Source organism: Streptomyces sp. NPDC020490 (assembly GCF_044335305.1).
Classification (GTDB): Bacteria; Actinomycetota; Actinomycetes; order Streptomycetales; family Streptomycetaceae; genus Streptomyces.
This window is the reverse complement of the sequence record NZ_JBIRUY010000001.1, coordinates 529,406-746,416: the sequence shown is the minus strand read 5'-3', so window position 1 is coordinate 746,416 and position 217,011 is coordinate 529,406. Positions and strand designations below refer to the sequence as shown.

Genomic DNA, 217,011 nt, shown 5'->3' with positions numbered 1-217,011 from the left:
GTCCTCCCAGCTCGTCATCGATCTTCACGTACAGTGCGGTCAAGAGGGTGTTCAGATCTTGCGTCACAACATGATCTTGAACACCCTCTGTTCACGCCTGATCGTCAGCCCAGGACATAGGACTTACTCGTCTAGGGTGGCCGCATGCTTGAGGTGGAGGTGCTTCAACTGCTCGTCTCCCCCGCGCACCGGCTCGCCGGACGGCCGGCCGACGGACCGTCGGACGGACCGGCGGACGAGCGGGTGCGTCAGGTGGAGGTGCGCAGCGGTCTCGGGCTGGTCGGCGACCGTTACTTCGGCCGGCCCGCGCACCGCGATGCGGCCGTCACCCTGATGGCCGTGGAGAACCTGCCCCGGCACATCGCCGCCGAGGCCGACCTCCGGCACACCCGCCGCAACATCCTGCTCCGCGGCGTCGACATCGACGCCTTCGTCGGCCGCACGATCGAACTCGACTCCGGCGCCGGTCCCGTGACGTTCCTCGTCAACCGCCCGGCCCGGCCCTGCGCCTGGATGGACGTCACCATCGGTCCGGGCGCGCAGAAGGCCCTGCGCGGCAAGGGCGGGGTGCGGTGCACTCCCCTGTCCGACGGTGTGATCGGCCTCGGAAGGGCCGTCTTCCGGTGCGTCGACGCGCCCGCCGACAGCCTCGACGACGCCGGGCGGTGAGCGACACGCGACCGGAGGTGAGCGACGCGGTGAGCGACGCGGTGAGCGACGCGCCGCGCACGCCGGGCCGTACCCGGCCGGCGGGTCACGGCTCGGAGGTCTCGGATTCCAGTGCGGCCCGGGTCGCCGCGCCGTAGACGCCCGGTTCGTCCTCCAGGACGACACGGGTGAACTGGTAGCCGCGGACCGCGCTCTCTACCTCGCTGTCGAAGTCGCCGTCCGCGTCCCCGTGGTAGAAGCCCACCTGGCGCAGGCGGAGTTGGAGTTCGGTGACCTCCGCTCCCCGGTCGCCGAGGCGCAGGACGGGTGCCCCGCCGTCGGACTCGCTCGGCGCGGGCACGGGCGCGGTCGTGACGGCGGCGTCGGCGGGGGTCCGGGCCGGAGAGGCGGAACCGGTCGGGTCGGCGGTCGCACTGTCGGTCGGCGTGCCGGCGGGCGAGGACGCCGGGGCCGCGGAAGACGGCGCGAAGGAGACCGTGGGAGATGCGTATCCGGACGACGGGGTGCCGCCCGTGGACGCGTCCGGCAGCGCCGCCCGCACACCGTCGGTGCCGGAGCCGTCCCGAGAAGGGCCGGTGTAGAAGAAGAGTCCCCCGACGAGACCGCCCGTCAGCAGAACGGCCCCGGCGGCTCCCGCTCCCATGACCAGGGTCGCGCGGCGCCGGCGCCGGGGGCCGGGAGCGCCGTCCGGCGGGAGCTGGGGGGTCGGCGCGTCCGGGAGCCGTGGGGGCGGACCCTCCTCGGCGGCCGTCGCCGTCAGAGGCACGTCGGCGGGCCCGGCGGTGGCCCCGGCCGCTTCCGCGGAGCCGGTCGGCTCATCCGGGCCGTCGGCGGCATCCGGGGCATCCGCGGCATCCGGGTCCTCGGCGGTGGCGCCGACCTCCACGAACGGCCGTATGCGCAAGGGGGAGAAGTCCTCCGCGACCGCCGCCTCAGCCGTACGCGTCTCGCGGTGAGCGTCGGACGCGCGCCGGGCGCAGGAGCAGGCCGGCGTGCCGTCCGCGGCCCGAGGGGCGTTGCACTCCGGGCAGACGGGCCCCGTCGGTTCACTCACGCACGATCCCTCTCGATTCGATCTTCAGATTTTAAACAGCTTTCCCCCACGCGATCTCCACGACCGACGGAACCCAACGGAAACCGACGGAAACCGACGGAAACCGACGGGCCGCGGGACGCGACCGTGCGCCGCGCGGATGTGCCGTACCGCGTCAGCCGGGCGGCGCGCGCTGGTCCCCCTGTGGTTCCGCGCGGCGGACAGCCGCCGATCGCGCAGGGGGCGCGGCCGGGCCGGCCCGTGGCCGATCCGGTGGTGCAGGCACTGACCCTCACCGACGTGGTGGTCAGCGTGGTGGTGCTCGCGCTGCTGCCGCCCTTCGGCTCGTTCCTGTCCGCCGCACTGATCGGCGATGCGGGCGGCCGCGGCCGGCTGATAGTGGTCGTCGTGGCGGGGGCGGCGGCCACCGGGGCAGTGTTCCCGCGCTCCGGGGCGCGCGTCTTCCTGGGCTGGGGTCCGCGTACGGACCCGGTGCTGACCCGGGAGCCCGCCATGCCCGAGGAAGGGAGCCCGCGCCCGAGCCGAGCGACGCCTGGCGGCGGCCGGCGCACCGGCTGGTCGTCCTCACCCCGCCACTGGTCCTCGTGCTCGCCGCGTACGGGCTGTCGTTCGTGCCCGGGATCGCCGACTGGTTCACCCAGGTGGCGCAGTCGGTGCAACGGCCGCGCCCCAACGCGGCGCACGTGCTGTCCGACGTACGCCGACGCCGCCACCCGCCCCGGCGCCCTACGTGCCGGGCGGCGCCGCCTGGCTCGGCGGCGCGACGGCCACCGTGGGAGCGGTGCTGCCGGCCGCCGCCTCCCTGTGGTGGCAGAAGGCGTGGGCACCGCTGCGCAGGGCGCTGCTCGTTCCCGTCCGCGCGGTCAAGGCGGTTCACGGCGGCTCGCTGGGCGACTACGCCCTGTGGTTCGTCACCGGACCGGCGGTCCTGGGGGCGGGCTGGGGGCTGACGCTGCGCTGACCCACCGGCCCCAGCGACGATCAGCCGGGCGACGGGGTCGCGGAGGTCTTCACGGTCTTCCCGGCGCGGACGCTGCCGCCGCAAAAGCTGCGCGCACCCGGCACCCGGCACCCGGCAAAAGCGCTCTCATGCCGTACCGCACGAGGTCAAGGCAGCCGCCGCGAGCTGTCCCACCGTCATATTACTGAACCGTAACCCACCGGGTACTACCCCGGGTAACACGGCCGCGGTTACGGTCCTGACACTTCGTCTAAGAACGGTGCGGGGCGGCGGCTGGGCGACCGCGGTCCCGTACGCAGGCCCCTGCCCCCACGGGCCGTCACCGCCCGAGCCGCAGCCGAAGGCTCGGCCTCCCCACAGCCCCGGAGATCCGCCATGCCCGTTTCCGCCCGCCTGCTGGCCGCGGCCGTCACGACCGCCGCCTGTCTGGGTGCCACGGCCCTGCCCGCCGCCGCTGCCCCGCAGTCCGACGCCGTGGTCTCGCGCGGCGTCACCATCCCGGACTTCTACACCCCGCCCGCGGACCTGCCCGCCGCGAACGGCACCCTGGTCCGCAGCGAGCCGCTCCCCCTCGCACTGAGCCTGCCGGGCCTCGACGGACGGCTGCCCGGCACCGCCATCCGCCTGATGTACAAGTCGACCGATTCCAACGGCGGTCCGGTGGCGGTCACCGGCGCCTACATCGAACCGTCCGCCGCCTGGCAGGGCAGCGGAGCCCGGCCCTTGGTCGCCGTGGCCCCCGGCACCATGGGACAGGGCGACCAGTGCGCCGCGTCCCTCGGTCTGGAGCATCCGCTGCTCGTCAACGGCCAGACGCTGTCGGTCGGTTACGAGGACCTGGCCATCTACCGCCTGCTGGCCCGGGGCATCGCCGTGGTCGTCACCGACTACGCGGGGCTCGGCGCCACGGACCGGCTGCACACCTACGTCAACCGCGTGGACGAGGGCCACGCCGTCCTCGACGCCGTCCGCGCCGCGCGCTCCCTGCCCGGCACCTCGCTCACCTCCGCCTCGCGCGTGGCCCTGTTCGGCTACAGCCAGGGCGGCGGCGCGACCGCGGCGGCCGCCGAACTGCAGCCCTCCTACGCGCCCGACGTCACCCTCGCCGGCACCTCCGCGGGCGCCCCGCCCGCGAACCTGATCGAGGTCACCAAGGGCATCGACGGCACCGAACTGACCGGCGCCCTGGGCTGGTCGGTCAACGGCTTCCTGCAGTCCGACCCGGCGCTGCAGCCGGTCGCCGGCGCCCACCTGAACGCGGCGGGCAAGGCGGCGCTGAAGGACCTGTCGACCATGTGCGTGGGCGACGCGCTGCTGTCCTACGGCTATGCCCGCAGCACCAAGTGGACCACCGACGGACGCTCCCTCAGCGACATCATCGACGCGGAGCCGATGCTGAAGGGCTTCCTGAACGAGCAGCGCATCGGCACCATGAAGCCCGCCTCCCCGGTGCGGGTGGCCACCGGCACCAGCGACAACCTCGTACCCCACGCCCAGGCGCGCCGGCTCGCGGTCGACTGGTGCGCCAAGGGCGCCGACGTGACCTACAAGCCCGTCGTCCTGCCCAGCCTGGGCAGCGCCCTCATCAACCACTTCACGCCGCTGCTCACCGACCAGGGCGACGCCATCGACTGGCTGACCGACCGGCTCAACGGCAAGTCCGCGCCCTCCAACTGCGCGAGCCTGCCCCTCCAGCCCTGATCCAGCCCTGACCCAGCCCTGATCCAGCCCTGATCCAGCCCTGACCCGGCCGCGGCGGGCAGCGGGTACGGGGCGACGGCGAAGTCCGGTCACGCTCGACGCGACGGGACTTCGCCGTCAGCCCTGCCCCGCGTGCCCTGGGCCGGGCGGCGTCCCGGACGAGGTGCGGTGCCGGCCGACATCGTGGTCGAGCCGCCAGTCGCGGACCGCCAGGACCAGCGCGCCCAGGACCGGCACCACGCCGAGTCCGACGGCCGCCGCCACGGCGGACCGGTAGTCGTGGTGACCGGCGACGAGCACCATGTAGAACACCCCGGGCAGCGCCGCCGTACCGACGGCGCCGCCCAGTCGCTGTCCCGTCTGCAGCGCGCCGCCGGCCGCTCCGGCCATCCACACCGGCACGTCCCGCAGCGTCATGGTGACGTTCGGGGAGATGACGCAGCCGCTGCCCACGCCGCCGAGGAGCAGCGCGGGGAGGGCGAGCCACACCATGCTGCCGGCGGGCGCCCAGCGCAGGACGGCCGCGGTCGTGCCCAGGCCGACCGCCACGCCGGCCAGCCCGCAGACGGTCAGCAGTCGGCCGAACCGCTCCACCAGCCGGCCGGCCGCCGCGGCGGCGACCGCCGACCCGATGGCGAACGGCGTCACCGTGAGCCCGGAGCGCAGCGGCGAGTAGTCCAGGCCGTTCTGCAGGAACAGGGCGAAGACCAGCCACACGCCGCTGAAGCCCACGAAGTACAGGGTGGCGATGGCGGCCCCGGCGGCGTATCCGCGCGTGGCGGTCACCAGGCTGGGATGCAGCAGCGGCCGGCCGCCGCGGCCCGCGACCCGCCGCTCCCACCGGGCGAAGACCACCAGCAGGGCCAGGCCCACGGCGAACAGCCACCACAGCCGTCGCACGCCGCCGGACTCGGCCAGGACGAGCGGCAGCATCAGCGCCAGCACCCCGCAGCCCAGCAGCGCGACGCCGCCCAGGTCGAGGCTCTCGCGGCGGCCCGCGGCCGTCCTGGGCAGCAGCCTGAATCCCAGCACCAGCGCGATCACGCCGACCGGCACGTTGACGTAGAAGATCCAGCGCCAGCCGTCGGGTCCGGCGGCCAGCTTCAGGATCAGACCGCCCACCACCGGGCCGACGGCGCCGGAGACGCCCACCGTCGCGCCGAACAGGCCGAAGGCGCGGCCGCGTTCGGCTCCCCGGAACATCTGCTGGATGAGGGCGGAGTTCTGCGGGGCGAGACAGCCCGCGGCGACGCCCTGGGCCAGGCGGGCCACGACGAGCAGCGTGATCGTGGGGGCGGCTCCCGCGATCGCGCTGCACACCACGAAGGCCGTCAGCGCCAGCAGGAAGACGCGGTGCCTGCCGACCGCGTCGCCGATGCGGCCGGCCGTCACCAGCACCAGCGCGAAGGTCAGGGCGTAACCGGAGACCACCCACTGGATGGCGGGCGCCGTCGTGTGCAGGTCGCGTTGCATCGACGGCAGCGCCACCGCGACGATCGTCACGTCGAGCAGGCTCATGAACCCGGCCACCAGGGTGACCCACAGGGCCCGCCATCGCCTGGGGTCGTTGCCGCCGTCCGCTTCGTCCGGCGTCTGCCGGTCCGTGCCCGCCCGTGTTCCGAAGTGCACCAGTTCTCCAGTCTCCGCCCGGCTCCGCCCGTCCCCGCCAGGCACGCCGGTGTCACCGCCATGCCCGCCGCGTCCGCCGGTACGGGTTACCACCGCACGGCATCCCGCACGCCGGACGGCGGATCGGGTGCACGGCAGGCCCCTCCCGCCCCCTCCCCCGGAGGACATCCGGCCCCGGTCCCGGTCCCGGTCCCGATCCCGGTGATCCGACGTACGCCCTCGTGCCGCCGTGAGCCTTGTATGCGCCGCCGCTCCGGAGGGCAGAATGCGCCGTGCCGGGGACCACGGCGGCCCGGACGGCCGCAGGCCCCGGCATCAGGTCCCTCGAGGAACTCGAGAAAGAGGTCGGCTCCCGTGCTGCTGCGTCTGCCCGCGTCCGTGCCCGAAGCTCAGGAGTGCATGGCCGCGGGGGCGGTGCCGGTCGGAGGGGCGACCCTCGTATGGGCCGTCTGGCAGCGCGACGGCTTCCCCGAGCAGGCGATGTCGCTGCGCAACCTGCCGGAGGCCAACGCGATCGCCCACGACAGGCTGGGTGCCGCCGTGGTGCTGAACTGCGTCGACGACCGCGTGCCGGAGGTGCTCAGACGGGCGGCCGCCACGGTGGGCACCGGAGCGGTACGCAGGACCGCCACCGTCGGCGGCAACCTCGTCGGCAGCACACTGCGCTGCCTGCTGCCCGCCGCCCTCGTCCTGGACGCCCGGGCGACGGTGCTGGAGCAGGACCGCACGCACGAGAGCCCGCTCGCCGAAGTGGTGGCCAAGCAGCCGCTGCTGCTCGGCATCCGGTGGCGCGAGCCGGTCGCCAGCAGCTACCGCAAGCTGGCCGCCGAACCGGGCGGGCCGCCGCCCCTGGTCGTCGCCGCCGCGGTGCACGACGAGGGCGGCGGACGCCGTCACCTGCGGGTCGCCGTCCGCGACGGCTACGACGTGCTCAGCGACAGCGTCCCCTGCGACGGCGACACCGGGCAGACGGTCCGGACCCTGCACGAGGGAACCGTCGGGACGCTGCACCCGGAGGCCCGGGATGTGGTGGCCCAGCAGATCACCGACCTGCTCACCCGCACGGCCGGCACCTGAGCCCGGCCGACAGGGCCGACCCCGCCCGAGAGGGTCCTGCCGGCGAGGCCATGTGCGACACCGCGACCGGAGACCTCCGCCGCGAGTCCCGCACACCCGCGGCAGCGGCGGCGGCAGCGGTCACGTCTTCCGCTTGGCGGGGAATCGGGCGGGGCCGCCGTCCAGGGTGACGTTCAGGCCGGTGGACGTGACGTCGAGCGCCGTGGCCTTCAGACCGAGGGGGTAGTCGGCGTCGGCGCGGCCGGCCAGGTTGCTCTCGATCCGGTCGACGAGCCGGTCGGGTGCGGGGCTGCCGAGGACCTCGGCGTCCTCGAGGCGCAGGGCCAGGCGCCCGTCCTCGATGCGGGGCCGCAGCGTGGCCCGGCCGAGCCCGCCCTTCAGTTCGAGGGTGATGGTGTCGGCCGCGGCGTCGAGGTGCACGGCGGTGATCGGCAGCCGCTTGCCGCGCGCGCCGGCCATGCTCTGCAGGGACTCGGCGGGGACCTCGCCGTCGGCGTGGGTACGGGCGACCGTGCCGGAGCGGCCGCCGGTGAGCCGTATGTCGTCCAGGCGGACGCGGACGGACACGTCGGTGATGCGGCCGAGGGTGGCGTGGTCGCCGCTGATCGTCACGGAGTCGAGGTGCCGGTCGAGCAGGGCGAGCAGGGCGGGGCCGCCGTCGATGTCGACATCGCTGTCCTCGCCGAGGATGCGCCCGGCGGCGGCCGTCAGGCGACTGTGCAGCAGGGTGCGGGCGGCGGCCTCGGCGACACCGGCGACGAGCAGCACGACGGCGAGGACCAGGGCGATGACGGACGCGGCGCGGTGCCGCCGGAAGAGGGACCGGATCACCGCTGCTCCCCCGGGGCGGTCGCCACGGCCGGGCCCGGCACCGTGCCGGGCGCGTCGGGCGGCGGCGCGGACCCTTCCGGGTCGAGGTGGGGCAGGATCCGGTCCAGCCGGCGCGGCAGCCACCAGTTGGCGCGGCCCAGCAGGTACATGGTGGCGGGGACCAGGACCAGCCGGACGAGGGTGGCGTCGATGACGACGCTGACGCCGAGACCGAGGGCCAGCATCTTGATCACCACGTTGGCGGACAGCAGGAAGGCCAGGAAGACGCTGGTCATGATGAGGGCGGCGCAGGTGATGACGCGGGCGGTGCCGGCCAGGCCGGTGGCGACGCTGAGGTGGTTGTCCCTCGTGTGCAGCCAGGACTCGCGGATCCGGGAGAGCAGGAAGACCTCGTAGTCCATGGACAGCCCGAAGACGATGGCGAACATCATCATCGGGACGTACGACTCCACCGGCACCGGCTCGTCGACGCCGAGCAGCGAGCCGCCCCAGCCCCACTGGAAGACCGCGACGACGACACCGTAGGCGGCGCCGATCGACAACAGGTTGAGCAGGGCCGCCTTCAGGGCGACGAGGAGGCTGCGGAAGACGACGAGCAACAGCAGGAAGGCCGCCGCGACGACGACCGCGATGATGACCGGCAGCCGGTCCACCACGACGTCCCGGAAGGTGAGCTGGGCCGCGGTGTGGCCGGTGACGTAGCCGTCCGCGCCGTGACCCTCCAGCGCGTCGGGGAGGGTGTCGTCCTCCAGGCGGTGCATCAGGTCGGAGGTGGCCTGGTCCTGGGGTGCGCTGTCGGGGGTGACGGTGGCCGTCAGCAGCGCCCCGTCGTCGGTGACGGCGGGCTGCGACACCGCCGCGACACCGGGGGTGGCCGCGAGCGCGTCGTGCAGGGACGCGGACAGTTGCCGCGCCTGCGCCGTGGTGGTGGCGGGCGCGAGGGCGGCGACGACGGTGAACTGGCCGTTGGCGCCGGGGCCGAAGGCGTCGGAGACGAGGTCGTAGGCCCGGCGGTCGGTGTAGTCGGCCGGGTCGGCGCCGTTGTCGACGTGGCCGAGCCGGATGGCGGCCGTGGGGACGGCGAGCACGCCCAGGACGAGGGTGCCGACGGCGAGGAACGGCCAGGGGCGGCGGCCGACGGTGGCGGCCCAGCGGTGCCAGGTGTCGGTGGTGGCGTCCGGTTCGTCGACGGGGGGCCGTACCCGCCAGCGGTCGATACGGCGGCCCGCGAGGCCGAGCAGGGCGGGGGCCAGGGTGAGCGCGGCCACGGCGGCGACCAGCACGGTCAGGCCGGAGGCGATGCCGAGGGTGCCGATGAACGCCACACCCGAGGCGTACAGGCCGCCCAGGGCGAGGGCGACCGTCGCGGCGGCCACGATCACCGCGCGGCCGCTGGTGGCCACCGCCCGGCTCGCCGCCTCCACCGGGTCGCCGGTGTCCCGCAGCAGCCGGCGATGGCGGGTGGTGAGGAACAGCGCGTAGTCGATGCCCACGCCCAGGCCCATCATCGTCGCCAGGGTGGGGGCGGCGGTGCCGAAGGTGAAGGCGGCGGCCAGCAGGCCGAGCAGCGACACGCCGCCCAGGAGGCCGACGACGGCGGTCAGCAGCGGCAGCCCGGCCGCCGCCAGGCTGCCGAACCCGGCGAGCAGCACGATCACGGCGGTGCCCAGCCCGATCATCTCCGACAGCCGGTCCCCGCCCTTGGGACGCGCCAACTGGCCCAGCTGGCCGCCGTATTCGACGTCGACGCGGTCGGCGCGCAGACCGCTCACCGCGTCGTCCACCCGGTCGAGGTAGGACGTGCCGAACTTGGCCGGGTTGTCCGTGAAGCGGACCGTGACGATGCCGGTGGCGCCGTCCGCGGAGACCGCGCCCGGCGTGCTCAGCGGGTTGGTCACCGAGGTCACGTCCGGCAGTCCGGCGAGAGCGCCGACCGCCCCGGCGACGCGGTCCGCGTGGGCGTCGAGCCGTCCGGTGCCGGTGTGCAGGACGACCTGGGAGGCGTTGCCGCGCACCTGCTTGGACCCATGGGCGTCGAGCAGGTCGGCGCCGGTCTGCACGGAGGTGCCGGGCAGCGAGAAGTCGTCCTCGAAGGTGCCGCCCCGGACGCGGTCGGCGGCGAACACGGCCACCAGCACCAGCAGCCAGGCGCCGAGCACCCACCAGGGCCGCCGGGCGCAGCCGCGGCCGAGCCGGGCCAGCCGCCCGGCGGCGACGGGCGGTCGCGGACCGGGGCGGGGCTGGTCGTCGGCCGGGGGCGTTCCGGGTGTTCCCGGTGGGGTTCCCGGTGTCGTCTCTGGTGTCTCCGGAGCGTGGTTCATGCACTCGTTCCTGGTCGGGCCCTGGCGGGCTCGGGGTGGGTGGGACGGGACCGGTCGGCGTCCTCGCCAGGAGGGCATCTCCGGGCCGCCGCGTTCAGGGGCTCCCGACATTCGGGACCGCCGGTCGTGCGGGGATGCCGCGTCCGGGGCGCCGCGTTCAGGGCTGCTGCCAGAAGCGGCGGTGGCGTTCGGCCCAGCGCCGCGCCCGGTCGCCGTAGCCGCCGTCGAGCGCCTTGTCGCGGATCGTCAGCAGCCGCGCGTGCCACTGCTCGCCCGGCAGCCCGCGCAACCGGGCCAGGTCCTCGCGCAGTTGCGGGGGCAGCGCCTGCCGGCGGCGCTGTGCCTGCTCGGCACGGAGCCGGACGAGCGTGCCGTAGTCGCCGTCGAGGGCTTCCCGCCTGATCCGGGCCGCCGCCTGCGCGCGCCGGCCCGGCTCCATGCCGCGCAACGCACGCAGGTCGGACCGCAGTTCGGCCGGCAGTTCGGACCGCGGTTCGGCCGGCCCGCGGCCGGCCGCGGGCCGGGGCTCGTCCCCGGTGCGGACGACGGCGTCGGCGAGCCCGACGGCCGGCGTGACCGCGACCGCGGAAGCGGCGCCGGTCGACGCGGACGACATGGACGCCGCCGACCACGTGAGCCCGGACAGCACGGTGACGCCGACGACGGCCAGTGCGGTGGTACGGATGGTGCGGGCGCGGTGTCCCGCGGTGGTACCGGTGCGGTTCACGATCTCTCCCTCGCCGATGTCGCTCGATCTTGGTCCCAGCGTGTCGGAGGGGTGCGAGCGGAAGGTTCGGCGAATGTTCGGGCTGTGTAAGGAGCCGCCGCACGGGCGGCCCGGCGGGCGGCGGCTGGCTAGCATCGGGGCCGGGCCCGGGCCGCGGGGGCGAGGAGAGAGGCAGATGCCGGAGAACAAGGGGCTCGTCCTGGTGGTCGAGGACGAGGGGAACATCGCCGACCTGCAGCGGCGCTATCTGAGCCGCGAGGGCTACGGCGTCCACGTCGAGGCCGACGGCGAGGGGGCGCTGGCCGCCGCCCGCAGGCTGCGCCCGGTGGCGATCGTGCTGGACATCGCCCTGCCCGGCATGGACGGCATGGAGGTGTGCCGTCGCCTGCGGGAGGCGGGCGACTGGACTCCCGTGGTGTTCGTGACCGCCCGGGACGAGGTGACCGACCGCATCCTCGGCCTGGAGATCGGCGCGGACGACTACCTGACCAAGCCGTTCTCCCCGCAGGAGCTCGTCGCCCGGGTCAAGAGCCTGCTGCGGCGGGCGGCGGGCCCGCAGCGCGACCCGGTGTGCCGACTGGGGCGGCTCACGCTGGACGACGGCCGCCGCACCCTGCGCGTCGACGACCGGGCGGTGGAGCTGACGACCACCGAGTTCAACCTGCTGGCCTTCCTCATGCGCCACCCCGAACAGGTCTTCACCCGCGAGCAGTTGCTCGCCCAGGTCTGGGGCTACGCCGGCTACCGGGACACCCGCGTGATGGACGTCTACGTCTCCCAGCTGCGTGCCAAACTCGGAGACGCCAGCCCCATCCGCACCGTGCGCGGGGTCGGCTACAGCGTCACCGGCATCCGCCCGTGACCCGCGTGCGCCGCCGCGGCTCCCTGGCCGGCGGCATCGTCATGCTCACCACCGCGGTGGCCGCCGTCGCCGTCGTGGTGACCGGGCTGTTCGCCTGGCGGATCATCCGCACGACCGCGGAGGCGCAGGAACGCGATCAGCTCTCCCGGCAGGCGGAGGTGCTCGCCCGCACCCCGCCGCTGGCCACCTGGATGCTCGACCGGCAGCAACGGATCGCCGGTGGCGAGGACATCCGGCTCGCCCTCGTGCGCCCCACCGGCGCGGTGGACGGGCCGGCGGCGGCCGTCGTCGACGCCGGCCGGCGAGGGGCCCTGCTCGCGGGCCGCTCCGTGTCCGCCACCGCCCGGCTCGACGGGCGCGAGGTGCTGGTGGAGGGCGCGCCCACCCCCGCGGGCGGCGGGCTGGTGCTCACGCAGCCGATGAGCTCCGTGGACGAGGCCACCGACCGGATACGCGGCAGTCTCGTCCTGCCGCTGGTGCTGGGGCTGGCCGGCGCGGCGCTGGCCGGCGCGCTGCTCGGCCGCCGTCTGGCCCGTCCGCTGGTGTCCGCCGCGCGCACGGCCCACCGGCTGTCCGACGGTGCGCGCGGCCTGACGGTGTCCGCGGAGGGCCCCGCCGAACTCGCGGAACTCGCCGGCGCCCTGAACACCCTCGACGCGGCCCTCGCCCGCAGCGAGAACCGGCAGCGGGACTTCCTGCTGTCCGTCTCCCACGAGATCCGCACTCCGCTGACCACCGCGCGCGGCTACGCCGAGGCCCTCGCCGACGAGGTGATCACCGGGGACGAGGTGCCGGAGGCCGGGCGGGTCCTGCGCACCGAGATCGAGCGTCTGGAGCGGTTCGTCGGCGACCTGCTCGCCCTGGCGCGCCTCGAAGCCGACGACTTCCGGCTGGACGTCGGCGAGGTCGATCTGGACGTGCTGGTGGAGGAGGCCGCGGCCGCCTGGTCGGGGCGCTGCGCCCGGCACGACGTCGACTTCCGCTTGGAACGGCCCGGCCGGCCGCTGGTCCTCGCCACCGACGGCTTCCGGGTCCGCCAGCTCGTCGACGGCCTCGCCGAGAACGCGCTGCGGGTCACGCCCGCCGGAAAGCCCCTGGTCCTCGCCCTCGCCCCGGAGGGCGGCGGCGTCCGGATCCAGCTGCGCGACGGCGGTCCCGGACTCACCGACGACGATGTCGCGGTCGCCTTCGAACGCGGCGCGCTCACCGCGCGGTACCGGGGCGTCCGCGCGGTCGGCAGCGGCCTCGGCCTGGCCATCGCCCACCGCCTGACGACCCGGCTCGGCGGCACCATCGGCGCCGAGGGCCGCGCACCCGAGGGCGGCGCCTGCTTCACCGTCCGCCTGCCGCCGCGGCCACGGCCGCAGCCTCCCTCGTGAACCGGCCGGACGACGTGGCGTGACCACGGGCCTCCGTGTCTCCCCCGCCCGGGGAGACGCGGATCACGACACCGCAGTCGTAGGCCGGTGATCCTCGGGTACCCGGCCCCTCGTGCACGATCCGCACGGCGGCGGGGGGGCCCGGCCCCGCCGCCGACCAGCGACAACGAAAGGCACAGGCGTGAGCACAGTCAAGGAAACCGTGGAAGTCGAGGTCCCCGTCCACACCGCCTACAACCAGTGGACCCAGTTCGAGGAATTCCCTCGGTTCATGGAAGGCGTCGAGGAGATCAGGCAGCTCGACGCGGGCCACAACCACTGGGTCACCAAGATCAGCGGCGTGCAGCGGGAGTTCGACACCGAGATCGTCGACCAGCTTCCCGACGAGCGGATCACCTGGCGCACGACGAGCGGTGACACCCGCCAGAAGGGCACGGTGCGGTTCGAGCGCGTCGACGACACGCACACCCGCGTGGAACTTGTGATGGACGTCGAACCCAGCGGAGCCGCCGAGAAGACCGCGGACATGCTGGGAGTCATCGACCGGCGCGTCAAGGGCGACATGCGGCGCTTCAAGGAGTTCATCGAGGGCCGCGGGAGCGAGTCCGGAGCCTGGCGCGGACGCATCCGGCCCGGCGACGTCTAGGTCGGTACTTCCAGGGCTGGGTCAGTACTCCAGGGCGTCGAAACCTCGACGTGAGGACCGCGGCGAAGCGTCTCGGCCGGGGCACGGCGAAGGCGCTTCGCCTCTTCACGCCCGGACCGGCGCCCGCGCCCGCCTCGCGGGCGGTTCGCCCCCGTGGGCGGGGCCGGGGCCTCATGGGCTGTCACCGTGCCAGTCGAAGCGGCGGCCGTCCTGGGGACGCGGGACGTACAGGGCGCGGCCGCCGGGGCCGTAGCGGCCTATCTCGGTGTCGAGCGCGACACCGTGCCGCAGTTCGTGGCCGGGCCGGCCGGTGGTGTCCAGAAGCAGCCCGTCGAGCGGGCCGCCGACCAGTTCCGCATAGGTGCGGCCGGGTCGCGGACCGGCGTCGTCGTGATCGGCGCCGTAGACCCGGCCGCGCATGAACTCCGTCTCGTCCATGTCCGCAGCCTCGCATCCGCCACTGACAACGGCCTCCCCGAGACCGTTGTCAGTGGCGACCGCGGCGCGTCAGCCGCGCTCCTGGACGCGTGCCTGCCGTCGCCTGCCGGGCTGCCTCACCGCACGAAACGGCGCTTCGAGCGCGCCAGCACGATCAGGCCGGCGATCAGCAGGACGGTGCCGGCCGCGGCGGGCCACAGGGTCGTACCCGTTTCGGCGAGTCCGCCGCCCTGAACCGCCTGCTGTTCCGCCTGGCCGGCCGCGACGGGAGTGTTCGGGGCCGCCGCCTGGGACTGCGCGGCGGCGCCGGCCTCCGTGGCGCTGTCGTCGCCCTTCGCGCTGTCGTCGCCCTTCGCGTTGTCGTCGCCCGCCGCGGCGGCGGAGCTCTCGCGGCTCGAGGAGGTGGCGTAGACCCGCGGGTTCGTGGTGCTGGACAGGGTCGGCCGGCCGTCGTCCGCCTGGCCGGTCTGCGGCGCGGCGGTGGTGGACCCGGCCGCCTGGCCGTCCCCGCCGCCGACGGGCGGCTGGGTGGTGGGAGCCTCCTCGGACGGGGTCTCGGACGGGGTCTCGGACGGCTGCGCGGTGGGCGCGTCCGTGGGCTGTTCCGTGGGCTGCTCCGTGGGCTGATCGGTCGGCTGCTGCGTCGGCTCGTCCGTCGGCTGCTGGGAGGCTCCCCCGCCCGAGCCCGGGTCCGCGCCGCCGTCGGCCCCGGAACCGCACTGCCGGCCGCTGTTGACGCAGTCGGCGATCTCCTGCGCCAGTCCACCGGTCGTGATGCTGATGAAGTCGTCGTGGTCGGTGGCCGCCTTGTGCAACTGCTCCGGGAAGCCGTCCACCGCGTAGGCGTTCTTGACCTGGCCGTTCTCGATGGTCGGCGCCGGAACGTCGTACACCAGGCGCATCGTCAGCTGCGGGATCGCCTTGAAGCCGTTGCCGCAGTTGCCGCTCGCGTCGGCGAAGGCGACGTGCGTGCGGTGGTTGGCGCTGTCGGTGTTGCGGCCGTCCCAGCAGCTCTGGAAGGCGAAGGAGCGCACCACCTTGCTGCTCTGCGGACAGATCGGGTACTGCTCGGTCAGCTGGACCTTGTCCTCGAAACCGGTGCAGCTCCAGTGGGCGTTGGCGTTCGCCAGGCCGTTGGTGGTGGTCTTGGCGTCACCGGTGATGATGCGCAGGAACTGCGGCATCGCGACCACCTTGCCGGTGGGGCTGCCGACGTACTTGATCTCGGCTTCCTGCGCGGTCAGGATCCGGCCGACGTTGCCCTCCTTGCCGCCGCCGTCCTGGTTCTGGTCGAACTCCTGCGTGCCGTCCTGCAGCCGCAGCACCGGCCAGTAGTACGACGACAGGTCGGCCTTGTTCTCGCAGCTGGTGCCGCCCTCCAGGAACGTGTCGTTGCTGGAGAAGGCGTTGATCTTCTGGTTGCCGACGTAGTCGTGGGTGTGGTGCGCGCCGTTGGTCACGCCGGGCGCCACGATCACGTTGTCGGTGTTGTAGTTCTTGTTGGCGTTCACCCCGCACCTGGTGGTGAAGGAGCCGGTCGAGGCGTCCGCGGTGGTGCGCGGCGCGGCGGGGACGTTCGGCTGGACCTTGGTGATGTCCACGAAGTCCGCCGCGACCGGGCCGTTGCCGGCCTGACCGCCGTTGCCCGCCTGTCCTCCGCCGTCGCCCTGCTGGCCCTGGCCCTGGTCCTGGCCCTGGCTCTGGCCTTGGTCCTGGCCGCCGGCCTGGGCGTCGGGGACGGTCAGTGTGCAGGCGGCCAGGGAGTCGAGGCCGGCCGGGCGGTCCCCGACGCGGTCGATGGCGACGGCGATGCGCTCAATGGTCGCGGCCCGCTTCTCCTTGAGCGGATTCATGATGGCGTTGTCGGCGAAGCCGCTGTCCTGCCGCTGGTCCGGGCCGGTCGTCTGCAGCCGCTGGTAGGCCTCCGCGATCTGCTGGTCCAGCAGGGCGAGTTCCTTGTCGACGTCCGCCCGCGCCTGGTCCGGCACCTGCGTCAACCGGGTCCCGACGTCGGGGCAGTCGATGGTGCCGGCCATGGCGCTGCGGGTCCGGGCCGCGTCGCCGCCGGAGCCGCCCTCGGTCGCCGAGGCGTAGACGTTCACCCCGACCAGCCCGCCTCCGCCCAGGATCAGCGCGAATGCCGCGAAGGTCGCGCGGCGTGGGCCTGTCGGGCGTCTGCGCGTACTGCGTCCCACGAGAACTCTCCTACGGATCATGGCGGTCAGGCGTGGAAATCCCTCGCCCCATACGGACGGCGGCAGCCAGGTGTTCAACCGCCCCACGAATTCATAGGAAGATCTCAGCCGGACCCGGTCCCCACGCACCGTCGATTGCCGCCCCGGCTGCGGGGAACCCGGGGACGGCCGTACGCACTCACACGTCTGGAGAGCACCATGAGTCTGTTGCGCGTGGCCGGCCGTCCGATGCTCGCCTCGATGTTCGTCACCGCGGGTCTGAACTCCGTCCGTGCGCCCGAGGACGTGGCCCCGGCGGCCGAGCCCGTGGTCCGGCCCATCACAGAACGTGTGCCGGTGCTGCCCGACCGCACCGAGCAGCTCGTACGCCTCAGCGGGGCCGTGCAGGTGGCGGCGGGTGTGCTGCTGGGCATCGGCCGCATGCCCCGGCTGGCCGCGCTGGCCATCGTCGGCACGCTGGTGCCCACCACCCTGGCCGGCCATCGTTTCTGGGAGGCCGACGACCCCGCGGAGCGGACCCAGCAGCGCATCCACTTCCTGAAGAACCTGTCGATGCTGGGCGGTCTGCTGATCGCGGCCGACGACACCGGGGCCTCCCCGTCGCTGGTGTGGCGCGGCCGGCACGCCGTACACGACGTGCGGCGCGACGCGCGGCTGGTGCGGCGGACCGCCCGTGTCGCCGCCCGTCCGGCCGCCACGGCCGGCAGCCTGCGGGCCAAGCTGCCGCACTGACGGACGCCCGGGGACGGACGCCGGCGGGAGCGCGGGCCCTCGCGCCCGCGCCCCCGCGCCCTCGCGCCCCCGCGCCCTCGCGTTCCCGCGTTCCCGCGTTCCCGCGTTCCCGCGGCGGGGCGCACCGGCCGGAGTCGGTGCGCCCCGTGGCGTCAGGACACCACCGCCTGCGCGTACGGAACGAGCCGGACCGGACCGACCAGGCCGTAGTCCTGGCGGGCCGCCGTGCCGAACACGGACGGCTGGGCCACCCGGAGCCGGTTGATGAGCGGGGTCGCCACTTCGATCTCGATGCTGTTGTCGCCGCCGCGCAGGTAGCGGCCGACGTCGACGACGGGGTGCAGGCGGTCGACCGCGGGCACGGAGGCGCCGTTGACGGTGACACGGACGGTGTCGGAGACCTGCCCGAGTTCGAGGACGGCCCCGTGGGACGCGGTCCAGTCGTCCGGCAGGGTGACCTCGGTGCGGTAGTGGCCGACGCCCGCGGAGTCGGCCAGTTCGGGGATCTTGGACCAGGGCACGAGCGTGTCCAGGGTCAGGGTGCGCCGGACGCGCTCGGTACGGGTCGCGTCGGAGCCGGGGTACCAGTCCTCGACCTCCAGTTTCCACGTGGCCAAGGTGATCGGGTCGGGCACGGACGGCAGGGTCGTGGTGACCGTGCTGCCGTCGGACAGGCGGGTGGTGCGGGCGCCCGCCGCGCCGGCCCGCACGGTCAGTCCGCGGCCGGTGAACAGCACGTCGTCGGCGTCCGAGGTGACGGCGTGCGGGCGGTTGCCGTAGCGGTCGCCGAACAGTCCGGGCCGCCCCAGCGCGACGATCACCGTCTCCCCCGGCTGGAGCGTGACGCGCAGGGTGATGTCGTCGCCGTCCTGGGTGTAGCGGGCGAGCCGTACCGCCCGGCCCGTCCAGGCGTCGAGGACGTACGGCACCGTCGCCCCGCGGCCCCGGGTGCTGCGCAGGGTGACGTCGTGGTCGATCGCGGCCACCGCGGGCTTGACGGTCTCGGCGTGCTTGCCGTTGCACAGGTAGTAGAAGTCGGCGTCGTCGGTGGCCCGGTGGGCGTTGAGGAGCGTGGAGGGGGTGGCGTGGCGGACGTCGGGGGTGACGCCGAGCTTGGCGAGCGCGTCGCCGACGGCGGCCTTGTCGGTGACGCGGACGACGCCCGGCAGGGCGAGCAGCCGGGCCAGGATCGCGCGCAGTCGGTCGGTCTCCCCGTCGTCGGGCACGCCGGGGGTGAGTGCCTGGTCGAAGGCGCCGAACAGGACCATGGGCAGGCCCGCCTCGGCCAGCTTCAGCAGCTTGCGCGCGTCGTCGACGGCGAGCGTCGGGGTGGAGCCGTAGAAGAAGTCGCCCTCGACGAACAGCGCCTTGTAGGCGGGCCCGTCGGGGGCCAGCCGGCCGCCGGAGACGGTGGCGCTCGGCAGGTCGAGCAGCGGGCCGCTGAGGAACTGGTGGGTCCAGCCGAGGGGGACGCCGGTGGCGGTGAACCAGGATGCGCCGATGCCGGTGGCCGTGTAGCCGGTCTGCCGGAAGACGGCGACGTCGGCGCGGGCGGTGCCGGCCTGCAGCACCCGGTGCACGCGGCCGAGGTAGCCGGAGATGTCCTCGACGTGGCCCCAGGTGGGCTGCCGGGGTCCCCACGACTCGCCGTAGCCGGGGGCGCCGTTGTACGGGCTGAAGGCGGCGAACCCGGGCCAGCTCACCTGTGGGGCGGTGGCGTAGGAGAAGCCGTGCACGACGGTCTGGTTGACGCCCGCCGCGTACGCGCCGCCCATCGTCCGCAGGAAGCGGTCCCATGTGGTGCTGTACGCCGTGCCGTTGTACGCGCCGGCCTCGCAGGACAGCACGGTGCGCCCGGCCATGTCGCGGCCGCCGGCCAGGCAGCGGTAGTCGTCGAGGTTCTTGAAGCCGAGGGACTCGCCCTCGGGGATGTCCAGGATCGCCACCGAGGCGATGGCGTCGGTCTGCAGTCCGTAGGGCTGCGAGCGCAGGGCCATGTCCAGCGAGTGCGCCCAGGTCCTGAGGGCACGCAGGTGGTGGGTGTTGAACAGGTCGGAGACGGTCGCCCAGAAGTCGTGCCTGATCTGCCGGGTGAGCTGGGCCTCGAAGGCGAAGACCTGGTTGCTCTTGTCGAGGACGACGGCGGGCAGGTACGGCAGCAGGGGGCGTCCCGTGCGCTTCTCGAACGCGTCGGGCAACTGCGCGGTCCAGTTGAGGCCCTGGGTCTCCAGTTCCACGGAGTCCTCGAAGAACGCGCCGCCGGCCGCCTTCAGCAGGATCTTCAGCGACGGCGTCAGCAGAGAGTCCCAGTAGTCGGTGACGGCGGCGGTGCCCGCGGGACTGAAGTGGTCGACGGCGTAGGCGGCGGGCGAGGAGTGCGGGCCTGACTCGGGCTGCTGGCCGGAGCCCCGCTGCCAGTAGGAGATCAGCACCCAGTCGCCGTCCGCGGGCGCGGTCCAGGTGAGGGCGCCGTCGGTGACGGTGGCGGTCAGGTCGCGGACGCTGGCCGGGTCGAGGCCGGTCTCCTTGCGCGTGGAGTTCGCGGTGTTGACGCGGGCGGCCTGGACGGCGAGCAGCTGTCGGCGGGTCACGCCGGAGGCGGCAGCGCGCAGTGGCTCCGGGACCGGACCCTGGTAGGTGGTTCCGCCGGGGACCGAGGCGCGGCCGTAGGCGAGTTCCTGGGCGGCGGCCGCGTCGTCGGGGGTGATGCCGGGTACGGCCACGGGCCAGCTCGGGCCGAGGGTGAGGTCGACGGTGAGGCCGCGTCTCGCGGCGCGGCGCAGGGCGGCCTCGACGCCGTCGAGCCACGGTCTGCTGCCCCAGCCGTGACGGGCGGTGTCCAGCACCGACTTGTCCTTGATGCTGTGATGGACGGCGGCGATCTCGACGCCGCCGAAGCCGGCGTCCGCGATCTGGTCGATCTCGCGGGCGATCTCGTCGGGGTCGACGAGGCCGTCCGGCCACCACCAGCGGAACTTGGGGCGCACCGAGCGCGGGGGGTCGGCGAACCAGTCGGCGGCGGGAGCTGATCCGGCGCCGGCGGGGAGTGCGGTGACGGCGGCTGCGGCGGGCGCCGCGGCGCCGAGGGCGGCCACGGCGCCCGCGGCCAGCGAGGCGGCCAGGACCGCGCGCCGCGACATCCCGCCGCGCTGCGAGACGAGTTCATGCATGTGCGCCCCAAGGGGTGAGTCGAGCAAGGGATTGAATCGTTTCAATCCTTCGTAAACGCCGGAACGCTAAGCCCCGCGCCGAGGCAGGGTCAAGAGGTCGGCACCGGTCGATCCGACGGGCCCACGAGCGGCGCCCGGCTCTCGGATAGGGTGTCCTCCTCGACGAGGGGAGTGCGGACACATGCCGGCCAGGACGGGGAGCACACGGCGCGGGTTGGTCAACGCGGCATTGCTGGCAGGGGTGTTGACCGGCTGCTCGGAGGCGCCGTCGGACGACGCGAAGGCCTCGGCGAGCGCGTCCGCGAGCGCGTCCGCGAGCGCGTCCGCGGCCGCGTCGGCGGACGCGAAGCCGGCGGTCGCCGTGAGCGGCGGCAGCATCGGCGCCGTCGGCTCGGCGTGCGAGCTCCCGGTCACCTTCGACATCGCCGAGGGCTGGAAAGCCGAGGCCGTCGACGCGGAAGCCGCCATGGAGAAGGCCGGCGACTCCGGCTCCGGCATCGGCGGCGAACTCGCCGACGCCCTGCTGCACCAGGGCCCGGTCACCGCCGCGTGCGAGGTGGACGCCAAGCCCGCCGGGCACATCGGCTACCTGCGGGTGTGGACCGGCGATCCGGGCGAGGACGACGCGCGCGCCGTGCTCGAGGCGTTCGTGGCGGCCGAGGACGGTGCGAGCCGGGCGAGGTACCACACCTTCCGCACGGGCGGTCTCGCCGGCGCCGAGGTGGAGTACCTGCACACGAGCGAGCTCCTGGACGAGACGAAGAGGGAACGCGCCCTCGCCGTCACGACCTCCGGCGGGCCGGTCGTCCTGCACCTCGGAGGAATGGACACCGAGGAGCACGAGGCGATGCTCCCGGCGTACGAACTCGCCAAGCGGACCCTGCGGGCGGGCTGAACGGGCCGCCCTCGCGGGTCCCGCCCCTGACGACATCGCACCAGCGAGCTGCGGGGGGCACGCCCACCGCATGCACCGCTCCGGGCGCGAACTCACGCATGCCTGGGCGCGAAATCATGCGGAGGCGAGTCATCCTGCCTTTTCGGCGACCATAGCGAAACACATGGACATCGCATCAGGCCCGGACCGGCCGGAACCGCCCCACCCGGACAGACGCGGCGGACTCTTCCCATCAGCCGCCTCAGCCTGCGCTTTTCGCGATATAGCACCACTCGACGCACCACTCGACGCAATCCTTCGGACCCTTGAGGGGCCGCAACGGAATGAGCCCGCCCGGTTGATCCATCAAGGAAAGTTTCGAATTTTGACGCGGCTATCGACAACAGACATCCGATGAGTCGACGCTGTGCCCCATGGATCGCAGACATTTCCTCGCAGTGTCGACCGCCACCGGAGCCGGCATGGCAGGCCTCATGGCAGCCTGGGTCGCTCGTGCCGCCGACGCAGCCGACACCGACCGGCCGTTACCGGAGGGCGTAGCGGAAGCCGCGGCCGCGGCCGGCGAGTTCGCGCTCTGGTACCCCCGGCCGGCCTCCACGTGGCTGGAGGCGCTGCCCATCGGCAACGGACGGCTGGGCGCCATGGTCTTCGGCGGCACCGACGGCGAACGACTCCAGCTGAACGAGGACACGGTGTGGGCGGGCGGACCGTACGAGCCCGCCAACCCCGAGGCACCGGCCGCTCTCCCCGAGATCCGCAGACGGGTGTTCGCCGGCGAGTGGGAGGCGGCGCAGTCCCTGGTCGACTCGGACTTCCTGGGCATCCCCAGGGGCGAGTTGACGTACCAGACGGTCGGCAACCTGCGTCTGGCCTTCGCGGCCGACGGCGAGGTCGGCGACTACCGGCGCACGCTGGATCTGCAGTCCGCCGTCACCTCCGTGCGGTACACCCGGAACGGGGTGACACATCACCGCGAGGTCTTCGCCGGCCACCCGGACCAGGTCATTGTCATGCGCCTGACCGCATCGGCCCCGGGGTCCGTCTCCTTCTCCGCGTCCTTCGACAGCCGCCAGGCGGTGACGGCATCGTCGCCCGACCGGATCACCGTCGCGATCGACGGCACCTCCCAGACCCGGGAGGGTCCAGATCGACGGCAACTTCGGGGCGACGGCAGGCGTCGCCGAGTGGCTGCTCCAGTCCCACGCGGGATAACTGCATCCGCTGCCCGCGTTGCCTCCGGCACTGCCGGACGGCCGGGTACGCGGTCTGCTGGCGCGCGGCGGCTTCGCGGTGAACCTCGAGTGGGCCGAGGGCGCCCTGCTGACCGGCAGCCTGCGCTCGCGCTGCGGCAACCGGGCGGTCGTACGGTCCGCGACGGATCTGAAGGTGACCGTCCAGGGCCGCCCGGTCCGGGGACGGCGTCCGGAACAGGGGCTGATCGTGTTCGAGACGGAGGCCGGGAAGACGTACCGCCTGAGCGCCGCAGGCTCAGCGCGTCAGGAGTGAACCCGGTGTGAGACGGCTGCCCGCGGCCCGGCACGCGCTCCCGTCCGGGCGGGCAGCACCGCGCCCGCATACCGGCGCCGGCCGCATGTCCGCGCCGGCCGCCCACCGCGACACCGCGGCACCGCGGCACCGCGACACCGCACGGGATACCGGTGCGGCGTCTCCGCCGCGGCACGCTCGCCGGTCCACCGGCGGATCCGCGGCCCACTCGGCCGGGGCAGCCCATCCGGCCGGGGCCGGCGGCTCCGGGGCCGTCGGCCGACCCGTGCCGGGTCGCACTTCGGTCACCACCACGGGCCACAGGGATCGACCATCCAGGTGCCCGCCGCGCACCGGTAGGGGGGAGGCGGACGTGATGCTGACGAGGACGCAGCGGGATCCCGTCGCCGGGGATGTCGTCGCCCTCGTGAGGGCGGCGCAAGCCGGCGACCGGGCGGCGTTCGCCGATCTGGTCGCCGCGCACCTGCCCGTGCTCTACGGTTTCGTCGGTCGCGCGCTGAACGGGCACGCCGACGTCGACGACATCGTCCAGGAGACCGTCATCCACGTCATGCGCGGCCTCGGCGGTCTGCGGAAGCCGGACCGGTTCCGGTCCTGGACGATCGCCATCGCGTACCGAGAGGTGCAGGCATACCTGCGCCGACGTGCACCGGACCTGGCGCACTGCCGGGAACCGGTTCCCGAGCCGGCCGACCCGGGCGCCGATCTCGCCGAGCGAACGGTGACCGCGCTCATGCTCACCGATCAGCGGCGCGAACTGGCGGAAGCGGCCCGCTGGCTGGACGAGGGCGACCAGCGGCTGCTGTCGCTGTGGTGGCAGGAGGTCACCGGCCAGATCACCCGTGCCGAGCTGGCGGCGGCGATGTCCGTCACCGCGAAACACGTCTCGGTGCGCGTAGGGCGGATGAAGGCCCGGCTCGACGCCGTGCGAGCCGTCGTCCGCGCCCTGCGCACGCGCCCGCGCTGCCCCGCGCTCGACGGCCTCGTGCGCGGCTGGAACCACGTCCCCGACCCACGGTGGCGCAAGAGGCTGGTCCGGCACGTACGCGACTGCCGGTGCTGCGGACAGCACCGGCGGGGACTGCCGGCCCCGGAGGCACTGCTGCCCGGTGCCCCGGCGGAACGGGGGAAGTCCCGCGGGAGCACCGGACACACGGACCGGTGACGCACGGCCCGCCCACCGGCCGGCGAGCCGTGCGTCTCCTGGCGCGACCCGTCACCCCGGAAGGACCGCCGACCTGAGAATCGGCCTCCTCCGCGCGACCGGTGCCGCCCGCCGGGTCAGAGGCCGATGTCGGCCTGCGGCCCGGAGTGCGTCTTGACCAGGTTGGGCACGTCGGCCGCCGCGTCAAGGGTGTACGAGTAGAAGTCGTGCGGGTTGAACGCCGAGCCGCTCGTCTGCTTCTTGCCCGAGCTGTTCACCACGATGCTGCCGCTCTCCTTCAGCTGGGCGTTGGTGTCCGGGTAGTACGGGTTGTTCACGTGGTCGAAGTAGCTGTTCTCCAGCACCATCTTGGTCGCACCACGTGAGTAGTTGCCGTAACTGCTGATGTTCTGCAGGTAGTTGTTGTACAGGTGGGCGTAGGCGAGGTTGTCCGCGCTGGGGTTGCGCTGGGTGTTGTCGTGGAGCCAGTTGTGGTGGATCGTCATCCGCGCGGTGACGTTGCTGGTCCAGCCGATGCCGAACGTCTTGTTGTGGTTGCCCAGTTGGTTCCAGGACACCGTCACGTAGCTGGTGTCCTTGCGCGAGTCGATGTAGCCGTCGTTGATGTTGGTGAACTTGTTGTGGTCGATCCACACGTGGTCGGCGGTGTCCATCTGGATACCGTCGTAGTCGAACTGCTTGTCGTCCGGGTCGTCGGAGGCCACGGCGGTGTCCCCGATGGTGAGGTTCCGGATGATCACGTTGTGGACGCCCGAGCCGAGGAAGAAGCCGCCGTTCTTGATCCGGCCGTTGGTCCCGACCCCCACCAGGGTCTTGTTCGAGGTGACCGGGATCTCGTAGCCGTAGTTCGGCACGGTGATCGTGCCGTTGACCTTGATCACATAGGCGGCACTGGCGGTGGCGTACTTGATCAGGTCGGAGTAGGTGGTGACGGTGACCGTGGCGCCCGCGGCACCGCCGGTGGTGCCGCCGCCGGTGGAGGCGAACCCGTCGGGGGTGTTGGACCAGCTCCGGGCAACGGCCGACGTGGCGGCCTGCGACGACTGCGTGGTGAGGCCGACGAGCAGGCCGGGTACAGCGAGGGCGAGCGCCGCGAGTGCGTAGCGCCGGTTTGCCTTGATTCCGGTCATGGTGGTGTCCCTTGTCCTTTCGGTGGGTGTGATGTCAGCCGGGTGGGTGGGATGTCAGCCGGGTGGGTGTGATGTCAGCCGGGTGGGTGGGATGTCAGCCGACGGGGTTCCAGCCGTCGGAGCCCGCGAGGTACTTCTGCGGGGTGTAGTCGGCCGCGGTCGAGTCGCTCATCTGCGGACGGTTCGCGTTGACCGTCGCGCCGGAGCCGGTGTTCCTGTATTCGAAGAACCGGGCGTTCTTCCAGCTGTTGCTGGACATGTCGGTCCACGGCTGGGAGGTCTTGACCGTGGCGCTCAGGTTCGACTCGCGGTACAGCACCTGCGCGTCGGGACGCCACGGCCGGCCCAGGTTGGTGTTGTTGTTCGCCGCGCCGGTGATCGTCGACTTGTAGAACAGGAAGCCGTAGGTCTTGCCGGCCGCGGTGCTCGCGGCGGTGAGCGTGCCGCCCGTCGAGCGCTTCTCGTGGATCGAGCAGTTGTCGAACACGATGGTGCCGCCGCCGAAGACGAAGTCGACGGTGCCCTCCACGTAGGAGTTGACCATGTAGGCGCGGGTGGCGTCGTTGACCAGGAAGGTGTCCTGGTCGCCCAGCAACCGTACATTGCTGAACACCGCGCGGTCGGCGTTGAGATGGAGCGCCACCGCCTGCTGGCCGCTGGTCACCGAGCTCTCGTCGAAGTCGTTGGAGACGGTCAGGTCGGTGGCCACGAAGTCGTGTCCGTAGGCGAACACGGTCGCGCTGCCCGAGGTGCCGTACGCGCCCGCGTAATGGTTGTTCACGATGACGGTCGAACTGGCCGAACTGCCCAGCCCCTGCAGGGTGATGTAGGGCTTGTTCGACGGGATCGTGACGATCTCCCGGTAGGTGCCCGGTTTGATCGTGATGACCCGGCGGGTCGTGTTGTCGGCCGGCACGGCGTCGACGGCCGCCTGCACGGTCCGGTAGGTGCCGGTGCCGTCGGAGGCCACCGTCGGCGTGTCCGTGGACCCGGCGACCAGGTTGAAGGCCCACTGCTTGTTGCTGTTGGCGGTGCAGGTCTCCTGGATGACCGCCGCGCCGTCGCCGGTCGAGGCGCCCTTGTCACTCAGGCACAGACCGCTGGAGACGCTGACGACCTGGTAGGTCCCGCTGCCGGAGGCCACGAACCGCCACTGCTGGTTCGTGCTCGATCCGCACGTCCACTGCCACAACTGCTCCCCGGACGTGGTGGAGGCGTACGGCACGTCGAGGCACTTGCCGCTGTTGGCGTTCACCAGCTGGAAGTAGGAACCCGACGACACCACCCGGAAGTTCTGCCACTGCGCCGTGGTGCACGACCACTGCTGCATCATGGCGCCGTTGGCCGTCGAGCCCGACGGGACCTCGAGGCACTTGCCGCTCTTGGTGACCGCGAGCTGATACGTACTGCCGGCGACCGGGGCGGTCGCCGCCTGCGACGGCTGCGCGGCGACTCCGACGGCACCTGCCGTCGCGGCGACCATGAAGGCCGCCACGAGCGCGTGCCGCAGTCTTCTCAGTAGTCCTTCTGACACCTTGGCCTCCTGACCGAGGGCGGGGCGGGGGACGAGCGCGCCGTGGTGACCGGCACGACGGGAGCGCACGACGGGAACGCACGATGGGAGCGCTCCCACCCCTGTAGATGCTTCGACCGCCGGGCCGACAACAGAAACTTCCGAGAAATTCGCCGTTCATCTCACGGCGGCCGGGACGACCACGGCCGGCCGGGCGCCGCCGCGACGGCCCCGGCCGGCGTTCCGGCAGGCCACGCGGCATGCGAGGCTGTCACCGGGCAGACACCCGACACCTCCAGGAGCACCCATGGCCCTCGACGTCGCCGCCATCCGCGCACAGGTACCCGCGCTGAAATCCGGTACGGCCCGCTTCGACGCGCCCGGCGGTACGCAGACACCGCAGCCGGTCATCGACGCGATCGTGGACGCGCTGTCCCGTCCGCTGGCCAACCGGGGGCACGTCACGGAGGGCGAGCGCAACGCGGAGGCCGTCGTCGCCGCCTCCCGCGCCGCCCTCGCCGACCTGCTCGGCGCACAGCCGCACGGCATCGTCTTCGGCCGCAGCTCCACGCAGCTCGCCTACGACGTCTCCCGCACGCTCGCCAAGGACTGGGGACCCGGCGACGAGGTGGTCGTCACCCGCCTCGACCACGACTCCAACATCCGGCCGTGGGTCCAGGCGGCCCAGGCGGTCGGCGCCACCGTCCGCTGGGCGGACTTCGACCCGGCCACCGGCGAACTCCACCCCGAGCACATAGAGACCGTGCTGTCGCCGCGCACCCGGCTGGTCGCCGTGACCGCGGCCTCCAACCTCATCGGCACCCGCCCCGACGTCCCCGCCCTCGCCGCCCTCGCGCACGGCGTCGGCGCGCTGCTGCACGTGGACGCCGTGCACTACGCCGCCCACGCGCCGGTCGACCTCACCGCGCTCGGCGCGGACACCCTGGTCTGCTCGCCGTACAAGTTCCTCGGCCCGCACCTCGGTGTCCTGGCGGCCCGGCCGGAACTGCTCGAGACGCTGCACCCGGACAAGCTGCTGCCGTCCTCCGACGCCGTGCCCGAGCGTTTCGAACTGGGCACGCTGCCCTACGAGTTGCTGGCCGGGGCCCGCGCGGCGGTGGACTTCCTCGCCGGTCTGGCGCCGCAGCCGTCCGGCACCCGCCGCGAACGGCTGCTCGCCGCGTTCGCGGCACTGGAGCCGCACGAGGACGCGCTGCGCGAGCGGATCGAGCGGGGACTGGCGGGCCTCCCCGGCGTCACCGTGTACTCGCGCGCGGCACGGCGCACCCCGACGCTGCTGTTCTCCCTGGACGGCCACGACTCCGCGCAGGTCGCGGCACACCTCGCGGCGCACGGCGTCGACGCCCCGGCCGGCTCGTTCTACGCCCTGGAGGCCTCCCGCCGACTCGGCCTGGGCGACACGGGCGCCGTACGGGTCGGGCTCGCCCCCTACACCGACGAGGAGGACGTCGACCGGCTGCTGGCGGCGCTGGCGAGCCTCGGGGCGTGACGGCGTCCAGGGTGCCGAGACGATCCCCTAAGCCGACTGGCACGCCCCGGTGTAGCTGGACGCCTGGGTGTGAGGCCGGGTGGGTCCGGGCCCCGCGGTCACAGGTGGTCCCACCGTTCCTGAAAACTGAGCGGGAGTGAGTCCTGTCGCCAGAACTCAAGCTCAGCCGGACGCCCCGAGCGGTGCTGGGTGTCCTGGTCGCCCGCGTTCGCTCCGCGTCCGGCGCGCACGGATCGTGTCCGTGGTCCGGGGACGCGGGGGCGGGGTCCCTCACGCGCCGGGGTGCCCGGTCGGGCCTGGACGGTCCGATGCCCCTGCTCATCACTCCGGTGAGCAGGGGGCGGTGCCGTCCGTCGCCGGATCGGGTGCCCCAGGGCGCGCCGTCCGATCGCCACGGCGGCTGCGTCGTGGCGGGTGGTCTTCCCGTTCGTGCCGGTGAGGGGTTTGTGCCAGTGCTGGGCGCCCCAGCGGCTGGTGCAGGCGGGGTCGACGGCGACGATGGTGATGCCGAGTTCGGCGGCCATCGACACCAGGCGGGCCCGCAGCCTGCTGACGGGCATGCCGGGGATGAGGTTGCGGAATCTCCTGCGGCGGCCGTGCTTCTCCCGGGTCTTCTCCGTAGTGAAGTCGAGGTCTTCGACCGCGATCGCGAGGTTGTGCCGTGCGGCCCGGTGCAGGAGCCGGGTGAGGGCGTGGCGCACCTGGGCGTCACGGCGGCCGCTGGTGCCGGTCAGGTCGTAGAAGAAGCGGAGGGGTTCGCCGACGGGGTTGCCGTGCTGGTCCAGGCGCCAGGCGGCCAGGTGATCGGCGTTGGTGTCCACACCGATCAGCCCGTTCGTGCGGGCCGCGGCCAGGGGCACGGTCAGAGCCGGGGGGATCGTCCACGATGCGGTCAGGTACCAGCGCCCGCGGGCGGTGTCTTCGTGGATGCGGTAGGCGACGGCCCGGTTCGCCTGGATACGGTCGGCCCACTGCTCGCCCGGTGCGCGAACGCCACCTTCGCGGCGAGCACGTACCGGCCGTGCGGCGCGTTGGCCAGATGTGCCGAAGGGGCGGGAAGCTTGAGGGAGACCTCGCCGCCGGGAGTGACGCGAATGGTCTCGTTGCCGAAGCGCTTGCCGGACTCGCCGTCGGCCTGAAGGAACCGGCGCCCTGCCACCGGATGCGCCACTGCTCCTCGGTGAGCTGCGCGGCGTCCAGGTGGTGGCGGGTGTTCAGCAGCCGCTTCCCGCCCCGCACCACGTGCACGACGCCGGCCTCCCAGTCCGCCCGGACCGCCTTCAGCCGGCCGGCGAGCACGTGCGGACGGCGCGACGTGGCATGCCACTCCCGCCTGCTGCGGTAGCCGCCCGGAACCCGCCCGGCGCCCTTCTCCCCCACCGGCAGCGACAGCCAGTACGCGATCATGGCCACACCCGCCTGAAGGCTCTGCAGGTGCGCGAGCTGCCCGCGCCGGGCCAGTGCCCACTGATCATGCGTGGCCTTGGTGACCGACCCGGCCCAGCGGGAGGAAGACGCCTCCGTAAGGGCACGCTTGCGCACGGCCCACTGCTCACTGCTCACTGCTCACTGCTCACTGCTCACTGCTCACTGCTCATGGTCCAGCCCTGCCGCGCACCGCGCCTTCAGGTCCCTCGAGGCGAGCGTGCCCAGATGATCGCCGACCAGACGAAGAACCCGCTCGTCCTCGGCACTCAGGCGCTTGAGCCGGTTCCGGACCGCCACACCCGACGGACCGGGGACGACGAACGGCGCCGCCAACTCCCGCAACCCACCCACCCCCGATCACCCCCACCACGCACGCCGGCCGAACCCTCACCACGCTCAACGACCACCACCGGCAAAGGTCACACATTCGACCGAGGAACCCTCGTTCCCCCCAAGGGGATGCACGTGCCACAGCCCGGACACTCACTCATGCACGCCAGAACACACCTGTGCGCAGTCAGCCACCGGCAGTTCACAACCCCTCGGTCGGGCGTCCCAGCCAGGTGACCGGGCCGGCGTCCGGGACCGGGATCTCCTGGAAGCCCAGGCGGTCGTAGAAGGCGCGGGCGGGGGTGTTGGCCGTGCTCATGCAGAGGTGGACGGCCGGGATCCGCCGGTCGTGCAGGGCCCGCAGGAACGTCCGCATCAGGCCGCGGCCGTGGCCGCGGCCCTGCCATTCGGGGAGCAGGTCGATGTGCAGGTGGGCCGGGTAGGCGGCGACCTGCGGGACGACCATCCGCTCGGGGCGGTGCAGCAGGCGGACGATCGCCTCGTCCGGGGTGCCGGGCTCGCCGACCGGGTCGGGGTAGCGGTCCGCGACCAGCGGCAGCCACTTGGCGCGGAAGTCCTCGGCGAAGCGCGGCGTGTCGGCGGTGCCGAGGATGTAGCCGACCGCCCGCCCCTCGCCGTCGTCCAGGACGAACGCCAGCTCCGGCTCCAGATGGACGTACGGGTCGGCGAAGGTCGCCGGGAAGATCGAGGGGTCGGCGTAGAACGGCCGGCTGTCCTGGCCGGCGTGCGCGGTGCGGACGCAGATGTCGTCGAGGGCCTCGCGGTCCTCGGGGCGATAGGGACGTACGGCGGCAGACTGGGTCACCGCAGCATCCTGCCCGGCTGAGAGCGCTCCCACAAGGGTACGGGTGCGATGGGACGGGCCGGCATTGGCGCTCCCGAGCGTCGTGGGCACACCGGGACGGGGCACGGCACCGGCGCGGCTGACCGGTCGCGTCTGGCGGCAGGAGGCCGGGGGCCTCACCCGCGGCAAGAGGCCGGGGGCTTCGCCGCCCGCCGGGGCGGGGCGAGCGTACTGGCGTACGTACTGCCGGCGCGCGCTGCACCTCGACCCGCGGCTCTACCCCGACCGCCGGGGTTCGGCCCCGGCCGGTGGCTCGACGGCAGCCGGCCGCCGCTGCCCGAGGGGGCGTTCCTGCCGTTGGCGGCCGGCAAGCACCGGTGCTTCGGCGGCCGCTTCGCGCCGGTGGGGCTCGCCACCGTGAGCACCGCTGTGAGCACCACCGCGATCGCCGCCGTGAGCACCACTGTGATCGCCGCCGCGAGCACCGCCCTGGCCCGGCCCTGGCCCGGCGGCCGGAGCCAGGGCCCAGGCACTGCGTCCGCCCGTGGCGCGGGCGACCGTACGGCCCGCCACCCTGCGGATGACCGTCCGGCCCCGTCAGCGCTCACCGACGCGGCCTGACCTGCGGACGACACCCCGCTCCTGTCGTCACCCGCCCAGGTGACGCGCATCCGTCCGCGGCGCGGCGCGGCCCGGCCCGGAGCGCCCGGGCCGCGGCGTAGGGCGCCCTGGACCGGGACGGCGCGCCCGCCTGCGGCTCCGCGTCCGGACTCCGCGTCCGGGCGGGACCGCGCGCCGGGCCACGGCCGCAGACCCGGGCGCCTCTTTGCGCCTCAGGAATCACTCTGTCCGCCCGGGTGCGCCCCGCGCCCGTCGTGGCGCATTCTTGCTGTGTCGCCCGCTCGGCGGCGCGCGGACGAGGTAGGGGCGATGACTGGGAGCGCCAGGGACACGGAGCGGATACCCGAGGAACTGGCCGCGCTGCTGGTGGACGCCACGACGGATGCGATCAGCGCGGCCGGCGGCCACTCGGGAGGGATCTACCTGCGCTCCGGCGTGCCCGGACTGCTGCGGCTGGCGGTGCTCGCCGGGCTGCCCGGCCCCCTGTTCCGGCCCTGGTGGCGGCTGCACACGGACAGCCCGTTCCCGGTGGCCGACGCCTACCGGCTCGGCGTCCAGGTGGTCCTGCCGAACGCCGCGGAGTCGATGCGCCGCTATCCCCAGTTCGCGGCGGGGCTGCCGTTCCCGTTCGGGTCGCTGTACGTGCCGGTCGTCGGCGGGTCGACGGCCTTCGGCGTCCTGACCGTGCTGCGCCCGCCCGCCGCGGACGCCGCCGAACTGCTCGCGCAGCGCGACCGCATGGCGCAGCTCGCCGCGGACCTGGGCACGGCGCTGCTGCGCCTGGAGGCCGGCCGGCGGACGGTCGCCTGGGACGACGACCCGGTGTGCGTCCGGCCGCCCGGCACGCGTCCGTCCGCGGGGCGGGCCGGAGGTTTCGCCTGGGACCCGGTGACGAACGTGGTGACCGTGGACGAGCGCCTGCCCGACCTGCTGGGCGTGCCCGCCGGGGACATCGCGGGGGTGGACGCGCTCGCTGACGCCGTCTGCCCGGAGAGCCCGGAGCAGGTCCTGGCCGCGCTCCGCCGGACGGCCGGGGGGCGGCCACCGACGCTGCCGCTGTACGTGCGGACCGCCGACGACCGGCTGCGGGTGGTGGAGCTGTGGAGCCCGTACGCCGCACCCGCCCCGCACGGCTTCCCGTCCGCCGCGCACCCGGTCCGGGGCGTCGTCGTCGACCCCGGGCCGGGCGCGGCGGCCGACGCCGCGGCGGACCTGCTGCCCGACGGCGTGCTCTGCACGGACCGGCTGGGCCTGATCCTCTACGCCAACCCGCGGGCCGCCCAGCTGCTGGGCCGGCCGCGGTCGGAGCTGCTCGGCCGTCAGCTGTGCGAGGGCGTGCCGTGGCTGGGCCGGCCGCAGTGCGAGGACCATCTGCGCAGCGCCCTGCTGTCCCCCGACCCCGTGCACTTCCACCTGGGGCGAGCCGCGTCGGACGGCGCCGGGACGGCGGACGAGGGCACCTGGCTCGACGTGTCCGTCCATCCGGGAGACACCATCCTGACGTACACGCTGCGGCCTTCGGGCCGGGTGGCGGACACCGCCTCCGGTCTGGCGCCCGTACCCGAGCAGGACGGGAGCGGCGTCGCGGCGGCCTCCGGGGACACGTCCATGGCGCCGGTGTACCGGCCCATCGTCCTGGCCATCGCGCTGACCGAGGCGGTCACCGCCCGCCAGGTGTCGGCCGTGGTGGTACGGGAGCTGCTGCCCGCGTTCGGGGGCGGCCGGCTCGCCATCTACCTGTTGCAGGACCGGCACCTGTACCTGGCCTGGGAGACCGGCTTCCCGCCCGGGTTCCTGACGCCCTTCGAGGGCGTGGGGCTGGACGCCCGGCTGCCCGGTGTGGAGACGCTGACCAGCGGCCGGCCGCTGTTCTTCGACTCCATGCAGCAGCTGAGCGCCGCCTACCCCGGCCTGCCGCTGGACGCTCCGGAGGGCTCCCGCGCCTTCCTCCCCCTGATCGCCTCCGGGCGGCCGGTCGGCTCCTGCATCCTCGGCTTCGACCGTCCGCGCAGCTTCAGCACCGAGGAGCGCACGGTGCTCACCGCGCTCGCCGGGCTGATCGCCCACGCCATGGAGAAAGCGCAGCGCTACGAGAACGAGGCCGCGCTCGCGCGGGGCCTGCAGCAAGCCCTGCTGCCCCGCCGGCTGTCGCTGCATCCGCAGGTGGAGACCACCGGCCGCTACCTGCCGGGCACCCAGGGCATGGAGGTGGGCGGCGACTGGTACGACGTCGTGGAGGCCGGGGACGGGCTGGCCCTGGTCATCGGCGACGTGCAGGGGCACGGTGTGCAGGCGGCGGCCACCATGGGGCAGCTGCGCAGCGCGGTGCGGGCGTTCGCGCTCGGGGACCACCCGCCCGACGAGGTCATGAGCGGCACCAACCACCTGCTCATCGACCTCGACCCCGGCCAGTTCGCGAGCTGCTGCTACATCCGTCTCGACCCGGCCACGGGGCTGGCGCGGGTGGCGCGGGCCGGGCACCCGCCGCCGATCCTGCGCCGCGTGGACGGCCGTACCGAAGTGCTCGACCTGCCCGGCGGTGTGGTGCTCGGGGTGGACCCGCACGCCCGGTACCCGGTCGCCGAACTGCACGTCGAGCCGGGGGCCATCCTCGCGCTGTACACGGACGGGCTGGTCGAGCGGCCCGGCATGGACATCGACGACGGCATCACGGCCCTCCGGGTGGCCCTGGCGCGGGCCGGCGCCCCGGCCGCCCGCGCGGGCGGCCGGGGCCGTGCGCTGGCCGGTGTCGCCGAGCGGCTGACCGCGACGGCCCGGCACATGACCGACCGGCCCGACGACATCGCCCTGCTGCTCGCCACCCGCCGTGCCCCGCAGGCCGGCCGGGCCGGCGGACGGCACTGAACCGGCCCCGCGCGGGACGTACGGTCTGTCACCTTCTGTGATGTCTCTCGCCTCTTGGGGCGCAACGGTGTAGACATAGGCGCATGGTCCGACTTGTGGGTCGCTCCGGGCCGCGGTCGACCCTCCGTTCCAGCGGTCCCCGTACCCGGCGCGTGCCCGGCCTCGTGCTCGAGGTGGACGGACAGCCGGCGCGGCGGGCCCCGGGTGGTGCGCCCACCCGGCCGGAACCGCACGACAGACCGACGCCGGGCCGGGCCGCCCGGCTGCGGTCGGCGCTGAGCGGACGCAGCGTGGCCGGGCAGGTGTTCGTCCTGCAGGTGGTGATCGTGCTGCTGCTGGTCGTCGCCGCGGTGGTGGCGCTGGTCCTGCAGGTGCGGCGCGACAGCGACCTGGAGGCCCGCAACCGGTCGCTGGCGGTCGCCCAGGCGTTCGCGAACGCGCCGGGCACCCGCGAGGCACTCGACGCCCCCGACCCGACGGCCGTCCTGCAGCCCCGGGCCGAGGCGGCGCGCAGGGCGGCCGGTGTGGACTTCATAGTTGTCATGAACACCAACGGCATCCGCTACACGCACCCCAAGCCGGACCGCATCGGCAAGCGGTTCGTGGGGACGATCGCTCCCGCGCTGGCCGGCCGGACCGTGACCGAGGAGATCGACGGGACGATCGGGCGGCTGGTGCAGGCGGTCGTGCCGGTCAGGGCGCCGGACGGTTCCGTGGTGGGGCTGGTGTCGGCGGGCATCACCACCGACAACGTGGGCGGCGTCGCCAACCGGCAGCTGCCCCTCGTGCTGGTCGCCGCCGCCGCGGCGCTCTCCCTGGCCACGGCGGGCACCGCGCTCGTGAGCCGGCGGCTGCTGCGCCAGACGCACGGCCTCGGCCCGCACGAGATGACCCGGATGTACGACCACCACGACGCGGTGCTGCACGCCGTCCGCGAGGGCGTGCTGATCGTCGGCGGCGAGGGCCGGCTGCTGCTGGCCAACGACGAGGCGCACCGGCTGCTCGGCCTGCCCGCGGACGCCGAGGGACGCCATGTCAGCGACCTGGGCCTCGCCGCGGACACCGCCCGGCTGCTGGCCTCGGGGCGGGTCGCGACCGACGAGGTGCTCCGGGTCGGGGACCGGCTGCTGGCGGTCAACCAGCGGCCGACGGACACCCAGGGCGGCCCGCCCGGCAGCGTCGCCACATTCCGCGACTCCACGGAGCTGCGCGCCCTGTCCGGCCGGGCGGAGGCGGCACGCGAAAGCCTCGACATGATCTACGACGCCGGAGTCGGCATCGGCACCAGCCTGGACGTCACCCGCACCGCCGAGGAACTGGCCGAGCTCGTGGTGCCGCGGTTCGCCGACTTCGCCACCGTCGACCTCTACGACGCCGTGCTCGGCGGCGGCCAGCCGGAGACGGCGACCTCGATGCGCCGCACCGCCGCCGCCGGGATCAGCGAGGACATTCCGCTCCACCCGGTGGGCCGGCACATCGAGTTCGTCGACTCCTCGCCGCACGCGCGCAGCCTCCGGCTGGGCCGGGCCGTGCTGGAGCCGGATCTGCGCACGGCGCCGGACCGGCACGAGCAGGATCCGGACCGGGCCGCGCGGATCCTGGACCACGGCGTCCACTCGCTGATCGTCGTGCCGCTGCGCGCCGGGTCGCTGGTGCTGGGCCTGGTCAGCTTCTGGCGCTCGCGGAGGCCCGAGCCCTTCGACGCGGAGGAGCTGGCGCTGGCCGAGGAGCTGGTGAAGCGTGCCGCGGTCTCGATCGACAACGCGCGCCGCTACACGCGCGAGCACAGCATGGCCGTGACCCTGCAGCGCAGTCTGCTGCCCCGCAGCCTGCCCGAGCAGTCCGCGCTGGACATCGCCTACCGGTACCGGCCCGCGCAGGCGGGCGTCGGCGGCGACTGGTTCGACGTGCTGCCGCTGCCGGGGGCCCGCGTCGCCCTGGTGGTCGGAGACGTCGTCGGGCACGGGCTGCACGCGGCGGCCACGATGGGGCGGCTGCGGACGGCGGTGCACAACTTCTCCGCCCTCGACCTGCCGCCGGACGAGCTGCTCACCCTGCTGGACGAGCTGGTCGCCCGCATCGACCAGGCCGAGACGCCCGAGGACGGCGGCGTCCCGGTCATCGGCGCGACCTGCCTGTACGCGGTGTACGACCCGGTGTCCGCGACCTGCACGGTCGCCCGCGCGGGCCATCCGCCGCCGGCCGTGATCGGGCCCGACGGCGACGTCCGTTTCGCGGAGGTGCCCGCCGGCCCGCCGCTGGGTCTGGGCGGTCTGCCGTTCGAGTCGGCCGACCTCGAACTGCCCGAGGGCAGCCGTCTCGTGCTGTACACGGACGGGCTGGTCGGGGGCCGGGGGCAGGACATCGAGGAGGGTCTCGACCTGCTGCGCGGCGCGCTGCAGCGGGCCGGTCCGTCGCCGGAGGACACCTGCCGGGCGGTGCTCGACGCGCGGCTGCCGGCCCGGCCGAGCGACGACATCGCCCTGATCGTCGCCCGCACCCGGGCGCTGCCCGCCGACCGGATCGCGGAGTGGGAGGTGCCGTCGGACCCGGCGGCCGTCGCGGACGTACGGGCCGCCGTCACCCGCAGGCTCGCGCGGTGGGGACTGGAGGAGCTGACGTTCACCACGGAGCTGATCCTCAGCGAGCTGGTCACCAACGCGATCCGCCACGGCGGGGAGCCCATCGGCGTCCGGGTGCTGCTCGACCGGACTCTGATCTGCGAGGTCTCCGACGGCAGCAGCACCTCGCCGCACCTGCGCTACGCGGCCATGACGGACGAGGGCGGAAGAGGCCTGTTCCTGGTCGCCCAACTCGCCGAACGCTGGGGCACCCGCTACACCCCGTCCGGCAAGATCATCTGGTCCGAACAACCGTTCCTGAAGACTGAGCGGGAGTGAGTCCTGTCGCCGGAACCCATGCTCAGCCGGACGCCCCGAACGGTGTTGGGTGTCCTGGTCGCCCGTCCGGGATGTGGTTACAGCGTGCCCGGGGAAACGCCCGGCGGCTTCGCGATCGAGGTGATCGAGCGGCCCCGGTCGGGCAGCAGGTCGCGGGCGGCGCGGATGATCTCCTCAGTGGCGACGCTGGGGCGTCCGCCGACCCGGCCGCGGGCGCGAGCGGCGGCCAGGCCCTCCTTGGTGCCGATGACGATGAGTTCGAGGAACCATGGTGATGAGGTCCTGGAGGCTACGGGCCGTAGCGGTCGAGCGAGGGGACGACAGCGCGTCGCCCGCGTCGAGGAACGCGTGGCACGCCTTCAGCTCGGGGCGGAGCGCATCCTTGCCGGACTTCTCGTCCGCGAAGACCTTGCGGCACCCGGCGGCGGTGAGCACGTCGAGCTGCCGCTCCAGTCTCTGCCCGTCGGTCGGCACCCGGGCGTACCCGCTGACTGCTCGGCAGGCGCTCAGGCGGCCGAGGACGGTGCGGACGGCTTCCGCGACCAGGCTGGCAGCCCACGGCCCGGACGGGAAGCGGCCACTCGTCGGGGTCGCGCCGCGGGACCTCTGGTCAGCGGCGTCTACGGAAAGAGCCGGCCCGCGCTCGGGTGGTCCTGGGCGCCGTCCACGCAGATGTTGGTGCCATTGACCCCGCCGGCGCGGGCCGACAGGAGGAAGCACGCCACGTCCGCCACTTCCTGCAACTCGACCAGCCGCCCGCTGGGGAAGTCGTCGCGGGCGAAAGCCTTGTACTGCTCCGGTCGGTTGTCCCGGAACCAGGCCCAGCCCCCGCTCTCGAACATCACCGAACCCGGACTGAGCGCATTCACCCGGATGTTGCGCGGGCCCAGCTCCTGGCCGAGTGCGGCGGCGAGGTGGATCTCCGCCGCCTTCGCCGAGGCGTACGACGATTTGGGGCCCGGCTTCCACCCGGTGATCGACGCCACGATGAGCGCACTGCCGCCCCCGCGCCGCTCAAAGTGCGGCACCGCGCTGCGGATGGCGTGGGCGGCATGCAGCACGTTCAACTCGTAGGTTCGCAGCCAGTCCTCGGGGGTCGAATCCAGCAGCCCGCCCCCGAACACACCGCCGGCATTGGCCACCAGCAGGTCGAGCCCGCCCATCTGCTCAGCCGCCTCGTCGATGGCCCGGGCGAGCGCGTCCGGATCCGTGACGTCCGCCTGGACCCCGGGCAGTCCCGACTCCTTCAGCCTTTCTGGATCCCGTCCGCAGACGGTGACCGCCGCCCCCTCTTCGTGGAGCGCCCGGCCGATCGCCAGCCCGATGCCACTGCTTCCCCCGGTGATGAAAGCCGTCTTCCCCGCAAGTCCCAGATCCACGGCGGCAGCCTGTCAGCGGACGCCGACACGATCAACCCACTTGATCCAGCTGGTCTGGACTTGGTTGGGCGGTGTCGTTCGAGGTTGTTCCGGGTTTCGTGTGGAGGACGTCGCGGGCCTGGTCGGCGGCGCGGGCGAGGCTCTCGGAGACGTAGTCGAGGAAGCGGGCGATGTTCTCCAGGCGGACGGCGGCCGGGGTGCCGGGGACGAGGATGCCGACGCCCTGGCGGGCGGTCTCGGCGACCTGGGCGGTGGAGCGGACGCTGGCCATCATGGCCTGGTACCAGACGTCGTCGTCGATGGCGTAGCGCTCGCGGCGGCGTTCGTCGCGTTCCCGGCGGACGAGGTCCTGGCTCTCCAGGAACGCGATCGCCTTGGAGATGGACGCCGGGCTGACCTGGAGGCGCTGGACGAGTTCGGACGCGGTGAGGCTGCCCGCGTCGCTGGTGCAGAGGCAGGCCATCACCCGGGCCATCATCTTGGGCGTGCCCGAGCCTATGAAGACGGTGGTGAGCGTCTCCTCGTACTCGCGCACCGCCTCGGCGTCGCGCCCGTGGGCCTCCGGGGGCAGCGTCGCGTCACGGGGTGCGGCCGGCTTGCGCCGGTGGGTGCGGCGCTCGGTGGCGCGGTGGGCGAGATCGGCGCGGTAGGCGGTGGGGCCGCCGTTGCGCATGACCTCGCGGGTGACGGTTGAGGTCGGGCGGTCGAGGCCTCTGGCGATCTCCGCGTAGGCGAGGCCGTCGGCCAGTCCCAGCGCGATCTGCCGGCGTTCCTGCTGGGTGAGCCTGCCTCCCGGCATCGCGGTCTCCCTCACGGTTCGTGGTCTTTCGTGGTTCCTGGGGTCCGCAGCGTAGCGTTCATCTTCGGCTCATTGCAACGAACCGAGTAGGGCTTGTTGCGTTACAATCCAAGCCATTGCAACGATGTACCGGCTTTGACCTGGAGTTATGACGGTAAAATGCAACGAACAGGTTGCCAACTATTCGAATGCAACGTAGCGTTTCCAATATCAGAAACGACGTACCCAAGGAGCGCACGATGCAGAAGTTCGCCACCCCCGCCCCGGTCTCCGCCGTCCTCGACATCCCCGCGGGACGCATCCAGTTCATCGCCGCCGACCGGGCCGACACCACGGTCGAGGTCCGGCCCGCCAGCGCCGCCAAGAGCCGCGATGCGAAAGCGGCAGAGCAGGTCGAGGTCACCTACAGCGAAGGCGTCCTGCGGATCGAGACCCCGGACGCGAAGAACCGGATCCTCGGCAACCCCGGATCCGTCGAGGTGACGGTCCAGCTGCCCGCCGGCTCCTGCGTCGAGGCCAGGGCTGCGAGCGCCGAGTTCCGTGTTGTCGGCCGCCTCGGCGACGTCGCCTTCGAAGGCTCGTACTCCCAGGTCAAGATCGACGAGGCCGCGAGCGTCCGTCTCACCGCGGTCGACGGCGACGTCGAGGTCGGCCGGCTGGGCGGATCCGCGGAGATCAGCACCGCAAGGGGCGACATCCGGATCGCCGAGGCCGTGCGCGGCACCGTCACGCTCAGCACGCAGAAGGGCGACATCTCGGTGGGCGCCGCCCGCGGGGTCTCCGCCTCCCTGGACGCCGGCACCGGCTACGGCCGGGTCAGCAACACGCTCCTGAACGCCGACGGCGCCGCCGCCGGCCTCAACATCCGCGCCACCACCTCCCACGGCGACATCACCGCCCGCAGCCTCTGAAGGAGCAGAACCAGGACCATCCGGCCGGGCCCACCGCGATCGCGATCCTGTCGGTCGTCGCCGAGGACCCGGCCGTCCCCAGGGGTCCGCGATCCAAGCGCAGGGCCCGGAGAAGCCGTACAAGACGCTCTCACGCGACCAGGGGGAACACATGACGAAGAACAGCACTTCCTCGACCAGCTCGACGTGGACCGGCATGGTGCCGGTTGACGATACGGCCCTGGCCGTCACCGACACCGGCGGTCCCGGTATCCCGGTCGTCTACCTCAATGGCCAGTTCGCCACTCAGGGGTACTGGCGACGGGTCGTCGCCGAACTGGGGACGGGGTGGCGGCACATCACCTACGACGAGCGGGCCCGGGGCACATCGAAACGTTCGGCGGACTATTCCTTCGAGGCAGCCGTCCGCGACGTCGATGCCGTTCTCGCGGCCAGGAGTGTGGACCGGGCGCTGGTGGTGGGCTGGTCCTACGGGGCGCTTGTCGGGGCGCACTGGGCCGGCCGGAATCCGGAGCGCGCCTTGGGCGCGGTCCTGGTCGACGGCGCGTTCCCGTACGACTGGCTCGACGAGGCCATGGAGCGGCGGATCCGGAAGCTGTTCAGGCGGATGAGCTGGTTCCTGCCGCTGTTGCGCCCGACGGGCCTGGCCCCGCGGATGACCGCCGAACAGCAGGCCGACAGCAACATCGAGGTCGGCAGGCTCTCCCGCGAGCGCGAGCTGGGCCCCGTGCTGGACAACATCACCGTCCCGGTGCGGTATGTGGTCGCTTCGGGGAGGTCCTTCGGAAGCCGCGGTGATGAGCAGGAGCGGATACGCACCAGCCTCGACGCGGTGACCGCCCGCAATCCGAACATCCAGATCGGCGCGAAGGTCGCCGGCAACCACGGTGCGATCCTCAAGAAGGACTTCCCTGCCGTCGCCAAGGCCGTACGCGAGGTCGCCGCCCTCGACCGCCGGGGGTGCTGAGGACAGACCAGCGTCTGGGCTCCGGAGGGCGCGCAGGCCCCGGCCGGGGCCTGCGGCCTTGATGTTGAACAGGTGGCGGCCCAGGAAGTTGATGTGCCGGTCCTTGAACGTGGAGAGTCGGGCGACGTCCCCGTCCTTGATGTAATGGCCCTCGGCGCGGACCTGGGCGACGGCGGCGTCCGGGAAGCGGATGTCCCACAGGAAGGCCATGCCGGAGTACGAGGCGCTGTCGGGCGCGACCGTCTCCGGCTTCACCCCGCCGTCGAGGTCCAGCAGGGTGTCCAGCGTGTCCAGGCTGTCGCGCGCGGTGCCGCGCACGACCATCGCACCGGTCCCCGCGGCCTGGTCGTCGGCCTGGTCCTCGTTCTCGTCATCGCCCGGCTGCTCACCGCAGCGGGCACCTGCGGGGTCTCGGACGGAGGCTCCGACGGCCGACGAGCCCGGCGCGGCCTGGTCCCCCGCCGGGCCGCAGGGCGGGAGGCTGGCTCATAAATCCGGCTTATGGGCTCATAGGGCGGACCCGCGTACTGACTTAGGCTTGCCTTAGCTTAGGCTTCCCGTTCGAGTCGTCTGTCCTCGCTCGAAGGGAACCTGATCATGCCCCGCCCCCTGCGGGTAGCCATCGTCGGAGCCGGCCCCGCCGGGATCTACGCCGCCGACGCGTTGCTCAAGTCCGAGGTGGCCGCCGCGCCCGGTGTGTCCATCGACCTCTTCGAGCGCATGCCGGCCCCGTTCGGCCTGATCCGCTACGGCGTCGCGCCGGACCACCCCCGCATCAAGGGCATCGTCACGGCCCTGCACCAGGTGCTCGACAAGCCGCAGATCCGTCTCTTCGGCAACGTCGACTACCCGTCCGACATCAGCCTGGACGACCTGCGCGCGTTCTACGACGCCGTGATCTTCTCCACCGGCGCCACGGCCGACCGGGCGCTGCCCGTCCCGGGCATCGACCTCGACGGCTCCTACGGCGCGGCCGACTTCGTGTCCTGGTACGACGGTCACCCGGACGTGCCGCGGACCTGGCCGCTGGAGGCCGAGAAGGTCGCCGTGCTCGGCGTCGGCAACGTCGCGCTCGACGTGGCCCGCATCCTGGCCAAGACGGCGGACGAACTGCTGCCGACGGAGATCCCGCCGAACGTCTACGACGGCCTGAAGGCCAACAAGGCGCTGGAGATCCACGTGTTCGGCCGTCGCGGCCCGGCGCAGGCGAAGTTCTCCCCGATGGAGCTGCGGGAGCTGGACCACTCCCCCACCATCGAGGTCATCGTCGACCCCGAGGACATCGACTACGACGCGGGCTCGATCGAGACGCGGCGCGGCAACAAGCAGGCCGACATGGTCGCCAAGACCCTGGAGAACTGGGCCATCCGCGACGTCGGCGACCGTCCGCACAAGCTGTTCCTGCACTTCTTCGAGTCGCCGGTGGAGATCCTCGGCGAGGACGGCAAGGTCGTCGGCCTGCGCACCGAGCGCACCGCGCTCGACGGCACCGGCAACGTCAAGGGCACCGGCGCCTTCAAGGACTGGGACGTCACCGCGGTCTACCGCGCGGTCGGCTACCTCTCCGACAAGCTGCCCAAGCTGCCGTGGGACCTCGACTCGGGCACGGTCCCGGACGTGGGCGGCCGGGTCGTCCAGGAGTCCGGCGAGCACCTGCAGTCGACGTACGTCACGGGCTGGATCCGGCGCGGCCCCGTCGGCCTGATCGGCCACACCAAGGGCGACGCCAACGAGACGGTGGCCAATCTGCTCGACGACTACGCGAACGGCCGGCTGCACACCCCCGCCTCGCCCGCCCCCGAGGCGGTGGACGCGTTCCTCGCCGAGCACGGCGTCCGCTTCACCACCTGGGAGGGCTGGCACCGCCTGGACGCCGCCGAGAAGGCACTGGGCGAGCCGCAGGGCCGCGAACGCGTGAAGATCGTCGAACGCGAGGACATGCTCCGGGAGAGCGGCGCGTAAGGAGCGCGCGGCGCGGACCGGGAGCCGCCGCGGCCGCGGCGCGAACGGGGCCCGCCCCGAAGCGGATGGAGGGCGGGCCCCGTTCGCGCAGGCCAGTGTTCCCGCGCACCGGCCTGTGGCGGGACGAGTGAAACGGTGCGGCCACGGGTGGGCCCCGCGCGCCCCGAGTGCGGGGACACGCTCCCGTGCGCCCACCCCCGGATGATCGTCGGGCGGCGGCGGGCGCGATACTGGTATGCGCACGTGCCCCCACTCCGAGATGGACTCATGCCCGCCTCCGCCACCGTCCACCCCACGATTCCCCCCACGGTGTGGCTGGCTCGCGGCCGCCACCCCGGGCCCGACGCGCCGGACGTCGTCCGGGACACCCTGCGGCGGCGCGGACAGCACCGGGTCATCGACGACCACCTGGAACTGCCCGACGGCCAGAACGCCTCGCAGCACGTCTTCGAGGCACGCTGGAAAGCCGCCGGGACGGTGACCGTGCGGGCCCGGCTCACGCTCGCCCGTGACACGGCCGACGGTCAGGAATGGGTGCTGGCGGCGGAGGCGGAGGCGCCCTGGGACCCGGAGTGGCCCTCGCCCGCCACCGTGTTCTGGCCCGACGCCCCGGACGCCGACTGGGACCACGACCCGGCGACGGGACTGCGTCCGGGCGGGGTCAACCGTCTCCCCCCGGACGACAAGGACATCCGGCGCCTGCTGCGCGCCTCCGTGCGCGACGGCTGGAGCATCGACGTCGTCGTCCACGAGGCGATGACCCCCGACGAGCACGGCCGGCGACCGCTGGCCCCGCTGCTGCCGCCGAGCCTGCGCCACCGCGTGCTGGAGCACCGCGCCTCGCCGGAGCAACTGCGCGTGGTCAACTGGGCCCTGCGCGAGTTCCACGTCGAGGTGCCGCGCGGCGGGGCCGTCCTGCTGCCGCCGTTCCCGGCCCCGGACGGGTTCGACGCCGGGGACTTCGCCGTGCGCACCGTCTTCCTGGACGGCTCGCGGCCCACGGAACTCGTCGACGCCTTGAACCGGTTCGCCGCACTGCCCCCGCCGCTGCCCCAGGGCGGCGAGGAGGCCCTGACCGCGCTGCGGGAGGACTGGCACCTGCGCACCCCGGAGGAGGAACTCGTCCACCAGCGCAAGCTCGTCGCCATGTACGCCGAGGCGCTGGAGGCCATGACCAAGTCCCGGGACCTGTACCGGGAGGCCGCTGAGCGCGCCCACGAGGCCCTGGCCGTCTACCGGGAGTCGGCCGGCGGTCTCCCCGCGCGGCCGGACCCGTCCTCCGCGCCGGCCCGGTCCCCGCTGCGGCAGCTGACCCGGACGTTCGAGCGCCTGAAGGTCACCGCCGCCAGGGTGCCGCGTCCCGCTTCGGACACGCCGGACGGCGGGCAGGAGGACGAAGGTGACGCCCCGTCGAGAACGGCGGAGTCGTAGCGGAGCCGTAGCCGCCGGGTCCGCCGAACCCGACCGTGACCGGATCCTCACAGGTGGTCAGGGACGTATGCGCGCCGGATGCGGGAATCCGTGCAGTGGGCGCGCCGGGCGGCACGCCGGATGGAGGAAGGTCCCGTGAGATCCACCACAATCATGATCACCGTCGCCGCGGCCCTGGCGGCCGTCGTGCTCGGGTTCGCCGTGGTGCTCCTGGTGCGGCTGGTACGGACCCGGCGCAGCCTGCGGCGCGCCGGGCTTCCGACCGGCCCACGTTGGGTTTTCTGGGGTGCCGTGCTCTATTTCGTGCTGCCGACCGACCTGCTGCCCGACCCGGTCTACCTGGATGACATCGCCGTCCTCCTGCTCGCGCTGCGCACTTTGCGCGGCAGCGTCGGCCGGGCGAATGGTCACGAATCGTCCCTTTGACTACGCAGAGTAAGGAAACCAATCACAAGTTCGATTCGTATAAGTGACTGGAAGGGCAAGGCAGTCGGCGGACCAGACGGAGCCACGATGAGGGGGACCGTCTGATCGGCGCAGCACCGACGAGGGAGAGACGATGCAACCGTTCACGCTCAACTACGCACGTCCAGCGGTGGAGTTGGAAGCCACCACCCCGTACGTCTACGACTCCGGGCTGCAGTTGAACGTGCTTTTCGACGGACGGGTCGCCGCGCGCGACCTCGCGCTGCTGAGGGAACTCGGCACCACGACCTCCACAGCGGGTTCCAAGACTCACTTCGACGACTGAACACGGACCCACCGACGATGACGGTGCTGATCCTGACCTCCGAAGAGGACGTGACGGCCGACATGGTCGTCGTGCACCTCAACTCGTCCGGTGCTCCGGTGGTCCGGCTCGACCCAGCCGACCTGACCGACGGCGTGGCCCTGTCGGCCGAGTACGTGCACGGGGCCTTCCGCGGCCATCTGCAGTCCGCGGGACGCCTGGTGAGCATCGACGGTCTGCGGTCCGTGTGGGTCCGCAGACCCGGTGCGGCGGCCACGCGGGCCGCCGCACCGTCCGCATGGCTGACGGAGGAGTCCTCCCAGGCCCTCTACGGCATGCTCCGCGGCTCGGGGGCCCGTTGGATGAACCATCCCGACGCGGCCCGCCGGGCCCGGCACAAACCATGGCAGCTGCGCCTCGCCCAGCGCTGCGGGCTGCCCGTCCCCGCCACGTTGATCACGACGTTCCCGCAGGCCGCCCGGGATTTCGCCGAACGCTTTCCGGACCTGGTGGTCAAACCGGTCTCCGGGGCGCACCCGCAGGATCCGCCGCGGGCGGTGCCGACCAGCCGGGTCGCACCGGACACGGACTTCTCCGCGGTCGCCTACGGGCCGACTCTGCTGCAGCGCCGGGTCGCCAAGCGGGCCGACGTCCGCCTGACCGTGGTGGGCGAGCGGATGCTGGCGGCCCGCAAGGCCGTCGCCGAGGACGCCGATCCCGACGAGGTCGACGTCCGCTTCGCCTCGGGCGACGTGCCGTGGCGCGCGGCCGACGTCCCGCCCCGGGTCGCCGACGCGGTCCGCCGTTACGTCCGGGAGGCCCAACTGTCGTACGGCGCCTTCGACTTCGTCGAGGACGCCGACGGCACCTGGTGGTTCCTCGAGTGCAACCAGTCGGGGCAGTTCGGTTTCGTCGAGGTGGAGACGGGCCAGCCGATCGCCCGGACCATCGCCGAGTGGCTGGCGCGACCCGGTCCGCGGCCGCACACCCGCCACGACGACTCGAGCCGGACGGTGTGCTGAGCGCCGGTCAGTGCGGCAGCGAGCCGGGCAGCAGAGCCGTGCGCTGCCAGCCGGCCCCCGGGGCGGCCGGGCGGTCGGCCGGCGCGAAGGAAGCGGAGGACCGCAGAGGCCGCATGACGTACTCCAGCTCCCGGTTCACCCGTTCGGCCTCGCGGCGGGTCTGTGCGGGGACGTCGCCGCGCTCGGCGACGAGTCTGTCGTAGATGGGGGACTCCTGGAACACCCGTCAACGCGCCTTTCGTAGTGCTGCCCACGCACATGGGCACGAGTGCCGAGTCTAGGGGCCGCGGCCACGTCGGAGGGCGGATTCGGCGGGAGGACGTGACGTCCGCTCGGGAGCGCGGCCGGGTCGCGGGATCCGTCGCACGCCGGCCGTCGAGCCGGGCCGGACGATCACCGACGCCGTGACGGTGCCCCGGAGCAGGCCGAACCCGCCCGTGGACGCGGCGAGTTGCACGGTGCCCGCCCGCTCCGCCGAAGGCCCGCCACCGAGTCGGCCGAGGAGTGCGTGCCGGCGGGGCAGGGCTCGGGCGACCAGGATCCCTGCGGCCACGGCGGTCAGGGTGATGGACGCCACAAGCCATCCGCCGCCCGGGCCACCCGTCACCGAGGCGGCGGCGAAACCGCGGGCGGGCAGGCTCCACCACCGCGCGTGCCTGATGAGGCGCCCGCGCCTCACACGGCGAGCGACAGCCCGCCGTCCGCGCGGCCGGCCCGCCGGGAGGCGAGCAGCAGGGCGTCGGCCCTGGCTATCGCCTCGTCCAGGTCCGCGGCGCCCGTGATCGCGCACAGCCGGTCGCCGACGACGCGCACCTCGCGCGCGAGCTCGGGGCTCTCCCGCTCCGCCTGCGCGATGCGCAGCGTGGCGTACCTGGTGAGCAGTGTTCTGACGGCCTTCGGATCCGGAACGAGCACGGCGCGCCCCTTTCTTGGTCTGCGGCTCGCGTTCCCGGACACGGCCGGACCATGCGTCCCTCCGGCACCGCGTGCCGCGATTGACGCGATGTCACCTCCGACCCGAGTCCCCTCGCGCCCTGGCGCGTTGAGCAGAGAGCAATCCTCCGAGCACGAACGGTGACCGACCATGAGCCGCTCAGGCCGCCTCCTCAGCGCCCTCTACCTCGCCACCAGCGGCGGGCTCGCCTGGACCACGTTCCATGAGTTCCGCCACGGCCCGCTGTGGACCGGATTCCTGTTCGCCGCCGCCAGTCTCGTCCCGCTGATCGCGGTCGTCCGCGAGTCGGTCGTCACCGACCTGTGCCGGGCGACCGCCGAACCCGTCCGGCCCGGCGGCCCGGGAGGCCCCCGCGGCTCCGGCGGTCCCGGCGGTCCCGGGGGTCCCTGCGGTCCCGGCGGTCCCGGGGGTCCCTGCGGTCCCGGCGGTCCCGGCGGTCCCGGCGGTCCCGGCGCCGACGCGATCGTCCGCGAGGAGCTGGACGCCGCGTGCTGCGAACGCTGGTGGACGAGCCTCGGCTCCGACCACGACACGACGTGCCGGCACCGCGTGCCGCGCAGCAGCGCCGCCTGACGGGCGGACGTCCGCCCGTCCGCCCGGCCGCCCGTCAGGCGACCTGTCCGCCGTGCAGGGCCGTGTAGGCGCCGCCCCGGCGCAGGAGTTCCTCGTGCGTGCCGGTCTCCAGGATCCGGCCGTCGCCCATCACCACGATCCGGTCCGCGCCGCGCACCGTGGACAGCCGGTGGGCCACCACGAAGGTGGTCCGCCCGTGCAGCAGCCGGGCCAGCGCCTGCTGCACGAGGGCTTCGGAACGCGTGTCCAGTGCCGAGGTCGCCTCGTCCAGGATCAGCACCCTGGGGTCCCTGATCAGGGCGCGGGCGATGGCCAGCCGCTGGCGCTGACCGCCGGACAGGCGGGCGCCGCGCTCACCGACGAGGGTGTCGAGGCCTTGCGGGAGCCGGTCGACGAACTCCAGCGCGTTCGCGTCGCGCAGGGCGGCGCGCACCTTCTCCTCGTCGGCGTCGTCCATGCCGTAGGCGACGTTCTCGCGGATCGTGCCGTCGAAGAGGACCGACTCCTGCGGCACCACCGAGACGAACCTGCGGTAGGTGCGCAGGTCGAGGGTGTTCATGTCGGTGCCGTCCAGCAGCAGCCGGCCCGACGTCGGCCGGATGAACCCGATGACGAGGTTGAGCACCGTGGACTTGCCCGCGCCGGACGCGCCGACGAGCGCGATCGTCTCGCCGGGAGCGACGGTGAGGCTGAAGTCCCGTACGGCGTAGCGCCCGTCGTCGCCGTAGGCGTAGCCGACGTCGTCGAAGGCGACGGCGCCGCGCTGCGAGGTGAGTTCCGACTTGCCCTCGTTGTCCTCGATCGGGCGCCTGCAGTACCTCGCCCACGGAACGGACCGACTCCAGGCCCTTGGTGACGACCGGGGCCAGGCCGGCCAGCGTCGTCGTCGAGTTGGTGAGTGTGGTCAGGAAGGCGCTGAGCATCACGACGTCGCCGGGCGTGACGCCCCAGACGCCGTAGTACGACACCAGGGCCGCGCCGGCCAGGACCATGACGCCGACCACGTTGAGGACCACCCAGGCCAGCGAGCCGAAGCGGCCGTTGACGAGGTCGAGCCGCATGCCGGAGGTCAGCAGCCGGTGCAGGGTGCCGTCCATGCGGCGCAGTGCCTTGCCCTCCAGGCCGTGGGCGCGGGTGACCGGGATGAGCCGGGTCATCTCGGTCACCCGCGAGGACAGGGTCTCGACCTCGTGGCGGAAGTGCTCGTTGTGGGCGCGCAGCCGGGCCCTGAGACGGGCCACGACGAGCGCGGCGGCGGGCACGACGACGAGGAAGACGGGGAGGAACTCCGGTGTGCGCACCCCGATGATGACGAGTCCGCCGGTGAGCACGGTGATCGCGCCGAGCCCGGTCTCCGCGGTCTGCTGCACCATCTGCTCGACCGTCTCGACGTCGCGGACCACCTTGGCCTGCAGCACGCCCGCGCTGACGCGCGAGTGGTAGCCGATCGAGAGCTGCTGCATCCGGGTGCACAGCGCCGAGCGCAGGGCGGTTCCCATCCGCCGGACGCTGCCGTACAGCAGCCGCACGTACAGCAGGTGCAGGGGGTAGTTGACCAGCAGGATGAACATGATGACGCCGGTGCTCAGCCAGAGCCTGCTGATCGGCTGGTGCTGTACGACGGTGTCGACGATGGACGCGGTGATCAGCGGCAGCAGCCAGACGGGGCTGTGCTTGACGGTGAAGACGCCGACCGCCGCGACGAGGCGGCGACGGTCGGCGCGCAGCAGGTAGGCGAGCGTGCGGAGCGGGTGTTCGTCCCGGTAGCGGTGGTCGAGCGGTCTTTCCAACGGCGATGCCATCGGCGGTTTCCTCCCCGGTGACCTGTGGCGGCAAGCGCTTTCTCCCCATGTCGCGGGGAAGTACGCCGGTGCGCGCGAGGCAGCGTCAGACGGCGTCGAGTTCGGCGAGTTCGCCGGCGTTCAGGACGAGGCCGGCGGCGGCGACGGAGTCGCGGATCGTCTCCGGGCGGCTCGATCCGGGGATCGGGACGACGACCGGCGACTTGGCGAGCATCCACGCCAGGCACACCCGCTGCGGGCTCACGCCGTGGGCCTCCGCGACCCGGGCGAACGGCGCGTAGGCGGAACCCAGTTCGCGGGCCCGGGAGATGCCGCCGAGCGGGCTCCAGGGCAGGAACGCGATGCCGAGTTCGTCGCACAGCCGCAGTTCCGGCTCACTGGAGCGGAAGGCCGGGGAGAACTGGTTCTGCACGGACACCAGCCGGCCGCCGAGGATCTCGCGGGCCTGCCGGATCTGGTCGGGGTTCGCGTTGGAGATGCCCGCCATGCGGATCTTGCCCTCGTCCAGCAGGTCGCGCAGCGCGCCCACGGAGTCGGCGTACGGCACGCGCGGGTCGGGGCGGTGGAACTGGTAGAGCCCGATGGCCTCGACGCCGAGCCTGCGCAGGGACGCCTCGCAGGCCTCCTTGAGGTGGCGGGGGCTGCCGTCGACGGTCCAACTGCCGTCGCCGGGGCGCAGATGGCCGCCCTTGGTGGCGACCAGGACGTCCTCGCCCCGCTCGTGGGAGGCGAGGGCCTTGGCGATCAGGGTCTCGCTGTGACCGACCTCGTGGGCGTCCCGGTGGTAGGCGTCCGCGGTGTCGATCAGCGTCACGCCGGCGTCGAGGGCGGCGTGCAGGGTGGCGAGGGAACGGGCCTCGTCCGGCCGTCCCTCGATCGACATGGGCATCGCGCCCAGGCCGATCGCGCTGACCTCGACGTCGCCGATGCGGCGGGTGTGCATGAGCTCGTGACCTCTTCAGGCTGTCGCGGGACCGATGGGCGTCCGGCACGCCGTGGTTCGATCGCGGCACGCCGGAGCACGCCCTCCAGCCTGACCCGCCCGACGGCCCAAGGTCCAATAGAGGAAGGAGAACGCATTCAGCAGCCGGGGCACTGAATGGAGGCCGGGTCGCCGTCCGGAACGGGTCGGAGACGGGGCCGGCGCCGCCCTGTCGTGCCGCGCGAGCCCCAATTGGCTTGCCAGGAGCGGCCGTTGGAGTCCAAGGGGACGGTGGAGGCAAGCGCGACGAATACATCGGCACGGAATCACCACCATTTCTTCACAGCCAGTCCGCCCATGAGCCGCGCGCATACGAGCACCCGGATTGCGTCACCGGTCCAAGGGGTTGTCGTCGTGATATTCGTCGCTGTACTGCTGTTGCCCTCGCTGTGCGGGATGCTCGTGCTGATGGACCGTCTGGAGGACCGCCTGCTCGAACCGGCACCGGCCCGCCGCCGGCACGCCGGGCGGCGCAGGCATCTGCGTCTGGTCTCGAGCCGCGACGCGGCCCATGCCGGCGCCGACGTCGCGCCGTTCGTCGGCGAGTCCGCCGCCGCGGACCGCCGGGCGGCCTGAGCGGACCGCCGGGCGGCCTGAGGGGGCCGCCGCGGCCGGCTCCCGCCGGTCACCGCGGGCGCGGTCCCGGACACCCGGCCGCCCCGGTCCCGCCGGACCGGGGCGGCCCTTCTTCTCGCTTCCCGGCGGTTCGCCGCACGCCGCTTCCGGTCCGCGGGTTGCCCGCGGGGCGGACGCGTGTGCGAAGCTCGACCGCGGACGGGTCGTGGGTGCCGGCCTCCGGAAGGCCCGGCGACCATGACGACTTGGCGATGTGGACACGTGACGACGTGAAGACGTGAAGACGTGACAACGTGACGATGTGGAGAGGCGACGGCATGCGGATCGGACTGCTCGGCACCGGCCCCTGGGCGAAGACGGCGCACGCGCCCGCTCTCACCGCGCACCCGGAACTGGAGTTCGTCGGCGTGTGGGGCCGTCGTCCGCAGGCCGCGAAGGAGCTGGCCGACCGTCACCGCACCCGCGCCTACGACGACGTGGACGTCCTGCTCGCCGACGTGGACGCGGTGGCGGTCGCGCTGCCCCCGGCCGTGCAGGCGGAACTGGCTGTGCGGGCCGCCCGCGCCGGCTGCCACCTGCTGCTGGACAAGCCGCTGGCGACGACGGCCGATCAGGCCCGGGCGGTCGTCGAGGCCGTGCGGGATGCCGGGACGGCCTCGGTCGTCTTCTTCACCACCCGCTTCCAGCCGGAGCCGGAGGCATGGATCGCCGAACAGGCCGAGCGCGGCGGCTGGTTCACCGCGCGGGCGCAGTGGCTGGGCGCGGTCTTCACGACCGACAGCCCGTTCGCGGCCTCGCCGTGGCGGCGGGAGAAGGGCGCGCTGTGGGACGTCGGCCCGCACGCGCTGTCCGTCGTGCTGCCGGTGCTCGGTGACGTACGGAGGGTGTCGGCCGCGGCGCCCGGTCCCGGGGACACCGTCCATGTGGTGCTGGAACACGCCTCGGGCGCGTCCAGCACGCTGACGCTGAGCCTGACGGCGCCGCCCGCGGCGGCGGGGTCCGCCGTCGAACTGCGCGGCGAGTCGGGGGTGACGCTGCTGCCGCACAGCCCGCACTCGGTGGTCGAGTCGCTGACACGGGCCGCGGACGCGCTGTGCGCGGCTGCCCGCACGGGGCGGCCGCACCCCTGCGACGCCGCGTTCGGACTGCGGGTCACGGAGATCCTCACCGAGGCCGAGGACACGCTGCGGCGGTCGTCGCCCCACGACTGACAGCGCCCCGTCCCCCGGCCTCCGCCGCCCACCACCAGGCGGGATCCTTCACCGGGCACTGACGCCGCCACCCGGTAGGGACCACCGGGTGGCCAAAACCGGGCGGGGACCGCCACCCGGCAGGGCCACTACCGGGCACGGGGCCGTCAGGCCGTCATCGGCAGGGACCACCACCGGGCGCGTGGACCGCTTCCGGCACGGGCGCCGCCCACTCGCGCGGGGCCGCCACCGGGCGCGGGACAGTCACCCGGCCAAAGGCGCCTCGGTGGAGACAGTGACCGTTCCCGGCACGGGCGCCACCACCGTGCACGGGCCGTCACCCGGCAACCCGGCAGAGACCACCCACGGACGGGGACTGCTCCCGGCACGGGCACCACCTGGCGCGGGGCCGTCACGCGGCAGGGACCACCCCAGGCACCGGGACCCTGCACGGGCACCACCACCAGGTAAGAGGAACCACCCCGCAGGAACCACCACCGGGCGCGGAGCCGCCGCCCGGCAGGGAACGCCCTGGGGACGGCGACCGTTCCCGGGCTGGGCGCCGCCACCCCGCGCGGAGCTGTCACCGGGCGCAGGACGGTCACCCGGCGAGAGCCGCCTCGGTGGGATGGAAGTTGGCCCGTTCCCGTACGACGGGATAGCCCGCCCTGGCGAAGTGGGCGGCCATGGGGGTGTTCGCCCGGTCCGTGGCCGCGGCGACGAACTCGGCGCCCTGTTCCACGAGGAAGCGGGTGCACTCCACGAGAAGGTCGTAGGCGTAGCCGTGTCCGCGCTGTTCCGGCAGGACCCCGATGAAGGCGACGCAGGGGCCCGAGGGGTTGTGGGCGGGGATGTGAATGCCGACCGGGTCTCCCTGCGGGGTGCGCGCCACCTGCCACCAGTGCCGGGGCGACGGCAGCCAGTGGAAGAAGTCGAGCTCCTCCCGCGCCGCCCGGTCGACGCCGCCGAGCGCGACGGCCCTGAGGGCATGGGCGTCGAGGGTGGCCGAGTGGACGCGGCGCAGCGCGTCGAGGAAGACCGCGTCGTCCGGCTCGGCCGCGAACCGCAGCCGCCCCGGCCGCTCGGGCAGCCCGCACTCCGGCGTCCAGCGGTAAAGGAAGCGCTCGGCCAGCAGCTCGTAGCCGGCCGCGCGTGCGGCCCTGAAGCGCGTCTCGGCCGCGGTCCGCAGGGCCGGTACGTCCCGCCAGTGGGCGGGCAGCGTCAGTTCCAGGTCGTCGACCTGCCAGGGCGCGGTGCGCAGCAGCCGTGCCCCCGCCTCCTCCTCGCCCTCGGCGACGTCGAACCAGTTGATGTTGATCGGCCGTGTGTCCTCGGGGCCGCCCCACCAGGCGCCGCGGGCGACGACCGTGCCGTCGCGCAGGGCGACGCGCTTCCAGTCGGGGCGGTGGCGGGTCAGCCGGTGCGCCTCGCGGGCGCCGAGCGGGTCCGGGTGGGCGTCGAAGAGCGGAGCGTCGTTCTCATCGAGCGTACGGATGACCAGTCCGGTCACGGGATCCTCCGGGATGCGTGCTGCGTGGAGCGCTCCCGGCCGGGTCAGGCCATGCACGCCGGGACGTCTGCGAGGGAGCGCTGGGTGAGGGTGAACTGCACGGCACTCGCCTCCTTCCGTCCGGTCCTGGGCGTGGCCCCGACAATACGGAGCACCGCTCCCCCGCGTCCAGCGTTTTTCCGCGCGACCGGCGCTCTCCGGCCGCGCTCGGGACGTACTCGCTGCTGTCCGGGGCCGCACGGCTGGGCCGAGCGGCCCCAAGTCCTCACCCGGCGTCCTTCGGGGCCCCCGGGCCTCTTGAGCAACGCCCGTACCGGATGCAGGGTGGGCAAAGGGGGTTCAATGGTGGTAGCGGACCCGATGACCGCACCGGGCCCGAAGAAATGATCCGGACTCGAGGAGCAGAGATCATGTCGACGTCACAGCCCGAAGCGTCCGGGCCGTCCGAGGACGGCGTCACCCCGGACGACCTGCTGCACGCCCGCACCGGCACCGATGTGTCGGCGGAGGACGTCGTCCTTGCCGCGGGCAGGGACCTCAACCCGCGCAACCTCGCGTGGGCCCAGCGCAAGCTGGACGCGGAGGGCCCCGCCGCCCTCGACAAACTGCTGCCGTAACCAGCGTCCGCCCACCCGCCCGCGGGTCCGGCGCGGGAAGCGCAGGGCCCGCGGGCGTGACGCGGCGCGGAGCGCCGGCGGCGGACGGTGCCGGTTCGGTGCCCGTCCGCCCTTCCGGAGGGTGCCTGGGGACTGCCAGACTCCTGAGGTGCCCGACTTCGACATGCTCGTCATAGGATCCGGCCCGGGCGGCCAGAAGGCCGCCATCGCCGCGGCCAAGCTCGGCCGCCGGGTCGCCGTCGTCGACCGCCCCGACATGGTCGGCGGGGTCTCCATCCACACCGGCACCATCCCCTCCAAGACGCTGCGCGAGGCGGTGCTCTACCTCACCGGCCTCACCCAGCGGGATCTGTACGGGCAGAGCTACCGGCTGAAGGAGGACATCACCGTCGCCGACCTGATCGCGCGCACCCAGCACGTGGTCGGCCGCGAGGTCGACGTCATCCGCAGCCAGCTCTCCCGCAACCACGTCGCCCTCTTCGCCGGCACCGGCCGCTTCGCCGACCCGCACACCGTGGCGCTGCGCGAGGTGAACGGCGACGAACGGCTGCTCAGCGCCGAGCACATCGTCATCGCCACCGGCACCCGGCCGGCCCGCCCCGACAGCGTGGAGTTCGACGGGCGCACGATCATGGACTCCGACAACGTTCTCACCCTCGAACACGTGCCGCGCTCCATGGTCATCGTCGGCGCCGGCGTCATCGGCATGGAGTACGCCTCCATGTTCGCCGCGCTCGGCAGCAAGGTGACGGTGGTGGAGAAGCGCGCGGGCATGCTCGACATGTGCGACCTCGAGATCGTCGAGTCGCTCAAGTACCACCTCAGGGACCTGGCGGTGACGTTCCGCTTCGGGGAGACGGTCGCCGCGGTGGAACGCCATTCGCGGGGCACGCTCACCGTCCTGGAGAGCGGCAAGAAGATCCCGGCCGACACGGTGATGTACTCGGCCGGCCGGCAGGGCCTGACCGACGAGCTCGACCTCGGCAGGGCGGGCCTGACGGCGGACGCCCGCGGCCGGATCGCGGTCGACGAGCACTACCGCACCGCCGTTCCGCACATCTACGCCGTCGGCGACGTCATCGGCTTCCCCGCACTGGCCGCGACCGCGATGGAGCAGGGCCGGGCCGCGGCCCACCACGCGTGCGGGGAGCCGGCCGGGCGGATGCACCAGTTGCAGCCGATCGGCATCTACACCATCCCGGAGATCAGCTTCGTCGGCCGGACCGAGGACCGGCTCACCGAGGAGCGGGTGCCGTTCGAGGTGGGTGTCTCCCGCTACCGGGAACTGGCCCGCGGGCAGATCATCGGCGACTCGCACGGCATGCTGAAACTGCTCGTCTCACCCGAGGACCGCACCCTGCTCGGCGTGCACTGCTTCGGCGCCGGGGCCACCGAGCTGATCCACATCGGGCAGTCCGTGATGGGCTGCGGCGGCACCGTCGACTACCTGGTCGACGCGGTCTTCAACTACCCGACGCTGGCGGAGTCCTACAAGGTCGCCGCCCTGGACGCCACGAACAAACTGCGGCACATCGACCGTCTCGGAGACTGAGGGAAGCGGCAGAGGGACCGGGAGCCGCGAGAGGGGGGCTCAGGGACCGGCGGGGACCGCGGGAAAGGACTCAGGACCCGGAGGGGAACCCGGCGTCAGCGGCCCCGCTCGGCGCCGGGCAACGCCGCGTCGTCGACGACGTGGACGGCGGCCTCCTCCGGGCCGGCGGCTCCGCCGTCGACGCCCACGTCGGAGGCGACCTCCTCCTTCGTGGTGTTCGCATGGGCCCCCTCGTCCGGCGCGACCAGACGCCCGGCGCGGTCGCCGCCCGCCTCCGGGTCGGTCGGCTCCCCCTCGCCCCCGGGCAGGTCCCCGATGTCGTCCCCGGCGGGCACCCCGGCGTCCGGCACCTCCTGGGCGAGCCGCTGGTCGAGGCTCTCGCCCGCGTGCTGCTCCGCCGCCGTGGTGCCGTACTTGGTGACGCCCAGCGGCCTCTCGGGCGGCGACCAGCCCTCGTCGAGGGTGTCGTCGTAGGTCCGCTCGTCGACGGCGTCCTGCAGGTCGAGCGGAGCGGCGTCCGCCTGCTCCTCGTTGGTCCCGGTCGGCTGGTAGGCGTCGTCGCCCATCGGCGCGGGGGCGGTCTCCTCGCTGCTCATGGTGGTCTCCTTCGCGCACTGCGCCTGATCGGATCCGTCGGGTGTCCCGATCCGCGTTTCCCGGAGCGCGCCGTCCAACCCCGCCCGTCCCGAGTGACTCAGGAGGTGGGCGTTGCCAGAGAGACGAGGAGGGCTATCATCACTCGCACACACGCCGTGATCGCCCGGCGACGCACCGACCGGGCGGGATCCACCACGCCATTTCGCCACTTCTGGCCCGAGGGCGACCCTCACCGGTCAGGAGTGCGTGGAGTGCGTACCACCCCCACCCCACCGACGACGTCGGGGTCAGGTCGTCCTCGCGACGTGCACGACGGAAAGCAGCGCAACGATGAGCAACAACAGGGGCAGAGGGCTCCAGGCCAACGCCCTCGGCACGTTCGACACCGTGGTGATGGCCGTCGCGGGCAGCGCCCCGGCGTACTCGCTGACCGCGACCACCGCGGTCCTCGTCGGCGCGGTAGGTCTGGCCAGCCCGGCGGCTCTGCTGTACTGCGCGATACCCATGCTGGGCATCGCGCTGGCCTTCAGCTACCTCAGCCGCATCGACGTGAACGCGGGCGCCAGTTACTCGTGGGTGGGGCGCACGCTCCACCCGTTCCTGGGCTTCATCAGCGGCTGGGCGCTGGTGATCTCGACCACCATCTTCATGGTGGCCGGTTCGCTGCCCGCCGGCTCGATGACCCTGGCCCTGTTCGACGACGACCTCGCCGGGAACACCGCGCTGTCGACGGCGGTCGGCGCCGGGTGGTTCCTGGTCATGCTGCTGGTGGTGCTCGGCGGTGCCCGGCTCACCGCCCGCGCGCAGCTGATCATGTCCGGTGTCGAGCTCGCCATCCTGGGCCTGTTCGCCGTGCTCGCCCTCTTCCACACGGACAACGCGCGGCCCTTCGACTGGTCGTGGCTGGGCTTCTCCCACTTCGACGGAATGGCCGGGTTCGCCTCGGGCGCCCTCATCGCCGCCTTCTACTACTGGGGCTGGGACGTCACCAGCAACCTGAGCGAGGAGACCCGCGACAGTCGCCGTACCACGGGCCTCGCGGGACTGATCGGCGTGGGCATCGTCTTCCTGCTCTTCGAGGTGTTCACCATCGCGGTGAACGTCATCCTCAGCTCCCGGCAGATCGAGGAGAACGACGCCAACGTGCTGACGGTGCTCGGTGAGGAGCTCTGGCCGGGCTGGGGCGGCAAGCTGCTGCTGGTGTCGGTGATGCTGTCCACCATCGCCACCCTGGAGACCACGCTGATCCAGGTCACGCGTTCGCTGTTCGCGATGGGCCGCGACCGCACGATGCCGTCCGCGCTGGGCAAGGTGCACCGCACCTGGAACACCCCCTGGGTGGCCATCATGGTGGTCGGCGCGGTGGCACTGGTGATGATGGTCGCCTCCAACGCCCTGGGCACGGTGGGCGACATCCTCTCCGACGCCATCTCGGCGATCGGCCTGCAGATCGCCGTGTACTACGGTCTGGCCGGCCTGGCGGTGGTCGTCGCGTACCGCAAGATGCTGCTGAAGTCCCCGGCCAACTTCCTGATGGGCGGGCTGTGGCCGCTGTTCGGCGCCGGGTTCATGTTCTGGGTCTTCGTCGAGTCGCTGGGCGACCTGAGTTCCGCGGCCATCGGGATCGGCATCGGCGGGCTCGCCGTCGGCGTGGTGCCGATGCTGTGGTACTGGCGCCGGGGCAGCGACTACTACCGGCCCGCCCGCCTGGACGCCTCCCGCACCGTGGAAGCGGACTACGTCGTCCCCGACGCCTACGCGCCCGCGGGCACCCGGGCCCACGAAGGTCTTCCCACCGACTTCTGAGGGAGACCCAGATGGCGCGCGAACGCTTCACCCCCGACTACGACCCCGACTGCGGCGACGCCTCCCTCACCTCCAGCCGTCAGGACATCGTCATCGGCCGCTGGCAGGGCCTGCGGGAGCTGCTGCGGGCCACCGGCCCGGACTGGCTGGCCCGGGGTCACCGGATCCGCCTGCTCGCACAGTCCTGCGCCGGGAACTCGACGGTGGAGACGTGGCTGGCCGCCGAACCCCGCAGCGCCGACGCGCTGGTGCTGCGGGCGGCGACGGAGACCGCGCGGGCGTTCAACCTGGCCATCGCCGCGGGCCGGGGCGTGCCGATCGACCAGCAGCGCATCGACACCGCGGTGATGGCCTGCCTGCAGGCCGCCGAGGCCTGGCCGGACGACCCCACCCCCTGGGTCTCCCTGATCTCCGTGGCGCGGCTGTACCCGGCGGGGGTGCGGCGCCAGGAGCTGGCGCGCTGGTGGGACGAGTTGCACGCGCGCGACCCGTACAGCGTGGAGGGCCACCTGCAGGTCCTGCACTACTACTCGGCGCGCTGGCACGGCTCGCACGGCCTGATGTACGACTTCGCCCACGACGCGGCGGGCGTCGCGCCGCCCGGCTGCCCGCTGCCGGTGCTGGTGCAGTACGCGCGGGTCGAGGAGTACCGCCACCTCCTCGACGCGGTCGACGGCGGCCAGTCCGCCGTCGGCCACGGACAGCACTGGAGCCACGAGGGCGCGGTCAGCGCCGTGCACCGCACCTGGCAGTGCTGGATGTCGGTCCGGGACGACGAGGCCATCGCGCCCGGCGAGCTGCGCGACCTCAACCACCTGGCGCACGCGGCCTGCCATGCCGGCGTGCAGGACATCTCGGCGGCTCTGCTGCGGATGCTCGGCCGGCGTGCCACACGGACCCCCTGGTCGTACACGGGCGACCCGGACCAGCAGTTCGCCAAGTTCCGCCGAGAGGCCAAGCTGCGCGCCTGACCGACGGCCCGGGGAGGGCCGCGCACCGGTGGCGCGGCCCTCCCCGGTATCGGGATCCGGGCGCGGGGTCAGCGCCCGCCCGGTCCGCGGTGCGGGGGCTGCGCGGGGGCCGGGCGCACCGACGTCGGAGGCATCGGGCACACGGCCGGGCCGTCGCCGTTGACCCTGACCCGCGTGCCGTGGTGACGGATCGACACGGACGGGCCGGACAGCAGCGTGTACGCGGCCTTGTCCGGACCGATCTCCACGCGCAGCCGGCTGCCGAGGAGCTGGACGTGGAAGGCGAGGCGGCTGAACCTCTCGGGCAGCCGGGGCGCGAACGCGAGGCTGTCGCCGTCGCGGCGCAGGCCGCCGAAGCCCGCCACCAGTGCCGTCCAGGTGCCCGCCAGCGACGCGATGTGCAGCCCGTCGCGGGTGTTGTGCTCCAGGTCCGCCAGGTCCATCAGCGCCGCCTCGACCGTGTAGTCGTAGGCGAGCCGCAGATGGCCCGCCTGCGCGGCGATCACGGCCTGCACGCAGGCCGACAGGGAGGAGTCGCGGACGGTCAGCGGCTCGTAGTAGGCGAAGTTGCGGGCCACCTGCTCGTCGTCGAAGTGGCTGCCGCACAGGTACATCGCCAGGACGAGGTCCGCCTGTTTGACGACCTGCTTGCGGTACAGGTCGAAGTACGGGAAGTGCAGCATCAGCGGGTACTGCCCGGGGGCCGTGTTCTCGAAGTCCCAGCGCTGGTAGCGGGTGAAGCCCGCGTGCTGTTCGTGCACGCCGAGATCGTCGTTGTAGGGCAGGTGCACGGCTTCGGCCGCGTCCCGCCAGGCGGCGGACTCCTCCTCGTCGACGCCGAGCCGGGCGGCCTGCTGCGGATGGCGTTCGACCGCGTCGGCGGCCGCGAGCAGGTTCGCCCGGGCCATGAGGTTGGTGTAGGTGTTGTCGTCGACGACGGCGCTGTACTCGTCGGGGCCGGTGACGCCGTCGATGTGGAAGGTGCCGTGCGCGTCGTGGTGGCCGAGCGAGCGCCACAGGCGGGCGGTCTCCACCAGCAGTTCGACGCCCGTCTCGCGCTCGAAGCCGGTGTCGCCGGTGGCCGCGACGTAGCGCACCACGGCGTCGGCGATGTCGGCGTTGACGTGGAAGGCCGCGGTCCCGGCGGGCCAGTACGCCGACCCCTCCGAGCCCTCGATGGTGCGCCAGGGGAACGCGGCGCCGTCCAGGCCGAGCTGGGCGGCGCGCTCGCGGGCGGCGTCGAGGGTGTTGTGCCGCCAGCGCAGCGCCTCGGCCACGGCGTCGGGGGCGGTGTAGGTCAGCAGCGGCAGGACGAAGGTCTCGGTGTCCCAGAAGGCGTGGCCGTCGTAGCCGGATCCGGTCAGGCCCTTCGCGGGTATCGCGCGCCGTTCGGCACGGGCGCCGGCCTGCAGGACGTGGAAGAGGGCGAAGCGTGCGGCCTGCTGGATCTCCTCGTCCCCGTCCACCTCGACGTCGGCGCGCGACCAGAAGTCGTCCAGGTGGTCCCGCTGTTCGGCGAGCAGGCCGTCCCAGCCGCTGTGCGCGGCCGCCGCCAGGGCCGCCTCCACCTGGCCGCTCATCGCGGGCCGCGAGCGGACGCCGGACCAGCCGTGGGCGACGAGCTTCTCCACGCGCAGCCGTTGGCCCGGCTCCAGCACGGCGGTGACGGTCAGCCGGGCCACGTCGGCGTCGCTCTCGCCGCTGGTCGTGGTCCGCGGCGGGCCGGTGACGGTGTGGTCGGCGGCGACGGCGACGCGCAGGCCGCTGCGCCGGGTGCGGTGCACCAGGCGCAGCTTGTTGCGGGAGGCGAAGTGTTCCTCCGGTTCCAGCGGCGACGTCAGCGCCCGCGCCGCGCGCGGGTCGCCGTCCGGCTCGGGCAGGCTCTCGTTGGCGACCAGCTCGGACTGGATCACCACGCGGCAGCGGTCGCCGACCGCCTCCACCTCGTAGGCGATGGCCGCCACGGCCCGCTGGGTCAGCGACACCAGCCGGGTCGAGCGGACCCGGACCGTCGACCCGGCCGGCGAGGTCCACTCGCAGGTGCGTTCCAGCACGCCCCGGCGCAGGTCGAGGACGCGTTCGTGCGCGACGACCTGCCCGTAGCGCAGGTCGAACGGCTCGTCGTCGACGAGCAGCCGCAGGATCTTGCCGTTGGTGACGTTGATGACGCTCTGGCCGGACTCCGGGTAGCCGTAACCGGCCTCGGCGTACGGCAGCGGGTGCAGTTCGTGGACGCCGTTGAGGTAGCTGCCGGGCAGGCCGTGCGGTTCGCCCTCGTCGAGGTTGCCGCGCCAGCCGACGTGCCCGTTGGACAGGGCGAACACCGACTCGCTCTGCGCCAGGACGTCCAGGTGCAGTTCCGTCTCGCGCACGCACCACGGTTCGACGGTGTACGACCGGTGGGTGATCACGCACGCCCTCCCAGCTCGGCGAGGTCCTTGACGACGATGTCGGCGCCGTGCGCGTACAGCGCCTCGCTCTGCCCGACCCGGTCGACGCCGACGACGTAGCCGAAGCGGCCGGAGCGGCCCGCGTCCATGCCGGCCAGGGCGTCCTCGAAGACGGCGGCCCGTGACGGCTCGACGCCCAGGTCACGGGCGGCGGCGAGGAAGGTGTCGGGGCGCGGCTTGCCCGGCAGCCCCCGCTCGGCGGCCACCACGCCGTCGACGCGGACGTCGAAGAGGTCCTCGATGCCGGTCGAGTGCAGCACGTCGCGGGTGTTGGCGCTGGAGGAGACGATGGCGGTCTTCAGGCCCCGCGCCCGCGCCTCCCGGATGTAGCGCAGCGTGCCGTCGTAGGTCTCGACGCCCTGGGTGCGGATCCGCTCCAGCAGCAGGACGTTCTTGCGGTTGCCGACGCCGTTGACGGTCTGCGCCTGAGGCGGGTCGTCGGGGTGGCCCTCCGGCAGTTCGATGCCGCGGGAGGCGAGAAAGGTGCGCACGCCGTCGGCGCGGGGGCGTCCGTCGACGTACTCGTCGTAGTCGGCACCGGCGTCGAACGGCCTGAAGCCCTCGCCGTCCCGCTCGCGCAGGAAGGCGTCGAACGTCTCCTTCCAGGCGGCCGCGTGCACCACCGCCGTCTTGGTCACGACCCCGTCGAGGTCGAAGAGGCAGGCCTGGATGTCTTCGGGGAGACCGAGCTGCGTCATACCGGACACCTTTCCCCATCGGGGCCGGTGCAGCGGGTGGTTCCGGCCACATGTGCGCGACGGAACAGGACGAAACACGTGGTTGGTCCGGTATATGCCGGTACGGCACAACGCGCCGCGGACGTGTCCCGGCGCCGGTGGCACACTCTGGGGTGTGCCGACGACGTTCGACGACCTCCTCGCCCGTGCCCGCGCGCTGCCCCGGGAGGGCCGCCGCGCGGTGCTCGGCATCACCGGCAGCCCGGGCGCGGGCAAGACGACGCTCGCCGAGCACCTGGTCCGCGAGCTGAACGGCGACGGCAGGCCATGGGTGGCGCACGTCCCCATGGACGGCTTCCACCTCGCCGACGCCGAACTGGACCGGCTCGGCCGCCGCGACCGCAAGGGCGCGCCGGACACCTTCGACGCCGCCGGGTACGCCGCGCTGCTACGGCGGCTGCGGGCCCCCGACGACACCGAGGACGCCGAGGACGTCGTCTACGCGCCGGGCTTCGAGCGGGTGCTGGAGCAGCCGGTCGCGGGCGCGATCCCGGTGCCGCCGACCGCCCGGCTGGTGGTGACGGAGGGCAACTACCTGCTGCTGGACACGGGGCCGTGGGCGCGGGTGCGGCCGCACCTGGACGAGGTGTGGTTCTGCGAACTGGACGAGGACGAGCGGGTGCGCCGGCTGGTCGCCCGGCACGAGGAGTTCGGCAAGGACCACGAGGCGGCCGTGGCCTGGGTGGAGCGCTCGGACCAGCGCAACGCCGAACTGGTGGCGGCGACGCGCGAACGGGCGGACCTGGTGGTGCGGGCCCCGGGGCGGGCGGACGGGCGACTCTGAGCGGGCCCGGGGTCCCGGGAGGCCGTTCCCGGGACCCCGGCTTCACGCGGTGGCGCGCAGGGTCAGCTCCGGTTCCGCGCGGGCGTCGCCCGCCACCGGGCCGAGCACCGCGGTGAAGGCGTCCGTGCGGACGGTGAGGCCGTCCCCGTCCCGCTCGAAGACCGGCGCGAACGCCTCCCGTGAGCCGTACTGGACGGCGAACACTCAGGCCCTCCGGGGCGCCCGGGGCCGGCCCGGCCTCCAGCGCGCTGGAGGCGACCAGGTGCCGCCAGCCCTCGTCGGGGTCGCCGTAGCCGCGCGGGTCGGCCGCCAGGGCGAACGCCGCCTGCTCCTGGGTGAGTTCGGCTCGGGCGTCGAAGTGGTCGGGACCCGGTGCTCCGGGGTGGGTCAGCCGCAGCGCGCCCGCCGAGGCCACGGCCCCGTCGGCCGTGCGGCGCACCCGGCCGCCGTCGTCGGCCGCGTACGGCAGCCCGGCCAGCAGGTACGGCGCCCCGGGCAGCCGCTCCACCGCGACCACCGTCCACAGGCGGCTGCCGTCCGTGACGTACAGCGAGCGGACATGGCGCAGCACGTGGTCGCGGCCGACGACCGGCTTGGTCACCAGCTTGGCCGCGAGGCCGTCGGCGCGCACGTCGCGGACCCGGACCTCCCCCATCGGGCGACACAGCAGGAAGCCGTCGGTGACCGGGCCGAACCCGTGCCGGCGGTTGACCGCCGCCGCGAGCCAGTACGTGCCGTCCGCCTCGACCAGGGACGGGGTCATCCGGTCGTAGAAGGCCACCGACACCGTGCCGGCCCGCAGTTGGTGCCGGGCGGGCGCCGTCGACGGCGTACGGTGCCAGCGCGTCGTGTCCTGGATCTGCCAGACCAGCATCCACGCGAAGTGGCCGTCGATCCCGCCGTCCGCTTGGACCGCGTGCCGGGCCGTGGGGGTCCCTCCCACGCCTTTCGGGCAGTGGGGGAGCGTGTCGCCGCGGTAGCGGCCCAGGTCGGCTCCGATGCGGGCGCCGAAGCAGCGCAGGCCGAGGACGGACTCGAAGGCGGAGTGCTGCTCGCTTTAGCGGGGGCCGCCGTTGTCGAAGCCGCCGCCGGTGAGCCGGGCGTCGATGTAGCGGGCGAGGGCGTCGCCGTCGGCGGCGAAGACCTCCTCGCCGCTGACCCGGTGTGCCTGGGCGAGGAACGACAGGGAGATCGGGCCGTAGTTGTTGTCGTAGGCGCCGCCGTGCTCGGGGGCAGCAGGGCGCCCCGGTCACGGACGCGGTGGGCGCGGATCTCGTCGGCGTAGAGCCCAAGGGCGCGTTCGCGGACCCGCTCGCCCTCCGCGCCGGGCAGGTGGCGGGCCAGCATCAGGCCGCCCACCACACAGCCGATCGCCTGGTTGGCGGCCTCCTGCGGGTTGAAGAAGGTGGCCTCGGTCAGCCAGCGCCAGTAGCCGCGCGCCACCTCCAGCAGCCTGCCCCGCTGGTCGTCGTCCACCAGACCGTCGGCCAGGTCGAGGACGTTCACCGCCTGCAGCAGCGCCCACACGGTGCTCGGCCAGTCGCCGATGGGGTGGGCGCCCGCCTGGAGGACGTAACGGGCGTACGGCAGGCCCGAGTCGCGGACCCTGAGGTTGGGGTAGCCGGGGTTGTCCTCGGTGAAGACCCGTTCGTCCAGGTGGAAGGCGAGGCTGCGGCGCACCGCGTCCGGCAGGCGGGGGTCCTCGGTGCGCTGCCGGGCGAGGGCCAGCAGCGAGGTGACGCCGAGGGAGGTGTCGCCGATGTCGTCGGTGCAGTCGGGGTGTTCGAGGCTGCCCTCGGGGGTGAGCCGGGCCAGGGCCTGCTCGGTGACGTCGGCGAGGACGGCGTCGTACGCCTCGGGGGTGTCGGGGAGGTCGTGCAGCGGGGCGCGCTGGTGTGGGAGGTGCACGGGGATCAGCCCTTCATGCCGGAGGCGGCCATGGCGTGGGGTCGGGGTCACCCGACGGGTGCGGGCCGGTGGGCGCGCAGCGCGACGGTCAGTGTGTGCGGGCCCTGACCGCCGATGTAGACGCGGTTCCCGGCCGTCGCGTCGGTGCCGCCCACCACGGTGTGGTCCTGGCCGGGGTCGTAGCGCAGGACGTCGCCGCGGTCCGGCCCGGCGAGCGGTTCGCCGGCCTCGACACGAACCTCGGCCCGGATCTCGTCCTCGCCGGCCCGGTAGGTCATCGGCCCGGTCGTCAGGCACCAGCGGCCGTCGCCGATCGGCACGGCGCCCTCCGGCACGCCGCCCGGCCGGAAGGTCAGTTCGAGGGCCCAGGGCACCGGCGGTCCGCTGATGTCGATCCGCAGGTCCGCGCCGTCCGCCCTCAGCTCCACCTCCACGCGGGTGGTGTGCGAGACCTCGTCGCGGGGCCGGTCCGGGAAGGCCATCGCGGCCGAGAAGCGTCCCTCGTCCGCCATCCGGTAGGCGCCGTCGTCCCGCCGCAGGCCCGGCGGGAGCGGCTGGTAGTAGGCGGCCGTGAGGGTTTCGGTGAGCCGGTAGCGGGTGCCGGTGAGCCGGTGCATGTCGGCGGCGCGGAAGGGGCCGAGGCCGAAGAAGCCCCGGGAGAGCCGGACCGCGTCGAGGACGGCGCCGCCGGCGAACAGGCGCAGGAACGTGGGATTGCAGGCGAGGCCCGAACGGATGCGCCGGTGCCCGGGCACGTCGGAGCCGCCGTACACCACCGTGTGCACGCCGGGCGAGGCCTGTGCGGCCAGGCGCGCGGTGGTGAGGTACCGGTGGCGCGGAAGTGTCTGCACCGCCGGCGCCGGCAGGACGTGGCACAGGTCCGGGGTGAGGAGGGTCTGGGCGAGCAGGTCGGGGTCGTCGATGCCGCCGTCGGCCGCGAGCCGCGCCGCCCGGCTGAAGTCGCCCCGGCCGGTGCGGATCGCGAGCAGCCGGTAGTGCGGCAGATAGGGCGCGAGCGGGAACGGGTGGTTCTGGTCCTGCCGTCGCGAGTGGACGGTCTCCACCGTCGCGTCCGGCCTGATGAGGTCCAGGGTCGTGGCGAGGTTGCGTTCGACGGCGTCCAGCAGGTCGGCGCGGCCGAGAACGTCGGCCAGCAGCAGCAGCGACGGGTTGGACACGTGGGCCGCGTAGTTGGCGCTGCGTTCCGAGTACAGGCCCTCCGCGTCGATGTCGACGCCCTCGCCGAGCCACTCCTCGACCCGGGCGGGCAGCCGGTCGTCGGGGAAGGACCGGTGCAGCCGGGCCAGGGCCGCGCACAGCTCCCAGCGGTGGTTGGGGGTGTGCACCCCGCCGGTCAGGAGGCTGTCGGCGGCGGCACGGGCGATCTCGGCGAGCGCGGCGGTGACGTCGCGCAGTTCCGGCCCGGCGCCGGCGGCGAGGACGTGCGCGTCGCACACGTCGTTGACGGTGAACGCCGAGTCGGGGGGTGACTGCACGTTGTCGCCGCCGGCGAACAGGCCGGTGGGTGTCTGCGCTGCCCGCAGGGCGCGGAGGTGGGTCATCGCGGCGGCCACGGCCCGCCCGCTGCCGTGCAGCGCCGAGTCCGGGGAACGGTAGGCCGCGACCAGCGTCTTCACCCGGCGGGCCAGGACGCGGTGGGGCAGCCCGGCGGGTTCCTCGTCGGGGGCGGCCGCCAGCGGGGCGGCCGAGCGGTCGGCGGCGCGGGCAACCGCGCGGACGAACTCGTGGTCGAGCGGGGTGGGCACGGTCAGTCCTTCAGTCCGGCGTTGATGTCGGCGCCCATCACGTAGCGCTGGAAGACCAGGAAGATCGCGATCAGCGGGATCATGGAGATGACCGACGCGCCGAGCAGGACCGACCAGTTGATGTTCTGCGCGCCGACGATGCTCTGGATGCCGATCTGCACGGTGAACTTGTTGGGGTCGTTGAGCATCAGCAGCGGCCAGATGTAGTCGTTCCACCGCCACTGGAAGGACAGGATGGCGAGGGTCAGCATGATCGGCCGGGAGAGCGGCACCATGATCCGCAGGAAGATCGACAGTTCGCGGGCGCCGTCGATGCGCGCGGCCTCCACGAGTTCGTCGGGAACCGTCAGGAAGAACTGGCGGAACATGAAGCATCCGGTCGCGGTGAGCACGGCCGGCAGGACGATGCCCGCGAAGGAGTTGTAGAGGCCGAGGTTGCGGACGACCAGAAACTCCGGGGCGAGCATGACCTCGGACGGCAGCATGGTGGTGGCCAGGATGCAGATGAAGAACGCCTTGAGCCACTTGTTGTCGTACTTGGCCAGCGCATAACCGGTGCAGCAGCTGACACCCACGGTGAGGATCGTCGTGATCACGCACACGAGGGTCGTGTTGACGAAGTACTGGGAGAAGTTGGCGCTGCGCCACGCCGTGAAGTAACCCGACAGGGTGGGGTTGTGCGGAACCAGCGTCAGCGGATACGAGAACAGGTCCGAGGCCGGTTTGAGGGAGCTGAGGATGAACCACAGCACCGGCAGCCCGTACAGGCACGCGAGGATCCACAGCAGTGTCGTCGCGGACACCGCTCGCCGGAGCCCGCCGCCGGCCGCTCCGCGGGGGCGCTTCTTGGCGACGGCCCGTCCGGGAGCGGCGTCGACAGGGCGCGGAATGTCTGTGGTTGTCATCGGTTCTCCACCCGCCGGTTGACGATCAGCTGGATGATCGCGACGGCCATCAGAATGAGCATGAGCACGAATGACGCGGCGCTGGCGTAGCCGATCTGACCCCGTTTGAAGCCGGTCTCGTAGATGTACTGGACGAGCAGGTTGTTCGACGTTCCGGGTCCGCCGTTGTTGAGGGCCACGAACACCGGGTATTCCTTCATCGCGTTGATCGTGTTGAGCAGGATGACGATGAACGAGGTGGGCGCGATGCTCGGCAGGGTGATGCCGACGAACTGCCGCCAGGGGCCCGCCCCGTCGAGGGAGGCAGCCTCGTAGTACGAGGTGGGCACGTTCTTGATCGCCGCTATGAACAGCAGCATCGAGAAACCCGTCCAGGCCCACGATGCCGCCATCACCACGACCAGCAGCGACAGGTCCGCGTTCGACTGCCACGGAACAGCGCTTCCACCGAGCTTCTCGATGACGTAGTTGACCAGTCCGAAGTTCTCACCGAACAGCCACCGCCACAGGACACCCACGACGATGGGCGACAGCAGCCACGGGATGAAGAAGATGACGCGGGCGACCGACGTGCCCTTCGCGTGCTTGCTCACCACCAGGTTGGCGGCGGCCAGCGCGAGCGCGAAGTTCAGCGGTACGAAGAGCACGGCGTACAGCAGCGTCCGCGTCAGCGCGTCGTAGAAGGTGGAGTCGCCGAACAGGTTGTGGTAGTTGTCCAGTCCGACGAACTGGAACACTCCCACGCCCGTGTAGTTCGTGAAGGAGTAGACGAGCCCGATCACCGCCGGCCACACGAAGAACAGCGCGAAGAGCACGACATTGGCCGCGATGAGGACGAGCGGCGCAAGAATGTACTTACTGCGTCTCCTGGGCGGGCTCGCGGACAAGGCCGAGGCGCGTTTTGTCATCTTCCTGACTCCGTGCTGGTGGAATGGGTTCCTGTGGGCTCGGGCCATGAGCCCGGCATCACGTGGGCGCCCAGGGCCGGGCGGCGGGGTATCGGCCCGCCGCCCGGCCCTGCGGCCTACGATGCGCCGCCGACCTGCTGGTTGTAGCCGGCCACGATGTTCTCCAGGGCCTTCTCGGCCGACTGCTGGCCGTTGATCGCCTTGCCGAGCTCCGTCTTGGTCGGGTCCTCGGTGAGGCTCTTGCCCCTCAGCACCCAGTTCGTCTGCGCGCTGTTGAAGTAGCCCGAGATCGGGGCGTAGAGCGGGATCTCCTCGTTGTAGAGCTTGAACGCCGCCTGCGCCGCCTCGGACTTGAAGGGGTACTTCGGGCTCAGACCGCTCTCGACGGGCAGGAACCCGGAGCCGCGCACAGCTCGGTGTAGTGCTCCGGCTCGTACAGCCAGGACATGAACTTCTTCGCGGCGGTGGCCGCGGCGCCGTTGTTGTTGAAGCCGACCATCATGCCGCCGCTGTTGACGTCACTGGCCTGCACCGGCTCGGCGGGGGTCGGGACGCTCGCCCAGTCGAACTTCTTGATGCTCTCCGAGAAGGCGGCGACCTGCCACACGCCGGACCAGTAGGCGACCACGTCTCCGCTCTGGAACATGGCCGACGGGTCGGCGCCGCTGGTCCACACCGACTTCGGCATGGTCTTGTCGTCGTTCCATCCGACGAAGGTGTTCACGGCCTTCTTGGTCGCGGCGTCCACCGAGAACTTGCCGGAGGAGTCGGCGTGGACGTACTTGCCGCCGAGTTCGTACACCATGGCGCGCAGCCGGGACGGCGACTGGTCGAAGGTCAGGGAGTACTTGGCGCCGGTCTTCTCGCGGACCTTGTTCGCCGCCTTGATGAACTCGGTCCAGGTCCAGGTCTTCTGCGGCGAGGCCGGGAAGGAGACCCCAGCCTTCTCGAACAGCGACTTGTTGATGAACAGGCCGGACGCGGTGACGTCCGAGGGAATCGACAGCACCTTCCCGGACGAGTCCTTGGCCAGGAAGTTGGCGTTGATGTTGTTCGCCTTGTCGTTGGCGATGGAGCTGAGGTCGATCAGCTTGTTCGACCAGATCGGGTCCAGTGCCGGGACGGCCGCCACGTCGGGCAGGGAGTTCGCCTGCGCGGCGTTGTGCAGCTTCGTCGTGTACCCGTCGTAGGGGATGTTGACCAGCTTGACCTTGACGCCGGCTTCCTTCTTGTACTGCGCCACCAGCTTCTTCCAGCCCGCGTCCTGCCCCGGAACCGTGGAGATCCAGAACGTCAGCGACTTGGAGGTGCCGCCCGAGGACCCGGAACCCGAACCGCAGGCGGAGAGCAGCAGGGCACCTGCCGTGGCCACGGCAGCGAGGGGAACCACGCGGCGTATGCCGCCGCGGCCGAGCCGGCGGGAGCGCCGCACACCCACAATGGTCATCTTCGATACCTTTTTTCGTCGGAGGGGACGGAGCACGGCGCCGACTGAAGCGGCACTGGTGCATTGTGCGAGGATTTTTCGCTTTCCGGGGGCGCGGCCTCGCCCGGCCGCGTCGCCTTCACGGGTGGGATCCCCGGCCGGAGGGCCGTCGTCGCACAAGCACGCCCTCGTGCGGCTCCCGTACGTCGCGTACGGGCGGGACGCCAACCCAAGCCGGTGTTCCCGACCGGCTTAGAAAGCGCTTGTCCGGACATTGGCAGACCGAGTCCGAAGGCGTCAATCCTTCGTTCGCGCCGCCTCGGTCACGGTTTGGACTCCCCGGATGACCGCGAGCCGGGCGGCGCCCACGACCGTGCCCAGGTCACCGACCGTGCTGCTGACCACCTCCGTGGGCCAGCTCAGCCGCGCGAGTTCGGCCCGCACACCGGGCAGCAGCTGCGGGTCCGCGCCGGTGCTGCCGCCGAGCACGATCAGCCCCGGGTCCAGCACCGCCGCCACGGCGGCGGCGAGCCGTCCCACGTCGGCGGCGTGGCGGGCGACCACCGCGCGGGCGGCGGCCCGCCCCGCGGCGGCGAGCGCGAACAGCTCCTCGGCGGTACGCGGGCACGGCCCGTCGGCGTCCTGCCAGGCGTGCGCGGCCCGGCGCAGCAGCGAGCGGGCGCCGACGTACTCCTCCAGGGCCTCCCGGCGCGGCTCGCGGCCCTCGTCCCACGGGTACGGCAGCCGGGCCAGCTCGCCCGCGGCGCCGTTCGCGCCGCGCAGCACGTGGCCGCCGATGACGATGCCGAGACCGATGCCCACGCCGATGCGCAGGTAGCCGAAGGTGCGCCGGCCGCGGGCGGCGCCCTCGTGGAGTTCCGCGAGCGCGGCGCAGTTGACGTTGTTCTCCAGGTGGACGGGCACCCCGGGCGGCAGCGCGACGGTGACGGCGTCGTAGACGGGCCCGGCCTTGGCGGTCGCGGGGCGCATGCCGGCGCCTTCGCGGTCCCACTCGGTGACGTCGCCGACGGCGACGACGATGGCGCGCAGGGGGGCGTCGGCGGGCAGCGCGGCGAGGGCCCCGCGCACGGCGTCGGCGGCCTCCTCGCGCGAGGCGGTGGTCTCGGCGAGCAGGGCTCCGTCCAGGGCGCAGCCGCGCACCCGCGTCACGGCGGGGCCGAGATCGACGGCGAGCACGGCGCCGGCGGCCGGTCCGAGGCCGTAGACGGCGGCGGAGCGGCCGGTGCCGCTGGAGGAGGTGCCGGAGTGGGCGGCGAGGCGGGCGCTCTCCAGTTCCGCGACGGCGGAGGACACCGTCGGCTTGGACAGGCCCGCCAGGGTCGCGAGCTGGGGCCGGGTCGCGCTGCCGGCCTCGGCCAGCACGGCGAACACAGCGCTCGCGCTCTCGGTCAGGCGGGGGGCTTCCGCCATGTCGTGTTCCACAGTTCCCCCACGGGTCAGGGGCCGCGTCCCGCGGGGACGGTTCCGCGGCAGGCGGCGATGGATGCCCGGGCGTCGCGGCCGGCCGCGCGGCCGCCCGGACGGTCGTCCCGGCGGCCGGCTGTGCGACGCCTCTTGACGCACTGTACTTCGTTAGTTAACTTCCTAACGAACTTCACGGTACTCGCCTGCCGTGACCGCACGAGGCCTGTCCCGGGGCTTCCCGACCGCTGCAACCGCTGTTCTTCCAGGCATGGTTCGCCCACCGTTGCATCTCCGCGCAACGACGAAAGAGGATCCGTGCAGGACACCCTGCCCCTGGTGGTCGGCATCGACGTGGGCGGCACGAAGACGCATCTGCGCGCCGTCGTGGGGAACACCCGCGTCGCCGACCACGTCCGCCCGAGCGGCGGCTGGCGGCCGCACGACCCGGTGGCCGCCGCCGGCTGGCTGGCCGCGCTGGTGGCCGAGGCACTGCCCGCCGGCGCACGTCCGTCCGCGCTGGCCGTGGGCGGACACGCCTGCGAGACCCCGCGCCAGTGCGCCCCGGTCCGCACCGCCCTGCAACTGCACTTCGGCACCCCCGCGCTGGTCGTGGGGGACGCCGAACTGCTCGTGCCCGCCGCGGGTCTGGACCGGGGGGTCGGACTGGTGGCCGGCACCGGCTCGGTCGCGGTGGGCCGGCTCGCCGACGGCAGCCCCGTCCAGGTGGGCGGCTGGGGCGCGGTGCTGGGCGACGAGGGCGGCTCGGCCGGACTCGTCCGCGAGGCGGCGCGGGCCGTATGGGCGGCGCACGACCGCGGGGAACCGCCCGACCCGCTGGCGCTCGGGCTCGTCGAGGCGTTCGGCGTCACCGAGGTGCCCGCGCTGGGCGCCGCGCTGGAGGCCGCGACGGACGTCTCGGCGGACTGGGGCCGGCACGCGCCGGTCGTGTTCGCGGCCGCCGACGCCGGTTCCGCGCTCGCCCGCGCCGTGATCGCCGAGGGCGGCCGCTGCCTGGCCGCGCTCGTCGCACGGCTCGCCGCGCGCGGCGTCGCGGTGGACGACGTGGTCGTCGCCGGCGGCACGGTCCTCGGCCAGCCCCCGCTCTACGACGCGTTCACCTCGGCGCTCGCCGCCTCCGTGCCCGGCGCACGGCCGCAGCCGCTGCGCGGGGCACCGGTCGAGGGCGCCGTCGCGCTGGCCCGTTCGATCCTGTGAACCGCACGGCGCGGGTTCACCCGCGGGCCATGTCGCCGTCGCCGCTCCCACGCCGGCCCGACAGCGCCCGGCCGTAGATCTTCGCTCGAGCACCACGAAACGCACCGGATCCATCGTGTCCGCACCCACGCGAACACGTCGCTCCCGCCCCCGATCCCCTTCCCGGCCGCACGGCCGCGGAACCGAAGAGAGGCACGCGCATGCCGTCCCCAGCCGGGCACCCCTCCCCCTCGCACCCGTCCTCCTCGCACCCGTCCCCCTCGCACCCGTCCCCCTCGCCTGCCGACCGGCTCGCCGTCGACCGGCGGAAGTTCCTCATGACCTCCCTCGGCGTGACAGCCGGAGCGTTCGCCGTGCCCGCCTTCGCCGCGTGGCCGGCCGCCGCGGCCGCCCCGGCCGGCACCCCGGCCGCCGCCGCGTTCGTCGACGCGTTCGTCGACGACTACAAGAGCAACGTCCTGGCGAACCTCACGCCCGAGACCAACGCGGTCGTGCGCGCCCTCGGTGGCTTCGCCGAGGTGTGGAAGACCGGCGGCGCGTGGAACACCGGCACGCCGCTGCGGCCGGAGGTGCTGCGCGCCAACATGCGCTACTGCGCGCAGCTCACCGCCGCGCGCACGGACGCGCAGGCGAAGGAGGCGTTCCTCTACGACCGCCAGCACCAGAGCTACGCGATGATCGCGGGCCTGGGTCCGCTCGCCGGGCTGTACAAGGAGGGCGCGAAGGCGGTCACGTCGATCACGAGCGCGCCCGACGGCACACCCGCGACCACCATCAGCGACGCGGTGCCCGCCGACGCCCCCGCCGGCTCCGCGCTCGGCGCCGGCGCGCACGACTCCGCGCTCGGCAAGGTGGCCGAGCTCGTCGACACGGTGCGCGGCCCGTTCGCGTCCGGCAACCCGGCCAAGTACGCCTTCCAGTACCCGCGTCCGTGGCGCATGAACGAGGACAGCGAGGTCGTCGACACCGGCGCGAAGGACGAGCTCGGCTACCCCGTGTACGACTCGCGGGTCGTCGTCGCCCCCCAGCTGCTGCGGCAGCGCAGCACCTCCCCGGCGGACGACGGCGGCTTCCCCAGCGGCCACACCAACGCCTTCCACCTGGCGGCCCTGGCGTTCGCGTACGCCGTGCCCGAGCGCTTCCAGGAACTGGTGACGCGCGCCTTCGAGCTCAGTCACACCCGGATCATGGCGGGCATGCACTCCACGGTCGACGTCCTCGGCGGGCGCGTCATGGCCACCGCGCTGGCCGCCGCCACACTGGCCGACCCGGCGAACGCCGAACTCAAGGCCGCAGCCCGCGCCCAGGCCCTGGCCTACTTCCGGGAGCGGACCGGCGCCACGGCCGACACCCTGTACGCCTGCGCCCACTCGGCCGCCCCCGGCGCCGACCCGTACGCGGACCGGGACGCCAACGCCCGCGCGGTGCGGCCCCGGCTGACCTACGTGCTGACCCGGCACGGCCGCAGCGAGCCGCTGACCGTGCCGAAGGGCGCGGAGGTGCTGCTGGAGACGCGGCTGCCCTACCTGGACGCCGGGCAGCGGCGCGAGGTGCTGCGCACGACCGCGCTGCCCTCCGGGTACGTCCTGCTGGACGGCTTCGAGCAGTGGGGGCGCCTGAACCTGTTCGCCGCGGCGGACGGGTACGGCTCCTTCGACTCCGACGTGACCGTCTCCCTGGACGCGGCGGCGGGCGGCTTCGCCGCGGCCGACAGCTGGCGCAACGACATCGGCGGCGCCGGCGGGCTGACCAAGCGGGGCAGCGGCACGCTGACCCTGACCGGCCGCAACGCCTACACCGGCGGCACCACCGTGACGGAGGGCGTGCTGGTGGCCGGCTCGTCGCACGCCCTGGGCCACGGCGACGTGCGGGTGCTCGGCGGCACGCTGCGGCTCCAGCGGCCGGCCGAGGTGCACGGCGGGTACCGGCAGGAGTCGGCGGCCCTGGAGGTGACGCTGCGCGCCGGGCAGGACGCGGCTCTGGAGGTGACCCGGCGGGCGCTGCTGGGCCCGGGCAGCGTGCTGTCGCTGCGCCTCGACGCCGAGCGGCCGCCGGCCGCGGGCAACACGGTGCCCGTCCTGGCCGCCGCCGTACTGCGCGGTCAGTTCGACCGCGTGGAACTGAACTCCCCCACGCTGCGGGCCGTACCCGTCTGCACGACGGAAGGTCTGTCGGTACGACTCCTGAAGCGGTGACGCCGCCGGTGGCGGGAGCCGGTGCGAGAGTGGGGCCATGAGACGGCCCTCGATCGCTCCCGCCACCTCGCGGCCGGCGTCACCGCGGGGCGGATGATGGCGTTGGAACAGCATTCGGTCCTGGACCCGCGGACGGGTGGCGGCCCGGAACGGCCGGCGCCGGACGCCGGCCCGCCGCGCCGGGCCGCGCGGCGCCTGCTGACACCGCTCCTCGTGGCCGTGCTGCTCGCGCAGATGGCCGCCGCCATGGTGACGACCGCCGTCCAGCAGACCCCCACGATCGACGAGCCGGTGTACGTCGGCACGGCGGCCGACTATCTGCACGAGCACCGCGTGCGCCTCAACCCCGAGCACCCGCCGCTCGGCAAGCTCCTCGTCGCCGTGGGGGTGGCGGCCGCCGGCCCGCACGTCGACACCTCCCTGCCCGGCGACCAGGGCCGGTTCGGTCGGCACCTGCTGTACGAGTCGGGCAACGACCCCTGGCGCGTGATGCTGTGGGCCCGCCTGCCGGTGATCGCGCTGACCCTGCTGTTCGGGCTCGTGGTGTTCGCCTTCGCGCGGGACCTCGCCGGTCCGGTGGGCGCGGTGGTCGCGCTCGCCCTGTACGCCTTCTCCCCCGACGTGATCGCCCACGGGTCGCTGGCCACCCTCGACGTGCCGGCCGCGGGGTTCGTGCTGACCTCGGCGTGGCTGCTGTGGCGGGCCCGCCGGCGGCCCCGGCGGTACCTGCCCCTGGCCGGTCTGGCCCTCGGCGCGGCGGTGGCCACGAAGATGAGCGCGCTGCCGGCGGTCCCGCTGCTGGCGGCGACGGCCGCCTGGGCGGTGTGGCACGCCGGAGCGCCGGACCGCCGCAGGGCGGCGGCGCGGGCCGTCGCGGGCGCGGCCGTCGTGGCGCTCGCCGCCGTGGCCGTCGTATGGGCGTCCTATCTGGCGGTCGATCCGCGGCTGCGCTGGTCGCCCGGGCAGCACATCCCCGCCGTGCACGGGCTGCGAGGGCTGCTCGTGCGGCTGCTGCCGTTCCCCGAGGCCTACCGGGACGGGATGCGCGTGCAGTTCGGCCTGGAGAACCGGCCCTGGCAGGGCTTCCTGTTCGGCCGCCTGTACACCGGGTCGCGCTGGTACTACCTGCCGGCCGCGCTGCTGGTGAAGACGCCGCTGGGGCTGCTGGCCCTGGGGGCCGCCGGCGGCGTCGCGGTGCTCGCGGTGCGGCGGCTGCGGCCCGCGGCGCCGTACGTGCTGCTGCCGGCGGCCGTGCTGCTGGCCGCGGCCATGCACGGGTCGCGCGACCTCGGCACCCGGTACGCCGTCTTCGTGCCGATGTTCCTCGCCATCGCGGCGGGCTGCGTGCCGACGCTGCGGTGGCGGTGGGCGCCGTGGACGACCGGGGCCCTGGTGCTGTTCGTCGCGGTGAGTTCGCTGCGGACGTATCCCTACTACCTGCCGTACGCGAACGAGGCGTTCGGCGGGCCGGCCAGGACCCATCTGCGGCTGCACGACTCGAACGTGGACTGGGGGCAGGACCTGGGCCGGCTCGCGGACCGGCTGCGCGAGCGCTACCGGGGCGAGCGGATCTGGCTGGTCTACAAGGGCAGTGGTGTGCCGTCCTCCTACGGCATCGACGCCGCCGACCCGCGCGAGGTCCCCGCGCGCGAGGTGCGCGGGCTGCTGGTCGTGTCGGACTCCGCGGCGGCCAAGGCGCGCGGAGAACTCGCCGGCCTGATCGCGAGCAGCCGCCCCGTCGACGAGGTCGGTCACTCGATCACGATCTACCGCCGGTGAGGCAACGCACTGCCGGACAGGCCCGGCAGCGGCGTCCGGCGGGCCGGGAGCGCCGGTGCAAGCCCTGGTCAAGGCGATGGGTGAGCTATGTTGAAGCACTGTGCGAGACAAAGGAGGCGCACCGGTGCCATCGCCACAGCAGGCACGCGCACAGGCATCCGCCATCACCTCGGGCAAGACCGCTCCGGAGGCCGAGGCGTCCCCGACCTCCCAGCTGCGGACGCTGTTCGACCGGCCCCGGCTCTCGCCCGGGCAGCGGCGCATCGCCCAGTACCTGATCGAGCACATCACCGAGGCCGCGTTCCTGTCGATCACCGACCTCGCCGAGCGGGTCGGCGTCAGCCAGCCGTCGGTGACGCGTTTCGCCGCCGCGGTGGGCTTCAGCGGCTACCCCGCGCTGCGCGAGAAGCTTCAGTCGGTCGCCCTCGGCACGCTGGCCAGCGGGCCCGGCGCGGCCGAGGAGAACGGCAGCAACGAGCTGCAGGCGGCGGTCGACGCCGAGATCGAGAACCTGGAGAACCTGCGGCGCGACTTCGCCGACCCCGACCAGGTGATCGACGTCGGCCGCAAGCTGTCCGCGTCGACCCCGCTGACCGTCCTGGGGCTGCGCATCTCGGCCTCGATCGCCGAGTACTTCGCCTACGCCGCCCGCCGCATCCACCCCGACGTGCGGCTGGTGACCCGGGGCGGCAGCATCGCCTACGACGCGCTGCTGCAGTCCCGCGAGGCCGGCGGCACCTGGGTGCTGGCCTTCTCGATGCCCCGGCACGCCCAGGAGACGCTCACCGCGGTGCGGGTCGCCCGGGACGCCGGGCTGAAGGTCGCTCTCGTGACCGACCTGGCGCTCGGGCCGGTGGCCGACGAGGCGGACGTCACCTTCACCACCGGCACCGGCTCGCGCCTGGTGTTCGACTCCTACGCGGCGCCGGGCGTGATGGCCGCCGCGCTGCTGCAGGCGATGACCGACGCCGACGCCGAGCGCACCCAGGCCCGGCTCGAGGCGTACGAGCAGATCTCCGACCAGCACCAGTTCTTCCTGCGGGACTGATGTGTCCGGCCGTCCCCGGCCGGCCCCCGCCGTTCCTCCCGTCACCCCACCCGATGCCAGAAGGGGACATTCACGGACAGAGCACGCATGAATGTTTTCATGCGTCTTGCAAAGCGGACGGCATATATAAATACTTCTCACGGATCGCGCCCCGGCTCACTCCGAGACACGTTTCCGCACCCCCGTCCCCTCCCCCGCACCGCCCGCAGAAAGCCACGGTCCGCCCATGCGTACGCCGCACCAGCCGCCGCACGGACGCCGTACGCCTTCCCGGGCTCCTGCGCGGACACCCGAAGCCGCCGTCTCCTACCCGCGTCGGCGCCCAGGGTGTTCGGTCGGGCCTCGCCTGTGCGAGCGCCCATGGCGGCCCCGGTCATCCCCTAGGCCGGGGCCGCCCGCCCCCGTCGGACCACCCCTCACGACGCCGCACCCCCGGAAGCGATGATCATGACCCTGACGACGACGCGCATCAGCCCGGACTGGCCGTGCCAGGTCAAGACGCCCGGTTCCTTCGACTGGGAGCGCTCGGCGGCCAAGTGGCTGCGCGAGCTGGTGCCGGCGCGCTACGCCAGCTACCCGGCCCTCATCCGCCACCCCGTGCTGCTCGCCCGGCACGCGCAGATCCAGGTCCACAACGAGATCCGGGTCGCCCGCACCGCCCTGCAGACGGCCCGCGCCGACCTGCCGAGGCTGGGCCTGCCGGAGTCGGTCATCGAGCACACCATCAAGCTGTACGCGGCGGAGGTACTGCAGCTGCAGCACATCGCGCGCAGCGTCCGCGCGGTCACCGAGGCCCTGGTCGGCTCGGCCCGCTGAGCGCGCACCGGCCCGCGGGCACGTGATCCGCGCCGGCTCGCCGCCCGGCCGGGGTCCGGCGAACCGGCCGACCGGCACGGACGCGCCGCGGGTGTCTTCCCGGTGGTGCCGCCGCCGGTGCTGACGTACCTGGTCATGGCGTGTCTCAGCGGTGTGCCGCGGTCGTGGCCGCATCCGCCGCCCGAGCGCCGAAGGACCCGCGTGGTGTCGTCACCCCGGCCGGGCACGGACCGGGGTCGCGCGTACCGCTTTCGAGTGGAGTCCGGCCAGGCATCCCCGCGATCGACCCGTGTCCTGTGTGCGATGCTCGACGCGTGACGAGCGAGCCCTCCATGCCGGCGGATTCCCGGGCGCCGGACAAGGCGGCGCTGGCCAAGGTCGTCGCCAGACAGCGCGCCGAGATGGAACGACTGCGGGACCTGGCGGCGACGTCGGCCGTCCTGGAACGCGCGAAGGGCGCCGTGATGGCGCTCACCGGCTGCTCCCCGGACGCGGCCGCCGGGGAACTGCGGCGACGCGCCGAGACCGGCCGGCGGACGCTGCTGGAGGAGTGCTGGATCACCCTCGGGAGCCTGGTGCCGCCGGACGGCCCGGCCGTCGAGCGGCAGCGCGGCCGGTCCTCCCACGCCGCCGTCCCCACCTCGCGGGGCCCGGCCGACGAGGGCACCGCGGCCCTCGGCCTGCTCGGCGGAGCGCCGGCCCGCGCCGCCACACCGCACGACCTCGCCGGCTGCCTGCTGGAGCGGCTCCCCGCGGAGGTCGGCGCCGACGCGGTCGTGATCTACGTCCGGCGGCCCGCCGGGGGACTCGAACTGATCGGGCACGCGGGCGTCGACGACACCCTGACCGCGCGCTGGCGCCAGGTTCCCCCGCTGAGCGGGACCGCCGCGCTCGACGCGCTGCGGTCGGGGGAGCCGCGCTGGCTGGAGGACGTGGAGAAGGACCGCCGGCGGTACCTGCTGATCGAGGATCCGCCCGGCCGCTGGCGCTCCCGCGCCTGGCTGCCCCTGCCGGCCGACGGCGACTCGCCCGACGCGTGCGTCGGCATCCTGCGCACCCGCACCGGGCCGTTCCCGGCACGGGTGCGGGAGCAGCTGCTGGCCGCCGCCCGGCTCTGCGCCGGCCCGCTGCGCGCCTTCGAGACGCGCCCGCGCCCCGTCGGGGTCAGCGCCGCGGCCGCCGTACAGAGCGTGTTCGACGCGCTGCCCGGCGCCGCCATGCTGCTGACCCCGCTGCCCGCGGGACCGGGAGAGGCCGAGGACTACCGGATCGACGCCGCGACCCGGCAGGCCGCCGGCCTGGCCGGCAGCAGCCATCCGGACCTGGTCGGCCGACGGCTCCGAGAACGCTGTGCGGCCCTGACGGACGAACCGCTGTTGCGGGGCTTCGCCCGCGCGCTCTCCGGCTCCGAGCCCTTCGAGAGCGAGCCGTTCGCGCACCAGGAGGTCGTGGACGGCGCCGCCGAGCTGTCCGTCCACTCGGTACGGGCGGCCCGGCTGGGCGAGGGACTCATCGTCACCTGGGTGCGCCACGGCTCCTCCGACCGGCAGCGGCAGCGTCTGGCGGACGTGCAGCGGCTGGGCAACCTGGGCTGGGCGAGCTGGAACCTGGTCACCGGGCAGGCGAGCTGGTCCTCCGAGGTGTTCGCGCTGTTCGGCCGGGACCCCGCGAGCGGCCCGGTCGGCCTGGGCGGGCTCGCGGCCCTGGCGCTGTCCGAGGACGTCCCCGCGCTGACCCACGCCCTCGACCGGCTGCTGGCGGAGGCGAGGCCGTTCGACGTCCCGTTCCGGGTGCGGACCTCGGACGGGCTGCGGCATCTGCGGCTCGTCGCCGAGGCGGTGCCCGACCACCACGGCACGCCCGCAGAGGTCCACGGCGTCGTCCAGGACCTGACCGTGCAGCGCAGTGCCGAACTCGCCCTGGTGGAGAGCGAGCGGGCCATACTCACCCAGCACGACGTCCTGCGCGCCGAGCGCACGCTGGCCGCGCGGCTGCAGCACGCGCTGCTGCCGCTGCCCACCAGCCCCGTGCGGCTCGCCGGACTGCGCGTCGAAGTCGCCTACCTGCCCGCCCAGTCCGGCATCCACGTCGGCGGCGACTGGTTCAGCACCCTCGAACTGCCCGAGGGGGACGCCCTGTTCGTGGTCGGCGACGTCGCCGGGCACGGCATCGACGCCGTCGCCACCATGGCCCAGCTGCGCTTCACGGCCAAGGGCATGGTCATCACCGGCTCGTCGTTGACCGGCGCCCTCGCCCGGCTCAACACGCTGCTGCTGCACTCCCGCGACACGCACGGCACCGCGACCATGGTCCTCGCCCGCTACTCCCCCGGCGAGCGCCGGCTGGTGTGGGCCCAGGCCGGTCACCCGCCGCCGCTGCTGCTGCGCGACGGCCGGGCGAGCTACCTCGGCCGGCCCCGCGGCATGCTGCTGGGGGCGACCGCCACGCCGGTGTTCGAGGAGGCGGAGTGCCTGCTGCGGCCCGGCGACCGCGTCGTGCTGTACACCGACGGCCTGGTCGAACGGCCCGGCGAGGGGCTCGACCGGGGGCTGGACCGGCTCGCGGAGGCCGTCGTCGCCCACCAGGCCGACCAGCCCGGTTCGCTGGCCCCGCTGCTCGACGCGGTGCTGGAGGGAGAGGACCGGGACGACGTCTGCGTCCTCGACATCCGGGTCCCGGCCGAGCCCGCGGATCCGGCAGCGCGGGGTTAGGCCCGGGTCAGGCCCTGGAGTCCGGACCGTCCCGGCGCCGTGTCCGCGCCGTGTCCGCGCCGTGTCCGCGCCGTGTCCATGCCGTGTCCGCGCCGTGTCCGCGCCGTGTGGCCCGTTCGAGTCAGCCGGTGCCCGACGCGGTCCGGGACTCCAGCGCGGTACGGGTGTCGTCGCCGTAGACGCCGGTCTCGTCGCCCCGGATGCCGTACCAGAGCTGGAAGCGGGCGACGGCCGCGGTGAGGGCGGCGTCGTAACGGCCGCTGGTGGACCCGTGGTCGTAGACGTTCGGGATGCGCAGCAGGCGCTGCTGCAGGTCCGTCACCCGCGGTCCGCTGTCGCCCTCGCGCAGGGTGCCCGCGCCGTCGGGATCGGCCTGGCCCGCGGCCGGCGCGGAGGCGGTGGGGGTCGGCTCGGCGGACGCGGTCGGCGCGGGCGCGCCGGCCGACGCGGCGTGGTGCCGGCCGGGCAGCAGGAGGGCGCCGCCGAAGCCGACGAGCGCGGCCGCGGCGACGGCGATGGCGAGGGCGGCGCGGCGCTGGCCGGGACCGGGAGCGGGAGCGGGAGCGGGACCGAAGCGGTCCGGGCGTGCGGGCCCGGTACGCATCGGCCCGGTACCCACGGACCCGGCGCCGGCACGACCTGCGCCGCGCGGCCCGGCGCCGACCCGGCCGACACCGCGCGAGCCCGTGCCGCGCGGGCCCGCGCGGTCGTCGTCGCGGACGGGTGGCATCTCCCGGGTGGCGTCCTCGGAGCCGGACGGCGGCCCGGGCACCGGGACGGCCTCGTAGCTGGCGTCCTGGGGCAGGTCGCGCAGCAGTTCGGCCAGGGCGTCGGTGCGGCGCATGCGCAGGACGCGGACCGGTTCCAGGGGCGGCCGGTCGCCCGGTGAGCCGGATGCGCGCGGTGTCGGCACAGTGCTCTCCTTCCGTCCCGTGGCAGGGGTCCCCGTCCCCCGGGAAGACATACGCGGCCGGAGCGCCGGGAGTTCAGCCGACGGTCAGACCGGCGCGGCGAGGAAGCGGTGCAGGGACTCCTTCAGGGCGGTGACGAACGCGTCCCTGCGGGCCTCGTCGAGGGCGTCCAGGGAGAGGTAGGGGTTGAGATCCTCGAGTTCCACGAGGAGCAGTCCGCCGTCTGGGGCACGGCAGGCGTCGACGCGCTGGATGCCGTGATCGATGGCGTTCCACGCGATGAAGCGCCGGGCGAACTCCAGGTCCGCGGCGGTGGGTTCGTACGGTTCGAGCTGCCAGCGCCGGTCGGGGCGCGGCGCGTACAGGGCGTACTGGAAGCGGTCGTCGACGAAGTAGAAGGAGACCTCGTAGGAGAAGTCGACGCGCGGCTGGACCAGCACGTCGCCGTCCGTCAGCTCGGGCAGGCGGCCGGCGGGGACGACGGACAGGCCCGCGGAGTCGGCGCCCCGCTTGGGCTTGACCACGTACGCGTCCGCGGCGGGCAGCAGCGGCAGGTCGGCCGCGCGGTCGACGGTGGGGATGACCGGGTACCCGGCGGCGGCCAGTTCGACGAGGTACTGCTTGCCGACCATGTCCGCCTTGCCGGTGAGCTGGTTGTAGACGCGGGTCCCGCGGGCCGCCGCCCGCGCGCGGAAGGCGTCGTAGGCGTCCTGGTGGCCGAGGACCGGTCCGCTGTTGCGGACGACGACGGCGTCGAAGGCGTCCATCAGCGCGGCCGCGTCGCGGGGGTGGGCCAGGGCCAGGTCGAAGTCCTCGCGCAGCCGGGAGGTGAGGTATATGTCCTCGTCGCAGTAGCGGCGTCCGCGTGCCGGGTACGACAGGTCGGTGACGTACAGCAGGCGGGCTCGGGCGGAGGACATGCGGGCTCCTCGGGCGTGCGGTTCCGGGCGGGGCGTGGGGTGCGGAAAGGTTACGCCAGGGGGTGCGGGGACCCGCCCCCGGAGCGGAGTGCACTCAGTTCCCCAGTTGTAGTGCACTGAGTGCCATTTGCGGCGCCAAGTGCTACGTTCCCGTCCATGAGCTCCGGCAACGCGGCGCACCGTCGCGACCTGAAGGGCGAGACGGCGCCCGCGAAGCCGCCCATCCGGGAGGCGCTGATCGCGGCGGCCTTCCGGCTGTTCCTGGAGCGGGGGTACGAGCAGACGACGGTGGACGACATCGTCGCGCTGGCGGGTGTCGGGCGGCGGTCGTTCTTCCGCTACTTCCCCTCCAAGGAGGACGTGGTCTTCCCCGAACACGAGCGGTGCCTGTCCGACATGACGGCGTTCCTCGCCCGCAGCGCCGACGACGACGAGCCGGTGCTCCGGGTCTGCGAGGCGGCCCGACTGGTGCTGCGGATGTACGCCGAGAACCCCGCCTTCTCCGTGCAGCGCTACCGCCTCACCAAGCGGGTGCCCGTGCTGCGCTCGCACGAACTGTCGGTGGTGTGGCGCTACGAGCGCACCTTCGCCGAGTACCTGCGCGCCCGCTTCGCCGGCCGCCGGGACGGCATCCTGCGGGCCGACGTCATCGCGGCGGCCGTGGTGGCGGCGCACAACAACGCCCTGCGCTCCTGGCTGCGTTCGAGCGGGCAGGGCGACGCGAGCGCCGCGCTGGACCACGCCCTGGGCTACGTCCAGTCGGCGTTCGGCTCCCCCGGCGGCCGCTCCGACGCCGACGAGCCCGAGGACGTGGTGGTCGTCGTCGCCCGCCGCGGGGCCCCGCTGTGGCGGGTGGTCCAGGAGATCGAAGCCGCTCAGGGCCGGAACTGAGTCGCAAAAAAAGGGAACCCAGTACCTTTACCTATGGCACTGAGTGCCATACTCTACCGCTGTGCACGGTGGCACGGTGACCGCGCACACCCGTGCCCGGGTGCTTCGCGCACGTGGGATTCCGGCCGAGTGCGAGGAGTTGGACCAGCGTGTACCACCACTCAGGAAACGTTGCCCATCAGGCAGGCGGCTCCGCGGCGGGCGTGCTCGATCCCGGCACGCGGGACTCGGACAGCATCCTCTTCCAGCGCTGCACGTGGTGCGGCACCGCGATGTACCACCGGCTGCTGTGCCCGGTGTGCCAGGGCAGCGACCTGCGCACGGAGCGCAGCGAGGGCGTGGGCACGGTCCGCCACTCCACGGTGGTGCACCGCAACACCCCCGCCGCGCGCAACGTCTCGCTGGTGGAGATGGCCGAGGGGTTCGTCGTGCGCGGCCGGGTCATGGGCCCGCCGATCGGCATACACAGCGGCGACCGGGTGCGGCTGTCCACCGCGAAGGACCCGGTCCGCGGCGAGCCGGTGTTCCAGCTCGTCGACGAGCCCTACCGGGCCTGGACCTGACGGCCGGTCAGTCCGGCGCAGGCGGTCCGGCCGCGGCCCCGAGCGTGCGGCTGCGGCCGCGGAACTCGGCGATCACCTGGCCGCCGCGCCGCACGGTCACGTCGTAGATCCCGCTGCGGCCCGAGCGGGTGCGTTCCTCGGCCACCGCCGTCAGCACGTCGCCCTCGTGGGCGGGGGCCACGAAGTCGATGCCGGCGCCGGCCGCGACCGTAACGGGGCCGTGACTGTTGCAGGCGCAGGCGAACGCGGCGTCGGCGAGCAGGAACAGGCATCCGCCGTGGGCGGTGCCGTGGCCGTTGAGCATCCGCGCGGTGACCGTCATCCGCAGCACGGCCCGGCCCGCGGCGTGCTCCAGCAACTCGATGCCCATGCGCTCGGCCGCCCGGTCCGCGTCGAACACACGCCGCGCGGGGTCCTCCGCCGCACCCTCGTCCTGCCTCACCGCTGCCCTGCTCCAGTCACCCGGCAGTCCTCCTGGTGGTACGTCGTCGTCGCGCGGCTCGGGGGCCGCGGGTGTCTAGGACCGGGGCGTCAGCCGGATGCCGACGGTTCCGTCCAGGCCCCGGCGCAGCCGGCTGCCGAGGAGGGTGAGGCGGCCGAGGACGCCGTACTTGCGGCGGATCAGCTCGCGGTAGCGGGCGAGGGTCGCCTCGTCGGCGATCTCCGCGGTGGCGGGGGTCTGGGGGCCGGTCGGGTTGCCGCGCACGTCGCAGGGGCCGACCAGGACCTCCGGGCGGGCCCTGATCCGTTTCACCTTCCAGGAGTCGGCGCTCGTCCACACGCCGAGCGTGTCGCCGTCGCGCACCACCCACACCGGGGTGGCCACCGGGGTGCCGTTCTTCCGGTAGCTGGTGACCAGCAGGTACTTGCCCTCACCGAGCCGCTTCAGCGGTGTGTCGTCCATTACAGGAGTCTAGGCAGTGCGGACGCCGGCGACTCGGCGCGCCCGTCGTCCGCCGCTGCGCGAAGCCGTGCGCGGCTGTGCGGGCCGTGCGCGGCTGTGCGGGGTGCGTGGCGTGCGGGGCGCACGTGGCCGCCTCAGCCGAGTGCCGCGGTCATCCGCCGTACGCCCTCGGTGAGCACCTCCGGGGAGGCCGCCAGGTTCAGCCGCGCGTGCCCCGCACCGCCAGCGCCGAAGGGGATGCCCGAGTTCAGGGCGACCCGGCCGCGCTCCAGGAAGACGTCCGCCGGGTCGTCGCCGAGGCCCAGCGCACGGCAGTCGAGCCAGGCGAGGTAGGTCGCCTCGCCCGGCCGGTGGGCGATCGCGGGCAGGTGCTCGGCCAGCAGGGCGGTGAGCAGCCGCCGGTTGTCGTCGAGGGCGGCGAGCAGCGCGTCGAGCCAGGCGGTGCCCCCGCGCAGGGCCGCGGTGTGGGCGATGACGCCGAGGTGGCTGGGCCCGTGGCCGACCTCCTCGGGCATCCGGGCGAGGTCGGCGGCGGCCGCGGGGCCCGCGATCGCGAGCGCGGCCTTGAGTCCCGCCAGGTTCCACGCCTTCGACGCGGACATCAGCGACAGGCCGTTCTCGGCGCCGGGCACGCTCAGGTACGGCACGAAGGGGACGCCCGGTGCGGTGAGCGGGGCGTGGATCTCGTCGGCGACCACGCGCACGCCGTACCGGTCGGCGAGAGCGGCGACGGCGGCCAGTTCGCCTGCGGTGTGCACGGTGCCGGTCGGGTTGTGCGGACTGCACAGCAGGAACGCGGCCCGGCGTCCGTGCGCGGCCGCCCGCGCGAAGGCGTCCCGCAGCACGTCGAGGTCGATGCGCCCGTCCGCGCCGAGCGGCGCCTCGGCCACCCGCCGGTCCATGTGCTCGAGGAAATGGAAGAACGGCGGATACACGGGCGGGTTCACGATCACCGGATCGCCGGGCCCGGTGACCAGCTTGATCATCTCGACGACGCCGAGCATGACGTCCGGCACGACGGCCGTGCGCTCCACCGCGACGCCGTCCCACCCCCACCGCTCGGCGGCGAACCCCGCTAGCGCCTCGGCGTACCCGGTGCCGGCCGGATAGCCGGTGTCCCCGAGGGCGAGCGCCTCAGTCACCGCGCGGACGACGGGCTCGGCGAGCGGGACGTCCATCTCGGCCACCCACATCGGCAGCACGTCGGCGGGGTGGGCGCGCCACTTCATGCTCGTACGGCGCCGCAGCCGGTCGAGGGAGAGCACCCGCAGGGGATTCGGTTCACCGGCCGGTTCGTGCGGGATCCTGGTCATGAGGCTCAAGATAGGGGGCTGCGGCGTGAGCGGGAACGACGCGTACGGACCGCCGGTCGCGCCTGCGCGGGACGCCGGTGTCCTGGAGGTCGCCTGCGACGAGTCGGGCTCCGACGGCGAGAACCTCACCGGCGGGAACACCGACGTGTTCGCCCACGCCAGTGTGCGGCTGACCGTGCCGGAGGCGGCCGGACACCTGCGGGAGATCCGGGACCGGATCCGCTCCCCCGCGGAGGAGTACAAGGCCGGCCATCTGCTGCGGGAGAAGCACCGGGCGGTGCTGGAGTGGCTGCTCGCGCCCGGCGGGCCGATCCACGGCGCCGCGCATGTGCACCTGACGGAGAAGGCGTTCTTCGTCGTGGAGCGGACCGCCGGTCTGCTGCTGGGCGACGGCGGGCCGGCCCTCCCCCTCTTCCGGGCCGGACCGCGGGTGTTCGGCGACGGGCTGTGGCGGGACTTCCTCGACGCGGCCAACCGCCTGCTGCGCGTGCGCGACGGCGGGGAGCCCGTCGACGTGTTCTTCCGGGCCGTCGGCCTGCTGCGCCGTGTGGCGGCCGGTGCGGAGGCGGCGGACGTCCTGGAGCGGTTCGCGGCGGCCCGCGGACGCGCGGACGCCCATCGGGCCGGGATCCTGGCCGGGCGGCCCCTGATCCCCGTCCTCAATCCCCTGCTGCCGTCCATCGTCAGGACGGCCGCGTACTGGAGCCGGGGCGGACGCCGGATCCGTCTGGTGCACGACCGGCAGAACCTGCTGACGCCGGACCGCATCGCGTGGATCGAGGAGACGGCCCATGGGTCCGGGATCACGCTCGACGGGCTGCGGCTCGTGGCCGCCCGGGAGGACCCGAGGGTGCAGCTCGCGGACTTCCTCGCCGGGATCGCCCGCAAGATCGGCTCCGACGAGCTGCACCGCCGGGCGGACCCCGCACTGACCTCGCTGCTACGGCCGTACGTGGACGCGGCGTCGGTGTGGGGCGACGAGCGCAGCCGGGAGACGCTCGTCGGGCGGTCCGCCGGTCCGGCGCCCTCGGCGGATCCCGACCGTGCCGTCCGGATGGCCGGCCGGCGCGGTGGCGCACCGCTTTCCGCTCCGGCGCCACAGCATCCGAGCCGGCCCGGAACCCCTGTCGCCGCGAAGCGTGGAGAGGACCGTCCGCGCGGTGAACGCGGGCGGGCCCGGCCTCGTATGGAGTGAGGGCGCTCGACGACCGGAGCGCTCCGCGGTGACACCGCGCTGTTCGGGGTTTCGGGAGCCAGGCATGAGGCACGCACGACGACGGATCGCCCGGCGAGTGGCACGGCTGGCGGCCGTCGGCGGACTTCTGCTGGGCGGGGGCATGGTGGCGCAGGCCGCCATGGCGGGGGAACCCGCCGGCACCTCCGCGGTTCCCCTCAGCGCGGCCCGGTCGTCGTCGGGCACGGGCGCCGCGCTCGTCGCCGAGCTGGGCGCCTCCCGCACGGCGGGCACCTGGATCGGCGCCGACGGCCGCCCGGTCGTCGCGGTGACCGACAAGGCGGCGGCCGCCCGGGTGGAACGCGCCGGAGCCACGGCGACGATGGTGCGGCACAGCATGAACGAGCTGAAGTCGGCGACGGCGACGCTGCGTTCGGCGCCGCGCGTGGCGGGCACCGCCTGGGTGCTGGACTACCGGTCGAATCAGGTTGTCGTGCGGGCGGACAGCACCGTCTCCGCCGGGGACTGGTCCCGGATGACCCAAGTGGCTTCCGGCATCGGCAGCTTCGTCCGCATGGAACGCAGCCCCGGCAGGTTCACGACCCGCCTCAACGGGGCGCAGCCGATCCTGTCGACCACCGGTCGCTGCTCGGCGGGCTTCAACGTGACGAACGGGCAGAGCGACTTCATTCTCACCGCCGGGCACTGCGGACCCGCCGGCTCCCTCTGGTTCGCCGACAACCAGGGCCGGCAGCAGCTCGGCAAGACCGTTCAACAGGACTTCCCCGGCAGCGACTTCTCGCTGGTGCAGTACGCGAGCGGTTCGGCCGGCCAGGGCGCGGACGTGGTGGCGATCGGCAACGGCAACGGGGTGCGGATCACGGGTGTGGGCGATCCGGCCGTCGGACAGCGGGTGTTCCGCAGCGGCAGCACCAGCGGTCTGCACGACGGCCAGGTGACGGGCCTCGACGCGACGGTCAACTACCCGGAGGGCACGGTCACCGGGCTGATCGAGACGAACGTGTGCGCCGAACCCGGCGACAGCGGCGGCCCGTTGTTCTCCGAGGGGATCGCGCTGGGCGTGACCTCGGGCGGGAGCGGTGACTGCACCACGGGCGGCACGACGTTCTTCCAGCCGGTGACGAAGGCGATGCAGGCGCTCGGCGTCCAGCTGATCGTGTCCAAGCAGGCGGCCTCCGGGCAGAGCGCCTCCCCGGCGCCCGCGCCGTCCGCCTCCGCGACGCGCAGCGCGATCGCACCGGGCGCCGCCTCGCCCGGCTCCTCCGCACCGGCGACGGGCACCGCGGCCGGTTCCACGCCGCTGGCCCGCCTGTCCGACCCCAGGAACATCGGGCCGGGTCTGCTGGTGGTCGCCGGCAGCCTGATCGCGCTGGTGGCCACCCGCTACCTCCGCGCCGAGCAGGACCGCAAGGCCTACCAGCGGTACTACTCGGCGACGTGGGGCTGAGGCATCCGGCCGCGCCGCCCCCGGGCGTCAGCGCACACCGCGACAGCAGGCCGCCCGGTGACGACGACGCCGTGGCGGACGGCCGAGGTCAGTGCGAGGAGGGCGCCCATCGGTTCAGGGGTGCCCCGGGACGGCGCGTTGACGCGTGAGCGCCTTCAGCGGGCGCTCAGGCCGCCTTCACCGGGTGCGGGGCCGCCACGGCGGCCCACTCCAGGACGAGCCGCTGGTATTCCTCGCGCTGCTCGACGCTCAGTGTCCCGCCCGACCGGCGCCAAAGGGCCCGGATCTCCTCGTTGACCTCGTCCGCCGAACGATCGGAAACGGGTTCAACAGTGGTGGACATGGTGTGAAGCATACGGGGGCTGCCGTGAAGGCTGCGTGAATAATAAGGGAAAAATCCGACATTAAGGACCGTGGCGCTGATCACGTCGTGTCAGAGGCCGTCGGCGCCAGCGGCACGACAGGCCCGAGGGCGGCCACCGGTTCCCCGGTGGCCGCCCTCGTTCCCCGGCTGCTGCCCGCGGCTGCCGCCGGGGCCTGCTGCCGTCAGGTGCCCGGCTTGCGGCCGTAGACGAACACGTCGTCGCCGGTCTTCAGCAGCGACCAGTACTTCTTCGCGGTCGTCGTGGTCATGTTGACGCAGCCGTGCGAGCCCGGCGGGTTCCACATGCTGAGGTTGACCGAGTGGAAGGCCTGGCCGCCGTCGAAGAACTGGCTGTACGGCATCGGCACGTTGTAGATGTTCGAGACGTGGTCGATGTCCCGCCAGTAGATCTTCTTCAGGCCGGTGCGGGTCTCGTACCCGTCACGGCCGGTACGGACCGGGACGGGCCCGTAGACGAGCTTGTTGCCGTCCTGGATCCAGCTGAGCTGGAGCGAGAGGTTCACGCAGGCGATGCGCCCCTTGTTCACCGGGCACTTGCCGTCCTTGTTGGGGTTGCTGCCGACGGCCTTCTGCTTGTTCATGAGATCCATCACACCCCAGGTGACGGGCCCCGCGTAGCCGATGTTCGGCGTGATGCCGTGCTTGTTCTGGAAGGCCTGGATGGCCTTGCAGTCGGTGGACGACTGCTTGCCGTCCACGGTCAGGCCGAGAAACTTCTCCACCTGCTTCTGGTACGGACCGGTCTTCGTGGTGCAGCTCGTGGCGGCCTGCGCCGGCGCGGTGCCCAGCGTGAGCGCGAGCGGCGCAACCAGCCCGGTGATCCCGAATGCGACGGCTGCCCGTCTGCCTATGCCCCCCATGGCGGCACATTCCCTTCCTGAGTGGTCCTTGTCACTTACCTGGACCATCCACCCAGGCAAGAGGTTGCGGACCACCGTAAGCTGCGACGAAACGGTGACCAAACCAGGCCTCGCGGCGGCGCCGGCGACCGATCAGCCGGGTGGACAACGCTGTGGGTCACTCCCCCTGGATCCCGTCGCGCTCTCCGGTGACCTGCTGAAAGCCCGTGTTGACGGCGGTGAGGCCGCCGTCGACCACCAGTGAGGTGCCGGTGATCCAGGCCGCGTCGCGGGAGGCGAGGAAGGCGACGGCCGCGGCGATGTCCTCCGGTTCGCCGACCCGCCCCAGCGGGTACAGCGGGCGCAGCGCCTCCAGGTGGTCGTCGCGTCCCTCCCACGCCGAGGTGCGCACGGTGCCCGGCACGACGAGGTTGACCCGCACTCCGCGGGCGGCCGCCTGCCCGGCCAGGGTTCGGGTGAGGGAGCCGAGTCCGGCCTTGGCCGCGCTGTAGGCGTGGCCGCCGAAGTCCTGCATGCCGTTGACGGAACCGATGCTGACGACCGCGCCACGACCGGAGGCGGCCAGGTGCGGGAGGGCGGCGCGGCAGCAGCGGTAGGCGCCGGTGAGGGTGACGTCGAGGTCGCGGGCCCACGCCTCGTCCGTACCGTCCTCGAACAGCGCCGTGTCCGGCGTGCAGTTGGCCGCGCTGTTGACCAGGACGTCCAGTGACCCGAAGGCGTCCACGGCGTGGGCGACGGCCGCCTCCACGGACCGCCGGTCGGCGACGTCGCACGCCAACGCCTCGACGGCGAGCCCCTGTTCGCGCAGCGCGCCCGCGGTCCTGGCCGCCTCCGCGCCGTCCGCGTCGGTCGCCAGCACCCGCGCGCCCTCCGCGGCGAACCGCCGGGCGACGGCGGCGCCGATGCCGCGGGCGGCGCCGGTGACGAGAATCCCGTACCCCTCGAAACGCTTGGTGTCAGCCATGGGCCGACGCTACTCCCCGGGCGATCAAGAGGGCAGGTAGCGTGCGCCGCATGTCCGCGTTCATACAGCAACTGCCCGCGCTCATCGGCGTGGTGATCGGTGCGCTCGGTTCGTACGTGGTGGTCGTGCGCGGGGATCGGGCCAGGTTCCGGCGGGAGCAGGCCGCCCGCTGGGAGGAGCGCCGGTACGCGGCGTACGCCGACTGGGCGCGGTCGTTGAAGCAGACCGTCACGCTGAACTACCGGCTGGCCGCGCACTTCGGGAACGATCCCCATCCGCACCCGCTGTCGCCCGAGGAGGCGAAGCCGCTGCTGGCCGAGGCGCAGACCGCCCGGGACCCGCACGGGGAGGCGCTGATCCTGCTGGGCAGCCCCCGCGTGGTGGAGAAGGGACGGGAGTGGGTGGTCACGGTACTGGAGATGGAGGCGTTCCTGCGAGAGGGCCGGCGGGACCCGGGGGGCTGGCAGGTGCTGCTGGACCGTCAGCGCGCCGGGCGCGAGGCCTACTACGCGGCCGTGCGGCAGGATCTGGCCCTGCCGCCGGGCCACTCGGCGCGCTGGCCGCTGCCTCCTGCCGCCCGCCCCTGACGGGCTCTCGGTCACCGGCCGCCGACCGGTCCAGCCCCTGACCGGTCCAGCTCCCGACCGGTCCAGCTCCCGACCGGTCCGGCCCCCGACCGGTCAGCGGTAGCCGGTCACGTCGGCCGGTCTGCCCGCGTCCTGCACCTCGACCAGGTACCGCCAGGCGTCCGGGCGGCTGCCGTCGAGGTCCGTGAAGCCGTAGACGCGGGCGAGCCCCCCGCTGGACAGGGACCGGCCGTTGAAGCGGGCCGCGTCGGGGTCGGCGGCGAGTGCGGCGACCGCGCGCCCCACGAAGCGCGGGGTCTCGGAGATCGCGAAGTGCGGGACGCGTTCGAGGGCGTCGCGCCAGTTGTCCTCGCCGACTCCGAAATGGTCGAGCATGATCTCCGAGCGGAGCCAGCCGGGCGTCAGGGCGACGGCGGTCGCGCCGCGCGGGCCGAGTTCGTGGCCGAGGGCGAAGGCCATGCGCAGCACGGACGCCTTGGCGAGGTCGTAGAAGAAGGAGACCCGGTAGGTGTCGCGGTTGTAGTCGGCGGTCCCGTCGGTCATCTCCACGACCAGGCCGCCCGGCCGGCGCAGCAGCAGGGGCAGGGCGTGGTGGCTGGTGATCGCGTGGGTCTCGACGGCGAGCCGCAGCAGCCGCAGTCCCTTGTCGAGGTCGTGCTCCCACACGGGCCTGTCCCACTCGAAGAGGTTCTCGCCGCCCCAGATGTCGTTGACGAGGACGTCGAGGCGGCCCTGTTCGTCGTCGACGCGGTCGACGAGGGCGCGGACCTGCGCGGGGTCGAGGTGGTCGGTGGGTACGGCGATGCCGTGGCCGCCGGCCTCGGTGACGAGGTCGGCGGTGTCCTCGATCGTCTCCGGGCGGTCGTACTCGGAGCGGTGCGCGCGGGTGCTGCGCCCGGTGACGTAGACGGTGGCGCCGGCCGCGCCGAGTTCCACCGCGATCCCGCGCCCCGCGCCGCGCGTCGCCCCGGCGACCAGCGCCACCCTGCCCTTCAGCGGTCCGGACATGCCCGGCCTCCCGTTACCTCGTGGCTGTCGTCCGCACTGCCGTGCGGGCTCGCGGTCGAGGGTGCCGGGAAAGCCGGACACCTTCTGTCGGCTTTCCGCAGGAGGTTTTCCGCAGGCGGCTTCTTGCAGGCGGTTTTCCGCAGGCGGCTTTTCGCGGAACGGGTGCGGTGCGCCGGGCCGGTCGGTCAGTGGCCGCGGTCGATCCACTCCTGCAGGTGCGGGGCCTCGGCGCCGATGGTGGTCTCCTCGCCGTGGCCGGTGAGGACCCTGGTCTCGGGCGGGAGGGTGAGCAGGCGATCGCGGATCGAGTCGATGATGGTCGGGAAGTGGGAGAAGGAGCGGCCGGTCGCGCCCGGTCCGCCCTGGAACAGGGTGTCGCCGGTGAACACCGTGGCCAGGCCCGGGTCATAGAGGCAGACGGCGCCCGGCGCGTGCCCGGGGGTGTGCAGGACGGTGAGGTCGGCGCCCGCCGCCTCGATGACCAGGCCGTCGCGCAGGTGGGCGTCGGGGTCCCGGTCGGGGTGGGTCTGCTTCCACAGCGGCAGGTCGTCGGGGTGCAGCCAGATGGCGGCGCCGGTGCGGTCGGCCAGGGCGGGGGCGGCGTCGATGTGGTCGTTGTGGGCGTGCGTGCACACGATGGCGGTCAGGCGCCGGTCGCCGACGGCCTCGGCGATGGCGTCGGCGTCGTGCGCTGCGTCGATGACGACGGCCTCGTGGTCGTCGCCGACGATCCACACATTGTTCTCGACGTCCCAGGTGCCGCCGTCGAGCGTGAACTGGCCGGAGGTGACGAGGCGTTCGATGCGCGCGGCCATCACAGCACCACCACCGAGCGCAGCACGTCGCCGTGGTGCATCCGCTCGAACGCCTTCTCCACGTCGGTGAGTTCGATGGTCTCGGTGACGAAAGCGCCCAGGTCCAGGCGTCCTTGCAGGTGCAGGTCGATGAGCATCGGGAAGTCCCGGGAGGGCAGGCAGTCGCCGTACCAGGAGGACTTCAGCGCGCCGCCGCGGCCGAAGACGTCCAGCAGCGGCAGCTCCAGCTTCATCTCCGGGGTCGGCACGCCGACCAGGACGACCGTGCCGGCCAGGTCGCGGGCGTAGAAGGCCTGCTGGTACGTCTCCGGGCGGCCGACCGCCTCGATGACCACGTCGGCGCCGAAGCCGCCGGTCAGTTCGCGGATCGCCTCGACCGGGTCGGTGGAACGGGAGTTGACCGTGTGGGTGGCGCCCATGGAGCGGGCGGTCTCGAGCTTGCGGTCGTCGATGTCCACGGCGATGATCTTCGCCGCGCCGGCCAGCCGGGACCCGGCGATCGCGGCGTCGCCGACGCCGCCGCAGCCGATGACCGCCACGCTGTCGCCGCGCCCCACGTTGCCGGTGTTGATGGCCGCGCCGATGCCCGCCATCACCCCGCAGCCCAGCAGGCCGGCCACCTGCGGCGCGACGGACGCGTCGACCTTGGTGCACTGCCCGGCCGCGACCAGCGTCTTCTCCGCGAACGCGCCGATGCCCAGGGCCGGGGACAGCTCGGTGCCGTCGGTCAGGGTCATCTTCTGCCCGGCGTTGTGCGTGTCGAAGCAGTACCAGGGCCGTCCGCGCAGACACGCCCGGCACTGGCCGCACACCGCCCGCCAGTTGAGGATCACGAAGTCGCCCGGTGCGACGTCGGTGACCCCCTCGCCGACCGACTCGACGACGCCCGCCGCCTCGTGCCCGAGCAGGAAGGGGAACTCGTCGTTGATCCCGCCCTGCTTGTAGTGCAGGTCGGTGTGGCACACCCCGCACGCCTGCACCTGGACGACCGCCTCGCCCGGTCCGGGGTCGGGCACGACGATCGTCTCCACCCGCACCGGCTCGTTCTTGCCGGGTGCGATCACGCCGCGTACTTCCTGTGCCATGTGCTGAACCCTTCCGTGGGCCGATGTCCGTGCTTCCCGACCCTACGCGTGACTGATCGGTAACGGCACGGCGTGGAGCGCCGGCGGAGATCCCGCACGACCCGGGCGAGCGCCGCCCACGTAGCCTGATGCCTTCCGCCCGCCCGCCGAAGGAGTGCCGTGAGCATCGCAGAGGCCCAGCCCGGTCCGCCCGCCTGGCGGCTGCTGTTCGGATACGTACGGCCGCACCGGTGGGCCCTGCTGGCGGGCGCCGTGCTGTCGCTCGTCACCGGGGCCACCGGCCTGCTGCTGCCGCTGGTGGCCAAGGGACTGATCGACGACCTCTCCCACGACCGGGCGATCACCGGCGCGCTGGTGACCATGTCGGTTCTCGTGGTCGCCAACGCGGCGGTGGGGGCGCTGGGTTCGTACGTGCTGCGGCGCACCGCGGAGTCCGTGGTGCTCGGGGCGCGGCGGGCCCTGTCGTCGTACCTGCTGCGGCTGCGGGTCCCGGCCGTCGACCGCAGCGAGCCGGGCGACCTGATGGCGCGCATCACCTCCGACACCACCCTGCTGCGCCAGGTCACCACCGAATCGCTCGTCGGCCTGGGCACGGGCGGGCTGACGCTGCTGGCGACCGTGGCGATGATGGCGCTGGTGGACCCGGTGCTGCTCGGGGTCACCCTGGCCGTGATCCTCCTGGCGGGCACGGTGCTCGGGGTGATCGTGCCGCGCATCAACCGGGCCAGCAGGCAGGCGCAGGACGCGGTGGGCGTGATGGGCGCCTCGCTGGAGCGGATCCTCGGCGCGCTGCGCACGGTGAAGGCGTCCGGCGCCGAGCAGCGGGAGGAACACACGCTGCACGCGGCGGCCGAGGAGTCGTGGCGGCAGAGCGTGCGGGCCGCGAAGTGGTCGGCGGCGGCCGGCAACACGGCGGGACTGGCGATGCAGATCGCGTTCATCACGGTGCTCGCGGTGGGCGGGGCGCGGGTGGCGACCGGCGCGATCGAGGTGGGCACGCTGGTGGCGTTCCTGCTGTACGTCTTCTACCTGATGTCGCCGATCCAGGCGGTGGTCGGGGCGGTCACCCAGTACCAGACGGGCGCCGCGGCCCTCGCCCGGATCCAGGAGGCGCTGCGGCTGCCCGCCGAGCCGGCGGCCGCCCCCGCGCCGCTGCCCACGGCGGACGACGAGCCGGCCGCGGTGGCCTTCGACGACGTCCGCTTCCGGTACGCCGACGACCTCCCGTACGTCCACCACGGGGTGACGTTCACCGTGCCCGCCCGGGGGATGACCGCGTTCGTGGGCCCGTCCGGCGCCGGCAAGACGACGGTGTTCTCCCTCATCGAGCGGTTCTACGACCCCGAGTCGGGGACCGTCACCCTCGACGGCCGCGACGTCGCCGACTGGGAGCTGCCGCGGCTGCGTTCGGCGATCGGCTACGTGGAGCAGGACGCTCCGGTCCTGTCGGGTTCGCTGCGGGACAACCTGCTGCTGGGCAATCCGGAGGCGGACGACGGGGATGTCGCTCGGGTGCTGAAGACGACCCGCCTCGACGGTCTGGTCGCCCGGCTGCCGGCCGGGCTCGACACGCTGGTGGGACACCGGGGCACCAAGCTGTCGGGCGGTGAGCGGCAGCGCGTCGCCATCGCCCGCGCGCTGCTGCGCCGTCCGCGGCTGCTGCTCCTGGACGAGGCGACCTCGCAGCTGGACGCCGTGAACGAGGCGGCGCTGCGCGACACCGTGGCCGACGTCGCGCGGACCACCACGGTGCTCGTCGTCGCGCACCGCCTCTCCACGGTGACGATGGCGGACCGGATCGTCGTCATGGACGCGGGCCGGGTGCGTGCGGTGGGCACGCACCGGGAACTGGTGGCCGCCGACCCGCTGTACGCGGAACTGGCGGCGACGCAGTTCCTGGCGACGGCCTGAGGCTCCCCACGGCCCCGGCCGGCCGCCCGGCCCGGGGGTGATCAGCGCATCCAGGCGCTGTGATCCATGACGTCGCCGGCCTCGACGCGGTACTCGGGCCGGTCGCGGGTGCAGGTGGTCTCCATGCCCAGGACGGCGCCGACGGCCGGGTCCGTGATCAGCATCCGGCTACGACGGCGTCCGCTGCCTTCAGGATGCGAAGTGGCCGTTGTCCGGCGCGAGTTCGGCCTCCTCGGCCGGTCGGATGATTTTGTCGTGCACACAGTCTTGTGGAGCGGGGGTCCCCTTCCTTACTTTCCAGTAAGTACAAATCTGAACGTGCCTCATGTTCAGTGTGCAGCCGAGCCGCACTTCGGCATGCTCCCGTCACCCCACTCCAGAGGAGAGAGCCGTCATGCCTGCTTTCAGAACCAGGCACCTTTGTTCCGTGGCCGCCGCCCTCGCGCTGACCGTCGCCGCTCCCGCCACCGCCGCCACGGCCGCCACGGACGCCTCCTCCGCCGGCCTGCGCGAGGTGATGTTCGTCGGCAACAACTGGGACGGAACCGCCGACGTCATCAAGTCCACCGGTGACTTCGCCAAGGTCGGCCGGATCAATGTCGTGCCCGACAAGGACCAGCGGATGGCGGAGATCAACGCCGATCCGATCAAGTGGATCTACTTCATGGCGATCCGCAACGGCGTCGGCGAGGGGCACGACCAGTTCGTCGACGACATGTACTCCACGCCGGACGGCACGTCGGTCGTGGTGTCCCGGCCGAGTTTCGCCGACGTCGTGTCGATCGACCTGTCCACCGGGAAGATCAACTGGCGTTTCGCCGTGTCCGGTTACCGCAGCGACCACATGGCCGTCTCCCCCGACGGCACCCGGGTGGCGGTGTCCGCGTCGACCGCGAACACCGTGCACGTGCTGGACATCGCCACCGGCAAGCAGCTGGGCAAGTTCGCGACCGGCGACAAGCCGCACGAGAACATCTTCACCAAGGACGGCAAGTACATCTGGAACATGTCGATCGGCGACGTGAACACCTCGCTCGACGACCCGTCCGCCGACTGGACGAAGGGCGACCGGCACATCACGGTCGTGGACGCGACGACGTACAAGCAGGTCAAGGTCATCGACATGCGCGACCGGCTGGACGCCATCGGCCTGAAGAACTTCTCGGACGCGGTCCGCCCGGCGGTGTTCACCCCCGACGAGTCCAAGCTGTACTTCCAGGTCTCCTTCTTCAACGGCTTCCTGGAGTACGACGTCGCCGCCGACAAGATCACCCGGGTGAAGACGCTGCCGAAGAACCCGGCGACCAGCGAGGACCGCACCACCTGGGTCAACGACTCGCGCCACCACGGCATCTCGATGAGCCCGGACGGCGCCAAGCTGTGCGTCGCGGGCACGATGGACGACTACGCGACGGTCGTCGACCGGGCCACCCTCCAGGAGGGCGACCTGGTGACCGCCTCCAAGCCGTACTGGGCCACCGTCAGCGGCGACGGCAAGGACTGCATCGTCTCCGAGAGCGGCGCCGACCAGGTCACCGCCATCGACTTCGCCACCGGCAAGAAGGTCCTGTCCGTCCCCGTCGGCGACCACCCGCAGCGGGTGCGTCTGGGCCACGTGCAGGCGGACTGGACGGGGCCGTCGGCGGGCTGACGAGCCGGCCGGCACGCGCGGGAGGTCCCGGGCCGGAGCCCGGGACCTTTTGTGCGTCAGAAGTGCGCCGCCGCCCACGCCGACAGTTCCGACCGCGCCGCGCCCAGCAGGGCCGCCGACGGCGCGGAGGCGCCGTCGGTCACCAGCGCGTAGTGCAGGACGCCCGCGTCGGAGTCGGTGAGCAGCAGCCGCCGGCTGCCCGTGCCGCCCGGTTCCGCGGCGACCGCGACGGGGGTCGACGCGGTGTACTCCGGCGGGGCGTACACCGTGCCCAGGTCCGAGACCACGGTGGTGGCGGACGTGGGGAACGACGCCGGCAGGTGCAGCTCGGTGGGCGCCGAGCCGCCGCCCGAGCGCCACACCAGCAGCCCGTACCGTCCGGACCCCACGAGCTGGGCCACGTTGGGCAGCGAGCTCGGCACCGGGTTCCAGGTCAGGGTCGTGGAGCCGTCGCGGGAGCGGTCCTCGTAGGTGAAGGCGGCCGTCGCGCCGGAGGTGGCGCTCGGGTAGAGCCGGTCCAGCAGCCGGGCGTCCTGACGCAGCGTCACGGTGCCGGCGTCGTCGAGGCGGACGGCGGACAGGTCCTCGTCGTTCCAGGCGTCACCCGAGGTGAGCACCTTGCCGGGATTGCCGTTCATCGGCTCGTGGTGGCGTCCGCTGTAGATGTCCCACTGCCACTGCGTGCCGGAGAGCACCGGGCCGGAACTCGCCGGTTTCGACCACCAGCTCGCGCCCGGCACCCGGGAGTCGAGCGCCTGGTACATCGCCTTGACGACGGTCGGCGCCTTGTCCGAGACCGTGCCGGCGAGCGGGTGCCCGAACTCGCTGACCACCGCGGCCGTCCCGGCGGCCGCGGCACGGTCCCTGACCGCGCCGAAGTCGCTCGTGTACTGCCCGTCGGCCGCCTTGCCCCACATCAGGATCCCGGAGATGGCCTTCTGGTCGTAGAAGTGGGTGTTGAAGACGTAGCGGGAGCCGAGCGTTCCGGCGTCGAGCAGCCCGCCCTCCTGCTTCTGGGAGTCGATGTTGGCGTTCCAGAAGAGGTTGGGCTCGACGAGGGCCGGCTTGTCCTGCCAGCCCGCCGCGTCCATCCGGGCCCGGAACCGCTGGTAGAAGGGCCACAGCAGGTCCCGCTCCCAGGCGCGGCTGGTCCGGCCCGAGTCGTAGCTCCCGGCATACGGCTCGTTGTAGGGGTCGAAGCCGGCGACACCGGCGAACTCCGCGTCGCTGACGTGCTGCTCGACGTACGCCATGGCCGTCTGCGCGGTGGCGAGGAAGGCGTCCTGCAGGCCGTGGGCGTTGTACCAGAAGTCGTACTGCGCCTGCTGCACGGCCTTGTTCTGGGTGATGTTCTGGCCCCAGAAGAAGCAGATGCCGCAGGATTCCTCGGGGTAGCCCCCGGCCGCCACGGCCCACTCCGGGGCGCCGTCGCCGGTGTACCAGCTGCCCTCGTCGAAGAGGTACCGGGAGTAGAGGTCCTGGTGGAAGTCGGGGTAGACGCGGATGCCGGCGTCGAGGAAGGCGCGCATCTGGTCGGTGACGGCGGCCAGGTACGCGGTGTCGACCTGGCCGCGTGCGGGTTCGGCGTGGGCCCACGACAGCAGGAAGCGCACCGCGTTGCCGCCTCCCAGGGCGCGCAGCGCGGTCGCGGACTTCCTCGCGTCGGCGACGGAGGCGAAGGGCAGCCCGCCGTTCTCCTCCAGCTTGGTCTCGCCGGAGACGTCGTAGCCGCGCAGCACGATCTCACGGCCGGTGCCGTCGACGAGACGGCCGTCGGCCACGGTCAGCGGCGTCCCGTCGAACCAGAGCGAGCCGGGCAGGCTCGCGGCGGCGGCGGGCGGCGCACCCGTCGCCGTGACGGCTGCGCACAGGACCACCAGAACGGCGAGCAGACGAGCGCACATGTTTGGCATGTCCACTACAGTCGAGCCATGTCCGGACACAGTCAACACTGCTGACTCCACGGTAAGTCCGGACGCGCCCGGCCTGTACGCCCCGTCGGCACGCCTACCCCGGGGGCAGCCGGTGCAGTTCCACGTCCGTGAGCCGGCCGTCGGCCACGGCGGCGGTCAGGTAGGTGCAGTGCGGCCGGCGCCGGCGGTCGGTCGGGGAACCGGGGTTGAGCAGGCGCAGTCCGGTCGGGGCGGTGGTGTCCCAGGGGATGTGGCTGTGCCCGAAGACCAGCACGTCGAGGTCCGGGAACCGGGCGGCACAGCGCGCCTCGCGCCCCCGCGCGGATCCCGTCTCGTGCACGACGCCGAAGCGCAGACCGCCGAGTTCGGCGTACGCCACCTCGGGCAGCCGTGCGCGGAGCTGCGGCCCGTCGTTGTTGCCGTACACCCCGACGAGCCGGCGGCTGAGGCCCTCCAGCAGGTCGAGGGTGGCCGTGTCCACCCAGTCCCCGGCGTGCAGGACGACGTCGGCGCGCGGGATCTCGGCGAGGAGCCGCGCGGGCAGCCGCTTCGCCCGCCCGGGGAGGTGGGTGTCGGACATCAGGAGCAGGCGCACAGGGGCAGCCTAGGCCTGTCGTCCGGATCATCCCCGGCGCCGCGGCGGCGCGCGGGGGGTCCCCCGGTCGGGCGAGCGGGACGCGACGTCCGGGATACTGGAGTCTCCGGCCAGGACACAGGGCCGACGCGGCCCCGGCAGGCGCTCTCACAGCCGGTCCGGAGTGGGACGGGGCGCTCGGCGGAGTTAGCATCTGGCCACCCGTATCCGATCATTCACGGCGAGTGAACCGAGGGGGCTCGGAAGCCCGATGCCGGTCAAGGTCAGCGTCATCATCCCCGTGTACAACCCGGGGACCTACATCGAGGACTGCATCGACTCGCTGTTGAGGCAGTCGCTGCCACCCGACGAATACGAAGTGATCTTCGTCGACGACGGCTCCACCGACGGCACCCCGGCCCGGCTCGACGCGCTCGCCGCCGAGGAGTCCCGGGTGAGCGTCATCCACCAGGAGAACTCCGGCTGGTCGGGCAAACCCCGCAACGTCGGCATCGCCGCCGCGCGGGGCGAGTACGTCATGTTCGTCGACAACGACGACCATCTGGGCCACGAGGCCCTGGAGCGGATGTACGACTACGGCGTGGCCAACGGCGCCGACGTCGTCGTCGGCAAGATGGCCGGCCGCGGCCGGGCGGTCCCGGTGGAACTGTTCCGCCGCAACCGGCCCCGCGCCTCCGTCGCCAACGCCCCGCTCATCGACAGCCTCACCCCGCACAAGATGTTCCGGCGGGAGTTCCTGGACCGCATCGGCCTGCGCTTCCCGGAGGGCCGGCGGCGGCTGGAGGACCACGTCTTCGTGGCCGAGGCGTTCCTGCGCGCGGACAACGTGAGCGTGCTCAGCGACTACGTCTGCTACTACCACGTGCGCCGGGACGACTCCTCCAACGCCGGCTTCCAGCGCTTCGACCCGGTCGGGTACTTCGAGAACCTCCGGGAGGCCCTGGACGTCGTCGAGCGGTACACCGAGCCGGGGCCGCTGCGCGACGGCCTCTACCGGCGCTGGCTGCGCGTGGAGATGGTGGAGCGGCTGCGCGGCCGCCGCTTCCTCGCCCAGCCCGACGACTTCCGGCGGGGGCTGTTCGAGGAGATCCACCACGTCGCCAAGGAACGCTTCGGCCCCGGCGTCGCCGCCGGACTGCAGCCCACCCAGCAGGTCGTCGCCGCGCTGATCGCCGCCGACCGCTACGACGACGTCGTCGCCTTCGCCGAGTGGGAGGCCGGCGTCGCCCTGTCGGCCGAACCCGCCCGCGTCGCATGGGCGGACGGCACACTGCGGATCGAGTTCGCCGCCGAGTTCACCGCGGGCGGCACGCCGCTGCTGTTCCCCGGCGGCGCCGCGCCCGCCCCGCTGGACGGCGCTCCGCTGGACGTCGCCGAGGCGATCGCCTGGGTGTGCGCGGACTCCTTCGCCCGGTTCGGCACGGCCACCGCGGACCTGCTGCTGCGCGAACGCTCCACCGCCGCCCAGTACTTCCAGCCCGTCGAACTCACCCGGGAGATCATGCCGGCCGGGGACGACGGCACGCGGACCCGGCTGGTGCTGCGCGCGTCGGCCACCGTCGACCCGGCCGCGGCGGCGGGCGGCGAGCCGCTGCGCGGCGGGCTGTGGGACGCCCACGCCCGGGTGAGGCTGGGCGGCTGGACCAAGGAGTGCCGTGTCGGGCCGGGTCCGCGCAAGGCCCGCGCGGCCGCGTCGGCGGGTGTCGTCGCGGACCGGGTCGTCCTGCCGTACTGGACCGACCGGCACGGCTACCTCTCCCTGGACGTCGACCGGGCGGGCAAGCGCCTGGGGCTCGACCGTCTCTCCCCCGACGACACCGTCGTCTCCGGCGGCAGGCTCAGCGCGCCGGTGCCGCTGCACGTCCCCGGCGAGACCGCGGTGCTGCTGAGGTTCACCTCGCCGGACGCCTCCGTGGACGCGCCCGGCACCCTGTCACCGGCCGGGGAGGGAGCCCTCCTGGAGGCCGCGCTGCCCGTCGCGGACCTCGGCGGCGCCACCTGGCGCACCACCCTGTGCCCGGCCCCCGACGCCGCCGAACCCCGCTTCCTGCCCCTGCCGCTGTCCCTGAGCGGCGACGGCCGGTCGGTCGGCGTGGTGCGGACCCCCCGGCCCGGCACGGTACGGCGGCTGGTCCGCGGGGCGCGGCGGATGCTCGCCGTCGCCCTGGGCAGGAAATCGGACCGGGGCCGAGCGGGAAAGGCGTGACGGCGTGCGATCACTGGAGATGACCGGCGCGTGGGTGCTGGAGCCCAAGGTCTTCCCGGACGAGCGGGGCACCTTCCACGAGTGGTACCGCGGCGAGGAGTTCCGCGAGGCCACCGGGTACGACCTGGCGCTCGCGCAGGCCAACTGCTCCGTCTCCCGGCGGGGCGTACTGCGCGGGGTGCACTTCGCCGACGTGCCGCCCGGACAGGCCAAGTACATCACCTGCGTGCGCGGCACCGTCCTCGACGTGGTCGTCGACCTGCGCACCGGCTCCCCCACCTTCGGGCGGTGGGAGGCGGTGCGCCTCGGTGACGGCACCCACCACGCGGTGTTCCTCGCGGAGGGCCTGGGGCACGCCTTCATGGCCCTCAGCGACGACGCGACCGTGGTGTACCTGTGCTCGACCGGTTACGCGCCCGAGCGGGAACACGGCGTGCACCCGCTCGACGCGGCCCTCGGCATCGACTGGCCCGAGGGCGTCACCCCGGTGCTGTCGCCGAAGGACGCCGAGGCCCCGTCGCTGGCCGAGGCCGAGCGGACGGGGCTGCTGCCGTCGTACAAGGCCTGCGTCGCCCGGTACAAGGAGCTGCGCGGCGGGGCGTTCAGCGACTGACGGCGCGCGGCTGACCGCGAACCGGTTCAGCGGCTGACGGCGAGCCGGTCCAGGGCCGAGCGCAGGGGCTCCCAGCCACGGGACCGCCGCAGGCCGCGGTTGCGGGCCCGCACCAGGGGGCGCCAGAAGTCCGCTTCCAGCAGCGCCTCGGGCTTGACCGCCTGCACCCGTTCCAGGACCGCCTCCGGCACCTTCTGCGGGTCGGGGACCTCGTACTCGGCGATGATCTCGTCGTACTTGTCGTGCAGCACCCTGTTGCGGGGATCGGCGCCGAAGACCACGAGCTGCCCGGTGGGCCGCGTGTCGACGAGGACGGTGACCAGGTCGGGCCGGTAGCGGCCCAGGATCTCGGTGACCTTGTAGACGTCGCCGGTCCAGGCGGTGGTGTGCCGGTCGCGGGCCGCCTCGTCGACGCTGCGCGGCAGCATGTCGTCGAAGACGATCACACTCGACCAGTCCGCGTGCTTCTCGACGTTCATGAAGTCGCGCAGGGCGTACTCGAACAGGTGCATGCCGTCGATGAACGACAGGTCCAGGGTGGTGCGCCGCCAGTAGCCGAACGGCGCGCGGCCGCGGCGCAGGTTGCGCAGCGGGTGGCGGCCACCGCGCAGGTGCGCGAGCGGGTTGTCGCGGGCGAAGAAGTCGTCGCTGGTGGCCTTGACCAGGTGGACGTCGCACCGGATCTCGGTGACCACCTTGAAGGCCGGGTCGACGGCGATGCTGGGCACGCGCGACAGCTTCAGGCTGCGGCCGTCGTTGACACCGATCTCCAGGTAGTTGCGGTTCGCGCTGACCTTGTGCAGTTCCCGCAGGAACTCATGGCGTTTCACGAAGGGACTCCTTGCGGATGTGAGGCAGAGCTTCGTGCAGGGCGGCGCGCCAGTCGCGCAGCGGCGGCAGGCCGAGTTCCCGCCACCGCCCGTGGGCGAGGGCGCTGTACGCGGGGCGGGGCGCGGGCCGGGGGTAGGCCGCGCTGCCGACCGGGCGGACGCGGTCCGGGTCGGCGCCGAGGACGTCGAACACCTCGCGGGCCAGGTCGTACCAGGTGGTCTCGCCGGAGCTGGTGGCGTGCAGGACACCGCTCACGCCGCGGCCCATGAGCGGGCCTAGGTCGGCCACGCGTGCGGCGACGTCCGCGCTCCACGTCGGCTGCCCACGCTGGTCGTCGACCACGTCGACGGTGGCGCGACGGGCTTCGAGATCCATCATGGTGCGCACGAAGCTACGGCCGTGGACGCCGTAGAGCCAAGCGGTGCGCACGATCACGCCGGTGTCCGGGAGTTCCTCCAGCACGGCGCGTTCGCCCGCGAGCTTGGTGCGGCCGTAGGCGGTGCGCGGGGCGGGCGGGTGGTCCTCGGGGTAGGGGGTGGTCGCGTCGCCGGGGAAGACGTAGTCGGTGGAGACGTGGACCAGGCGGGCGCCGGCCGCGGCGCAGGCGCGGGCCAGGTGACGCGGTCCGTCGCCGTTGACGCGCAGCGCGCGGTCCTCGTCCGTCTCGGCGTCGTCGACCGCCGTGTAGGCGGCGCAGTTGACGACCACGTCGGGCCGGTGCGCGGCGATCGCGTCGGCGACGGCGTCGTACCGGGTGATGTCGAGGGCGCCCCGGTCCAGTCCCGTCACCGGCTCGCCGCGCCGGTCGAGTACGTCGGTCATGTCCCGGCCCAGCATGCCGCCGGCCCCCGTGACCAGCCACCTCATGACGTCTCCCGCGGCGCCGCGCGCCGCTTGAGCGGCTCCCACCAGGCGCGGTTGTCCCGGTACCAGGCGACGGTCTCGGCGAGGCCGGCGGTGAAGTCGCGGCGCGGGCGGTAGCCGAGTTCGTCGCGGGCCTTGCTCCAGTCGACGGAGTAGCGCAGGTCGTGTCCCTTGCGGTCCGCCACGTGCTCGACCCGGTCCCAGCCGGCGCCGCACGCCTCGAGCAGCAGGCCGGTGAGTTCCCTGTTGGTCAGTTCGGTGCCGCCGCCGATGTTGTAGACCTCGCCGGGGCGGCCCTCGGCGCGGACCAGTTCCACGCCCGCGCAGTGGTCGTCGACGTGCAGCCAGTCGCGGACGTTGAGTCCCTCGCCGTAGAGGGGGACCTTCTCGCCGTCGAGGAGGTTGGTGACGAACAGCGGGACGACCTTCTCGGGGAACTGGTGCGGGCCGTAGTTGTTGGAGCAGCGGGTGACCCGCACGTCCAGGCCGTGGGTGCGGTGGTAGGCGAGCGCGAGCAGGTCGGAGGACGCCTTCGAGGCGGAGTAGGGGGAGTTGGGCCGCAGTTGGGCCTCCTCCGTGGTGGACCCCGTCTCGACGGATCCGTAGACCTCGTCGGTGGAGATGTGCACGAAGGTCTCCACCTCGTTCCGCAGGGCCGCGTCCAGCAGGGTCTGCGTGCCGACCACGTTGGTCAGCACGAAGTCCTGCGCCCCGGTGATCGAGCGGTCCACGTGGGACTCGGCGGCGAAGTGCACGACCTGGTCCGCGTCGGCCATGAGCTTTTCGACGAGCTCGGCGTCGCGGATGTCGCCCTGCACGAACCGCAGACGGGGGTGGTCGAGATCGAGGTTGTCGAGGGTGCCGGCGTACGTGAGCTTGTCCAGCACGGTGATCCGGGGCGCGCCCGGGCCGTCGTCGTCGAGCAGGGAACGCACGTAGCGGGAGCCGATGAAGCCGGCGGCGCCGGTGACGAGGAGATTCATGTGTGGATCTGCACCTTGCTGTGGTCGCCGAGGACGAGTCGGTGGGCGCTGGGCACGCTGGGGGCCGGCGTCACCTCGACGTGCCGGCCGATCAGCGAGTTCTCGATCCGGCCCACCCCGCTGATCGAGGAGTCGCGCAGCACGATGGAGAACTCCAGCTCGCTGTCGGTGATGCGGCAGTTCTCCGCGACCGAGGTGTAGGGGCCGACGTAGGAGTCCTCGACGACGGTTCCGGCGCCGATGACGACGGGGCCGACGAGGCGGGAGTTCACCACGTGCGCCCCCTCCTCGACCACCACGCGCCCCACCGTCTCCGACGCCTCGTCGACGTCGCCGTCGATGCGCCGCTCGACGCCTTCCAGGACCGTCCGGTTGACCTCGAGCATGTCGACGACGTTCCCGGTGTCCTTCCAGTAGCCCTCGATGACGGTGCTGCGCACGTCGGCGCGCTGGTCGATCAGGTGCTGGATGGCGTGGGTGATCTCCAGCTCCCCGCGCCAGGAGGGCCGGATGGCGCGCACCGCGTCGTGGATCGCCGGAGTGAACAGGTAGACGCCGACCAGCGCGAGGTCGCTCTTGGGATGTTCGGGTTTCTCCTCCAGGCGCACCACCTGACCGGCGGCGTCGAGTTCGGCGACGCCGAACGAGCGGGGGTCCGCCACTTTCGTGAGCAGGATCTGCGCGTCCGGCCGGTTCCGGCGGAACTCGTCGACGAGGGCGGTGATGCCGCCGACGATGAAGTTGTCGCCCAGGTACATCACGAAGTCGTCGTCGCCGAGCCAGTCCCGCGCGATGAGCACCGCGTGGGCCAGGCCCAGGGGCTTCTCCTGGGGGATGTAGGTGATCTCCAGACCGAACTTGGAGCCGTCGCCGACCGCTTCCTGGATCTCGGCGGCGGTGTCCCCGACGATGACGCCGACCTCGGTGATCCCGGCGTCCGCGATGGACTCCAGTCCGTAGAAGAGCACGGCCTTGTTGGCCACGGGCACGAGTTGTTTGGCCGACGTATGCGTGATCGGCCTGAGTCGTGTACCAGCACCGCCTGACAGCACGAGAGCCTTCATCTGCTTCACCATAGCCGCGATCCCGGCAAGGGGATCGGGACAGATGTGGCCGGTTCGTTACGGCGATGCCGCGCCGGGGCGTCCGACGGCGGCGGTGACGCCTGCCGTCCGGGGTGTGTTCAGTCCTCACCCCGCACTATGTTCCAGTCCGGGCCCAGTTGCGCCGTCCGGGTGGGGCTGTCGTCCACGACGGCCGGGACGCAGGTCCGCACGACCCTCTTCCCCCGCAGGCGGCGGGCTTCCCGCCAGCCGGTCTCGGGATCGCGGTCGACGGGCTTGTCACTGGTCTGCGACGTCACGGCACTTCATCTTCCTTCTGCTGCGCGTTCTGCCTCCCCGCCCGCACGGGGCCGGGGCCCACCGCTCGTCCGCGGTGTCCTCACGAGTCCCCGGCAGGGATTCGGCCAAACGCGGCACACGGACACCACAGGCCCCGTGAGGGGACCTTCCCACAGCCTCGGCGTTCGGGTCACGGGCCGCCGACCGCGAGCTCCGCCCACACCTGTTTGCCGCCGCTGACCGGCACGGTGCCCCAGGACAGCGACATCGCCTCGACGAGGAGGATGCCGCGCCCGCCGGTGGCCTCCCAGCCGATGCTGGTCGGCTTGACGGGGGTGCGGGGGGAGGAGTCGGCGACCGAGACGCGCAGCCGGCCACTGAGCAGGGTCAGGTCGAGGCGGACACGGCCGTCGGTGTGCACCAGGGCGTTGGTGACGAGTTCGGAGACCACCAGCAGGGCGGTGTCCAGGTCGTCCCGCGACAGGCCCCAGACGCGCAGGGTCCGCCGGGTGAAGCGGCGGGCGTGTCCGGCGGCCTCCGGCACGCGCCAGACCGTCCATGTCTCGCGCAGCGGGCGCAGGGCCATGCCGTCGTAGCGCAGCAGGAGCAGGGCGATGTCGTCGGCCCGGTGGGCGCCGCCGAGGAGGGTGTCGGCGACGGCGCCGAGATCGTCGGGGCCGCAGGCGGCGAGTTCGCGGGCGAGACGGGCGAGGCCCTCGTCGATGTCGGAGTCGGCGGACTCCACGAGGCCGTCCGTGGTCAGGGCGATCACCGTCCCGGGCTGCAGCCTGAGCGGGCTCATCGGGAACCGCGCCTGGGTGAGCACCCCGAGCGGCGGTCCTCCCTCGGCGTCCGGGACCTCGGCGTGCCCGTCCGGGTGCCGCAGCACCGGCGGCAGGTGTCCGGCCCGGACGTACCAGGCGGCGCCCTCCTCCATGTCGATGTCGACGTAGGCGCAGGTGGCGAAGAGGTCGGTCTCCAGGTCGGCCAGCAGGCGGTTGGCGTGCGAGACGACGACGTCCGGCGGGTGGCCCTCGACGGCGTAGGCACGCAGCGCGGTGCGCATCTGGCCCATGAGGGTCGCGGCGGCGGTGCTGTGGCCCTGGACGTCGCCGATGACGAGGGCGACGTGGTTGTCGGGCAGCGGGATCACGTCGTACCAGTCGCCGCCCACCTCCAGTCCGGCGGTGGCGGGCAGGTAGCGGGCGACGGCGACCGCGCCGGGCAGCGGGGGCAGGCGGCGGGGCAGCAGCTGGCGCTGGAGCATGCCGACGAGTTCGTGCTCGGCGTCGAAGGCGTGGGCGCGCATCAGGGCCTGCCCGGCGAGGCCCGCGGAGGCGGTGAGCAGAGCGCGTTCGTCGGCGGTGAAGTCGTGCGGGGCGTCCCAGCCGATCAGGCAGGCGCCGGCCATCCGGTTGCCGGCGGGCAGCGGCAGCACGGCGAGGCCGCCGGGTCCGATGCCGGCGAGGGCGGCTTCCAGGGCGGTGCCCGCGGGCCAGATCTGGGTGCGGCCCTCGCGCAGCGCGGCGGCCAGGGTCGGCATGGCGCGCACCGGGGCGTCGGGCCATTCCGAACGCCACTCCTGCCGCCACAGCTCCGGCCAGGACTCCGGTTCGGGCGGGTCGAGGACGGTGACCACGAGCCGGTCGCCCTCCAGCTCCGCCAGCGCGATCCGGTCGGCCCGCAGCGGTTTGCGCAGGGCGGCCACCACGGCCTGGCCGACGTCGCGGACGGTGCCGGCGGTGGCCAGGGCGGCGGCCAGCCGCTGGACCCGGGCGACGTCGGTGACGTCGGAGCGCAGCGTGGAGGCGTCGACGACCGTGCCGACGAACCGGACCGGACGGCCGTCCCCGCCGGGCAGCAGCCGCCCGCGCAGCCGCAGCCACTTCGGCGGGCCTTCGGGCTGCAGCACCCGGAACTCCAGCTCGCGCTCGCCGGCGGGCATGTGGTCGGCCTCCACCACGGACATCAGCGCGGGCAGGTCCTCCGGCACGGTCAGTCCGAGCAGCGTCTCGGCCTTGCCGTCGAACTCCTCCCGGGTGAGGCCGACCAGTTCCAGGATGCCGTCGCCGACCTCGATCCGTCCGGTGTCCGTGGCGAGGACGAACGACCCCGGCGGCAGCGCCTCGCCCTCCGCGGCCTGCTCGGGGGCAGGCAGGGCGACGGCCTCGGCGACCAGTTCCAGGGTGCGGCGGTCCTCGGCGCCGAAGCCCCCGGGCCGGACACTGACGGCGACGAGGCAGCCGCCCCCGTCGTCGGCGCGCGCCGGCAGGACCGCGACGTGGAACTCCGGGGACGGCGTGCGCCGGAAGTCGGCGCACTCGGCGACCTGCTCGGGCCCGAGGAACACCGGGCGGCCGGTGCGGTGGACGTCGGCCACCGGGGAGCGCCCGGAGCGGGGGTAGCCGTCGCGGAGCCCGAACAGGGTCCGGGGCACGCCCACCGACTCGGCCAGGCACAGCAGGTCGCCGTCCTCGGACGGGGCGTACACGGCGGCGAACGCCGCCCCGGCGAAGACGAGTGCCTGCTCCAGCACGCGGCGCACCCGTTCGGGCGCGTCCCGGCCGGTCATGAGCACCTTCAGGGCACCTTCGGCACGCAGGCTTCCGGTTCTGCGTTCCGCAGCGCCCTCACTGACCACGTTCGTCATTACAGCGCGTATCCGGCGCCCGCGCAGCCCCCGTGAAGGTTCCGCGGCCGTCCGGCACCCCCGGCACTCGAACAGACCGAACAGGTCTTGACCCGTGCGTATCGCACCGTGCACTCGTGACAGGCGTGACTGTCGGGCCCGCCGGCCGGCTGGAAGTCTCGAGACCGGCCCACCGAGGGGGGATCGATGGACAAGCGGTACGAGGTGTACGCGCTCGCCGACAGACACTTCTACGAGACGCCGGACCGGCTGTCCGCGGCCGGGCAGGACACGGCGCTGTACGAGACGGCCCGTCGCGAGGTGCCCGAGGGCTGGGACGCGGCGCGGAGCGGCGACTGGCTGACACTGACGCCGTCGGCCGCGGACGGGAGCCCGCTCGCGGGCCCGGCGCAGGGCTGGAAGATCCACGCCTCGGCGACCCGGGAGAACGCGGAGCGGATCGCCGGCATCGTGTGGGACTACTGCGTGCCGCGCCGGATCCCCTTCAAGTTCGTGCCGGGTCCGCACCTGCTGCACCTGCGCAACACCAAGTACGCGGGGCGCGACACGAGCGGCAAGTTCGTCACCGTCTACCCGGCCGACGAGGAGCAGCTGCACCTCGTGCTGCGCGAGCTGGGCAGGCTGCTGGAGGGCTTCGAGGGGCCGTACATCCTCACCGACCTGCGCTGGTACGACGGTCCGCTGTACGTCCGCTACGGCGCGTTCGCGCGCACCTACGTCGTGGACGAGCGGGGATCGCTGGTGCTGGCGGTGCGGGACGGCGAGGGGCGGGCGGTGCCGGACCGGCGGGCGCCGTCGTTCCAGGTGCCGGAGTGGGTGACGCTGCCGTCGTTCCTCCAGCCGCATCTTCAGGCCCGCAACACCACGACGGTGGGCGAGCTGCCGTACCGGATCGAGAAGGCGCTGCACTTCTCCAACGGCGGCGGGGTGTACGTGGGCACCGACACCCGGGACGGGCGGAAGGTCGTGCTGAAGGAAGGCCGGCCGCACGCGGGGCTGGCCGCCGACGGGGCCGACGCGATCGCCCGGCTGGAGCGGGAGAAGCAGGCGCTCGAACAGGTGGCGGGCACCGGCGTGGTCCCGGAGGTGCGGGACTGGTTCACGCTGGGCGACCACCGGTTCCTGGTGATGGACTTCCTCGAGGGGCGCCCGCTCAACTCCTACTTCGCCCTGCGTCATCCGCTGCTCTCGCCCGATCCGGACCCGGACGCGGTCGCCGCGTACACGCGGTGGGCGGTGCGCATCCACCGGGCGGTGGAGCGGGCTGTGGAGGCGGTGCACGCGCGCGGGATCGTCTTCAACGACCTGCACGTCTTCAACATCATGGTCGCCCCGGACGAGGAGTCGGTGCACCTGATCGACTTCGAGGCGGCCGCACCGGTGGCGGAGGGCGCCCGGCAGGTCGTCGCCCACCCCGGCTTCTTCGCCCCGCCCGACCGGACCGGCGCCGACGTCGACCGTTACGCGCTGGCGTGCCTGCGGCTCGCCCTGTTCCTGCCGGTCACGACGCTGTTCGTGGTGGACCGCGGGAAGGCGGCGCATCTCGCCGAGGTGATCGCGGAGCAGTTCCCCGACGTGCCCGCCGGCTTCCTGGAGGAGGCCGTCGCGGAGATCACCCGGGGCACGGCCGTGGGGTCGCCGGCGTTCGTGCGACCGGGCGACTGGCCGCACAGCCGGGACTCGATGGTCAAGGCGATCCTCGCCTCGGCCACCCCGGAGCGCGAGGACCGGCTCTTCCCGGGGGACATCGCCCAGTTCTCCGACGGCGGCGGGCTCGGGCTCGCCCACGGCGCGGCCGGTGTGCTGTACGCGCTGGCCCGGGGCGGCGGCGAGCGGTACGAGGAGGGCGAGCGCTGGCTCCTGGCCCGCACCGACCCCGCCCCGCCCGGCACGCCGCTCGGGCTGTACGACGGCCTCGCGGGCGTCGCCCACGTCCTGGACCTGCTCGGTCACCGGCAGCGGGCCCTGGACATCGTCGGGGGCGTCCTCGCCGAGCGGTGGCAGAACCTGTCCTCCGACCTGCACGGCGGCCTCGCCGGGCTGGGTCTGGTCCTCGGGGAACTCGCCCGCCGCACGGGCGAGCCGGAGCTGCGCGAACGGGCGGCCGAGGCCGCGCGGATCCTGGTGCGACGGCTCGGGGAGCCGGCCGCCGAACGGCGGCGGGCGGGACTGCTGCGCGGCGCGAGCGGCCAGGCGCTGTTCCTGCTGCGGCAGTACGAGCTGACCGGCGAGCGGGACCTGCTGGACGCGGCCGCCGTCGCCCTGCGCCGGGACCTGGATCTCTGCGTCGTCCAGAAGAACGGCAACGGCCTGGAGGTCGACGAGGGCTGGCGGACGCTGCCGTACCTCGGCGACGGCAGTGCCGGCGTCGGCATGGTCCTCGACGACTACCTCGCCCACGCCGCCGACGCCGAGTTCGACAAGGCCCGGGCCGGCATCCTGACCGCGGCCACGTCCCGCTTCTACGCGCAGTCCGGGCTCTTCCAGGGCCGCGCCGGGATGATCCTGCACCTCAGCCGCACCACGCACCCGGACGCCACCGACCGGCGCCGCGCCGAGCAGATCGACGCGCTCGGCTGGTACGCGATGGCGTACGAGGGCCAACTGGCCTTCCCCGGCAACCAGATGATGCGGCTGTCCATGGACCTCGCCACCGGAACGGCAGGGTGTCTGCTCGCGCTCGCGGCGGCCCTCGACGGCGAGGCCGAGGCGCACCTGCCGTTCCTGCCGCCCCTGCGGCGGCCCACCGAACGCGGCTCCGCGATCTGACGGAGTCGTGACACAACCCCGTCCCCATCAAGGGATTCAAGGGTCAACCCAGTGAAAGGAAACCCACATGGCACTGCTCGACCTGCAGACGATGGAGTCCGAGGAGCGCACCGACGGCGGCGCGAGCACGGTGAGCCTGCTCTCCTGCGTGAGCGCCGCGAGCGTTCTGGTCTGTCTCTGACGCGACCCAGCGCCTGAGGCTCCGGGCGGTCCGCTCCCGTGGGGAGGGGGCCGCCCGGGGTCCTGCGCGCATTCCTGCGATCCCGGATGCGAGGCCGCGGCCGTATGACCACTCGTGCCGAGGACGGGCACGCCCCCGACGTGATGCGCCCCGCCACCCGCCACAGCGCGGCCCGCTGCGTGGCCCTGTGCCTGGTGAGCGTGGCGGCCACCGGCGGCGGACTGCTGCTGCCGGCCGCGCTCGGCCGGACCCTGGACCTGCTGCTGGCGCACGCCCCGGCGACCGGCTGGGTGCTGGTCTGTGCCGGGCTGGTGCTGCTGCTGGCGCTGCTCGACGCCTGCCAGAGCGTGCTCGCCGGCACCGTCGACGCCCGTACCACGGCCTGGCTGCGCCGCCGGCTGACCGGCCATGTGCTGGCGGTGGGCCCGCGGGCCGCCGACCGTTTCGGCTCCGGCGACCTGGTGGCGCGGCTCGTCGGCAACGCGGCGCAGGCCGGGACGGCTCCGGCCGCCCGGGCGGCGCTGCTCGCCGCGCTCGCCGGCCCGCTCGGGGGGATGGCGGCGCTCGGCCTCATCGACCCGTGGCTGGCGGTGGTGTTCCTCGCCGGGGCGCCCGTGCTCACGCTGCTGCTGCGGGCGTTCACCCGGGACACCACCCGCTGCGTGGCCGACTACCAGCGGGTGCAGGGGCGGATCGCGTCCGCGCTCGCGGAGGCCGTCGCCGGCCACCGCACGGTCCGGGCGGCGGGCACGCAGGACAAGGAGGCGGCACGGGTGCTGCGGCCCCTGCCCGAACTGTCCGACGCCGGGCACCGCATGTGGCGGGTGCAGGGCCGGGCCGCCGCCCGGGCGGTCGCCGTGGCGCCGCTGCTGCAGCTCGGCGTCGTCGCCGTGGCCGGGGTGCTGCTCGTGCGGCACCGGCTGTCGGTCGGCGAGGTGCTGGCCGCCTCCCGGTACGCGGTGCTGGCGACCGGCGTCGGCGTACTGGTCGGGCAGTTCGCGAGCCTGGCCCGGGCCCGGGCGGCCGCCGACCGCCTGGGCGAGGTGCTCGCACAGCCCGCCCCCGTCCACGGCTCGCGCCGGCTGCCGGACGGGCCGGGCCGGCTGGAGCTGCGCGGCGTGACCGCCCGGCGCGGCGGGCGCACCGTGCTCGACGGGGTCGACCTGATCGTGCCGGGCGGGACGACTCTCGCGGTCGTCGGCCGCTCGGGGGCGGGCAAGTCGCTGCTCGCCGCCCTGGCCGGGCGCCTCGCCGATCCCGAGGCGGGCGAGGTCCTGCTGGACGGGGTGCCGCTGCGCGAGCTGACCCACGAGGAGCTGCGCCGGGCGGTCGGCTACGCCTTCGAGCGGCCCGCGCTGCTGGGCGCCACGGTCGCGGACGCGATCGGCCTCGGGCTTGTCTCCCCCTCCCCCGCGCGTATCCGCGAGGCCGCCCGCACGGCCTGCGCCGACGACTTCGTGCGCCGGCTGCCGGACGGGTACGCCACCGCCTGCGCCGACGCGCCCCGCTCCGGCGGGGAGTCCCAACGCCTGGGCCTGGCAAGGGCGTTCGCGCACGACGGGCGCCTGCTGATCCTCGACGACGCGCTCTCCAGCCTGGACACCGTCACCGAGGCCCGGATCACCCGGGCGCTGCTGGACCGCGGCTCGGGCCGCACCCGGCTCCTGGTCGCCCACCGCGCCGCGACCGCGGCCCGCGCGGACACGGTGGCCTGGCTGGACGCGGGCCGGATACGAGCGGTGGGCCCACACGCACGGCTGTGGCGACTGCCGGAGTACCGGGCGGTGTTCGCGGACGGAGCGACGGGATGACGGACGGCGAGGTGACGAACGGCCCGCACGACCAGGTGACGGACGGCCGGGTGACGAATGGCCGGGTGACGGACGGCCGGGCGACGAGCGCCGGGACGGCGACCGGCGAGGTGAGGGACGGCGGGACGGCGACCGGCCGTGTGACGAACGGGGAGACGGCGACCGGCCAAGCGACGAACGGCGGGGCGGCGGGCGGTGGGGTGTGGCCGCGTGGGCTGCGGTTCCTGCGTGCTCGGTGGCGGGTCGTGGCTCGGCTCGGCATGTGGTCGGCGCTGGAGACGGCGCAGACCTTCCTCACCGGCTACGCCCCGGCGCGCGCCCTCGACGCGGGGTTCCTGCGGGGGCGCGCGGACGTCGGGCTCGCCTGGCTCGGTGCGGCCGGACTCGGCGTCGTCCTCGGCGCGTACGGGACGGCGCGCGTCTACGCGGCCGTGGCGGCGCTCGTCGAGCCGTTGCGGGACCGGCTGGTGCGGCGGGTCGTCGAGCGCGGGGTGCGCCGGGCGGACGGCGCGGCGCTGTCGGGGCTCACCCAGCAGGTGGAGATCGCGCGGGACACCTTCGCCGGGCTGGTGATGGTGTCGCGGGCGTTCGTGTTCACGGCCGCGGGCGCGCTCGTCGGCCTGTTCTCGCTCGCCCCCGTGCTGCTGCTGGTCGTCGGGCCTCCGCTGGCGGCCGGTGTGGCCCTGTTCGCGGCGACGCTGCGCCCGCTGGCTCGGCGGCAGGAGGCGTTCCTGGCCGCCGACGAGGCCCTCGCCGCCCGGCTGGGCGAGGTCTGCCCCGGGCTGCGGGACATCACGGCGACGGGAGCACAGGCGCGGATCGCCGCCGACACCGGCACGCGGGTGGAGGCCGAGCTGCGGGCCGCCCGCTCCCTCGCCCGCTTCGGCGTGCTGCGGGTGGCGTCCCTCGCGGTCGGCGGCCAGCTGCCGATCGTGCTGCTGCTCGCCGCGGCGCCCTGGCTGCTGGCGCACGGCGTGACCACGGGCGCCCTGGTCGGCGCGCTCGCCTACGTCACCCAGTCCCTGCTGCCCGCCCTGCGCAACCTGGTCCACGGTCTGGGCACCAGCGGCTCCCGTCTGACGGTGGTCCTGCGCCGGCTGACGACACCCGACGTCCGCGACGCGCCCGATGACGGCCGTGTCACCCGCGGTGACGGCCACGGCGCCCCCGACGGCCCTGCCGCCCCCGGCGCACACGCGGGCTCCGGCCGCGCCGGCAGCACCGTGCCCGTCCCCGCCCCCGCACCTGCCCCCGCCCTCACCCTCTCCTCCGTCGCCTTCGCCTACGGCCCCCGCGCCGCGCCGGTGATCGACGGCCTCGACCTCGAGCTGCCCGCCGGCTCCCACCTGGCCGTCGTCGGGCCCAGCGGAATCGGCAAGTCCACGCTCACCGCCCTGGTCGCGGGGGTGCTGGCGCCGAGCCGCGGCACGATCCGCGTGCTCGGGCATCCGGTGCCCTCGGCGGCGGCCGCGGCCCGGCGGGTGCTCATCCCGCAGGAGGCGTACGTGTTCACCGGCACCCTGGCCGACAACCTCGGGCACCTGCGCCCGCGGCCGGTGCCCGAGCGCGAACTGCTCGCGGCGGCCGACGCGGTCGGGCTCACGCCGCTCGTCGAGGCGCTCGGCGGCCCCGGCGCCGAGGTGGACCCGGCCGCGCTGTCCGCCGGCGAACGCCAGCTGATCGCGCTGGCCCGCGCCTACCTGTCGCCCGCCCCGCTCGCCCTGCTCGACGAGGCCACCTGCCATCTGGATCCGCCGGCCGAGGAACGCGCGGAACGCGCCTTCGCGGGCCGGCCGGGCGGAACGCTGGTCGTGGTCGCCCACCGCATCAGCTCGGCCCGCCGCGCGGACCGCGTGCTCGTGATGGACGGCCGGGAGACGGCGTACGGGACCCATGACGAGCTGCTGCGCTCCTCGGACCTGTACCGCGAGCTGGTCGGCAGCTGGGGGCCGGCGCCGGACGGCCGGTCACAGCCAGCCCTCTCCCCGGGATATGCGGATGGCGTCGATGCGGTTGCGGGCGCCGGTCTTGCGCGTGATGGCCGCCATGTAGTTGCGCACGGTCCCGTGCGACAGGTGGAGGCTTCCGGCGATCTCCGCGATGGAGGCCCCCGCGGCGGCGAGTGACAGCACGCTCAGCTCCCGCCGGGTCAGCGGCATCTCGGCGGCCTTGAGGAAGCCGAAGCCGAGCGAGTCGTCGACGAAACGTTCCCCTCGGGCGACCCGCCGTATGCCGTGCACCAGGCGGTGCGGCGAGCCGCCCTTGTCGACGTAGCCGAGCGCGCCCGCCTCGGCCGCCCGCTTCAGCAGACCGGGCCGGTGCGCGCTGGCGAGCACGAGCAGGTTCGGGGCCGGCCGGCCCGGCAGCCCCGGGCGCAGGTCCGCGAGCGGCGGCGGGGCGGCGGAGTCCGAGGCTTCCAGGTCCGCCGCGCACACCTCGGGCCGCAGGGCCCGCACCCGCCCCGGGGCGCTGTGCCACGGCGCTTCCTCCACCGCCAGGTCGGGTTCCCTTCGTAACCACTCCGCCAGGATCGATCGCACCAGACACGCGTCGTGCACCAGAAGTACCCGGATCACTGCCGTCCCTTCAGCCTGCCGTCGCCGGTTTAGCGGTGTTGAGTGCGTGCCCCATTGTTGGCGTTCATGACAGTCTTCAGGAACGCAGAACCGGCCATCGGGGTGCGCGGGGGCGCGAACGTGGCGCGCGCGCATCTCGGCACGCATCGACTGAGGGGGCATGGGTCGGGGCCTTCGGGGTACGGCGGCGGATTCACTGCGTGGCGGGCACCCGTGTGCCGGTAACCTGCCGGTCACCTGCCGACCGGATCGCTCGCACCGTGCGCGTCCGGACGTCGCGAGGGAGATTCGAGGCTGGACCCCGTCGCCCGGCCGTGTGCGAGGAGGTGGTCGGTGTGTCCGACGGGCGGGCGCCCGCGCCGGCGTCGACGAGGACACGGGTGGGCCGCCCGCTGCTCTCCCTGGCGCTGGCGTCGATGATGGACGAGGTCCACGCGCACTCCGGCGCGGTGTACCTGCTGGCGGCCGACGCGCCGGTGCTGGAGATGGCGGTGATGGCGGGGCTGCCCCGGGCGTTCGCCGCGCCGTGGGAGCGGGTGGGACTGAACGCGCCGATCCCGATGGCCGAGGCCCTGCGCGAGCGCCGGCTGGTCTGGGTGGGCAGTGAGGAGGAGATGGCGCGCCGCTATCCCCGCATCTCCGTGGTGCTGCCCTATCCCTTCGCGCTCGCCGCGGTGCCGGTGGCCACCGCGGCCAGGCCCTACGGCGCGCTGTTCCTGATCTGGCCCGGCTCGCGCACGCCGGAGCTGACCGAGCGGGACCGCAACCACCTGACCGCGTCCTGCGACCGGCTGGCGACGCGGCTGGAGCGGGCCCTGAAGGAGAGCCGCCCGCTGCCCGCGGAGCCCGACCTGCTGGCCGCCCCGACGAGCGCGGTCGCCGAGACGCTGGGCACGGTGGAGGCGGCGCGGATGGCGGCGCGGCTGCCGTACGGGCTGTGCTCCCTGGACCTGCACGGGCGGGTCCGCTACGCCAACGCGGCGGCGGCCGAGCTGATCGGCGTCCCGGTCGGCGCCCTGCTCGGCGCGCAGTTATGGGCGGCGGTGCCCTGGCTCGACGACCCGGTGTACGAGGACCGGTACCGGGCCGCGCTGTTCAGCCGGCACAGCACGTCGTTCCTGGCGCTGCGCCCGCCCGGCGACTGGCTCTCGTTCCGGCTCTACCCCGGCAGGACGGGGCTCAGCCTGCGCATCACCCGGGCGCGGGCCGTGGCGGAGACGAACCGGCCCGGTCCGCGGACCGGGCACGCCCCGCCCCGGCTGGTCACCATCTCGCAGGTGCTCTCGCTGGCCGGCGCGCTCACCGAGGCGGCGGGCGTGCGGGACGTGGTGCGGGTCGTGGCGGAGGAGATCGCGCCCGCCGTGGGCAGCCAGGCCCTGGCCGTGCTCGGCTCCCGGGCGGGCCGGCTGCACGTGCTGGGGCAGCACGGCCACCGGAAGGCGGATCTCGCGGAGCGGTTCGAGGCAGTGCCGCTGAGCGAGCGGGCGCCGGGCGCGCAGGCGCTGAACACCGGCGTGCCCGCGTTCTTCGAGTCCCGGGAGGACCTGGAGCGTCTGTACCCGGCGCGGTACGCGGCACCGGAAGGTTTCGGGGCGTGGGCGTACCTGCCGCTGATCGCCTCCGGGCGTCCGGTGGGCGTCTGCGTGCTCTCCTACGCCGGGCCGCACCCTTTCCCCCCGGACGAGCGGGCGGTCCTCACCAGCCTGGGCGGGCTGATCGCGCATGCCCTGGAGCGCGCCCTGCTGTACGACGCCAAGCACCGGCTGGCGCACGGTCTGCAGCAGGCGCTGCTGCCGCGCTCGTTGCCGCCGCTGCCCGGCGTCGAGGCCGCCGCGCGCTACCTGCCCGCCACCAAGGACATGGACATCGGCGGCGACTTCTACGACCTGATGCCGACCCCGGGCGGGGCGGCGGCGGTGATCGGGGACGTACAGGGGCACAACGTCACCGCGGCCGGGCTGATGGGGCAGATCCGTACCGCCGTACGGGCGTACACGGCCGTCGGCCAGGCGCCCGGGGATGTCGTGCGCAGCACCGACCGGCTGCTGATCGACCTGGGCGCCGACCTGTTCGCCAGCTGTCTGTACCTCCGGCTCGATCCGGCGGACGGGCGCGCCGTGATGGCCCGCGCGGGCCATCCGCCGCCCCTGCTGCGGGAGCCGGACGGCCGGGTGCGGGTTCTCGACCTGGCCGGCGGTCCGCTGCTGGGCGTCGACGGCTCGGCCGGCTACCCGGCGACGGAGGTGGACCTCGCCCCCGGTTCGGTGCTGGTCCTGTACACCGACGGTCTGGTCGAGTCGCCCGGTGTCGACATCGACACCGCCCTCACCACCCTGGGGCGGGAGCTGGCACGGGCGGGCGACCGGCCTCTGGAGGAGCTGGCCGACCATCTGCTCCAGCACAGCGCGGCGGCGCGGGAACGACTGGACGACGTGGCGCTGCTGCTGCTCCGGACGAAGGGGCGGCCGACGCCGCCGGGCGGTGCGTGACACGGCGTGGTCCGGCCCTCCCGCCGAAGGGCCGGACCGTCCACTGTCGGCCGGAACCGCGGGTGAGGCCGATCAGTGGGTCTCGGTGAGCTGCGAGCCGTCCCCGGCCGCGGCGCCGGACTGGTCACCGGCACCGGACTGGTCACCGGCACCGGACTGACCGGCGGCGCCGGACGGGTCGGCGGCCGTCGCGGACGGGTCGGCCATCCCGCCGCCGACCGCGTCGCCGCCGCCCGCCTGGTCACCGGCGCCCGCGCCGGCTCCCGCACCGGCGTCGCCGAGGGTCGCGCCGGTCGCCTGGAGTGCGGTGGTGACGGGCTGGAAGAAGGTCTCGCCGCCGGTCGTGCAGTCGCCGCTGCCGCCGGAGGTGAGACCGATCGCGCTGCCGTCCTGCGTGAAGAGGGAGCCGCCGCTGTCGCCGGGCTCGGCGCAGACGTCGGTCTGGATCAGGCCGGTGACGGTGTCCACGCCGTTCGGGTCGGTCTCGCTCTGGAAGTTGACGGTGGCGTCGAGGCCGGTGACCGTGCCGTCGTGCAGGCCGGTGGTGCTGCCCATCCGGAAGACCTGTGCGCCGACGGTGGCCTCGGCGGCCTTGGCGATCTGGACCGTCTGCCCGCCGCCGACGTTGACCTCGCTGGCGGCCTGGGTGTTCGGGTCGTCGTACTTCACCAGGGAGAAGTCGCCCTCGCCGGGGAAGGTGGCCTGGTCCACGGTGGCGATGGGCTGACCGGTCTGGGAGTCGGACCACTGTGCCGCCGCCACTCCGCAGTGACCGGCGGTCAGGAAGGCGGGGCTGCCGTCGCTCGCGGTGACGTTGAAGCCGAGGGAGCAGCGGACGGTGCCGCCGCCGGCCTGGGCGAAGATGGCGTCGCCACCCGACACGAAGGTCTTGAACGTCCCGGCGGACTTCTTCAGCGTCGCCATGCCCGAACCGAGGCTCTGCACGGTGGACTCGACCTTGTCCCACTTGGCACCGGTGACCGTGCTGTCGGCGGTGACCACGATCTTGTTCGTCTTCGGGTCGACGGCCCAGGCGGTGCCGGGGATGGTCGCGTCGGCCTTCAACGTCTGTGCTCCGGCCTGGAGTTCGGCGAGGCTGTTGTCGACCTCGCGGACCGTGGCGCCCGCCTTCTTCGCCTGGACGACCGCGTTGTTGCCGTCGCCGGATATGACGTTGACGACGAGCTGCTTGCTGCCGGCGTCGTAGTAGGAGCCCGCGAAGGCGTCGCCGAGCATGCTCTGCAGCCGCGAGGCGAGATCCGAGGCGTCCGCCGCCTTCAGGGTCTTGGGGGCGGCGGCGCCGTTCGAGGCGCCGTCCTGGGACGCGTTGGCGTTCGGCAGCAGGATGGCGGCCGCACCGAGCGCCACGACACTGCCCGCCGCGATCGCGGCCTTGCGCTTCGGAATTCGCTTGTGACTCAAACTTCTCGACCTCCTGAGGGACCGGAGTCCGTGCCGCCGTTCGGCAGCTGTTCGGGGCGCCTGGATGGCTGTTGGTACGCACGGGTCGAGCGGGGCGTTCAATTCCGTTTGCCGGCGCGGGGCGCACCATGCCGAATCGGCCACCGGCCTCATCCCGCCGGGCCGCGTCGGGAACAATCCCCCATATGACGATGAGCACGGCCGAGGCCGACAAGATCCTCACTGACAATTTCGCCCCATGGGTCCTCGAACTCGCACTGAGCGTGGAGGCGTTGGGCGACGACCGGGCGATCCTGCGGCTGCCCTGGTCGCAGCGGCTGGCGAGGGAGGGCGGCGGCCTGTCGGGGCAGGCGCTGATGGCGGCGGCGGACACGGCGACCGTGATCGCGGTGTCGGCCGCGCGGGGGGCCTTCGTGCCGATGACGACGGTCCAGCAGTCGACGTCGTTCCAGCGGGCGGTGACGGGCTCGGATGTCCTGATCGAGGCGGTCCTCACCAAGCTGGGCCGGCGCATGGCGTTCGCCGACATCACCATGACCGACGAGGCGTCCGGCGAACTCGCGGCGCGCGCGAGCACGGTCTACGCCCTCCTCGGCTGACACGATCCGCACCCGGCACGTCACTCTCCGTCCGTCATCGGCGGCGGAATCGTGGCTTCAGCGAATCTGCACAGCGAATGCCCGAGCGGGGCACGGCGTGCGGAGGATCTGCACACCCCGGCAGTCCTCCGCACGCCGTTGGTGCGGGAGTGCCGGATTCGGCTCCGCGGCCGCAAGTCCTGGCGCGCGACGATGGCGTGACGGCTGTGAAGAAGTCGCCACCGAGCCGTGCGCGCGCCCTCACGGAATGCGCCGCCTGTGCGGCAAGTGCCCTGGTGGGACGGGTGGTTGATTGGAGGCCCGGCGCCGCCGCGTGCTTTGATCCATCGCACCGCGGGGGCCGCGAACGGCTCCCGGAAACGGGCGTCCGGCGCCCGCGGTCGCGGCCGTTCATCTGTCCCCAGAGGGGCCGCTCCCCCTTGTGAAACATCCATAGGAAGGGAAGTTCCGCCATGAACTCCACCCCCCAGGTCGACACCGTCGAGATTTCCGACGCCGAGCTCGACAACGTCTCCGGCGGCCTGTCCGTGCACGCCGTCAACACCGTCACCGGTGCGGTCAACGGCATCGCCCCGGTCTCCGGCCTGGTCGACACGGCCATCGGCACCGTCGAGGGGGTCACCGGCCTGAACACCGCCCCGGTGACGAACCTGGTCGCCGGTCTCTGACCGCACCCTTCGTGCCGCTGGGTCCCGGAGCCACTCCCCGGCTCCGGGGCTCCCGGACGCCCTGAACCGTTCACGGCTGACACCGTTCGCAGTTGGCACCGTTCACGGCTGACCCCGTCCACAGCTGACACCGCTTACGGCCGACACCGTTCACCGCTGACCAGGTGAGGGAAAGGACCCGTGCAGTTCCGCCGACAGGCCCTCGCCAGACTCCAGTCGCCCGAGGAGCTCGACCTCCCGGTGCGCCTCGCCCGCCCGCAGGGCTGGCTCGTGCTGTCCGTGACGGTGGCCGCGATGGCCGCCGCCGCCGTGTGGGCGGTGACCGGCTCGGTCGCCTCCACGGTCGGCGCGCCCGGCGTCCTCACCCACGGCGAGGGCAGTTACGTCCTGCAGAGCCCCGTCGCCGGCCAGGTCACCGCCGTCCTCGCCGAACAGGGCGAACGGCTGCCGGCCGGCTCCCCCGTGCTGAAGGTCCGCACCGGCCGGGGCGACGCCGTCGTCCGCACGGTCGCCGCCGGCCGGATCACCGCGCTCGCCGTCACCATCGGCCAGATCGTCCGGACCGGGGCGGACGTCGCCGCCGTGGAGAAGGTCGCCCGCGCGGGCGACCCGCTGTACGCCACGGTGTACGTCCCGGCCGAGAACGCGGCCTCCGTCCCGGCGAACGCCCCCGTCGACCTCACCGTGCAGTCCGTGCCGGCCCAGCGGTACGGCGTACTGCGCGGCCACGTGGCATCGGTCGGCCGTTCCGCGCAGTCGGCGCGGCAGATCGCCGCGTTCCTCGGCGACAGCCAGCTGGGCGAGCAGTTCACCAGGAAGGGAAGGCCGGTGGCCGTGCTGGTCCGGCTGGACAGGTCGTCCGGCACGAAGAGCGGTTACCGGTGGTCGTCCGCGGACGGGCCGCCGTACCGCCTCGACTCGATGACCCTGGCCTCCGGTTCGATCCGGCTGGCCGGGCAGCGTCCCGTCGACTGGCTGCTGCCGTGAGCACCGCACACCGGGCCCGGACCCGGAGCAGACGCCGGGCCGCCCCGCCCGGGCCCCCGGCGCCCAAGGGCGGGCCGAGGACCGTCCGCACGCCGACCGTGCTGCAGATGGAGGCGGTCGAGTGCGGCGCGGCCTCCCTCGCCATGGTGCTCGGCCACTACGGCAGGTTCGTGCCGCTGGAGGAACTGCGCATCGCCTGCGGCGTCTCCCGCGACGGCTCGCGCGCCAGCAACCTGCTGAAGGCGGCGCGCGGTTACGGTCTGACGGCCAAGGGCATGCAGATGGACACCGCCGCCCTCGCCGAGGTGCGCACGCCGGCCGTCCTGTTCTGGGAGTTCAACCACTACGTCGTCTTCGAGGGGCTGGGCCGCCGCTTCGGCCGCCGCGGGGCGTATGTCAACGACCCCGCCAAGGGCCGCCGTTTCGTGCCCATGGAGGACTTCGACGGCAGCTTCACCGGCGTCGTGCTGGTGATGGAGCCGGGCGCGGACTTCACCAGGGGCGGCCGCAGGCCCGGCGTCCTCGGCGCGATGCCGGCCCGGCTGCGCGGCACGGCGGGCACGATGCCGGCCGCGGTGCTGGCCAGCCTGCTGCTGGTCGTGGTCGGCGCTGCGGTGCCCGCGCTGAGCCGCACCTACATCGACACGTTCCTGATCGGCGGTCAGACCTCGCTGCTGGGCGTGCTGTTCGCGTCGATGGGCGGGTGCGTGCTGCTCACTATCGTGCTCACGTGGCTGCAGCAGGCGAACCTGCTGCGTGGCCGGATCATCTCCTCCACCCTCTCCAGCGCCCGTTTCCTGCGCCATCTGCTGCGGCTGCCGGTGACGTTCTTCGCCCAGCGCAGCCCGGCCGACCTGGTGCAGCGCCTGCAGTCCAACGACCAGGTGGCCGAGACCCTGGCCCGCGACCTCGCGGCGGCGGGCGTGGACGCCGTGGTCGTCGTGCTCTACGCGGTGCTGCTCTACACCTACGATCCGCAGCTGACGTATGTCGGCGTCGGCGTCGCGCTGCTGAACGTGGTCGCCATGCGGGTGGTCGTACGGCTGCGCGCCACCCGCACGGCGAAGCTGCGCGCCGACACCGCCCGGCTGACCAACACCGCTTACACAGGACTGCAGTTGATCGAGACGATGAAGGCGACCGGCGGTGAGGACGGTTACTTCCGCAGGTGGGCGGGGCAGCACGCGACCACGCTGGAGGAGCAGCAGCGGCTCGGTGTGCCGAGTGCCTGGCTGGGTGTGGTCGCGCCGACCCTGGCGTCGCTGAACAGCGCGCTGATCCTGTGGATCGGCGGTCTGCGGGCCGTCGAGGGCGGCATCTCGATCGGTCTGCTGGTCGCCTTCCAGGCGCTGGTGACCCGCTTCACCGCGCCGATCACCCGGCTGAACGGCGTCGCGGGCCGTATCCAGGACTTCGCCGCCGACGTGGCCCGGCTGAAGGACGTGGAGAACTTCCGGGCCGACCCGCTGTACGGCCGTCCCGGCGCGGGCGGTTCGACGCGCCGCCTGGACGGTCACGTCGAGCTGGAGAACGTCACCTTCGGCTACAGCCCGCTCGACAAGCCGCTGCTCTCCGGTTTCGACCTGACGGTCGGCCCGGGGCGGCAGGTGGCGCTGGTCGGCGGCTCGGGCAGCGGCAAGTCGACGGTGTCCCGGCTGATCGCGGGCCTGTACGCGCCCTGGGAGGGTGTCATCCGCATCGACGGGCAGCGGCTGGAGGACATTCCGCGCGGCGCGCTCGCGGCCTCGGTGTCCTTCGTCGACCAGGACGTGTTCCTGTTCGAGGGCTCGGTCCGCGACAACGTGGCGCTGTGGGACCCGTCGATCCCCGACGAGGCGGTGGTGGAGGCGCTGCGGGACGCGGCGCTGTACGACGTGGTCATGCGGCGCCCCGGCGGCATCCACGGCCGGGTCGAGCAGGACGGCCGCAACTTCTCCGGCGGGCAGCGCCAGCGCCTGGAGATCGCGCGGGCCCTGGTGCGCGGGCCGAGCATCCTGGTGCTGGACGAGGTGACGAGCGCGCTGGACGCGGAGACCGAGCTGGTGGTGATGGACAACCTGCGCAGGCGCGGCTGTGCCTGCGTGGTGATCGCGCACCGGCTGAGCACCGTGCGCGACAGCGACGAGATCGTCGTGCTCCAGCACGGCACGGTCGTGGAGCGCGGCCGGCACGAGGAGCTGGTGGCGCGGGGCGGCGCGTACGCGGCGCTGGTGAGGGAGCGGTGAGATGACGGCCGTGGGCGAAGGCGACCTGGTTCTCGGCGCGCTCGGCAGCACGGGCACGCGGATCGACTGCCCGGGGCCGGGCGGGCTCGACCTCGAGGGCCCGCAGGTGCTGTGGCTGGTGGCGGCGGGCGCCCTGGACCTGTTCGCGGTGGACGCGGACCGGCAGGGCCACTGGCACCACCTGGGCCGTCTGGAGGCGGGCTCGCTGCTGCTGGGACCGGTGGCCGGTCCGCGGCACACGCTGGTGGCACGGCCGTTGCGCGACTGCGTGGTGCACCGGATCGGGCTGCGTGAGCTGTACCGGCCCGCGCACACGCAGACTTGGTCGTACGACGAGTACGGCAATCCCCAGTACGTGCCGCCGCGGTCGAGCCCGCTGGAGCACGCCCTCGCCCTGGGCGTCGGCCGCAGCCTGTCGATCCTGTTCCAGGCGCCGACGGCGGCGGAGCCGGCCGCACCGGCGAACGACGACGACGTGTTCTGGATGCAGGTGCCGCCGGGCAGCGTGCAGTACGGGTCGCTGTACGGCGCCGAGGCCGCCGCCGACCTGCTGATGGACCCGGCGGTGTGGCAGAGCATGGTGGACCAGCAGTACCGGCTGCTGACCACGCTGGACCGGTGGATCGAGGAACTGGGGCGCACCCACGAGAGCCGCACGGCCGCCGGCATCAGGGCCGGTGAGGCCGTGCGCGCGCAGGCCGACCGGACCCTGCTCGCCGCCATCGGCAGGCGCCCGGCCACGCGCGCCACGCCCGCCGACGCGGACGCCACCTACGCGGCGTGCGCGCTGGTCGCCCGGGCGGCCGGGATCACGCTCGCCGACCCGCCGCCGGCCGGCACGGGCGGCGACCGGCTCGACCCGGTCGAGCGGATCGCGCTGGCCTCCCGCGTCCGCACCCGGGCCGTACGGCTGGACGGCCGCTGGTGGCGGGACGACGTCGGCCCGCTGGTGGGCCACCGGGCGCTGTCCGGGGCGCCGGTCGCGCTGCTGTGGCGGCGCGGCGGCTATGTGGCGGTGCATCCGGCGACCGGCCGGGAGACGCCGGTCGAGAAGGCCAACGCGGCGGAGTTCGAACCGCGTGCGGTGATGTTCTACCGGCCGCTGCCCGACCGGGCGCCGAGCCCGCTGCGGCTGCTGTGGTTCGGCCTGCGCGGCACCGGCCGTGATCTGGCCGGCCTGCTGGCCGCCGGGCTGGTGACGGTGGCGATCGGCGCGCTGGTGCCCATCGCGACGGGCAAGGTGCTCGGCGAGTTCGTGCCGAAGGCGCAGACGCGTCTGATCGGGCAGGTGTGCCTGGCGGTGATGGTGGCCGGCGTGGTGGCGGCGGCCTTCATGCTGCTGGAGAACCTCACCCTGCTGCGCCTGGAGGGCCGGATCGAGGCCACCCTGCAACCGGCCGTCTGGGACCGGCTGCTCAGGCTTCCGACGACGTTCTTCACCGAGCGCTCGACCGGTGAACTGGCGAGCGCGGCGATGGGCGTCAGCGCGATGCGCAGGCTGCTGGCGGGCGTCGGTCCGGTCGTCGCCCAGTCGGTGACGGTCGGCGCGATGAACCTGGCGCTGCTGCTGTGCTACAGCGTCCCGATGGCGCTGGCGGCGATCGGCATGCTCGTCGTCATCGCCGCTGTGTTCCTGGGGCTGGGGCTGTGGCAGGTGCGCTGGCAGCGGCGGCTGGTGGTGCTCACCAACAAGCTGAACAACCAGGCGTTCCAGACGCTGCGCGGTCTGCCGAAGCTGCGGGTGGCGGCGGCCGAGAACTACGCCTACGCCGCCTGGGCCGAGCGGTTCGCGCGCAGCCGGGAGCTGCAGCAGCGGGTGGGCCGCATCAAGAACCTGACGACCGTGCTGGGCGCGGTGTACCTGCCGCTGTGCAGCCTGCTGATGTTCATGCTGCTGGCGGGCCCGGCGCGCGGGACGATGTCGGCGGCCGCGTTCCTCGCCTTCAACACCTCGGTGACCATGCTGCTGACCTCGGTCACGCAGCTGACCGGCGCGTTCGTGTCGGCGGTGGGCGCGCTGCCGTTGTTCGAGGAGATCCGGCCGGTGCTGGAGGCGACGCCGGAGGTGCGCTCGGGATCCACCCGCCCGGGCCCGCTGTCGGGGGCGATCGAGGCCCGGCGGCTGTCGTTCCGGTACGCGGACGACGGGCCGCTGGTCCTCGACGACGTGTCGTTCGAGGTGCGCCCGGGCGAGTTCGTGGCCATCGTCGGCCCCAGCGGCTGCGGCAAGTCGACGCTGCTGAGGCTGCTGATCGGCTTCGACAGGCCGGTGTCCGGCAGCGTGCTGTACGACGGCCAGGACCTGGCGGCGCTCGACCGGTCGGCGGTGCGCCGGCAGTGCGGTGTGGTGCTCCAGCACGCGCAGCCGTTCACCGGTTCCGTCCTGGACGTCATCTGCGGCACCGAGCCGTACACGCCGGAGGAGGCGATGGCGGCGGCCGCGCTGGCGGGGCTCGCGGAGGACATCGAGCGGATGCCGATGGGCCTGCACACGATCGTCTCGGGCAGCGGCGCCGTCTCCGGCGGCCAGCGTCAACGCCTCATGATCGCGCAGGCGTTGATCCGCCGGCCGCGCATCCTGTTCTTCGACGAGGCGACCAGCGCCCTGGACAACGAGACGCAGCGCACGGTGATCGAGTCCACCAAGGCCCTCAATGCCACCCGGATCGTCATCGCGCACCGCCTGTCGACGGTGCTGGACGCCGACCGGGTCATCGTGATGGAGGACGGCAAGGTCGCCCAGCAGGGTCCGCCCGCGCGACTGCTCGCGGACACCGGCGGGCGGCTGCACGAACTGGTGCGCCGCCAGATGGCGTGAGGACGCCCGGATAGCGAAACGTTGCCGTTTCGAGGAGCGTGTTCTAAGCTCGCGGTGTACGAAACCGTTTCGTTTATGTCCCTTCGCCCTGGAGTGGTTCTCCCATGTCCCAGAAGACACTCGCCGAAGACACCCCAACGGGTGCCGCGCAGGCACGGCAAGCGGCGTCGGCGAGGCGCTGGTGGATCCTCGCCGTCGTCGCCGTGGCCCAGCTGATGGTGGTGCTGGACGCGACGATCGTGAACATCGCCCTGCCCTCGGCCCAGGCCGACCTCGGCTTCTCCGACGGCAACCGGCAGTGGATCGTCACCGCGTACGCGCTGGCCTTCGCCTCGCTGCTGCTGCTCGGCGGCCGTATCGCCGACCTGTTCGGCCGCAAGACGGCCTTCCTGGCGGGTGTGGTCGGCTTCGCCGCCGCCTCCGCGCTGGGCGGTGCGGCAGGCGGCTTCGGGATGCTGGTGGCCGCGCGCGCCCTGCAGGGGGCCTTCGGCGCGCTGCTCGCGCCCGCCGCGCTGTCGCTGCTGAACACCACGTTCACCGACGCGCGCGAGCGCGCCCGCGCGTTCAGCGTGTACGGCGCCATCGCCGGCGCCGGCGGCGCGATGGGCCTGCTGCTCGGCGGGCTGCTCACCGACGCGCTCGACTGGCGCTGGACGCTGTACGTGAACGTCGTCATCGCCGTCGTCGCCTTCGCGGGCGGCTGGCTGCTGCTGTCCAACCACCGGGACGCCGCCGGATCGAAGCTGGACGTGCCCGGCACGGTGCTGGTCGCAGGCGGTCTGTTCAGCGTCGTCTACGGCTTCTCCAACGCCGAGACGCACGACTGGGGCTCGCCGCTGACCTGGGGGTTCCTGATCACGGGCGGGCTGCTGCTGGCCGCCTTCGCCGGGTGGCAGACGCGCGCCGCGCACCCGCTGCTGCCGCTGCGCATCCTGCTCGACCGCAACCGCGCCGCCTCGTTCCTGGCCGTGCTGATCTCCGGCGCCGGCATGTTCGGGGTGTTCCTCTTCCTCACCTACTACCTGCAGCTCAACCTCGGCTTCAGCCCCACCGAGACCGGTCTGGCGTTCCTGCCGATGGTCGGCGCGCTGATGGTGACCGCCCAGCTGGGCACCATCGTGCTGGTGCCGCGGATCGGGCCGAAGGCCGTCGTCCCGCTGGGCTTCGCCGTCGCCGCCGCGGGCATGGCCTGGCTGACCGGGATCGGCATCGGCTCCAGCTACGTGAGCGCCGTGCTGCCGCAGCTCGTCGTCACCGGCGTCGGCCTCGGTCTGGTGATGCCGCCGGCCATGCAGCTGGCGACCGGCGGCGTGGCGCCCGAGGACGCGGGCGTGGCGTCCGCGACGGTCAACGCCATGCAGCAGGTGGGCGGCTCGATCGGCACGGCGCTGCTGAACACGCTCGCCGCGAGCGCCGCGACCGACTACCTCGCCGGCAAGGACGCGGCCGGCAAGCTGGTCCGGGCCCAGGCGACGATCGAGAGCTACACCACCGCCTTCTGGTGGTCGGCGGGCCTGTTCGCCGCCGGCGCCGTGATCACCCTCCTGCTCTTCCGCCGCGGTGTGCCGCGGCAGGACGCGGACGCGGCCCCCGTCGTCCACATGTGACCGATCGGGAGGTGAGCCGCCCGGGTCCGAGGGGCCGCCGTCCGCTGGGCACTTTCGCAGGGCACTTTCCGGCGGACGGCGGCCCCTCGCCGCTGCCGGGAAGCGTCTCGGCCTCTTTTCACCGGCCCCGGCGCGGTCGTTCTCCTTCGGCGGCGGCCGCCGCCCGGGAGTACCGGGGCGGGCGTTCGCCCAGGGTGGGCGGCGTCCGCGGCGGCCCGCCGTCCGGGTGGCGGGGCCCGCGCCGCCCGCGTGCGGGGCCCGGCCGGTTTCCTGCGGCCGGGGCCCCGGCGCGGCGCCCGGCCCGCGTGGGACCGGCGGGAAGTGGGTACACGCGGGCCCATGCGAATCAGCGTGGTGGATGTGGGGTCGAACACGGTCCGGCTGGTTGTGGCGGACGCGGAGGCCGGAGTACCGCTGCCGGTCCACACCGCCAAATGGCGACTGCGGCTGGCCGAGCAGGTGAAGCCGGGCGCCGCCATTCCCGGGGAGGCCGTCGAGCGCCTGGCCGAGGCCGTCGCCGACGCGAGCCGGACCGCTGCCCGCTGGGGTGCGGCGGGCCCCCTGGCGTTCGCGACCGCGGTCGTGCGCAACGCGCCCAACCGCGAGGAGGTGCTGCGCACCGTCCGCGGCCGGACCGGCGTCGCGCTGTGCACCCTGCCGGGGGAGGTCGAGGCCGAGCTGACGTTCCTGGGCGCCCGGCGCTGGATGGGCTGGCGTTCGGGGCCGCTCGCGCTGCTGGACATCGGCGGCGGTTCGCTGGAGGTGGCCTTCGGACGCGGCCGGCTTCCCGACTTCGTGGCCTCGCTGCCGCTCGGCGCGGCCCGGCTGACCCATGAGTTCTTCGCGGACCAGGACCCGCCGTCGCCCGAGATGGTACGGGCGCTGCGGCGCCGGGTCCGGCACCAACTGCGGGACGTGGCGGCGCGGATCCGCTGGGAGGGCCCGCGCACCGCGGTGGTCACCTCGCGCACGTTCCAGCAGCTGGGGCGGTTGTGCGGGGCCGCGCCCGGGCGGCACGGCCCGTTCGAGGAGCGGCGCATGGACCGCGCGGCGCTGCGGGAGGCGGTCGGCAGGCTGGCGGCCCTGCCCGCCGCCGAACGCGCCCGGCTCCCCGGCATCTCCGCGCCGCGCGCGGCGCAGAGCCTGGCCGGCGCGGTGGTCGGGCACACGGCGATGAAGCTGACCGGGATCAGGGCGGTCACCGTCTGCCCGTGGGCGATACGTGAGGGTGTGCTGCTGCGGCACATCGAGGACGGGGCGTCGTGGTGGGCGGAGATCACCCGTCTCAACGAGTCGCCGGCTCCCCCGGAGCCCGTTCCGCTGCGCATCGCGACCGCCAGGAACTGACCGAAGGAGAAGGAGGCACCACCCCATGTCCGACGCCGAGAAGCACCCGGAGACGGCGCTCGGGGAAGTCCTGCGCGAGATCGAGGACGCCGAGACCCGCACCCCCCGCGGCCGGGCCGCCGCCGACCGGCGCCACAGCGGCGAGGCCGGCGACGCGATCACCCCCAACACGCACGCCCAGGAAGAATCCGAGGACGACTGAGACGCCACGCCTGCCGGCGAGTCGGTCGGGTCAGACCGGCCGGCCGGGCCCGACCCACCGGACCCACCGGGCCCGACAGCTGAGCCCGACCCACCGGACCCGCCGACCCGACGGCTGAAGCCGCCCCGCCGGGCCGGCCCGCCCCACCGGACCGGCCCGACCCGCCGGACGGCCCCGCAGCCGATGCCGTATCCGGGTCCGAGGCCGGAACCGGACTCGGACGCGGAACCGGGGCCTAGGTGTGCTCTCCCGGGGCAGGCCACCAGCAAGCCGCGTCACCAACCTGTCCGGTCAGCACAACTGGGCCACCACGGGGTCAGAAGCCGAACCCAGAGCCGGATCCGGAGCCGAGGCCAGAGCCGGAACCGGAGCCGGAACCGGACCCAGAGCCAGGGCCGGAGCAGGACCCATGCCCGGAGGCCGGACGAGGCTCAGCCGGGCGGGTTCCCGGGACCGCCCGGTCGGAGCGCGCGCCACCCCGCGCGGGCCGGGCGGCCTTGGGCACCCGGCCCGTCAACTGCGACCGCGCGGGACCGCCCGCACCGTCGTACCCCTTGCGCAGGACACGCGCGGACGCGCCGGACGCCGCGTCGGCGGTGACCCGCCGCGAGCGGGTGACCGAGCCGCAGGCGGGTCACCGGGCCACTGGCGGGTGACCGGCCTGCGAGCGGGTGACCGGCCTGCGGGCGGGTACCCGCCGCGCATGACGCACGACCACCCAGGGCCCCCGCTGCCGTCCCCCCGCGGGCCGCTCTCGACAGCCGTCGGGGAGTACCTGCGGGGCGCCGGGCCGCTGCCGCGCCCCGAGGACGCCGCCGACGCCGAGGCATACGGCGACGACCTGCACCTCGCCCTCTACCTCTGCTACGAACTGCACTACCGCGGCTTCGCGGGCGTCTCCCCGGACCGCGAGTGGGACCCCGGCCTGCTGCGCGTCCGCGCGGCGCTGGAGCGGCGGTTCCTCGCGTCCCTGCGGGCGGACGTCCCGGTCCACGCCTGCGTCGACGACGCGCTCGCGGAACTGCTGGTGGAACCCGTCGACGGCACGGGACTGTCGCACTACCTGCGTGACGAGGGCGAGTTGTGGCACCTGCGCGAGTACGCCGCGCAGCGCTCCCTCTACCACCTGAAGGAGGCGGACCCGCACGCCTGGGTGCTGCCGCGGCTGACGGGCCGGGCCAAGTCGGCCATGGCGGCGGTGGAGTTCGACGAATACGGCGGCGGCCGGGCCGACCGTCTGCACGCGCGTCTGTTCGCCGACCTGATGGCGGACCTCGGCCTGGACAGCACGTACGGCCGCTACCTGGACGCGGCCTGCGCGCAGACGCTGGTCACCGTCAACCTGATGTCCCTCTTCGGACTGCACCGGTCACTGCGGGGCGCGCTCGTGGGCCACTTCGCCGCGGTGGAGGTCACCTCCTCCCCCGGCTCCCGCCGCCTGGCGGAGGCGATGCGCCGCACCGGCGCCGGAGCCGCCGCCGAGCACTTCTACGACGAACACGTCGAGGCCGACGCCGTGCACGAGCAGGTCGTCCGCCACGAGGTCATCGGCGGTCTGCTGGAGGCGGAGCCGCGTCTGGCGGCCGACGTCGTCTTCGGGATCGACGCCACCGGTCATGTCGAGGACCTGCTCGCCGACCGACTGCTGCGGGACTGGCGGGCCGGAAGGTCGTCGCTGCGCACCCCGGAGCTTTCCGGAACCTCCCATATTTCCTGAATGTCAGGGAACACGGGTTCGGTGAATCCTCTGATCCTGCCCGGCGTCTACCCGCCGGACGAAGACACCGCCCTGCTGGCCGGGGCGCTGGCCGACGAGCCGCTTCCGCCGGGCGCGGAGGTGCTGGACGTGGGCACCGGGAGCGGGGCCCTCGCGCTCGCGGCGGCGCGGCTGGGCAACCGGGTCACCGCGGTGGACGTGTCCTGGCGGGCGGTGTGCACGGCGCGGGCGAACGCGCTGCTGGCCGGGGTGCCGGTGCGGGTCCGGCGCGGCAACCTCTTCGCGCCGGTGCGGGACCGGTCCTTCGACGTGATCCTCTCCAACCCGCCCTACGTGCCGTCGCCGGACCACCACGAGCCGCCGTCCGGGGCGGCCCGGGCCTGGGACGCGGGCCGGGACGGCCGACTCGTGCTGGACCGCATCTGCCGGGAGGCGCCGGACCTGCTGCGGCCCGGCGGCGTGCTGCTCCTGGTGCACTCGGCCCTCAGCGGAACCGAGCTGACGCTCGGTCACCTGCGTACGGCGGGCCTCAAGGCGAGCGTGACACGACGCTGCCGGATCGCCTTCGGCCCGGTGCTGCGGGGCCGGGAGTCCTGGCTGCGCGGTCAGGGACTGCTGTCCGCCGACGACGACGGGGAGGAGCTGGTGGTCGTCCGTGCCGAACAACCCGTCTGACGCCCCGCGCCGGATCAAGGTCCAGCGCCCGGGACCGCTGCTGGTCGAGGGCCCGGTCGAGGTGGAGCTGGAGGACGGCACCGTCGTCCGCTCCGACCGCTTCCGCGTCGCCCTGTGCACGTGCCGGCGCAGCCGCCGCTTCCCCTGGTGCGACACCAGCCATCGCAAGCGCGCCTGACCCGGAACCGGCCCCCGGCACACCAGAGACGTCCACGGGATGCCAGGGGCCGGCCGGCGGCCCCACTCCGCCCGGCCGGCCCCTGGTGCGAGATCACGGCGTCCCCGCGACAGGTGCCCGCACTCCCCAGCTACGGGCCTCCTCGGTGTGCGCGGACCGCACGCGACCCCGGTCTCTCAGAACGCGAAGACGCTCGCCCCGTAGGCGTTCTTCACGCACTCGTTGGCGAAGGTGCGCTCGTAGGAGACGCGCCTGCCCTGCCAGACGCCGTCGACGGTGACGACGACCGGGTCGTACTGCCGGGTGCACGGCAGCACGTCGTCGCCGACCCCGAGGGCGTCGGGGTCTCCGGCCGCGCCGCGCAGTTCGGCGCAGGCCCGGGCGGGGGCCGGATGGGTGCCGGAGGGCGTCGGAGCGCAGCTGAGGGTGACCGCCCGCTGCGGCGTCGCGAGGGCGGCGTCGGTGCCGTGGCCCACGGTGAGCACCAGGGCCGAGGGGGCGTAGAGCGAGGCGGGGGCGGCCGCCGGGGCGGCGAGTGCGGCTCCGGTGAGGGGCCCGCAGACGGCGGTGGCCGTGAGGGCGAGGGTCGCTGCCCGGCGCGCGGTGTTCCGCATCGTGTGCATCCTTCCGCTGGAACGAGGGTGACGCCGGCCCGAGTCGGTGTGGTGCCGGACCGGCGAGCGCGAGTCTGCCGAGTCCGCGGCGGAAACTCACCTCGACCCCACGGGTTTCAGTAACCTTACGTATTGAATCAGTGGCGAGAAGTTACGGAAACGGATCGTCGAAGACCCACAACTGAGCGCTTGCTGATCGACCGAAGCGGCCATTTGGCTTGATTCCCTCGCCTGGCCAATCGGCCTGAAACACTCCGGCCGAGCCCTCACGACAAGCGCTTGCCCTGGTCACGCGGGTCGCTGTCGCCCGCGCACCGGGGACGGCGGGGGCATTTCACCGTCGCCGGCGAGGAGATCACCGCCGCCGGCCGCGGCCCGGCGGCCGCGACTCGGCACGGCCTCGGGCGCCGAGCGGGCGGCGGCGGGCGGAGCACGTTCCCGCCTGCGGCTACTCGCCAGTATCGTCGGGGGGCAGCGCGTTCTCAGCGACGAGAGGCGGGACCTCGGCATGGCCAAGCACTGGGCGGACTTCCAGTACGAGATCTATCTCAACGGGATGTCGGGGGCCGTCCCGCGGCTGCCCACCGACCTGACCCGGCTGGAGGAACTCACCGAGCGGCGGCTCGGTCCGGGACCCGTGGGATACGTGGCGGGCAGCGCGGGCGACGGCAGCACGGCGCGGGCCAACCGGGCAGCCCTCCAGCGGCGGCGGATCGTGCCGCGCATGCTGCGGGACGTGCACGAGCGCGATCTGTCCGTCGAGGTGCTCGGCCGCGCGCTGCCCGCCCCGCTGGCCCTGGCGCCGGTCGGCGTGCTGTCGATCATGCATCCGGACGCCGAGTCCGCCGCCGCCCGGGCCGCCGCGGCCCAGGGCGTGCCCTTCGTGCTGTCCTCGGCGTCCAGCACGCCCATGGAGCAGGTGGCCGAGGCCATGGGGGACGCCGAGCGCTGGTTCCAGCTGTACTGGCCGAAGGACGTCGAGGTGGCCCGCAGCTTCCTGAACCGGGCGAAGGCGGCCGGGTACACGGCACTGGTCGTCACGCTGGACACCCCGCTGCTGGCGTGGCGACCGCGCGACCTCGACCAGGCGTACCTGCCGTTCCTGCACGGGGTGGGCACCGCCAACTACTTCTCCGACCCGGCCTTCCGGGCAGGCCTGGCCAAGCCGGTGCACGAGGACCCGAACGCGGCCGTCCTGCACTTCGTCGGCATGTTCGCCGACCCCGCGAAGACGTGGCCGGACCTGGCGTTCCTCCGGGCGAACTGGGACGGCCCGATCGTGCTCAAGGGCGTCCTGCACCCCGACGACGCCCGGCTCGCCGCGGACGCCGGGATGGACGGCGTGGTCGTCTCCAACCACGGCGGGCGCCAGGTGGCCGGTTCGGTCGCGGCCGCGGACGCGCTGCCCCGGGTCGCCGAGGCGGTCGGCGACCGGCTGACCGTGCTGTTCGACAGCGGCGTCCGCACCGGCGACGACGTGTTCAAGGCGCTCGCCCTGGGCGCGCGGGCGGTGCTCCTCGGACGGCCGTACGTCTACGGGCTCGGCCTCGACGGGCAGGCGGGCGTGGAGCACGTCGTGCGCTGCCTGCTCGCCGAGTTCGACCTCACCCTCGCCCTGTCCGGACACGCCTCCCCCGCCACCGTCGGCCCGGCCGACCTCGTCGAGGCCCCCGTGTGACCGCGAGCGTCGCAGGGCCGGTCCGGCGGATCTGCCGGAGACGCGCGGTCCGGCACGCCCGTCTGCGGCGTTGTCGTCGGCCCCCGACTGCGCGTCGACTCCCTGCTCCGCCTTGCACCTGGACGCACCAGACCCCGCTCACCCGGGCCTGAAGGTGCCGCCGGATTGCTCCGACTTGATCCGCCGGACAGGCTCCAAGACGTCGTCTCATGTGGAGTGCCGGGCGATCCGCACCGTGTGGTGATGGTCGAGGGCACGGTGCCGGACGAGTTGTGGGAGCTGTTCCAGCGGGTGGTTCCACCTGCTCCGGCACGGCCGCGGGGCGGCGGGCGGCGCCGGTACGGGGATCGCGAGGTCGTGGCCGCGAGCCGTCTCGTGGCCACGACGGGCTGTGCCCGGAGGCAGCTGCCGCCGGTCTTCGGCCCGTGGGAGCCGACCGCGCACCGGCGCTTCACCGCATGGACCGCCGCCCGGTCCGGGCGAAGCCGCACCGCCTCATTCCCGACGAGCGGGGTTCGCGCGGAGAGTTGGACCGGTCGCGCCGCGCGAGACCCGGTGAGCACGCGGGCCCTGAAGGGGGGACCTGACGGATCCGGATCCTGTTGACCGGGCAAGAAGGGCTCGAAGATCCAGTTGTCACCTGGCGGACCGGTCCCTTGTCGCCGCCGTCACCGCTCCACCGGCCGGCCACCCGTCCGCCTACCGGCTGGGGAGGAGCCGCGCGGCCGTCCCGACGATGACGGCTGCCGCCAGTGGCCCGACCAGGTAGGGCCAGAGCGGGCCGGGTGAGCCGGCCATGAACCAGGGACCGAATTGGCGGGCAGGATTGAGACTGCTTCCGGTCAGTGGCGCTGTGAGAATAATCAGCACAGTGAGCGTCGCCCCGACGGCGGCGGAGGCGACATCCTCCAGTTCAGGCCTGCGGGCGACGTGGAGTACGACGACCAGGAGCACAGCCGTGGCCATCGCCTCACCGACACCGATCAGGACGGATGACCGGGAGACGGGCGGGCTCAGCAGGGCGTAGCGCACGTGCGTGTCGGCAAGGGGGCTGCCCAGCAGAGCACGCCCCAGGGCCGTGCCCAGCAAGGAACCGGCCAGCTGCGCCGACACGTAGACCGGCACCCTGCCGCCGGGGACCTTGCCCGCCAGCCACAGCATCACGGTGACAGCGGGATTCATGTGAGCACCGCTGATCCGGCCGAGAGGCGAGCTGATCAACGCGGCCACGACCAGGCCACAGACCACCGCGCCGGTCATGAGCCGGGTCGAAGGCGAGGTCACGTGCTGAGCCAGCCACGCCTCGGGATGCTGCAACAGGCGGAAGAGCACCGTCATCGACAAGAGCATCAGCAGCGTGGTGATGCTTTCCGCGGCCCAGATCGGGCCGGTGCGGAGCGGTTGGCCGGGCGCGGAGTCGTGAGAAGAGGCGCTGGGGGCAGAAGCGGGCACGGTGTCGTCTCCCGGGACGGTTGCCAGGAGCGGTGCCCTTGGCGGTGTGGATACGGATGAGAAGAGGTCCGCGGCACGCAAATCACGGGCCGGGAAGGGCGGAAAGCGGTCGACCGTGCCTCAAAGGGGCGGGTGTCCCGTCCGGTAGAGCAGTGGGCGAGTTGCTCACCGGCTCTGTGCGATGACGGCCGGCTCCCGGTCGGCTGAGCTCACCGGGGCGTGATTCTCCTCCCTCGGCTGGAGGCAGTTCGCCAGGCACTGCGTACGGGACAGTGCCGTGATCCCGTAGGCGAGCAGGGCGAATCCAGTGAGGGCGGGCACGGTCCAGATGCCGGTACGGAGCTCCTCGCCATAGAGCGTGATCCCCAGGACGACCCCACTCACCGCGTCAGTCAGGGTCAGCGCGGGCTGTGAGGCGATGATCGGACCGGCTTGCATCGCGGCGCCCAGCAACCACAAGGAAGCGCCGCCGATCACTGCGAACCCATAGGTCTGCCACGTCCGCAGGAAGGCGTCGATTCCCCGGTCGTCCAGGACGGCCATCGACGACTTCATGAGCGCAGCGGCGAGAGTGTTGCCCAGGGCTGCGCCCGCAGCCAGGAGGGCAGCCCGCCCCACTCCCAGAGGCCTTCGAACACCGGCGATCACCAGCGCCGTGGCGGTTCCGCCGACCACCAGGAGCGCGGGCATCCACCACAGTCCGGGAACCTCGTCGCGTCCACCGGAAGGAGCGAGCGAGAAAAGGAGGGTGGCCAGCCCCCCGGCGATGCAGGCCACCGCCCACCACGCCTTGCGGGAGCGGTGCACACGAAAGACGGCTCCGCCGATCAGGAGGGCGAGCGGCAGCTCGAGGACGAAGACCGGCTGCACCACAGCGAGGGACCCGGTGACGAGCGCCATTGCCTGGAGGGTTGCGGATACGGTGACAGCGGCAATGCCCACAAGCCATGCCGGCCTGCGCAGCAGATCCATGATCAGGCCGACCCTCAGGGAGGTCGACGGTGGCACCGTCAGTGCCGCCCGCCGCTGTAGAACGGTCCCCAGCGCGTTACTGGATGCTGCAAGCACCGCGAGGACGATGGGCAGAACCATGACCGGCACTCCTAGAGATCGAAGCAGCTTCCGCGGGCCAGGGGTGCTGGGGTCCAGCTGGGTTCCCGCGCTTCTGGCACCTGCACGGCAGAGTGCACACAGCCGCTGTCCCATGCCTTTCGAGGGGCTGTCCGTGTGGACGGCGGCTCATGAGGCCCGCGCATCATCACGTTGACGTGGACAGCGCGACGGGGAGTGCCGGACGGTGCGGAACGGATCACCGCCTCGGTGGCGCTTTCAATGGCCCGGTGTGCAGTTCACCAAGGACCGGCCGGCGAGTTGGGTCAGGTACTGGCCACCGCGCGGGCATCGCCGGGATCTCCGCCGGCGGCCGCGGACACCGCGCGGCCGCCACGGGGCTCATTCACCGGGCAGGCTGTTCCCGGGGTACGGGCCCCGGGCCGGGTGTCAGCCGGCCGCGGCCTCCACCGCGGCGACGGCGACGCCCCGCGACGCCTCGGCGTAGATCCGGCGGTACGCATCGCCGCCCACCAGGGACTGGGCGCGGCGGACGGTCCGCTCGATGTCCGCGGACTCGGACGGCGAGGGCGGCGTGTGATGGACGGAACGATGACGTGCTGCCTCACCGAGGAGACGTGCTGCGGCCGTTCCGTCCCCGAGGGCGGCCCGGACGCTCGCGAGCCCCTCGGTCGCGGCGGCCAGTGCGGCGGATCCGGGCGCCTTCGCGGCCGCGGTCCGCGCCGACCGGTGATGGGCTTCTGCCGCTTCGAGATCGCCTGACAGTTCGGCGATGTGGCCGAGACACGTCAGCGCGGCGGCGAGCCAGTCGGGCTTGTCCTGCCCGTCGAGGAACGTCAGTGCCATCCGCGCGTGGCGGGCGGCGGTGGGGATGTCGCGTTCCCCTCGGGCCAGGTATGCCTGTCCGAGTGCCGCCAAGGGGTTGCCCTTCGCGCCGAGGGCCCGTGCCGTCTGGTGGGACTCCTCGAAGTGCAACCGCGCGGCGCGCACCTGGCCCAGGGACACCTCGATGTGCCCCATGCCGGCCAGCGCGTACTGGATGGTGTTCGCCAGCCCGATCTTCCTGCCGTCGGCGCAGGCACCCTGATAGGCGGCCAGCGCGGGGTGGAGCCGCCCGGCGCTGTGCAGTGCCATACCGAGGTGGTACTGGACGGCGGAGCTGCCCCAGTGGTCGCCGGCACGGCGGAAGCCGCTCAGCGCACGCTCACCGCACTCGACAGCGGTGTCGAAGGCGTGGCCGACGAAGCGCAGTTCCATCTCGACGAACGCCGCCAGCGCGGTGCCCCACACGTCGTCGTGTTCCTCGAGCGCGGCCGCAGCCTGCGCGACCAGGGCCAGACTCCGCTCGGTGCCGGCACCGCGGATGCCCTCCACGGCCACGAAAAGCCGGGAGTAGGCGGCGTCGTGGTCGGCACCCACTCGGGAGAGCAGGGCGAGGGACTCCTCGGCCACCCGCCCGCACACGGGGTCGGGATGCACCACGCACGCGGTGGGCCGACCGACCAGGGCCTGCGTCTGAAGCGCCAGACCGCGCGCCCCGGCACCGCCCGAGTGTGCTTCCCTCAGCACCGAGGCGATCTCCTCGCTACCGTCCCGGCGGCTGGCGAAGTACCAGAGCCAGCCGATTCCGGCCACCAGACGGAGAGCCCGGTCCGGGTCGACCGCCGCCGTGGCGCGCGCCCGGTCCGTCGCGAGCCGCAGGTTGTCCCCCTCCTCGGAGAACCAGGTCAGCCAGGCGCGCTGGCCCGCACCACGGATCTCACGGCTCGCCCGCTCGGCCGCGGACAGGTAGTAGAGGGTGTGGGCTTCGAGCGTCTGCTCCTCCTCGTCCGCCCGGCGCAGGCGGTCCGCGGCGTACTGACGCAGCGTCTCGAGAAGACGGAAGCGGGGACACGGACCGCTGCCCGGCACCACCAGCGAGTGGTCGACCAGGCGGCGCAGCAGGCCGAGCACGTCCTCGCGTCGCACCAGGCCGCCCTGACAGATCTCCTCGGCGGCGCGCAGCTCGAAGCCGCCGCGGAAGACGGACAGCCTTCGCAGCAGCGTCTGCTCCGGTGGGGTGAGCAGTTGATGGCTCCAGTCGACAGCAGCGCGCAGGGTGCGCTGGCGTGCCTCCGCCGTTCGCGGACCGCTGACCAGGAAGCCGAACCGGTTGTCGAGGCGGGCCTCTATCTCACCTGCGGGAAGGCTTCTGGTCCACGCGGCGGCGAGTTCCAGTGCGAGGGGGATGCCGTCCAGAGCACGGCAGATCCTGATGACCGCCGCCACGTCGCACCCGGCGAGCGCGAAGCTCGGATCTATGGTGCGGGCACGCTCGACGAAGAGGCGAACGGAGTCGTACTCCTGGGCGCGCGCCAGTTCGGTGCCCTGCGGCGGCACCTGCATGGGCTGCACGGGATACAGCGCCTCCCCGGGCAGTCCCAGCGGTTCCCTGCTGGTGGCCAGAATGCGTACGCCCTGGCAGGAAGCCAGGAGTCTGTCGACGAACGCGGCACAGGCGTCCACCAGATGCTCACAGTTGTCGAGCACCAGCAGCGCCGAGCGCGTCCGGAGCATTCCGATGAGATTGTCCTCCGCGTCGTCACGCCCGTGGGGAACACCGAGAGCGTCCGCAACGGCCGTCGCGACGTGAGCGGCGTCCGTGACATCGGCCAGCTTCACCATCCACGCCCCATCGGGACTCACCGAGCACGCGTGGGCCACCTCGCGGGCCAGTGTCGTCTTGCCGACTCCCCCCAGTCCGGTAAGCGTCACCAGGCGGTGGTCGCTGAGCAGCTTGCCGGCGCATTCGAGTTCGTCGGTCCTGCCGATGAAGGACGTGAGACGAGCGGGGAGGTTGCCGGCCTCGAAGGGGCCGGACTGCCGGGCCGTGTGCAAGGTCGGGTCCTGCCGGAGAACAGCCTGTTCCAAAGCCCTCAGGTCAACGGACGGTTCGAGGCCCAGCTCGGCGTTGAGCGCCGCGCGCGTGCGCCGGTACACCTCGAGAGCCTCGGCCTGCCGGCCCGCTCCGTACAGAGCGCGCATGAGTTGGCCCTGCATGCGTTCCCGCAGCGGGTGCCGCGCCGTCGAGGACTCCAGCTCGCCGACCAGGTCGGTGTGGCGCCCCAGGGTCAGAAGCAGGTCCACGCGTTCCTCCTGCGCGGTGAGCCGCAGCTCTTCCAGCCGCGCGGCCTCGGACTTCGCCCAGGGCTCGTCGATGAAGTCGGCCAGCGCGGGTCCGCGCCACAGGGCCAGAGCCTCCTCATAACGTCTGACGGCCTCAGCGGGAGACTGGATCGCGAGATGACGCGCGTCGGCGACGACACGGGCGAACCGGTGGATGTCGACATCGTCGGCGTCCATCTGCGCCAGGTAACCGGGGGGCCGGGTGACGATCAGGTCCGGCGGGGCGCCCACCGCGGCCAGGGCTCGCCGTAGCTTGGACACCCGTGTCTGCAGCGCGTTGCCGGGGTCGGCCGGCAGCCGTTCGGCCCACAGTGCGTCGATGAGGGTCTCAGCCGTGACGAGCCTTCCGACGCTCACGGCGAGCCGGGCGAGGACGGAGGACTCGGCCGGCGCGGGCAGGTCGCAGGACTGTCCGTCGACCAACAGCGCCAAGGGGCCGAGGAGGCGTATCTCCACCTGATCTCTCTCCTCGAATCGTGCCGGAGCGAGAAAGCCGCTTCAACTAGGCCCTATGGTGCCATTCTGCCCAGACAGTGTCACTCTGCCGGATCATCAGGCGGGGGGCGCCTCCGGCCTCTGCCCGTCCCGGGCCTTCAGCCGGGGAACGGCGGTCCGCCGGCGCACACGACGATCCTCTCGATGAGGCTGCCGCGCAGGTGGACGACGTCCATGCCGGTCAGGGTCGGATCCGAGCCCGGCGCGGCGAAGGCCCATGCGTAGCGGGCCCGCTCGTCCGGCAGGTCCGGCTCGGAACCGCGCCTCATCTTGCCGGCACCGGCCGGGTGGCGGCGCCTCGGGTTCCGGGCAGTCGACGCTCATGCACGGCCTGGGCGGACTCGACACCGTGAGCAGTGGCCGTGACCGGCCGGGTGAGACGGAGATCACCTCGTCGTTCACCGGAACGGCGCGTTTCCCCTCGCCTGCCTCAACGGACTCAGCCGTCACCCGGGAACGGTGTCCGCTGTCCAGGTGACGGCTGTGCGCGAAGCGTGCGAGCCCAGCCGGCCGGGGCGGCGCCCGGCCCGGGCGCCGCGTCGACGCGGGGCGGCTTACCGGCCGGACTTGAGCGCCGACGCTATCCGGATCGCACGCTCGGTCTGGTGGTAGGCGGAGTTGCGCGTCGTCTCGTCGATCGCGTTGGTTCCCTGAGCGTCCACGTGGGAGGTGCCGTAGGGGTTGCCGTCGACGAACTTGACCGGGTCCGTGTAGCCGGGCACGACGAGGAGGCCGCCGAAGTGGTGGATCGAGTTGTAGAGCGCGAGCAGGGTCGACTCCTGGCCGCCGTGAGCCGTGGCGGTGGTGACGAAACCGCTGTACACCTTGTCCGCGAGCTTCCCGGCCGCCCACAGGCCGCCCAGGGTGTCGATGAACTGCTTCAGCTGGGAGGAGACGTTGCCGAATCGGGTCGGGGTGCCGAAGATGACGACGTCCGCCCACTCGACGTCGGAGGGCTGGGCAACCGGGATGTCGGCGCTCGCCGCTGCGTGGGCGGCCCACGCCTCGTTGGAGGCGATGGCGGCCTCGGGCGCCAGCTCCGCCACCTTCCGCAGCCTTACCTCCGCCCCGGCCTTGTCTGCCGCCGCGGCGATCTCCTTGGCGATCTCGGCGCTGAAACCGGTGGAGGAGTAGTAGATGACGGCGAGCTTCACGTTCGTGGTCACAGGGGTTTCCTTTCGGTAGGGGTGAGTTGTTGTGGGGGGTGAGGGGTGGTGCGACCTGGGTCAGGACGCCCGCGCGCTTTGCGGGTCCGCCTGGTCCAGCAGGGTCGGCACGTCATTGACCGGCGGATAGATCCACTCAGTGTTGATCTTGACCTTGATGTCCTTGGCCGCTTCGCCGGTGTGCAGGACTGTCCGCTCGAAGCCCGTGGTGAAGACGGCGCCCTGCGCACCCAGGTCGAGGCACGTGACGTAGGGCGCGGCACGGAACGCCAGCTGGGGCACACCGAGCAGACTCGCCACCGCGTTGTGCCCGGCGTACTTGCCCTGCGGAATCGCGTGCTGGCAGCTCTGGGTTACCGGGTGGCCCGGGGCCGCCTCGGGGGTCGCCGTGTCGCCGGCCGCGTAGACGCCCGGTGCGTCCGGCACCGCCAGGTACTCGTCGACGTGCAGACGGCCGAGCCGGTCGAGGGGAGCGGCCAGCTCTCCGGTCAGCGGATGGGCACGCATCCCGGCAGTCCACACGACCGTGCGGGCCTCCAGGAGGCTGCCGTCCGAGAGCCTCACGTGGTCACCGTCGACCGAGTCGATGGTGACACCCGTGCGGCGTTCGACCGCCAGCCGGTCGAGCGCCTCCTCGATGACCGGCCTCGGGCCGTCTCCCAGTTCCGGCCCGACGACATCGGCCTTGTCGACCAGCACCACGCGGACGTCGTCCGCTGCGGAGACCGCGGAGGCCGGCTCGCGCAGCCGCCCGACCAGCTCGGTGGCCACCTCCAGACCGGTGAAACCGGCTCCGACGACGACCGCCGTGAAGCGAGCGCGCGTCGGGGGGGTGTCGGCCAGAGAGTCCAGGTGCTTCTGGAACGCCTCCGCAGCCTCGATCGAGTCCACGTCATGGACCGTGTCGGCTCCCGGGAACGCCGGGCGGACGACGCGGCTGCCGACGGCCAGGACGAGCCGGTCATAGGGGACGGGCTCATGACCGCCGTCGAGCGTCACCGTCGACGCCTGGACGTCGATGCCGGTCGCGGCCGCGGTGACGATGTCCACGCCCAGCGGGCCCAGCACCTTCCGCAACGGCACCTTGACGTCGTGCAGAACCTGTTCGTACAGGCGCGGCCGGATGACCAGATCCGGGCCAGGGCTGATCAGGGTGACCGACAGGTCGTGCTGCGGCACGTTCCGCTCGTCGCGCAGCCGAATGGCGGCCGCTGCGCTCCACACGCCGGCGAAGCCACCACCCAGGATCACGATCTTCTTCATACGACTTCCTTGAGGCAATCGGCGGAACGACCAGCCGGCAACGAGCAGCGCCGTGGGACTGTTCTCCAGCCGTCTCGGGGACGCTCACCACGGTGGACGGGCGGCCTTTCGGCCGGCTGTCCGCTCACTGCCCGGTGCGAAAGGACGCGGACAGAGGGGGATCCGTCACGAGCGGAGCGGAGGCGCGGGGAACCGGATCAGGACCTGCTGGACGGGCGGTTCGTGGCCGGAACGATGAGGCAGCCGCCGGTCGCGCGCACGAGCGGCCGATCGGAGGAGGCGTAGAGCGCCGCCTGGGCCATGGCGGAGCGCCGGCCGCCGTGCACGACGGTGCCGACGGCTCGGACCTTTCCGGTCTCCACCGTCATGGCGCGCAGGAACTTCACGGTGAGGTCCATGGAGGTGTACCCGCCCCCTGCCGGCAGGGTCGAGTGCACCGCGCGGCCGGCCGCCGAGTCGAGCAGCGCGGCGTAGACGCCACCGTGAATCGTGCCGATGGGTGTTGTACTGCTCCTCCGCCGGGAGCCGGGTGAACACCGCCCGGCCGGGTTCGACCAATCAGAGGGCCGTTCACGAGATCGGTGGTGACACCGGTGCCGCCGCGAGCGGCGGCGGGTTCCGGCGGTGCGGGAGAGCGGTGCCCGGCCACCATCTGTCCGACGATCGTTCTGCCAAACGCCACGACCATTCCGGCGATCTGACGCGGCGTCAGTGCCTGTCCCGGTGCGACCCAGCCGATGAGTGTCGCGGACAGCGGGCTCAGCAGCCCAGGAACGAGACGGAGGTCGCCGGCAACCGTCCGATGCCGCGCAGCCAGAGCCAGTAGGCCAGGGCCGTGTTCACCAGCGCGAGACAGAGGTACCCGGTGATCGCCCTGCCGTCCAGAGCGGGAGGGGCGCCCGGCGGCCGGCCCCACCTCTTCGTCATCACGTTGCCGGCCGACATGGAAGCGGTACCGGCAGCACCGGCCAGCACGCCCAGCAGGTCCGGCTGGGCGTCGCCGCGCAGCACCACCAGCGCCACACCGAGGACGCCGGCGAAACCGGCCAGCAGGGTCCGGGGCGAGACGCGCTCCGCCGGCAGCACCAGGGCGAACACCGCAGCGAACAGGGGGCACCCGCGTTGAGCACGGCAGCGACTCCGCCCGGCAGGCGGTAGGCGGCGAAGAAAAGCAGCGGGAAGAAAGCCGTCGTGGCCACGAGACGGCTCGCGGCCACGACCTCGCGATCCCCGTGCCGGCGCCGCCCGCCGCCCCGCGGCCGTGCCGGAGCAGGTGGAACCACCCGCTGGAACAGCTCCCACAACTCGTCCGGCACCGTGCCCTCGACCATCACCACACGGTGCGGATCGCCCGGCACTCCACATGAGACGACGTCTGAGCCGTGCGCCCCGGCAGGCCGGCGGGCCGGGCCGACGGGCCGTTGGTCCCGGTGATCGACAGCGACCCCGGACCGGCCGACGCCCTCGGGTCGGTCAGCCAGCGCTGCGCCGTGGAGCGGTCGCGCGCCTTCACGACGATGTCGGCGCCCGGCTCCCCGGTGACCGGGGCCAGCGCGAGCCGTTCGTCCCAGCGGGGCAGCAACTCGCCCCGCACGGTGAGGTCGTAGCGCACGTCGTCGGCGCGTTCGCCCCGCCGGCCGGCGCACCTTCCGAGGACGACCACGCCGGCGTCCAGCCGCGAGTCGAGGCACAGACCGGGGGCGGCGGCGCTGCGCAGCGACCCGTCGTCCTCGTACGACCACTGCTGGGCGAGCTTGGAGGAGCACGCCGCCAGCTCGGTCCCGGCGCCGGTCCGCGGCTCGCCCTCGACGGCGAGGCACAGGCCGGCGGCGGCGTTGCGCAGCGTGAACCTGCCTGCCGTGGCCGGCAGTCGGGCGGTACCGGGCGCCGACTGCCCGCCCACGCCCGGGGTCGTGCCGCCGGGCGCGCCGGTGGAGGCGGCCGGGTCGGCCGTCCGGTCGGACGACCACAGGCCCGCCGTGAACATGGCCACCAGCAGACCGGCCGAGGCGACGCCCACGCCGGTCAGCAGCGGCCTGGCCAGGCGCGGCGCTCCGGGCGGGCGCCGGCCGGGCAGGGGAAGGCGGGGCACGCCCCGGTGGCGTCCGCCGCCGTGCCGTCCCGCCACCCGCTCGGGCGGCGCCTGGCCCGTGTGTCCCGGGCGCGACTCGAGATAGCCGCGGGCGCCCCAGCCGAGCACCGCCTCCGCGAGGAGCGCCCCCAGCCCGCCGCCCTCGAAATGACTCAGTTGTTCGGCGGCGAAACGGCAGTAGCGGCACTCCGCGAGATGCTGCCGGACATCCGGCAGCAGTGCGCCGCCCCGGCGTATGGGAACGTCGAGGAGGCGGTTGTAGAAGCGGCAATCCTTGGTCGGCGCGAGTTCCCGATGTGCCTGCACACATCCCTCACGGAATTTTTCACGCGCGTGTTCGAGTGCGGCCGACGCGTCGGCGGTATCCATGCCCGACAGACCGGCCGGTACGGATATCGGCTCCGCCTCGACCTCGGTGTGCCAGAGCAGGCAGCGGGAAAGTCCGGGAAGGGCGTGGAACGCCCGTTCGGCCAGCTTGCGGTTTTCGGGCGTCATGGACTTCGCGGTACGCATGCCGCGTCCGCCGGAGGGTTTCCGCAACTCCGGCAGCACGTCGGACACCTCGTCCTCGGCGGCCCAGGTGCAGGCGGTCTCCCGCACCGCAAGCAGCAGCCGGGGACGCAGCGCGACGGCGGACTCGCCCAGCGCCAGCCGGTCGAGGACCTGGTGGAAGGCGGCCGCCGTCACCATGGACGCGAGGCCGGAGGAGGCGGAGGCGAGGCATACGGCGGCGTACTCGCGGGCCGGACTCCAGTGCCGCGCCATGAGCAGCGCGACACTGCGGGCCGTTTCGCCGTCGACCCGGTCCCGGAGCCGGGCGGCGAGGTGCTCGTCGGACGCGCCGGGAAGCGCGCCGGGCGGCGGGTAAGGGGGACGAGGGGGGTGGGGGGGGTGGGCACTGAGCGGATTCCTTCCCACGCGCATGGGACGAATGACAGTGGTCGCCGCCGGAATTGGCCCCCTGTTCGGTGCATACCTTCCGGCGGCGGGCGCGAGAGGCGTGAATTCCGGTAGGTCAAGCCGGCCCGGTCACCCATAAGGCGAAGGCGACCACCCGGTCATGCCCCCCGCACGGAAGTTTCACCCTCGCACAGTCACTCACGGCCAACAAGGCACTTGGGCAACATCCACATCATCGAAACGTGCTCGGATACGGCGGCAACTCCCCTCACCGGCACCGCCTTTCCGGATTCTGTGCGCCCCGTGTGAATCACGCGCACGCGCCGGAGCACCGCGCACGCTCCCGGAGCGCACCACCGCGTAGTGGACTGACACCGGCCCTTCTCGGAGGCCCTGCGCAGGACGGCGGCTCTCCTGCGCTCATCGGGCCGCCGGCCTTGTTCCTCCCGCCCTCGGCCGGCGGCCCCGGGGGGCCCGGCGCGCGCGGCGCGCGGCCGGGAGGGCTCAGATCTGCCAGGAGCGCAGCCGGTCCGCCGCGCCGTAGACGTCGGTCTTGCCGTCGATCAGGTCGCGGGTGAGGTCGACGAGCGCGCCGTAGGGCGGGTCGATGCCGACGCCGCTGACGAACATGTACGCCACGGCGGTCGCGCTGGCGAAGCGGGCGTTCGCCGAGGGCAGCGGCCGGAGCAGCGCGAGGGTGTGCAGCAGCGCGGCGGCCCGCCAGGCCGGGTCGGAGTCCACACCGAGGCGGGGCGGGTCGACCCGGTGGCGGGCCACGGCGGCCACGAGGGCGGAGAAGTCGTTGATCGTGGGCTGGTCCGGCAGGACCTCTTCGTGGCGCTGCAGCAGCCAGGGGACGTCGATGTGGATGACGGATGCCATCGGTCAGGCGGCCCGTCCCTCGCCGCCGGCGGGTGGTTCGTCGTCCGGGAAGGCGGCGGCGAACTCGTCGGCGTGGGAGGCGAAGAACCTGCGGAACGCCTCCGCGCCCTCCTGCAGCGCGCGGTGCCGGGCTATGTCGGCCGCGGCGGCCTCCCGTACGAGGGCCTTCATGGACGTGCCGCGTTCCTTGGCGATCTGCCGCAGGTCCTCGAGTTCACGATCACTGAACTCCACATTCAGAGCTGGCATGCCTTCACGGTACCGCTGGGGTACTGAATCGTAAATATTCGCTGCTCACAGCGGGCACCGGACGGTACCGGCCGGGGTGCGGGCGGCGGGCGACGCCCGGTCGTCCGCACCCCGGGCGGCCTCAGCCCTGGTCGGCCACGAAGGACGCCATGCGGGCGAGGGCGGCGTTCCAGTTGATCGCGGTCTCGTTCGTCGACCAGGACTGGATGTCGTCGATGTAGCAGAACTGGCCGACGCAGCCGGTGAGCTTGCTCTGCGCGTACGGGTCCTGGATGCCCGAGTTCGCGCCTCCGGCGAGCGTCCCCTTCGGCGGGTTCGGCAGGCCGGGGTCGAGCTCGTGGGCGTACCAGCGGCTGTGCTGGTTGTGGGAGCTGACCTCGCCGTAGCCGGTGACGTAGGAGATGTTCAGCGCGTTGCGGCCGAGGATGTAGTCCATGCTCTGCACGGCGCCGTCGCGGTACTTGGCGGCTCCGGTGATGTCGTAGGCGGTGGCGAGGACGACCGCGTTGTTGAGCACCTGGTGGCTGGAGCCCCAGTCGTAGCGGTTGCCGTCCGGCGCGTACGGCATGCCGTACGGCTGTGCCTTCAGTGTGGCCAGGTAGCGGTCGGCGCCCTGGACGACGGAGCGGCGGACCTTGTCCCGGCCGGGCAGGGCGCTGGGCACGGTGGCCAGGTCCAGGCGGCCCGCCGCGGCGGTCCTGGCCCAGTCGAAGCCGAGGCTGCCGAAGATGTCGGCCATGTGCACCGGGGAGTTCAGCACGTGGTCGGCGAACTGCTTCTCCCCCGTGGTGAGGTACAGCTCGGCGGCCGCCCAGTAGAACTCGTCGGTGGCGTCGGAGTCGGCGTAGGTGCCGCCGCCGGTGCCGTCGCTGTCGGAGGCGTACAGGTCCGGGTGGGCGAGGGCCGCCGCCCACGCTGTGCGGGCGGCCGTGAGGGCCCGCGCCGCGAACGCCTTGTCGTAGGGCCGGTACAGGCGGGCCGCCTGCGCCGCCGTGGCCGCCAGGTTCAGGGTCGCCTGCGTGGACGGCGGGTGCAGCTCCCGCTTCTGCGGGTCCTCGCTCGGCAGCAGCGGCAGGCCCGTCCACTGCTCGTCATGGATCTTGTGGTGGGCCATGCCGGCCAGCGGCTGCCCGTCGGGCACCTGCATCTTCAGCAGGAACTCCAGCTCCCAGCGGGCCTCGTCGAGGATGTCCGGCACCTTGTTGCCGCTCTCCGGGACGGCGAGGGTGCCGTCGCGCAGCCGCTCCGGCTCGCCGGTGCGGGCGAGCAGTTCGCGTTCGTAGGTGCTCAGCAGCTCCCAGGTGGCGATGCCGCCGTTGACGACGTACTTGCCGTGGTCGCCGGCGTCGTACCAGCCGCCGGAGACGTCGAGGCGGTAGTCGCACACGCCCGGCTGGCACGGCACGTCGGTGTCGCCCTGGTTGGGTGCCACGCCGACGTGGCCCGCGGCCCGGCCGTAGCCCGGCCGCAGGTCGTCGCGGATCGCGATGCCGCTGCGCTGCGTGTAGTAGTACTTCACCGAGTCCAGGCGCAGTTGCTCGTAGGCGCCGGTGCCGATGTCGAACGGGCGGCTGGTCTGCCCGTCGGCGACCAGCGTGTAGCCCTGGCCGGCCTTGCGCCAGGCGCCGAAGTCGATCGAGTGGACGTTCTGTCCGGAGGAGGCGTCGACGCCGCGCGGCACGGTCCAGCCGTGTGCAACGGTGGCGCCGGAACCGTCCTTGAGCTGCCAGGGCAGCTTCGACGTGGCGTCGGTGACCAGGGTCGCGTTCTTCGGCCCGGCTGGCAGGTAGGCGACCTGGTTGACGCGGACGCGCGGTCCGGTGTCCGGCTGGTAGACCTCGGGCGGGACGCCGCCGAGCAGCGAGACGTCGTCCATGCACAGGCGCCAGCCGTCCGCGCTGCCGCCGGCCTGGAAGGCGACCTGGCCCTGGGTGGTGTCGACGGGCGAGGTGAACGTGTAGGAGTAGGTGTCGCCGGAGACGCTCAGCTGCGGGCTCACCTCGAACCAGGTGTCGTACGGCGCCGCCGCCAGGCCGACGAGTGCGCGGACGGCGTGCCCCTCCGGCGATCCGTCCGCGGTGAAGCTGAAGCGGTACGTCTCCCCCTTGACCAGGGTGATGTCGTTCTGTCCGACCGCGGCGTCCCAGCGGTTCGCGGTGCCGCCCGGCACGTCCGCGCACAGCCGGCCGTCGGACAGGCCGGCGGTGACGTTGGGGGTGGTCCACCAGGGGTCGGTGGTGGAGTCGAAGGTGCCGTTCCTGATCTGCTCGACCTCGTCGGCGGCGGCCGGGCCGGCCGGCAGCCCGGCCAGGGCCGTTCCCAGCAGGGCCGTGAGGGTCAGCAGGGCGGTTCTGCGTCTTGCCACGTCTGGGCTCCTCGGGGGGGTGCGGGTGACGCCCGCGGCGGATGGGAGCGCTCCCATCGGCGGGTCAGGCCATGCTTGTTGGTGACGTGACGCCTCGTCAACGGTCAGTGCCCGACCGGTTGTTGCGTCCGAACCGCGACGCGCGCTCAGCCGGCCGGCACCTCCAGCCGGCTGATCCGGAACGCGCCGGCCGGCTCGCCGGGACGGCTGCTGGTCAGGGTGAGCCGCAGCCGCGAGCCGCGCACCGGGTCGAAGGTGATCAGGGTCGGCGTGTCCGAGGCGGTGGCCCAGTCCACGGCCGCCCCGGTGACCGGCACGTACCGCCGGCCGTCCCACACCGCGGCCTCGACCGACGCGGGCAGGCTGTGCGTGCCGTCCACGGTGCACGAGACCTCCACCCGGTCCATGCCGCGCACGCGCCCGAAGTCGACGGACACCCAGTCCCGCGGCCGGGCCCCGCGGAAGGCGGGCAGCAGGGCCGTGGCCGCCTTGACGAAGCCGTTGGACCAGCCGGTGACCGCGTCGCCGTCCAGCATCGCGGCGGGCGGGGTGTCCGGGCGGCCGGAGTGACTGGCGTCCGCGTACGGGTAGTCGGCGGGTGCCGGGCGATCGGGCCGGAGGACGGCGGGCGGGGTGGTCGCGGCCGTCCTCGCCGCGGTGGTGCGCACGGTAGCGGTGCCCGCCCGAAGCCCCTCGGCGCGCGCGGTCACCCGCAGGGCGCCGGGCCGGGTGCCGGAGCGCACGATCGCGAGCGCCTTGCCGTGGAAGGCGGTCCGGGTGCTCGCCCGGTAGCTCTCGGCGCTCTCCTGACGGCCGTTGTCGAGCCCGGCGAGGGAGCCGCCCGCGACGTCGAAGGAGATCAGGTGCTCGGCGTCGGGCACCACCACCCCGCGCGCGTCGACGATCTCGGCGGTCACGAACACCAGTGAACGCCCGTCGGCCGCCGTCGACTCACGGTCCGCGCTCAGGCGCACGGCGCACGGCCGGCCGGCCGTGCGCAGCACGTCGGTGGCGACCGCCCTGCCGTCCCTGCGCGCCACCGCCTTCAACTCGCCCGGACGGTAGGGCACTTTCCAGGTGAGGTGCAGCTTGCCCACGCTGCCGGTGGGACTGGTGCAACTGCCCGGCCAGGGACCTGCGGTGACGGTCTTGTCGTCTCCGGTCGCCTCGGTGGTCTCCAGGTAGGCGCGCCCGTCGGTGGTCCGCTTGGTGTCGAAGGTGCGGACGCCCAGGGACTCGCCGTCGAGGAGGAGTTCGACGGTGGGGACGTTGGAGTACCCCCAGACCTCGACCGTGTCGCCCTCCTGGTGGTTCCAGGTCATGGGCAGCAGGTGGACCATCGGCTCGCTCGTCCACTGGCTGCGGAAGAGGTGGTACATGTCCTTGGGGAAGCCGGCCGTGTCGACCGCGCCGAAGAAGGACGCCTTGACCGGGAAGACGTCGTAGGGGGTCGGCTCCCCGAGGTAGTCGATGCCCGACCACAGGAACTGCCCGGCGAACCACCTGCGGTCGCGGTCCTTCTTGTGGCCGTACTCGCCGCTCATGGTCCACGAGGCGAGGTTGTTGTCGTAGGAGGAGGTCGCCCGCCTGCCCGGGGTGTGGTTCTCGCCGGTGTTCAGGTGCTCCGGCTCCTGGTACGTGCCGCGGGTGGAGGTCTGCGAGGACGGCTCGGACTCGAAGAGGAACAGGTGCGGGTAGGCCGCGTGCAGGGCGTCCACCGACTTGGCGGTGTTGTAGTCCAGACCGAGTCCGTCGAGCTTGGCGAGCATCAGGTCGGCCGCGGACCCCTTCGCCGGCAGTGAGCGGTACTTGTCGGAGCCGATGACGAGGGGCCGGGTGTCGTCGGCCGCCTTGACGGCGGCGATGAGGCGGTCGGCCATGGCGAGGCCGGCGACGGAGGTGGAGTCGGGGATCTCGTTGCCGATGGACCACAGCACCACGGCGGGCGAGTTGCGCGCCGCGAGCACCATCTCGGTGATGTCCTTCTCGCACCACTCGTCGAAGAACCGGCCGTAGTCGTACGTCGTCTTGCCGGTCCGCCAGCAGTCGAAGGCCTCCACCGTCATCACGATGCCCAGTTACTCGCAGACCTCGACCAGCTGCGGCGAGGGCGGGTTGTGCGAGGTGCGCAGGGCGTTGACGCCCATCGACTTCATGATGTCCATCTGCCGACGCACGGCGTCGACGCCGACCGCCGCGCCGAGCGCGCCCAGGTCGTGGTGCAGGTCGACCCCCTTGATCTTGGCGTAGGCGCCGTTGAGGGAGAAGCCCTCGTCGGGGTCGAAGCGGAAGACGCGGATGCCGAAGACGGTCCGGAAGGTGTCGACGGTCTCGCCGGCCACCCGCAGTTCGGTTCGGAGGGTGTAGCGGTGCGGGGCCGGGAAGTCCCACAACTTCGGTTTCGGGACGACGAGTTCGTGCGTCTCTGTGGTCTTGTCCGTTACCTCGACGGTGGTCGTGGCGCGGGCGACGGTGCGGCCGCCGGGGTCCTCGACCGCGGACCTGATCTCGACCTCGCGCGCGGTGCGCGACACGTTCGCCACCGAGGTCCGCACCCGCACGGCGGCGCGCTCGGCGCTGACGTCCGGGGTGGTGACGTACGTGCCCCAGCGCTCGACGTGGACGGGCTCGGTGACGACGAGGCGGGCTTCGCGGTAGATGCCGCTGCCGGAGTACCAGCGGCTGCTGGGGAGCCGGTTGCGCACCTCGACCGCGATCACGTTCCCGGTACGGCCGTCGGTGTGCAGCAGGTCGGTGAGGTCGAGGGCGAAGCCGGTGTAGCCGTAGGGGTGGCGGCCGGCCTCCGTGCCGTTGCAGTACACGGAGGAGTCCATGTAGACGCCGTCGAACTCCACCGAGATCCGCTTCCCGGCCCAGGCGGGCGGCAGCGTGAAGGCGAGGCGGTACCAGCCGAGGCCGCCGGGGAGGAAGCCGGTGCCGCTGCTGGTGCCGTGGTCGGTGGTGGGCGTCTGCTCGATGCTCCAGTCGTGCGGCACCGCGACCTCGCGCCACGCCGAGTCGTCGTAGCCGGGGTCGGCCGCCCCCGCGTACGCGCCGGTGGGGTCGGTGATCCCGCCCGGGCGACCAGCGCGAAGCGCCAGCCGTCACGCAGGGCGACGGTGTGGCGGCCGGGCCGGCCCGCTGCGGCTTCGGCGGCCCGCGCCGCTCCGGCACCCGGTAAGGCCCCGGCCGCGGGCGCGGCCGTGGAGGCGATCAGAACCGATCTGCGCGTGACCGTCATGGCCGCTCCCCCTCATCAGGGATCAGAAGCACTCACAACTGATCGTAACCAAACAGATTCTGACGGTCTGTCATGCGCGGCAGTCAAGGGTGCGGCACCGCTCTCCTGCCTCATGCGCCACAACGGCCGAAAATCCCCCTTGACCGTGCCGGGCGGCTCACTCCCGGGGGCCACCGTTCACGCGAGGCCCGGACGCACTAGGCTGGAACACAAGTGACGCGCCTGTTCACTGAGAGTGCGCAATGGAGTGGCGACGATGAGCCCGGTCTACCCGTTCGACGACGCGGCGACGGCCCGGGCTGCCATCGACGACTCCGGCACCCTGCTCGAGTGGAACGCCGGCGCGGAGCGGCTGCTCGGCTGGTCCGCCGCCGAGGTGGTGGGACGTCCCGCCGGGTGCCTGCTGGTCCGCGACACCCCGGACACCGTGCTCCCGCCCGTCGGACCGCGCTGGCACGGCATCGTCACCCTGCGTCACCGCGACGGCCGCGCGGTCCGCGTGTGGCTACTCGCGCACCGGCGTGGGTCCCCGCACGGCGGCGGCCCGGGCCGCTGGCTCGTGTACACCCCGTTGGAGGGCGACCGGCCCGTCTCCCCCGACGACCCGCTGTCCAGGGCGGCCCTGGCCCAGGCTCCCTGCGCCGTCGCCGTCTACGACGACCGGCTGCGCCTGTACCGCATCAATGACGCCATGGCCGACGTGATCGGGCTGCCCGAGGAACGCATCCGGGGACTGCGCATGCCCGAGATCGGCGGCAAAGTTCAGAACGAGGAGCTCGAGCGCCACATGGTCGGGGTGCTCACCACCGGACGGCCGCAAGAGGTGCGGACGTACCTGCGGGCCGGCGGCGAGGACCGCGCGCACGCGTGGCTGATCCGAATGGCACCGGTCATGGACCCGGACGGGCGGGTCCGGGGCGTGTGCGCGGCCGCCCACGACTTCACCGAGAACTACCGTTCCCGGCAGCGGCTGCAACTGGTCAACGAGGCCAGTGTGCGCATCGGCACCACCCTCGACGTCGCCCGTACGGCGCAGGAGCTCGCGGACATGTGCGTGCCCGCGCTCACCGACTTCGCCACCGTCGACCTGATCGACCCGCAGGACTACGGCGGTGAGCCCCCGGCCCGCATCACCGCGCCGGTCAGCCTGCGGCGGGCCGCGCACCAGTCGGTGCTCGAGGGCATCCCCGAGGTGGTGACCCAGGTCGGCCACGTCGAGCTCTACCCGGCCTCCTCCCCGCAGGCCGACTCGCTCACCGCGGGCAGGACCATCGTGGGCGCTCTCGGCTCCGGCGAACTGGACCACTGGCTGGCCTGGAACCTGCCACGGCGCGAACGCGTGCGGGAACTCGGCATGCACTCCGTGATGTCCGTGCCGATCCGGGCCCGCGGTCTGACCCTCGGCGTGGCGGTGCTCACCCGGCACCGGAACCCGGAACCCTTCACCGCCGACGACGTCCTGCTCGCGGAGGAGATCACGGCCCGGGCCGCCGTCTGCATCGACAACGCCCGCCGCTTCTCCCGCGAGCGCGAGACCGCCCTCGCCCTGCAGCGCAGCCTGCTGCCCCGCTCGCTGCCGCGGACGCCCGCGGTGGACGCCGCCTCCCGCTATCTGCCGGCCGCGCGGGCCGGCGTGGGCGGCGACTGGTTCGACGTGATCCCGCTGTCCGGGATGCGGGTCGCCATGGTCGTCGGCGACGTCATCGGCCACGGCGTCCAGGCCTCGGCCACCATGGGCCGGCTGCGCACCGCCGTGCGCACCCTCGCCGACATCGACCTGGCCCCCGAGGAACTGCTGACCCACCTCGACGACCTCGTCGTACGGCTGTCCGCGGACACCGGCGGCGAGGGCCGTCCCGGCGAGGTCGGCGCGACCTGCCTGTACGCGGTGTACGACCCGGTCTCCCGGCACTGCACGATGGCCCGTGCCGGGCACCCGTCGCCGTTGGTGGTGCCGCCCGGGGGCGAGCCCCGGCAGATCCACCTGCCGGCCGGGCCGCCGCTGGGCCTGGGCGGGCTGCCGTTCGAGTCCGCCGACCTCGACCTGAGCGAGGGCAGCGTGCTGTCGTTCTACACGGACGGGCTGATCGAGTCCCGCGACTGGGACGGGGACGCCGGCCACCGGCTGCTGCGCGAGGCCCTGGCGACGTACACCGACTCGCTGGACGAGACCTGCGACCGGATCCTGCACGCTCTGCTGCCCGCGGGCGGCGCCGCCGACGACGTGGCGCTGCTGCTGGCCCGCACCCGTGGGCTGCCCCCCTCCCAGGTCTCGACGTGGGACATCCCCGCCGACCCCGCGCTGGTCGCCCCCGTCCGCAAACAGGTGGTCGAGCAGCTCGACACCTGGGGGCTTCAGGATGCGGCGTTCACCGCCGAGCTCGTGGTCAGCGAACTCGTCACCAACGCCATCCGCTACGGCGCCCGCCCCATCCGGCTCCGGCTGATCCACGACGCGACCACGCTGATCTGCGAGGTCTCCGACACCAGCCACACGGCCCCGCACCTGCGCCGCGCCAAGACCTGGGACGAGGGCGGCCGCGGGCTGCTCCTGGTCGCCCAGCTCACCCAGCGCTGGGGCAGCCGGCACACGGCGGACGGCAAGACGATCTGGGCGGAGATAGGGCTGCTCGAGGAGGAGTGAGACGACGGCCGGGCCGGCCGGCGCGTCCGGCCCGGCCGGTGCGGGGTACCCGTCCCCGGCGCAGGCCCCGGCGGACGGCCGCGTCCTCGGCTCCGGCTCGGCTCCGGCTCGGCTCCGGAAGTGCCGGAAAGTGAGACGGAATCGGGACCGGACCGCGAACTCTTCCGGTGGGGCCTGCCTCCACACTCGTGACGGCGCGCAAAGCGCCCAGTACGCACATGCCGGGCGTGTGCGAGGAATCTCCTGGAGTGCTGAGGAACATGACTGATACGTCCCGCTCCACCCACCGGGCAGCCCTGCTCGCGAGCGCGGTCGCCGTGCTGGGACTGCTGACAGCCTGCGGCGCCGGCGGCGACGGCACGGCGAGCAGCACGCGGACGCAGCCCGGCACGGCCACGCCGGTCACCGGCGGCCGCACCGCCGGCTCCGCGACCGGCTCGGCGGCCGGTTCCACGGCCGGCCCGGCGACGACCGCCCCGGACGCGAGCGCCACCGCCACGGCCGTCACGGCCGGCGCCACCGCGTCCCGGACCGCCACCGCGTCCGGGGGCCGCTGTCACACCTCCGAGCTGCGGGCGACCGTCGGCCCCAACGACCCCGGCGCCGGGCAGGAGCACTTCCCGGTCGTCCTGACCAACACCTCCTCCCGCACCTGCACCGTGCGCGGCTACCCGGGCGCCGCGTTCGTCGACGCGTCGGGGCACCAGCTCGGCCCGGACCCGAAGCGCTCGCCGGGCACGCCGACGACCGTGACGCTCGCCCCGGGCGGGAGCGCGTGGGCGGGGCTGTCCTTCTCCAACCCCGACGTCAGCGGCGCCGACCCGGCCACTCCCGCGTCCGTGCTGGTCACCCCGCCGGACGAGCTGGACTCCCTCACCGTGACGTGGACGGGCGGCCAGGTCCCGGTGTCCGGCAACTCCTCCACGGTGTACCTGACGGTGCTCCGCCCCGGCAGCGGCATCTGAGCGGCGGGGCTCGGCCGGGTCCGACGGAGTCCGGCGGGGTCCTGAGGGGCTAGCCGGTCCGGGGAGCCATGTGGTCCGGGGAGTCCCTGGCGGTCGAGGGGGCCCGGGGGAAACCGCTCACCGTGGCCTGTTTTGATGGATGTCCCCGCACCGCCCGCCCGAAGGACCCGCCCTGAACACCCCGCTCGCCGAGACCCTGTCCGTCGCCCTGCTCGTCGCCGTGCTGGCCTTCGCCGTACTGCGTCCCAAGGGGCTGCCCGAGGCCGCGGCGGCCGTCCCGGCCGCCGGGGTGGCCGTCGTCACGGGAGCGATCTCGCTGGGGCACGCCCAGGCCGAGGCCGAGCGGCTGGGGCCTGTCGTCGGATTCCTGGCGGCGGTGCTGGTGCTGGCCCACTTCTGCGACGTGGAGGGCCTGTTCCGGGCGTGCGGGGCGTGGACGGCGCGCCACGCCGCCGGGTCGCCCCGGCGGCTGCTGGTGGCGGTGTTCGCGCTGGCCTCGGCGATCACGGCCGTGCTCAGCCTGGACGCCACGGTGGTGCTGCTGACGCCGGTGGTGTTCGCCACCGCGGCCCGGGCCGGCGTGCGCGCCAAACCGCACCTCTACGCGTGCGCACACCTGTCGAACACCGCCTCGCTGCTGCTGCCCGTGTCGAACCTGACCAACCTGCTGGCCTTCGCGGCGAGCGGCCTGAGCTTCACCCGCTTCGCGGCGCTGATGGCGCTGCCGTGGCTGGTGGCGATCGGCGCGGAGTACCTGGTCCTGCGTCGCTTCTTCGCCGCCGACCTGATCGCGCCCGCCCGCTCGCCCGAGCCCGGTGAGACGCCCCGGCTGCCGCTGTTCGCGCTGGTCACCGTGGGCTGCACGCTGGCCGGGTTCGTCGTGGCCTCGGCAGCCGGCGTCGAACCGGCGTGGGTCGCGCTGGCGGGAGCGCTGGTGCTGGCCGGCCGCGCGGTCGTACGGCGGCGGGCCACGCCGCTGTCGGTGGTGCGGGCGGCGGCCCCGGCGTTCCTGGCGTTCGTCCTCGCGCTCGGGATCGTGGTGCGCGCGGTGGTCGACAACGGGCTCGCCGGGGCGCTCGGCGGTCTGCTGCCCCACGGTTCGGGGCTGCCCGCGCTGCTCGGCATCGCCGCGCTGGCCGCCGTACTGGCGAACCTGATCAACAACCTGCCGGCGGTGCTGGTCCTGCTGCCGCTGACCGCCCCGGCCGGGCCGGGTGCGGTCCTCGCGGTGCTGCTCGGGGTGAACATCGGGCCGAACCTGACGTACGCGGGATCGCTCGCGACACTGCTGTGGCGGCGCGTCGCGCGCCGGCACGGCCATGAGGCGGAGCTGGGCGAGTTCACCCGGCTCGGCCTGCTCACCGTGCCGGCCGCGCTCGTCCCGGCGGTGGCGGCGCTGTGGCTGTCGCTGCGGGTCGCCGGGGCCTGACCGGGCCGGTCAGTGACGGCCCCAGCCGCCTCCGTATCCCCCGCCGGAGCCCCAGCCGCCCCGCCCGTCCCGGACGGGGGCGGACGGCGACGCCGAGGGCGACGGCTGCGCGGTCGTCGGCGAGGCGGACGGCGTGGTGGACGGCGTCGGCGTGGTGGAGGGCGCCGTGGAGGCGCGGGGGGTGGGCGTGCGCACCGGCCCGGGGCTGCCGTCGGCGTCCCAGTTGACGGCCTCCATCTGCAGGTCGGTCTTGGAGGTGTCGAACGCCCAGCGCTGCACGTCGCTGTCGTCCCGGGTCTTGACGACCAGGGCACCCGACCCGTCGGTGGCGGCGGGGGTCAGGGCCAGGTCCCGGTCCCAGCGCGGCACCAGTGTCCCGCGCAGGGTGAAGTCGTAGCGGATGCTCCTGCCGCTCTCCGCGGATTCGCCCGTGCACGGCGTCAGTTGCACCGAGTAGCCGAGGCGGGAGTCGAGGCACAGGCCGGGGTCGGCGCCGCTGCGCAGCAGTCCGTCGGTCGCGTACGACCACTGCTGGCCGGGCGCCGAGGAGCACTTGGCCAGTTCCGTCTCGGCGCCCGCGACGGTCTTCGCGCCGACGACGGCGACGCACAGCCCCGAGCCGACGTTGTGCAGGCGGCCGCGCACGGTGCCGTCGGCGGACGAGCCCGCGCCCGCCCAGGACGGGGCTCCGGTCGCGCTCTTGCCCCCGGTGCCGGGGCTCCGGGAGGGCCGGACGCCGCCGGACGGGGCGGTGCCGTCCCAGGAGCCGAGGACGGACCACAGGACCAGCGGGAGGACGACCAGCCCGCTGACCGTCACGACGGCGGCGGCGAGGTTGCGGCGGCGGGCGGCCGCGCGCCGGGCGGCCCGGCGCGTCGCCCGGCGGGCGGCCGCCCGCCTGCCGGTGCGGGGGCCGGTCGGCGGACCGGGCCGCGCGGGCGGCGCGGACGGGGCCGGCGGCGCCGCCGGCGGTGCGGGCACTGCGGGCTCCGCCGAGGTGAAGGACTCGCCCGGGAACACCGGGGGCCGGGCTTCCTCGGCGGCGGCGTCGCGCTCGTCGCGTTCGGCCCAGAACTCGACGTAGCCCCGTGCTCCCCAGCCGAGCACCGCCTCGGCCAGCGCCAGGCCGAGGCCCTCCTCGAACCGGCTCAGCTGGTCGGCGGTGTCACGGCAGTGTGTGCAGCGGCTCAGGTGGCCGGCGAGGTCGAGGTCGATGTGGACCCCGCCGCGCCGGTAGGTCACGTCGAGCATCCGCAGATAGCTCCGGCACTCCTGCTCCGGCGCGAGTTCGCGGTGGACCTGGAGGCACTCCTCGCGCAGCCGCTCACGCGCCCGGGCCAGTTCGACGTCGGCCCTCTCGACGTCCAGGCCGAGCAGCCGGGCGGGCACGTCGAGGGGCTCGGACTCGACCTCCGTGTGCCACACCAGGCAGCGCGCCGGCTGGGGCAGCCGCTGGAACGCCTCGGTCAGCAGCCGCCGGTGGGGCGGCGGCAGCAGGCGGGCCGCCAGGCGTTGGTCCTCGCCCTCCGCGGAGCGCAGGTCCGGATGGAGCATCTCGCGTCTGCCGTCGCCGTCCCACTCGGCGGCGATCCGGCCCACGGTGAGCAGAAGCGCGGGCCGCCAGGCGGAGGTCGGCCCGTTCTGCCGCAGGGATTCGCCGAAAAGTCTGGTGAACGCGGCGGACGTGAGCATTCCCGCATTGCGGGCGCCGTCGGTGCACAACCGGGCATAGGCGAACGCCGCTTCCCAGTGCCGGTCGAGGAGTTCACCCACAGGCTGAAGCGCGGGTGTCGTACCCGTCCACTTCTTGAGTTCGGTGCTCAGTTGTTCGTCCGTCGCTTCGAACTCGCGCACGGCTGCGGGGGAATTCGACAGACCGACGTCTTTCACGGCTGCATTCCTCTCGAGGGCGTGCGGTATCGAGTGCATACCACACGGCACGGGAGCCGCCGACACCGCGGCTGCTCCGCACATACGGGATTCGGCTTCTCGAACGCACGCCTGCAAAAGCTCTCTTGAAGCGGAAGGCGAACGCGGGAGCGGCCTCGCGCGCACAGGGGAACGGCTGCCGTCCGTGCGCCGACAGAACACACCTTTGCACAGCTCAGCAATATGTAACAAGAGAGCGCATGCTTTTGCGCTCCGGGCATCCCCGCCGGCATTCAACAGTGTGTCGACAAGCGGGCCCGCGTCAGTGTCCGGTGACCGGATACGGGGTGTACGGCCAGGAAAGTTTCGCCAACTTCGCGCGGCTCATTCCGTGTTCGGCCGGCGTCACGGCGTCTCGGGGCTGGTTCGCGCCCGCGCCCGGCCCTTCTTGACCCGCCGCCGGCATCCGCGCTTTGATCGTCCGCGTGCCGTGGTTCGGCACGCAGAGGTACGCCCAGCCGGTAGCGGACGAGCTCCAAGTCCGGCCCGAGTCGCCAGGATTGCCGCCCCGCGCGGGTCCGAGGCGGGGTCGTGCCCGCGATCGTGGGAGCGGACATGCCCACCGTGGGTGTCTTGCGCGCCGGAGGGGCCGGGACGGCCGTCGGCGCTTGTTTCCTTCTTCTCGCCGGTCTGACGGCGTGCGGCTCCGGCGGGGAGGCCGAGGACCCGGCGGTCCGCCTCCCGCCGCGCCACGCCGGCTTCGACTACCAGATCGGCGGCGCCTATCCCCCGCCGTCCGGCGTGCGGATCGTCACCCGGGACCGTACGGCGTCCCCTGCGCCCGGCCTCTACAACATCTGTTACGTCAACGCCTTCCAGGCCCAGCCCGGGGAGCGCGGGGCCTGGCCCGCCGGCCTGCTGCTGCGGGACGGCCGCGGCAGGGTGGTCGTCGACCGGGACTGGGACGAGGCGCTGCTGGACATCCGCACGGCGGCCAAGAGGCGGCGGGTGGCCGCGCGGATCAACCGGTTCGTCGACGGCTGCGCCGACAAGGGCTTCGACGCGGTGGAGCCGGACAACTACGACAGCTACACCCGCTCCCGCCACCTGCTGACCGCGAACGACGCCACCGCCTTCATCGCCCTGCTGTCGCGGCACGCGCACGCCAGGGGTCTGGCGATCGCGCAGAAGAACACGGTGGAGCTGGCCGGGGTGCGCAAGAAGGCCGGGCTGGACTTCGCGGTGGCGGAGGAGTGCGGCGCCCAGGACGAGTGCGGCGCCTACGCACGCGCCTTCGACGACCGGGTGGTGGTCGTCGAGTACACCGACAGCGGGCTGCGCAAGGCGCTCGCGGGCTTCGGCGGCCGGCTGAGCATCGTGCGCCGGGACGTGGAGGTGTCCACGCCGGGCAGCGCCGACTACGTCCGCGAGGTGCGGTGAGAACGGGTCCCGGGCGCCGCCGTCACCCCCGCTCGACCAGGTCCAGGGCCCGCTCCCAGCCGAACTCCGGCCGCACGCCGTCCCCATCCGGCTCGCCGGAGTACGGTTCGCCGAACCGGACGCCCATGGCGCGCAGCCGGATCAGGCTGTCCTGATAGGCGGGGTGGGCGGCCAACGCGTCGGACACGCACGGCAGTACGGCGACGGGGACGCCCAGGCCGCAGGTCTCGCAGAGGGTGGCGACGGCGAGGGTGTCGGCGAGGCCCGCCGCCCACTTGTTGACGGTGTTGAAGGTGGCGGGTGCGACCACGACCGCGTCCGGCGGCGGGAAGGGGCGCGGATCGCCGGGGGTGCGCCAGGCGGAGCGGACGGGGCGGCCCGTGAGGGTCTCGACGGCCGCCGTGTCGAAGAAGCCGTTCATCGCGACCGGCGTCGCGATCACCCCGACCTCCCAGCCCCGCCGCTGCGCGGCGGCGATCAGCCCGCCGACGCCGGCGGCGATCCCGGCGGCGCAGACGACGACGTAGAGGAAGGGCTTCTCGTCCGGCTTCGCGTCCTGTTCGATCACTCCGGAACCCTACTGAAGCGGGAAGGACGTCCCGCGCTCGGCCTCGGGCCGCGGGCCGCGGATGCGGCGCTGCTGCTCCGCGATGGGCACGTCGTCGATGCTCGCCTCGCGCCGGGTCATCAGGCCGTGCTCGTCGAACTCCCACAGTTCGTTGCCGTAGGAGCGCCACCAGCGGCCGTCGGCGTCCCGGGACTCGTACTGGAAGCGGACGGCGATGCGGTGGCCGTCGAACGCCCACAGGTCCTTGCGCAGCGCGTAGTCCCGTTCGCGCTCCCACTTGCGGGTCAGGAACTCGATGATCCGGGCACGGCCGGTGAGGAAGGTGTCGCGGTTGCGCCACACCGAGTCCTCCGAGTAGGCGAGCGCGACCCGGTGCGGGTCACGGGTGTTCCAGGCGTCCTCGGCGGCCTGGACCTTCTGTGCGGCGGTCTCGCGGGTGAACGGGGGCAGGGGCGGCCGGTCGGCCATGGGGCTCTCCTCCTCGGCGGGCGACGGAGCGGAGAACGCTCGTTCTCACGCCTGGCTGCTACCGTAGGAGAACGCTCGTTCTCACGTCAAGGAGAGGTCGTACGGACATGGCCGTCATGGACAGCGCAGCCGCCCGGGAGCAGGCGCTGGACGCCGCGGAGAGGCTCTTCTACGGGCGGGGCGTGCAGTGCGTCGGCATGGACGAGATACGCGGCGCCTGCGGCCTGTCGCTGAAGCGGCTCTACCAGCTCTTCCCGGCGAAGGAGCAACTGGTCGAGGCGTACCTGGAGCGGCGCGACGAGCGCTGGCGCGGGCGGCTGGCCGCGTACGTCGAGCGCCACGAGGACCCCGAGGAGCGGATCCTGGCGGTCTTCGACTGGCTCCACGAGTGGTTCGGCGAGGACGGCTTCCGCGGCTGCGCGTGGATCAACTCCTACGGCGAACTGGGCGCCACCTCACCCCGGGTGGCCGCCCAGGTCCGCGCGCACAAGCGGGCGTTCCGCGCCTACCTGGCCGGGCTGGTGGCGGACGCCGGGCTGCCCGGCACGCTCGCCGGGCAGTTGTTCCTGCTGGCCGAGGGCGCCATGGTGACCGCCGGCATCACGGGCAGCGCGCGGCCCGCGCGGGAGGCGCGCGAGACGGCACGCCTGCTGCTGCGGGCCCGCTGAACTCAGTCTCCGGACACGGTGACGGCGCCCACCGGGCAGGCCCGCACCGCCTCCCGCACCATCGGGTCGCCGCCGCCGTCCTCGCGCCCCGGCCGCAGGGCGCTGAGCCCGTCGTCGTCCTGGGTGAACACCTCCGGGGCGGCCAGGGCGCACTGGCCCGCGCCGATGCAGAGGTCCTTGTCGATGTCGATGCGCATGGCCTCAGCCCCTCACCAGGTCACGGGGAGTTCCAGCATCCCCTGAATGGTGTCGCCGGGCTTGAAGGGGATCTCCTCCGGCGGGGCGGCGAGGCGCAGGCCGGGCAGCCGGGCCAGCAGGGCGCCGAAGGCGATCTCCATCTCCGCGCGGGCCAGGTTCTGGCCGAGGCACTGGTGGATGCCGAAGCCGAACGCGACGTGGTGGCGGGCCGGGCGGTGGAAGTCGATGGCGTCGGGATCGCCGTAGACGTCCTCGTCCCGGTTGACGATCGTGGTCGAGAAGAGCACCGCGTCACCCGCCCGGATCGTCGTCCCGGCCACCTCGATGTCCCGCGTCGCCAGGCGCGCCAGCGTGTCGGCGATCGACAGCAGGCGCAGCAGCTCCTCCACCGCGGCGGGCAGCAGCCCGGGGTCCGCGCGCAGCTCGGCCAGCCGCCGCGGGTGCCGCAGCAGCGTGAACGTGCCGAGGGAGATCATGTTCGCGGTCGTCTCATGACCGGCGACCAGCAGGACGGTCGCCAGGGAGGCGACCTCCTCGCGGTCCATCTCCCCCTCGCGCAGCCGCTGGTGGACGAGTTCGTCGAGCACGCCGTCGCCAGGTTCAGCCTGTTGCAGCTTGTGGTCGATCAACTCCTCGAAGTAGGAGTCCAGTTGGTCACGCGCGTCCGCTATGTCGGCGGACGTCGGGCCGCGCAGCAGCCGCCGTGACTGCCCCTCGAAGAACTCGTGGTCGGCGTAGGGCACTCCGAGCAGCGCGCAGATCGTCATGGACGGGACCGGGATCGCGAAGGCGTTCACCAGTTCGGCGGGCGGCCCCTGGGCGATCAGGGCGTCGATCCGTTCGTCGACGATCCGCTGGATGTGCGGGCGCAGCGCGGCGGCCCGCCGGAGAGTGAAGTCCGGGATCATCCTGCGCCGCTGGGTGCGGTGTTCGGGGTCGTCGACGCCGAGCAGCGCGATCCTCCGCTTCCTGGCGGCCGCGAAGCGCTCGGTGGGGGACGGGAAGTCGGGGTGGGTGCGTTCCGCCGACAGCCGCTGGTCGGACAGGAGTTCACGGGCGAGCGCGTGTCCCGTCACCAGCCAGGCCGGCCGGCCGTCGTAGAGTGTCACCCGGGCCAGCGGGCGGGCGGCGCGCAGGGGCTCGTAGGCGGCGGGCGGGTGGTAGGGACAGGTCCGGTCCTGGGGGAAGACGACGGGTTCCGTTTCCGTCATGGAAGACCTCGCAGACGATGGGCGCGTCGTGCAGGGCCCTCATTAGATGCCCCGGGCATCCAAGGGGCCACGAGAAGTTCGGCCAGATCACCGGCGCGCGCATTCTGGCCGGGTATCGCCGGTCGCCCCGCCGCGTCCACGCGCCCGTCGGCGGTGCGCCGGGGAGAATCAACAAGGGCGAAAAGTGATGAATGGATTAAGCGGGACAAACAGCAGTAAACCAGGATAAACACCGCACGCATCGGTGTCGAGACCCGGTGCGAGTCAGCCGTACGACCGGACGATGGGACGGATGCCATGCCTCTTGAGGGCGAGTACGAACCCAGCCCGACACAGTGGGTGCGCGAGCAGGTGGAGCTGTACGAGAGCTCCGGCGGCACCGAGGGGACGACCCTGCTCGACACCGGACTGCCCGTGATCGTGCTCACCACCCGTGGCGCCAGGAGCGGCAAGATCCGCAAGACGCCGCTGATGCGCGTGGAGCACCAGGGGCGCTACGCGGCGGTCGCCTCGATGGGCGGCGCGCCCACGCACCCGGTCTGGTATCACAACGTCAGGAAGGACCCGCACGTGGAGCTCCAGGACGGGCCGGTGAAGCGCGACATGGTCGCCCGTGAGGTCCGCGGCGCGGAGAAGTCCGAGTGGTGGGAGCGGGCCGTGGCGGCCTTCCCGCCGTACGCCGACTACCAGCGGAAGACCGAACGCGAGATCCCGGTGTTCGTGCTGGAACCGGCCGACGGGTGACGTGCGCGGTTCCCGCGGAGGAATCTTCCGCGGGGACCGCATGAATCCCGCACCACCGGGCACGTGGCTGTCAGGCCCCGCCGCGTTCCCCCGTCGCGGCGGGGCTTTCGCGTGCCTCCTGTGCCGTCCGGTCGGTGATGTCGAGGAAGATCTGGTCGGCCTCCGCCACGGCCCGCGCGAGGGAGCGCTTGATCCGCACGGCGACCTCCTCCACCCGCTCGCTGTCCAGACCGGGCATCAGGTCGACGCGGGCGGCCACCAAGGCCGTGTCGAGGCCCGTCTTCATCGTGAACAGCGCCTCCACGCTGTCGATTTCGGGCTCCGCCTCCAGCAGGGCCCGGATACGGTCCGCCGCCTCGGGGTCGGCGGCCTCCCCGATCAGCTGGTCGCGTGCCTCCCGGCCCAGGTGGTAGGCGACGAAGACGAGCAGCGCACCGATGGCGAACGAGGCGGACGCCTCCCACACGACCTGCCCGGTCACCATGTGCAGCGCCATGCCCACGGCGGCCAGCGTCACGCCGATCACCGCCGTGCCGTCCTCGGCGACCACGGTGCGCAGCGCCGGGTCGCGCAGACCGCTCTCGCCGCCCTGCCGCCGCACCTGGTGCAGGGCCCGCAGCAGGGAGGCGCCCTCGGCGACGAAGGCGACCCCCAGCACGATCAGGCCGGCCACGTATCCGCTCAGCTTCTCCTCGGCGCCGTTGTGCAGCGCCTCGAAGCCCTGGAAGACGGAGAAGCAGCCGCCCATCACGAAGATCCCGACGGCCGCGAGGAGCGACCAGAAGAACCGCTCCTTGCCGTAGCCGAAGGGATGGCGCTCGTCGGCCGGGCGGCGGCTGCGCCGCAGCGCGGCCAGCAGGAAGACCTCGTTCAGGCTGTCGGCCACCGAGTGCGCCGCCTCCGACAGCAGGGCCGGTGATCCGGCCAGCAGTCCCCCCACCGCTTTGGCGACGGCGATCACCAGGTTCGCCATCAGCGCCACCAGTACGGTGACGCGTGTCCGACGGTCTGCCTTCTTGTCCGATGTTGTCCCGCTCACCTTCGCCGACTGCCCCGCTCCGCGCCGCGCATACCGGCCGGGAGGCACGATTCGGGAAACGACGGGGAACTTCGGAGAAGTTCGGGGAACCTCAGGGAACTACGGGGAACTACGGGAAACACGATCGTCAGGAGCACGGGCGCCACGAGGAGGCATCCATGGCAGGCGACGGCAACAGCGCCTACGGCGGCAAGCCGTTCAAACGGTCCCGGAGCCACTTCGCCGACCGGATCACCGCCGACGGCCGGGACGGCCGGCCGGTGCGGGCGGGACGCTACCGGCTGGTGGTGAGCCGGGCCTGCCCGTGGGCGAGCCGGGCGCTGATCTCGCGGCGCCTGCTCGGCCTGGAGAAGGCGCTCTCGCTCGCCGTCGCGGACCCGATCCAGGACGACCACAGCCGGCGCGTCACCCTGGACCCGGACGGGCGCGACCCGGTCCTCGGCATCCGCTTCCTGAGCGAGGCCTACGACCGGCGGGAGACCGGCTACCCGGGCGGCGTGAGCGTGCCCGCGATCGTGGACGTGACCGACGGGACGCTGGTGACCAACGACTACCGGCAGCTCACCCTCGACTTCGCCACCGAGTGGACGGCCCTGCACCGCGAGGGAGCGCCCGACCTGTACCCGCGGGCCCGGCGCGACGAGATCGACGCGGTCATGGCGGACGTCTACGAGGACGTCAACAACGGCGTGTACCGAGCGGGCTGCGGGCTTCGCGACCGGCCAGGACGAGTACGAGGCGGCGTGCGCCGGCGTCTTCAGGCGGCTGGAGGCGCTGGCGGACCGGCTGGCCCGGCAGCGCTACCTCGTCGGCGACACGATCACCGAGGCGGACATCCGGCTGTTCACCACGCTGGTCCGTTTCGACGCCGTCTACCGCGGTCACTTCAAGTGCAACCGCTGGAAGCTGTCGGAGAACCCGGTGCTGTGGGCGTACGCCCGCGACCTCTACCAGACCCCCGGTTTCGGCGCACCGTCGACTTCGACCACATCAAGCGGCACTACCACCAGGTGCACACCGGCATCAACCCGACCGGGATCGTGCCCCTGGGACCGGATCTGTCCGGCCGGCTCGCCCCGCATCACCGGGAGGAACTCGGCGGCCGCCCGTTCGGCGACGGCACCCCGCCGGGCCCCGTGCCGGCCGACGAGGAGGTTCCGGCACGGGGACGGCCCTGACCCACGACAGGGATCTCGACCCACGACAGGGGCCTGCCCCACGGCAGGGGCCTGACCCACGACAAGGCCTTGAACCAAGACAAGGTCCTGACCACGACAAGGAGAGACACGTGGCCAAGAAGAAGAAGCTCAAACTGCCCCTCGCCTACAAGCCGCTCGGCTTCGCCCTGGGCTGGGCGAGCGGCGCCCTCGCGGGGGTCGCCTTCCGCAAGGTGTGGATGGCGGTCCGGCACGAGGAGGACGCGCCCGACGCGCTGGACCGCGACCGGGGCTGGGGAGAGGTGCTGCTCGCCGCCGCGGTCCAGGGCGCCCTCTTCGCCGTGGTGCGCAGCGCCGCCGACCGCGCGGGCGCCAAGGCCGTCGAACGCTCGACCGGCGTCTGGCCGGCCACCGACAAGGGCGGCCGGGACTGAACGGCCGGAAGTGAGCGGAGCCTCCCCCGGCGCCGCGGGCCGTACGTGCCCGCGGCTCGGGGCCCGTCGCGCAAGTGGCGCCTGCCGCGACGACGACGCCTCCGCGACAGGCCTCAGCCCTGCTTCGGCGCGGTCGACGGGACGCGCCGCAGGGTGAAGGTGTGGCCGGCCGGGTCGGCGTAGCCGCGCTCCTCGAACGGGCCGGACGCGTCCCGTGTCTCCAGCGGCCGGCCGCCGAGCTCGACGACCTTGCGCTCGACCGTGTCCAGATCCTCCACCACGAAGTCGAGATGGGCCTGGAGGGAGTTCTCCGGGCGCGGCCAGCTCGGCGGTGTCGCGTTGACGTCGCGGCGGAACGCGATCCGGAAGCCGTCGGCGCTCCTGATCTCGACGCGGTTGGCGGTCGCGTCCGTCTGCTCGCCCGCCAGAAGCTCCTGGTAGAACACGGCGAGCCGCTCGGGTTCGGCGCAGTCGAGCACCACGACGCCCGCTTTCACCAGTGCCATGTCTCCTCCGCAAGGTTCGGGGCGCGGGCGTTCGCTGTCCCGCCGCCGGTACCTTGCGGATATCCCGCCGCGGTTGATTCAGTCGGCGGTCAACCACCGTCCGCCGCACGGCGGTTCGCGCCCCTCCGGTTCGCCGGCCTCGCGCACCCGCTCTTCCCACCTGCGGAAAGGGCGGGAGTCTACGCAACTCACAAGGCTCGAGCAGTAACGAACATCACCGTCAGGTAACGTGTTGATCATTTACGGGTTGGGCAGCCTGGTACCGCTTGTCGGTTCAACTTTCTTATCGCGAACCCCAGTTCGAGCGTGCGGGCGGTCACGTGACCCTCCGCGCGCACGGCCGGGGGCACTTCCCGGACACGACCGGCCAACCGACCGCGCGGTCGGTCGATTCCGCTGCCAGAAACACATTTCGAAGGGAAACCGGTGTGAAACCTCGAGTCGTTGGTGCTGTTCCGAAGGCGTCCGCCGACAGCTTGCTCCCGGCGCAGTCAAGCGCCCAGCTCCAGCCCGCGGAGGCGGGGAACGCCCTGGCCCGACTCTTGGTGAACCACGTCAACGGGAGCACGGAGCAGTTCCAGAGGTGCCAGAACGCCGCTCAGCAGCGGCTGGACGCATTCGGAGTCCCCCGGTACGGCACCACGCTGCATGTGGAGGGAGCCCTCCGTCTGGCGCCGGGCACGTTCCTGCCGCCCGACGAGGAGGGCCACGCCAGGCTGGGACACCTCGACGCGGGCCTGCGCATGATCGAAGCGGCCTTCCCCGAAGTCAGCACCGATGTCGAGCTCTGCCGACTGACCTCCATGATGCTGGAGGGGGCCTGGAGGAGCCGGGCACTCACCCCGCCACGCGGGCAGGAGCAGACAGCCGGCTGCGCCTGCCCGCTGTGCAGTTGGCTGCCCACGCCCCCCGCCCGCACGCTGGACGACTACGGCTGGCGGCAGAGCGCCGGCCGTCCCCTCACCGTCAAGACCTGGCCGTACCGCCGGGAACTCGACAGCGTCCTGACCGGTGGATGGTCCTGGACCCGGCAGATGAACGACCTCGAACGAGACCTCGGCCACCGCCACCGCTTCGAGGACGACATCCTCGTCTTCCACGAATACAAGCGCGTGATCGACACCATCGACACCACGCGCCTCACCCAGCTCGTCGAAGGCCGCCTGGCCGAGAATTTCAGCACCAACAGCGCACGGGCCCTGGTCTGCGGGCTCTTCGCAGCCCACAAGCGATCCGTCGACGAGTACTGGCTCCAGCAGCACGACACGGGCAGCGTCACCCTTCCGCAGAGCAACCCGCTCGGCCAGAGCACCTACTCACTGCTGCAGATGCTGGACTGCCTGTTCTGGCACGTCTCGCCCGACACGGAACTCTGGCAGGAAGAACACCTCGCCTCCCTGCTGCTGTGCCGCGTCATCGACGACATGGCCGACGTACGAGCCGACGCCCTCACCGGCGAGATAAGCAACTTCTGGCTCGCCGACATGCCGACCCACACCAAGGCCCTCTACGCCGCCTGCGCCATAGCCCTGGTCAAGTACGGCTGCATGCCCGAGGCGCATCCCCCGATGTGGAACACCTGGCTGATGACCACCACCATCGTCTGGATGGGGCTCACGGGCCGCCACGCCCTGTGGTTCGACGGCATCACCCAGGGCCTCCCCCCGGCCGACGGGTGCCCGCTGTGCGACCTGCAGCCCAACTCGTGCGCCGGCATCCTCACCCACGGCACCACCCTCACCATCGCGCCGCGGCCCACCGCACCGGCGCTGAGCCCCCGGACCGCCGAGCTGTCCGCACGCTGCCGAGCCCAGCACCCCCAGGCATGGCCCCTCTTCGACACCGAGCTGCACGCCTTCGAAGCAGTGCACGGCCCCTGGTACGGCAACATCGACAGCACCTGGGAGATCCTGCGCCGCACCTACATCGCCGGCGTGGAGGCATCCATGGCCGCTCCGTCCCCGGCCCGCGCTCGTCATGTCCAGGAGGACGCCGGCGCGGTCGGGGCCGAAAGGTTCCACGCCCTGCACGACCCGCAGACCGGGAGGGAAGACACCACCCTGCTCGCTTACATGTTCGGCTGCGCCCACCCGCACTTCCTCTGGAACGCCACGGGATACCACCCCTCGGGCGTCGCGGGCGACTGGCTCGACGGCTGACGCCTCGGTCCTGCTCCGGCCTGCTGAGCAGGTGAGCCACCGTCTGCGCCCCGCAACGACGCTGCCCGGCCGGTCACCGGCCGGGCAGCGGTCCCACGATGTGGCCTAGACGGCGAACTCGACCGGCAGGCTGTCCAGTCGGGACTCCCACGTGGAGGCGGTCGAGCTGAGCTCCTCCGGCGGCACGGCCAGTCGCAGCCCCGTCAGCCGGTGCAGCAGGACGTCCACCGCGATCTCGATGATGGACTGGCCGATGCTCTGCCCCGGGCACTCGTGCGGACCGGAACTGAAGGCCAGGTGCGACTGGTTGCCCTGGAGCGCGACGCCGTCGGCGGGCCGGATCTCCGGATCGACGTTGCCGGGGGCGAGGCCGAGCAGGAGCAGGTCGCCCTCCTCGATGTGGTGCCCGCCGAGCTCCAGGTCGCTGGCGGCGAACCGCCCCGGCAGGACGGCCAGCGGCGGGGTGTCCCACATGACCTCCTCCACCACGGCCGACACGGTCAGCTGACCGCCGATCAGCTTGGACAGCCGCGCGGTGTCGGTCAGGACCAGCTCCAGCACCCGGGCCAGCAGGTTGCTGGTCGTGGTGTGCGCGGCGATCAGCACCAGGCGCAGATGGCTGACGACCTCGTCCTCGTCCAGGCCCGCCGGGTGCTCCAGCAGGGCGGTGGTGAAGTCCGAACCCGGCTCCGACCGCTTGCGCTGGGCGAGTTCGCCCAGGATCTGCATGATGCGGTCGTTGTGCACGAGGGCGTCCTCGCCGCCCTTGAAAACCTGGGCGCAGGACTCGACCAGGCGCCGGCCGTCCGCCGCCGGAAGGCCCAGGATCCGGGTGAGCACGAGCATCGGCAGGTGGTCGGCGTAGTCCGCCACCAGGTCGGCGCGTCCCGCGTCGGCGAACGCGTCGATCTGCTTGTTCGCGAAGTACGTGGCGTGCCGCCGGACACCGCGGCTCGAGGCGGCCAGGAGTCCGTCGGTGACCGCCCCGCGCAGCCTGCGGTGCGGCTCCCCGTCCTGGGAGACGCAGTCGGGCCGCCAGCCCACCATCGGCACCAGCGGCGAGGTCTCCGGGATACGGCCCTCCCGCCAGTCCCGCCAGATGCGGGCGTCCCGGCTGAACTGGCGGGGGTTGTCCAGCACCCGCCGGTTGTCTCGGTAGCCGAGCACCAGCCAGGCCGGCACGTCGCCCTCCAGCAGCACCGGCGCGACGGAACCGTGCTCCTTGCGCAGCCGCTCGTAGATGGCCTGCGGGTCGGTGGCCGCTTCCGGGCCGTACAGCCGGATGAGGTCGGCCCCGCCGTGGGCGAAGGGGCAGCCGCGGGGGGTGTCGGGACCGTTTAAGGTCTGGTCGTTCATCGGGGCTCCAGTGCTACGGCGGAGCGGTCCTTCAGGTGACGGATCAGCGCGACGAGCACGTCACGGCTGGAGGCCCGGTCACGGGCGTCGCAGGACACGACCGGGGTGTGCGGGGGTATGTCCAGGGCGTCCCGTATCTCGTCGACCGGGTAGTCCTTGGAGTCCGGGAAGACGTTCAGGGCCACCACGAAGGGGACGTTCTGGCGCTCCATCTCCTCGATCGCCCGGAAGCTGGAGGCCAGGCGCCGGGTGTCGACCAGGACGACCGCGCCGAGCGCGCCCTTGAACAGGCCGTTCCACAGGAACCAGAAACGCTCCTGCCCGGGGGTGCCGAACAGGTACAGCATCAGGCTGTCGTTGAGGCTGATCTTGCCGAAGTCCAGGCTGACGGTGGTCTGCGTCTTGTCGGCGACACCGATGAGGTGGTCGACGTCGGCGCTCGCCTGGGTGAGGGTCTCCTCGGTGGTCAGCGGCTTGATGTCGCTGACCGAGCGGACCATCGTGGTCTTCCCGGTGCCGAAGCCGCCGGCGATCATCACCTTCACCGAGCGGGTGCCCCCGGCGTCCGGTCGGCCGGGGTGGTCAAAGCCTTTGAAGTCCACTGAGTACCTCCTCAAGGAGCGCGAGGTCGGGCCCGCGGCCGACGGCGTGCGCCGGGATGGGGTCACGGGCTTCGACGCGGCCTGCCTCGAGCAGATCGGCCAGCAGCACCGCGAGAATGTTGAAGGGCAAACCGAGGTGGGCGCCGAGTTCGGCGACCGACAGCGGATCGCGGCAGCGCCGGAGTATCTCCTCGTGCTCGTGCTGCATGCCCGGTACGGGGGCGGTGCGGGAGACGATGAGGGTCGCCACGTCGAGGCTCGACGCCGAACCGCCCGGTCCGCTACGTCCTCGGGTGAGGACGTAGTAGCGCTCGAGACCGGACGGGTCCGTGGGCCGGCGGGGAGCACTCATCCAGAGTGCTCCTCCAGGCGCGGAGTGGTGCCGAGGAGCTCACCCATCCTGCGGGCCAGATCCCTCATCTGGTGTCCGAGGAGGCCCTGGTCGAGGCCCTCCCTGGCGAGGACGCCCAGATACGTCTCCACACCGGCGCGTACGACGAAGAGGTGCCCGCCGTCGACCTCGATCATGGCCAGCCGCAGTTGCCCCGCGTACTTGGGGAACTGCTCGGCGACCGGCTGGGCCAGTGCCTGCAGGCCGGCCACGACGGCGGCGAAGCGGTCGACGTCGTCGGGGTCGTCGGCGCCAAAAGAGGTGATGGCCTTGCCGTCGCTGGAGGCCACGAGGGCGAAGCGGATCTCCGGGATGGACTCCACGAGATCACGGAGCGCCCAGCTCACGTCGGTTCCCTGTTTCGTCATGTGGACTAGTCGCTCTCTTCAGTGCGGTGCTCGGTGGACTCGCGTCCGACGGTCGGCTCTTCCCCTGCCTCGGCGGACTCGCGTCCTGCGGTGGCGAAGGCGGCGAGGCCGGCGAAGGACGCGTCCGGCGGAACGGCGGCGACAGTCATGTCGTCGGTCCGTTCGGCGCGCTGGGCCGACTGCGCCTGTGCGTCGTTCCGCCTGCTGCGGCGACGGGGCAGTCCGCCGGGCGTGGTCTCCACGGCCTCGGCGGTCGCCGCCGCGGCCGTGACGCCGGCCGCCGCCGCGGCCGTGACGCCGACCGCCTCCGGGGACGGCGCGGCCGTGGCGGACTGCGCGGGCTGGACGGCCGGAGCGGGGGTGGCCGTGACGGCCGCCGACAGCGGGCTGAAGTACTTGTGCGGGACCACGACCACTACCGACGTGCCGAGCCAGGGCGAGTCCGCGAAGGTGACGCGGACGCCGTAGCGGCGGGCGAGGGCGCCGACGACACGCAGACCGATGGTGGCGTCCTCGGAGATGCCGCCGAGTCCCGGCCCCTCCCCGGTGCCGGCGAGGGCCTGTTCGGCCTCGTGCCGCTTCTCCTCGCTCAGACCCTTGCCCGAGTCCTGGATCTCGATGCCGACACCGTTCGGCACCTCCTTGCCGGACACGACGACCGGCTCGGTGGGCGGCGAGTAGCGGGCCGCGTTGTCCAGGAGATGGGCGAAGATCAGGGTGAGGTGGTCGACCAGGCCGCCGTCGACGCCGAGTTCGGGCAGATGACGCACCTCGACCCGGTGGAAGTCCTTGATCCGGCCGATGCCGCCGCGCACCACGCTCAGCAGCCGCTGCGGCTCCTGCCACTGCCTGCCCGGCCGGTCGGATCCGCCCAGCACGCCGATGCTGGCGGCGAGACAGTCGGCGGGGCCGATCTCCTGGTCGAGCTCCATCAGACCACGGGCCACCGAGGGCAGCCGGCCGTGCTCGCCCTGCATCTCGTGCAGCCGGCCGCGCAGCTTGCTGGTCAGCACATGGATGCGGTTGCCGATGCTGATGACGGCCTGCTCGGCGGCGGTGGAGCGGTTGAACTCCTCCTCCACGCCGATGAGCGCGGTGCGCAGCACCTTGCGCAGGTCGGCCTGGAGATCGGCGCCGATCTTGGCGTGCTGGTCGCGGGCCGGCAGCAGGTCCTCGACGGCGTCGCCGGCGCGCAGCCGCTGGAGCGCCTCGGGCAGCTGCTCGACGGCGAGCCGGGAGACCGCGGCCCGCTGATCGGCCAGCCGCTCCTTCCAGACCTCGGCCTGCTCGGCGAGCTGCGCCTCGTAGGACTGGGCCTGTTCGGCGAGGCGTGCCTGGTATTCCTGGGCCTGCTCGTCGAGCTGCGCCTGGTAGGCGCCGGCGCGGTCGGCGGCCTGCGCCTCCTGGGCGGCGCGCTCGGCGGCGAACTTCCGCTCCAGGCCGGCCACGTGCTGCTGCCACTGCTGCGAGTGCTCGGCCTGCGCGGTGCGGAAGGAACCCTCCGCACGGCCGAGCTGGCTCCGGGTGCGCAGCAGCAGCCGTACGCACACGGCGCTGGCGGTGGTCGCCGCCGCTCCGGCGACGGCCGCACCGATCTGCTCGGAGCTCATGAACGTGGCGGCAACCGTCCCGCCGCCTAAAGCCAGCGGCATGAGCCACCAGCTGTACCAGGCGACAGGGGCCCGCGCCGCCGGCGGCGGAGTGGCGAGTTCCATCTGCATCCTTCGAAGCAACACGATCGAACAGGGGGGCGTGCAAGGCGTGGGGGACCGCACTCATGCGTAGGCACCACGAGATGGGCGGCAGGAGGCCGCACCAACTCGTCGTGACCCAGGGGAGCTTATCGGGTAAGAACCCGAAAGGATCAAACTGGCGGTCGGACGGAAGTGAGGGTTCCGTCACTCTCGGACAAGTTCCAACGGTCGACAAATACCTATGCGGACCTGCACCGTTGCCGGAGAGTAACCATCAGCGCGCCCACCTCCGACCGTCGTTGCCGGGTCTGGACCACTGCCGCCGGGGCGGTCGCGCATGGCGGTTGGCGGGGGCATATGCGCCGGTCAGCGCGCTCTGCGGGCGTGCGCGGCGCCGATCCGCCCCCTCACGCTTTCCTGGACATCTGCCCAGCTAGGATGGACACCTGCCCAGAAAAGGAGTCCGGTGTGGAGACGCTCGCGCATGTGCTGGTCGGTCTGGTGGCCGCGCTGCACGCATACTTCCTGGTGATGGAGATGTTCCTGTGGCAGCGCAAGCCCGGCCGGGCGCTGCACGGGTTCGACCCCGAGATGGCGCGGGCGACCGCTCCGCTCGCCGCCAACCAGGGGCTTTACAACGGCTTCCTCGCCGCCGGGCTGGTCTGGGGACTGATCGCCGCGGATCCGACCGGATTCCGCGCCCAGGTCTTCTTCCTGTGCTGTGTCGTGGTCGCCGGCGTCTTCGGCGCCGCCACGGCCAACCGCCGCATCCTGGTCGCCCAGGCCCTGCCCGGAGCCCTGGCCCTGGCCGCCGTGCTCGTCGCGGGATGACCCGCCCCACGCCTGAGGACCCGCGCGCGGCGCGTACCCGGGCGCGGCTGCGGGCGGCTCTGCTCGCGGAATGCGCCGAGCGGCCGCTGGCCGACGTGGGCGTGGCCGCGCTGGTGCGCCGGGCGGGCGTCGGACGGGCCACGTTCTACCTGCACTACGCCGACCTGGAGGCGCTGGCCGTGGACGCCTGCGCGGACGTCGTACGGGAGGCGGTGGAGGCGCTGCACTCCTGGCGGGGCAGGCCCGACCCGGTGCACGCGCCGCCCGCGCTGGGCGAGTTCTTCGCCTCGCTCGCCCCGCTCGCCGGCCTGTACCGGGCGCTGCTCAGCCCGGGCGGCGGCGGCCCGCTCGGCCACGTGCTGCACCGGGACCTGCGGGCCTACAGTCTGCGCGAACGGGAGTTGGCGGGCGCGGCGGACGCCCCGCTGGTCGCCTCCGCGGTGGCCGCCACCTTCGCCGGGGTGCTGGCCGACTGGCTGCACGGGCTGCTGGCGGCCGACGCCGGAGAGATCGCCGACCAGGTGTGGCAGTTGCTCGTCGCGCTGCACTCCAGTCGCTGACGGCTCATTTGCAGCCCATGCCCGGCTTGACGCGGGGCCAGGCCTCGACGCCCCGGGAGGTGCGCACGTACACCCGGGACGGATCGTCCGTCAGCCACAACTGCCGCTCGCGCAGGCGGTATCCGGTGTCGTGGGCGCCGGCGGGCAGGGGTACGTCACCGTCGTACGGGGAGGTGAGCATCCCCCGCGGCAGCACCCGGTCCGGGTCCCGGGCGTACGTCCTGCCGTCCTCACCCTGTCCCAGCGACAGGAAGTGGGCCTTCTGCCAGTCGCAGTGGGCGGCGCCGGCGGAGCTGCTGAGCCGGGCGACCGGCACCCGCTCGCCGTCCCCGTCGGTCCAGACCTCGTACTCCTGGGTGTCGGTGAAGCTCGCCGGCAGTTCGGCCGGATCGCAGGAGGCGCTGGTCTCCGGTCCCCAGCCCGGCCTGCCGGGCCGGTCCTCGGCGACGACCACGGCGACCTTGGTCCTGCCGTCCACGTCGAACGAGTACAGCACGCGGCCCTTCTCCCGGCGCTCCACGCGGTAGCCGTGGCGGGGAACGCCGGGCTGGTCCATGTCGAAGTAGGCCCGCAGGCCCTCCTCCGGCGTCGTTCCTCCGTCGCCCCGTCCCCACGACTCCGCGGCGCCGCCCGAGTAGATCTCCCCGTCGCACTCCAGCGCCCGGCCGGCGGCGCCCGCCCGGCCGGGCAGGCCGCGCACGCCCTCCTCGTCGTGCCGCTCGGCGGGCAGGTGCAGCGGTCCGCCGTACGGCGTCGCCGGCGGGGTGCCGTCGACCACGAGGTCCGGCCGGTCGTCACCGCACGCCACGGCCGCCGACGCGACCAGTACCACCACCATCACGAGCCCCGCGCGCATCCCCACCCCGGTGTCCTTTCGCCGCTGCCTGCTCCTACGACGCGGCGGCCGGACGGAACGTTCGCGGCGGGCCGGAACGTCCACGGCGGCGCGGAGCGGGGCGCGAGGTGACGCGGCGCAAGGCGGGGCGACGCGGCGCGGGGCGGGGCGGGGCGGCTATCGCGGGGTCGCCTGGAAGGTCCGCCGGTAGGCCTGTGGGGAGACCCCGATCGCGGCGTGCAGGTGCTGGCGCAGGGAGGCGCCGGTGGCGAAGCCGACGCGGCCAGCGATCTGGTCGACGGACAGGTCGCTGGACTCCAGCAGGTGGCGGGCGCGGGCGACGCGCTGCTGGATGAGCCAGCGGCCGGGGCTGAGGCCGACCTCGTCGTGGAAGCGGCGGGCGAAGGTGCGCAGGCTCATCCGGGCGTGGCCGGCCAGATCGGTCAGGGTGAGCGGCCGGTCGAGGTTCTCCAGCGCCCACGCCCGGGTGGCGGCCGTGCCGCTGGCGTCGCCGGCGGGCACCGGCTGCTCGATGTACTGGGCCTGGCCGCCGTCCCGGAACGGCGGCACCACGCAGCTGCGGGCCACCGCGTTGGCCAGCTCGCTGCCGTGGTCGCTGCGCACCACGTGCAGGCACACGTCGACGCCGGAGGCGGCTCCGGCGGAGGTGAGGATGCGGCCGTCGTGGACGAAGAGGACGTCCGGGTCCAGGTCGATGTGCGGGTACCGGCGCCGGAACAGGCCGGCCAACTGCCAGTGCGTGGTGGCCTTCCGGCCGTCGAGGAGCCCTGCCGCGGCGAGCAGGAAGGCGGCCGTGCAGATCGAGACGATCCGGGCGTCGGGGCGGATCCGCGCGAGCGCGGCGGCGACCGCGGCGGGCAGGTCGGCCGGGATCTGGGAGGACACGACGGAGGCGATCACCACCGTGTCCGCCGTGGCCAGGGCCTCCGGGCCGTGCTCGACGGTGATGGTGAAGTCGGAGGCGGTACGCACCGGACGGCCGTCCACGGAACAGGTCAGCACCTCGTACCGGCCGTCGGCGGCGCCGAAGATGCGGCTGGGGATGCCGAGTTCGAAGGGGTACACACCGTCGAGGGCCAGGACCACGACCCGCTCCACACGTCGCATGGCACGATCCTATCGGACATTGACCATCGTGCCATTTTCCTGACGGGCGGACCCCGGCAGGCTGGTCCACCATGAGCACTGTGAGCACTGAGAACACGATGCGAGCCATCAGCCAGGACGTCCTCGGCGGTCCCGAGGTCCTGAAGGAGGTGCGGCTGCCCCGGCCCGAGCCGCGCGCGAACGAGGTGCTGGTCCGGGTCCGCGCCGCCGGCGTCAACCCGACCGACTGGAAGCACCGGGCGACGGCCGGCTTCATCGGCGAGCCGCCCTTCGTGCTGGGCTGGGACGTGTCCGGCGTGGTCGAGGCGGTCGGCGTCGGCGTGGCCCGCTTCCGGCCCGGCGACGAGGTCTTCGGCATGCTGTCCTACCCCTACGGGCACGGAGCGCACGCCGAGTACGTCACCGCTCCCGCCCGCGTCTTCGCGCACAAGCCGGCCTCCGTCGACCACGTCCAGGCGGGCGCCCTGCCGCTGGTCTCCCTGACCGCCTGGCAGGCCCTGGTCGAGACGGCGGACCTGCAGCCGGGGCAGCGGGTGCTGATCCACGCGGCGGCCGGCGGGGTGGGGCACGTGGCCACGCAGATCGCCAAGGCGCGGGGCGCGTACGTGATCGGCACGGCGAGCGCGGGCAAGCACGACTTCCTGCGCGGGATCGGCGTGGACGAGGCGATCGACTACCGGGCGACGGACTTCGCCGAGGCCGTGAAGGACGTCGACGTCGTCCTGGACACGATCGGCGAGGACACCTCCATGCGCTCGCTGCGGGTGCTGCGTCCGGGCGGGCTCGTGGTCTCGATCCGGCCGGTGGGTTCGAACGATTTCTACGAGGAGGCCGAGCGGCTCGGCGTCCGGGCGCTCAGGATGCTCGTCGACTCCTCCCAGAGCGGCATGCGGGCGATCGCGGAACTGGTGGAGTCCGGCAGGCTGCGCGCCACCGTCGCCGAGACCTTCCCGCTGGCCGACGCCGCGCGGGCGCACGCCCTCGGCGAAACCGGACGGACCACCGGCAAGCTGGTCCTGCTCATGGACTGACCCGGAACCCGAGCGCCGCCCGGCCCCCGGTGGCCGGGCGGCGCCGTGCCGTGTCGCGCCTCGCCGCAGCTCGCCGCGCCCCGCCGCTGTCGACGCTCTTCCCCGCAAGACCTCCACCGCAAATCGGAGACATATGTCAATCGAACATGCTCAAATTCAGTTCGTTGAGGGTAACTTGCAGGGCGGGGAACGCTTTTGCCGTCGGCCGGTCCCCGGGACTCGGCTGCGCTCGAACGCTCGGTGCCGCCGCAGGCGCAGCAGGTGGGAGGCGATGTCGTCGTGCAGCAGGACCCCGCGCCGCTCACCCGGCACCTGCGGATCCGCCACGACCGGGGACACACGGTGCTGGAGTTCCACGGCGAGATCGACATCGCCGCGGCCGCGGAGATCGCTCCCCACCTCGACCGGCTGACGACACGCAGTGGCGTCCGCCTGGTGATCGACCTCCGGCACATCGAGTTCTTCGACTGCTCGGGGCTGCGCCTGCTGTACCGGGCCCGCAGCCAGGTCCTCGACCGGGGCGGGGAGCTGAGACTGGTGTGCGCCCACGCCCTGACCCTGCGCGTCCTCAGGGTCACCGGCCTGTCCCGGCTGCTGCCCCCGCATCCGACGCTGGACGCGGCCCTGGGCCAGCCCGAGGCCACGTCCGGTTCGTGGTGAACCGCGCCGGTTGAGGAGCGTCGTCACGCGGTCCGCGGCGACCGCGCCCCGGCCCGCCGCGCCCGTGCGCCCCCCCCACTGCCCCCGTCCACGGCGGCGATCGGCCAACGCAGCGGTCTGCCAGAGGAATTGGCGGGCATGCGAAGGGGGAGGAAGGAGGGCCGTCGCCATGACCACTCCCATCAGACGCATGTCCAGGCGCACGCCGGGCTGGGCGAAGGCGGTGAGCGCCGTCGTGCTGGTGCTCGTGGTGTTCTTCGCCGGCATCCGGCTGAGCGTGCTCCCAGGTCTGAAGGACCTGTTCGGAACGGAGACGCACGACCGCTCCGGACCCGCGCTGCTGCAGTCCATCCAGGACATGAGCCGCTACGACGCCGCCTCCGGCAACTTCCAGGTCGTCGTGGACCTGGAGAAGGACACCAAGTTCCTGCCGGACGCGATCCGCGGCTCCCGCACCCTGTACGTCGGCGCGGGCACCGTCGACGCCTACGTCGACCTGGGCAAGGTCGGCAAGGACGACGTGACGGTCGACGAGGACCGCACGTCCGCCACGCTCCGTCTGCCGCACGCGGCACTGGGCAGGCCGGCGCTCGACCCGGACCGCTCCTACGCCGTCTCCAAGCAGCGCGGTCTGCTCAACCGGCTCGGCGATCTGTTCTCCGACAACCCCAACAGCGAACAGGCCGTGCAGAAACTCGCGGTCCGGCACATCGGCGAGGCGGCCCGGCAGAGCGGGCTGACCGCACGGGCCGAGTCCAACACCACCGACATGCTCGAGGGCCTGCTGCACTCCCTCGGCTTCAAGGTGGTCCACGTCACCTACGGCACCTGACCGAGCGCGAACGGCACGGTGCCCGCCGGCTTCCCGGCCATGGCGGGCATCGTCGGCCGGTCGCAGGGTAACCGCCTTGCACCGCAGGGAAGTTGAAGACCGGAGGATCGAATGGCCCGAGCAGCCTCACGCTCTCGCATCGCGCTCCGCCCGCGCGCCGGCAAACCGGGGCGCGAGCCGGCACCGGCGCGCGCCGAGCGGCACGTCGTACCGCTGCCGTTCCGTCTGCTGGCCATGCTGTGCGCGTTCGCCTTCATGGTGGCGTTCGCCGTGGTGCTGGCCCGGCTCACCCTGGAGCCCTCCCCCGCGTCGGTGGCGCTGACCCACACCAATCTGCATCCGGGCCGGTCGCTGCGGGCCTACCTGGACCAGCCGGCGCTGCGCGACGCGGTCAAGCAGATCGGCGGGAACCTGCTGCTGGGGATCCCCTTCGGCGTCCTCGTCCCGATCGTCGCCCCGCGCACCCGCGGCGTGCTGCGCGTGCTGCTGCTGACCGCCGTGGTCATGCTGCTGGTGGAGTTCGCCCAGGGCGCGCTGGTCACCGGCCGCGCCTTCGACATCGACGACGTCATCCTCAACACCTCGGGCGCGCTGCTCGGCTACCTGCTGCTGGGGCGGCGGCTGAGCCGGGCGGTGCACGCCCGGAAGCGCCGGCCGGTGCCGGACGAGCAGTGAGCGAGGTACGCCTCGGCGGCCCCGGGTCCTCGAACGGCCCGGGGCCCTCTCGATTCCAGGTCCGCACCAACCTCTTGACGCCCACTTATCTCACTCCTTAAATCAAGAGGCAGTACTGTCAGCGCCTTTCACCCCCCACCCCGGCCGGCCGGCCCCGCCGCCGTGCCGCCGTACGGAAGGAAGTGCCGTGGCCTCCCCCCTTCTGCCGCGCAGATGCCTGCTCGCCGCCCTGTCCGCCGCCGCGCTGATCGCCACCCTCGCCGGCGGCCCGGCACAGGCGCGGCCCGAGGCCGCCGCGACCACCGCGGCCACCGCGGCCGCCGTGGCGTTCTCCGACACCTTCGACGGGCCCGCCGGGGCCGCGGTCGACTCCGCCAAGTGGCAGGTGGAGACCGGCGACAACGTCAACAACCACGAGCGGCAGTACTACACGTCCGGCAACAACAACGCCGCGCTGGACGGCCAGGGCCACCTGGTCATCACGGCCCGCCGCGAGAACCCGGCCGGCTACCAGTGCTGGTACGGCACCTGCCAGTACACCTCGGCCAGGATCAACACCTCCGGGAAATTCACCGCGCAGTACGGCCATGTCGAGGCCCGGATGAAGATCCCGCGGGGACAGGGCATGTGGCCGGCGTTCTGGATGCTCGGCACCCCCGTCAACTGGCCGGACTCCGGCGAGATCGACGTCATGGAGAACGTCGGCTTCGAGCCCTCCACCGTGCACGGCACCATCCACGGCCCCGGCTACTCCGGCTCCGGGGGCATCGGCGCCGCCTACACCCTGCCATGGGGGTCCCCCCGCTCGAGCGAAGCCGAGAGTGGGGGAGGACAGGCCTTCGCCGACGCCTTCCACACCTTCGCCGTCGACTGGGCGCCGGGCTCGATCACCTGGTCCGTGGACGGCAACGTCTACCAGCGGCGCACCCCCGCCGACCTGGGCGGCCGGACCTGGGTCTTCGACAAGCCGTTCTTCCTGATCCTCAACCTCGCCGTGGGCGGTTACTGGCCCGGCGACCCCGACGCCTCGACGGCCTTCCCGCAACAGCTGGTCGTCGACTCGGTGTCGGTCACCACCGGCGACACCGCCACCGGGGCCGCGATCAAGGGCCTGGCCGGCAAGTGCGTCGACGTCGCCGGGGCGAACCCGACCAACGGCACGCCCGTCCAGCTCTACGACTGCAACGGCACCGCGGCCCAGCAGTGGACCGTCGGCTCCGACGGCACCCTGCGCGCGCTCGGCAAGTGCCTGGACGTCACCGACAACGGCACCGCCGACGGCTCCACCGTCCAGCTGTGGGACTGCACCGGCGGCCCCAACCAGAAGTGGACCGTCACCGCCGCGCACGACATCGTCAACCCGCAGGCCGACAAGTGCCTGGACGTGACCGGCAACAACTCGGCCAACGGCACCCGGCTGCAGATCTGGACCTGCACGGGCGGCGCCAACCAGAAGTGGACGGTCGGCTGACCGGTTCCGCGCGGTCCCGGCGGACTCTCAGTGCAGTTTCCAGGTGAACTTGTCCCCGCCCACCCAGCACACGACGTCCGGATCGTCGAGGTCGTGCACGTGGATCCCGAACGCTGCGGCGGCCTCCAGTACGTCGATGAGGGTCGTCGCCTCGGCGACCATCTGGCCGTCGATCTCCACGATCCGGAACGGCGGCGTGCCCGGCTGTACTCCGAGCACCACGATCCGCGGACGGGCAATGTGCGGGCTCGCGATTTCGGTCATGCCATAGAGCGTAGGCCGGATCCGGCCATCTCGGCTCGGCCATGCCGGTCCGGCTGTGGCACCCGCGGCACGCCGGGGCGGGACTGGGCGTGCCCATAGGTGTCCTCCTGGCCGGTCATCGGCGTGGCGGTCTCGCCGGGCGCCACGGCTCGCGCACGGATGACGTCGACGATCCGGCCGCCGTCACCCTGCCGGATGGAACGGCGTCATGGTGCCCGTACCGGCGTTGTCGGCCAGGACGGTCTTGCCGCGGACGGGGGCGGGCATCACGGCATCCTCGGGATCGCGGCAGCGGCGAGGCATCGCAGCATCCGGGCGGGCGGCAGGCGAACCGTGCGTGCCCGGCGCCGCTGGGGAACCCTGGAGGAGGACCGCGAGGAAGAAGGTGACGATGGACCCCGTCGAGGCACTGGAGCGGATCGCCTTCCTGCTGGAGCGCTCGCTGGCGCCGACGTACCGGGTGCGCGCCTTCCGCACCGCGGCCCGCGTGCTGACATCGCTGCCCGGCGACGAGGTGCGCGAACGGGCCGCGAGCGGGTCGCTGGAGTCGCTCAGGGGCGTCGGCCCGAAGACCGCGCAGGTGGTGCGGGAGGCGCTGGCCGGGCAGGTGCCCGGCTATCTGCGGAAGCTGGAGGACGAGGCCGAGGCGCCCCGCGGCGGGGGTGGCGCGCGGCTGCGGGCGCTGCTGCGCGGGGACTGCCATCTGCACTCGGACTGGTCGGACGGCGGCAGCCCGATCGAGGAGATGGGCCGGACCGCGGCGGCGCTCGGGCACGAATGGGCGGCCCTCACCGACCACTCGCCGCGGCTGACCGTGGCGCGCGGGCTGTCGGCCGAGCGGCTGCGCGAGCAGCTGGACGTGGTCGCGCGGCTGAACGCGACGTGGGCGCCGTTCCGGCTGCTCACCGGGATCGAGTGCGACATCCTCGAGGACGGCTCGCTGGACCAGGAGCCGGAACTGCTGGAGCGGCTCGACGTCGTGGTGGTGTCGGCGCACTCCAAGCTGCGCATGGACGCCCCCGCCATGACCCGCCGCCTGGTGCGGGCCGTGCGCGACGAGCACGCCGACGTCCTCGGCCACTGCACCGGAAGGCTGGTCACCGGACGGGGTCGGCCGGAGTCGCAGTTCGACGCCGAGGAGGTGTTCGCCGCGTGCGCGGACAGCGGCACGGCCGTGGAGATCAACAGCCGGCCCGAACGGCTGGATCCGCCCCGGCGGCTGCTGCGCCGGGCCGTGGACGCGGGCGTGCTGTTCTCCGTCGACACCGACGCCCACGCGCCCGGCCAGCTGGACTGGCAGATCCTCGGCTGCGAGCGGGCCGAGGAGTGCGGGGTGCCGGCGGAGCGGGTGGTCACCACCTGGACCGCGAAGGAGCTGCTGGCCTGGACGCGGGAGGGGCGCACGCCCTCGGGAGTGCCGGGCCCCTGACGTGGTACTCGTGCGCCCACCGAGGAAGGGAGCGGCATGGAACGGGCAGCCGTGTTCGACATCGACGGGACGCTCGTCGACACCAACCATCTGCACGTGGTGACCTGGTGGGAGGCGTTCCGCCAGGCGGGGCACCGGGTGTCCATGCACGCCGTCCACCGGTCTGTGGGGCTGAGCTCGGCGGATCTCGTCGCCCGACTGCTCGGCGACGAACGCGACGAACGCGACGAACGCGACGAGGAGCAGGAAGCGCGGCTCAGTGCCGCGCACAAGGCGCTGTACGGGCAGTACTACGACCGGCTGCCGCCGCTGCGGGACGCCGGCCGGCTGCTGCGGCACCTGCACCACCACGGCTGGAAGGTGGTCCTGGCGACCTCGGCGAGCGGTCCGGAACTCTCCGCGCTGCGCCGCGCGATCGACGCCGACGACGCGATCACCGCCATGGCCGGCGCCGACGACGTCGAGCAGGGCAAACCGGCGCCCGAGCCCGTCGAACACGCCCTGGAGCTGGCCGGGGTGCCCGCCGAACGGGCCGTCTTCGTCGGCGACACCGTGTGGGACATGCAGGCCGGCCGCCGCGCGGGCGTGCGCTGCCTGGGCGTCCTGTCCGGCGGCATCCCGCACCGCGCCCTGCGGGAGGCGGGAGCGGAGGCCGTCTACGACGACGTAGCCGACCTGCTGGCCCGGCTGAAGGACAGCCCGCTCGCCTGACCCGGCAGACGGGCACAAGTGACGCAGATCACCGCAAGCAGGGACAAGCCGGGGAACACCCGGCGGGGCTCCCCCGTTGAACGGATCGTGGGTGCGGACGGGACAGTGTCCCCGGGCCTCACCATCCGCCCACAGGGACGATCGTTCGGCTGAAGCCCTGTGGAGCCTTCGCCGAGAGGCGACCGCCGTGCGTGCCCACCCTCTGTCGGCCCCGACCGTGATCCCCCCGTCCGGTCGGGGCCCTTTCCGTCCGCCCGGGCGGGCGGGACAGGGCCGCCTGGCCGCCCGCGTGCGTCCCTCCCGGCCGGGTACTCGGCACTCCCCCCGTCACCGCAGGGCCGGGGGAACAGCCGAAGGGAGCCGAAGGTGAGCAGCGCAGCGGGCAGCAGGATCGTCGTGACGGGCGCCACGGGCAACGTCGGCACCAGCGTGGTGCGTCTCCTCTCCGAGGACCCGGGGACGGAGTCCGTGCGGGGACTGGCCCGGCGGATCCCCGACTGGTCGCCGCCGAGGACGGAATGGTCGGCCGTCGACCTGGCCTCGGAACGGGCGGACCTGGTCGAGGAGTTCGCGGGAGCCGACGCGGTGGTGCACCTGGCGTGGGCGTTCCAGCCGACGCACGATCCGGCGACGACCTGGCGCACGAACGTCCTCGGCTCCCTCCGTGTGTTCGACGCGGTGGCGGAGGCCGGCGTGCCGACGCTGGTGCACGCGTCCTCGGTCGGCGCGTACTCGCCGGGGCCCAAGGACCACGCGGTGGACGAGTCGTGGCCGACGCACGGCTGGCCGGACGCCGCGTACTGCCGGGAGAAGGCGTACCTGGAGCGCGCCCTGGACACGTTCGAGCGGGACCGTCCCGAGGTGCGGGTGGTCCGGATGCGGCCCGCCTTCCTCTTCAAGCGGGAGTCGGCGAGCGAGCAGCGCCGCATCTTCGGCGGCAAGTTCCTGCCGGGCCCGCTGACGCGTCCCGAGCTGCTGCCCTTCCTGCCCGACGTGCCCGGGCTGCGGGTACAGGCGCTGCACACCGACGACGCGGCCAAGGCGTACGTGCTGGCGCTGCGCTCCGACGCTCGGGGCGCCTTCAACCTGGCCGCCGAGCCCCCGGTCGACGCGGAGCTGCTGGCCGAGATGCTCGGCTCGCGCCCGGTCCGGCTGCCGCGCGCCGCGGCCCGCTCGGCGATCGCCGCCGCGTGGGGCCTGCATCTGCTGCCGGCCTCGCCCCACCTGTTCGACGCTGTGCTGCGGCTGCCGCTGATGGACTGCACGCGTGCGCGTGCCGAGCTGGGGTGGCATCCGGAGCACACGGCGAGCGAGGTGCTGGAGGAACTTCTGCAGGGCCTGCAACGCGGCGAGGGCGCCGCTACGGAGCCGCTCCGGGGCCGCAAGGCGAGCTGAGGCGCCGGTCAGGCGGTGGGCTCGTCCGGAGTGGGGTGCTCCTCGTGGACGGTCGCCGAGCGCGGGCCGTCCTGGCGGCCCGTGCCCGCCTCGTCGGTGTCCGGGAGGTCGGCGGTGGACTTCTCCTCGTCGGAGGCGCCGGGTGCCACCTCCCACGGGTCCTCGCCCTCCCGTGCCAGTTGGTCCGGCATGTCCCGCGGAACGGGTCCGCCGTCCTGCCCTGTGCTTCGCCGGTCGGCCACGGCATACCCCTTTCGTGTCGTCGGGCGCCCGGCGAGTACCTCCGCCGGTGACCGGTGAAACATCTCCGAGTCGTGTGCCTCGTGAAATGCGCAGGTCGGGCGGGCTGGTGTGCGCGCGGTCCGGGGTGCTCGGGCTGGCCAGGGGTGGGCCGGCACCGTGACCGGCCCACCCGTTGCACGACCGGAGGCTCACTGCCAGCAGGTGGCCTCGTCGCCGCCACCGCCGTCCGCCGTGCTGCCGGCCGACACCGCGTAGGCGATCCCCTTGCCCACCCCGGGTGCGGGCGACCAGCCACCGGTGTGGGCCGGCGGCGGGGGCGCCCTCGTCGGGACCTCCCGCGGTTGCTCGGCCAGCGCCTTGCTGTTCACGGTGCACACAGCTCACTGCGGCGCGCGCTCCCGCAGTGCCGTGTGCCAGGCGGGGGCCGGGCCCTCGGGGGCGGGCTCGGGGCGGCGGCCGCCGCGCGCGAAGAAGTCCGCGAGGGGCAGGATCGCGGCGCCCACGGTCACCGCGTCCGGCCCGAGCCGGCCGAGGTCGATGGTGACCTTCTCGGCCGGGTGGCGCAGCGCGTAGGAGGCCGCGTACCGGCGCACGGCGGGCAGGAAACGGGAGCCGAGCTGGAGGCCGGCCCAGCCGCCGATGAGGATGCGCTCGGGCTGGAAGAGGTTGATCAGGTCGGACAGGCCTGCTCCCAGGTACTCGGCGGTCTCCTCCAGGACCGCGAGGGCGACCGGGTCGGCCTCGGTGCCCTCGGACGGATAGGCGGCCGTCAGCATCGCGGTCAGCGCGGTCTCCTCGTCGGCGTCCCGCGGCGGACGTCCGCCCTCCTCGCGCCACCGGTCCAGCAGCGACTCGGCGCCCGCGTAGGCCTCCAGGCAGCCGAGCGCGCCGCAGCGGCAGCGGCGCCCCCTGACCCGTACGGTCAGATGCCCCCACTCCACCGCGCGGCCCTGTTCCACCTCGGGCGTGACCAGGCAGGCGCCGACGCCGGAGCCGAACAGCACGACGACGGCGTTGCGCGCGCCACGTCCGCCGCCGAACCACATCTCGGCCTGGCCGAGCGTCTGGGCGCCGTTGTCGATGAAGTACCGCACGCTGTCCGGGAGCGGGGAGCCGGCGCGCAGCAGGCTCTCCAGCGGGACGGCGTCCCAGCCGATGGTCTGCCCGTGCACGACGGCGCCGCGGTCGGCGGTGTGCTCGACGATGCCGGGGACGCCGATGCCGACGCCGAGGAGCCGCTCCGGGGCGATGCCGGCGGCGCCGAGCACCTCGGCGATGCCGTCGCGGATGTGGCCGACGATGACATCGACCTCGTAGCGCCGCTGGGTGAGGGGGCGCTCGGCCCGGGCGAGCTCGGTGAGGGTGAGGTCGAACAGCTCGATGCGCACGCGTGTCTCGCCGACGTCGACGCCGATCATGTGGCCGCTGCCCGGCGCGACGCGCAGCAGGGTGCGCGGGCGGCCGCCGTCGGAGTCGACGCTGCCGGCCTCCTCGACCAGGCCGTCGGCGACGAGGTCCGCGACCACGTTGCTGACCGAGCCGGAGCTGAGGCCGGTGGCCGGGCCCAGCTCGAAGCGGCTGAGGGGGCCGTCGAAGTAGAGCCGTTGCAGCACGGCTGTCCGGTTGGCCCGCCTGAGATCGCGCACCGTGCGCCCGTTCCGCCCCGCCATGTGGCTCCTTTCGAACCTTGCCCGAACCGCAACATACCCTTGGCCCGAGCCTGGCGCGATTTTCGTCCACCCCTTAGTTCACGCTGTGAATGAAGAGGCGTGCGGCACCCCGGAAATCCGGTGGCCTCCGCCTCCTCAGCCTGCCTACCCTTGGCGGGAACCTAGGACCCCTAGGTTTGCGTCGAGGCGCATCGAGACCAGGAGGCTTCCCCGTGCGATCACTCACCGAGCAGGAGATCCGCACCTCGTTCGTCAACTGCTCCAAGGGCGAGGCCAAGCGCGTGGCGGTCCCCCGCGACCTGGACCGACGCCCCTGGGACGACCTGGACTTCCTGGGCTGGCGGGATCCGGGCGCACCCGATCGCAGTTGTCTGGTCACCGAGCGCGAGGGCCGGCTCGTCGGCCTCACACTGCGTTACCCGCCCTCGCAGCGGGGTTTTCTGCACCGCAGCATGTGTTCGCTGTGCCTGACCACCCACCCGGGCGGCGGCGTCTCGCTGATGACGGCCCGGAAGACGGGCGCGGCGGGGCGCGAGGGCAACTCCGTCGGCGTGTACATGTGTACGGACCTCGCCTGCTCCCTCTACGTGCGGGGCAAGAAGGTCCCGGACAGCGGCGCCCGCTTCGAGGAGAGCCTCACCCTGGAGGAGCAGATCGCCCGCACCCGGGACAACCTGTCCGCCTTCCTCGACAAGCTCTACGCCTGACGGCCGTGCGGGGCGGGCCGCCCGCCACCGGTCCCGCAGCCGGGCCGCTGCGGCAGGTGCGCGTGACGAGGCGCGTGGAGGACTGATTCAAGCCATCCGTGGACGGGGAAGAGGCCAAGGATGGGTGAGGTACGTGAGCTGACGGCGGCCCTGGTGCGCTTCGCGAAGCGGCGCCGGGACCCCGCCGTCGTCCAGGCGCTGCGGTCGGCGGCCGCGGCGTCGATCGCATACGTCGTCGCGCTCCGTCTGAGCCCCGAGTCAGCCCCGCTGACCGCGCCGCTGACCGCGCTGCTGGTCGTCCAGGTCACGCTGTACGCCACGCTCACCAACGGCATCCGCCGGGTCAACGCGGTGGTCGCCGGGGTGCTCGTCGCCATCGCCTTCAGCCTGCTGGTGGGCCTGACCTGGTGGAGCCTCGCCCTGCTGATCGTGGCCTCGCTGGCCGTGGGGCACCTGGTGCGGGTCGACGAGTACGTACCCGAGGTGGCGATCAGCGCGATGCTGGTGCTCGGGGTGACGACCGTCGGTGACACGGCCTGGGCCAGGGTGGTGGAGACCCTGATCGGCGCGGTCGTCGGGCTCGGCTGCAATCTGCTGCTCGCACCGCCGGTGTGGGTGGACGAGGCGGGTGAGTCGATCGAGGGCCTGGCCCGGCGGGTGCGGCGGCTGATGCTCCGGATGGGCGAGGAGGCCGCGGGCCGCACACCCGTCGAACGGGCGACCGAGCGGCTGTACGAGGCACGCCGGCTGGACCACGACATCGCCGACGTGGACGCCGCCCTGCGGCAGGCCGAGGACAGTCTGCGGCTCAATCCGCGGGTGCGCGAGGGCGTGCTGCACCGGGTGGTGCTGCGGACCGGTCTGGACACGCTGGAGATCTGCACGGTGGTGCTGCGGGTGCTGGCGCGCACCTTCACCGACCTCGCCAAGGAGCGCGATCCCGATCCGCTGTTCTCACCCCGCACGGGAGCCGCGGTGCAGGAACTGCTGTCGGAGATCGCCGACGCGGTGGTCAGCTTCGCGGTGCTCGTCACCACCCACGTCAGCGCGAGCGCCGAGTCCGCGGAGGAACGGCTCACCGCCGAGCTGCGCCAAGCGGCGGCCACCCGCGACAAACTGGCCCAGCTGCTGCTGGAGGAGGTCCAGCGGGACGCAAGCCAGTGGCAACTGCACGGTGCCGTGCTGACCGAGGTCAACCGCATCCTGGACGAGATGGACACCGAGCACCGTTCGCGCAGGCTGCTGGAGGAGCTGGACCGTGCGGCCCGCGAGCAGCGCGCGCGCCTGCCGCGGCTCACCCGGGTGCGGGAAAGCCTGCGGATCGAGGAGCGGCTACGGTTCGGGAAGCGGCTACGGATCGGGGAACGGCTGCGGTTCAGGGAGCGGCTGCGCAGGAACCGCTCTGCCGCCGCGCGCCGTCCCAGGTGACGAGGTCATCGGAGACGAGGGGCGGCGCATGACGGACAGCGCGGTGCGGATCGACGGGAACACCCTGCGGCTGCCGGGCGGTGTGGCGGTGCGCTTCGTGCGCACGCTGCGCCTGCCGGAGACGGGCACCCATCCGCTGCCGCCCGGGCTGGGCGAGTTCCCGGTCCGGCGGGTGGCGGACTACGCGGACACGGTGCCCGAGCAGTGGCGTGCTCGGGGCGGTGTGATGCTCCCGGTGTATCTGCGCGAGGCGATGTGGCTGAGCTTCTCGGGCACGACGGAGCCGGCCGCGCTGCAGGTCGGCGTGGGCAAGGTGTGCGCGGTGTCGGGCAGGCCCTGGAGCGACCGGCTGGTGCGGGAGCCGCAGAACTATCTGGTGCTGCCCCGCCAACCGTGGCTGGACGGCATCAACTCCGGCAAGGGGACGGTCCGCCAGTTCGTGGCGGTGCCGCTGGGCATGGGCGCGACCGTCGAGGGCCAGGTGACCGGCGAGGAGGTGTGGGGCGGCGTGCAACTGCAGTCCTTCCCGCTGAAGGAGGGGAAGCTGGCCGAGTGGCGGGCGGAGCAGCGGCGGCGGGCCGAGCAGGCGCGGGCCATGATGCCGCCGTCGGCGTCGGGCGGCTTCGGCGCGGCGATGCCGATGGCCGCCCCGCCCGCCCCGGGCGCGATACCGGCGCCCGCGATGGCGGGTGCCCCGCGCGCCGCGGCGGCGATGGGGCTGGGCGTCGGCGGTTCGATGCGCCAGGAGGTCTACCGGGACGACCGGCCGCTGCGGGACTGGGCCGAGGAGCCCGCCGGGCGGGTGTTCGTGCATCTGGTCACGCCGCCGGAGTGGCGCCGCATCACCGGAGAGGCCCCGCCGCCGTCGCCGGTGGACCGCGCGGCGTACACCCGGGCGGGCCTGCCCTGGTTCGACTACTACGACCAGGACGCGGCGGACCTCGCCCCGACGGACACGCTGCAGGCGGTCAAGCCGGTGGGCGACTGGATCGGGGACGACCACGAGCCCTGGCAGGCCCCCTCCCCGCACCAGGTGCAGCCCCTCGGCGACGCGCCGGGCAAGCCGGTACAGGATGGCAACTGGTAACCCCCTGACGGACCTCGGGCCGAGCCACGCCGAGCGGCCACACGCCCCCACCTCGCAGCGAAGCCCACGGCCCGGCGTCGCCGGTCGGCCGCCCGCGCCGACGGCCGCGAACAGCCCCGCGCACGGCGCCCGCAGCCGCGAAACGGCGAGCTCGCAGCGGCACGCAGAGGACCGTTGCCTGCCCGCCGACACCTCACGCCGGAGCCCACGAACCGGCCCCGCGACAGGCCGCCCGAGCCAACCGCCGCAAGCAAGCCCGCGCACGGCGCCCGCAGCCGCGAAACGGCGAGCTCGCAGCGGCACGCAGAGGACCGTTGCCTGCCCGCCGACACCTCACGCCGGAGCCCACGAACCGGCCCCGCGACAGGCCGCCCGAGCCAACCGCCGCAAGCAAGCCCGGGCACGGCGCCCGCGGAGGCGACGCCGCGTGACCGTGGCGGCGTGCGGAGGGGTGTTGTTTGCGTGGGCCGGGTGGTTCGGGCGAAGGTGGCTGTCACGACCGGGGCGACCGATCACCTGAGGTGCACGATGGGCAGTGGGACACGAGCGGCGGGCGGCGGCTGGAGCAGGCGCCGTCTCGTCGGCGTTCTCGCCGGAGCGGCCGCGGCGACGGCACTGCCCGCACCCGCACCCGCACCCGCCGGGACCACCCCGTCCGCTTCGGGCGCGGCCGGGCCGCCGCCCGCCGACCGGCCCGCCGAGCGGCCCTCCGCGCGGCGGCCGTCGCGCGAGCCCTCCGGCCCCCGCCCGCTCTACCTCGGCACCTACACCTCCGTCGACGGCGGCGGCAAGGGCGTCGGCCTGGCGGTCTACGATCCCGCGACCGGCGCGATCACCGGTACCGGGACCCTCACCGGCGTCCCGGACCCGTCGTACCTCGCCGTGCACCCGGACGGCCGGACGCTGTACGCGGTCGACGAGCGTGCGGACGGCGCGGTGACCGCCGTACGCCTCGCCGACCGCAGGATCCTGGGCAGCCGGAGCACCGGCGGGGCCGGGCCCTGCCACCTCTGCGTGCATCCGAGCGGCCGCTGGCTGCTGAGCGCGAACTACGCCTCCGGCAGCGTCGCCGTGCATCCGGTCGGCGCCTCCGGCGCGCTCGGCGAGCGCACCGACCTGGTGACGCACTCCAGCCCGGCGCCCGGCCCCGGTCAGCGGGGGCCGCACGCCCACCAGGTGGTCACGAGCCCGGACGGCGGCCATGTGCTCGCCGTCGACCTGGGCACCGACACCGTCTACAGCTACCGTCTGGACCCGCGCACCGGCCGGCTCACGGAGGCCGCGCGGGCGCGGACCCGGCCCGGCGCCGGGCCGCGCCATCTGACCTTCCACCCCGGCGGCCGGTACGCCTACCTGGCCAACGAGGTCGACGACACGGTCACGGTCTGCGCCTACGACCGGGCAGGCGGCCGGCTGACGATCGGCGAGCCGCAGTCCACGGGGTCGGGCGCGGGCACCAACTACCCGGCGCAGATCCTGGTGACGTCCGACGGCGCGTACGCCTACCTCGCCAACCGCGGACACGACAGCATCGCGCGCTACGCGGTGGAGGCCGACGGCGCGCGGCTGCGCCTGCTGGGCACGGTGCCGGTGGCCGGCGAGTTCCCCCGGCAGATCGCCTTCTCGCCGGACGGGACGCTGCTGTTCGCGGCGAACCAGCGGTCCGGCACGGTCAGCGTCTTCCACATGGACGCCGGCACCGGCGAACTGCGCCTGGCCGGGCGGCCGTTCGCGTCACCCGTCGCCGTCTGCGCACTGCCCCTGTAGGCGCTCTCCGTTCAGGGCGCGATGACGCCCAGCAGCGCCCGCGCGCACAGGTCGCGGACCTGTTGCCGGGTCAGGTCCGAGCCGCGCAGCCACTCCAGGCAGACGGCCGTGGTGAACGCCAGCCAGCCCCGGACGGCGAGCGGCAGGTCGGGGCGGGCCTGCGCGATGGGCCCCAGCTCGGGGTCCTCCGCCAGCGCGGCGAGGATCTGCCGTTCCTGCGCGGCCAGTGACCGCTGGTAGACCCTGCGCACGGCCTGGTCCCCGGCCGCGTCCGCGCGGTGGAAGGCGCGGAACCCGTGGGCGTGCGCCTCGACGTACTCGAGGAAGGTGTCCAGGCCCGCCGCGAGCTGGTCACGTGCCGGAACCCCGGGGACGGCCGCGGTCATGCGCAGCATCCGCTCGCTCTCCCGCTCCACGACCGCCGCGAAGAAGTCCCGTTTGGTTGGGAAGTAGTGGTAGAGCAGCCCCCGCGAGACGCCGGCGATCTCGGCGACCTGCTCGATCCACACGTCGTCGTACGGGCTCTCCGAGAACAGCCGCGCCCCCACCGCCAGCAGCTGTTCCCGGCGTTCCTCGGTGGTGAGCCGGCGACGCGCGCGCTCGCCCTGGTTCGCGGCCATGTCCGCACCTTACTTGACGCCGGTTCAACAGCCGGACCAGACTGGGACACGCTATTGAACCCACGTACAACACGCTCGGCATGCCGCTGCAGCAAGGGAGATCGCGTCATGGCGGAGACGACGGCCGGGGCCGCGACAGGGACCGGGGCCGACCTCCCCCGGGGCTTTCGCAGCGCGGAGCAGGGCTGGCCCGAGCTGCACCGGATCCCGCGTCCGCCGTACCGGCTGCCGCTGCTGGGCGACGTGCTCGGCGCCAGCAAGAGCACGCCCCTGCAGAACGCCGTGCGGCGCGGTCGGCAGCTGGGGCCGGTCTTCCGGCTGGCGGCCTTCGGCCGGGAGTTCGTGTTCGTGTGGGGTGCCGGTCCCGTGGCCGACATGGCGGACGAGTCGCGGTTCGCCAAGCACGTCGGCCTGGGCGTCGCCAATCTGCGGCCGGTCGCCGGGGACGGGCTGTTCACGGCGTACAACCACGAGCCGAACTGGCAGCTGGCCCACGACGTCCTCGCGCCGGGCTTCAGCCGGGAGGCCATGGCGGCCTACCACCCGATGATGCTGGACGTGGCCGGCCGGCTCACCGACCACTGGGACCGCGAACTGGCGGCGGGCCGGGCGGTGGACGTGCCCGGCGACATGACCAAGCTGACGCTGGAGACCATCGCGCGCACCGGCTTCGGGCACGACTTCGGCTCCTTCGAGCGCTCCCGGCCGCATCCCTTCGTGACCGCGATGGTGGGCACGCTCAGCTACGCCCAGCGCCTGAACACCGTGCCCTCCCCGCGCCTGCTGCGGCGCGCGGCCCGGCGCAACGAGGCCGACATCGCCCTCCTCAACGACACCGTCGACGAACTCGTCCGGGCCCGCCGCGCGTCGAGCGGGGACGGGGACCTGCTGGACCGGATGCTGGAGACGGCCCATCCCGAGACCGGGGAGCGGCTGTCGGACCGGAACGTGCGCCGCCAGGTCATCACGTTCCTGGTGGCCGGCCACGAGACGACGTCGGGCGCGCTGTCCTTCGCCCTGCACTACCTCTCCCGCCATCCCGAGGTCGCGGCCCGCGCCCGCGCCGAGGTGGACGCCGTCTGGGGTGACACGGCGGTGCCCGGCTACGAGCAGGTGGCCAAGCTGCGGTACGTGCGCCGGGTGCTCGACGAGACGCTGCGGCTGTGGCCGACGGCGCCGGCGTTCGCCCGGGAGGCGCGGTGCGACACGGTGCTGGACGGCGTCCATCCGATGCGCCGTGGAGCGTGGGCGCTGATCCTCACGCCGATGCTGCACCGGGACCCGGCGGCCTGGGGCCCGGACGCCGAACGGTTCGACCCGGACCGCTTCGACCCGAAGGCCGTACGGTCCCGGCCCCCACATGTCTTCAAGCCGTTCGGCACGGGCGCGCGGGCGTGCATCGGCCGGCAGTTCGCGCTGCACGAGGCCACGCTGGTGCTTGGTCTGCTGCTGCGGCGCTACCTGCTCGTCCCCGACCCGGCCTACCGGCTGCGGGTGACCGAGCGGCTCACGCTGATGCCGGACGGGCTGCGGCTGCACCTGGAGCGGCGCGCGGCAGGCGCCCCGGTCCCGCAGGAGCAGCCGCAGGTGCCGCAGGAGCAGCCGCAGGAGCCGCAGGAGCCGGACGCGCAGGACCTGCCGTCAGCGCCGCGCTGTCCAGTGCGCGGGGCGGGCGACTGACTCCGGCAGCCGGGTGCCGGCGCCGCCGCGGGCCGCGTCGAGCTGCGGCTGGGTGAGGAAGAAGGCGCCGGTCAGGTCGGCGTCCGTGAGGTCGGTGTCGCGCAGGTCGGCGCCGATCAGGTCCGCGCCGCGCAGGTCGGCTCCGGTCAGGTCGGCGGCTATCAGGTAGGCGCCGCGCAGGTTCGCCCCACGCAGGTCGGCGCCCTTGAGGCGGGCGCCGATGAGGTCCGCGCCGCGGCGGTCCTTGCGACGGCCGCGGGTGCCGGCCCGCACCAGTTCGCTGGTCCTGAGCAGCAGCACGTCGACCTCCCGCCGGTGCGCGGCGACGTCCAGCTCCGCCAGCTCCTCCGGACCGCGGCGAGTGAGCCGCTCGGTGCCGTCGAGCATCCGGCGCAGCTCGTCGTGGACCGGGCGGGCGGCGGGCAGGGTGAGCGCCTCGGTGAGGTACCACAGCAGTTCGTGCAGCTGCCGGACGACCGGGAAGACCTCGAACATGCGCCGGGCGTGCTCGCGCGGCCCCGTGCGCCAGTCCTGCCCGGCGAAGGTGACCTGCGAGACCTTCTGCCCGGCGCCGAAGCAGTCGTAGACCGTGCAGCCGGTGAAGCCCTCCTGCCGCAGCCGGACGTGGATGCCGCAGCGGTGGTCCTCGCGCAGGTGCGAACAGGGGCGCCCGGCCTCCTTGTCGACCGCGAAGTCCGCGGAGGCGGCGAACGGCAGGGCGACGCAGCACAACCCGAAACAGCGCCCGCAGTCACCGCGCAGGCCGGACGGTTCCGGTGTTCGATCTCGCATGCCGCCCACCCTATCCAGCGGCGCGCCCGCCTCCGGCCACGGGGAACAGCGACCTCACCGACGGATCCGCGCCGTTCGGAGGGCCTCCTCATACGGCGGAAAACAAGCTTGGGTATCACAGGTACGAGCCCCCTTCCGGCGGGAGCCCGACGCATCGAGGAGACAGAGCATGTGCAGCCACCTGCCGACGTGCCCGACCGCGGACAGTCCCGGCCGCCACACCGCCGCGGTCGTCTCCGCCCACCCCGAACAGGGCTGGAGCCTGCTGTGCGACGGCACCGTGGTCTTCGACGACACCGGGGAGCTCCTCCCGGACGGACGGGTGGTGCAGCCACACCGGCCGGGCGGGCCGCACCGGCCGCCGGCCGCCGTGGCCGCCTGACCCGGGCCGGCCTGCCGACGACGGGCCGGTCCTGCCCTGCGGGCGCCGCGGCCGCTAGCGCGCGAACAGTTCGAACGCCACGGCCGGCCTGCCGCCGAACCTCTCCCCCGCCGCCGCGGCGTGCCCGGTCAGGAAGTCGCGGGCGTACGTCTCCGGGTCCTCGTCGGTCAGCGCCTCGATGTAGGTGCGGTGTTCGAGCAGCGACGCCACCGCCCGCTCCAGGCCGGGCGACGCCTCCACGGCGTGCGTGGGCGAGGTGGAAGCGGCGACGGCGACCCAGCGGACGCCGTTCCACGGCCGCAGGCCCTGCCGGGTGAGCTCGGGGAAGATCCACCGGTTGCCGGCGTCCGCGGCCGCGTCCAGGGTGGCGCGTCCGACGGCGACGTGGTCCGGGGTGTTCCAGGCGACGCCTCCCCAGGTGTCGCGGTGGTTGAGCGTGATCACCAGCTCGGGCCGGTGCCGGCGGATCGCGGCGGCGATGTCGCGGCGCAGCGCGAGCCCGTACTCGATCACACCGTCCCGGTGGCCGAGGAACTCCACCGACGACGCGCCGACCACCGCGGCGCTCGCGCGCTGTTCCCGCTCGCGCAGCGGGCCGCACGTCTCCGGGTCCAGCGAGTCGATGCCTGCCTCGCCGCGGGTCGCCAGCACGTAGGCGACCTCGCGGCCCTCGTCGGTCCAGGCGGCGATCGCGGCGGCACACCCGTACTCGAGGTCGTCGGGGTGGGCCACCACGGCGAGCGCGCGCCGCCAGTCGGTCGGCATGGGCTGCAGAGGCGTGTTCTCCGGCTCCGTCATGCCCGCAGAGTAGTCCTCGGCGCCGGTCGGCTCACACCTCGTCACGGGCGAGCGCGAGCAGGCGGTCCAGCACCCGCGGGCCCCCGGCCCGCACGCCGTCGTGCTCGAACTCGTCCGTCACCCAGGTGCGCAGGCCCCGGACGGCACGGGCGGTGCGCAGCGAGTGGGCCGTGTCGACGTACATGTCGTCGTGGTAGACGGCCGCCGCGACCGGGACGTCGTTGACGGCGAGGCGGGCGGGGTCGTACAGGGGGCGCCAGTCGGTGCGGGCGGCGAGGAGGTCGGCGGTCTCGCGCAGCGGGCGCAGCGCCGGGTCGCAGTCGAACGTCCAGGGGTGGACCGACTCACCGGTGAACAGCAGCGGATCGTCGCCGGAGAGGGCCTTGGCCGCGTCGAACTGCGGGAACTCCGCCCGCACCCGCTCGGCGGACCAGGCGGTGGGGCGGTCGTCCTGGCCGTAGATCGCCTCGTGGACGAGGGCGTACAGCGGGTGGCCCGCGTACGACAGCAGGCCCTGGGCCTCTTCCTGGAAGGCGTCGGACAGCGCGGTGCCGCTCGGGGTGCGGACGAAGGCGTCCTCCAGGAGGTAGTGCAGGCGGTGGCTGCCCTCGCCGCCGCCGAGAAGGATGCCGAGGGACTGGAACGCCTCGACGGTGAGCCGGTAGCCGTTCGGCAGGGTCACCTCGTGGGTGAGGAGGTGGTCGGCGATGCGGCGGGCGCGTTCGACGTCCTGCGGATAGCGGGCGTAGTGGGCGGTGACCTTGCGTTCGATGCGGGGGTAGGCGGCGCGGTAGACGTCGTCGGCGTGCGCGTCGAGGGACGGCAGGCCGCCCGTGATCAGGGCGGCGGTCAGGCCCTCGGGCGCGTGGGAGAGGTAGCTGACCGTGCAGAATCCGCCGAAGCTCTGGCCGAGGACGGTCCAGGGGGCCCCGCCGGTGACCTCGGCGCGGATCGCCTCGCAGTCGCGGACGATCGCGTCGGCGCGGAAGCGGGCGAGGTAGTCGGCCTGCGCGGCGGGCCCGCCGCGCAGCGGGAGCGTCTGGCGGTTGGCGGGCGTGGAGTGGCCGGTGCCGCGCTGGTCGAGCAGCAGCACCCGGTACTCCTTCAGCGCGCGCCCGAGCCAGGCCTGCTTCCCGACGAAACGATTCGCCCCGAAGCCCGGACCGCCTTGCAGGTAGACCAGCCAGGGCAGTTCCCGGTGCGCCTGGTCGCTCGCGACGACCTCGCGGGCGTAGAGCTCGATCGTCTCTCCCGCCGGGTCGTCGTGGTCGAGGGGCACGGTGAAGCGGCGGTCGGTCAGGACGACGCCGGGCTGGCGGTAGGTGACGGTCAACGGGTCTCCCGGGACGGACGGATGGCGGGCCGTGTCCCAGTCCAGCACACGCCCGTCCGGCCACCGCCACCCGGGATCATGACATCGTGGCGAGCACCCGTTCAGCGGGCGGACAGGCTGGAGCGCCTGACGACCAGCTCCGGCTGGAGCACGACGCGCCGGTGCTCGTGCCGTTTGCCGTCCGCCTCGGTCTCCTCCAGCAGCAGTTCCGCGGCCATGGCGCCCATGGTCACGGCGGGCTGCCGCACGGAGGTGAGCGGGACGGCCGCGGCGGCGGCGAACTCGATGTCGTCGTAGCCGACGATGGCGAGGTCGTCGGGGACGGTCACGCCGGCCGCGTACATGGCCTGCAGGACGCCGAGGGCGAGCAGGTCGTTGGCGCAGAACACGGCGGTCGGGCGGTCGGCGAGGCCGAGCAGGCGGGCGCCGGCGTCGCGGCCGGCGGCGACGTCGAGGCGTTCGGTGGGCAGTTCGCGCAGGCACTCGGGGCCGAGGCCGGCCTCGGCCAGGGCGCCCAGGGCGCCGGTGCGGCGGTCGCGCACCTGGTTGAGGCCGGGCGGGCCGCTGACGTACGCGATGGAGCGGTGCCCGGCATCGATGAGATGGCGTACGGCCAGCGCGCCGCCGGCCACGTCGTCGACGCTGACCGAGCACTCGGTGGCGCCCTCGGCGACCCGGTCGACGAGCACGAAGGGGATGTTGTGCCGCCGGAAGGTCTCGATGTTCCGGCCGGTGGCGTCGGCGGGCGTCAGCAGCACGCCGCGCACCCGCTGTTCGGCGAAGAGGGAGAGGTACTCCGCCTCCTCGCTGGGGCTCTGGGCGCTGTTGCAGACCATGACGCCGAGCCCGGCCTCGCGGGCGGCGCGCTCGGCTCCGCGCGCCACGTCGACGAAGAACGGGTTGCCCATGTCCAGGACGAGCAGTCCCATGATCCGGCTGCGGCCCGCGCGCAGCTGCCGTGCGGACTCGCTGCGGACGTAGCCGAGCCGGTCTATCGCGGACAGGACGCGCGCCCGGGTCTCGGCGGCGACCGTGTCCGGACGGTTGATGACGTTCGAGACCGTGCCGACGGAGACTCCGGCGGCGCGGGCGACGTCCTTGATACCCACCGACTGGGCCATCAGGCAGGGACCTCCTCAGAAGCGTGGGAGGGCGGGAAGGCCCTCACACTACCGTCAACGCCGCGCACGTCGGCCCCGGTCACGCGGGCAGGGCGAAGTCGACGACGTGGAGCGCCGAGGGCGTGCTGCCGCTCGACTTCTCCTGGTACATGAACGACAGGACGTCGTCCTGCCTCACCCGCGTCTCGTCGACGACGACCTCGCCGAAGGCGTTCAGCCCGGCGCCGTCGTACAGCAGCGCCCAGTCGGTGTACCCGGAGGACTTCGACGCGCCCGCGATCCGGCCGTGGGGGAGGACCGCGTAGGCGTTGTCGTACCTGTCCAGGACCAGCTTGGTGCGCTGGCTGGAGTTCAGCGGGACCGGGATCTCGGTCTTCTGCCAGCCGCCGGCGGCGTTCTTGCGGAGGTGGAACGCGCGGCCGTGGGCGGTGCGGTCGGCGACGTAGTAGGTGGTGCACTGGCCGAAGCGGCCGGGGACGTAGCTGATGATCGCGTGCGGGAGCCCGGCGGAGTCGGTCGTCTGGCTCTCCTGGTTCATCAGGGAGTGGTCGGGGTTGAGGGCGTCGACGACCAGTCCGCCGTCGGTGACGGAGACGGTGTCGGAGGTGCCGGTGGTGGCGACGAGCGCCCCGGCGTCGTTGCGCCAGGTGCGGCCGCGGTCGGTGGAGTACACGTAGCCGGTGTCGTGGTTGGTGATGCCGCCGCCGCTGCACATCACGGCGGCGTTCTGCTCGCGCCAGGTGAAGAAGGCGTGCAGGCGGCCGGCCGTGTCGTAGTCGATGCCGTGCAGGTACATGTTGCGGGCGGTGCTGGAGCCGTGCGCGCTGGTGTAGGTGCCGGTGGAGGCGCTCCACTCCCCCAGCGCGGTCCAGCGTGAACCGTCGTACTCGGCGAGGGCGTTGCGGCCGTTGCCGGAGACGCCCGCGCGGTAGCTGAGCTGCAGCCGGCCCTCGGGCGTGGCGATGAACTGCGGGTAGGTGAACTGGGAGGTGAGCGCCAGACCGTCCAGCGTGGTCTGCACGGCGCCGAAGGCGGACACGGTCCAGGCGGTGGTCGCGGGACTGTCGAGCAGGCCGGCCGCCGACTTCACGTAGAAGAAGCCGTCGCTGTGCGAGTCCATGTTCAGGTGCAGCCGGCCGTCGGCCCGGGAGACGCCCATGGAGATGACGTTGTGGGAGTCGTCGCTCTTGAGCCGGTGCGGCAGCGTGACGGTCGACCAGGTCGTGCCGCCCACCGCGCGGCGCGCGACGACGGCGTCGCGGCCGGCGGTGTACCAGGCGGCGTACTGGTGGCCCTGGTAGGTCAACAGGCCGTTCTTCTGGAACGAGTTGTTGTTGACCAGCCCGTCGTAGGAGACGAAGTAGACGGCCGTGGCGTCGAGCAGGGTGGTGCCCTTCTTGGTCACCGAGGGGCCCGGGGATGCGGCCCGTGCGATGCCCGGTGCGGTCATCGCGGCCAGGACGGCGGACGCGAGCACGGTACGTCTTCTCATGACTGCGGCTCCTGAGAGGGGGGTCAGGACTTCGGAGCAGGACTTTCGAGCGGGATTTCCGAGCGGGATTTCCGAGCGGGACTTTCGACTTGGGAACGGGAGTTACGAGGAGAACTTTCGAGCGGGACTTTCGGATCAGGCGAGGTGGAAGACCTCGGTGAGGGGTTTCATCGCCTCGTCGGGCCTGGCGCCGTCCAGCGATTCGAAGAACGGCGCCATCTCCGCCTGCCAGCGGGCGTTGACGTCGGTGGCCTCCATGCCGGCCTGGGCGGCGGCGAAGTCCTCGGTCTCCAGGTAGCCGACGAGCAGGCCGTCCTCACGCAGGAAGAGCGAGTAGTTGTGCCAGCCGGTCCGGCTGAGAGCGTCGAGCATCTCCGGCCACACGGCGGCGTGCCGCTCGCGGTACTCGTCGAGGCGGTCCGCCCGGACCTTCAGCAGGAAGCACACGCGCTGCATCAACACCCCTTGTAATGTCAGAAGTCGAACTGGTCGATGTTCTTGGCGTCGAACACGGTCGGCTTGCCGAGGTTGATCACGCCGTCCTTGCCGATGGTGTACTCGGTGGAGCCGGCCTTGAACGTCTCACCCTCCTTGCCGGTGATCTGGCCGGAGACCAGCGCGACCGCGGTGCGGGCGGCGAGGTCGCCGAGCTTCGCCGGGTCCCACAGCTCGAAGGCGTCGACGGTGCCGTTCTTGACGTACTTGCGCATGTCGTTGGGGGTGCCGAGGCCGGTCAGCTTGACCTTGCCCTTGTACTTGGAGCCGGACAGGTACTGGGCGGCGGCCTTGATGCCGACGGTGGTCGGGGAGATGATCCCCTTCAGGTTCGGGTACTGCTGGAGCAGGCCCTGGGTCTGCTGGAAGGACTGCTGGGCGTCGTCGTTGCCGTAGGCGATCTTGACGAGCTTGATGTTCTTGTACTTGGGGTCCTTCAGCTCGTCCTTCATGTAGCCGATCCAGGTGTTCTGGTTCGTCGCCGTCTGCGCGGCGGAGAGGATCGCTATCTCGCCCTTGTAGCCGATCTGCTCGGCGAGCAGCTGCACCTCGGTACGGCCCAGGTCCTCGGCGGACGCCTGCGACACGAAGGCGTTGCGGCAGTCGGGCTTGGTGTCGGAGTCGTAGGTGACGACCTTGATGCCGTTGCTCATGGCCTGCTTCAGGGCGGTGCACAGGGCGCCCGGGTCCTGCGCGGAGACGGCCATCGCGTTCACCTGCTGCTGGGTGAGCGTGTTGACGTAGCTGACCTGGCCGCTGGTGTCGGTGGCGCTGGCCGGGCCGACCTCCTTGTACTTCTCGCCCAGTTCCGTCAGTGCCTTCTCGCCGCCCTTGTCGGCGGAGGTGAAGTACGGGTTGTTGACCTGCTTGGGCAGGAAGCCGACGGTCAGGCCCTTCTTGAGGGCGGCGTTCGGGTTCGCCTTGCCGGCGCTGGCGGCGGAACCGGTGTCGTCCTTGACGTCGTTCTTGGTGGTGCCGCCGCAGGCGGTGGCGGCCAGGGCGAGGGAGGTGACGGCGGCGAGGGCCGCACAGGTACGGCGGATCGACGACTTGCGCATGGATGAGGTTCCTTTACGAGGGTGAGCGGGGGTTACGACGTCGTGGTCGAGGCGGCGGCTCTGCGGCCCGCCCTCGCGACGGAGATCTGGCGCGCGACCCGGGGACCGAGCACCGAGACGACGAGCAGCACGCCGGTGACGACGGTCTGCGACTGGGCGGAGACGTTGGACAGGCTCATCACGTTCTGCAGTGAGCCGAGCAGGAAGACTCCCGCGATGGCGCCGCCGAGCGTTCCCTTGCCGCCGTCGAAGTCGATCCCGCCGAGCAGGACGGCGGCGACGACGGACAGTTCGAGCCCGGTGGCGTTGTCGTAGCGGGCGCTGGCGTAGTGCAGCGCCCAGAAGATGCCGGTGAGGGAGGCCATCAGGCCGGTCACCGTGAACAGGATCAGCTTCTGCCGCCGGACGCGGATGCCGGCGAAGCGCGCGGCCTCCTCGCTGGCGCCGATGGCGAACAGCGACCGGCCGAACGGCGTGGCGTGCAGGGCGATCACGGCGATCACCAGCAGCACCAGGAAGGGCAGGAGCGCCTGCGGGACGAAGGTGTCGCCGATGCGTCCGGCCGCGAAGTCGAGGTACTGGGTGGGGAAGTCGGTCACCGCGTTCGAGCCGAGGATGATCTGCGCGATGCCCCGGTAGGCGGCGAGCGTGCCGATGGTGACGGCGAGCGAGGGCAGGCCCAGGCGGGTCACCAGCAGGCCGTTGACCAGACCGCACACCACGCCGAGCAGCAGGCACAGCGGGATGATCGTCTCGATGGACATGCCCTCGTTCCACAGCTTGCCCATCACCGCGCCCGACAGGCCGGCCGTGGAGGCGACGGACAGGTCGATCTCGCCGGCGACGACGAGCAGCGTCATCGGCAGCGCGATCAGCGCGATCGGCAGGGTGTTGCCGATCAGGAAGGACAGGTTGAGGGCGTTGCCGAAGCCGTCGACGAAGCCGAAGGACAGCAGCAGCAGGACGATCAGGAGCGCGCCGACGACCGTGTCCCAGCGGACCGCGCGCGTCAGGGAGTCAGGCATGGCGGGCGTTCCTCTTCTTCAGGGCGGTGGCCACGCGCAGCGCGACGATCCGGTCGACCGCGATGGCGAGGATGAGCAGGATGCCGTTGATGGCGAGCACCCAGACGGAGCTGACGCCGAGGGCGGGCAGCACGCTGTTGATCGAGGTCAGCAGCAGGGCGCCGAGCGCCGCGCCGTAGACGCTGCCGGAGCCGCCGGTGAAGACGACGCCGCCGACCACCACCGCGCTGACGACGGTGAGTTCGTAGCCGCTGCCGGTCCCGGAGTCGACGTTGCCGAAGCGGGCCAGGTACATGGCGCCGGCGAGGCCGGCGAGGCCGCCGCAGAAGGTGTAGGCGGCCAGGATCCGCTTGCGGACGGGGATGCCGGCCAGGCGGGCGGCCTCCGGGTTGGAGCCGAGCGCGTACAGCTCGCGGCCGCTGCCGAAGTGCTTGAGGTAGTACGCCGTGGCCACCAGCACCGCCAGCGCGATCATGGCCAGCCAGGGCACCGCGGAGATGCCGCCGGAGCCGAAGTCCACGAAGGAGCCGGGCAGGTCGGCCGCGGTGATCTGGCGGGAGCCGACCCAGATGGAGTCGACGCCGCGGATGATGTAGAGCGTGCCGAGGGTGACGACGAGCGCGGGCACCTGGCCGAGGCTGACGAGCAGGCCGTTGAGCAGTCCGCAGGCGACGCCGAGCAGCGCGGCCAGCACGACCGCCACCACGGGGTTGCCGCCGCCGTGCAGGTAGTCGCCGGCGGCGAAGGCGGTGACGCCGAGGGTGGAGCCGACCGACAGGTCGACGTTGCGGGTGATGACGACCAGGGACTGGCCGGTGGCGACGAGGACCAGGATGGTCGCGTTCAGCAGGAGGTCCTTGATGCCCTGCTCGGACAGGAACTCGCTGTTGCCCGTCTGGGTGACGGCGATCATCGCCAGGAAGACGACCAGGATGGCCAGTTCGCGCATCTTGAACACGCGGTCGACCAGCCGGGTGCCGCTGGACCTGGGCACGTCGGCGACGGGGGCTTCGTTGGGAGTGACGACCGTCACGCGGCTGCCCTCCCGGTGGCTGCGGCCATCACGGTTTCCTCGGTGGCTTCGGCGCGCGGGATCTCTGCGGTCAGCCGGCCCTCGTGCATCACCAGCACGCGGTCGGCCATGCCGAGGATCTCGGGCAGGTCGGAGGAGATCATCAGTACGGCGACACCGTCGGCGGCCAGCTGCGACAGCAGCCGGTGCACCTCTGCCTTGGTGCCGACGTCGATGCCGCGGGTCGGCTCGTCGACGATCAGCACCTTGGGGCCGGTGGCGAGCCACTTGGCGAGGACGACCTTCTGCTGGTTGCCGCCCGACAGGGTGGAGACGGCGTCGGCGATCCGGGCGTACTTGACCTGGAGCCTGACAGCCCAGTCCAGGGAGCGGCTGCGCTCGGCGCGGCGGTCCACCAGGCCCGCCCGGACGGTGGTGCGCAGTCCAGTGAGGCCGATGTTGCGCTCGATGGACATGTCCATCACCAGGCCCTGCGCGCGCCGGTCCTCGGGCACCAGGGCGAGCCCGGCCGCCATCGCGGTGGACGGGGCGCCGTTGGTCAGCGCCCTGCCGTCCACCTCGACATCGCCGGCGTCCCAGCGGTCGACTCCGAAGACGGCTCGTGCCACCTCGGTGCGGCCGGCGCCGACGAGTCCCGCGAGACCGACGATCTCACCGCGCCGCACCTCGAAGGAGACGTCGGTGAACACGCCCTCGCGGGTCAGCCGGCGGACGCTCAGGGCGACCGCGCCGGGCTCGATGTCCTGCTTGGGGTAGAGCTCGTCGAGGTCCCGGCCCACCATGCGGCGGACGAGGTCGTCCTCGGTCATGCCGGCCACGGGCTCGCTGGCGATCCAGGCGCCGTCGCGCAGGGTGGTCACCCGCTGGCAGATCTCGAAGATCTCCTCCAGCCGGTGCGAGATGAACAGGACGGCGGCGCCCTGCTCGCGCAGGGTGCGCACGACGCCGAACAGGCGGGCCACCTCGCTGCCGGTGAGGGCGGCGGTCGGCTCGTCCATGATCAGGACGCGGGCGTCGAAGGAGAGGGCCTTGGCGATCTCGACGATCTGCTGGTCGGCGATCGACAGGCCGCGGGCGGGGCGGTCGGGGTCGAGTTCGACGCCGAGACGCTGCATCAGGGCCAGGGTCGCGTTGTGCGTGGCCTTGTGGTCGATGCGGCCGAGCGCGCGCCGGGGCTGGCGGCCCATGAAGATGTTCTCGGCGATCGACAGGTCGGGGAAGAGCGTGGGCTCCTGGTAGATCACGGCGATGCCGGCGTCGCGGGCGTCGCCGGGACCGTTGAAGACGACGGGCTCACCGTCGAGCAGCACCCGGCCGGCGTCCGGCCGGTGCACCCCGGCGAGCGTCTTGATGAGGGTCGACTTGCCCGCGCCGTTCTCGCCCGCGAGGGCGTGCACTTCACCGGGGAACAGCTCCAGGGAGACGTCCCGCAGGGCACGTACCGCGCCGAAGGACTTCGAGACGTCCTCGAGCGCCAGCACAGGGGCCGGACCCGTGTCGGACGGGTGGGTCATGAGGGGCTCCTCGACGACGCCGACGAGAGCTTCACGGCGTCGTGAAAGGTTTCAACTGGGTTGCCGGGACGTTAGGCATGCGGGCCATGTCACGTCAATGGGTCCGCCGCGAAAAGTTTTCGAGATGCCTTCGAGAGCCAGAGGTCACGGTCAGGCTACGGACGAGAGCCTTTGCCGGAACGCTTGACACACCCACGGGCGACTCCTAGCTTCGGCTACTGAATCGATTCATACGGAAGCCGTTTCGGCCAGACGTCACAGGAGCCCTGAAGTGACCGAGCTCGCCGCGGTGAAGGCCGCGCTCAAAACCCAGGCAGTCGAGACGCCGTCGTGGGCGTACGGGAACTCGGGGACCCGGTTCAAGGTGTTCGCGCAGCAGGGCGTTCCCCGCACTCCGCAGGAGAAGCTGGACGACGCCGCCCAGGTGCACGCCGTCACGGGCGTCGCGCCGACCGTCGCGCTGCACATCCCGTGGGACAAGGTCGACGACTACGCCGCGCTGGCCAAGCACGCCGAGGAGCGCGGCCTGAAGCTCGGCGCGATCAACTCCAACACCTTCCAGGACGACGACTACAAGCTCGGCAGCATCTGCCACGCCGACCCCGCGATCCGCCGCAAGGCACTCGACCACCTCCTGGAATGCGTCGACATCATGGACGCCACCGGCTCCCGCGACCTCAAACTCTGGTTCGCCGACGGCACCAACTACCCCGGCCAGGACGACATCCGCACCCGCCAGGACCGCCTCGCCGAAGGACTCGCCCAGGTCTACGACCGCCTCGGCGAGGACCAGCGCATGCTGCTGGAGTACAAATTCTTCGAGCCCGCCTTCTACACCACCGACGTCCCCGACTGGGGCACCGCCTACGCCCACTGCCTCAAACTCGGCGACAAGGCCCAGGTCGTCGTCGACACCGGCCACCACGCCCCCGGCACCAACATCGAATTCATCGTCGCCACCCTGCTCAGGGAAGGAAAACTCGGCGGATTCGACTTCAACTCCCGCTTCTACGCCGACGACGACCTCATGGCCGGCGCCGCCGACCCCTTCCAACTGTTCCGCATCATGTACGAGGTCGTCCGCGGCGGCGGCTACACCCCCGACATCGCCTTCATGCTCGACCAGTGCCACAACATCGAGGCCAAGATCCCCGCGATCATCCGGTCCGTGATGAACGTCCAGGAAGCCACCGCCAAGGCCCTGCTCGTCGACCGGGAGGCGCTGGCCGCCGCGCAGCGCGAAGGCGACGTCCTCGGCGCCAACGCCGTCCTCATGGACGCCTACAACACCGACGTACGCCCACTGCTCGCCGAACTCCGCGAAGAGATGGGCCTGGACGCCGATCCGATGGCCGCGTACCGCCGGTCCGGCTGGGCCGAGAAGATCGTCGAGGAGCGGGTCGGCGGGGCGCAGGCGGGGTGGGGCGCGTAGCCGCTCCGCTGCGGGAGAGCGGGGGCCGACGGCCGGAGGTGGTGGGCCGACGGCCGGAGACGGTGGGCCGGCGGCCGTCCGCCGGAATCTCAGGTGAACAGGGCCCGGAGGGGTCGGCAGGCGTGGTCCCCATCACTTCCGACCTGGCCGGATCCGGGACAAGTACATCGACGCCCCGTTCCAGATCGTGTTCCGGCCCGAGGAGTGACTGATCGCGCCCGCGCCGTGGCACAACGGCCGGATGGTGCTGATCGGTGAGGCCGTCCACCCCGCGCTTGGGCCGGGGTGCGGCACAGGCGTTCCTGGCCGAGCGCCTGGCCGCGCACGACGATCGCCGCGAGGCGTTCCGCCGGAACGCGCCACGCCGCTCCCCCGGCGCGGTGGGCCCGGCGATCCCGCTCCCCAGGCCGCGCTTCCCGGGCGGCGGTCCACCATGAGTCACCCCGTACGTCTCCGCGGAGCCCGGGCCGCGGCGGCCATCGGCGTTCTCGCGCTGCCGAAAGGCCGCGGCGCCGCGTTCGGCCTCGCCTGCAGCAGGCCGTCGCGAAGGAGGCGAAAGTCCGCGGACTCTCGCCGAAGACCGCCACCTCCCGGATGGACCCCGGCAAGGAACTGTCGACACCGAGGACAGGCTCTCCCGCGGCGTCGCGCTCCAGGAAGGGGCGTTGCGGCAAGCCTTTGCACTGTTCCCTGGGCGTCGGTGTGTGCCCTCAGGAGCTGCCGTCGGCTTCCGGTTTCGATGCTGCGGGCCGGTCGACGGCGACTGTCCGGGCGGGCGTCCGGGGTGCCTGCGGCGGGGGCGGGAGCGCTCCTCCGCGGCGCAGGACGGCGTAGCCGATGCCGATTCCGGCGGCGACGGGCCATTCCAGGGCGCCTGCCAGGGCGAGGGCGCCGAGCCCGGCGTAGAGGGGAAGTCCGCCCTTGGCGGGCAGGACGCGCTGTGCGGTGGTGACGGGAAGGGTGATGACCTTCCGTGCGGCGTCCGCGACATCGTCGAGCGGGATGGTGACGGTATGCCCGTCGTGGCCGCGCTCCGGGTGCTGGTCGGTGATGTCCGTGGCGTCGGGGCTCGTTGTGGTGGTCTGGGCTTTCTTCTTGGCCATGTGATCACTCCATTGCTCTTGCCGATTTCCCTACGTTATGTCCGGTTCGTATAGATTTCAGAATCTGTTCGCCTGCGGATGTGCGGTCGGTGGCTGAGCACCGCGGACGCCATGGGCCTTGAGTGAGGGAGTCACGCCGGTGCTGCCAGGTGGTGTGGTGATGTCGCAGGGCCACCGGCTTGCGGCGCAGGCGCCGTCTGCGGTGGCCGCGTCCGCCGGGGTGATTGCCTCACGTGCGGTGAGGACGCCGGTTGAGGCGCTGCGGGCGCTGGAGCGTGGGCGGCAGAGGGCTGCGCGGGTGGGCGATGCCGTCTCACGCGAGGTGGTCAGGGCTGCCGAGGTGGTGCGGGATGCCGGTCCGGCCAGGCGCCGCAGGCGCGTGTGGTCGCGGTTCGGCAGGGCGCACATCGAGGTGCGGTGCCTCGCCGGAGCGGGAAGGCGGCAGGAGCGGCTGGCCGCAGGGCTGGAGTCCGCGCTGGCCGGGCTGGCGGGGGTGCGCTGGGCGCGGGTGAACGCGGCGCTGGGCCATGTGGTGGTCGACGCGGCGGAGGATGGCTGCGATCTCGAGGCAGTGCTGGAAGTGGTGGCCGCGGCGGAGCGGGCGCATGATGTCGCGGAGCAGCCGTTCGGGCACGGTCAGCCGGGTGCGGCGTTCGACGATGTCCCGGAGGTGCTCGCCGGCGTCGCCCTGGTCTCCGACTGCGTGGGGCTGGTCGGCGCGGTGGCCGGCTGGACGGCCTCGGTCACCCGGTTACCGCGCGCGGTCCGGGTGCCGTTGGTCGTGGCCGACACTCAGCCGCGGGTACGCCGGTGGCTGGAGCGGCAGGTCGGCCGTGCCCATGCGGACGCGTTCTTGACCATGGCCGGAGCGCTGGTGTATTCGGCCACCGGGGGGATGACGCCGCTGCTGCTGGACGCCGTCCAGCAGTGGTTGAGGCTCGGTGAGGCGCGCAGTCGGCGGGCGGTGTGGGAGCGCCGGGAGGGCGAGCTGGTGGCTGACGGCGCCGGTCTACCCCGGCAGGCCACGACGCCGCCGCCGCGACCGGTCGCGGTGCCGGCGGGTCCGGTGGAGAAGTGCGCGGAGCGGACGTCGCTCACCTCCCTGCTGGGAGCTGCCGGGGTGGCCGCCTGGACCAGGGATGCGGAACAGGCGGGTCAAGCGATGCTGGCGACGGTGCCCAAGGCCGCCGGGTCGGGGCGTGAGGCGTTCTGCACGGTGCTGGGCCGTGACCTGGCGCGGGCGGGCGTGGTGGTGATGAATCCGGCGGCACTGCGCCTGCTCGACCGGGTGTCCGCCGTCGTCATCGATTCCCCGGCCCTGTGCGTTCCGCGGGTGCAGCTGATGTCGGCGGCACCGAGCGGGGGGCAGGACGAGGCAGCGTTGTGGCAGGCCGCGCAGAAGGTCCTGTCCGGACGGACGCCGAAGGACATGGCCGGTCCGGGTCCGTGGGCGGCGGGTCGCTGGCGGCTGCGGCGCCGGCCGGACGGCGTGGGCCGGCGGCCTGACACCGGTCCCGGTCTCCACCTGGAGGTGCACGACACCGGTGGCCGGCTGCTGGGACGGGTCGTGGTGGGATGCGATCTCGACCCCTTGGCCGATGCGGTGGTCGCCGCGGCTCGCTGCGGCGGCCGCCGTCTGGAGATGACCCAGCACGCCGGCGTCGCCGAGCTGCTGCGGTGGGCCGATCACGCTGTGCCGCCGACCTCGACGCCGGCCGAGCGGGTACGCACCCTGCAGCGAGAAGGCCACGTGGTCGCACTGATCACCTGCTGCGACGGCGAAGCACTCGCGGCCGCGGACGTGGGAGTGGCCCTCCCCCTGCCGGACGGGTTCGGGAGACCGGCTCCCGCAGCGCCGTGGTCGGCGGACCTCGTGTGCGGGCCAGGGCTGGAACACGTCTGGCGCGTACTGTCGGCCCTGGACGACGCACACCAGGTCAGTGCGGCCTCGGCCCGCCTGTCGATCGGCGGGTCCGCGCTCGGAGCGTTGATCGCGGCTGCCGGTACCCGGCACCGCATGTGGGGCCTGACCACCACTCCCGTCCACGGCGCCGCGTTCCTGGCCCAGATCGGCGGCGTCCGCGCGGCACGAGGCCTTGCCCGCCGGCCCCTGCCCGTCGGCCATGTCCGCGGCGCCTGGCACGCCATGGACGCGGACGACGTCCTTCGTGCCCTGCGCCCGGTGCGCCGCTACGCCACAACGGAGCAGCCCACGCCCGATGCGGCTGCCCGGGCACCATTCGACCGGACGGTGCACCGGCTGGCCGGGGCCGTCACCACAGCCGTCACTTCCCTGGGCCTCGCCACGCAGGTCCAGCATGCCGGTGAGCTGCTGAGCTCGGTGCGCGAGGAACTGCGTGACCCGCTGACCCCGGTGCTGGCTCTTGGTGCCGCGGCGTCCGCAGCGGTCGGTTCCAGCGTCGACTCACTGTTGGTGGGCGGGGTGATGGCCGGCAACGCCGTCATCAGCGGCGCCCAGCGCATGCGGGCCGAGCAGGCTTTGCGGACTCTGCTGGCGAAGGAGAGCATCACCGCCCGCCGCCTGCGCCACCTGCCGGACGACTCAGGCCCGGGTTTCATCGGGTCGCTGGAGAAGAAAGACTTCGACACCGTCGACGCGAGCGACCTTCAGGTGGGCGACGTGATCGTCCTACGGTCGTCGGAGGTGGTGCCGGCCGATGCCCGGCTGCTGTCAGGCGACCGACTCGAGATCGACGAGGCGGCGCTGACCGGTGAACCCACCCCGGTGGCGAAGTATCCGGCGGCCACTCCCGGGGCGGACCTGGCCGAGCGGTCCTGCATGCTCTACCAGGGCTGCACCGTGCTGGCGGGCACCGGCGTGGCCGTGGTCGTCGCGACCGGCGGGCAGACCGAGGCAGGCCGCGCCGCAGAGCTGGCCGGGCAGGCCACCACCGCGCCCGGCATCGAAGGACACCTCGCGGCGCTGACCCGGACGGCGCTGCCCGTGGTCGGCATCGGCGGGGCAGCGGTCACCGCCCTGGGGCTGCTGCGCGGCCTGCCGCTGCGCCAGGCACTGGCCTCCGGCGTCGCGGTCGCGGTGGCCGCCGTCCCCGAAGGCCTGCCGCTGGTAGCGACCGTCGCCCAGTCGGCGGCCGCACATCGGCTGTCCCGCCACGGCATCCTGCCCCGCTCCGCCCGCGCGCTGGAAGCCCTCGGACGCGTCGATGTCATCTGCTTCGACAAAACCGGCACCCTCACCGAAGGCCGTCTGGCCCTGACCCGTCTGGCCTCCACCGAGAAGATCCTTCCCCCCGAGTCGGAAGAGGCACGTCTTCTGCTGCGCACCGCCGCCCGCGCCTGCCCCGCCCCCGGCGCACCCACGGCCCACGCCACCGACCGCGCCGTACTCGAAGCCGTCCACAGATACGACATCGACGACCCGGGCTGGGCACGGCAGGCGGAACTGCCTTTCGAGGCCAGCCGCGGCTACTCGGCCTCCGCGGGTACCGACCACGGCCATCCCCTGCTCGCGGTCAAAGGAGCGCCCGAGATCATCCTCGAGCGCTGCACCACCACCCTCGTTCCGGCCGGCCCCGCTGACCATCGCAACGGCCAGGTCGGGAGTGACAGCGGCCTGGCCCCGCTCGACGATCAGCGGCTGGAAGCCGCCCACCGCATGCTGCGGCAGCTCGCCGACCAGGGCCTGCGCGTCCTGGCCGTCGCCCAGGCCGCTCCACCCGCGGACGCGCCGGGCATCGACGACCGGGAACAATCGGCGGAACGGGCGACCGGTACCGCCGTGCCGGCCGACACGGTGACCGACCTGGTCCACGATCTGACGCTGCTGGGTTTCCTGGCCATCGCCGACGCTCCCCGCCCCACAGCCTCCGACGCCGTCAAACGCCTCACCGACGCGGGTGTACGGATCGTCATGATCACCGGCGACCATCCGGCCACCGCCGCCGCCATCGCGCGCGACCTCGGCATCCCGCACACGGAGACCGTCGTCACCGGCTCCGTGATCGATTCCCTGTCGGCCACCGACCGCATCCCGGCCATCGACCGGGCCAGTCTCTTCGCCCGCGTATCACCTGAGCACAAGGTCCGGATCGTTCAGGCCCTGCGTGAGGCAGGGCACGTCGTCGCCATGGTCGGCGACGGCGTCAACGACGCAGCCGCCATCCGTCTCGCCGACATCGGTATCGGCGTCGGGGTCCACGGATCCACCGCCGCACGCGCCGCCGCCGACCTCGTCCTGAGCGACCCCGACCTCACCCGCATCCTGGACGCCCTGCACGAGGGACGTGCCCTGTGGGCCAGCGTCCGCGACGCCGTCGCCATCCTCGTCGGCGGCAACGCCGGCGAGGTCGCCTTCACCATCCTCGGCACCGCACTCGCCGGCCGGGCCCCCCTCCGCACCCGCCAGCTCCTTCTGGTCAACCTCCTCACCGACATGCTCCCCGCCCTGGCCGTCGCCCTCGCCCACCGCACCACGGCCGCCGGCACCACCGCGATGGACCAGCCCGCTCCCACCCTCATGGGGCCCGCCCTGGCGCGACTGCTGGCCATCCGCGGCACCGCCACCACCCTGGCCGCGATTCTCGCGTGGCAGACCGGCCGCCTCACCGGCCGTGCCCGCCGCGCCGACACCATGGGACTGGCAGCCCTGGTCACCGCCCAGCTCGGCCAGACCCTCATCACCGACTGGCGCAGCCCCCTCGTCCTGGCCACCGCCGCCCTCTCCGCAGCGGCCCTCCTCAC

General features: G+C 73.2%; 176 protein-coding genes and 12 pseudogenes (1 of these 188 running past the window's edge). 91 read left to right on the top strand and 97 right to left on the bottom strand.

What is annotated here, in order from left to right; all coding sequences use genetic code 11:
* Nucleotides 1-144: 144 nt before the first annotated feature.
* Nucleotides 145-669, top strand: a complete 525-nt coding sequence (locus tag ACH4ZX_RS03325) for a molybdenum cofactor biosysynthesis protein (protein WP_398266620.1) — start codon at nucleotides 145-147, stop codon at nucleotides 667-669.
* Nucleotides 670-754: 85 nt separating this feature from the next.
* Here the strand turns inward: ACH4ZX_RS03325 and ACH4ZX_RS03320 are convergent, their stop codons facing one another.
* The gene (locus tag ACH4ZX_RS03320) at nucleotides 755-1,723 is read right to left on the bottom strand and encodes a peptidoglycan-binding protein (protein ID WP_398266617.1); all 969 of its coding nucleotides are present in this window, start codon (nucleotides 1,721-1,723) and stop codon (nucleotides 755-757) included.
* A gap of 730 nt (nucleotides 1,724-2,453) precedes the next feature.
* Between ACH4ZX_RS03320 and ACH4ZX_RS03315 the strand changes: the two genes are divergently transcribed.
* Nucleotides 2,454-2,684: a hypothetical protein gene (locus ACH4ZX_RS03315; RefSeq protein WP_398266614.1), complete on the top strand. Its 231-nt coding sequence runs from the start codon at nucleotides 2,454-2,456 to the stop codon at nucleotides 2,682-2,684.
* A gap of 375 nt (nucleotides 2,685-3,059) precedes the next feature.
* Entirely contained in the window at nucleotides 3,060-4,385 is a 1,326-nt protein-coding gene (locus tag ACH4ZX_RS03310) for an alpha/beta fold hydrolase (protein ID WP_398266611.1), read from the top strand.
* 117 nt (nucleotides 4,386-4,502) lie between these two features.
* On the opposite strand, the gene ACH4ZX_RS03305 is transcribed toward ACH4ZX_RS03310, so the two are convergent.
* Nucleotides 4,503-6,014, bottom strand: a complete 1,512-nt coding sequence (locus ACH4ZX_RS03305) for an MFS transporter (RefSeq protein WP_398266608.1) — start codon at nucleotides 6,012-6,014, stop codon at nucleotides 4,503-4,505.
* 354 nt (nucleotides 6,015-6,368) lie between these two features.
* Between ACH4ZX_RS03305 and ACH4ZX_RS03300 the strand changes: the two genes are divergently transcribed.
* Complete coding sequence (locus ACH4ZX_RS03300) at nucleotides 6,369-7,091, top strand: FAD binding domain-containing protein (RefSeq protein ID WP_398266605.1); 723 nt, start codon at nucleotides 6,369-6,371, stop codon at nucleotides 7,089-7,091.
* A gap of 120 nt (nucleotides 7,092-7,211) precedes the next feature.
* On the opposite strand, the gene ACH4ZX_RS03295 is transcribed toward ACH4ZX_RS03300, so the two are convergent.
* The 3 genes from ACH4ZX_RS03295 to ACH4ZX_RS03285 form a co-directional block, all read right to left on the bottom strand.
* Entirely contained in the window at nucleotides 7,212-7,922 is a 711-nt protein-coding gene (locus ACH4ZX_RS03295) for a DUF2993 domain-containing protein (protein WP_398266602.1), read from the bottom strand.
* Complete coding sequence (locus ACH4ZX_RS03290; protein WP_398266599.1) at nucleotides 7,919-10,243, bottom strand: MMPL family transporter; 2,325 nt, start codon at nucleotides 10,241-10,243, stop codon at nucleotides 7,919-7,921. Before ACH4ZX_RS03290 ends, ACH4ZX_RS03295 begins: the two co-directional genes overlap by 4 nt.
* Nucleotides 10,244-10,400: 157 nt before the next feature.
* Nucleotides 10,401-10,970 (bottom strand): hypothetical protein, encoded by a 570-nt coding sequence (locus tag ACH4ZX_RS03285; RefSeq protein ID WP_398266596.1) that lies wholly within the window; start codon nucleotides 10,968-10,970, stop codon nucleotides 10,401-10,403.
* A gap of 175 nt (nucleotides 10,971-11,145) precedes the next feature.
* Between ACH4ZX_RS03285 and ACH4ZX_RS03280 the strand changes: the two genes are divergently transcribed.
* From ACH4ZX_RS03280 to ACH4ZX_RS03270, 3 genes are all read left to right on the top strand, one after another.
* Nucleotides 11,146-11,832 (top strand): response regulator transcription factor, encoded by a 687-nt coding sequence (locus tag ACH4ZX_RS03280; RefSeq protein ID WP_398266593.1) that lies wholly within the window; start codon nucleotides 11,146-11,148, stop codon nucleotides 11,830-11,832.
* Entirely contained in the window at nucleotides 11,829-13,211 is a 1,383-nt protein-coding gene (locus ACH4ZX_RS03275) for a sensor histidine kinase (RefSeq protein WP_398266590.1), read from the top strand. Before ACH4ZX_RS03280 ends, ACH4ZX_RS03275 begins: the two co-directional genes overlap by 4 nt.
* Nucleotides 13,212-13,392: 181 nt before the next feature.
* On the top strand, nucleotides 13,393-13,857 hold the full coding sequence (locus ACH4ZX_RS03270) for an SRPBCC family protein (protein WP_398266588.1): 465 nt from the start codon (nucleotides 13,393-13,395) through the stop codon (nucleotides 13,855-13,857).
* A 171-nt stretch (nucleotides 13,858-14,028) separates the two neighbouring features.
* Here the strand turns inward: ACH4ZX_RS03270 and ACH4ZX_RS03265 are convergent, their stop codons facing one another.
* Both ACH4ZX_RS03265 and ACH4ZX_RS03260 read right to left on the bottom strand, forming a co-directional pair.
* Nucleotides 14,029-14,295: a hypothetical protein gene (locus ACH4ZX_RS03265; RefSeq protein ID WP_398266585.1), complete on the bottom strand. Its 267-nt coding sequence runs from the start codon at nucleotides 14,293-14,295 to the stop codon at nucleotides 14,029-14,031.
* A gap of 116 nt (nucleotides 14,296-14,411) precedes the next feature.
* Entirely contained in the window at nucleotides 14,412-16,490 is a 2,079-nt protein-coding gene (locus ACH4ZX_RS03260) for a DUF1996 domain-containing protein (protein ID WP_398266582.1), read from the bottom strand.
* A 198-nt stretch (nucleotides 16,491-16,688) separates the two neighbouring features.
* Between ACH4ZX_RS03260 and ACH4ZX_RS03255 the strand changes: the two genes are divergently transcribed.
* A complete protein-coding gene (locus tag ACH4ZX_RS03255) occupies nucleotides 16,689-17,222 on the top strand; it encodes a DoxX family protein (protein ID WP_398266579.1) in 534 nt (177 codons plus the stop codon).
* 152 nt (nucleotides 17,223-17,374) lie between these two features.
* On the opposite strand, the gene ACH4ZX_RS03250 is transcribed toward ACH4ZX_RS03255, so the two are convergent.
* Nucleotides 17,375-20,392 carry a glycosyl hydrolase gene (locus tag ACH4ZX_RS03250; protein ID WP_398266576.1) on the bottom strand — a complete coding sequence of 1,006 codons (3,018 nt, stop codon included), beginning with the start codon at nucleotides 20,390-20,392 and terminating at the stop codon, nucleotides 17,375-17,377.
* A 181-nt stretch (nucleotides 20,393-20,573) separates the two neighbouring features.
* Between ACH4ZX_RS03250 and ACH4ZX_RS03245 the strand changes: the two genes are divergently transcribed.
* The 4 genes and pseudogenes from ACH4ZX_RS03245 (at nucleotide 20,574) to ACH4ZX_RS03230 (ending at nucleotide 23,958) form a co-directional block, all read left to right on the top strand.
* Entirely contained in the window at nucleotides 20,574-21,287 is a 714-nt protein-coding gene (locus tag ACH4ZX_RS03245) for a lipoprotein (RefSeq protein ID WP_398266573.1), read from the top strand.
* 413 nt (nucleotides 21,288-21,700) lie between these two features.
* Nucleotides 21,701-22,360: pseudogene (locus ACH4ZX_RS03240) on the top strand (glycoside hydrolase N-terminal domain-containing protein); the annotation flags it as partial.
* A 157-nt stretch (nucleotides 22,361-22,517) separates the two neighbouring features.
* Nucleotides 22,518-22,793: a glycoside hydrolase family 95-like protein gene (locus ACH4ZX_RS03235; RefSeq protein ID WP_398266570.1), complete on the top strand. Its 276-nt coding sequence runs from the start codon at nucleotides 22,518-22,520 to the stop codon at nucleotides 22,791-22,793.
* Nucleotides 22,794-23,148: 355 nt separating this feature from the next.
* The gene (locus ACH4ZX_RS03230; protein WP_398266567.1) at nucleotides 23,149-23,958 is read left to right on the top strand and encodes an RNA polymerase sigma factor; all 810 of its coding nucleotides are present in this window, start codon (nucleotides 23,149-23,151) and stop codon (nucleotides 23,956-23,958) included.
* Nucleotides 23,959-24,074: 116 nt separating this feature from the next.
* On the opposite strand, the gene ACH4ZX_RS03225 is transcribed toward ACH4ZX_RS03230, so the two are convergent.
* Together ACH4ZX_RS03225 and ACH4ZX_RS03220 are read right to left on the bottom strand one after the other, a co-directional pair.
* Nucleotides 24,075-25,088: a polysaccharide lyase family 1 protein gene (locus ACH4ZX_RS03225; RefSeq protein WP_398266564.1), complete on the bottom strand. Its 1,014-nt coding sequence runs from the start codon at nucleotides 25,086-25,088 to the stop codon at nucleotides 24,075-24,077.
* Nucleotides 25,089-25,182: 94 nt separating this feature from the next.
* A complete protein-coding gene (locus tag ACH4ZX_RS03220; protein WP_398266561.1) occupies nucleotides 25,183-26,622 on the bottom strand; it encodes a pectinesterase family protein in 1,440 nt (479 codons plus the stop codon).
* Between the two features lie 286 nt (nucleotides 26,623-26,908).
* Here ACH4ZX_RS03220 and ACH4ZX_RS03215 point away from each other — a divergent pair, with 286 nt between their 5' ends.
* The gene (locus tag ACH4ZX_RS03215) at nucleotides 26,909-28,111 is read left to right on the top strand and encodes a cysteine desulfurase-like protein (protein ID WP_398266558.1); all 1,203 of its coding nucleotides are present in this window, start codon (nucleotides 26,909-26,911) and stop codon (nucleotides 28,109-28,111) included.
* Between the two features lie 98 nt (nucleotides 28,112-28,209).
* Here ACH4ZX_RS03215 and ACH4ZX_RS03210 read toward each other — a convergent pair.
* Together ACH4ZX_RS03210 and ACH4ZX_RS03205 are read right to left on the bottom strand one after the other, a co-directional pair.
* A pseudogene (locus ACH4ZX_RS03210) lies at nucleotides 28,210-29,890 on the bottom strand (IS200/IS605 family accessory protein TnpB-related protein).
* 181 nt (nucleotides 29,891-30,071) lie between these two features.
* Nucleotides 30,072-30,695 (bottom strand): GNAT family N-acetyltransferase, encoded by a 624-nt coding sequence (locus tag ACH4ZX_RS03205; protein WP_398266556.1) that lies wholly within the window; start codon nucleotides 30,693-30,695, stop codon nucleotides 30,072-30,074.
* A gap of 909 nt (nucleotides 30,696-31,604) precedes the next feature.
* On the opposite strand from ACH4ZX_RS03205, the gene ACH4ZX_RS03200 reads away from it, so the two are divergent.
* Both ACH4ZX_RS03200 and ACH4ZX_RS03195 read left to right on the top strand, forming a co-directional pair.
* Nucleotides 31,605-34,160, top strand: coding sequence for a SpoIIE family protein phosphatase (locus tag ACH4ZX_RS03200; RefSeq protein WP_398266553.1), 2,556 nt, complete (start codon nucleotides 31,605-31,607; stop codon nucleotides 34,158-34,160).
* A gap of 83 nt (nucleotides 34,161-34,243) precedes the next feature.
* Entirely contained in the window at nucleotides 34,244-37,060 is a 2,817-nt protein-coding gene (locus ACH4ZX_RS03195) for a SpoIIE family protein phosphatase (protein WP_398266551.1), read from the top strand.
* Nucleotides 37,061-37,234: 174 nt separating this feature from the next.
* Here the strand turns inward: ACH4ZX_RS03195 and ACH4ZX_RS03190 are convergent, their stop codons facing one another.
* The 3 genes from ACH4ZX_RS03190 to ACH4ZX_RS03180 form a co-directional block, all read right to left on the bottom strand.
* Nucleotides 37,235-37,495: a recombinase family protein gene (locus tag ACH4ZX_RS03190; RefSeq protein WP_398266701.1), complete on the bottom strand. Its 261-nt coding sequence runs from the start codon at nucleotides 37,493-37,495 to the stop codon at nucleotides 37,235-37,237.
* Between the two features lie 185 nt (nucleotides 37,496-37,680).
* Nucleotides 37,681-38,439, bottom strand: a complete 759-nt coding sequence (locus ACH4ZX_RS03185) for an SDR family NAD(P)-dependent oxidoreductase (protein ID WP_398266548.1) — start codon at nucleotides 38,437-38,439, stop codon at nucleotides 37,681-37,683.
* Between the two features lie 31 nt (nucleotides 38,440-38,470).
* A complete protein-coding gene (locus tag ACH4ZX_RS03180; protein WP_360752009.1) occupies nucleotides 38,471-39,238 on the bottom strand; it encodes a helix-turn-helix domain-containing protein in 768 nt (255 codons plus the stop codon).
* A 239-nt stretch (nucleotides 39,239-39,477) separates the two neighbouring features.
* Between ACH4ZX_RS03180 and ACH4ZX_RS03175 the strand changes: the two genes are divergently transcribed.
* The 7 genes from ACH4ZX_RS03175 (at nucleotide 39,478) to tgmB (ending at nucleotide 46,261) form a co-directional block, all read left to right on the top strand.
* On the top strand, nucleotides 39,478-40,149 hold the full coding sequence (locus ACH4ZX_RS03175; RefSeq protein ID WP_398266544.1) for a DUF4097 family beta strand repeat-containing protein: 672 nt from the start codon (nucleotides 39,478-39,480) through the stop codon (nucleotides 40,147-40,149).
* A 151-nt stretch (nucleotides 40,150-40,300) separates the two neighbouring features.
* A complete protein-coding gene (locus ACH4ZX_RS03170) occupies nucleotides 40,301-41,116 on the top strand; it encodes an alpha/beta fold hydrolase (protein ID WP_398266541.1) in 816 nt (271 codons plus the stop codon).
* A 597-nt stretch (nucleotides 41,117-41,713) separates the two neighbouring features.
* Nucleotides 41,714-43,078, top strand: a complete 1,365-nt coding sequence (locus tag ACH4ZX_RS03165) for an FAD-dependent oxidoreductase (RefSeq protein WP_398266538.1) — start codon at nucleotides 41,714-41,716, stop codon at nucleotides 43,076-43,078.
* 267 nt (nucleotides 43,079-43,345) lie between these two features.
* Nucleotides 43,346-44,509 carry a hypothetical protein gene (locus ACH4ZX_RS03160; protein ID WP_398266535.1) on the top strand — a complete coding sequence of 388 codons (1,164 nt, stop codon included), beginning with the start codon at nucleotides 43,346-43,348 and terminating at the stop codon, nucleotides 44,507-44,509.
* A gap of 153 nt (nucleotides 44,510-44,662) precedes the next feature.
* A complete protein-coding gene (locus ACH4ZX_RS03155; RefSeq protein ID WP_398266532.1) occupies nucleotides 44,663-44,935 on the top strand; it encodes a YkvA family protein in 273 nt (90 codons plus the stop codon).
* A 133-nt stretch (nucleotides 44,936-45,068) separates the two neighbouring features.
* Complete coding sequence (gene tgmA, locus ACH4ZX_RS03150) at nucleotides 45,069-45,260, top strand: putative ATP-grasp-modified RiPP (RefSeq protein ID WP_324788242.1); 192 nt, start codon at nucleotides 45,069-45,071, stop codon at nucleotides 45,258-45,260.
* Between the two features lie 17 nt (nucleotides 45,261-45,277).
* Nucleotides 45,278-46,261, top strand: coding sequence for an ATP-grasp ribosomal peptide maturase (gene tgmB / locus ACH4ZX_RS03145; protein WP_398266528.1), 984 nt, complete (start codon nucleotides 45,278-45,280; stop codon nucleotides 46,259-46,261).
* A 7-nt stretch (nucleotides 46,262-46,268) separates the two neighbouring features.
* Here the strand turns inward: tgmB and ACH4ZX_RS03140 are convergent, their stop codons facing one another.
* Nucleotides 46,269-46,484, bottom strand: coding sequence for a hypothetical protein (locus ACH4ZX_RS03140; protein ID WP_398266525.1), 216 nt, complete (start codon nucleotides 46,482-46,484; stop codon nucleotides 46,269-46,271).
* 452 nt (nucleotides 46,485-46,936) lie between these two features.
* The gene (locus ACH4ZX_RS03135) at nucleotides 46,937-47,176 is read right to left on the bottom strand and encodes a DUF5133 domain-containing protein (protein ID WP_398266522.1); all 240 of its coding nucleotides are present in this window, start codon (nucleotides 47,174-47,176) and stop codon (nucleotides 46,937-46,939) included.
* A 169-nt stretch (nucleotides 47,177-47,345) separates the two neighbouring features.
* Here ACH4ZX_RS03135 and ACH4ZX_RS03130 point away from each other — a divergent pair, with 169 nt between their 5' ends.
* Nucleotides 47,346-47,789, top strand: coding sequence for a hypothetical protein (locus ACH4ZX_RS03130; RefSeq protein ID WP_398266519.1), 444 nt, complete (start codon nucleotides 47,346-47,348; stop codon nucleotides 47,787-47,789).
* Between the two features lie 34 nt (nucleotides 47,790-47,823).
* Here ACH4ZX_RS03130 and ACH4ZX_RS03125 read toward each other — a convergent pair.
* Nucleotides 47,824-49,591, bottom strand: a pseudogene (locus ACH4ZX_RS03125) (ABC transporter ATP-binding protein).
* Between the two features lie 85 nt (nucleotides 49,592-49,676).
* Nucleotides 49,677-50,534, bottom strand: coding sequence for an aldo/keto reductase (locus ACH4ZX_RS03120; protein ID WP_398266516.1), 858 nt, complete (start codon nucleotides 50,532-50,534; stop codon nucleotides 49,677-49,679).
* 393 nt (nucleotides 50,535-50,927) lie between these two features.
* On the opposite strand from ACH4ZX_RS03120, the gene ACH4ZX_RS03115 reads away from it, so the two are divergent.
* Nucleotides 50,928-51,149: a hypothetical protein gene (locus ACH4ZX_RS03115; RefSeq protein ID WP_398266513.1), complete on the top strand. Its 222-nt coding sequence runs from the start codon at nucleotides 50,928-50,930 to the stop codon at nucleotides 51,147-51,149.
* A gap of 317 nt (nucleotides 51,150-51,466) precedes the next feature.
* Nucleotides 51,467-52,360: a Gfo/Idh/MocA family protein gene (locus ACH4ZX_RS03110; RefSeq protein ID WP_398266697.1), complete on the top strand. Its 894-nt coding sequence runs from the start codon at nucleotides 51,467-51,469 to the stop codon at nucleotides 52,358-52,360.
* Between the two features lie 580 nt (nucleotides 52,361-52,940).
* Here ACH4ZX_RS03110 and ACH4ZX_RS03105 read toward each other — a convergent pair.
* A complete protein-coding gene (locus ACH4ZX_RS03105; protein ID WP_398266510.1) occupies nucleotides 52,941-53,849 on the bottom strand; it encodes a GNAT family N-acetyltransferase in 909 nt (302 codons plus the stop codon).
* A gap of 410 nt (nucleotides 53,850-54,259) precedes the next feature.
* Here ACH4ZX_RS03105 and ACH4ZX_RS03100 point away from each other — a divergent pair, with 410 nt between their 5' ends.
* Both ACH4ZX_RS03100 and sthA read left to right on the top strand, forming a co-directional pair.
* Entirely contained in the window at nucleotides 54,260-54,466 is a 207-nt protein-coding gene (locus ACH4ZX_RS03100; RefSeq protein ID WP_324788233.1) for a hypothetical protein, read from the top strand.
* A 148-nt stretch (nucleotides 54,467-54,614) separates the two neighbouring features.
* A complete protein-coding gene (sthA, locus tag ACH4ZX_RS03095) occupies nucleotides 54,615-56,018 on the top strand; it encodes a Si-specific NAD(P)(+) transhydrogenase (RefSeq protein WP_398266507.1) in 1,404 nt (467 codons plus the stop codon).
* A 95-nt stretch (nucleotides 56,019-56,113) separates the two neighbouring features.
* Here sthA and ACH4ZX_RS03090 read toward each other — a convergent pair whose 3' ends face one another.
* Nucleotides 56,114-56,614, bottom strand: coding sequence for a DUF5709 domain-containing protein (locus ACH4ZX_RS03090; RefSeq protein WP_398266505.1), 501 nt, complete (start codon nucleotides 56,612-56,614; stop codon nucleotides 56,114-56,116).
* Between the two features lie 331 nt (nucleotides 56,615-56,945).
* Here ACH4ZX_RS03090 and ACH4ZX_RS03085 point away from each other — a divergent pair, with 331 nt between their 5' ends.
* Complete coding sequence (locus ACH4ZX_RS03085) at nucleotides 56,946-58,421, top strand: APC family permease (RefSeq protein ID WP_398266502.1); 1,476 nt, start codon at nucleotides 56,946-56,948, stop codon at nucleotides 58,419-58,421.
* Between the two features lie 11 nt (nucleotides 58,422-58,432).
* A complete protein-coding gene (locus tag ACH4ZX_RS03080; protein ID WP_398266499.1) occupies nucleotides 58,433-59,392 on the top strand; it encodes a hypothetical protein in 960 nt (319 codons plus the stop codon).
* A gap of 68 nt (nucleotides 59,393-59,460) precedes the next feature.
* Here ACH4ZX_RS03080 and ACH4ZX_RS03075 read toward each other — a convergent pair whose 3' ends face one another.
* Both ACH4ZX_RS03075 and ACH4ZX_RS03070 read right to left on the bottom strand, forming a co-directional pair.
* Nucleotides 59,461-61,803 (bottom strand): glycoside hydrolase family 65 protein, encoded by a 2,343-nt coding sequence (locus tag ACH4ZX_RS03075; RefSeq protein ID WP_398266496.1) that lies wholly within the window; start codon nucleotides 61,801-61,803, stop codon nucleotides 59,461-59,463.
* Entirely contained in the window at nucleotides 61,800-62,540 is a 741-nt protein-coding gene (locus ACH4ZX_RS03070; RefSeq protein ID WP_398266493.1) for a beta-phosphoglucomutase family hydrolase, read from the bottom strand. The genes ACH4ZX_RS03075 and ACH4ZX_RS03070 overlap by 4 nt, the downstream gene beginning before the upstream one ends.
* A 154-nt stretch (nucleotides 62,541-62,694) precedes the next feature.
* Here ACH4ZX_RS03070 and ACH4ZX_RS03065 point away from each other — a divergent pair, with 154 nt between their 5' ends.
* Entirely contained in the window at nucleotides 62,695-63,363 is a 669-nt protein-coding gene (locus ACH4ZX_RS03065; protein WP_398266490.1) for a nucleoside/nucleotide kinase family protein, read from the top strand.
* Nucleotides 63,364-63,405: 42 nt separating this feature from the next.
* Here ACH4ZX_RS03065 and ACH4ZX_RS03060 read toward each other — a convergent pair.
* From ACH4ZX_RS03060 to ACH4ZX_RS03035, 6 genes and pseudogenes are all read right to left on the bottom strand, one after another.
* A pseudogene (locus ACH4ZX_RS03060) lies at nucleotides 63,406-65,271 on the bottom strand (hypothetical protein).
* Between the two features lie 47 nt (nucleotides 65,272-65,318).
* Nucleotides 65,319-67,037 carry a hypothetical protein gene (locus tag ACH4ZX_RS03055; protein ID WP_398266487.1) on the bottom strand — a complete coding sequence of 573 codons (1,719 nt, stop codon included), beginning with the start codon at nucleotides 67,035-67,037 and terminating at the stop codon, nucleotides 65,319-65,321.
* Between the two features lie 2 nt (nucleotides 67,038-67,039).
* Complete coding sequence (locus tag ACH4ZX_RS03050) at nucleotides 67,040-67,942, bottom strand: carbohydrate ABC transporter permease (RefSeq protein WP_398266484.1); 903 nt, start codon at nucleotides 67,940-67,942, stop codon at nucleotides 67,040-67,042.
* Nucleotides 67,939-68,850, bottom strand: a complete 912-nt coding sequence (locus ACH4ZX_RS03045) for a carbohydrate ABC transporter permease (protein ID WP_398266481.1) — start codon at nucleotides 68,848-68,850, stop codon at nucleotides 67,939-67,941. The genes ACH4ZX_RS03050 and ACH4ZX_RS03045 overlap by 4 nt, the downstream gene beginning before the upstream one ends.
* A 116-nt stretch (nucleotides 68,851-68,966) precedes the next feature.
* Nucleotides 68,967-70,297 (bottom strand): annotated as a pseudogene (locus tag ACH4ZX_RS03040) (ABC transporter substrate-binding protein).
* Nucleotides 70,298-70,573: 276 nt separating this feature from the next.
* On the bottom strand, nucleotides 70,574-71,707 hold the full coding sequence (locus ACH4ZX_RS03035) for an ROK family transcriptional regulator (RefSeq protein WP_398266478.1): 1,134 nt from the start codon (nucleotides 71,705-71,707) through the stop codon (nucleotides 70,574-70,576).
* A gap of 309 nt (nucleotides 71,708-72,016) precedes the next feature.
* Between ACH4ZX_RS03035 and ACH4ZX_RS03030 the strand changes: the two genes are divergently transcribed.
* The 6 genes from ACH4ZX_RS03030 (at nucleotide 72,017) to ACH4ZX_RS03005 (ending at nucleotide 81,465) form a co-directional block, all read left to right on the top strand.
* Nucleotides 72,017-72,916 (top strand): BadF/BadG/BcrA/BcrD ATPase family protein, encoded by a 900-nt coding sequence (locus ACH4ZX_RS03030; protein WP_398266475.1) that lies wholly within the window; start codon nucleotides 72,017-72,019, stop codon nucleotides 72,914-72,916.
* A gap of 200 nt (nucleotides 72,917-73,116) precedes the next feature.
* Nucleotides 73,117-75,111, top strand: a complete 1,995-nt coding sequence (locus tag ACH4ZX_RS03025; RefSeq protein ID WP_398266472.1) for a phosphatase PAP2 family protein — start codon at nucleotides 73,117-73,119, stop codon at nucleotides 75,109-75,111.
* Nucleotides 75,112-75,204: 93 nt separating this feature from the next.
* Nucleotides 75,205-76,890 (top strand): phospholipid carrier-dependent glycosyltransferase, encoded by a 1,686-nt coding sequence (locus ACH4ZX_RS03020; protein ID WP_398266694.1) that lies wholly within the window; start codon nucleotides 75,205-75,207, stop codon nucleotides 76,888-76,890.
* A 124-nt stretch (nucleotides 76,891-77,014) separates the two neighbouring features.
* Nucleotides 77,015-77,938 (top strand): MurR/RpiR family transcriptional regulator, encoded by a 924-nt coding sequence (locus ACH4ZX_RS03015; RefSeq protein ID WP_398266469.1) that lies wholly within the window; start codon nucleotides 77,015-77,017, stop codon nucleotides 77,936-77,938.
* A gap of 441 nt (nucleotides 77,939-78,379) precedes the next feature.
* Nucleotides 78,380-78,754, top strand: coding sequence for a hypothetical protein (locus ACH4ZX_RS03010; RefSeq protein ID WP_398266466.1), 375 nt, complete (start codon nucleotides 78,380-78,382; stop codon nucleotides 78,752-78,754).
* Nucleotides 78,755-79,086: 332 nt separating this feature from the next.
* Nucleotides 79,087-81,465 (top strand): SpoIIE family protein phosphatase, encoded by a 2,379-nt coding sequence (locus ACH4ZX_RS03005; protein WP_398266691.1) that lies wholly within the window; start codon nucleotides 79,087-79,089, stop codon nucleotides 81,463-81,465.
* A gap of 121 nt (nucleotides 81,466-81,586) precedes the next feature.
* Here the strand turns inward: ACH4ZX_RS03005 and ACH4ZX_RS03000 are convergent, their stop codons facing one another.
* Together ACH4ZX_RS03000 and ACH4ZX_RS02995 are read right to left on the bottom strand one after the other, a co-directional pair.
* The gene (locus ACH4ZX_RS03000) at nucleotides 81,587-82,378 is read right to left on the bottom strand and encodes a peptidoglycan-binding protein (protein WP_398266463.1); all 792 of its coding nucleotides are present in this window, start codon (nucleotides 82,376-82,378) and stop codon (nucleotides 81,587-81,589) included.
* Between the two features lie 84 nt (nucleotides 82,379-82,462).
* The gene (locus tag ACH4ZX_RS02995) at nucleotides 82,463-83,296 is read right to left on the bottom strand and encodes a hypothetical protein (RefSeq protein ID WP_398266460.1); all 834 of its coding nucleotides are present in this window, start codon (nucleotides 83,294-83,296) and stop codon (nucleotides 82,463-82,465) included.
* 156 nt (nucleotides 83,297-83,452) lie between these two features.
* Here ACH4ZX_RS02995 and ACH4ZX_RS02990 point away from each other — a divergent pair, with 156 nt between their 5' ends.
* Nucleotides 83,453-84,187, top strand: a complete 735-nt coding sequence (locus tag ACH4ZX_RS02990; RefSeq protein ID WP_398266457.1) for a TetR family transcriptional regulator — start codon at nucleotides 83,453-83,455, stop codon at nucleotides 84,185-84,187.
* Between the two features lie 149 nt (nucleotides 84,188-84,336).
* The gene (locus ACH4ZX_RS02985) at nucleotides 84,337-84,750 is read left to right on the top strand and encodes a Zn-ribbon domain-containing OB-fold protein (protein ID WP_398266454.1); all 414 of its coding nucleotides are present in this window, start codon (nucleotides 84,337-84,339) and stop codon (nucleotides 84,748-84,750) included.
* Between the two features lie 7 nt (nucleotides 84,751-84,757).
* Here the strand turns inward: ACH4ZX_RS02985 and paaI are convergent, their stop codons facing one another.
* The 3 genes from paaI to ACH4ZX_RS02970 all read right to left on the bottom strand — a co-directional run bounded on the left by paaI (nucleotide 84,758) and on the right by ACH4ZX_RS02970 (nucleotide 86,967).
* On the bottom strand, nucleotides 84,758-85,192 hold the full coding sequence (paaI, locus tag ACH4ZX_RS02980) for a hydroxyphenylacetyl-CoA thioesterase PaaI (RefSeq protein ID WP_398266451.1): 435 nt from the start codon (nucleotides 85,190-85,192) through the stop codon (nucleotides 84,758-84,760).
* A 75-nt stretch (nucleotides 85,193-85,267) separates the two neighbouring features.
* Nucleotides 85,268-85,654: a PPOX class F420-dependent oxidoreductase gene (locus tag ACH4ZX_RS02975; protein ID WP_398266448.1), complete on the bottom strand. Its 387-nt coding sequence runs from the start codon at nucleotides 85,652-85,654 to the stop codon at nucleotides 85,268-85,270.
* A 134-nt stretch (nucleotides 85,655-85,788) separates the two neighbouring features.
* The gene (locus ACH4ZX_RS02970) at nucleotides 85,789-86,967 is read right to left on the bottom strand and encodes a MalY/PatB family protein (RefSeq protein WP_398266445.1); all 1,179 of its coding nucleotides are present in this window, start codon (nucleotides 86,965-86,967) and stop codon (nucleotides 85,789-85,791) included.
* Between the two features lie 25 nt (nucleotides 86,968-86,992).
* Between ACH4ZX_RS02970 and ACH4ZX_RS02965 the strand changes: the two genes are divergently transcribed.
* Nucleotides 86,993-88,162 (top strand): hypothetical protein, encoded by a 1,170-nt coding sequence (locus ACH4ZX_RS02965; RefSeq protein ID WP_398266442.1) that lies wholly within the window; start codon nucleotides 86,993-86,995, stop codon nucleotides 88,160-88,162.
* A gap of 64 nt (nucleotides 88,163-88,226) precedes the next feature.
* Nucleotides 88,227-89,609, top strand: coding sequence for a S1 family peptidase (locus ACH4ZX_RS02960; RefSeq protein WP_398266439.1), 1,383 nt, complete (start codon nucleotides 88,227-88,229; stop codon nucleotides 89,607-89,609).
* A gap of 166 nt (nucleotides 89,610-89,775) precedes the next feature.
* Here the strand turns inward: ACH4ZX_RS02960 and ACH4ZX_RS02955 are convergent, their stop codons facing one another.
* The 3 genes from ACH4ZX_RS02955 to ACH4ZX_RS02945 form a co-directional block, all read right to left on the bottom strand.
* Nucleotides 89,776-89,964, bottom strand: a complete 189-nt coding sequence (locus tag ACH4ZX_RS02955; RefSeq protein WP_360750621.1) for a hypothetical protein — start codon at nucleotides 89,962-89,964, stop codon at nucleotides 89,776-89,778.
* Between the two features lie 191 nt (nucleotides 89,965-90,155).
* On the bottom strand, nucleotides 90,156-90,854 hold the full coding sequence (locus ACH4ZX_RS02950; protein WP_398266435.1) for a L,D-transpeptidase: 699 nt from the start codon (nucleotides 90,852-90,854) through the stop codon (nucleotides 90,156-90,158).
* A gap of 157 nt (nucleotides 90,855-91,011) precedes the next feature.
* Nucleotides 91,012-91,818 carry an SDR family NAD(P)-dependent oxidoreductase gene (locus ACH4ZX_RS02945; protein WP_398266432.1) on the bottom strand — a complete coding sequence of 269 codons (807 nt, stop codon included), beginning with the start codon at nucleotides 91,816-91,818 and terminating at the stop codon, nucleotides 91,012-91,014.
* Between the two features lie 50 nt (nucleotides 91,819-91,868).
* On the opposite strand from ACH4ZX_RS02945, the gene ACH4ZX_RS02940 reads away from it, so the two are divergent.
* Entirely contained in the window at nucleotides 91,869-92,405 is a 537-nt protein-coding gene (locus ACH4ZX_RS02940; protein ID WP_398266429.1) for a hypothetical protein, read from the top strand.
* A 93-nt stretch (nucleotides 92,406-92,498) separates the two neighbouring features.
* On the opposite strand, the gene ACH4ZX_RS02935 is transcribed toward ACH4ZX_RS02940, so the two are convergent.
* From ACH4ZX_RS02935 to ACH4ZX_RS02925, 3 genes are all read right to left on the bottom strand, one after another.
* On the bottom strand, nucleotides 92,499-93,413 hold the full coding sequence (locus ACH4ZX_RS02935; RefSeq protein WP_398266426.1) for an SDR family oxidoreductase: 915 nt from the start codon (nucleotides 93,411-93,413) through the stop codon (nucleotides 92,499-92,501).
* A 185-nt stretch (nucleotides 93,414-93,598) separates the two neighbouring features.
* Nucleotides 93,599-94,228, bottom strand: a complete 630-nt coding sequence (locus tag ACH4ZX_RS02930) for an MBL fold metallo-hydrolase (RefSeq protein WP_398266423.1) — start codon at nucleotides 94,226-94,228, stop codon at nucleotides 93,599-93,601.
* Entirely contained in the window at nucleotides 94,228-95,313 is a 1,086-nt protein-coding gene (locus tag ACH4ZX_RS02925; protein WP_398266420.1) for an S-(hydroxymethyl)mycothiol dehydrogenase, read from the bottom strand. Before ACH4ZX_RS02925 ends, ACH4ZX_RS02930 begins: the two co-directional genes overlap by 1 nt.
* Nucleotides 95,314-95,472: 159 nt before the next feature.
* Here ACH4ZX_RS02925 and ACH4ZX_RS02920 point away from each other — a divergent pair, with 159 nt between their 5' ends.
* Nucleotides 95,473-97,224: an ABC transporter ATP-binding protein gene (locus ACH4ZX_RS02920; protein ID WP_398266417.1), complete on the top strand. Its 1,752-nt coding sequence runs from the start codon at nucleotides 95,473-95,475 to the stop codon at nucleotides 97,222-97,224.
* 41 nt (nucleotides 97,225-97,265) lie between these two features.
* Here the strand turns inward: ACH4ZX_RS02920 and ACH4ZX_RS02915 are convergent, their stop codons facing one another.
* Nucleotides 97,266-97,388, bottom strand: coding sequence for a hypothetical protein (locus ACH4ZX_RS02915; protein ID WP_398266414.1), 123 nt, complete (start codon nucleotides 97,386-97,388; stop codon nucleotides 97,266-97,268).
* A gap of 230 nt (nucleotides 97,389-97,618) precedes the next feature.
* Between ACH4ZX_RS02915 and ACH4ZX_RS02910 the strand changes: the two genes are divergently transcribed.
* Nucleotides 97,619-98,875: a YncE family protein gene (locus ACH4ZX_RS02910; protein ID WP_398266411.1), complete on the top strand. Its 1,257-nt coding sequence runs from the start codon at nucleotides 97,619-97,621 to the stop codon at nucleotides 98,873-98,875.
* A gap of 56 nt (nucleotides 98,876-98,931) precedes the next feature.
* On the opposite strand, the gene ACH4ZX_RS02905 is transcribed toward ACH4ZX_RS02910, so the two are convergent.
* Nucleotides 98,932-100,788, bottom strand: coding sequence for a cellulase family glycosylhydrolase (locus tag ACH4ZX_RS02905; RefSeq protein ID WP_398266408.1), 1,857 nt, complete (start codon nucleotides 100,786-100,788; stop codon nucleotides 98,932-98,934).
* 94 nt (nucleotides 100,789-100,882) lie between these two features.
* Nucleotides 100,883-101,383, bottom strand: a complete 501-nt coding sequence (locus ACH4ZX_RS02900; RefSeq protein ID WP_398266405.1) for a metallophosphoesterase family protein — start codon at nucleotides 101,381-101,383, stop codon at nucleotides 100,883-100,885.
* Nucleotides 101,384-101,633: 250 nt separating this feature from the next.
* On the opposite strand from ACH4ZX_RS02900, the gene ACH4ZX_RS02895 reads away from it, so the two are divergent.
* Both ACH4ZX_RS02895 and rfbC read left to right on the top strand, forming a co-directional pair.
* Entirely contained in the window at nucleotides 101,634-103,589 is a 1,956-nt protein-coding gene (locus tag ACH4ZX_RS02895; protein WP_398266402.1) for a glycosyltransferase family 2 protein, read from the top strand.
* A 19-nt stretch (nucleotides 103,590-103,608) separates the two neighbouring features.
* A complete protein-coding gene (gene rfbC, locus ACH4ZX_RS02890) occupies nucleotides 103,609-104,202 on the top strand; it encodes a dTDP-4-dehydrorhamnose 3,5-epimerase (RefSeq protein ID WP_398266688.1) in 594 nt (197 codons plus the stop codon).
* A 26-nt stretch (nucleotides 104,203-104,228) separates the two neighbouring features.
* On the opposite strand, the gene ACH4ZX_RS02885 is transcribed toward rfbC, so the two are convergent.
* The 6 genes from ACH4ZX_RS02885 to ACH4ZX_RS02860 form a co-directional block, all read right to left on the bottom strand.
* On the bottom strand, nucleotides 104,229-105,032 hold the full coding sequence (locus ACH4ZX_RS02885; protein ID WP_398266399.1) for a class I SAM-dependent methyltransferase: 804 nt from the start codon (nucleotides 105,030-105,032) through the stop codon (nucleotides 104,229-104,231).
* A complete protein-coding gene (gene rfbD / locus ACH4ZX_RS02880; protein WP_398266396.1) occupies nucleotides 105,019-105,900 on the bottom strand; it encodes a dTDP-4-dehydrorhamnose reductase in 882 nt (293 codons plus the stop codon). Before rfbD ends, ACH4ZX_RS02885 begins: the two co-directional genes overlap by 14 nt.
* Nucleotides 105,897-106,880 (bottom strand): dTDP-glucose 4,6-dehydratase, encoded by a 984-nt coding sequence (rfbB, locus tag ACH4ZX_RS02875; protein ID WP_398266393.1) that lies wholly within the window; start codon nucleotides 106,878-106,880, stop codon nucleotides 105,897-105,899. The genes rfbD and rfbB overlap by 4 nt, the downstream gene beginning before the upstream one ends.
* On the bottom strand, nucleotides 106,877-107,944 hold the full coding sequence (locus tag ACH4ZX_RS02870; RefSeq protein ID WP_398266390.1) for a glucose-1-phosphate thymidylyltransferase: 1,068 nt from the start codon (nucleotides 107,942-107,944) through the stop codon (nucleotides 106,877-106,879). The genes rfbB and ACH4ZX_RS02870 overlap by 4 nt, the downstream gene beginning before the upstream one ends.
* A gap of 119 nt (nucleotides 107,945-108,063) precedes the next feature.
* Nucleotides 108,064-108,243 carry a hypothetical protein gene (locus ACH4ZX_RS02865; protein ID WP_360750653.1) on the bottom strand — a complete coding sequence of 60 codons (180 nt, stop codon included), beginning with the start codon at nucleotides 108,241-108,243 and terminating at the stop codon, nucleotides 108,064-108,066.
* Nucleotides 108,244-108,413: 170 nt separating this feature from the next.
* Complete coding sequence (locus tag ACH4ZX_RS02860; RefSeq protein WP_398266385.1) at nucleotides 108,414-110,873, bottom strand: SpoIIE family protein phosphatase; 2,460 nt, start codon at nucleotides 110,871-110,873, stop codon at nucleotides 108,414-108,416.
* Between the two features lie 186 nt (nucleotides 110,874-111,059).
* On the opposite strand from ACH4ZX_RS02860, the gene lanKC reads away from it, so the two are divergent.
* The 4 genes from lanKC (at nucleotide 111,060) to ACH4ZX_RS02840 (ending at nucleotide 117,760) form a co-directional block, all read left to right on the top strand.
* Nucleotides 111,060-113,642: a class III lanthionine synthetase LanKC gene (gene lanKC / locus ACH4ZX_RS02855; protein ID WP_398266382.1), complete on the top strand. Its 2,583-nt coding sequence runs from the start codon at nucleotides 111,060-111,062 to the stop codon at nucleotides 113,640-113,642.
* Between the two features lie 67 nt (nucleotides 113,643-113,709).
* The gene (locus ACH4ZX_RS02850) at nucleotides 113,710-113,823 is read left to right on the top strand and encodes a SapB/AmfS family lanthipeptide (RefSeq protein ID WP_398266379.1); all 114 of its coding nucleotides are present in this window, start codon (nucleotides 113,710-113,712) and stop codon (nucleotides 113,821-113,823) included.
* A 104-nt stretch (nucleotides 113,824-113,927) separates the two neighbouring features.
* Nucleotides 113,928-115,634, top strand: a complete 1,707-nt coding sequence (locus tag ACH4ZX_RS02845) for an ABC transporter ATP-binding protein (protein WP_398266376.1) — start codon at nucleotides 113,928-113,930, stop codon at nucleotides 115,632-115,634.
* A 260-nt stretch (nucleotides 115,635-115,894) separates the two neighbouring features.
* On the top strand, nucleotides 115,895-117,760 hold the full coding sequence (locus tag ACH4ZX_RS02840; RefSeq protein ID WP_398266685.1) for an ATP-binding cassette domain-containing protein: 1,866 nt from the start codon (nucleotides 115,895-115,897) through the stop codon (nucleotides 117,758-117,760).
* On the opposite strand, the pseudogene ACH4ZX_RS02835 reads toward ACH4ZX_RS02840, so the two are convergent.
* Nucleotides 117,686-118,345: pseudogene (locus ACH4ZX_RS02835) on the bottom strand (LuxR C-terminal-related transcriptional regulator); the annotation flags it as partial. The gene ACH4ZX_RS02840 and the pseudogene ACH4ZX_RS02835 overlap by 75 nt on opposite strands.
* A 191-nt stretch (nucleotides 118,346-118,536) precedes the next feature.
* Between ACH4ZX_RS02835 and ACH4ZX_RS02830 the strand changes: the two are divergent.
* Nucleotides 118,537-120,699 (top strand): SpoIIE family protein phosphatase, encoded by a 2,163-nt coding sequence (locus tag ACH4ZX_RS02830; protein ID WP_398266373.1) that lies wholly within the window; start codon nucleotides 118,537-118,539, stop codon nucleotides 120,697-120,699.
* A 72-nt stretch (nucleotides 120,700-120,771) separates the two neighbouring features.
* Here ACH4ZX_RS02830 and ACH4ZX_RS02825 read toward each other — a convergent pair whose 3' ends face one another.
* Nucleotides 120,772-122,121: a S1 family peptidase gene (locus ACH4ZX_RS02825; RefSeq protein ID WP_398266370.1), complete on the bottom strand. Its 1,350-nt coding sequence runs from the start codon at nucleotides 122,119-122,121 to the stop codon at nucleotides 120,772-120,774.
* A gap of 185 nt (nucleotides 122,122-122,306) precedes the next feature.
* On the opposite strand from ACH4ZX_RS02825, the gene ACH4ZX_RS02820 reads away from it, so the two are divergent.
* The 11 genes from ACH4ZX_RS02820 (at nucleotide 122,307) to ACH4ZX_RS02770 (ending at nucleotide 135,144) form a co-directional block, all read left to right on the top strand.
* On the top strand, nucleotides 122,307-122,720 hold the full coding sequence (locus tag ACH4ZX_RS02820) for a PaaI family thioesterase (protein WP_398266367.1): 414 nt from the start codon (nucleotides 122,307-122,309) through the stop codon (nucleotides 122,718-122,720).
* Between the two features lie 452 nt (nucleotides 122,721-123,172).
* Nucleotides 123,173-123,388 (top strand): type A2 lantipeptide, encoded by a 216-nt coding sequence (locus tag ACH4ZX_RS02815; protein WP_398266364.1) that lies wholly within the window; start codon nucleotides 123,173-123,175, stop codon nucleotides 123,386-123,388.
* A 180-nt stretch (nucleotides 123,389-123,568) separates the two neighbouring features.
* A complete protein-coding gene (locus ACH4ZX_RS02810) occupies nucleotides 123,569-124,375 on the top strand; it encodes an HlyD family efflux transporter periplasmic adaptor subunit (RefSeq protein ID WP_398266361.1) in 807 nt (268 codons plus the stop codon).
* Nucleotides 124,372-126,600 carry an NHLP family bacteriocin export ABC transporter peptidase/permease/ATPase subunit gene (locus ACH4ZX_RS02805; protein WP_398266358.1) on the top strand — a complete coding sequence of 743 codons (2,229 nt, stop codon included), beginning with the start codon at nucleotides 124,372-124,374 and terminating at the stop codon, nucleotides 126,598-126,600. Before ACH4ZX_RS02810 ends, ACH4ZX_RS02805 begins: the two co-directional genes overlap by 4 nt.
* A gap of 1 nt (nucleotide 126,601) precedes the next feature.
* A complete protein-coding gene (locus ACH4ZX_RS02800) occupies nucleotides 126,602-129,418 on the top strand; it encodes an NHLP bacteriocin export ABC transporter permease/ATPase subunit (protein ID WP_398266355.1) in 2,817 nt (938 codons plus the stop codon).
* Between the two features lie 104 nt (nucleotides 129,419-129,522).
* Nucleotides 129,523-131,025, top strand: coding sequence for an MFS transporter (locus tag ACH4ZX_RS02795; protein ID WP_398266352.1), 1,503 nt, complete (start codon nucleotides 129,523-129,525; stop codon nucleotides 131,023-131,025).
* A gap of 339 nt (nucleotides 131,026-131,364) precedes the next feature.
* On the top strand, nucleotides 131,365-132,372 hold the full coding sequence (locus ACH4ZX_RS02790) for a Ppx/GppA family phosphatase (RefSeq protein ID WP_398266349.1): 1,008 nt from the start codon (nucleotides 131,365-131,367) through the stop codon (nucleotides 132,370-132,372).
* A gap of 25 nt (nucleotides 132,373-132,397) precedes the next feature.
* Complete coding sequence (locus ACH4ZX_RS02785) at nucleotides 132,398-132,574, top strand: hypothetical protein (protein ID WP_398266346.1); 177 nt, start codon at nucleotides 132,398-132,400, stop codon at nucleotides 132,572-132,574.
* 703 nt (nucleotides 132,575-133,277) lie between these two features.
* Nucleotides 133,278-134,291, top strand: coding sequence for an iron-containing redox enzyme family protein (locus ACH4ZX_RS02780; protein ID WP_398266343.1), 1,014 nt, complete (start codon nucleotides 133,278-133,280; stop codon nucleotides 134,289-134,291).
* Nucleotides 134,292-134,966, top strand: coding sequence for a HemK2/MTQ2 family protein methyltransferase (locus ACH4ZX_RS02775; RefSeq protein ID WP_398266340.1), 675 nt, complete (start codon nucleotides 134,292-134,294; stop codon nucleotides 134,964-134,966).
* Nucleotides 134,947-135,144: a CDGSH iron-sulfur domain-containing protein gene (locus tag ACH4ZX_RS02770; RefSeq protein ID WP_398266337.1), complete on the top strand. Its 198-nt coding sequence runs from the start codon at nucleotides 134,947-134,949 to the stop codon at nucleotides 135,142-135,144. The genes ACH4ZX_RS02775 and ACH4ZX_RS02770 overlap by 20 nt, the downstream gene beginning before the upstream one ends.
* A gap of 176 nt (nucleotides 135,145-135,320) precedes the next feature.
* On the opposite strand, the gene ACH4ZX_RS02765 is transcribed toward ACH4ZX_RS02770, so the two are convergent.
* On the bottom strand, nucleotides 135,321-135,758 hold the full coding sequence (locus ACH4ZX_RS02765) for a protease inhibitor (RefSeq protein ID WP_398266334.1): 438 nt from the start codon (nucleotides 135,756-135,758) through the stop codon (nucleotides 135,321-135,323).
* Nucleotides 135,759-136,266: 508 nt separating this feature from the next.
* Between ACH4ZX_RS02765 and ACH4ZX_RS02760 the strand changes: the two genes are divergently transcribed.
* Nucleotides 136,267-137,436, top strand: coding sequence for a lactate 2-monooxygenase (locus ACH4ZX_RS02760; RefSeq protein WP_398266331.1), 1,170 nt, complete (start codon nucleotides 136,267-136,269; stop codon nucleotides 137,434-137,436).
* 243 nt (nucleotides 137,437-137,679) lie between these two features.
* Nucleotides 137,680-138,072 (top strand): annotated as a pseudogene (locus ACH4ZX_RS02755) (transposase); the annotation flags it as partial.
* A gap of 63 nt (nucleotides 138,073-138,135) precedes the next feature.
* On the opposite strand, the gene ACH4ZX_RS02750 reads toward ACH4ZX_RS02755, so the two are convergent.
* The 4 genes from ACH4ZX_RS02750 to ACH4ZX_RS02735 form a co-directional block, all read right to left on the bottom strand.
* Nucleotides 138,136-138,888: an MIP/aquaporin family protein gene (locus ACH4ZX_RS02750; RefSeq protein ID WP_398266328.1), complete on the bottom strand. Its 753-nt coding sequence runs from the start codon at nucleotides 138,886-138,888 to the stop codon at nucleotides 138,136-138,138.
* A 165-nt stretch (nucleotides 138,889-139,053) separates the two neighbouring features.
* The gene (locus ACH4ZX_RS02745; RefSeq protein WP_398266325.1) at nucleotides 139,054-139,980 is read right to left on the bottom strand and encodes a DMT family transporter; all 927 of its coding nucleotides are present in this window, start codon (nucleotides 139,978-139,980) and stop codon (nucleotides 139,054-139,056) included.
* Nucleotides 139,981-140,388: 408 nt separating this feature from the next.
* On the bottom strand, nucleotides 140,389-143,580 hold the full coding sequence (locus tag ACH4ZX_RS02740; RefSeq protein ID WP_398266322.1) for a BTAD domain-containing putative transcriptional regulator: 3,192 nt from the start codon (nucleotides 143,578-143,580) through the stop codon (nucleotides 140,389-140,391).
* Between the two features lie 137 nt (nucleotides 143,581-143,717).
* Nucleotides 143,718-143,888, bottom strand: a complete 171-nt coding sequence (locus ACH4ZX_RS02735) for a hypothetical protein (RefSeq protein WP_398266707.1) — start codon at nucleotides 143,886-143,888, stop codon at nucleotides 143,718-143,720.
* A 23-nt stretch (nucleotides 143,889-143,911) separates the two neighbouring features.
* On the opposite strand from ACH4ZX_RS02735, the pseudogene ACH4ZX_RS02730 reads away from it, so the two are divergent.
* A pseudogene (locus tag ACH4ZX_RS02730) lies at nucleotides 143,912-144,010 on the top strand (ABC transporter ATP-binding protein); the annotation flags it as partial.
* A 163-nt stretch (nucleotides 144,011-144,173) separates the two neighbouring features.
* Here the strand turns inward: ACH4ZX_RS02730 and wrbA are convergent.
* From wrbA to ACH4ZX_RS02680, 10 genes and pseudogenes are all read right to left on the bottom strand, one after another.
* On the bottom strand, nucleotides 144,174-144,785 hold the full coding sequence (gene wrbA, locus ACH4ZX_RS02725) for an NAD(P)H:quinone oxidoreductase (protein ID WP_398266319.1): 612 nt from the start codon (nucleotides 144,783-144,785) through the stop codon (nucleotides 144,174-144,176).
* 60 nt (nucleotides 144,786-144,845) lie between these two features.
* Nucleotides 144,846-146,048, bottom strand: coding sequence for an NAD(P)/FAD-dependent oxidoreductase (locus tag ACH4ZX_RS02720; protein WP_398266316.1), 1,203 nt, complete (start codon nucleotides 146,046-146,048; stop codon nucleotides 144,846-144,848).
* 197 nt (nucleotides 146,049-146,245) lie between these two features.
* On the bottom strand, nucleotides 146,246-146,512 hold the full coding sequence (locus ACH4ZX_RS02715; protein ID WP_398266682.1) for a PaaI family thioesterase: 267 nt from the start codon (nucleotides 146,510-146,512) through the stop codon (nucleotides 146,246-146,248).
* A 295-nt stretch (nucleotides 146,513-146,807) separates the two neighbouring features.
* Complete coding sequence (locus ACH4ZX_RS02710) at nucleotides 146,808-147,146, bottom strand: hypothetical protein (RefSeq protein ID WP_398266704.1); 339 nt, start codon at nucleotides 147,144-147,146, stop codon at nucleotides 146,808-146,810.
* An 89-nt stretch (nucleotides 147,147-147,235) separates the two neighbouring features.
* Nucleotides 147,236-147,379 (bottom strand): annotated as a pseudogene (locus ACH4ZX_RS02705) (IS5/IS1182 family transposase); the annotation flags it as partial.
* Nucleotides 147,379-149,064 (bottom strand): RICIN domain-containing protein, encoded by a 1,686-nt coding sequence (locus ACH4ZX_RS02700; RefSeq protein ID WP_398266313.1) that lies wholly within the window; start codon nucleotides 149,062-149,064, stop codon nucleotides 147,379-147,381. The gene ACH4ZX_RS02700 and the pseudogene ACH4ZX_RS02705, both read right to left, overlap by 1 nt.
* Nucleotides 149,065-149,544: 480 nt before the next feature.
* The gene (locus ACH4ZX_RS02695; RefSeq protein WP_324788180.1) at nucleotides 149,545-149,922 is read right to left on the bottom strand and encodes a toxin Doc; all 378 of its coding nucleotides are present in this window, start codon (nucleotides 149,920-149,922) and stop codon (nucleotides 149,545-149,547) included.
* A gap of 3 nt (nucleotides 149,923-149,925) precedes the next feature.
* Entirely contained in the window at nucleotides 149,926-150,171 is a 246-nt protein-coding gene (locus ACH4ZX_RS02690; RefSeq protein ID WP_324788179.1) for a hypothetical protein, read from the bottom strand.
* 121 nt (nucleotides 150,172-150,292) lie between these two features.
* Entirely contained in the window at nucleotides 150,293-152,536 is a 2,244-nt protein-coding gene (locus ACH4ZX_RS02685) for a glycoside hydrolase family 9 protein (protein ID WP_398266308.1), read from the bottom strand.
* A 146-nt stretch (nucleotides 152,537-152,682) separates the two neighbouring features.
* Nucleotides 152,683-155,777: pseudogene (locus ACH4ZX_RS02680) on the bottom strand (glycoside hydrolase family 2 TIM barrel-domain containing protein).
* 256 nt (nucleotides 155,778-156,033) lie between these two features.
* On the opposite strand from ACH4ZX_RS02680, the gene ACH4ZX_RS02675 reads away from it, so the two are divergent.
* The 3 genes from ACH4ZX_RS02675 to ACH4ZX_RS02665 all read left to right on the top strand — a co-directional run bounded on the left by ACH4ZX_RS02675 (nucleotide 156,034) and on the right by ACH4ZX_RS02665 (nucleotide 160,815).
* Nucleotides 156,034-158,421 carry a SpoIIE family protein phosphatase gene (locus ACH4ZX_RS02675; RefSeq protein WP_398266305.1) on the top strand — a complete coding sequence of 796 codons (2,388 nt, stop codon included), beginning with the start codon at nucleotides 156,034-156,036 and terminating at the stop codon, nucleotides 158,419-158,421.
* A 260-nt stretch (nucleotides 158,422-158,681) separates the two neighbouring features.
* Entirely contained in the window at nucleotides 158,682-159,386 is a 705-nt protein-coding gene (locus ACH4ZX_RS02670; protein WP_398266302.1) for a DUF4232 domain-containing protein, read from the top strand.
* A 139-nt stretch (nucleotides 159,387-159,525) separates the two neighbouring features.
* Nucleotides 159,526-160,815: an SLC13 family permease gene (locus ACH4ZX_RS02665; protein WP_398266299.1), complete on the top strand. Its 1,290-nt coding sequence runs from the start codon at nucleotides 159,526-159,528 to the stop codon at nucleotides 160,813-160,815.
* 9 nt (nucleotides 160,816-160,824) lie between these two features.
* Here ACH4ZX_RS02665 and ACH4ZX_RS02660 read toward each other — a convergent pair whose 3' ends face one another.
* Nucleotides 160,825-162,705, bottom strand: a complete 1,881-nt coding sequence (locus ACH4ZX_RS02660; RefSeq protein ID WP_398266296.1) for a ricin-type beta-trefoil lectin domain protein — start codon at nucleotides 162,703-162,705, stop codon at nucleotides 160,825-160,827.
* A 594-nt stretch (nucleotides 162,706-163,299) separates the two neighbouring features.
* On the opposite strand from ACH4ZX_RS02660, the gene ACH4ZX_RS02655 reads away from it, so the two are divergent.
* Complete coding sequence (locus tag ACH4ZX_RS02655) at nucleotides 163,300-164,124, top strand: endo alpha-1,4 polygalactosaminidase (RefSeq protein ID WP_398266293.1); 825 nt, start codon at nucleotides 163,300-163,302, stop codon at nucleotides 164,122-164,124.
* A gap of 22 nt (nucleotides 164,125-164,146) precedes the next feature.
* Here ACH4ZX_RS02655 and ACH4ZX_RS02650 read toward each other — a convergent pair whose 3' ends face one another.
* Together ACH4ZX_RS02650 and ACH4ZX_RS02645 are read right to left on the bottom strand one after the other, a co-directional pair.
* On the bottom strand, nucleotides 164,147-164,692 hold the full coding sequence (locus tag ACH4ZX_RS02650) for a flavoprotein (RefSeq protein ID WP_398266290.1): 546 nt from the start codon (nucleotides 164,690-164,692) through the stop codon (nucleotides 164,147-164,149).
* Between the two features lie 9 nt (nucleotides 164,693-164,701).
* A complete protein-coding gene (locus ACH4ZX_RS02645; protein WP_398266287.1) occupies nucleotides 164,702-165,160 on the bottom strand; it encodes a nuclear transport factor 2 family protein in 459 nt (152 codons plus the stop codon).
* Nucleotides 165,161-165,276: 116 nt separating this feature from the next.
* Here ACH4ZX_RS02645 and ACH4ZX_RS02640 point away from each other — a divergent pair, with 116 nt between their 5' ends.
* Nucleotides 165,277-165,828, top strand: coding sequence for a TetR/AcrR family transcriptional regulator (locus ACH4ZX_RS02640; protein ID WP_360750758.1), 552 nt, complete (start codon nucleotides 165,277-165,279; stop codon nucleotides 165,826-165,828).
* Nucleotides 165,829-165,830: 2 nt separating this feature from the next.
* Here ACH4ZX_RS02640 and ACH4ZX_RS02635 read toward each other — a convergent pair whose 3' ends face one another.
* Entirely contained in the window at nucleotides 165,831-166,025 is a 195-nt protein-coding gene (locus ACH4ZX_RS02635; RefSeq protein ID WP_398266284.1) for a ferredoxin, read from the bottom strand.
* A 12-nt stretch (nucleotides 166,026-166,037) separates the two neighbouring features.
* Nucleotides 166,038-167,237, bottom strand: coding sequence for a cytochrome P450 (locus tag ACH4ZX_RS02630; protein ID WP_398266281.1), 1,200 nt, complete (start codon nucleotides 167,235-167,237; stop codon nucleotides 166,038-166,040).
* 297 nt (nucleotides 167,238-167,534) lie between these two features.
* Here ACH4ZX_RS02630 and ACH4ZX_RS02625 point away from each other — a divergent pair, with 297 nt between their 5' ends.
* Entirely contained in the window at nucleotides 167,535-167,981 is a 447-nt protein-coding gene (locus ACH4ZX_RS02625; protein ID WP_398266278.1) for a nitroreductase family deazaflavin-dependent oxidoreductase, read from the top strand.
* 70 nt (nucleotides 167,982-168,051) lie between these two features.
* Here ACH4ZX_RS02625 and ACH4ZX_RS02620 read toward each other — a convergent pair whose 3' ends face one another.
* Nucleotides 168,052-169,020 (bottom strand): cation diffusion facilitator family transporter, encoded by a 969-nt coding sequence (locus ACH4ZX_RS02620; RefSeq protein WP_398266275.1) that lies wholly within the window; start codon nucleotides 169,018-169,020, stop codon nucleotides 168,052-168,054.
* A 158-nt stretch (nucleotides 169,021-169,178) separates the two neighbouring features.
* Between ACH4ZX_RS02620 and ACH4ZX_RS02615 the strand changes: the two are divergent.
* Nucleotides 169,179-170,198 (top strand): annotated as a pseudogene (locus ACH4ZX_RS02615) (glutathione S-transferase family protein).
* A 110-nt stretch (nucleotides 170,199-170,308) separates the two neighbouring features.
* Complete coding sequence (locus ACH4ZX_RS02610) at nucleotides 170,309-170,611, top strand: DUF4235 domain-containing protein (RefSeq protein WP_324788166.1); 303 nt, start codon at nucleotides 170,309-170,311, stop codon at nucleotides 170,609-170,611.
* Between the two features lie 113 nt (nucleotides 170,612-170,724).
* Here the strand turns inward: ACH4ZX_RS02610 and ACH4ZX_RS02605 are convergent, their stop codons facing one another.
* Nucleotides 170,725-171,117 (bottom strand): VOC family protein, encoded by a 393-nt coding sequence (locus ACH4ZX_RS02605; protein WP_360750729.1) that lies wholly within the window; start codon nucleotides 171,115-171,117, stop codon nucleotides 170,725-170,727.
* Nucleotides 171,118-171,662: 545 nt separating this feature from the next.
* Between ACH4ZX_RS02605 and ACH4ZX_RS02600 the strand changes: the two genes are divergently transcribed.
* On the top strand, nucleotides 171,663-173,276 hold the full coding sequence (locus ACH4ZX_RS02600) for a hypothetical protein (RefSeq protein ID WP_398266271.1): 1,614 nt from the start codon (nucleotides 171,663-171,665) through the stop codon (nucleotides 173,274-173,276).
* 105 nt (nucleotides 173,277-173,381) lie between these two features.
* Here ACH4ZX_RS02600 and ACH4ZX_RS02595 read toward each other — a convergent pair whose 3' ends face one another.
* From ACH4ZX_RS02595 to ACH4ZX_RS02575, 5 genes are read right to left on the bottom strand one after another with little or no spacing between them, the layout of a single operon-like run.
* A complete protein-coding gene (locus ACH4ZX_RS02595) occupies nucleotides 173,382-174,632 on the bottom strand; it encodes a cytochrome P450 (protein ID WP_398266268.1) in 1,251 nt (416 codons plus the stop codon).
* Nucleotides 174,629-175,234, bottom strand: coding sequence for an ATP/GTP-binding protein (locus tag ACH4ZX_RS02590; protein WP_324788162.1), 606 nt, complete (start codon nucleotides 175,232-175,234; stop codon nucleotides 174,629-174,631). Before ACH4ZX_RS02590 ends, ACH4ZX_RS02595 begins: the two co-directional genes overlap by 4 nt.
* Complete coding sequence (locus tag ACH4ZX_RS02585; RefSeq protein WP_324788161.1) at nucleotides 175,215-175,586, bottom strand: DUF742 domain-containing protein; 372 nt, start codon at nucleotides 175,584-175,586, stop codon at nucleotides 175,215-175,217. Before ACH4ZX_RS02585 ends, ACH4ZX_RS02590 begins: the two co-directional genes overlap by 20 nt.
* The gene (locus tag ACH4ZX_RS02580; protein WP_324788160.1) at nucleotides 175,583-175,993 is read right to left on the bottom strand and encodes a roadblock/LC7 domain-containing protein; all 411 of its coding nucleotides are present in this window, start codon (nucleotides 175,991-175,993) and stop codon (nucleotides 175,583-175,585) included. Before ACH4ZX_RS02580 ends, ACH4ZX_RS02585 begins: the two co-directional genes overlap by 4 nt.
* 5 nt (nucleotides 175,994-175,998) lie before the next feature.
* Nucleotides 175,999-177,708 (bottom strand): ATP-binding protein, encoded by a 1,710-nt coding sequence (locus ACH4ZX_RS02575; protein ID WP_398266263.1) that lies wholly within the window; start codon nucleotides 177,706-177,708, stop codon nucleotides 175,999-176,001.
* Between the two features lie 447 nt (nucleotides 177,709-178,155).
* On the opposite strand from ACH4ZX_RS02575, the gene ACH4ZX_RS02570 reads away from it, so the two are divergent.
* Nucleotides 178,156-178,518: a DUF1304 domain-containing protein gene (locus ACH4ZX_RS02570; RefSeq protein ID WP_398266260.1), complete on the top strand. Its 363-nt coding sequence runs from the start codon at nucleotides 178,156-178,158 to the stop codon at nucleotides 178,516-178,518.
* Nucleotides 178,515-179,078 carry a TetR/AcrR family transcriptional regulator gene (locus ACH4ZX_RS02565; RefSeq protein WP_398266257.1) on the top strand — a complete coding sequence of 188 codons (564 nt, stop codon included), beginning with the start codon at nucleotides 178,515-178,517 and terminating at the stop codon, nucleotides 179,076-179,078. Before ACH4ZX_RS02570 ends, ACH4ZX_RS02565 begins: the two co-directional genes overlap by 4 nt.
* A 4-nt stretch (nucleotides 179,079-179,082) precedes the next feature.
* Here ACH4ZX_RS02565 and ACH4ZX_RS02560 read toward each other — a convergent pair whose 3' ends face one another.
* On the bottom strand, nucleotides 179,083-179,934 hold the full coding sequence (locus ACH4ZX_RS02560; protein ID WP_398266679.1) for a hypothetical protein: 852 nt from the start codon (nucleotides 179,932-179,934) through the stop codon (nucleotides 179,083-179,085).
* Nucleotides 179,935-180,090: 156 nt separating this feature from the next.
* Nucleotides 180,091-181,041 carry a GlxA family transcriptional regulator gene (locus ACH4ZX_RS02555; RefSeq protein WP_398266253.1) on the bottom strand — a complete coding sequence of 317 codons (951 nt, stop codon included), beginning with the start codon at nucleotides 181,039-181,041 and terminating at the stop codon, nucleotides 180,091-180,093.
* Between the two features lie 71 nt (nucleotides 181,042-181,112).
* Between ACH4ZX_RS02555 and ACH4ZX_RS02550 the strand changes: the two genes are divergently transcribed.
* From ACH4ZX_RS02550 to ACH4ZX_RS02530, 5 genes are all read left to right on the top strand, one after another.
* Nucleotides 181,113-182,072 (top strand): NADP-dependent oxidoreductase, encoded by a 960-nt coding sequence (locus ACH4ZX_RS02550; RefSeq protein ID WP_398266250.1) that lies wholly within the window; start codon nucleotides 181,113-181,115, stop codon nucleotides 182,070-182,072.
* A gap of 279 nt (nucleotides 182,073-182,351) precedes the next feature.
* A complete protein-coding gene (locus ACH4ZX_RS02545) occupies nucleotides 182,352-182,732 on the top strand; it encodes an anti-sigma factor antagonist (RefSeq protein WP_398266247.1) in 381 nt (126 codons plus the stop codon).
* A 169-nt stretch (nucleotides 182,733-182,901) separates the two neighbouring features.
* The gene (locus ACH4ZX_RS02540) at nucleotides 182,902-183,564 is read left to right on the top strand and encodes a DUF4230 domain-containing protein (protein WP_398266244.1); all 663 of its coding nucleotides are present in this window, start codon (nucleotides 182,902-182,904) and stop codon (nucleotides 183,562-183,564) included.
* 111 nt (nucleotides 183,565-183,675) lie between these two features.
* Complete coding sequence (locus tag ACH4ZX_RS02535) at nucleotides 183,676-184,239, top strand: VanZ family protein (protein ID WP_398266241.1); 564 nt, start codon at nucleotides 183,676-183,678, stop codon at nucleotides 184,237-184,239.
* A 187-nt stretch (nucleotides 184,240-184,426) separates the two neighbouring features.
* Nucleotides 184,427-185,710 (top strand): ricin-type beta-trefoil lectin domain protein, encoded by a 1,284-nt coding sequence (locus ACH4ZX_RS02530; protein WP_398266238.1) that lies wholly within the window; start codon nucleotides 184,427-184,429, stop codon nucleotides 185,708-185,710.
* Nucleotides 185,711-185,737: 27 nt separating this feature from the next.
* Here ACH4ZX_RS02530 and ACH4ZX_RS02525 read toward each other — a convergent pair whose 3' ends face one another.
* Nucleotides 185,738-185,974, bottom strand: coding sequence for a hypothetical protein (locus ACH4ZX_RS02525; RefSeq protein ID WP_351891198.1), 237 nt, complete (start codon nucleotides 185,972-185,974; stop codon nucleotides 185,738-185,740).
* A gap of 65 nt (nucleotides 185,975-186,039) precedes the next feature.
* Nucleotides 186,040-186,180: pseudogene (locus ACH4ZX_RS02520) on the bottom strand (SDR family oxidoreductase); the annotation flags it as partial.
* Nucleotides 186,181-186,365: 185 nt separating this feature from the next.
* On the opposite strand from ACH4ZX_RS02520, the gene ACH4ZX_RS02515 reads away from it, so the two are divergent.
* From ACH4ZX_RS02515 to ACH4ZX_RS02505, 3 genes are all read left to right on the top strand, one after another.
* Nucleotides 186,366-187,403 carry a PHP domain-containing protein gene (locus ACH4ZX_RS02515; RefSeq protein ID WP_398266235.1) on the top strand — a complete coding sequence of 346 codons (1,038 nt, stop codon included), beginning with the start codon at nucleotides 186,366-186,368 and terminating at the stop codon, nucleotides 187,401-187,403.
* Between the two features lie 36 nt (nucleotides 187,404-187,439).
* Nucleotides 187,440-188,114 (top strand): HAD family hydrolase, encoded by a 675-nt coding sequence (locus ACH4ZX_RS02510; RefSeq protein ID WP_398266232.1) that lies wholly within the window; start codon nucleotides 187,440-187,442, stop codon nucleotides 188,112-188,114.
* Nucleotides 188,115-188,480: 366 nt separating this feature from the next.
* The gene (locus tag ACH4ZX_RS02505) at nucleotides 188,481-189,509 is read left to right on the top strand and encodes an SDR family oxidoreductase (protein ID WP_398266229.1); all 1,029 of its coding nucleotides are present in this window, start codon (nucleotides 188,481-188,483) and stop codon (nucleotides 189,507-189,509) included.
* A gap of 8 nt (nucleotides 189,510-189,517) precedes the next feature.
* On the opposite strand, the gene ACH4ZX_RS02500 is transcribed toward ACH4ZX_RS02505, so the two are convergent.
* The 3 genes from ACH4ZX_RS02500 to ACH4ZX_RS02490 all read right to left on the bottom strand — a co-directional run bounded on the left by ACH4ZX_RS02500 (nucleotide 189,518) and on the right by ACH4ZX_RS02490 (nucleotide 191,422).
* The gene (locus ACH4ZX_RS02500; RefSeq protein ID WP_398266226.1) at nucleotides 189,518-189,751 is read right to left on the bottom strand and encodes a hypothetical protein; all 234 of its coding nucleotides are present in this window, start codon (nucleotides 189,749-189,751) and stop codon (nucleotides 189,518-189,520) included.
* 189 nt (nucleotides 189,752-189,940) lie between these two features.
* Complete coding sequence (locus ACH4ZX_RS02495; RefSeq protein ID WP_398266224.1) at nucleotides 189,941-190,120, bottom strand: hypothetical protein; 180 nt, start codon at nucleotides 190,118-190,120, stop codon at nucleotides 189,941-189,943.
* Nucleotides 190,121-190,132: 12 nt separating this feature from the next.
* The gene (locus tag ACH4ZX_RS02490; RefSeq protein WP_398266221.1) at nucleotides 190,133-191,422 is read right to left on the bottom strand and encodes an ROK family protein; all 1,290 of its coding nucleotides are present in this window, start codon (nucleotides 191,420-191,422) and stop codon (nucleotides 190,133-190,135) included.
* A 212-nt stretch (nucleotides 191,423-191,634) separates the two neighbouring features.
* On the opposite strand from ACH4ZX_RS02490, the gene ACH4ZX_RS02485 reads away from it, so the two are divergent.
* The 4 genes from ACH4ZX_RS02485 to ACH4ZX_RS02470 all read left to right on the top strand — a co-directional run bounded on the left by ACH4ZX_RS02485 (nucleotide 191,635) and on the right by ACH4ZX_RS02470 (nucleotide 196,411).
* Nucleotides 191,635-192,129 carry an FBP domain-containing protein gene (locus tag ACH4ZX_RS02485; protein WP_398266218.1) on the top strand — a complete coding sequence of 165 codons (495 nt, stop codon included), beginning with the start codon at nucleotides 191,635-191,637 and terminating at the stop codon, nucleotides 192,127-192,129.
* A gap of 120 nt (nucleotides 192,130-192,249) precedes the next feature.
* The gene (locus tag ACH4ZX_RS02480) at nucleotides 192,250-193,557 is read left to right on the top strand and encodes an aromatic acid exporter family protein (RefSeq protein ID WP_398266215.1); all 1,308 of its coding nucleotides are present in this window, start codon (nucleotides 192,250-192,252) and stop codon (nucleotides 193,555-193,557) included.
* Between the two features lie 28 nt (nucleotides 193,558-193,585).
* Nucleotides 193,586-194,644, top strand: coding sequence for a hypothetical protein (locus ACH4ZX_RS02475; protein ID WP_398266212.1), 1,059 nt, complete (start codon nucleotides 193,586-193,588; stop codon nucleotides 194,642-194,644).
* 528 nt (nucleotides 194,645-195,172) lie between these two features.
* Nucleotides 195,173-196,411, top strand: a complete 1,239-nt coding sequence (locus ACH4ZX_RS02470; protein ID WP_398266209.1) for a lactonase family protein — start codon at nucleotides 195,173-195,175, stop codon at nucleotides 196,409-196,411.
* An 11-nt stretch (nucleotides 196,412-196,422) separates the two neighbouring features.
* Here ACH4ZX_RS02470 and ACH4ZX_RS02465 read toward each other — a convergent pair whose 3' ends face one another.
* Nucleotides 196,423-197,031: a TetR/AcrR family transcriptional regulator gene (locus tag ACH4ZX_RS02465; protein WP_398266206.1), complete on the bottom strand. Its 609-nt coding sequence runs from the start codon at nucleotides 197,029-197,031 to the stop codon at nucleotides 196,423-196,425.
* A 108-nt stretch (nucleotides 197,032-197,139) separates the two neighbouring features.
* On the opposite strand from ACH4ZX_RS02465, the gene ACH4ZX_RS02460 reads away from it, so the two are divergent.
* Complete coding sequence (locus ACH4ZX_RS02460; protein WP_398266203.1) at nucleotides 197,140-198,711, top strand: cytochrome P450; 1,572 nt, start codon at nucleotides 197,140-197,142, stop codon at nucleotides 198,709-198,711.
* Here the strand turns inward: ACH4ZX_RS02460 and ACH4ZX_RS02455 are convergent.
* Entirely contained in the window at nucleotides 198,673-199,503 is an 831-nt protein-coding gene (locus ACH4ZX_RS02455; RefSeq protein ID WP_398266200.1) for a pentapeptide repeat-containing protein, read from the bottom strand. The two genes, ACH4ZX_RS02460 and ACH4ZX_RS02455, sit on opposite strands and share 39 nt — an antisense overlap.
* A 169-nt stretch (nucleotides 199,504-199,672) precedes the next feature.
* Here ACH4ZX_RS02455 and ACH4ZX_RS02450 point away from each other — a divergent pair, with 169 nt between their 5' ends.
* On the top strand, nucleotides 199,673-199,885 hold the full coding sequence (locus ACH4ZX_RS02450; RefSeq protein WP_398266197.1) for a DUF5999 family protein: 213 nt from the start codon (nucleotides 199,673-199,675) through the stop codon (nucleotides 199,883-199,885).
* Between the two features lie 54 nt (nucleotides 199,886-199,939).
* Here ACH4ZX_RS02450 and ACH4ZX_RS02445 read toward each other — a convergent pair whose 3' ends face one another.
* From ACH4ZX_RS02445 to ACH4ZX_RS02405, 9 genes are all read right to left on the bottom strand, one after another.
* Nucleotides 199,940-200,683: a PIG-L deacetylase family protein gene (locus ACH4ZX_RS02445; protein ID WP_398266194.1), complete on the bottom strand. Its 744-nt coding sequence runs from the start codon at nucleotides 200,681-200,683 to the stop codon at nucleotides 199,940-199,942.
* 31 nt (nucleotides 200,684-200,714) lie between these two features.
* On the bottom strand, nucleotides 200,715-202,016 hold the full coding sequence (locus tag ACH4ZX_RS02440; RefSeq protein WP_398266191.1) for an alpha/beta fold hydrolase: 1,302 nt from the start codon (nucleotides 202,014-202,016) through the stop codon (nucleotides 200,715-200,717).
* Nucleotides 202,017-202,117: 101 nt separating this feature from the next.
* Nucleotides 202,118-203,137 carry a LacI family DNA-binding transcriptional regulator gene (locus ACH4ZX_RS02435; RefSeq protein WP_398266188.1) on the bottom strand — a complete coding sequence of 340 codons (1,020 nt, stop codon included), beginning with the start codon at nucleotides 203,135-203,137 and terminating at the stop codon, nucleotides 202,118-202,120.
* 79 nt (nucleotides 203,138-203,216) lie between these two features.
* Nucleotides 203,217-204,629 carry a BNR repeat-containing protein gene (locus ACH4ZX_RS02430; RefSeq protein ID WP_398266185.1) on the bottom strand — a complete coding sequence of 471 codons (1,413 nt, stop codon included), beginning with the start codon at nucleotides 204,627-204,629 and terminating at the stop codon, nucleotides 203,217-203,219.
* A 135-nt stretch (nucleotides 204,630-204,764) separates the two neighbouring features.
* On the bottom strand, nucleotides 204,765-205,085 hold the full coding sequence (locus ACH4ZX_RS02425) for an L-rhamnose mutarotase (RefSeq protein WP_360759219.1): 321 nt from the start codon (nucleotides 205,083-205,085) through the stop codon (nucleotides 204,765-204,767).
* 17 nt (nucleotides 205,086-205,102) lie between these two features.
* Entirely contained in the window at nucleotides 205,103-206,182 is a 1,080-nt protein-coding gene (rhaS, locus tag ACH4ZX_RS02420; protein ID WP_398266181.1) for a rhamnose ABC transporter substrate-binding protein, read from the bottom strand.
* A 32-nt stretch (nucleotides 206,183-206,214) separates the two neighbouring features.
* Nucleotides 206,215-207,207 carry an ABC transporter permease gene (locus ACH4ZX_RS02415; RefSeq protein WP_360759215.1) on the bottom strand — a complete coding sequence of 331 codons (993 nt, stop codon included), beginning with the start codon at nucleotides 207,205-207,207 and terminating at the stop codon, nucleotides 206,215-206,217.
* Complete coding sequence (locus ACH4ZX_RS02410; protein WP_398266177.1) at nucleotides 207,200-208,240, bottom strand: ABC transporter permease; 1,041 nt, start codon at nucleotides 208,238-208,240, stop codon at nucleotides 207,200-207,202. The genes ACH4ZX_RS02415 and ACH4ZX_RS02410 overlap by 8 nt, the downstream gene beginning before the upstream one ends.
* Entirely contained in the window at nucleotides 208,237-209,754 is a 1,518-nt protein-coding gene (locus ACH4ZX_RS02405; protein WP_398266174.1) for a sugar ABC transporter ATP-binding protein, read from the bottom strand. The genes ACH4ZX_RS02410 and ACH4ZX_RS02405 overlap by 4 nt, the downstream gene beginning before the upstream one ends.
* Before the next feature lie 271 nt (nucleotides 209,755-210,025).
* On the opposite strand from ACH4ZX_RS02405, the gene rhaI reads away from it, so the two are divergent.
* Nucleotides 210,026-211,186, top strand: coding sequence for an L-rhamnose isomerase (gene rhaI / locus ACH4ZX_RS02400; protein WP_398266171.1), 1,161 nt, complete (start codon nucleotides 210,026-210,028; stop codon nucleotides 211,184-211,186).
* Nucleotides 211,187-211,896: 710 nt separating this feature from the next.
* On the opposite strand, the gene ACH4ZX_RS02395 is transcribed toward rhaI, so the two are convergent.
* Nucleotides 211,897-212,289 carry a hypothetical protein gene (locus ACH4ZX_RS02395; RefSeq protein WP_398266168.1) on the bottom strand — a complete coding sequence of 131 codons (393 nt, stop codon included), beginning with the start codon at nucleotides 212,287-212,289 and terminating at the stop codon, nucleotides 211,897-211,899.
* Between the two features lie 238 nt (nucleotides 212,290-212,527).
* Between ACH4ZX_RS02395 and ACH4ZX_RS02390 the strand changes: the two genes are divergently transcribed.
* Nucleotides 212,528-217,011 carry the 5' portion of an HAD-IC family P-type ATPase gene (locus ACH4ZX_RS02390; RefSeq protein ID WP_398266165.1) on the top strand. Its footprint extends 214 nt past the window's final position, so 4,484 of the gene's 4,698 nt are visible here — the first part of the coding sequence; the start codon lies at nucleotides 212,528-212,530; its stop codon lies off the right edge, out of view.

Bases quoted from the DNA above. Each gene is read 5' to 3' on its own strand.
- ACH4ZX_RS03325 (WP_398266620.1), top strand. From the start codon at position 145: ATGCTTGAGGTGGAGGTGCTTCAACTGCTCGTCTCCCCCGCGCACCGG.
- ACH4ZX_RS03310 (WP_398266611.1), top strand. From the start codon at position 3,060: ATGCCCGTTTCCGCCCGCCTGCTGGCCGCGGCCGTCACGACCGCCGCC.
- ACH4ZX_RS03290 (WP_398266599.1), bottom strand. From the start codon at position 10,243: ATGAACCACGCTCCGGAGACACCAGAGACGACACCGGGAACCCCACCG.
- ACH4ZX_RS03280 (WP_398266593.1), top strand. From the start codon at position 11,146: ATGCCGGAGAACAAGGGGCTCGTCCTGGTGGTCGAGGACGAGGGGAAC.
- ACH4ZX_RS03265 (WP_398266585.1), bottom strand. From the start codon at position 14,295: ATGGACGAGACGGAGTTCATGCGCGGCCGGGTCTACGGCGCCGATCAC.
- ACH4ZX_RS03255 (WP_398266579.1), top strand. From the start codon at position 16,689: ATGAGTCTGTTGCGCGTGGCCGGCCGTCCGATGCTCGCCTCGATGTTC.
- ACH4ZX_RS03250 (WP_398266576.1), bottom strand. From the start codon at position 20,392: ATGCATGAACTCGTCTCGCAGCGCGGCGGGATGTCGCGGCGCGCGGTC.
- ACH4ZX_RS03245 (WP_398266573.1), top strand. From the start codon at position 20,574: ATGCCGGCCAGGACGGGGAGCACACGGCGCGGGTTGGTCAACGCGGCA.
- ACH4ZX_RS03230 (WP_398266567.1), top strand. From the start codon at position 23,149: ATGCTGACGAGGACGCAGCGGGATCCCGTCGCCGGGGATGTCGTCGCC.
- ACH4ZX_RS03225 (WP_398266564.1), bottom strand. From the start codon at position 25,088: ATGACCGGAATCAAGGCAAACCGGCGCTACGCACTCGCGGCGCTCGCC.
- ACH4ZX_RS03215 (WP_398266558.1), top strand. From the start codon at position 26,909: ATGGCCCTCGACGTCGCCGCCATCCGCGCACAGGTACCCGCGCTGAAA.
- ACH4ZX_RS03200 (WP_398266553.1), top strand. From the start codon at position 31,605: ATGACTGGGAGCGCCAGGGACACGGAGCGGATACCCGAGGAACTGGCC.
- ACH4ZX_RS03195 (WP_398266551.1), top strand. From the start codon at position 34,244: ATGGTCCGACTTGTGGGTCGCTCCGGGCCGCGGTCGACCCTCCGTTCC.
- ACH4ZX_RS03180 (WP_360752009.1), bottom strand. From the start codon at position 39,238: ATGCCGGGAGGCAGGCTCACCCAGCAGGAACGCCGGCAGATCGCGCTG.
- ACH4ZX_RS03175 (WP_398266544.1), top strand. From the start codon at position 39,478: ATGCAGAAGTTCGCCACCCCCGCCCCGGTCTCCGCCGTCCTCGACATC.
- ACH4ZX_RS03170 (WP_398266541.1), top strand. From the start codon at position 40,301: ATGACGAAGAACAGCACTTCCTCGACCAGCTCGACGTGGACCGGCATG.
- ACH4ZX_RS03165 (WP_398266538.1), top strand. From the start codon at position 41,714: ATGCCCCGCCCCCTGCGGGTAGCCATCGTCGGAGCCGGCCCCGCCGGG.
- ACH4ZX_RS03160 (WP_398266535.1), top strand. From the start codon at position 43,346: ATGCCCGCCTCCGCCACCGTCCACCCCACGATTCCCCCCACGGTGTGG.
- ACH4ZX_RS03155 (WP_398266532.1), top strand. From the start codon at position 44,663: ATGATCACCGTCGCCGCGGCCCTGGCGGCCGTCGTGCTCGGGTTCGCC.
- tgmA (WP_324788242.1), top strand. From the start codon at position 45,069: ATGCAACCGTTCACGCTCAACTACGCACGTCCAGCGGTGGAGTTGGAA.
- tgmB (WP_398266528.1), top strand. From the start codon at position 45,278: ATGACGGTGCTGATCCTGACCTCCGAAGAGGACGTGACGGCCGACATG.
- ACH4ZX_RS03130 (WP_398266519.1), top strand. From the start codon at position 47,346: ATGAGCCGCTCAGGCCGCCTCCTCAGCGCCCTCTACCTCGCCACCAGC.
- ACH4ZX_RS03120 (WP_398266516.1), bottom strand. From the start codon at position 50,534: ATGCACACCCGCCGCATCGGCGACGTCGAGGTCAGCGCGATCGGCCTG.
- ACH4ZX_RS03110 (WP_398266697.1), top strand. From the start codon at position 51,467: ATGCGGATCGGACTGCTCGGCACCGGCCCCTGGGCGAAGACGGCGCAC.
- ACH4ZX_RS03100 (WP_324788233.1), top strand. From the start codon at position 54,260: ATGTCGACGTCACAGCCCGAAGCGTCCGGGCCGTCCGAGGACGGCGTC.
- ACH4ZX_RS03090 (WP_398266505.1), bottom strand. From the start codon at position 56,614: ATGAGCAGCGAGGAGACCGCCCCCGCGCCGATGGGCGACGACGCCTAC.
- ACH4ZX_RS03085 (WP_398266502.1), top strand. From the start codon at position 56,946: ATGAGCAACAACAGGGGCAGAGGGCTCCAGGCCAACGCCCTCGGCACG.
- ACH4ZX_RS03080 (WP_398266499.1), top strand. From the start codon at position 58,433: ATGGCGCGCGAACGCTTCACCCCCGACTACGACCCCGACTGCGGCGAC.
- ACH4ZX_RS03070 (WP_398266493.1), bottom strand. From the start codon at position 62,540: ATGACGCAGCTCGGTCTCCCCGAAGACATCCAGGCCTGCCTCTTCGAC.
- ACH4ZX_RS03050 (WP_398266484.1), bottom strand. From the start codon at position 67,942: ATGACAACCACAGACATTCCGCGCCCTGTCGACGCCGCTCCCGGACGG.
- ACH4ZX_RS03045 (WP_398266481.1), bottom strand. From the start codon at position 68,850: ATGACAAAACGCGCCTCGGCCTTGTCCGCGAGCCCGCCCAGGAGACGC.
- ACH4ZX_RS03035 (WP_398266478.1), bottom strand. From the start codon at position 71,707: ATGGCGGAAGCCCCCCGCCTGACCGAGAGCGCGAGCGCTGTGTTCGCC.
- ACH4ZX_RS03025 (WP_398266472.1), top strand. From the start codon at position 73,117: ATGCCGTCCCCAGCCGGGCACCCCTCCCCCTCGCACCCGTCCTCCTCG.
- ACH4ZX_RS03020 (WP_398266694.1), top strand. From the start codon at position 75,205: ATGATGGCGTTGGAACAGCATTCGGTCCTGGACCCGCGGACGGGTGGC.
- ACH4ZX_RS03010 (WP_398266466.1), top strand. From the start codon at position 78,380: ATGATCATGACCCTGACGACGACGCGCATCAGCCCGGACTGGCCGTGC.
- ACH4ZX_RS03005 (WP_398266691.1), top strand. From the start codon at position 79,087: ATGCCGGCGGATTCCCGGGCGCCGGACAAGGCGGCGCTGGCCAAGGTC.
- ACH4ZX_RS02995 (WP_398266460.1), bottom strand. From the start codon at position 83,296: ATGTCCTCCGCCCGAGCCCGCCTGCTGTACGTCACCGACCTGTCGTAC.
- ACH4ZX_RS02990 (WP_398266457.1), top strand. From the start codon at position 83,453: ATGAGCTCCGGCAACGCGGCGCACCGTCGCGACCTGAAGGGCGAGACG.
- ACH4ZX_RS02975 (WP_398266448.1), bottom strand. From the start codon at position 85,654: ATGGACGACACACCGCTGAAGCGGCTCGGTGAGGGCAAGTACCTGCTG.
- ACH4ZX_RS02970 (WP_398266445.1), bottom strand. From the start codon at position 86,967: ATGACCAGGATCCCGCACGAACCGGCCGGTGAACCGAATCCCCTGCGG.
- ACH4ZX_RS02960 (WP_398266439.1), top strand. From the start codon at position 88,227: ATGAGGCACGCACGACGACGGATCGCCCGGCGAGTGGCACGGCTGGCG.
- ACH4ZX_RS02955 (WP_360750621.1), bottom strand. From the start codon at position 89,964: ATGCTTCACACCATGTCCACCACTGTTGAACCCGTTTCCGATCGTTCG.
- ACH4ZX_RS02950 (WP_398266435.1), bottom strand. From the start codon at position 90,854: ATGGGGGGCATAGGCAGACGGGCAGCCGTCGCATTCGGGATCACCGGG.
- ACH4ZX_RS02945 (WP_398266432.1), bottom strand. From the start codon at position 91,818: ATGGCTGACACCAAGCGTTTCGAGGGGTACGGGATTCTCGTCACCGGC.
- ACH4ZX_RS02940 (WP_398266429.1), top strand. From the start codon at position 91,869: ATGTCCGCGTTCATACAGCAACTGCCCGCGCTCATCGGCGTGGTGATC.
- ACH4ZX_RS02935 (WP_398266426.1), bottom strand. From the start codon at position 93,413: ATGTCCGGACCGCTGAAGGGCAGGGTGGCGCTGGTCGCCGGGGCGACG.
- ACH4ZX_RS02930 (WP_398266423.1), bottom strand. From the start codon at position 94,228: ATGGCCGCGCGCATCGAACGCCTCGTCACCTCCGGCCAGTTCACGCTC.
- ACH4ZX_RS02925 (WP_398266420.1), bottom strand. From the start codon at position 95,313: ATGGCACAGGAAGTACGCGGCGTGATCGCACCCGGCAAGAACGAGCCG.
- ACH4ZX_RS02915 (WP_398266414.1), bottom strand. From the start codon at position 97,388: ATGCTGATCACGGACCCGGCCGTCGGCGCCGTCCTGGGCATGGAGACC.
- ACH4ZX_RS02910 (WP_398266411.1), top strand. From the start codon at position 97,619: ATGCCTGCTTTCAGAACCAGGCACCTTTGTTCCGTGGCCGCCGCCCTC.
- ACH4ZX_RS02905 (WP_398266408.1), bottom strand. From the start codon at position 100,788: ATGCCAAACATGTGCGCTCGTCTGCTCGCCGTTCTGGTGGTCCTGTGC.
- ACH4ZX_RS02895 (WP_398266402.1), top strand. From the start codon at position 101,634: ATGCCGGTCAAGGTCAGCGTCATCATCCCCGTGTACAACCCGGGGACC.
- rfbC (WP_398266688.1), top strand. From the start codon at position 103,609: ATGACCGGCGCGTGGGTGCTGGAGCCCAAGGTCTTCCCGGACGAGCGG.
- rfbD (WP_398266396.1), bottom strand. From the start codon at position 105,900: ATGAGGTGGCTGGTCACGGGGGCCGGCGGCATGCTGGGCCGGGACATG.
- rfbB (WP_398266393.1), bottom strand. From the start codon at position 106,880: ATGAATCTCCTCGTCACCGGCGCCGCCGGCTTCATCGGCTCCCGCTAC.
- ACH4ZX_RS02870 (WP_398266390.1), bottom strand. From the start codon at position 107,944: ATGAAGGCTCTCGTGCTGTCAGGCGGTGCTGGTACACGACTCAGGCCG.
- ACH4ZX_RS02860 (WP_398266385.1), bottom strand. From the start codon at position 110,873: ATGACGAACGTGGTCAGTGAGGGCGCTGCGGAACGCAGAACCGGAAGC.
- lanKC (WP_398266382.1), top strand. From the start codon at position 111,060: ATGGACAAGCGGTACGAGGTGTACGCGCTCGCCGACAGACACTTCTAC.
- ACH4ZX_RS02850 (WP_398266379.1), top strand. From the start codon at position 113,710: ATGGCACTGCTCGACCTGCAGACGATGGAGTCCGAGGAGCGCACCGAC.
- ACH4ZX_RS02845 (WP_398266376.1), top strand. From the start codon at position 113,928: ATGACCACTCGTGCCGAGGACGGGCACGCCCCCGACGTGATGCGCCCC.
- ACH4ZX_RS02840 (WP_398266685.1), top strand. From the start codon at position 115,895: ATGTGGTCGGCGCTGGAGACGGCGCAGACCTTCCTCACCGGCTACGCC.
- ACH4ZX_RS02820 (WP_398266367.1), top strand. From the start codon at position 122,307: ATGACGATGAGCACGGCCGAGGCCGACAAGATCCTCACTGACAATTTC.
- ACH4ZX_RS02815 (WP_398266364.1), top strand. From the start codon at position 123,173: ATGAACTCCACCCCCCAGGTCGACACCGTCGAGATTTCCGACGCCGAG.
- ACH4ZX_RS02800 (WP_398266355.1), top strand. From the start codon at position 126,602: ATGACGGCCGTGGGCGAAGGCGACCTGGTTCTCGGCGCGCTCGGCAGC.
- ACH4ZX_RS02795 (WP_398266352.1), top strand. From the start codon at position 129,523: ATGTCCCAGAAGACACTCGCCGAAGACACCCCAACGGGTGCCGCGCAG.
- ACH4ZX_RS02790 (WP_398266349.1), top strand. From the start codon at position 131,365: ATGCGAATCAGCGTGGTGGATGTGGGGTCGAACACGGTCCGGCTGGTT.
- ACH4ZX_RS02785 (WP_398266346.1), top strand. From the start codon at position 132,398: ATGTCCGACGCCGAGAAGCACCCGGAGACGGCGCTCGGGGAAGTCCTG.
- ACH4ZX_RS02780 (WP_398266343.1), top strand. From the start codon at position 133,278: ATGACGCACGACCACCCAGGGCCCCCGCTGCCGTCCCCCCGCGGGCCG.
- ACH4ZX_RS02775 (WP_398266340.1), top strand. From the start codon at position 134,292: ATGTCAGGGAACACGGGTTCGGTGAATCCTCTGATCCTGCCCGGCGTC.
- ACH4ZX_RS02765 (WP_398266334.1), bottom strand. From the start codon at position 135,758: ATGCGGAACACCGCGCGCCGGGCAGCGACCCTCGCCCTCACGGCCACC.
- ACH4ZX_RS02760 (WP_398266331.1), top strand. From the start codon at position 136,267: ATGGCCAAGCACTGGGCGGACTTCCAGTACGAGATCTATCTCAACGGG.
- ACH4ZX_RS02745 (WP_398266325.1), bottom strand. From the start codon at position 139,980: ATGGTTCTGCCCATCGTCCTCGCGGTGCTTGCAGCATCCAGTAACGCG.
- ACH4ZX_RS02735 (WP_398266707.1), bottom strand. From the start codon at position 143,888: ATGAGGCGCGGTTCCGAGCCGGACCTGCCGGACGAGCGGGCCCGCTAC.
- ACH4ZX_RS02720 (WP_398266316.1), bottom strand. From the start codon at position 146,048: ATGAAGAAGATCGTGATCCTGGGTGGTGGCTTCGCCGGCGTGTGGAGC.
- ACH4ZX_RS02700 (WP_398266313.1), bottom strand. From the start codon at position 149,064: ATGCGCGTGGGAAGGAATCCGCTCAGTGCCCACCCCCCCCACCCCCCT.
- ACH4ZX_RS02695 (WP_324788180.1), bottom strand. From the start codon at position 149,922: ATGGCATCCGTCATCCACATCGACGTCCCCTGGCTGCTGCAGCGCCAC.
- ACH4ZX_RS02690 (WP_324788179.1), bottom strand. From the start codon at position 150,171: ATGCCAGCTCTGAATGTGGAGTTCAGTGATCGTGAACTCGAGGACCTG.
- ACH4ZX_RS02675 (WP_398266305.1), top strand. From the start codon at position 156,034: ATGAGCCCGGTCTACCCGTTCGACGACGCGGCGACGGCCCGGGCTGCC.
- ACH4ZX_RS02670 (WP_398266302.1), top strand. From the start codon at position 158,682: ATGACTGATACGTCCCGCTCCACCCACCGGGCAGCCCTGCTCGCGAGC.
- ACH4ZX_RS02665 (WP_398266299.1), top strand. From the start codon at position 159,526: ATGTCCCCGCACCGCCCGCCCGAAGGACCCGCCCTGAACACCCCGCTC.
- ACH4ZX_RS02655 (WP_398266293.1), top strand. From the start codon at position 163,300: ATGCCCACCGTGGGTGTCTTGCGCGCCGGAGGGGCCGGGACGGCCGTC.
- ACH4ZX_RS02645 (WP_398266287.1), bottom strand. From the start codon at position 165,160: ATGGCCGACCGGCCGCCCCTGCCCCCGTTCACCCGCGAGACCGCCGCA.
- ACH4ZX_RS02640 (WP_360750758.1), top strand. From the start codon at position 165,277: ATGGACAGCGCAGCCGCCCGGGAGCAGGCGCTGGACGCCGCGGAGAGG.
- ACH4ZX_RS02635 (WP_398266284.1), bottom strand. From the start codon at position 166,025: ATGCGCATCGACATCGACAAGGACCTCTGCATCGGCGCGGGCCAGTGC.
- ACH4ZX_RS02630 (WP_398266281.1), bottom strand. From the start codon at position 167,237: ATGACGGAAACGGAACCCGTCGTCTTCCCCCAGGACCGGACCTGTCCC.
- ACH4ZX_RS02625 (WP_398266278.1), top strand. From the start codon at position 167,535: ATGCCTCTTGAGGGCGAGTACGAACCCAGCCCGACACAGTGGGTGCGC.
- ACH4ZX_RS02605 (WP_360750729.1), bottom strand. From the start codon at position 171,117: ATGGCACTGGTGAAAGCGGGCGTCGTGGTGCTCGACTGCGCCGAACCC.
- ACH4ZX_RS02595 (WP_398266268.1), bottom strand. From the start codon at position 174,632: ATGAACGACCAGACCTTAAACGGTCCCGACACCCCCCGCGGCTGCCCC.
- ACH4ZX_RS02585 (WP_324788161.1), bottom strand. From the start codon at position 175,586: ATGAGTGCTCCCCGCCGGCCCACGGACCCGTCCGGTCTCGAGCGCTAC.
- ACH4ZX_RS02580 (WP_324788160.1), bottom strand. From the start codon at position 175,993: ATGACGAAACAGGGAACCGACGTGAGCTGGGCGCTCCGTGATCTCGTG.
- ACH4ZX_RS02575 (WP_398266263.1), bottom strand. From the start codon at position 177,708: ATGGAACTCGCCACTCCGCCGCCGGCGGCGCGGGCCCCTGTCGCCTGG.
- ACH4ZX_RS02565 (WP_398266257.1), top strand. From the start codon at position 178,515: ATGACCCGCCCCACGCCTGAGGACCCGCGCGCGGCGCGTACCCGGGCG.
- ACH4ZX_RS02560 (WP_398266679.1), bottom strand. From the start codon at position 179,934: ATGCGCGCGGGGCTCGTGATGGTGGTGGTACTGGTCGCGTCGGCGGCC.
- ACH4ZX_RS02555 (WP_398266253.1), bottom strand. From the start codon at position 181,041: ATGCGACGTGTGGAGCGGGTCGTGGTCCTGGCCCTCGACGGTGTGTAC.
- ACH4ZX_RS02550 (WP_398266250.1), top strand. From the start codon at position 181,113: ATGAGCACTGTGAGCACTGAGAACACGATGCGAGCCATCAGCCAGGAC.
- ACH4ZX_RS02540 (WP_398266244.1), top strand. From the start codon at position 182,902: ATGACCACTCCCATCAGACGCATGTCCAGGCGCACGCCGGGCTGGGCG.
- ACH4ZX_RS02535 (WP_398266241.1), top strand. From the start codon at position 183,676: ATGGCCCGAGCAGCCTCACGCTCTCGCATCGCGCTCCGCCCGCGCGCC.
- ACH4ZX_RS02525 (WP_351891198.1), bottom strand. From the start codon at position 185,974: ATGACCGAAATCGCGAGCCCGCACATTGCCCGTCCGCGGATCGTGGTG.
- ACH4ZX_RS02515 (WP_398266235.1), top strand. From the start codon at position 186,366: ATGGACCCCGTCGAGGCACTGGAGCGGATCGCCTTCCTGCTGGAGCGC.
- ACH4ZX_RS02510 (WP_398266232.1), top strand. From the start codon at position 187,440: ATGGAACGGGCAGCCGTGTTCGACATCGACGGGACGCTCGTCGACACC.
- ACH4ZX_RS02490 (WP_398266221.1), bottom strand. From the start codon at position 191,422: ATGGCGGGGCGGAACGGGCGCACGGTGCGCGATCTCAGGCGGGCCAAC.
- ACH4ZX_RS02480 (WP_398266215.1), top strand. From the start codon at position 192,250: ATGGGTGAGGTACGTGAGCTGACGGCGGCCCTGGTGCGCTTCGCGAAG.
- ACH4ZX_RS02475 (WP_398266212.1), top strand. From the start codon at position 193,586: ATGACGGACAGCGCGGTGCGGATCGACGGGAACACCCTGCGGCTGCCG.
- ACH4ZX_RS02470 (WP_398266209.1), top strand. From the start codon at position 195,173: ATGGGCAGTGGGACACGAGCGGCGGGCGGCGGCTGGAGCAGGCGCCGT.
- ACH4ZX_RS02465 (WP_398266206.1), bottom strand. From the start codon at position 197,031: ATGGCCGCGAACCAGGGCGAGCGCGCGCGTCGCCGGCTCACCACCGAG.
- ACH4ZX_RS02460 (WP_398266203.1), top strand. From the start codon at position 197,140: ATGGCGGAGACGACGGCCGGGGCCGCGACAGGGACCGGGGCCGACCTC.
- ACH4ZX_RS02455 (WP_398266200.1), bottom strand. From the start codon at position 199,503: ATGCGAGATCGAACACCGGAACCGTCCGGCCTGCGCGGTGACTGCGGG.
- ACH4ZX_RS02450 (WP_398266197.1), top strand. From the start codon at position 199,673: ATGTGCAGCCACCTGCCGACGTGCCCGACCGCGGACAGTCCCGGCCGC.
- ACH4ZX_RS02445 (WP_398266194.1), bottom strand. From the start codon at position 200,683: ATGACGGAGCCGGAGAACACGCCTCTGCAGCCCATGCCGACCGACTGG.
- ACH4ZX_RS02435 (WP_398266188.1), bottom strand. From the start codon at position 203,137: ATGGCCCAGTCGGTGGGTATCAAGGACGTCGCCCGCGCCGCCGGAGTC.
- ACH4ZX_RS02430 (WP_398266185.1), bottom strand. From the start codon at position 204,629: ATGAGAAGACGTACCGTGCTCGCGTCCGCCGTCCTGGCCGCGATGACC.
- ACH4ZX_RS02425 (WP_360759219.1), bottom strand. From the start codon at position 205,085: ATGCAGCGCGTGTGCTTCCTGCTGAAGGTCCGGGCGGACCGCCTCGAC.
- rhaS (WP_398266181.1), bottom strand. From the start codon at position 206,182: ATGCGCAAGTCGTCGATCCGCCGTACCTGTGCGGCCCTCGCCGCCGTC.
- ACH4ZX_RS02415 (WP_360759215.1), bottom strand. From the start codon at position 207,207: ATGCCTGACTCCCTGACGCGCGCGGTCCGCTGGGACACGGTCGTCGGC.
- ACH4ZX_RS02405 (WP_398266174.1), bottom strand. From the start codon at position 209,754: ATGACCCACCCGTCCGACACGGGTCCGGCCCCTGTGCTGGCGCTCGAG.
- ACH4ZX_RS02395 (WP_398266168.1), bottom strand. From the start codon at position 212,289: ATGGCCAAGAAGAAAGCCCAGACCACCACAACGAGCCCCGACGCCACG.